This window comes from Zhihengliuella flava, assembly GCF_015751895.1.
GTDB lineage: Bacteria > Actinomycetota > Actinomycetes > Actinomycetales > Micrococcaceae > Zhihengliuella > Zhihengliuella flava.
The window spans coordinates 113,876-344,561 of sequence record NZ_JADOTZ010000001.1; the positions used below are offsets into that span (position 1 = coordinate 113,876).

Below are 230,686 nucleotides of genomic sequence, written 5' to 3' on the forward strand. Positions count from 1 at the left end.
CGCCCCACGAGTAGTCGAACACGCGCATCCTTCCGGGGTGACAGGGCGGCGGACAGCCCCTCGCGGGGGACTGAGGTCTCGCGGCCCGAGGGGCCAACGGACACCGGTGCGGCGTCTGTTCGCCAGCAGTGAGATGCTGACCATGCTAACAACGGGTCCAACGTATTAGACTTAGCACTTGAACGTGTCGAGTGCTAAGTGAGCGGGGACGGAGGGAACGATGTCGGAAGCACGCCGCCTCGAAGTCTTGCGAGCCATCGTCGAGGACTTCGTACATTCGCGAGAGCCGGTGGGGTCCAAGATGTTGCTGGACCGCCATCAGCTAGGCGTCTCGGCTGCAACGATCCGCAATGACATGGCCCAGCTTGAAGAGGAAGGGCTGATCGTGGCCCCGCACACCTCCTCGGGGCGAATCCCGACCGAGCAGGGCTATCGCCGTTTCGTCGACCGGATTGAGGACGTTCGGCCCTTGTCTGCGGCGGAGCGACGTGCCATCCAGGCGCTCATTGATGGGGCCAGCGATGTTGACGAGGTCATGGAACGCACGGTTCGGTTACTAGCTCAGCTGACCAACCAAGTGGCCGTGTTGCAGGTGCCGCAGTTTAGTCGCAGTGTGGTGCGCCACATCGAGCTGGTCGGCCTGGGCGGTGGACGGACCCTGGTGGTCCTGATTGCCTCCAATGGGCACGTTGATCAGCGCGTGGCCCAACTCGATCCCGAACTCAGCGAAGATGACCTCCACCTAGTGAAGAACGCGCTGCTGCGCGGTCTCGCGAACGCTCGGCTCGAGGAGATCGCTCGGCTTTGTGCCGCCGTCGTCGAGACCCTGCCCCACCACCTGCACGATGCGGGTACCCGGGTGGGAACGGCACTAGCTGCCCTCTCGGATCACCGGGTGACGGACAGGATCGTCATGGCCGGCACTGCCAACCTCGCCCGCTCCAACAGAGATTTTTCCCTGACCATCACCCCGGTTCTGGAAGCCCTTGAGGAGCAAGTGGTCCTGCTGCGGCTCCTCTCGGAGCTAGAACTCGACCGTCGCGGAATCGCTGTGCGGATCGGCCGCGAGAACTTTTACGACGGATTCGAGGAGACCTCGCTCGTGGCCACGGCCTACGGCCCGGACCAAGCCGCCAAGGTCGGCGTGCTGGGACCGACCCGCATGGACTACAGTTCTTCGATGGCCGCAGTGCGAGCTATCGCTCGATACCTCTCCCGCATACTTTCCACCTAGACCTGTTCGGCGCGCGAGAACCCGCGTCGCATCCTTCAGACCAGTTCGAAAGGACCTTGCGAACACCGTGAGCAATTACTATGACGTCCTCGGCGTGGCCCAAGACGCCTCCGCCGAGGAGATCAAGAAGGCCTACCGTAAGATGGCCCGGAAGCTTCACCCGGACGTGAATCCGGGCGAGGACGTCGCCGACAAGTTCAAAGAGGTCAGCCGGGCCTATGAAGTTCTGTCCGACCCGCAAAAGCGGCAGAACTACGATGCCACTGGCGACGAGAACGGTGCTCCGGCCGGCGGCGGCTTCGGCGGCGGTGGTTTTGGGGGCTTCGGAGACATCTTCGAGCAATTCTTCGGCGGCGGCGCACAGCAGGGTCCTGTCTCCCGAACCCAACCGGGCCGGGACGCGCTGATTACGGCCACGATCGACCTCAAGGACGCGGTGCAGGGTGTCGTGCACCCGCTGGACATCGAAACGGCCGTCACCTGCAAGGCCTGTGAGGGGTCGTGCTGCCAGCCGGGCACGCAACCTGAAACGTGCACCAACTGCCAGGGCCGCGGCCAAGTCCAGCGGCCGGTGCGATCCATGCTGGGCACCATGATGAGCCTCGAGACGTGCCACATTTGCCGCGGCTTTGGCAACACCATTCCGAATCCGTGCCACGAGTGCAATGGTCAAGGGCGAGTCCGCGAACGTGTGACCAAGCAGCTCAAGATCCCGGCCGGCGTGGCCTCCGGCACGCGCATCCACCTCGGCGGGCAGGGTGAGGCCGGCTTGGGCGGCGGGCCTAACGGCGATCTGTATGTCGAAATCGAGGTACGCCGCCACAAGATCTTCGAACGTGACGGCAACGACCTCCACGCGACCATGCCCATTCCCATGACCGCCGCCGTGCTCGGCACGGACCTCAAGTTTGAGACGTTCGACGGTGAGCAGGACATCACGGTTGACCCCGGAACGCAGTCCGGCACCAAGGTGCGGCTCCGAGAGCTGGGCGTGCCACGACTGCGCGGCTCAGGCCGCGGTGACCTTGTGGTCCACTTCCAAGTGGAGACCCCGACGAAGCTGACCGATGAGCAGCGCGCGTTGGTTGAGCAACTCGCCGAATTGCGCGGTGAAGAGCATGCCGAGGGGCGCCTCGCCGATCGCGGGAACGTCTTCACGCGGCTGCGGGACAAGTTCGGTCACCGCGGCTGATGAGCAACCAGGCCTTCGTCATTGAGCCGGCCGTCGCGGATCATGCGGCGGTCGGCGACGTCGTCGCGCTGTCTGGCGACGAAGGCCATCATGCGGTCACGGTTAAGCGGGTGCGGGCGGGCGAAAGAATTGACCTGATGGATGGCAGAGGTCGCCGATTGGTGACGACTGTCGAGACGGTCTCCAAGCGCCACCTCGAGGCGCGGGTGGAGCAGGTCATGGACGAACCTCGCCCCGCCCGGCGGGTGACGCTGATTCAGGCTCTGGCTAAGGGGGATCGAGACACGCAGGCCGTCGAGGCAGCGGTGGAGCTGGGCGTCAGTCGTGTGGTGCCCTGGCAAGCGGAGCGTTGCGTGGTTCGTTGGTCCGGGGATAAGGCCCAGAAGGGCCGCTCGAAGTGGGCCGCAACGGTGCGCGCAGCAGTCAAGCAGTCCCGCCGCGCCTATGAGCCGGACGTCGACGCTGCGGTGACGACGACGGAACTGAGCGCGTGGATTGCCGCTGACGCCGCGCGTGCGGTGCTGGTCCTGCACGAGGCCGCGACTCAGCCGCTCGCCGAGGCGGTCACCGACCTGATGGCAGATCAACCAGACCTGACGGAGCTGGGGCTAGTGGTCGGCCCCGAGGGCGGTATTTCGCCGGCTGAGCTAGAGCAGCTCACGCGTGCCGGTGCTCGGCCGGTCCTCTTGGGCCAGCATGTGCTTCGCGCAGGAACCGCCGGCCCGGCGGGAGTCGTTCTCGTCCGGCATCTGGTGGGGGAGCTTTAGCCCGGGGGAGTGCATGGAGCGGGTGCAGTGGGTCATGAGCCCTTTCCGCCGACGCTAAAGGTCTTGGAATCCTCAGCCCGTCGCTCGCCCTCTTCCGTGAGCCCCCACACGGAGACTTCGTACGTTCCGGCGGGGAGGTCCAACGCCAGCGCATACAGGCCGTCCTCGGCCTGCTCCGTAACGGCCCCGGACTGTTGCGCTGAGTCGGAGTCGAGGGGCCGGACACGCCAGCGAAGCCCCTGCGCAAAGTGTTCCGCCACACCAGAGATCTCAAGCTCCCCACTGGAGCGTTCACTTCCGTGTTGCGGAGAGATGAGCCAGACGGGGGCCTGATATTCACCGCGTCGAGGTATGGGGCGATTGAGCTTGACGTGGCCAAATGCGGGGCGGTCCGACCGGCCGTCGATTAAGAGCTGCACACGAGGTTGGGCGCCCTCAGAGAGTAGGCCCGCGTTCCACGCGGCGGCTGTGGCGGTGAAGACCAGTTGTTGTACCGCTGCATCGGCGCGCTCGGGTGAGAGATCAGCATCGAAGGCGTCCCCACCGATGTCGACCGTGATGACGTTGTCCGTGCTGATGGACGTGCCGAGGTCTTCCGTGGCCTGCCATACGGATGAGTAGTCCGGATCGAACGGCTGGGCCGAGAGCATGTAGTGGATGCTGGTCGCGATCGGATCCCCGTGGTCTTGGCCGTGGACGAACTCGCGGTAGAGGCGTGGTGCGCCGTCAACGTCCCCGAACCAGTACACCGGGGTCAGCTTGGTGGAGGTCACCGATTCCTGCCGCGCGCTGCGTGCGGCGGACTCCTGATCCAGCGTCACCGCAGGAGCGCTCGTCATGCTGTCCGCCTGGGGTGCGATCGCTGCCTGGGGTGCACACGCGGTGGCAACCACAGCGGCTGCGACCGCGGCACCGGTCAGGCGGAGTGATCTGCTGAGGTGGATACTGGGCACTCGGTGAGGTCTTTCGGGCGGTGGACAGCGGACAAGCCATTTCTGGCACAGGTCTTTCAGATTGCCATACGAGGGTGCTGCTTGCGCGCGAAAATCCCGTGCTGGGGATAACCGTTGCCGTACTGATACTCGAGAGTGCGTAGTTATGCGGTGTTTCATAAACCTCTCAGCGCTGGTGCCGTAGATCTTCGCGATGGCCTCACGAGGCGAGTCACGTAGAATGTGATCAATCGGCTCAGGCGGCGCGTAGGGCGCGCCGCGCGACGACTTTTCAGGAGGAACTGCCCAACCGATGACTCACGACGCCGACGCACCTTTGGGTGCCAAACTGCAGGGCACGCTGTCCTCGATTGACGACTCGGACGCTGGAGTCCAGCGAGCGCGTGCCAGCGCTGCGCCCGAACTCGTGACCTTCGCGTCGACCGAGGAAATGGTGGCCTCGCTCGGTGCGCACGATGAGGTGCTTCGCATCCTGCAAAGCGTGTACCCCCGCACCGTCTTGCATGTGCGGGGCAATGAGTTGACGGTGACGGGCGAGGCCGAGCAGGCGGGTCGAGCGCTCCGAGTGGTTCAGGAGGCGCGGTCGCTCGCCGCCAAGGGCACGCGGGTGAATCCGCAGTTGGTGGAGCAGCTTGTCCGCATGGTTAACGATCATCGCGCGGTCCCCGCCGGCGCCGGAGACGTGTTTGGGCTCAATATCCTGTCCGGCCGCGGCCGCAGCATTCGGCCGAAGACGGTCAACCAAAAGTCGTACGTCGATGCCATCGACGAGAACACGGTGATTTTTGGGATTGGTCCAGCGGGAACCGGTAAGACGTTTCTGGCCATGGCTAAAGCTGTTCAGGCCTTGCAGGAAAAGGAAGTCAGTCGGATCATCCTGACGCGGCCCGCCGTCGAGGCGGGGGAGAAGCTCGGATTCTTGCCGGGCACCCTGACGGACAAGATCGATCCGTATTTGCGACCGCTCTACGATGCCTTGCACGACATGATCGACCCGGAAACCATTCCGCGTCTCATTGCCGCAGGAACGATTGAAGTGGCGCCCTTGGCGTACATGCGCGGACGCACGCTCAACGACGCGTTCATCATCCTCGATGAGGCGCAGAACACCACGCCGGAGCAGATGAAAATGTTCCTGACGCGTCTGGGGTTCGGGTCCAAAATTGTCGTCACGGGAGACGTCACTCAGGTGGATCTGCCTGGCGGAACGAAGTCCGGTCTGCGCATCGTGACCGACATTCTGGACGGAGTCGAAGACATCGCGTTTTGCCGGCTGGGCGCGGACGATGTCGTCCGTCACCGGCTCGTTTCCGACATCGTCTCAGCGTACGAATCGTGGTCCGACGCTGAAGAGAGGCGCGCTGAAAAGCGCGCCCAGCGCCGTGCTTCCCCTCAGGCGCGCGCTCGGTCTGAACGACGTCGTCCGCAGTCCGAGGAGGACTGAGCATGGCGGTTGACGTCAACAACGAGTCCTCGATGGAGGCGGACCTCGATTCGCTCTCCGGCCTCGGAAAGCACATCCTGGAGCGGCTGCACGTGCATCCGCAGGCCGAGGTGTCCATCATCCTGCTTGATGAGGACGCCATGGAACGCCTTCACATCGAGTGGATGGATCTCGAAGGTCCGACGGACGTGATGTCCTTCCCCATGGATGAGCTGACGCCTGGCCGGCCCGGCGCCCTCACGCCTGCTGGCACCCTTGGAGACATCGTCATTTGTCCGCAGGTCGCGGCTGAACAGGCGCAGCGCGGCGGCCACACGACGGCCGATGAGATGCTCCTGCTCGCCACTCATGGCCTGCTGCACCTGCTGGGCTTCGACCACGCCGAACCGGCCGAACGTGAGGAGATGTTCGGACTGCAGCGCGATCTCTTGACCGAGTTTTTGGGACGTCCCGCGCCGCGGGAGACGATCGAATGATCGTGCTGGTCTTGGCCGTCCTCGCGGCCCTGTGTATCGTCTGCGCCGCACTGTTGACGGCCGCGGAGTCGGCCTTCTTTTTCCTTCCGCGGCAGGAAGCGGAACAGATGCTCGCGGGCAAATCGCGTCCGCGTCTCCGCGCGATTCTGGCCGATCCCGCCCCGCATACGCACGCGGTGCGATTTTGGCGTATCTGGTTTGAGATGGCGTCGGCGGTGGCGCTCGGCATCCTCTACCACGATGTCCTCGACCATTTGTTCTTCGCCGGCCTCCTCGCCACCGCATCCATGGCTGCGATTGGCTTCGTCCTCGTCGGCATTTCTCCTCGCCGGCTGGGTCAGGTCCACGCTGCTTCGGTGGTCGTGTTGGCTGCTCCGCTCGTCCGGTTCTTGCGGCTCATTCTTGGCCCCATTCCAACGTGGCTAGTCCGCCTCGGCTCACGCTTGAGTCCCGGCGACGCCGCGGACGAGGAAGCTTTTTTCACCGAGCAGCAATTTCGCGAGTTTGTGGACCGCGCGAACGAAGCGGACGTTTTGGAAGACGTTGAGGCGGATCTCATCCACTCCGTCTTTGAACTGGGGGACACCCGGGTCCGTGCCGTGATGGTTCCACGGACCGACATGGTCACGGTCGAGGCCGGCACGGGACTGCGCGAGGCCATGAGTTTGTTCTTGCGCTCCGGATACTCGCGCATTCCTGTCATTGAGGACAGTGCGGATAACGTCGTCGGTATCGTTTACCTGAAGGACCTTGCCGCGGCCCTACATGCGTCCGAGGGGGATCGACGGACGGTGGAAGCGCTCGCCCGCGACGTGCGCTACGTCCCCGATTCCAAGGGCGTGGCTGAGCTGCTCCAAGAGCTCCAGCATGAGTCCACGCACGTGGCCATTGTGATCGACGAATATGGTGGCACCGCCGGCTTGGTGACCTTGGAGGATCTCATCGAGGAAATCGTCGGCGAGATCGACGATGAGTACGACGCCGACCGCCTCGAACCCCAAGAGGTTGAGGCCGGTATTTTCCGCGTTGACGCCCGCATGTCCATCGACGACCTCGGAGAACTGTTTGGCTTGGACCTCGACGATGACGAAGTCGACACGGTGGGCGGGTTGCTGGCCAAGAGCTTGGGCCGGGTCCCCATTGTTGGTTCCGAGGTCTCGGTACGCGGGTTGAACTTGCATGCGGAGGATCTGGAGGGGCGGCGCAACCGGGTGCGGTATGTACTCGCTTGGGCGGCCTCGCCGGAGACGAACGAGCTCGGTGAAGAGCGCTCCCACGACGGCTCCCGCGGGCGCCGCAGCGCCGATGATATTTCGGAGGAGACGGTATGACGAAGAAGCACGACGACGCGGCCCGGCCGGTCAGCGCGGGCGAAGCGACAGGACATTTCCTGACGGACCTGCCCGACGGCTATCGTGCGGGGTTTGCCTCCTTTGTGGGTCGCCCCAACGCGGGCAAGTCCACGCTGACGAACGCGCTCGTCGGCCGCAAGGTGGCCATCACCTCGAATAAACCCCAGACGACGCGGCACACCATTCGTGGCATCGTGCATCGGCCCGACGCGCAGTTGGTGCTCGTCGACACGCCCGGCCTACACCGCCCACGGACACTCTTGGGTGAAAGGCTCAACGATCTTGTCGAGGAAACACTCGCGGAAGTTGATGTCATTGGGTTCTGCCTGCCCGCCAACGAAAAGGTCGGGCCCGGGGACCGTTTCATTGCGCAGCAGCTCTCCGGCCTGGGGCGCAAGCCCATCGTGGCTGTGGTGACCAAGGCTGATCTGGTTTCGCGTGACGCACTCGGCGCTCACCTGATAGCGGTGACTCGCCTCGGTGAGGATCTCGTCGACGGCGGATGGGCCGACGTCGTTCCCGTGTCTGCGACCGGTGACTATCAGGTGGACGCGGTCGCCGACGTGCTCGTCAGCCACTTGCCGGTGTCGCCGCCGCTCTATCCAGAGGGTGAGCTAACGGACGAACCAGAAATCAAAATGGTGGCGGAGCTGATCCGAGAGGCCGCCCTCGAAGGCGTGCGCGACGAATTGCCGCACTCGCTGGCCGTGGTCGTCGAGGAAATGCTCCCGCGCGAGGGCCGTAGTGAGGACCGTCCCCTCGTGGATATTCACGTCAACGTGTTCGTCGAACGCCCCAGCCAAAAGGCCATTGTCATCGGTCGTGGCGGCGCGCGCCTGCGCGAGGTCGGATCCCGCGCTCGCAAGAGTATCGAGGCGTTGCTGGGGACGAAGGTCTACCTCGACTTGCACGTCAAGGTGGCCAAGGAATGGCAACGTGACCCTAAGCAATTGGGGCGACTGGGATTCTGAGCGGGAACCGCTCGGTTCGGTGCAATATTCTCGCGCCCGAATCAGCGTTCCTTCTCGCCCGGTGCTAGGGTGCCGATATGCGCATGTTCACGCTTCTGCTACGCCGCCGCGGTGAGGGTCCACGGGCGTAACGCCCGGAGAGCCGACCCCCTCACTGCGGAGACTTCGTGCTGCCGGCCAGCTCCACGCGAGCGACACCACTGATGCAACAACGATAAGGCGAAGACCCATGAGCAATATGCAGAAGCCCTCCTCACTGCCCATCCACAAGTACGTTCCTTTTCACGAGCAGATTGACGTGAAGCTGCCGGATCGCACGTGGCCGGATGCCGTCATCGACAAGGCCCCGCGCTGGTGCGCCGTGGACCTGCGGGATGGCAACCAGGCGCTCATCGATCCGATGAGCCCCGAACGCAAGCATAAGATGTTCGATTTGCTGGTCTCCATGGGGTACAAGGAGATCGAGGTGGGCTTTCCGGCCGCTTCGCAGACGGACTTCGATTTCGTGCGGCAACTGATCGAGGGCGGCAAGATCCCGGATGATGTCTCGATTCAGGTCTTGACGCAGGCCCGCGAACACCTGATTGAACGGACGTACGAGGCGATCAACGGGGCCAAGAATGCCATCGTTCACCTCTACAACTCGACCTCCATCCTGCAGCGTCGGGTGGTGTTCCATCAGGATCAAGACGGCATTATCGACATCGCGACGAGCGGGGCTCGCCTCTGCAAAAAGTTCGAGGAGATGCTCGACCCGGGCACGAACCTGACCTACGAGTATTCGCCGGAGTCTTTCACCGGAACGGAGCTGGACTTTGCCCGGCGGATCGCTGAGGCGGTGGGAGAGGTCCTCGAGGCGACGCCCGAGAAGCCGATGATTCTCAACCTGCCAGCCACCGTCGAAATGGCGACGCCGAACGTGTATGCGGACTCGATCGAGTGGATGCATCGCAACCTCGCCAACCGCGATTCCATCATTCTCTCGCTGCACCCCCACAACGACCGGGGCACCGGCGTCGCCGCCGCGGAACTCGGCTACATGGCGGGCGCGGACCGCATCGAGGGGTGCCTCTTTGGCAACGGTGAGCGCACCGGAAACGTGGACCTGGTCACGCTCGGCATGAATCTCTTCACGCAGGGCGTGGACCCGGAGATCGACTTCTCCAACATGGATGAGATCCGCCGCACGGCTGAATATTGCAATCAGCTCAACGTCCCCGAGCGCTCTCCGTGGGCCGGAGACCTGGTCTTTACCGCCTTCTCGGGGTCCCATCAGGATGCCATCAAGAAGGGCTTCGAGGACATGGAGCGCCGGGCGGAAGAAGCGGGCCAGTCCGTCGACGACTTGGTCTGGGGCGTGCCGTACTTGCCCGTGGATCCCCGAGACATTGGCCGCTCTTACGAGGCGGTCATCCGCGTCAATTCCCAGTCCGGTAAGGGCGGTGTGGCCTACCTGCTCAAGCACGACTACTCGTTGGATCTGCCGCGCCGGGCGCAGATTGAGTTCTCTGGCGTGATTCAGCGTCAGACGGACGGCGAGGGCGGTGAAATGTCCGCCGCTGCCATTTGGGATGCGTTCCGGGACGAGTACCTGCCCACCACGGACAGCGCTGAACGCGCGGCGTGGGGCTACTACAAGCTGGCCTCCGCGACGGCCACGACGCGGGAAGACGGCTCGTTTTCGCTCGATGCCAATCTGGTCATCGACGGCGCGCCCACGCACCGAACCTCCGGCGGCACCGGACCCATCGATGCGCTGGTGTCGATCCTGGCCCGTGAGGGCGTCGACGTCCGCGTTTTGGATTACACCGAGCATGCGCTCTCCGAAGGCGGAACGGCCACCGCGGCGGCGTATGTTGAGTGCGCCATCGGTGAGCGCGTCCTGTGGGGTGTCGGTATCGACGCCAATACGTCCACGGCCGCCATGAAGGCCGTCATCTCGGCCGTGAACCGCGCCATTCGGGACCAGTAGTCCGGGCGAGGGCCGACGCACGACGACGCCGCCGCACCATGGGGTGCGCGGCGTCGTCGGCTACGGCCGTCTGGCCACACTCGGCGCGCGACGGCGATGGGCCATAATGGAGCAATGCCTCGCTCCACGTTCGCCTCAACGTCGTATCGCACCCCCGCGATCGTGTTGCGCACGTACAAGCTGGGGGAGGCCGACCGGATCATCGTCTTCCTGACTCCGAGCCATGGACAGGTGAGGGCCGTGGCCAAGGGCGTGCGGCGGACCAGTTCAAAACTCGGTGCCACGCTGGAGCCCTTTATGCTGGTTGACGCCCAGATTTCCACCGGACGCAGCCTGCACATCGTCACCCAAGCCCAACTGCGCACCCCCTACGGCCAGGCGCTCGTGGCCGACTACCGGGCCTACACGTGCGCTCACGCCATGGTGGAGGTGGCCGAACACCTCACGGAAGATGAGGATACGGCCGCCCAGTACCGGCTCCTGCACGGCGCCCTTGCCGCACTCGCGCGTGGCACCAAAGATCCCTCCTTGGTGCTGGATTCCTACCTCTTAAGGGCCCTTGCGGCGGCGGGATGGCCTCCGAGCTTCGCGGCATGCGTTCGCTGCGGCGCCCCTGGCCCGCATCGGGCCGTCAACGTGCCCCTTGGAGGCTCTGTGTGCCCCGAGTGCCGTCCCGCGGGGTCGGCCTCCCCGGCGCCGGCCACCGTGGACCTGCTGGACGCGCTCCTCAGGGGTGACTGGTCCCGGGCCGAGGCCGCAGAGCCACAGGCCCGCGCACAGGCGGCCGCTTTCGTCGGAAACTACCTCCAGTGGCACCTCGAACGAGCGGTGAAGTCACTCAAGCACGTGGAAAGAGCATGATGCAGATTCAGCGAAGCGCCGGCCGCCAGCCGGCTGTCCAGCGACCAGCCCCGCACCCCAGCGGGGCCGTACCGCCGCAGATTCCGAGGGACCTGATTCCGCGGCATGTGGCCATCGTGATGGATGGCAATGGGCGTTGGGCCAACCAGCAAGGCTTGCCACGGACTGAAGGGCACCGGGCCGGTGAGGCGGCGCTTCTCGACGTGGTGGCCGGGGCTATTGAGTTGGGGATTGAGTACGTGAGCGTTTACGCGTTCTCCACGGAAAATTGGCGACGGAGTCCGGATGAAGTGCGGTTTCTGATGGGGTTTTCTCGAGACGTGCTGCGCCGCCGCCGCGACCAATTGAATGAGTGGGGCGTGCGCATCAAATGGTCCGGGCGGGAACCGCGGCTGTGGAAGAGCGTCATCAAGGAGCTCAAGAGCGCCGAACGGTTGACCAGCGGTAATGACACCTGCCAGCTCACCATGTGCGTGAACTACGGAGGGCGGGCGGAAATCGTTGACGCGGTGCGAGCGATCGCCGATGACGTCGCGGCCGGGCGCGTCTCACCCAAGGGTCTTAACGAGCGAAGCCTCGCGAAGCACCTCTACGCGCCCGAGCTACCCGATGTTGACCTGTTCCTGCGCAGCTCGGGAGAGCAACGCACGTCAAACTTCCTGCTCTGGCAGTCGGCCTACGCGGAGATGGTGTTTCTTGACGTCCTGTGGCCCGACGTCGATCGCCGCACGCTGTGGGAAGCCGTCGAGATCTACGCACGCCGCGATCGACGCTACGGTGGGGCCATCGACCAGCCGCAGCAGTCCTGACGGCGGTTCATTCGGGCGCGGAGAGCCCACTGGCGTAGCCGGTGGCCCAGCTGCGAATGGCCGTAAACGCTTGCCGCCGCGGCTCAGGTTTGGACGTGAAGACATCATGGGTCGCCCCGGGGATCTTCACAATGTTCACGTTGTGCCCGAGTTTGAGCGCACGCAGACGCGTGTCATCGACGTTGATGACGGTGTCTCCGGAGAGGTGCTCGAGCGTGAAGTGCGTGCTGATGACGGTGTGATCGCTGGTGAGGACCAGTACCGGCACCTCGATGGAGAGCCCTGCCGCGACCTTGCCGTGGCCTTCGAGTATTGCTGCCATCCACCCGGCGCGCACGTCGAAGGCGTAGCGCGGTCGCCAGAGGGGGTGAAGGTCCCAGGCGCCGAAGGCTTGATTACTCAGGGACTGCCAGTAGTAATCCACCTCCGGCAGGGGCACAATCGCCCGGGGGCGGCGCCGAGCCACCCGCTCCATAATTCCAGTGGCCGCCAGCCGAACCACCCAGCTACCCTGTGTCTCCAACCACGGCGAATTGAGGATGAGCGCGTGAATCTCACCTGGGTGTCGGTCTGCCCAGAGGCTGGCGACGAGCCCGCCGGTCGAATGACCAGCGAGAATGATGCGTTCAACGTCGGGCACATCCGTGCGGATCGCCGTGATGGCCGCACCGATGTCGCCGTCGTACTCCTGAAGCCGGTCCGTGAAACCAGCGTTTTGCCATGGGCGCAGACCGCGCCCGTAACGCCGCAGGTCGAGGGCATAGAACCGCGCTCCCAGCCCATCGAAGAATTCGGCAATCTCAGTGTTGTAGAAGTAGTCGCTCCATCCGTGGATGTACAGCACGGCGGTGCGCGGGCGGCGCCGGGCGAACGGCCACCGCGGAAATTCGAACCACTCCGCGTCGCGCCGGTAACGGACGAGCCCCGCGACGAGGTCAGTGCCGTAGCGCTCACGCTCGGCGGCGCTAGCGTGCCCCGCGTCCGGATCCTCACCGAGGTGCAGGTGCGTGTAGGTGTATCCAGAGCCCAAGACGTCGTCGCGCCACTGCCCGGCGGGAACGGTCGGCGCGTAGTCAGTCATCGTCGCAGCGGAAACTTGGTCCATGCCACGAGCATATCGATCAGCCTCCTCACCTGCGACGGGTCGTGCGGCGGGACAGGTCAGCGTGCCATGAGCCAGCAGTGCCGAAGGACTACACGTGAGGGAGGGAAGTTGGCGACTTCGCTTGCCACGGGAGAAACTGTTGCCCATGCGCATCTATCCCGCCGTTTTCCGTCTTGTCTTCTCCCGTATGGATCCGGAGCGGGCCCATCACCTAGCGTTCTCCGCCATCCGAGCCGCTGAACGGGTTCGCGCGTCAACGCTCCTCCGCCGATTCACGCGGCCAGACCCGTCGCTGGGACGGACCGTCATGGGGATCGACTTCCCGTCCCCCTTTGGGCTGGCCGCTGGCTTCGACAAGCAGGGACACGGGGTGGCCGCCTTGGCCGATCTCGGGTTCGGCCACATCGAGGTGGGCACGATTACCGCACACGCTCAACCGGGCAATCCCGCACCGCGGCTCTTCCGCCTGATTGAGGACCGGGCGGTCATTAATCGGATGGGATTCAACAACGACGGGGCGAGCGCTGTGGCGCCACGCATCCAAGCAGTCCGGCCGGTCCTCGCCGAGCGGTTTGGCACGGCCCGCCCCGTCGTGGGCGTCAACATTGGCAAAACCAAAAAAGTGGACCTCGACGAGGCAGTCGAAGACTACCGGGCGAGCACGCGGCAACTGGCCCCGCATGCCGACTACCTCGTGGTGAATGTCAGCTCGCCCAACACGCCAGGGCTGCGCTTGCTGCAAAGCGTGGAAACACTTCGCCCGTTGCTTGTCGCCGTTCGTGAGGAGGCCGATGCCGTCACGAAGCAGCGGGTGCCGCTGCTGGTGAAGATTGCCCCTGATTTGGCCGATGCTGATCTCAGCGAGGTGGCGGCGCTGGTCGGCGAACTCGGGCTCGACGGCGTTATCGCCACCAACACGACCATCGAACGGACCGGACTGCGCGCCGCGGATGCGCGGATCCAGGAGATCGGAGCTGGCGGGCTCTCCGGCGCACCGCTCAAAACGCGCTCTCTGGCCGTGCTGAAACAACTCCGCCGCGAACTGCCCGAGGATGCCGTCATCATCTCCGTCGGTGGTGTTGAGACGGGACAGGAGGTGCACGCGCGATTGCGTGCTGGCGCGGATCTGGTGCAGGGATACACGGCGTTCCTGTATGAAGGTCCGCTCTGGGCAGCCCACATCAACAGGTATCTGGCCCGGCATCTGCGCTAGCGTGTCGGGAACATCTGCGGCGTGCGCGGGTTCTCCAGACGACGGCGGCCGGTCACCTCAAGGTGACCGGCCGCCGTCGTCTGCGGGACGAAGTCGCTGCTTGCAGTGGAGGCCTATTCGCGAGGCGCCTGGCCGCGCTTGACCTGTGGCTTGGGCAGGCGCATTTTCCGGAACTGCAGCCCGCGCATTGCGGCGTACCAGAGCACGCCGCGTTCATTCTCACCAAACTTCGCAATGAGGCGCTTCTTCAACAGGCGCGTCATGATGAACGCGTCGATGACGGTGATCAGCAGGATGACCCACAGGGCGATGGTGATGTTGGCCTGCACGGCCAAGTTGTTGGCCATCGTGAAGGAAAAGATGAGGAACGCGAAGATGATGATCATGAGGAACTCGCCGACCATCCAGCGAGAGTCCACGAAGTCCCGTGCAAATCGCTTCTGCGGACCCTTGTCGCGCGGCATCATGTAGCGCTCGTCGCCGGTTTCGTTGGCCAAGCGCAGCCGCTCTTGGGCCTCGATCCGACGCTGACGCTCAGCCTGCTTGCGCGCCTTCTTATCCGAGGGCACCAGCGGGCGCTTATTCAGGGCCTCCTGTTGACTACGCTTCGGCGTGGGGCCCTTTTTGCCAGCAGGGCGCGGCTCGGGGGTCTCTGCGGGGTTCTCTACGGCCGCGGGTTCCTGGGCGGCCTCATCCTTGTTGCGTCCAAACACCCCAGAAGTCTATCCGGCCCGGGCCGCAGCGCCGAATGCGGCGGTGGTCTTCATCACGGCGGTGGGGGAGGAGCAGAGGGCAGCAGCGTTAGGCTGGACATCATGAGCACACCAGCAGAAACCGTAGATGTAGAGGCGATCGCCGCGCGGGTCCGGGAGGAGTTTTCCCGCACTCTGGATGACCTGAAGTCACTCGTCCGGATTCCAGGCGTCGCGTGGGATTCCTTCGACGCCGAGGACTTGGCGCGCAGTGCCGAAGAAGTCGCCGCTCTTGTGCGCAGCACCGGCATCGAGGATGTTCAGATCCTCACCGCGGAAAAGGAAGGTGGAGGCACCGGCAGCCCGGCCGTCGTGGCCCGCCGGCCAGCAAAAGCTGGCAAACCCACGATCATGCTGTACGCGCATCACGACGTGCAGCCGCCCGGGGATGCTTCGCTCTGGAACACGCCCGCTTTCGAGCCGACGCAGGTGGGGGACCGGTTGTACGGTCGCGGGGCTGCGGATGACAAGGCGGGCATTATGGTCCATATTGCCTCGCTGCGCGCGGTCTTGAACGTCGTCGAGGACTTTGGGGTCGGCGTGACGTTCTTCTTTGAGGGCGAAGAAGAGGCCGGCTCTCCGAGCTTCCGTCACTTCCTTGAAAAGTACCGGGACCTGCTCGTGGCAGACGCCATCGTTGTCGCCGATTCCACCAACTGGAAGGTTGGCACGCCAGCTTTGACGACCAGCCTGCGCGGGGTGTGTGCCGCCGAGGTAGAGGTTCGTGTGCTGGAGCATGCAGTGCATTCCGGAATGTTTGGCGGTCCAGTGCTGGATGCCCCGACTATTGCGGCCCGGTTGATCAGTACCTTCCACGACGACGACGGTGCGGTCGCTATCGACGGACTGGTCAGTCACGAGAGCGCCGAGGTGGACTATCCGGAGGCCGACTTCCGGCAGGATGCGTCCGTCGTCGAGGGCTACCGGCTCGCCGGCAAGGGGGCGTTGGCGGATCGGCTCTGGAATAAACCGGCACTGTCCATCATTGGCATGGATATCCCGGCCGTTGAGGTCTCGTCCAACACCTTGCTGCCCGTCGCACGGTTCAAGGTCAGCATTCGCCTCGCCCCCGGCCAGGACACGGAGCAAGCGGCCAACGCCTTGACCCGGCACATCGAAGCTCAGGAGGTCTTCGGCGCACACGTGACGGTGGACATCACGGAGTCCGGGCAGCCCTTTGCCGCGGACACGACGCAACCGGTGACCCAGGCGTGCCTGTGGGCCCTGCAACAGGCCTGGGACGTTGCTCCCGTGCAGATCGGCGTCGGCGGATCGATTCCGTTCATCGCGGACTTGCGCGACGTCTTCGCTGACGCGCAAATATTGGTCACCGGCGTCGAGGATCCGGATTCGCGAGCCCACAGCGCCAATGAGTCCTTGCATGTGGGTGATTTCGAACGAGCTGTGACGGCCGAGGCGCTGCTGTTAGCCCAGATGAATATTCAGGGGATGTCACAGGGCGCCGCACCCGTAGAATAGATACCGAAAGGCCGCTGCGGCCGTCCCCGCAGCGACCGACACCAGTTATGGAGGAACAATGACCGCCACAACCAATGAATCCACTGCGGACGCCACCGAGCTGCCATCACACGAGGTTCAACTGTCAGATGTCGCGGCAGAGAAGGTGCGGAGCCTACTCGAGCAGGAGGGACGCACGGACCTTCGCCTGCGCGTCGCCGTCCAGCCGGGCGGCTGCTCCGGCCTGATCTACCAGCTCTACTTCGACGAGCGCATTCTGGACGGCGATGCTGTCTGTGAGTTCGACGGCGTGGAGGTCGTCGTCGACAAGATGAGCGTGCCCTACCTGAACGGTGCAGCCATTGACTTCGAGGACACGATTTCGAAGCAGGGCTTCACGATTGACAACCCGAACGCAGGCGGCTCCTGCGCTTGCGGCGATTCGTTCCATTGAGTTCGTTCCCCGCGGGGAGTCACTCCGGCGGGACCAGTAGCAACAAACTGGGCCCGCCGGAGTTTCAGTCGGCAAAGAGCGGCGTCACAAGGTAAGCTCTACAGCGGGTAGTAAAACTATGCTTGCTCCTGCGAAGCCAGAGGTGCGTCTACTAAGGGCCGAGGGTCCTGCGGCGATGGCCAAGTCGGAGAGTCATTCAGCACAAAAAGAAGAGGAAGGGCCGTCTGTGAGTTCGCAAGACCGAACCAGCAGCCGTCGCTCGGCGAGGGCCAAAGTAGTCGCCCTAGGTGCCGCCGGCGCGTTGTTGTTGACGGGTTGTTCGGAGCAGGTCCAGCGGGGCTGGCTGCCGAACGAAGATCGGGATACCACCAATCACACGGGGATGTTGCAGGACCTATGGGTCAACTCGTGGATTGCTGCTCTCGCCATTGGACTCCTGACCTGGGGTCTGATCATTTGGTGCATCGTCGCCTATCGGCGCCGCAAGAACGACACGGGGTACCCGCGCCAGCTCAGCTACAACCTTCCGCTGGAGATTTTCTACACGGCTGTGCCGCTCATGCTGGTCATCACGCTGTTCATCTTCTCGGACTCGACGCAGCGCACGGTTGATGAGCCGGTCGACTCGCCGCTCGTGGTAGACGTTCGTGCCAAGCAATGGTCCTGGGATTTCAACTACTCGTACGAAGGCCAAGAGGCCTACTACGCGGGCATTCAGGGACACCTCACCGGTGAGGAGGGCGTCGAGGAAGAGCTGCCGACGCTGTACCTGCCGGTCGATGTCCCGGTGACGTTCGAACTCAACAGCCGTGACGTCATCCACTCATTCTGGATCCCAGCCTTCCTGCAGAAGCTGGACATGATTCCCGGGAAGACCAACTACATCTATCTCACCCCTCAAGTTGAGGGCACCTTCCAGGGCAAGTGCACGGAGCTGTGCGGCGAGTACCACTCGGAGATGCTCTTCAACGTTGAGGTGGTTTCCGAAGCCGAATTCCAGCAGCACTTGGACTCCCTGCCTGAGGGTCACCTGGGCGAGGAGTACGACCGCAAGCCGGGCGAGGTCGCCCAGCTCAGCACGAGCCACGGCGAAGGGGAGTAGGAGAACATGACTACCTACGAATACGCCACGGATGAGGCGAAGGCCGTCGCGCCGCGCGTGGTCCCGCAATCCAAGGGACGCATCATCGTCAATTGGATCACCTCAACGGACCACAAGACGATCGGCTACATGTACCTGATCGCCTCGTTCTTGTTCTTCTGCATCGGTGGCGTCATGGCGCTACTGATTCGCGCCGAGCTCTTCGAGCCGGGTATGAACATCTTGCAGTCCAAGGAGCAGTACAACCAGCTCTTCACGATGCACGGCACCGTGATGCTGCTGATGTTTGCCACGCCGCTCTTTGCGGGCTTTGCCAACGTGATCATGCCGCTGCAAATCGGGTCGCCGGACGTCGTCTTCCCGCGTTTGAACGCACTGGCCTTGTGGCTCTTTATCTTCGGATCCAGCATCGCCGTGGCTGGCTACCTCACCCCGCAGGGCGCCGCGTCCTTCGGTTGGTTTGCGTATGCCCCGTTGTCGAACACCACCTTCAGCCCCGGCGTGGGTGGGGACCTGTGGGTCTTTGGACTTGCACTGTCCGGCTTCGGTACCATCCTGGGCGCCGTCAACTTCATTACCACCATCATCTGCCTGCGTGCGCCGGGCATGACCATGTGGCGTATGCCGATCTTCACCTGGAACGTCCTGATCACCGCCATTCTGGTGCTGATGGCCTTCCCGCCACTGGCTGCCGCGCTGTTCGCACTCGGTGCCGATCGCCGCTTCGGGGCACACATCTTTGACCCCGAGTCAAGCGGGCCGATCCTGTGGCAGCACCTCTTCTGGTTCTTCGGCCATCCCGAGGTCTACATCATCGCGCTGCCGTTCTTCGGCATCGTCTCGGAGATCTTCCCGGTCTTCAGCCGCAAGCCGATCTTCGGCTACAAGGGCTTGGTCTACGCAACGATTGGTATCGCGGCGCTTTCCGTGGCGGTGTGGGCACACCACATGTACGTCACGGGCTCCGTGCTCCTGCCGTTCTTCGGCTTCATGACGATGCTGATCGCCGTGCCGACGGGCGTGAAGTTCTTCAACTGGATCGGAACGCTTTGGCGAGGTTCCATCACGTTCGAAACGCCGATGCTGTGGAGCATCGGGTTTATGGCCACGTTCCTTTTCGGCGGTCTGACGGGCATTATTCTCTCGGCCCCGCCGCTGGACTTCCACCTCTCCGACACCTACTTCGTCGTGGCGCACTTCCACTACGTTGTCTTCGGAACTGTGGTCTTCGCGATGTTTGCCGGGTTCTACTTCTGGTGGCCCAAGTGGACGGGCAAGATGCTCAACGAACGCCTCGGCAAGATCCATTTCTGGCTCTTGTTCATCGGCTTCCACGGCACCTTCCTGATTCAGCACTGGTTGGGCGTGATGGGTATGCCGCGACGCTATGCCGACTACCTCGTCGAGGACGGATTCACCACCATGAACCAGTTCTCCACGGTGTTCGCCTTCATCCTCGGCTTGTCCATGATTCCGTTCTTCTGGAACGTGTGGATTACCGCTCGTCACGGGCGCAAGGTTGAGGTAGACGATCCGTGGGGCTTCGGAGGGTCGCTGGAGTGGGCCACGTCGTGCCCGCCGCCGCGTCACAACTTCCACTCGATCCCACGCATCCGCTCCGAGCGTCCCGCATTGGATCTGCACCACCCTGAGCTGACGGGACGCACGACCCCGACCAGCGCAGCGGGTAAGGTTTTCGGCCCGGCTGACCAGAAGGACAAGTAACCATGAAGATTGAATCCTGGCTGTTCCTCGGCGGAACGTTCTTCTTCCTGCCCATCGCGCTGGTGTACGGCTTCATGACCGAATGGAGCGAGTGGGTCGGCATTCCGGGCTTGTTCATGCTCGTGGCACTGTCGCTGATGGTTGGCGGGTACTTGATGTTCACGGCCAAGCGGATTGGCAACCGACCAGAGGACCGCAACGACGGAGAGATTCACGAGAACGCCGGCGTCGTCGGTGCCTTCTCCCCGTGGAGCTGGTGGCCCATCTTCGTCGCCGGTAGCGCAGCGATTGGCTTCCTCGGGCTGGCCATCGGCTGGTGGGTCCTGTACATCGGTGCTGCACTCTCAGTCATTGCCGTGATTGGTTGGACCTACGAGTACAGCCGCGGAGACCACGCTCACTAACTCGGCACGTACTGGCCGTTTCATGCTGGGGCCTCACCCGTTCACGGGTGAGGCCCCAGCCTTTTTATGTCCTCACTCACTGTGGGAACCACAGTGCGGTCCGGGGTCTAGGATAGTGGTCTAGACGACGTCGTGAACCCTGGCAAAGGAGCTCCGTGGTTCTTCACAAGGCCCAGCCCATTGCTGGAACCATCGACCCCACGAGGGATGAGCCGAAGCACGTCCAGCTCAGGGACATCCTACGGCGGCACGCGAAGTCGACCTGCCGGCCGGGGGAGGCCCTGCCTTCAGAGCGCGACCTGGCTCTCAGCTTTGGACTCGCGCGCATGACGGTGCGTCAGGCGGTCGATTTTCTCGTCGAGGAGGGAACTCTTGAGCGCGTGGTCGGCGTTGGAACCTTCGCGGCACGCCCCAAGATGGATCTGCAGGTCAAACTGACGTCCTACTCCGAAGAAATGCAGCGACGGGGCATGGTGCCGGCGGCGCGGGTGCTGCGATTCGATGAGGTGCCGGCCGTGGGCCATTTGGCGCGCGAGATGGAACTGACAGACGGAGCCCCGGTGGTGCGTTTCCGTCGCCTCTTGCTGGCCGACGGCATGCCGATGAGCGTGGATGAGAATTATTTGCCTGCGCACCGCGTGCCGGGCTTTCTGGATGAGCCTGCACCCAGCAGCCTCTACAGCAGTCTTGAAGAGCGTTACGGACTGGTGATGCAGTGGGGGGAGGACCAGATCGAGGCGACGGCAGCAACCCCCGAGTACGCCCAACTTCTCGCGGTCGACCACGGGGCACCGCTTCTGAAGATTCAGCGCCATGCCTACGTTCGCCGTGAATTGGTGGACTATTCGATCTCATACTACAGAGCGGACCGCTACAAGCTGTGGGTACCGTTGCAACGCCCCGGGACGCGACGCACAGCAGCTTACGGAGGGTAGAGGGCAGGGATAACCCGCACTGGGACTCCGCCGGAGACTGTGGCAGCTACTGAAGACCATCACACGTGTCCTGGCGGCTCCTGAGCTCCTGACCGATGCAGAGGTGATGGCAGCGGTGCCCGTCTCCGGCCCAAAGTGGCTAGCGGCGTGTTAATAGGGTCGGCTGAGTCGCTTGCCTTAAGGGCGCGGACAAAACAAACGTGGGGTGGGTTCCATCCACGATGGAACCCACCCCACGTTGGGGAGAGGAAGGCCGACCTACTGGTCGAGCCCCTTCTTCTCGTCGGACTCAACGGCGTGATGTCCGTGATGGTGGGCGTGCGCCTCATCCAGTTCGGACTGCGTCACCGGCGCCACGCGATCTTCGAAGAAGAACTTCGAGATCTTTCCGCGAAGCTTCTCGGTGCGCGTGACGTGTCCCGCGCGATCAGCCTGAGCCGGGAGGACCTCATGTGAGGTGAACGCCGTCAGCTTGTAGAGCTTGTAGGGATCAACCTGCTCATGCCGCTCGCTGAATCCGCCCTCCGGGGACATCTCGATGATGCCGGCCTCGCGGCCATGGAGAACGATGTCACGGTCCTTGCGCTGCAGTGCCAGCGCGGTGCGCCGGGCGATCATGAAGCCGAGGATCGGCCCCAAGAAGAGGATAGCCCGCAGCCAGTAGGTGACGTCGTTGAGCGCGACTCCGAAGTGCGTTGCAGTCAGGTCCGACGAGGCCGCAGCCCACAGGACACAGTAGAAGATCACGCCCGCGACGCCGACGCCGGTGCGGAACGGCGCGTTGCGTGGCCGATCCAGCAGGTGGTGCTCGCGATCATCCTTGGTGACCCAACGCTCAACCCAGGGCCAGATGAACATGCCCACCAAGATGAGCACCAGCACAACGGCCGGAACCAAAACGCCCATGGCGAGAAGGTTGTCACCCCACGGGAACGGAATGATCCAGTCGAAGCTGAAGTCCCAGAGCTGTCCTGGCATCAGGCGAAGCGCGCCATCGGCCCAACCGATGTACCAGTCCGGCTGGGTACCCGCGGACACCGGTGACGGGTCGTACGGGCCGTAGTTCCAGATCGGGTTGATCGTGAAGAAGGCGGAGATGAAGGCCACGACACCGAAAACGATGAAGAAGAAGCCGCCAGCCTTCGCCGCGTACACCGGGCCGACCGGGAATCCGACAACGTTCTCTTCCGTCCGGCCTGGGCCAGGCCACTGCGTGTGCTTGTGGACCACGACCATGAAGAGGTGTACGGCGATCATGAGCAAAATCAACGCCGGAACCAGCATGATGTGCATCATGTACAAGCGCTGGATGACCGCCGTACCTGGGAATTCCCCGCCGAAGAGGAAGGCCGAAACGTACGTACCGACCAACGGAATGGCCTTGATGATGCCATCGATGATGCGCAGGCCGTTACCGGAGAGCAGGTCATCCGGCAGGGAGTAGCCGGTGAATCCGGCAGCCATGGCCAGTACCAACAGGACGCCGCCGACGACCCAGTTGAGTTCGCGTGGCTTGCGGAATGCGCCGGTAAAGAAGACGCGGAGCATGTGCACCGAGACAGAGGCGACGAACAGGAGAGCCGACCAGTGGTGGACCTGACGCATGAACAGGCCACCGCGGATGTCGAAGCTGATGTCGAGTGCCGTCTGGTAGGCGACGGACATGCCGACACCCTTCAACGGGTTGTAGGACCCGGTGTAGGTGATATGCGTCATTGACGGATCGAAGAAGAGCGTCAAGAACGTACCCGAGATCAGCAAGATGACGAAGGTGTAGAGCGCCACTTCGCCGAACATGAAGGACCAATGGTCCGGGAAGATCTTGCGTCCGAATTCCTTGACGATGGACGAGGCGCCGACTCGCTGATCGACGAAGTTGGCGATGCGGCCCGACTGGGTCTTGGGCTGGTAGACGGTTTCAGAGCTCATTGAAATTATCCACGCTCCCAGTATCCGGGGCCGACAGGTTCATGGAAGTCACTCTGGGCGACCAGGAATCCTTCATCGTCGACCGTAATCGGCAGCTGCGGCAGCGCATGGGCTGCCGGTCCGAAGATGACCTTGCACTCTTGAGTGAGGTCGAACGTCGACTGATGGCAGGGGCACAGCAAGTGGTGCGTGTGCTGCTCGTAGAGCGCCACGGGGCAACCCACGTGGGTGCAGATCTTCGAGTAGGCGACGATGCCGTTGTGGTGCCAATCCTCGCGACCCTCGGAAATATTGAGATCTTCCGGGTTCAGCCGCATGAGGAGGACGACGGCCTTGGCCTTCTGGTTGAGCCAGTCTTCGGCCTCCATCAGGCCCTCGGGAATGACGTGGAAGGCTGAGCCGATCTGCACGTCCGAGGCCTTGATGGGCGTACCGGACGGATCGCGGGTGAGGCGGACACCCTTGTCCCACATCGTGTGCCGGAGTCGATCAACAATCTGACCGGCACTTTCCTTCGTCAGGTCCAGATCGCGCAGGATGAAGACACCGGGAAGCGGCGCCAAGGCCAGTGCGCCAATCAGGGTGTTGCGGATGAGGGGGCGGCGCTGGATGCCGGACTCATCAATGATGGTGTTGACGATCGCCTCGGCGTCCTTACGGTCCTCTTCAGTGCGAACCGCGTGCCGGGATTCAGCGATCTCGTGATCCGGCATGAGGGTGCGTGCCCAGTGGACAATGCCGACGCCGATACCCAGCATGGCGAAGCCAGTGCCGAGGCCGAGCAGCGTGTTCTGCAGGCGAAGCTCCGCAATTGACTCGGTGTGCCCGACGGCGAAGTAGCCGACGAAGAAGAGCACGGTGCCAATGATGGAGATCGCGAAGAGGATCGCCACGTGGCGCTCTGCGCGCTTTGCTGCCCGCGGATCCGTATCGGTCAGTCGAGCCCGATGCGGCGGGAGGCCCGGGTCCTGGATCTTGTCCAGCTCACCCTCCTGAGCCTTAGCTACGGTGCCCGGCTGATCCGGACCGCCGTGACTATGGTCGCCCATGTTGTCTCTCATCCTTTGTTTCAAATGTTCTCGGTACGTAGTGATGCGGCATCGAGCCGCCGCATAAGGCTTAGGAGGGTCGCGACGTCAGCCAGATGGTGAAGGCAATGATGATGCCCAGGCCAGCCGTCCAGATGAAGAGCCCCTCAGCAACGGGTCCCAAGGAGCCGAGCTTGGCGCCACCGGGGGAGCCTTGGCTCTCAATTTCCTTGAGGAAGGTGATGACGTCGCGCTTGTCTTCGGGGCTGATGTTCGAATCATTGAAGACCGGCATGTTCTGGGGGCCGATCGCCATGGCCTCGTAGATGTGCTTTTCTTCGACGCCAGCCAAGGCCGGGGCGAACTTGCCGCGGGTCAGTGCGCCGCCGGCCGCGGCCGCGTTGTGGCACATCGCGCAATTGACGCGGAAGATCTCGCCACCCTTGGCGGAATTTCCCAGCGACGTGTCCAAGTACTCGGCTTCCGGCACTGCGGGACCGGCGCCGAGGGAGGCGACATAGGCGGCGAGCTGGGAGATCTGTTCGTCGTCGAACTGGACCGGCTTGGCCTCGGCCTGCGGGCCCTGCATCTGCATCGGCATGCGGCCCGTACCCACCTGGAAGTCCACCGACGCGGCACCCACGCCGATCAGTGAAGGACCAGAGTTGGTGCCCTCAGCATTCATTCCGTGACAGGTAGCGCAATTGGCCAGGAAGAGCTTTTCGCCTTCCTCGATGTCGCTTGCGCTGTAGCCGGTAGCGGCTTGGGCCTCGTTCACGCTGGTCGCTGCCGCGTAGAGGCCGCCCGTGACGAGCAGGCCCATCAGGAGCAGCGCGACTGCGGCGAGTGGATGCCGGCGCTTATGCGAAAGTGCCTTCACTTGCTGGTTCCTCACTAAATTCTTGGAAGTTGGTGGTGCGGTGTGGGCTACCGAGCCGTCGTCTACTTCAGGAAGTAGATGATGCCGAACAGGGCGATCCACACGACGTCGACGAAGTGCCAGTAGTACGACGTCACGATCGCCGAAGTGGCTTCAAAGTGGCCGAACTTCTTCGCGATGTAGGCGCGGCCGATGATGAGCAGGAAGGCGATGAGTCCGCCAGTGACGTGCAGGCCGTGGAAGCCAGTCGTCATGTAGAAGACGGAACCGTACGCGTTCGAGTTCAAGGCAACGCCGTGGTGGACGAGTTCGGTGTACTCGAAGGCCTGAACGGAGACGAAGATGGCGCCAAGGATGAACGTGAGGATAAACCACTCGATCATGCCCCACTTCTTCAGGTTCCACAGGCCTCCGGTGCGACGCGGCTGAAGATTCTCAGCAGCGAAGACACCGAACTGGCAGGTGAACGAGCTTGAAACGAGGATGATCGTGTTGATCAGAGCAAACGGAACGTTCAGCTTGTCGGTCTCCGTCGCCCACATCTCCGGCGACGCCGCACGGAGCGTGAAGTACATGGCAAAGAGCGCGGCGAAGAACATGAGCTCGCTGGCAAGCCAGACGACGGTTCCCACCGACACCATGTTGGGACGGTTCGGTGCAGCGTGCACCGGGGCATTGATGGCATGAGTCGCAGTTGTCACAGCCCTATTATGTCTAAAAAAGGGCGCTTCGCACCAATGCAGATCGCGCTGTGTGCCCCGATTTGACGCCTCTCGGGCCGTGTAGGCCCGGAATGACGGGGCAGAAACAATTCCGCGCTTTCTACAAAACGTAGATAACCTGTAGGCGTGTCAACGTTCAACGCCTCCGCAGAGTTCCAGAACTGGCCCTCGATCCTCTCCGCGCTGATCGCCGGAGAGAGCCTCAGCCGCGACGATGCGTCGTGGGCGATGAGAGAGATTATGGGGGGCAGTGCCACCGACGTTCAGATCGCTGGCTTCCTGGTCGCCTTGCGCTCTAAGGGGGAGACCGTTGATGAATTGACGGGCCTCGTGGAGTCCATGGTGGAGGCGGCTCAGCCGCTCACCATTGCCGGGGAAAAGCTGGACATCGTGGGTACTGGGGGAGACCGGCAGAATACGGTCAACATCTCGACCATGGCTGCGTTGGTGAGCGCCGGGGCAGGTGCCCGGATGGTCAAGCACGGGAATCGGGCAGCCTCCTCCTCGTCCGGATCGGCGGATGTACTTGAGGCGTTGGGGGTCCGGCTCGACACCCCGGCTGAGGCGCTGCCCCAGATTCTCGACGCGGCAGGCATTGCTTTTTGCTTCGCGCAGGTGTTCCATCCGTCGATGCGTTATGCAGCGGTCGCTCGGCGCGGGCTCGGCACGGCCACGGTGTTCAATTTTCTGGGCCCGCTGACTAATCCCGCGCACCCCACCGCTTCCGCCATCGGCTGCGCCGACGCGCGCATGGCTCCGCTCATGGCTGGTGTGCTCGCTCAGCGGGGGCGTCGCGGGCTCGTGTTCCGTGGCGACGACGGCCTGGATGAACTGACGACGACGTCGTCGAACAGGGTGTGGGAGGTCCGTGAAGGGGAAATCTCGGAACACGTTATTGATCCGACCGATTTTGGGCTCGCGAGAGTGTCGATCGACGAACTACGCGGGGGAGACGCCGCGTTCAACGCGGCAGTGGTGCGCGATGTTTTGGCCGGGGCCCGTGGGCCGGCGCGTGACGCCGTCGTCCTGAATGCCGCGGCTGGTCTGGTGGCTTACGACTCGACTGCCGACGGCGAGCTGGCCGATCGGCTGATCAGGGCCATCCAGCGTGCCGAGAGGTCGATCGACGAGGGATTGGCCCGAGGCGCCCTCGAGCGCTGGGTGACGGCCAGTCAGGACGCGTAGGAGTTACTCCAGGCCGAGCGAGAACGCCGCGTCCAGGTCGTGCTGTGAGTAAGCCCTGAAGGCGAGGTGCGTGGTGGTCTCCACGACGCCATCCACCTTGTTGACGCGGTGGGAAATGACCTCCGCAAGGTCTTCGTAGCGCGGAATACGCACAATCGCGATGAGGTCCCATTCGCCGGCGACGGAGTAGACCTCGCTCACCCCATCAAGTTCGGACAGGCGCTCCGCGCACTCCGGAATGCTATCGGTCTGGGCGTGAATCATGACGAAGGCGGTGACCATTTCAGGCTCCTTTGATCAGCGGGGAGGGCGCTCGACACCGCGGACCGCGGCGTTGCCCTTACAGCTTAGGTGATGCATCCGGCGACTTCCGGCGGGCCAGGAAGCCTGTCACGAGGCGTCGGCCGAGCAGCAGGATACCCAGCGTGACGGTCGTGACGATCACGAACGCCAGTGCCGCTGTGTCGCCAAAAATCACGCGCAAGGCGAGACCAAATGCGACGACGCCTAGCCAGGTCATCACACCCTGCGGCCACAAGCGATCGCTGGTGACGGGGTAGCGGGTCATGGATGCGAGGGCCAGAAGTGCCAAGAGAAAGGGGGCTGCGGTGCCGAGAACCCCGAGCACGTCCAGCCCGTGTTCATGAGTACGCCGGCCGATGGCGGCAAAGATGATGATGAGAACGGCATCGAGCAGTAAATTCAGGGTCCAGCGCATCGTGTCAGTCTAGGTGCTGACCAGTCCATCCATCTCATCCAACAAGCCCTAACCATTGTATAGTCAGAAACAAAGAGCTAGCATTGTGGAATGCTGGTAGTCACGATTGATCAACGCAATTCCCGGCGCCGCCCTGACTTAGTCGACGATTTGCTGGACCGCCTCAATGGTGCGAGTGCGCCGGTGCGCGCCTTCCAGCGGACCGCTGGTGATGAGGTCCAAGCCGTGTTCGACCAAGCCGAGGAAGCCGTTCGAGTGTCTTTGGACGCTGTGTCGATGGGGGACTGGAGCGTTGGTATCGGCATCGGACGGGTGGACGTGCCATTGCCCCGGGAGACGCGCGCCGGGCGAGGGGAGGCCTTCGAAATGGCCCGCGATGCTGTGGAGCGTGCCAAGTCCTCCAATGGACGGCTTGCCCTGACGGCGGCCGAGGCGGGCGCGGATCGTCTCGAGGCGGAACTGCAAATGATCGCCACCGTTGCCTTGCGGCGGACGGCTACGGCGCAGGAGGCGGGGGAGTTGTTGGCCTCAGGGCTCACGCAGCGCGACGTGGCCGAACGCTTGGGAATCAGCCAGCAGGCCGTCTCGAGCCGGTTGGCGTCAGGCCTGTGGTACGAGACCCAGCGGCTCCTGGACTGCGCGCTCGCAGCTGCTGCTGATCTGAACGCTCGTGTGGACGGCGGCAACACGTCGCCACGTGTGCGCCCATCGTGAGGGAAGTCAGTGAGACAGTGATGATTGATGCTTCGCGGAGAGGGGTCAAGGAAGGAATGCTGTGCACTGGCTTGGTTTAGGTCTCTTGGCGGCTCTTGCCGCACTATCCGTCGTCGTGATCATCCGCTCGTGGCGACCGGCAGCGCCACGTCCGCACACCGCCGTTGCCGTGACAGCCTTGATACTCCTCGCCGGAGCCGGGATCAGTGGGGCTGTGGGTGTCGACGACGGATTGCCGGTCACCGTGGCGGTGATCGCCTCCGTGGCGGTGGCGACGGTCGGCGGCGGGCCTGTGGCTGAAGTGATCTTTCGCTGGGCGTCGTTCCGTGGGGGCGAAGCACAAGCGTCTGACGAAGGGGACGTGACCCATCATGTCCTGCGCGGAGGGCTCTGGATCGGCCTCATGGAACGGGTGGCTATTGCTTCAACGCTCTGGGCGGGCTGGCCTGAGGGGTTGGCAGTTGTTTTGGCTGTCAAAGGCCTAGGTCGATTTACCGAGCTCAAGCAGCACGCTGCTGCCGAGCAATTCATTCTCGGTACGTTCGCGAGCGTCCTCTGGGCCTGCGCGGCCTACGGGGTCGGGCTGCTTCTCATCTAGTCGGCAGCCCGGTCGAGGCGGCTGCAAACGCATCAGGTGGACATGGAGAGCGGGGCTCCGCGCCATTTAGTTGACATAATGTACATTATCGGTGACATAGTCAGGTGGGTGAGAGGCCCGGAGTTTCGGGCCTACGCGTCCTAGCGTGGTGAACTATTCCTCGGCGGCGCCTCGGTTGAACTCGGGCCTTTGGGTGTTAGCCACAGCAAACACACGACGACGCCGCCCGAGTCCCGCTGGTTTTACTCCTGACGCTGGATTGGTCACCACAAGCGAATGAACCGTCCGCAAGATGGTCCGGTGGCTTGGGCGCAGCGGGAAAGTGAAAGTTTGGCCTGCGACGCATCCATCTCATCGATCTGCGACGAGGCAGCAGTAAATGACAAGGGAAGATTGTCAGCTCCGGCGCCGTTCCTTGTCTCGGTGCCGCATTGGATGGTGCCTGCTCGGCGGGAGTTTGAGACAAACGCCTATCGTTTTCTCTCGACCGCTCGCGCGGAGGTCACCAGGAGCCAAAGCGCGGACAGTAGCAAAAACACACCCAGCCAAGTCCTTCCGGAGCCAGTGAGGAGTTGTGCCATTCCTGCCATCAGGACAATCATGCTGATGACGAGAAGTGCGATCCGTCGTTTTCGAGACATGGACACCCCTTCGTCGGTGTGTTTGCCAAGACGATGTGCTGCTCGGGTCATTGGGAACTCTTTGAAGCTAACTTCTTAGTGCACTTTGCGTCAATAGTCATGAGGGCTAGTTGTCTTGGCCCGTCGAAACCACCAGAGGCCGGCTCCAGCACCTCCGTGTGCTCGCCGCAGACTTCCGCGCCGTCACCAGAGCCTCCTGAGGTTTGCCCTGGCTACGGGTGGGCTCAACCACGCGCTACGCCATAAAGCGTGGCGGGTCGGGTGGCATTTTGGCGCGAGTCGCCTTCAGGCGCCTGAGTATTCAACTGCCTATTGTTCGATAGCCGTGACGACCAGTAAATCTTCCGGCGCGATGAACTTCTCATCGCTTCCTTCTCAGTGAAGAGAAGGCTGTGTTTGGCCTTCCCACTCCCCTGCGTTTCGAGGTGCGTGAAGTGGCGCTGAAAACGCTATGTGTTGCACAGGTCACAGAACAGGAGTTTCGGCAGTTTTCGTGAAGATCCGGTTTCGCCGCCGCATGATCCACATGACGCGGATGCTTTCCGTGAGGTGCCGTGGCCGGCGGATAGGGTGATGCCATGGCGGCGGAGTCACCGTGCGCAACGGATACATCGGGAGGTGGCGTGGAGAACGCGCAGTCGAGCGAGCCTAGCGGTACGGGGATCACTCCCGGAACGGACGAGTGGCTCAGGTGCCCGGTGTGCACGCGAGAACTGCAGCGGGTGGAGGCTCGTCGGTTGGAATGCGCTTCCGGTCACCGGTTCGACGCGGCAAAGCAGGGGTACTTCAACTTCCTCACTGGACGCGGGACCACCTTTCGCGAGGATACGGCGTCCATGGTGGCCGCGCGTGCGGACTTTCAGTCCGCCGGTCACTACGAACCGCTCGCCGATCGCGTGGCCGAACTGGTCGCGGAACATTTCACGGTTGCCGGCGCCGAGTCCGGCGAAGGGCGACAAGTCAAAGTCCTCGATGTGGGAGCAGGGACCGGCTATTACCTAGGACGCGTACTCACGCGCATGACGGCGCCCAGCGGTGACCGTCAGGGCGCGGTGGTGCAGCAGAGCGAACCACCGCCCAGGGCGATCGCGATGGACATCTCCCGGTATGCGATGCGCCGAGCCGCCAAGATTCCCGGTGTCCTCGCGGTGGTGTGGGACGTCTGGCGGGCGTGGCCCATCGCGGACGCCAGCGCCGACGTCGTCCTCAATATCTTTGCGCCACGCAACGGCGACGAATTCGTTCGTACCGTGCGGCCAGGCGGTCTCGCCGTCGTCGTTACTCCCCTGGCGAATCACTTGCGTGAAGTGGCTGAACCGCTGGAACTGCTCGAGATGGCCGACGATAAGGAGCGAGCCGTTCGTGAGCGCCTCGGCGATCTGTTCGAGGAGGTGGCCAGCGAGCGCGTCAGTGGTGAACTCAAACTGTCTCGGACCGACGCGGTGCGCCTGTCCGTGATGGGGCCTGCGGGGCATCATGTGGATCCGGCTTCGCTTGAAGCGCGGTTGCGTGGGCTTCCTGAACCGCTTCGAGCGACTGCTGCCTTCCGCATTCAGGTTCTGCGCCGGCGTGCCGTCAGTAGGCCGAAGCAAAATCGTCCTGAAGAGGGACGCTTTGGCGCGACTGATCGGGCAAAATAGGTTGCGTGGGGCGAAAGGCGTCCGCACTAGACGTGAGTGGTGAAGTATCGATGTTCGAATGGATCGTCGCCAACGGCTGGGTTTTCTGGCTGGCGCTCTTCCTCATACTGGCGATCATCGAGGTCATGTCTCTGGACCTCTACTTCATCATGCTGGCCACCGGTGCGCTTGCGTCAGTCTTTACCGCGCTGGCGGGGGGCGAATTCTGGCTACAGACGTTGGTATTTTCCGTCGTCTCCCTCATCATGATCCTGTTCCTGAGGCCGATTGCGCTCAGGCATCTCCAGCGTGGTCCGGCCGATCAGCTCACCAACGTCGACCGCCTCATCGGGTTGGACGCCTTGGTGTTGGAGCCCACCACGCGGCTGGCTGGACGCGCCAAAATCGGCGGAGAGACGTGGACGGCTCGCCACGACGGCGAGGGGACGCTCGAACCGGGGACCTACGGCCGAGTGAATCGGATCGACGGTGCCACCGCCTACATCACGCCACGAGAGGCCATGACCGACTGACCATCGGTCTCCGACGGGCCGCCACCGCCGGCGGGCCACCAACACGAGGGGTTGAACATGTCCGAAACGTCCAGTCTTGGCACAGCGATCGTCCTGATCGTCTTAGCGATCTTCGTGATCGTAGTTCTGCTGAGGTCCATCCGGATTGTTCCGCAGGCACGGGCCGGCATCGTCGAACGGCTCGGGAAGTATCACCGCACGCTTGGTCCGGGGCTGACGCTGCTGATCCCGTTTATCGACCGCTTGCTGCCCATGCTGGATCTGCGTGAACAAGTCGTGAGCTTTCCGCCCCAGCCTGTGATTACCGAGGACAACCTCGTGGTTTCCATCGACACGGTGGTGTACTTCCAGATCACCGAGCCGCGCGCCGCGACTTACGAGATCGCCAACTACATCCAAGCGGTCGAGCAGCTGACCACGACGACGCTGCGCAATGTGGTCGGTGGGCTCAATCTCGAAGAAGCGCTCACCAGCCGAGACCAAATCAACGGCCAGCTACGTGGCGTCCTCGACGAAGCGACCGGCAAGTGGGGCATCCGCGTCTCGCGCGTTGAGCTGAAAGCCATTGACCCTCCCCTGTCCATCCAGGACTCGATGGAGAAGCAGATGCGTGCCGAGCGCGATCGACGCGCGGCCATCCTGACCGCCGAAGGGACCAAGCAGTCGGAAATTCTGACCGCGGAGGGTGAGCGGCAAGCGGCGATCCTTGCGGCTGAGGGTGACGCCAAGGCGGCGATTCTTCGGGCCGACGGCGAGGCGCAGGCCATCCAAAAGGTCTTTGACGCCATTCACGCCGGCAATCCAGACCAAAAGCTGTTGGCCTACCAGTACCTCCAGACGTTGCCGAAGATTGCCGAAGGCTCATCGAACAAGTTGTGGATCATCCCCAGCGAGTTCGGCGAGGCGCTGAAGGGCATCGGCGGTGTCCTCGGAAATGTGCAGCCAGATCGAAGCGCTGGCAACGGTCAGCACACAGCAAGCTAGCTTCTGCGTATAATTGATGGCTGGATTGCGTGGACCTGCTGGGAAGAACTGGTGGCTCCGCGTACGTTATAGAACAACGTCGTGAAGCGTTACTGACGCAGTAGGGAGAGTAATGAGCGATCGCAGTCTGCGGGGAATGCGCTTGGGCGCGCAGAGCATGGAGTCCGAGGCCGGCGTCGAGCCCGCGCCGCGCCAGCGCGTTGAATACCGGACCGAAGACGGTGAACAGGTCTTCGTCACCTTTTCCTCCGAGGCGGAGATTCCAGCGACCTGGGTCTCGAAGAGCGGTAAGGAAGCGCTGCTCGTCAACGGCCAGAAGCCGGAAGAGGACAACGCCAAGCCGGTACGCACCCACTGGGACATGCTGCTTGAGCGCCGCTCAGAGGAAGAACTCGAGGAGATTCTGGAGGATCGACTCCAGAAAATTCGTGAGGCTCGCGGCGAGGCTGTCTAATCCACACCTCGCCGATCGGGGCAGAGAAGTCAAAGGGCGGGGCGCCACACCATCCAAGGTGTGGCGCCCCACCCTCTTGGTGCGGGCAAAGGTGACCTTAGCGGGAAGAGCGTTCCTGGCCGCGCAATCGTGCCCAACGGGCTGCCAGGCCCCAGCGTGTGACATTGAGCATCGCCTCGACGACGATGTTTCCGCTCATTTTCGAGACGCCCAACTCGCGCTCGACAAAGGTGATCGGCACCTCGGCAATTCGGAATCCCAGCCGGGCCACGCGGAACGTCATGTCCACCTGGAACCCGTAACCGACCGACTCGATGGTGTCGAAGTCAATCGCCTCGAGTGTTTCGCGGCGGAAAGCCCTGAAGCCGGCCGTTATATCCCGCACCCCGAGCCCCAGCAGCGTGCGTGCGTACAGAGAGCCGCCCCGCGAGATCAACTGGCGCAACACCGGCCAGTTGACGACGCTGCCGCCGGGAACCCAGCGGGACCCGATCACGAGGTGTGCCTGAGGCACCTTGGCCAGCAGGCGTGGGAGGTCTTCCGGGCGGTGGGAACCGTCCGCGTCGAGCTCCACGAGGACGTCGTAGTCGCGTTCTAGGCCCCAACGAAACCCGGCGATGTAGGCCGCTCCTAGGCCTTCCTTGCCTTTTCTGTGCATCACGTGGACCTGTGAGTCCTCGGCAGCGATCTGATCGGCCCACGCCCCGGTGCCGTCCGGGCTGTTGTCGTCGGCGATCAGCACGTCCGATTCGGGGACGGCGGCACGCAGGCGCGCCAGAGTCACCGGGAGCGCCTCAATCTCGTTATAGGTCGGGATGATCGTCAGTACGCGCACGGAACAGGTCTGTCCTTTGCTCAGGGGTGGTGGTCAAGCGACAAGTATACGGGCGTCGAAGGCCCGCGGTGCGTCACTGGGTGCGCAATGCGCGACTCTTGGGGGCGACAAGGAAAAGCCCCGATGACTTCGGACCAATGGCGGCACACTCCCCCATTGTTTTCTAATGCCATCGGGGCTTTCCCCTGATTAAGTTGCCGGCGCTCCGGCTCAGCAGGTCCACGAAGCTATGGAGAGCCCAGATCGGTTCCTGCCGGTGATTCACCAGCCTAGTGGCTCAGACGGGACTGTCAACCGTTAGGTGACCAGCAAAAACAGGTCGAGAACCTAGTCAGTTGCGGAAAATGCGGCCCGCGTTAAATCTCCATTACACGCCGCTCAGCACGCCTGCAGAATACAACGTGCGCCCTGCACGGACGGTCAAAAGGCAGTGGGGAAATTCACTGTCTAGTGCCGGCAGCATGGGGGTGCCGGCCCGCGCGTCAGTACTCCACGACGCCACTCGGCTGTCCGGGGTCTGGACCATGAGCTCTGATGCGGACCAAACGGCGAAGGTCGCGTCTGCTCCCGGAACGAGTTGACCATCGAAGGGTACCTGCGCCCCAGCGGCGCGATAGCCAGCCCTGGTGTGGGCGAGAAAGGCCGCGCGAGCCGAGATGCGCGAGTCGGCGGCGCGCAACTCGAGGCAGGCCTTCACGGCCCCCCACGGGTCCACCGGGCGTACGGGTGCGTCGGACCCAGTGCACACCGGCACACCAGCACTGAGCAGGCGCCCCATCTGATTCATCCGATCCGCGCGCTCTGCTCCGAGCCGTTCCTCGTAGAGCCCTCCGGGGCCCGCCCAGGCGGCGTCAAAGGTGGGCTGCATGGACAGCGTCACCCGGTAAGCCAACAAGACGTCGAGGGTGTCATCGTCGATCATTTCTGCGTGCTCCAGGCGGTGTCCGACGCGTTGTAACGCCTCGGCGCCGACAATGTCCGCAGCGGACCGAAAGCCCGAGGCCGCTGCGGCGGCGCCGGCGTCGCCGATGACGTGGAAACCCGCCTGAATGCCAGCACGCGTGCAGGCAACGAGGTGAGTGGCAATCAGCTCGGCGCTCAGCGCGAGCGTCCCTCGTTCCCCAGGGGCGTCGGCGTAGTCGCGGTGTAGTGCCGCGGTCCGCGAACCAATGGACCCGTCGATGTTGAGGTCTCCGCCCAGCCCTGCAAAAGCCGGCCCAAAAGAGGAAGCCAGGTCCCGGGCCTCGCTCTCATCTGAGGTCAACCCGGCCCAGTAGAGGCGAACCAGCGGCACGGAGTCACCCTCCGCTGCGAGTAGTTCTTCCAGCAAGGCAGCATCGTGCCGGCCACTGATGTGCGGTGCTGACATCTCCGCGACACCGGCATAGCCATGGGAGGCGAAATGCGTCAGGGCGGCACGCTGATAGCGGCGGCGTTGCGCGTCGTCGTAGTCCAGCGCACGCGCGCGCACCGGCAAATGGTCCTCTCCCGACACGTATGCGCTGGGCAGCGATTCTGCGGCGGCGAGCGGCCCACCCACCAGCGCGGAATGGACATCGACGCGGGCTAGGTAGACGTCCGCACCGGCGCCGGCGGCGTCCAACTCTGCGCGGGTCGGGAGGGTGGGATCTGACCAATTGCTCTCGTCCCATCCGTAACCCACGATGGGCGAGCCCGGTTCAGCGGCGGCCCGGGCCCGCACGGCTTCCAGCAACTCCTCGCGGGAGCCGATCGACATCAAATTGAGGTGATCCAGCGCCGCCCCAACCTCCGTGAGATGCACGTGCGAGTCGAAGAACGCTGGTGCAATGAGCGCGCCTTCTAGATCCACGTGCAGCGTGTCCTCGTCGATCAGCGCTGAGGCAGCAGGATCCTGCCCAATCCACGCGATCGTTCCATCTACCACCAGCATGGCGGTCGCGAATGGGTCCGCTGGCGAGTAGATGGATCCATTGCGGTACATGAGGCGTGACAAACGAATAGTCCTCTTTCGATACGTGCGTCGCTATTCAGCGACGCTGGAATAGGCCACGACGCCGCGACGCACCAGATCGACGGCGTCGCGGCAGGTGGCGGTGAACGTGGCCGGCACGTTGGGCACTTTGGCCAGCTGATCCAACGAGTCGATCACCTGCTTGGCCCAGCGCACAAAGTCGCCGGCGGCGAAGTCAACGCCGCGCAGGCACTCTTTGAGGTCTTGACCTTGAGCCCACTTGAACATGGGCCAGATGAGGCCGGACTCGGGTTCGGCGGTCTCGGGGAGTTTCTGCTCCTGTTCGGCATCGCTGAGCTCGCTCCAGCGACGCACCGCGGTGTCCCATGCGGCGGTCATCGCGCGCGTCGGTAGCCGTGGATGGACCACCTGGTCTTCGCGCTTGGCCTGATAGACGAGGGCCGTGATGACCCCCGCCAGTTCCGCGGCATCAAGCTCGTAGAGCGCCCCGGACTCCAAGACCAGCGAGGTCAAGAGATCCCGCTCGCCATAAATACGCCGGAGGCGGTCTCCTGCAGGAGTCGTATTGATGGCACCGGAATCGGCATCTGTGTGGAGGTAGTCGTAGGACTCGAGGACGGCACAGACGCGGTCAAACGTCTTGGCGATGGTGTTGGTGCGCCCACGGATCTGCCGGGTGAGGTGATCCGTTTCTGCCTTGAGCTTGGTCCAGCGCTCTCCCCATCGTGCGTGGTCCTCGCGCTCGGAGCAGCCGTGACAGGGGTGCTGCTTGAGCTGGCGGCGCAGCTGCGCAATGCGCTCCTCCTGCCGCGCGTTGCCTCCAGCGAACTCGAAGCCGGCAGCGTTTCGGCGCGGCGGCCGGCCGTCATGGAGGGCGTTGCGGATCGTGGCTGCCAAGTCCCTGCGCTCCTTCGGAGACTTTCCGGTGAAGCTCTTGGGGACTTTGATACGGGAGACAATACGCGCGGGACCGTCCAAATCATGCGCACTCAGGCGGCGGATCTGTTTGTCCTCTGTCAGCACGGTGGGTCGTGGATCACGATGTGAATCGGACAGTTTGATCACGGCGCACCGCCCGAGGTGACGCGGCCCGGATGGGTCAACAACGTCTCCCACGGCCAGCTGGAGCAGCGATTCCTCCGCCGCGTCGCGGCGAGCCCGGCTCGCGGCGCGAGAGGCATTCTTTTCGGCGTCGGTGAGTTCCCGGCGCAGATTCGCATACTCCGAAAAGTCTCCGAGATGGCACTGCATCGCTTTGGCATAGCCAGCGAGGGACTCTTGTCGGCTTCGCACCTGGCGCGCGAGGCCGACCACGGAGCGATCAGCCTGGTACTGCGCAAAAGACGATTCGAGAATGGCGCGTGCACGATCGCGTCCAAATTGCGCAAAGAGGTTCAGGCTCATGTTGTACGTGGGCCGGAAGCTCGAATTCAGCGGATAGGTGCGGCGGGATGCGAGCCCCGCCACGGCGGCAGGGTCTGTGCCCGGTTGCCACTGCACGACGGCGTGGCCCTCGACGTCGATTCCCCGGCGCCCGGCCCGTCCCGTTAGCTGGGTGTACTCCCCCGCCGTGACCGTCACGTGAGACTCTCCGTTGAATTTCTCGAGCTTCTCCAGCACCACGGACCGGGCGGGCATGTTCACGCCCAACGCCAACGTTTCTGTGGCGAAGACGGCCTTGATGAGGCCTTCAGCGAAGAGCTGTTCGACCACTTCCTTGAAGTTGGGCAGGAGCCCCGCGTGGTGGGCGGCCAAGCCGCGCACTAACCCCTCTCGCCAGCTCCAGAAGCCCAGCACCTCGAGATCTTCTCTTGGCATTTGGGCGGCCGCGCGGTCGACGCGCTCGGCGATAACGGCAGCGTCCTCGCGGGTGGTGAGTGCCAGCCCGCTGCGGACGCACTGATCCACGGCGGCGTCGCATCCTTTGCGGGAGAAGATGAACACGATGGCCGGCAGCAAGCCGGCTTGGTCCAGTGACAGAATCATCTCAGGACGCGAGACTTTGTGGCTGACCTGGGGACGATCGCCACGTTGATGGCCGTGCCCGCGTCGTCCCCTTCCACTACCTCCGCGGTGACCGCCGCGGTACCGCCCCTGCGGGCCGCCACGAGCGTCGCGTTGGGCGAACTTGACGAGCTCAGGATTGACCTGAGGGCCGTGTTCCTCCTCGTCGGCGGCTTCGTCGAAGGAGACATCGGAGGCAAAGAGATCAATGATCCGCCCGTTGGCCATCACGTGTTGCCACAGCGGAACTGGGCGGTGCTCGGAGACCACAATGGCGGTATCCCCGCGCACCGTGTCGAGCCATCCGCCGAACTCCTCAGCGTTGGACACCGTGGCACTGAGGGAAATCACCTGAACATCCTGTGGCAGGTGAATGATGACCTCTTCCCACACGGCACCGCGGAACTTATCCGCGAGGTAGTGCACTTCGTCCATGACCACGAACCCGAGCCCGGCGAGGGTATCTGACTCCGCATAGAGCATGTTGCGCAGGACCTCGGTGGTCATGACGACGACGTCGGCTTCACTATTGATGCTGGTATCACCGGTGAGCAAGCCGACGCGGTCAGCGCCGTAGCGGTCGGTGAGTTCTTGGAACTTCTGGTTGCTCAGCGCCTTGATCGGCGTCGTGTAAAAGGCCTTCTGTTGACGAGCCAGCGCGAGGTGGATGGCGAACTCGCCGACCACCGTCTTCCCGGCGCCGGTCGGGGCGGCGACCAGGACGCCGCGGCGGGCTTCGACGGCGCGGCAGGCATCAATTTGGAACGGGTCCAGCTCAAAACTGAGGGATTCACGGAAGGCATAGAGCTCCGTTTTGGCGTCAGCGGCGCGTTGCTTCGCGGCCGCGTACTTCTCTGCGGGGGAAGTCATGGTGCGGCCCGTCTCCTAGCGGTTGATGATTAGTCGGGCAGGGAACTGGCCTGCTTCGCGTTCTCGTCGAACTCCTGCTCACGTGCGGCTGCGACTTTAGCGCGGCGCTTGTCGTTATAGAGACAGAATCCGGTGGCCGCAGCGAACAGGAGGAGCAGCGGTCCAGCCAAGACGAACATGGTCAGGGCATCGCCGCCCGGGGCCGCCATGGCCGCGACCAAACAGATCAGAAACACTGTGATGCGCCAGTTCTTCACAATGAGCTTACCGGGCAGGATGCCGATCATGTTCAAGCCGACCAGCAGCACCGGAAGCAAGAAGGCGAGGCCGAACGCCAGCAGCAGGCGAAGGACGAAGGAGAGGTACTCCGGGACCGTGATGAGGTTCTCCGCATCTCCGGGGGTGAGCCCCAAGAAGAAGAACAGAGCGTAGGGCAGCGCCCAGAAGCCGAGAACGATGCCCCCGAGGAACAGGGGGACGGCCACGGCGATGAAGCCGACCGCCGTCCACTTTTCCTTCTTATGCAGCCCGGGCACGATGAAGGCCCACAGCTGGTAGAGCCAGATCGGCGAGGACATGATCAAGCCCAAGAACACGGAGACCTTGATCATGATGTCAAACGGCGACACGGCCGAGGAAAAGTTTCCCTGTCCCCCAGCGTTCTGGAGCGGATCCATGAGGATATCCATGACCGGCCAGTAGAGGAAAAAGCCACCGACCGTCGCCACGAGGAGCCCTGCCAAGGCGATGAACAGGCGGTTACGGAGCTCAATCAGGTGCTCCTTGAGGGACATGCGCCCCTCGGGGTTCTTGCGTGCTGCTGTGCGTGCCACGTGAGGTTCTAGATCACTTCACCGGCTACGCGTCGTCGCGCTTGGGCGTGGACTTGTTCTTCGGGTCGATGACTTTCCCCTCGACAGGGGCCTCGCTCTCACCCTCGGCTGAGGCGTCCTCGTTCTTGTCTTGACCCTCATCCTTCATCTGCCGCACCTCGGTCTTGAAGATGCGCAGCGACTGACCCATCGAGCGAGCCAGCGCTGGCAACTTCGGCGCACCGAAGAGCAGAAGGACAAGCGCGATAATGATGAGCCACTGCCAGCCCTGAATACCCATGAGAAGTTTCCTTTCGTCGGCTTACTAGTCTATGTCACGGCCGGTAGAGATCACCGTAGCGCTGCGGTTGGGATCGTAAACGTTTGTTGTCGATTCGACGACGAATCCGTGCTTCGCGCCGTTCTTCGCGCTCGATTCGGTAGGCCTCCCGCGCCTGCGCGGGATCGACGAAGAGCGCTGCCATCCCGCTCACCCGCGAGCTGGGCTGTGCCTCTGACGGCTTCTTCATGCCCGTCGAGAGCTCGTCTGCGACCTGCGATGCTGTGTCGAGAACCCGCTTGCCCTTGAGCCCGACCTTGAAGAGAACTGCCGCGTGGAACACGAGCCCGAGGAGGACGATGACGGTCCAGAGGAGAATCCACAACCCAACACTCATGACGTCTCCTCCTCGCTCGCGGCCGCGCACGCGGCGCGAAGCCACTGTACCGTTTCCTGGACTAGCTGCTCGGGTTCGGTGACGACGACGTCGCCGCCGTGTTCGGCGACCAGCCGGCGGGCCTGTGCTGGCCCTGCGAGTGCTACTTGGCCGATGAATCGTGGAGGCTGCTCGCGGGTCACGGCTACACCACGCGGCGAATGATCCCGGAACACTTCCTCGAGGTGATCCGCGAAAGCCAGGACCACGTCGTCGTCTTCGTCTCGCGGCGCGTAGATCCGCTCGGCCAAAGACGCGGACCGCTCGTGCCGTTCGTCGAGGGCGAAGGTCTCCTCCAGCGTGTCGAAGCCGACGATTCGGTCGTGCCGGAAGACGCGGAGATCCTGCCGTTCGCGGCAGAAGGCTAAAACGTAGGCCACGTGACCAGACTCGAGGATCTGGATGGGTTCGATGACCCGTCCACTGATCTCGTCCCGTCCGGGATGGTAGTAGTCGATCCAGAGGCAGGACCGCGCATGGACCGCGTCGCGGAGCGTTCGGCTGATGCCCGAGTCATCGTCGGCGCGCGGGCGCAGTTCGATGGCGTCGAGGACGGGCAAATGAGCCGTGGCCGCCGTGAGCTTGGTCAAGGCGGAGGCGGCGGCGTCCTTTTGCGAGTGACCACTGGCGGCGAGCCACCGGAGTCCGACGACCACGACGAGCGCCTCATTGAGGGTCAACGTCAGCGGAGCCGAGAACTCGGGCGGGACCGTAATCTGCACCGGGTCCGCCTCGAAATCGACGTCCAGCCTGATGCCGAGCGAGACGTCTTCCGGTCCCAAAAAGCTAATGCGCTTGAGGTCCGAGGTCAGGGTTGACTCGTTGATACCAAATTCCCGGCACAGGTCGCCGCGGCTCACCGCGCCGTGCTGCTGCACGTACGCCACGATGCTCAGCGCCCGTGCAGCCATCAGCGTTCCCGAACTACGCCCCGTGGGGATCGTTTTTCTGAGCTTGTACTCGGGTATGGACGCGGTGTGGGCCTCCAGCGCGCCTCGCCATCGGCGTAAGACGGCCTCGCGCAGGGTATCCGGTGCCAAGACCTTGACCTCGGGGCCCAGCATGGCCAGCCGCGAGGCCGCGGACTCCGCGTCGTGAAATTGGTACGTGACGACGTCGTCCCCGTGTCCCGTCGACTCCGTCGAGATGGCTCGGTGGCGAATGTCTTGGCCGCGCCCGGCCGGTAGGCGCACGCGCGCCGTGGTCATCGAACGTTCGGGTGAGAGCCGGGCGAGGTAATCGGACGGCGAAAAGCCGGCCGGCCGTTCGTGGCCTTCAGGGACGACGGCATCGCTGACCCTGCTCACAATGCGAGAGAGTCGAAAAACGCGTTCGGCCTGTCGGTCGAGGTCGAACCCGATGAGGTACCACAGTCCGAACCGTTGCCCGAGGCCCCACGGCAGAACCCGCCGGTCACTTTCCGTTCCGTCCACCCGCCGATAGCGGAACGAGACGCCCGACTGGGCATTCGCCGCGCGGGTCAGAGGAGCCCAGACCGGCTCGCGAACCGTCATCCGTGCAGCGAAGCGGCTCGACGAAGCGTCCAGCTGATGGAGGCGAGGCAGCCGGGCCAGAGCCCGGTGCCCCTCTCCCCCGAGCTTGGGGTCGGTCCACAGGCGTGTTGCGACGCTCAACGCAACAGACTCGGCCGCTGTGAAGGAAATCTTCGGAAGAAAAGTCTGTTCCGGGTCCACGCGGTAGAGCGCGCCGCTGCCATGAAAGTCGTCCTCGGCACGCGTGCCGCTGGCGGATTTGTTGATTGCGACACCGAGTTCTTTCAAGTCATCGAGGTCCCGAAGGAAGTAGACGTCGAACAGGTGATCGTCGAGGCCCCGATATCCATCGATGGCGTGCCTCAGCTGCTGGCGCGAGAGACCACGCCGTGGACCTTGCAGCAGCGTGACGAGCAGGCTGGCAAAGCGTTCGGTGTTGTCAGAGTTTGTTTTCCCACCCACAGGTGGACACGTTACTACGAAGCGGGCCGGGTATGACACGCCATCGCGTGTCATACCCGGCCCGCGTCGTCATCTCGTGAATGACGCGAGGCGTGAAATCAGCGCGCGCTCATCAAGTCAACAACGAAGATGAGCGACTCGTTCGGGCCGATCGCGTTGCCCGCGCCGCGCTCGCCATAGGCGAGCTCCGAGGGGATCTCAATACGCCGTCGGCCGCCGACCTTCATGCCGAGCAGGCCCTGGTCCCAGCCCTTGATGACTTGGCCGATGCCGACGGTGAAATCCAGCGGGGTCCCGCGGTTCCACGAGGCATCAAACTCCTCACCGGTGGACCACGCGACGCCTACATAGTGAGCGGAGACCACGGTACCGGCGGTGACTTCAGCACCGGTGCCCGCAATGAGGTCTTCGACCACGAGTTCCTCGGGTGGAGTCTCGCCGGGGAAATCGATCTCCGGCTTGGTGCGGTCGTAATCACGCTGTCCAAAAGACATGGCAATCCTCAGCTTTCTGTGGGGGTGTCTGTACGCGGGCCGTCGGCAGTCAGCCGACGCTTTCGCCCATTACCTCTAGCCTACAACCAGGTAACGCGGCGTTACGGGTGCGCGTTACTCGGCGTCGGCGGGGCCCGTCGCGTCGACAATCTCCACGACGAACACGAGGGGGCCAGCTGGGCGCCCCATGGCCTCGGCATCCTCGCCATAGGCAAGGTCGGTCGGGATGGTCAGGGTGACCGTGGAACCAACCTTCTGCCCGGCTAGGCCCTGAGTCCAGCCCGGAATAACCTGGTTCAGTGCGAACGGAACCGGCTCCCCGCTTTCGTAGGAACCGTCGAAGCGCTCACCGTCTTCCCACCGCACACCGTAATAGTGAGCTGTGACCTCGTCCTCCGCGGTGACCTCGCGGCCATCGCCCTCTTCCAGGACCTGAACGGCCAGCCCGTCAGGGGCCTCGGTATCCTCGGGAATCGTGATTTCCGGGACGCCGTCGACAAACTCCACCGTCGGGAGTGCCCCGGCGTCCTCGAGCTCGGACACCTCGTCCTCGCTCAGCGTGGGCGACGGCTCGGGGATGTCCTCGGCCCGCTGGACCTGCAGGATCAGCACCTGTGACGCGGTGGCCGGCTCCGAGGCCGCGCCGGATGAATCCTCCGACGGCTCGGGCGCTGCAGTGTCCGGGTCCGGAATGTAAGCAATGAGGGAACCGACCGTGGTCCCCAGCAGGACCTCGTACATCATCGGCAGCTGTTCCTGCATGACGTCGTCGACGGGCAGCGCTTGGGGATCCTGATCGAAATCGTGGCCCAGCAGTTCGCCGTCCTCGGCATTGTATCCGGCGACATTGATGAAGACGTTCTGCCCCTCGGAGATCTCTTCGCCGTCCCCCTCAGCGACGACGCGCGCGCCAGCCTCCGTGGCCGTCAGCGGGGTGTCAAAAGAAACCTCCGGCGGTGTCAGGTCTTCGCTGCTGGCCGTTGCCGTCACGGAGGCGAGCGGTTCCGCGTTGCCGACGGTGCGGCCTTCGGTGCTGCCGCAACCAGCCAGCGCCACAATGGAGGCGATGGCGACGGCGGAGAGTAGCTTGCGCACAGATTCCACTTTCTCTTCTCGGGTCAGGAGGGACTGTCTCGTCGCGAGACACCACCGATCCAGCCTAGGTGCAGTGCCTGTGAATATCCTGCAGGTCAGGCGGCGGGGCGGGTGCGGCGTGCGGGCGTTCTTCGCACGAGCACGGGTCAGGTTGCCTCGATCGAATCGATCAGCGCGCTGACGGCGTCGTTCTGGGCGCTCAACGGATCCTTGACGGCGACCGTCCGGCCGCGGTCGTCGTCTAATCGAAAGTGGACCCAGTCCACCGTGAAGTCGCGCCCAGCGGCCCGCGCTGCCCGGACAAATTCGCCGCGCAGCTTGGCGCGGGTCGAAAGCGGTGGAGTCGTTACGGCCCGTGCGACGGCGTCTCGGTCCACCACGGTCTGCGCCGCGCCGCGACGCTCCAAGAGATGAAACAGCCCGCGTTCCGGATGCACGTCGTGATACGCCAAATCGAGTTGGGCCATGCGCGGGTGATCCACGCTGAGCTGGTTTCGCTCCGCGTAGCGACTGAGTACCTGGTGCTTGATCGCCCAATCGATTTCAGTGGCTACGGACGTGCCATCGCCGGATTCGACCGCGTCGAGGCTGCGCCCCCAGAGGTCCAGCACGCGCTCAAGCTGATCGTGATGGGCGCCTTCGGCAGCGACGAACGCAACGGCTCGATCGTAAAAGATTCGCTGGAGTTCCAGCGCGGTCATGCGGCGACCCGAGGCCAGCTCGATCTGGGCGCGGCCCGTCGTGTCGTGAGAAACGTCGCGTATGGCCTGGGTGGGATGGGCGATCGAGTAATCCCGCAGCGGAACCCCCGCCTCGATCATGCGCAAGAGCAGATCGGTCGCACCGATCTTGGCCAGCTGCGTTGTTTGGGACATCGTTGAGTCCCCGGAAATGATGTGCAGGCGCCGGTAGTGCTGGGCGTCAGCATGGGGCTCGTCGCGGGTGTTGATAATGGGCCGGGAGCGAGTTGTGGCGCTGGAGACGCCCTCCCAGAGGTGATCGGCCCGCTGCGAAAAAACCCATTGTCGCTGCCCGTCCACGGTGGCTATCCCGCCCGCGCCGGTGAACAGCTGCCGGGTGACGAGGAAAGGGATGAGGATCTCAGCGAGGCGAGCGAACTCAACCCTGCGCGGAATGAGGAAATTTTCGTGGCAGCCGTAAGAATTTCCCGCTGAATCGGTGTTGTTCTTGAAGAGGTAGACGTCGCCGTCGTACCCGTCAGCTGCGAGCGCCCGCTCAGCGCGGAGGGCCAGATCATGCATGATCTGCTCCCCCGCGACGTCCTGACAGATGAGGTCCGTCAACGAGTCACATTCGGCGCTGGCGTACTCGGGGTGCGACCCGACGTCGAGATAGAGACGAGCCCCATTGGTGAGGAAGATGTTTGAGCTGCGTCCATAGTCGATGACGTGGCGGAAGAGGTACTTGGCCACCTCCTCCGGCATCAGCCGTCCGCCCTCGCGTGGCGCGTAGGTCAGGCCGAATTCCGTCTCTAGGCCATAGACGCGGCGATCCACCCTTACTGGCCGCCTTTCTGCACGAAGCCCTTGACGAACTCCTCGGCATTGGTCGCGAGGACGCCGTCGATCTCGTCGAGCAAATCGTCGACTTCGTTGAGGTGGGCTTGCGCCTGTGCCGAATTCCCCGCTGGTGCGTCAACGTGCTGTTCTTGCTGTTGCTCGTGCTGGGCGCGTCCTTGCTGCTGGTGGTGTTGATGCTGGCTCATGGCTGTCCCTTTCGTGCGGCGGGCGGCGCGGCCGCGTCGAGGCGCGCCGCTACTGTGTCGACAAATTCTGCGAGCTCCATTTCGCGCTCGAACACGTCCCCGAGGTGATCGGCTGTGCCGACGTCTGGGTCCTGGAGCCGAACGCGCTGCACGCCGCGACGCCCCGGGACGGCTAGGGCGAGACTATCCCAGTTCGCCCCGACGACGTGTTCGCGGTAGCGCGAGAGCGTGCGGCCCCTGACGTAGGCGCGAGTGTCCGACGGCGGCAGTTGAACGGCGCGGGCGATGGCGTCGTCACTGACCAGTTGCTCGACCCGGCCGCGTGCCTGAAGCCGCCGGTACAACCCGGTGCTGGGCCGCAGGTCCGCCCACTGCAAGTCCATGGCGGCGAGGCGAGGGTCGTCGTACCCCAATCCATGGCGTTGCCGGTAGGACTCCATCAGGTGAAACTTGGTGACCCAATCGACGGTCGCTGACTGGGAGAAAACATCGCGGCGCAGCCCGTCGAGCGTGGCCTGCCAACGGTCCAGAACGTCGGAGGTTTGTGGGTCCGAGGCGGCGCACTGATCTTGCCGTGCCGCGTCGTGGGAGCGGGCAGCGTCGAGATAGAGCTGCTGAATGTCCAACGCCGTGAGGCGGCGCCCATCCACCGTCTCGACGGTGGCACGCAAGGTTGGATCATGACTGATCGCTGCAACGGCCGCGACGGGATCGCGCAGCTCGACGGCGGGCTCGGCTCCCGCCTCGATCAATGTGAGCACGACCGCGGTGACCCCCGCGCGGAGATAGGTCGAGACCTGGCCCAGATTGGCGTCCCCCGCGATCACGTGGAGCCGCCGCGAACGCGTCCACGTGGCGTGTGGCTCATCGCGCGTATTGACCAGCGGCCGGCGTACGGTGGTTTCGAGGCCGACTTGTGCTTCGAAAAAGTCGGCGCGTTGGCTCAGCTGAAAGCCGGGTGTCTGGCCCTCGCGTCCCACGCCCACGCGGCCAGAGCCGCAAAAGACCTGCCGCGTCGCAAAGTAGGGCAGCAGTCCCGCGGCGAGTCGACCAAATTCCACGTCCCGGGGAACGAGGTAGTTCTCATGAGCCCCGTAGCTGACGCCCTTGTTGTCCGTGTTGTTCTTGTACAGCAGCACCTCGTGCCCGTGTTCCGCGAGCCGCTCCGCAGCCGCTAGCGTAATGGCGTCGCCGGCCTGGTCCCACAGCACGGCGTCGAGCGGGTTGGTGACCTCCGGGCTGGAATACTCCGGATGCGCGTGATCGACGTAGAGGCGGGCGCCGTTGCCAAGCACCATATTCATGACGACGTGCTCGGCACCCAGATGCTCCCCGAGCCGGCCTGCCGCCGTCATCGGCGCGTGAGGCGAGGAGCGGTACAGGGCGTCGTCGTACAGCACGTTCGACGGCGGTGCCGCGGTGCTGGCACCCTCCTGCGGAGCCGCGAGGGCAACTTCTTCGGCCGTGAGCTCCCGCGGCTCATCGGTCAGCTGCGAGGCGTGGGCGGCCTCGCGGGCGAGGCGCCAACCGCGGGCATCCTGAAGGGGGGTTTCGTCCGAGTAGTCCCAGACGGTCGCGGCCAGGCCCGGTTCACCCCGCAGCCCATGAGCGTACGCGCCGACGACGGCGGCGGAGAGAGCCGTGGAGCTGGCACCTTCCTGCCCCGGGGCGAGGATCCCGTACTCGGTCTCGAGGCCCATGACACGCCGGACACTCACGACGCTGCCCCGGCCGCCCCGTCCGGGCCCATCGTCCCGGCGGGCGGATGCTCGTGTGCCACGGGACGCAGGTGCGTGACCCGCTCCCCGCGTTGGCCGGTGATGCGGGCCCAATCGTCGGGGTTCGACGTGTTCGGGAGGTCCTCATGCTCCCGGAACTCGTCCGCGACGGCCCGCAGTAGGTGGTGGGCGCGGACGCCCCGCTCCCCCGAGGTGAGCAGGTCCTTGATGGCAGCCTTCTTGGCGCGGTCGACGATATTGCGAATCACGGCGCCCGACGCGAAGTCGCGGAAGTACAGCATGGAGCGCTCGCCACTGGCGAAGGTGAGCTCGAGGAACTCATTCTCCGGAGATTGTGCGTACATCCGCTCCAGCGTCACCTCGATGAGGTGGCGTACGCACGCGGCCGCGTCACCAGCATGGTCCGCCAATTCCGTGGCGTGCAGGGGCACATTCGTCGTGAGGTACTTGGCAAAGATCTCGGCCGCGCCCGAACGATTCGGGCGCTGGACCTTGATCTTCACGTCCAGACGGCCCGGGCGCAGAATGGCAGGGTCGATCATGTCCTCGCGATTGGACGCGCCGATGACGATGACGTTATCCAACTGCTCGACGCCGTCGATCTCGGTCAGCAGCTGCGGAACGATCGTGGTCTCCACGTCAGAGGAAACGCCGGAGCCGCGAGTCCGGAACAGGGCGTCCATCTCGTCGAAGAACACCACCACGGGATCTCCCGTGGCCGCTTTCTCCCGGGCCCGGGCGAAGATCAGCCGGATGTGGCGCTCCGTTTCTCCCACGTACTTATCGAGGAGCTCGGGCCCCTTAATATTGAGGAAGTAACTGCGCGGCGTCGCCGCGCTGGATCCTTCTGCGGCGCGTTCCGCGAGCGAATGGGCCACCGCTTTGGCAATGAGCGTCTTGCCACAGCCGGGCGGGCCGTAGAGCAGAATGCCTTTCGGCGCGGTCAAACCATGCTCGGCGTAGAGGTCCTGATGGGCGAAGGGCAGCTCGACGGCGTCCCTGATCTGCTCGATCTGGGGGCCGAGCCCGCCGATGTCCGCGTAGGAGATCTCCGGAACTTCCTCGAGCACGAGGGACTGCATCTCGGTCAGCTGCACCCGCTCCACGGCAAGACCGGATTTGGCGTCCAGAACGACGGCGTCGCCCACGCGCACGGCGTGCGCCGCCAACGACGGGGTCAGCCGGACGACGCGTTGGTCGTCCCCGCGACCGATGGCCACGATCCGACCGTCGTCGAGCACCTCCTTGACCGTGACGATTTCCCCGGTTCCCTCAAGGCCCAGGCTGGCGACCACCACGAGGGCCTCGTTGAGCAGCACCTCGTGTCCCGGCGCCAACCGGGACACATCGAGAAGCGGGCTGAGCGAGACGCGGACTTTGCGCCCGGCGTGGATGACGTCCACGCTGGTCAGCTTGACCGCGGCGATGGCTTGATGGTCCGTCGGCGTGGAGCCGGCCGGGTGCACGGCGACGACGGTGGCGAAGCTAAAAGGCGTTTCACCGTCCCGGTCGAGCCCGGCGCGCAGGGTGGCGATTTCCTCGCGGGTGCGCTCTAGGACACCGGCCAGACGTTGATTGTTGCTCGCAGCGGCAGCCAGTTGTCGATCGAGGGAGCGGGCCTTTTCGCGCTGTATGTTCGCCTCGCGTTCGGCGGCGGCCACGGCTGCTTGAGTCCGCTCGGACTCGGCCCCGACGGGCTGCTGCTCCATCTCGCGTCTCCTTCGAATGGGTTGCCGGGGCTCTTCACCGTTTTGCGGACGGTGCCCCACTCACCATGCTAGTCACGTGGCGGTTCAGGCCGAACATCATGACCGTCCCCCGCTGGCTCGAAGCCCTCGTGTGACGCCTCGGCGCCATCGAAAATGCGGGAGGCGTCTCGGGCTGCGCGACGAATCTTCTTGTCGCTCACGCCGCGCTCCCCCAGGGCCTCCGGTGTCCACTCTTCGGGGGCATGATCCTTGGTCCACGCGCTGACGTCCTCCGGGGCAAACTGCGCCGACTTGACGCGGCGCGAACCGGGGATGCCGACGGCGTCGTCCGCCAGGCGGCGGCAGGTCACGAGGAACGCCGTGTGCGCCACCATGCGGTGGTCGGGACGGACCGCCAGCCCGTCGACGTGCCAACCGCGCACCATGGTTTCAAACGATTCCGGCTCGGTGAACTGGCCGGTGGCCCGGATGGCTTCCACGACTCGGGACAGCTGCGTCACCGTCGCCACGTAGTTGACCCATACGCCGCCGGGAGCCAGCACGGTGGCCACGGCGTCGACGCACTCCCACGGGGCCAGCATGTCCAGCACCACGCGGTCAATGGAGCCCGGCTTCTCGGTGGCGACGACTTGCTCTTGGAAGTCGCCTAGGCTGATGCGCCACGCGGGGTGCGGGCCGCCAAAGACGGCCTGAACGTTATCGCGCGCAATATCTGCGAACTCTTCACGGCGCTCGAAGGAATGCAGGTATCCTCCATCGCCGACGGCGCGAAGCAGAGACATGGAGAGGGCGCCGGAGCCGACGCCGGCCTCAACAACCCGCGCACCCGGGTAGATGTCCCCCATCTGCACGATTTGTGCCGCGTCCTTGGGGTACACCACGGTGGCTCCGCGGGGCATGGACAGGACGAAATCCTTAACCAGAGGCCGAAGGACTTGGTACCGGTGACCCACGGAATTCTCCACGACGGAGCCCTCCGGCAGGCCGATCACATCATTGTGCTTGAGCACGCCCTTGTGGGTGTGAAACTCGCCATCGGTGCCGAGGGTGATGGTATTAATCCGGCGCTTCTCATCCGTCAGCTGCACGCGGTCTCCGGACCGGAGCGGCCCGCGCCGCATGCGGGCTCCCCGAGCGTCGGCGGATTCGGCGTGGTGTTGCGGGGACAAGAATTCGGTCATTGTGCTCGCTTCGTCTGGGCCCTCGCGGGCGTGGTCGTTGACTGCTCGGATTGATTCTCCCGCACGCGGTCCCGATTAACGAACCGCGGAATCCTAGGCGCGGGAGCGGCCCGTGATGGCAGAGATGACGGTGCTACGCCGCAGGAGCCCGCACACCTGCCCGTTGGCGTCGAGCACCGCATACTCGGAGCCCGGCAGCGAGGAGAGATATTCGACGAGCGGTTGCCCTGCGGCGTCGCTCCGGACCCAAGCTCCGGGGGCGAGGTGCCGTGCCACTGACGCCGCGGGCGTTGTGTGGTGGAGTTCCCGCGGTACGGCCGCCAAGGAGGAGGGGTCGACGACGGCGGTCGGTATCCCGTGCGGGTCAACGAGCAGGATGTGACCGTGTTGGGCGGGCGCTGGGAGCTCGTCCACCATGACCCCGGCGAGCGCCCCGCTGGCCGGTTCGGCCAGCGTCGCAGCTTGCAGGCGGGGCAGGCGCAAACGCAACATGGCGCCGCGAATGGAGGCGAGGGCGCCCATGATGAGGAAACCAGCAACCAGAAGCGTGACGACGGCGATCAGGGGGTCGACGGCACCGTTGAGCAACAGTGGCCGGCCGATCAGGATGAGCGCGATCACGACGGCAATGACGACACCGGACCAGCCGGCGGCTAGGGTGCCCTTCGCCTGCGACCCGGTGATCTTCCATACGGCCGACTCCACTAGGCGGCCGCCATCCAGCGGCAGTCCCGGCAGGACGTTGAACAAGCCAACAAGGAAGTTGGCGAGGATCAGGATACTGATGAGCAGCCCGGTCACTCCGCCCGGTGCCGCCACGGTTTCGATCAGTAGCCCGAGGCCGGCCAAGATGAAGTTCGCGGCCGGGCCCGCGAGGGCGACGGCTAGGGAACGCCCGGGCGTCGTGTCTCCCGTGGTGAATTGGGTGTGCCCACCCCAGAGGGTCAGCACAATCCGCGCGTGACCGTAGCCGTAGGCCGTGGCGCACCAGGCGTGGGCGAGCTCGTGGAGCAAGACGGAGGCGAGGAGCAAGACGGCGTAGCCGAGCGCCACGAGATACGCGCCGGCGCCGAGCTGTGGCATCAGCTGGGCGACGTCCGGCCCGAACGCGAAAACGATGAATGCGGCAATGAGGAACCATGACCACGCGAGGGTGACGGGGATCCCGCCGATGCTTCCGAGGCGGATCCCGCCCGGTGATTCTTGGCTTCGGCTCACGCGCCGGCCCCAAACAGGACCAACTCATTCAGATCCTTGGCCGTGCGCCCCTCGAGGCTGTCCCATTGCACCCACCCATCCGGCTCGGGCAACTCGATGAAGTGGGGCACGGCGAGAGTCAGTGCGCCGCTGGCCGCCGCCGAGGCAACGCCGGGAATGGAATCCTCGATGGCGATGACGCGGGAGGGCGCGAGGCCTGGCACCCATTCGGCAAGGCGGCTGAGGCCTTGGAGGTAGGGTTCGGGGTCGGGCTTACCGCGGGAGACCATATCCCCGGTGACTTTGAAGCGGAGGGTGCCGGCGGGCAGCGCCTCCGCTACGAGGCTGGCCAGTGGGCCCTCCGACATGGTGACGAGGCCGCACGGGACACCGGAGGCGGTGAGATCCTCGAGCAGCTCGTACGCCCCAGGACGCCAGGGCATGCGCTCACGCACGCGGCGCATCACGGAGCCAGACAGGCGGTCGATGATGCTGCGCGGGTCCAGCGTTGGCCCACCGCCAGCGGCGATGGTCTCCCGGATGATCATGGCGCTGTCCATGAGCGCGTTGCCGACCATCTTGAGGGCGTCCTCGTGCGTCCACTCCACTCCGTACTCACCGGCCAGAGCTTCCTCGGCCTCGATCCAATACGGTTCCGTGTCCACGATGGTTCCATCCATATCCCACAACACCGCTTGCAGGCCAGAATCGCGAATAAAGACGTTGTCGGGACGGGAGGCCGCGCGATGAGTCGAAGGCATAGCCAAAAGTCTAGTCGCGGCCCACTGGTCACGCGGCAGACGAGTGGGTGCGATGGCGCGTGCCGAGAGCGAACGCGGGCGCTCGCCGTGGCTCGTACCGCGCACGCGTTAGGCTGACAGCGTGGTAGAGCATCCGAACAGTCAGCAGCCCTCCGGCCAGGACGATCCCCCTTCCACTCCCCCACCTAGCGGGCATGGCAATCTCGTGGACGCGCTCGCTGCGTTGACCGAGCACACCGACCGGTCAGCCGCGCCCGACGCTTCGCTAGAGCCTCCTGATCCGTCGGGTGACCGAGACACCGTGATGGTCGTGGCCTTCGAGGGGTGGAACGACGCCGGCGGCGCCGCGTCCGACGCGGTGGCCTTGCTCGGGCGCGCCTACAACGCGGTGCAGCGGGTGGTGCTCGGTGAGGATGATTATTACGACTACCAGTTCTCCCGGCCCTCCGTGAAACGCAATGCGGCGGGGCAACGGGTGGTGCGCTGGCCGCTCACGCGGGTCCTCACCGCCGACCTGCCCGAGCATCCGTTTGACCTCGTCTTAGTGACCGGCGTCGAGCCCACGTACCGGTGGAAGCAATTCTGCGCCGAACTGCTGACCCTCGCTGCCGAGCATCGCGTGCGAGCGATCGTGCTGACCGGAGCACTGTTGGCAGACAGCCCCCACACGCGCCCCATCCCCGTCACGCGCACCAGTGAGCATCCGCAGCTGCGGGAGATCATTGACGCCGAGCGCTCGGACTATGAGGGGCCGACGGGCATCGTTGGGGTTCTGGCCGCTCTGGCTGATGCCGCCGGCGTGCCGACGGTCTCGACGTGGGCCGCGGTCCCCCATTACGTCGGGCAGGCGCCCTCGCCCAAGGCCACCTATGCGCTGATGCGCCAGCTCGAAGATCTCTTGCACATCAGCATGGATCTTTCGGCGCTCGCCGAGGACGCCGAAGCGTGGGAGCGCGGAGTCGATGAGCTGGCCAGCGACGATGAGGAAATCGGTGCTTACGTTAAGCAGCTGGAGGAGGCGACCGACGCCACCGAGATGCCGGAGGCCAGCGGTGAGTCGATCGCCCGGGAGTTCGAACGCTACTTGAAGCGCCGCGACCAAGGCCGTGGATGGGAGCCCGGCGGATCGAATTAGCGGGTGAGGACCAGTCCCAAGAGGGCGTCGATGAGGTCCGCGAGCTCCCGTGCCGCCGTCAGGTCAGGCTCGCCGCTCGGCTCGGTGGAGGCCCAGAGGTCCAGCGCGTCGAGGGCCGCCGGGGTATCGAGGTCGCGGCCGACCAGACTCACGAGGCGCGCCGACAAGTCGGCCGTCTCTGCCGCCGTCGTCAGCGGCAGTCGGTCCATCCACCGCGCACGGCGCTCACGGGCGGTGGCGAGCAAGTCATCGGTCCAGAACCACTCGTCGCGGTAGTGCTGACCCAAGAGAACGGTCCGAATGTTGGCCGGGTCCTCGCCCGCAGCCCGCAGCTCGGATACCAGCACGAGGTTGCCCTTGGACTTGCTCATCTTCTCTCCGTCGAGGCCCACCATGCCGGTGTGGACGAAGTGCTCTGCCAGAGGCGCTCCGTCGAGGGCGCTGGCATGACCGGCGGAAAACTCGTGGTGCGGAAAGATCAGGTCGCTGCCGCCACCTTGGACGGTGAACGGCGCCGGAAGGAAGCGCCGGGCGATGACGGAACACTCGATGTGCCAGCCAGGGCGTCCCGTACCGAGGCGACCGCCCTCCCAGGTCGGTTCACCGTCGCGTGCCACCCGCCACAGTAAGGGGTCGAGCGCGTGCCGTTTACCGGGGCGCCCCGGGTCACCGCCGCGCTCAGCAAAAAATGCGTCCATCGTCGCGGCGTCGTATCCGCTGATGCTTCCCAGACGCCATGCGTCGTTGGCCGCGGCCGCCGTGTCAAAATACACATCGCCGTCGGGTTCGCCCGCGCCGCCAGTGACTCGGTAGGCGATTCCGGCCTCCAGCATCTGTTCCACGACGGGCACGAGCCAGTCGATAGACTCCACCGCGCCGACATAGTGGTCCGGCGGTATAACGCGTAGGGCCTCCATGTCTGTGCGGAACAGGTCGGTCTGGCTTGCTGCAAGATCGCGCCAGTCGACGCCGCGGGCGGCGGCGCGCTCGAGCAGCGGATCGTCAACGTCGGTGACGTTTTGCACGTAGGCTACGTGCCGGCCGGTCACGCGCCACCACCGATTGAGGGTGTCGAAGGCGACGTAGGTTGCCGCATGTCCCATGTGAGTGGCGTCGTAGGGAGTGATGCCGCAGACGTAGAGGCTGGCGCTGGTTCCGGCCGCGACGTCGACGTCTCGGTGAGCCGAAGAATCATGGATGAGAAGTGAAGCAGCCTGATCCTGCTGGGGCGCAACAGCGGGTACGTCGGGCATCGGCCATGCGTGCACGGGGTATCCTTTCGAAAGTTTGGTGAAGAGCGCGGCGAACCGCACCATGGGTACTAGCGCTTTAGACGGGCTGAATAATCCCGAAACCGAGCATCACGAAGATCGCCAAGCCTAGGCCGATGCGGTACCAGACGAAAACGCGGTAATTATGGGTGGAGATGTAGCGCAGGAGCCATGCCACAATCGCGTAGCCGACGACGAAAGCGATGCCGGTGGCGACGAGGGTCTCGGCGAGCGAATAGGGGCCGTTGGTGGAGGGCTCAGCCAGCGACTTCGCCAACTTGTAGAAGCCGGAGGCCACTACGGCGGGGATGGCCAGCAGGAAGGCGTAGCGTGTTGCCGCTTCACGGGTGTACCCCAAGAGCAGGCCGCCGGTGATGGTTCCGCCGGAGCGGGAGACGCCGGGAATCAGGGCGAGCGCCTGGAACAGGCCGTACGTGATGCCATGCTTGTACGTGAGCTGGTTGAGCTCGCGCTGCTGCCGGCCATACGTGTCGGCCCATGCCAGGAAGAGACCAAAGACGATCAGCATCGTGGCAGTAATCCACAGGCTGCGGAACGTGGTGTCGATGAAGTCCTCGAGCAGCAAGCCCAGGATCGCGATCGGCAAGCTACCGATGATGATCAGCCAGCCCATGCGGGCATCGGGATCGGAGCGGTCGACCTTGCCCACGAGGGACTTGGACCACTGCGTGATGATCCGGACGATGTCCTTCCAGAAGTACAGGACGACGGCGGCCTCGGTGCCGAGCTGTGTAATCGCCGTAAAGGCGGCACCCGGATCTTGCGCGCCGGGCAGGAACTCGCCGACGATCCGCACGTGGGCGCTGGAGGAAATCGGGAGGAACTCGGTGAGGCCTTGTACTAGGCCCAAGATGATGGCTTCGATCCAATTCACGGATTCGACCCTACTTGAGGCACGCGCCAGCACATCGGCTACGACACCCGTCAGCGGGTGATGTTCGTCCCGTTGGGGGCGCCGTTAGTACTCGTCGTCGTCTTCACCGTCGTCGTAGAGCTCAAGCGGAAGCGATTCGTCATACGCCTCGTAGAGGGCGTCCTCGTAGACTTCGTAGCTGTCGGCGACAGCGAAAAAGGCGGCTTCCACCGCGGGATCAGAGTCGCTGCGGCGGGAGACAACGGCGCTCAGGTGCTCGTCCAGCGAGGCCTTCAGCGCTTCGAGGGCAACGCGCGGATCAGTAGTCATGGTTTGACGGTACCGCCGAAACCGTTCGCTGGGTAGGGGCCTTGCAAATCAGTGTGCTCGCGCTAGTCTTTTGCCTCATATGCAGAAGCCAGCTCAGCCGCCCGCCCGTTTCCCCCAAGCCCAACGTCTGCGCGATCCGGCGGAACCCTACGAGTATTTGGTGGTGACCGTGTACCCCGGCGAGTCGCTTGCCGAGGCCCGCCGTGGCTTGGTGGAACACGCCGAATACGGCAAGTGGGAGCTCAGGCGGACGGTCAAGTACACCGGCGGCGTCTACCGCTACTGGCTGCGCCGGCGCGTCATGCGGGTAGAACGAACCCTCACGGTGCTGACGCCCTAGAAGCGGCGGCTCATGACGGGGTCTCCAGCGGCCCCAGCAACCACGCAGCGACCGTGCGGTGCGCGGAGGCTGCGTCGGAGGGATGGTAGAGACTCGCGAGAGCATCCCGGTAGAGTCGCTCGAGCTCGCTGCCCCGAAAATATTGCCCGCCGCCAGCGACATTCAGAGCGGCATCGACGGTGGAACGGGCCACCTCACCCGCGCGAGTGCGTAAGGTGACCAGCCGGGGAAACCACGCGTGAGCGTGATCCACGCGCGCATCGATATCCCGTGCCGTCTGCGTCAGGAACCCATCGAGGGACAGGATCTCCATCCCGGCCTGCGCCACGCGCCACCGCACATCCGGATCCTGGTCACGGCTCTGACCTGAGACGAGCGAAACGCGGTTCGCCGGGTGGGCTGCTGCCAATTCCACGGCGCGGTCCGCGATTCCGGCGTAGACCGAAGCGGTGAGGGTCAAAAAGGAAGCGAAGATCGCGAAGATGAGCGGATCATCCTGTGGGCCGGTGGGCAATCGGGTGTGGACCCATGCGTGTGGCGACACGGCACCGTCGAGGTCCGTGGAATGGGATTGGCTGGCCCGCATGCCGAGGGTGTCCCAGTCGTCGTTCACCCGGACACCAGGATCCTGGCGGTCGACAAATCCGTGAATCAGCTCTCCTGCGTCATCCTTGCCAAACACGCCCAGGCGGGTAAACACGGGAGCTAGGGACGTGAAGATTTTCCGCCCGGTGAAGGCCACCCCGTCGCTGGTATGCTCGGCACGCGTGACCGAATCGAAGAGCACGGCGTCATTGCCGGGCTCCGAAATCCCGAACGCCATCACCTCACCGCCGGCGATCCAGTCCGCCACGAAGCGCAAGCGCGTGTCTCCCTTGGCCTGCAGGACACGAGCGGCACCGGCCCACACGAGGTGCATGTTGACGGCTAGCGCGGTCCCGGGCGCGTGAGCGGCCAGCAGTCGCTGTGCTGCCGTCGTTTCCGCAAACCCCCACCCGGAGCCACCCTGGTCAGCCGGTAGCATGGCCTTGAGATAGCCAGCGCCCGCGAGGGCTTCGAAGTCCTGATGCGCGAACGTATTCTCGGCGTCGTGCTGGCCAGCTCTGCTGCGCAGGCCCTCCAGCAGTGGACCGCTGAGGACGCGGCGCGCGGACCGTTCTTCAGCAGGATGGATGGTGCTCACCTCAGCCTCCTAGAGCTTCCTAATACGACGAGATGAGCCGATACAGCACGCGCGTGCCGAACTGCAACGCGTCCACGGGCACCCGCTCATCCACCCCGTGGAACATGCCCGTGAAGTCGAGAGTGTCGGGCAAGCGCAACGGGGCAAACCCATAGCCGGTGATGCCCAAGCGTGCCAGCGATTTGTTGTCCGTGCCGCCAGAGAGCATGTAGGGCAGGACGACGGCGTCGGGATCCTCGGCCTTGAGGTTCGCCACCATGGACTCGACCAGATCGCCGGAGAAGGGGACTTCAAGGGAGATGTCGGCGTGGTCCGTGATGAGATCCACGCCTTCGCCGGCGAGCCGGCGGAGCGTGTCGAGCACCATCTCGTCCTGCCCGGGCAGAGTGCGGCAGTCAATCATGGCTTCGGCCTTGCCCGGAATGACGTTGTGCTTATAGCCGGCGGTTAGCGCAGTCGGGTTTGACGTGTTGTGCAGCGTGGCTCCGACAAACCGGGCCACGGTGCCGAGCTCGTCGAGCAGCGCCGTGGGATCGTCCTCGGTGAAAGCCACCCCCGTGATCTCGGAGACGCCCTCGAGGAACGCGCGGGTCGTCTTCGTGTACGCGTAGTCCCACTGGTGTTCGCCAATCCGGCTCACCGCTTGGGCCAAGCGCGTGACCGCGTTGTCGTCATTCGTTTGGGAGCCATGGCCGGCGCGGCCCGTGGCCTGCAAGCGCAACCAATTGATGCCCTTCTCTGCCGTTTGCAGCAAGTAGGCTCGCTGCCCGCCCACCGTCGTGGAAAATCCGCCGACCTCGCTGATGGCCTCGGTGGCGCCCTCGAACAACTCGGGGTGCTCCTGAACGAGCCAGCCGGCGCCGTAGGTGCCGCCAGCCTCCTCGTCGGAAAAGAACGCGTAAATGATGTCCCGTTTCGGCTGCTGGCCCGTGCGGTGCATGTGCCGCATGACCGCAAGAATCATGGCGTCCATGTCCTTCATGTCGACGGCGCCGCGGCCCCAGATCATGCCGTCCTTCAGCTCCCCGGAGAACGGATCCACGCTCCAGTCCTCGGCCTGGGCCGGAACGACGTCGAGGTGCCCGTGCACCACCAGCGCCGGCAGGGACGCGTCTGAGCCCTTGACCCGTCCTACGACGCTCGCGCGCCCTGGTGAGGATTCGAAGATGCGCGGGTTAGCGCCGGCGTCCTCCATGAGCGCGGCGACATACTCTGCTGCCTCACGTTCGCCGCGCGAATCATTGTTGCCAAAATTTGAGGTGTCGATCCGGATGAGTTTCCGGCAAATCTCCACGACTTCCTGTTCGGCCTGCTCAAACCGCTGTGTGGCGTCGGATCCGGCACCGCTTGCGTGCGTCGTCATGAGAGCGTCCTTCCGGGGAGTTGGGCTGTGCTCCTACCCTAGCGATGCAGGACACATCACGTGAATTTGTATCTGCTGTGAACTGGTGTAGAGTATTACTCGCTGCTGACGCGGAATGGCGGGTTCAAAACCCGGCCTGACTAGCGAAAACACATCACCTGCGCGGGTGGCGGAATAGGCAGACGCGCTAGCTTGAGGTGCTAGTCCTCGTATTAGAGGGTGGGGGTTCAAGTCCCCCCTCGCGCACGGAAATCCTTCGGGATTATGAAGACCGGCTTCCATGACGGAAGCCGGTCTTTTTCGTCAGTACCGGCTCTCGTTGAGTTCCCGGCATGTGATTGGATGAAACCGTGCGCGGCAACGACGCGCGCAGGTGTCGCTACAGCACACGTAGTGCATCAGAGGCCCCCGAAACACGCAGGAGAGCACCATGCCGCAGAAGGTCCAAGGCATCGTCGTCACCGCACAGGACGCACCGGCTACGGCCGAAACCATCATCATCCCGGACCCGGCCGCCGGTGAGGCCGTCGTCGACATCATCTCGTGTGGCGTGTGCCATACGGACCTGCACTACAAGCAGGGCGGCATCGGCGATGAGTACCCCTACCTCTTGGGCCATGAGGCCACCGGGGTCGTGTCCCAAGTGGGTGAGGGGGTCACCGAGGTTGCCGTGGGCGACCGCGTCATCCTCAACTGGCGCGCCGTCTGCGGGCAGTGCCGCGCGTGCGCCAAGGGCCAGCCGCAGTACTGCTTCAACACCGCCAACGCCAGCCAGAAGATGACTCTCGAGGACGGGACCGAACTCTCCCCCGCGCTCGGTATCGGCGCCTTCGCGGAGAAGACCCTCGTGGCCGCCGGCCAGTGCACCAAGGTGGACGACGACGTCGACCCGGCCGCCGTCGGCCTGCTCGGCTGCGGCGTGATGGCCGGCATCGGCGCGTCCATCAACACCGGAGAGGTTAAGCGCGGCGAATCGGTCGCCGTCATCGGTTGTGGCGGCGTGGGCATCGCCGCCGTGGCCGGCGCCGCGTTGGCGGGCGCGACGACGATTATCGCGGTGGATATCGACCCGGAGAAGGTCGAGATGGCCAAGCAGCTGGGCGCAACGCACGGCGTGAACTCGCGCGAACAGGACCCCGTGGAAGCTATCCGCGAGCTGACCGGCGGTTTTGGGGCCGACGTCGTGATCGAGGCGGTGGGGCGTCCGGAGACCTATGAACAGGCGTTCTACGCCCGGGACCTCGCCGGCCGCGTGGTACTCGTCGGCGTCCCCACACCCCAGATGAAGATCGAGCTGCCGCTGCTCGACGTCTTCGGCCGCGGCGGCTCGCTCAAATCCTCGTGGTACGGGGACTGCCTGCCGAGCCGAGACTTCCCCATGCTGGTGGACCAGTACAAGCTGGGCCGCCTGAACCTGGATGCGTTCGTCACCGAGCGCATCGGTCTGGGCGACGTCGAGGCCGCCTTTGAGAAGATGCACGGCGGCAAGGTCCTGCGCTCCGTCGTCATGGTCGGTGAGCAGTGATGGGCGCGCGCATCGAAAACGTCGTCACCTCCGGAACGTTCAGCCTCGACGGCGGCACGTGGGACGTCGACAACAACGTGTGGATCGTCGGTGACGACGCCGAGGTCATCCTCATCGATCCGGCGCACGACGTCGAGGCGATCGCCGACACCGTGGGCGAGCGCACTGTGACCATGATCCTCCTGACGCACGGGCACGATGACCACATCCGGTACGCACGGGCCGCGGCCGAGCGTTTCAACGCGGAGATCTGGCTGAACCCGGAGGACCTCATGCTCTGGGAGATGGTGTACCCGGGCACGCGGCCGGACCACGAGATCACGGATGGCCAGACGTTCGAGGTCGCCGGCATCACGCTGCGCGCGATCCACACGCCGGGCCACTCCCCTGGCTCGACGTGCCTCTACGCCGAAGACCTCGGCACGGTGTTTTCCGGTGACACACTCTTCAATGGTGGTCCGGGGGCTACGGGCCGTTCGTTCAGCAGCTTCGAGACGATCATCGCCTCGGTCCGCGACCACCTCTTCACGCTGCCGTCTGACACCGTGGTCCGCACAGGCCATGGTGATTCGACGTCGATCGGCGCGGAGGCCCCGCACCTCGACGAGTGGATCCAGCGCGGCCACTAACTCAACGCCGCGCTAAGCGGCATCGAATTATCGCACCGGCTGACCGAATCTGGCTCGTGATGGCCAGATCCGGTCAGCCGTTGTCGTTAATCGCCATGTCGTGGCCGTAGGCGGCGATCAGCGCCCGCTCAACGTCCCCCACCGTCACCCCGGGCGCTAGGTCGTCGACGGCCCCCGCCGTCGACGGATCGATGGGCAGTTCCAAGGCGTCGTAGACGTCCGTTAACACGCTCCGCAGCGGGGCGGAATTCTCGACGACGATGACGGACGCGAAGAGCCAGGCTCCGGCCACCACGCGCTGCGCGGTGCCGACGAGCTTGATCGCGTTCTGGACGGGCGAGCTGGCCGAGGGGCGACCGTGCACGCTGTACTCCCCGGGGCAATACTCGCCCGGCAGCTCCCCCACGTGCGCGTCGACTCCCACCGTGGTCAGGGCCTGAGCGTAGAGCGCACCGAGGGAGCGAAAGCGGCCCTGATGGCCCAGCATGGCGTCCGCATCCGGCTCCACGTGATCCACGATCAGGGTGCCCTCGTGATAGGCGGCGGCCCGGCCACCGGCCCGCCGGATCAGCGGCGCAAATCCAGCCTCCGCGGCGAGCCGTGCGGCGGCGTCGTACCCAGCCAAACGGGTGTCCCGCTGGCCAAACGCCAGCGTGGGGCTGGGCCGGTAGAGCCGGAGTGTGGGTGGGGCGTCGCCGGTGGCGACAGCGCGGAGGAGGTCGACGCCGCCAGCCAGATCCGCTGCGGGGTCGGCCGAGGCGCGCTCGCGCCGGACGATGAGCGGGCTCACCGCAGTTGAGTTCCAAGCAGTCACGCAAAAGATTCTAGGATGGACTCCGTGATTTCGCCGTCCTCAACCCTCATCCTGCTCGGAGGCGCTTCGGGCGCCGGAAAGTCCTACTTGGCCGCGAAGTATGGCCGCCCGCATCTGGTGCTGGATAACTTCTACCGGGAAGCCTCTGAGCACACGGAGGCCTCTCCTCTGCCCCAGACTGCCTATGGAGAGATCGACTGGGACCACCCGGGGACGTGGAACACGCAGGCGGCCGTCGACGGCGTCGTGGAGCTCCTCGAGACGGGGCAGACCCAGGTGCCCGCTTACTCGCTCTCGACCTCCTCCTACGACGGGCACGCTCTGGTGGAGATGGATCGGGGGCCGGTCATCGCCGAGGGAATTTTTGGCAGCGAGGTGCTGGCCCCGCTTCGGCGACAGGGCGTAGCCGTGCAGGCGATCTACGTGGACACGCCGCCACTCGCCACGGCCCTGCGGCGCTTGGCGCGTGATGTGGCCGAACGGCGGAAACCGATCGGATTCCTGCTGAAGCGAGGATGGGCGCTGTACCGGGCTGAGGGGGCCCTGCGCGCCCGCTACCTCAACGCCGGATTCGTGCCACTTGGCAAGCCCGCGGTGAAAAAGTTGCTCGCCTCGCTCGCGTAAGCGTCGAGGCTAGCGCTTGTGCCCGGGCATGGGCCGAACGGTGAGAATCTGCTCGGTCCGGCCGAAGGGGCCCTGAACGTCGTGCAGCACTCCTGACGTCAGGCCGATGCCATCGGTGCCGTAGGTCTGCTGGGCCTGGATGCCAAGCCATTCGCCGACCGGTGCGCGGTGCATATGGATCTGTAGGTCCACGTTGGGAAACATCCACGATTCCGGGCCGGGCTCGACGCGGGGCGCAATGCCATTGGCTGTATCCGCCATGCCCAGCAGCCGAACCAGAGACGTCGTCGTCGTCGTACCAGAGACCATCTCTAGATCGTGGCGAAGCCAGACGGTGCCTCGGCCCGGGCGGTGGCCGGCATCGACCCGGAAGTCGAGGGCTTCGATGTAACCACCGGGCCACGGGGACATGCCATCCCACACGGGCAGGTCCTCAGGGTGCGTCACGTGGGTGTCTTCCACGGCGTGAACGGCCGAACTGTCACCGGTGGCCAGGCGCCAGGCGCGCGCAACGATGGAGGTGCGTCCGGCGGTGATCATTTCCGCCTCGATCAACTCGATGGTGCGGCCGGGGCGAATAACGCGGGTATCGATGGTGATGTCCCCGCCGTGAATGATGCCGTGAATGTCGAGGCTGACGCGGGCCATGCGGAGGTCGTCGCGTGGCTGGAACTTCTCGAGCTCGTGAACCATGATGCCGGTGGCCGGGGCCATGTGCTGTTCGTGGGGGTTCCACGCGCCTTGGGCGTGCACGGTGGACCGGTAGTGGCCGTCGCCGAGGTCCTCGTAGAAGAAGTCGCCCACCGCCAAGTCGGGCAATTCGGGCTGGCCGGTGGAGGCTGCGGTCTTCTCGGCTGACATGCTCTGTGCTCCTCGCTGCTGTGGGTCGTCGTCACTGACGTCGGCACCAGCCTAGTGAGTCCGAAGCGAAAACGTTAATGCTCCCTAACGCCCAGTTGCCTCGGTGACGCGCGGCTGCCAACCGGGCGCCGACGTTAGACTTTCGGGTGTGAAGTTTGACCGTCGCTACTCCCCCACGGTGAGGCGGCGCGTCGCCCTGGCCGCGGCCGGCGTGGGCGTGATCCCCCTGGGTTTGGCCGCGCGCTACCTACTGCCGGGCAGCGTGGGCGATGTGGCTGGAGGCGCCTTGTATGCGGTGCTGATCTACCTGCTCGTTGCCTTCGTTGTGCCCCGCTGGCGGCCAGCAGCCCTGGGCGCGGCGGCGCTGGCGAGCTGCTTCGCCGTTGAGTTCTTTCAGCTCACGCCGGTCCCCAGTACCTTGGCTGAGTGGTTCCCTCCGATCGCCCTCGTGTTGGGCTCGTCCTTCGTGTGGGCCGATCTCCTGGCCTACGCGGCCGGAGTGGTCGCGGCCGGGCTGGTTGACTGGCTTGCGGCGGCTCACCGTCGTCGGGGTGAGGTGCGCGGCGAGCGTTCCTAGCGACAGTGCCCCGCTGCCTGTGCGGATGGCACGGGCAGCGGGGCACTATCGGGGTGAAGCGGCGGCTAGAAGTCCCAGTCCTCGTCTTCCGTGTTCACGGCCTTGCCGATCACGTAGGAGGAGCCGGAGCCGGAGAAGAAGTCGTGGTTCTCGTCCGCGTTCGGGCTGAGCGCGGAGAGAATCGCCGGGTTCACGTCCGTCACCGACGCCGGGAACATGGCCTCGTAGCCGAGGTTCATGAGCGCCTTGTTGGCGTTGTAGTGGAGGAACTTCTTGACGTCCTCGCTCAGGCCCACGCCGTCGTAGAGGTCGTGCGTGTACTGCACCTCGTTCTCGTACAGCTCGAACAGCAGCTCGAACGTGTAGTCCTTCAGCTCCTGCTGGCGCGCCTCAGAGAGACCCTCGAGTCCCTTCTGGAACTTGTAGCCGATGTAGTAGCCGTGCACGGCCTCGTCACGGATGATGAGGCGGATCAGGTCTGCCGTGTTGGTCAGCTTGGCGCGGGAGGACCAGTACATCGGCAGGTAGAAGCCCGAGTAGAAGAGGAAGGACTCCAGCAGCGTGGAGGCCACCTTCTTCTTCAGCGGATCATCGCCGTGGTAGTAGGACTCGACGATCTGCGCCTTCTTCTGCAGGTTCTCGTTCTCCAGCGACCAGCGGAACGCGTCGTCGATCTCCTTCGTGGAGCACAGCGTGGAGAAGATCGACGAATAGCTCTTCGCGTGGACCGATTCCATGAAGGCGATGTTCGTGTAGACGGCCTCCTCGTGCGGAGTCAGCGAGTCCGGGATGAGGGAGACGGCGCCGACCGTGCCCTGCAGCGTATCCAGCAGGGTTAGGCCCGTGAACACGCGCATGGTCAGGGTCTGTTCCTCGGCGGTGAGCGTGTTCCACGACTGCACGTCGTTGGACAGCGGCACCTTTTCGGGGAGCCAGAAGTTATTCACGAGGCGGTTCCACACCTCGACGTCTTTATCGTCCTGGATGCGGTTCCAGTTGATGGCCTGTACGTGGCCGTGTAGCTTGACCGACTCGGTCATGTCGCCCTGCACTTTCGTCAGACGGTGATGTTTGCCCGGGTAAAGGGTACGACGGCGGCTGCTGCCGCCGTCGTACCGGTTGCTGTGGCGAGTGCTACAGCATGCAGCTGACGCAACCCTCGACTTCCGTTCCCTCCAGCGCGAGCTGGCGGAGACGGATGTAGTAGAGGGTCTTGATGCCCTTGCGCCACGCGTAGATCTGCGCCTTGTTGATGTCCCGCGTGGTGGCGGTGTCCTTGAAGAACAGCGTCAGCGACAGGCCCTGATCGACGTGCTGGGTGGCGGCCGCGTAGGTGTCGATGATCTTCTCGTAGCCGATCTCGTACGCGTCCTGGTAGTACTCCAGGTTGTCGTTGGTCAGGTAAGGGGCCGGGTAGTAGACGCGGCCGATCTTGCCTTCCTTGCGGATCTCGATCTTCGAGGCCACCGGGTGGATCGAGGAGGTCGAGTTATTGATGTAGGAGATCGAGCCGGTCGGCGGCACCGCCTGAAGGTTCTGGTTGTAGATGCCGTGCTCCATGACGGACGCCTTGAGCTCGCGCCAGTCCTCCTGCGTCGGCAGGTGCGTGTTCGCGAAGAGTTCCCTCACGCGCTCCGTCTGCGGGGTCCACTCGGCCTCGGTGTACTTGTCGAAGAACTCGCCGGAGGCGTACTTGGAATCTTCGAACCCTCCGAAGGTCTCGCCACGCTCGATCGCGATCTGGTTCGATGCGCGCAGGGCGTGGTAGAGCACCGTGTAGAAGTAGATGTTCGTGAAGTCCAAGCCCTCTTCCGAGCCGTAGTGGACGCGCTCGCGGGCCAGGTAGCCGTGCAGATTCATCTGCCCGAGGCCGATGGCGTGCGACTGGCGGTTGCCCTCCGCGATCGACGGCACGGAACCGATGTATGACATGTCGGACACGGCGGTCAGCGCGCGGATGGCCGTCTCCACGGACACCCCCAGATCCGGCGAGTCCATGGTCTTCGCGATGTTCATCGAGCCCAAGTTGCAGGAGATGTCCTTGCCGATGGTCTCGTAGCCCAGGTCATCCGAGTACTTCGAAGCCGAGGAGACCTGCAGGATCTCAGAGCACAGGTTGCTCATCGTGATCTTGCCCTTGATCGGGTTGGCTCGATTGACCGTGTCCTCAAACATGACGTAGGGGTAGCCGGACTCGAACTGGATCTCGGCCAGGGTCTGGAAGAACTCGCGGGCGTTGATCTTCTGCTTGCGGATCCGCTGGTCGTCGACCATCTCGTAGTACTTCTCCGTCACGGAGATCTCCGAGAACGGCGTGCCGTAGACGCGCTCCACGTCGTAGGGCGAGAACAGGTACATGTCCTCGTTCTTCTTCGCGAGCTCGAACGTGATGTCCGGGATGACCACGCCCAAGGACAAGGTCTTGATGCGGATCTTCTCATCCGCGTTCTCCCGCTTCGTGTCGAGGAAGCGGTAAATATCCGGGTGGTGAGCGTTGAGGTACACCGCGCCGGCACCCTGCCGTGCGCCGAGCTGATTGGCGTAGGAGAAGCTGTCTTCGAGGAGCTTCATCACGGGGATGACGCCGGAGGACTGGTTCTCAATCTGCTTGATCGGGGCGCCGTGCTCGCGGATGTTGGTCAGCGAGAGGGCGACGCCGCCGCCGCGCTTGGACAACTGCAGGGCGGAATTGATGCCACGCGCGATCGACTCCATGTTGTCTTCGATGCGCAGGAGGAAGCAGGAGACTAGCTCGCCACGCTGCTTCTTGCCGGCGTTGAGGAACGTCGGGGTGGCCGGCTGGAAGCGGCCGTCGATAATTTCCTCGACGAGTCGCTGGGCGAGGTCCTCGTCGCCGCGGGCCAGATGCAGTGCGACCATGCACACGCGGTCCTCGTAGCGCTCGAGGTAGCGCTTGCCGTCAAACGTCTTGAGCGTGTAGCTGGTGTAGAACTTGAACGCGCCCAGGAAGGTCTCAAACCGGAACTTCTTGTCGTACGCCAGCTTGTAGAGGTCCCGGATGAAGTTCATCGAGTACTGGTCGAGCGTCTCACGCTCGTAGTAGTCGTTCTTGATCAGATACTCGAGCTTCTCGTCGAGATCGTGGAAGAAGACGGTGTTGTTGTTGACGTGCTGCAGGAAGTACTGGCGCGCGGCGGCTCGGTCGGCACCGAATTGAATCTTGCCCTCGCCGTCGTACAGATTCAGCATGGCGTTGAGCTCGTGGTAGCCGAGCCCCTGCCATGCCGCTGGCAGTTCCTTGCTGTCTTGGCTCACGGTCGGCTCCGCGACGGTTGTTTCCAAAACTCTTCCAATCCTTGGCATACGTTGGCCACGTCTTCCGGCGTGCCCATGAGTTCGAAGCGATACAGCAGCGGTACGTCGCACTTAGCGGCGATTTTCCGTGCAGCGAGACAGTAGGCCGAACCAAAGTTCGTGTTTCCGGCCCCGATGACTCCGCGCAGCTGGTCGCGATTCCGGTGATCCTTCAGGAAGCGCAGGACCTGCGGCGGAACTGAGTGCTTGCCGTCCTCTCCCCCATACGTGGGTAAAAGCAGGACGAATGGTGCAGCCGCGATGACCGCCGGCTCCTTGGGGTAGAGCGGGATCCGCGTTGCATCCAGGTGCAACTTTTCAACGAATCGGGCGGTGTTGCCCGAGGCCGACGAAAAGTAAATGAGTCGGTGCGAAGTGCTCGTCTCAGGCAACGGAGGAGGCGGCGGAGGTGGCCAGCTCCTCGATCTTGTCCGGGCGGAAGCCGGACCAGTGATCGGCGTCGGTGACCACGACCGGGGCCTGCATGTGGCCCAGTGCCCGGACCCGCTCCAGCGCATCGGCGTCTTGGGAAATATCGACGCTCTGATACACGATGCCCTTCTTATCCAGTGCGCGGTAGGTTGCGTTGCACTGAACGCAGGCAGGCTTGGTGTAAACCGTGACGGTCATGGCCTCTTCCCCTCTTTGTTCTCTCACGTAGTGGGCTCTGGTTACTCGGTCTTGACGTGCTGTCCGAGGTGCCTCATGTGCCGTCGTGACGGCCGGCCTCCCGGGGCCAAAAATTCTCTCATGCCAGCGGAGCCGTTGATTGCCCCCGCCGTGAAATCGATACTACATCTAGTGGGCGGGGCGCGTCAGCACCCCTAGATCTTGTCTTACAAGTATGTCATTACCCACGCGCATCGTCCACAGGTTCTGTGGAGATCTTTGGACTTTTCAGCCCCGGAACGACGCCGTTCGGGCTCCGCTATCCACAGTGTGTGGAAGGGCTCGTGCACAGATTCAATCTCTGGCGTGTTGTCGGCGTCCGGCGTGTCGCCGGTCGGCAGATGCGGCGTCCTCAGGTGACGGCTCGCACGTGCCCCTGTGGCCACTCTCATGGCGTTCGTTCACCGCGATGCGCGGATGCTTGCGCGGAACCTCAACCCTGACATATGAACGTGCCATGGGCACATCCACGTTGGTCGCCGAGACCGCACAGTTCACCGTCCGCACCATCAGCGTTTCTGAGATGCACAACAACGTTTACCTCATCACGTCCCGCGGCACGGGGCGCCAGGTGCTGATTGACGCGGCCGACGACGTCGAGGCGATTGGGCGGCTGCGCCGCGAGAGCGCTGAGGACACCCAACAGTCCGTGCAGCTCGAGTGGATTCTCACGACCCACCAGCACTGGGATCACGTGCGCGCCCTGCGCGCTGTGGCCGAGGACTCGGGTGCCCGCATCGCCGCAGGAGCAGACGACGCCGACGCGATCGCCGAGGCCGAATCGGTCACGATGGACCGTCACCTCATCCACGGCGAGCGGATCTCGAGCGGAGACCTCACGCTGGACTGTGTCCATCTGCGCGGGCACACTCCCGGGTCCATCGCCTACGTGCTCACCGAGGGACTCGAACGTCCCCTGATCTTTAGCGGTGACGCCCTCTTCCCGGGAGGTGTGGGCAATACCTGGGGAGATCCGGAGCGTTTCGCCCAGTTGCTGGGCGATGTCACCGAACGCCTGTTCGGCGTGTACGACGACGCCACCGTGCTCCCCGGGCATGGCGCCGGAACCACCCTCGAGGCCGAGCGCGGGCAGTTACCCGCGTGGAAGGCCCGCGGCTGGTAAGCGCGCTGCTGCACGACGGACCCCACGGGTCACCTGCGGCGGATAGGGTGGAGGCATCATGAATCTCATCGATCTGTTGCCGACCGGACAGCGCGGGGCTACTCCCGAATCGACCTACGAAGCCTTCATCCGTTGGGTCGAAGATCGGGGCATCGAACTGTATCCCGCCCAGGACGAGGCCGCGATGGAGATCGTCCAAGGGCACAACGTCATTCTGGCGACGCCGACGGGCTCGGGGAAGTCGTTGGTGGCCGTCGCAGCACACTTCCACTCGCTGGCCCGGGGCGAGGTGAGCTTTTACACGGCGCCGATCAAGGCGCTGGTCTCGGAGAAGTTCTTCGCCCTTTGTGAGACCTTCGGCGCCGAGAACGTTGGCATGGTCACCGGCGACTCGTCGGTGAATGCCGACGCCCCGATCATCTGCTGCACAGCCGAGATTCTGGCGAACATTGCGCTGCGAGAGGGCGAAACGGCCGACGTCGGCACCGTCATCATGGACGAGTTCCACTTTTATTCCGACCCGCAGCGGGGCTGGGCTTGGCAGGTCCCGCTCATCGAGCTCCCGCAAGCTCAGTTTGTCCTCATGTCCGCGACGCTGGGGGACGTCAGCCGTTTCGAGGACGACCTCACCAGCCGCACGCAGCGGGAGACCACCACGGTGGCGCACACCGATCGGCCGATCCCCCTGCACTTCAACTACTCGGAAGAGCCCGTGCAGGAAACGGTGGATGAGCTGATCTACTCCAGTCAGACGCCCGTGTACATTGTGCACTTCAGCCAGCTAGACGCCATCGAGCGCGCTCAGGGACTGCTGAGCCTGAACATCTGCTCGCGCGAAGAGAAGGACCGCATCGCCGAACTGATCGCCGGATTCCGTTTTGCCCCGGGGTTCGGCAAAACCTTGAACCGCTTGATCCGCGCCGGTATCGGGGTCCATCACGCGGGAATGCTTCCCAAATACCGGCGCCTCGTGGAGCAACTTGCCCAAGCGGGTCTGCTGAAAGTCATTTGCGGCACCGATACGTTGGGAGTCGGCATCAACGTTCCCATCCGCACCGTGCTCATGACAGCGCTGACCAAATTCGACGGTTCGCGGATGCGTGCCCTCAAGGCGCGCGAGTTCCACCAGATTGCCGGACGCGCCGGGCGGGCAGGCTTCGACACGGCCGGCACGGTCGTCGTCCAGGCACCCGAGTACGTCATTGAAAACAAGAAGGCGCTGGAGAAAGCCAAAGCCAAATTTGGCGATGACCCCAAGAAGCTCCGGCAAGTGACCAAGAAGAAGCCCCCGCAGGGCTTTGTCTCGTGGAGCGACAAGACGTTCGACAAGCTGGTCCAGGCGGATCCCGAGCCCCTGAGCTCCAGCTTTCAGATCACTCACTCGATGATCTTGAACCTGCTGGAGCGTCCCGGAGACTCCTTTGCCGCGGCACGGCGCATTCTGACGGAGAACCATGAGCCCCCGGCACGCCAGCGTGCCCTCATACGCCGTGCGCTCGGCATTCTGCGCGAGCTCATCGCAACCGGCGTCGTGATTCGCCAAGACGAGCCGGACGAGCACGGCAACCACCTCAACCTCACCGTGCACCTCCAACAAAACTTCGCCCTCAACCAACCGCTCTCCCCCTTCGCGCTGGCCGCCATCGGCGTGCTCGACCCGGACTCCCCTTCCTACGCACTGGACGTGGTCTCGGTGATCGAGTCGACCCTTGACCAGCCACGCCAGGTGTTGAGCTTGCAGGAAAAGAAGGTTCGTGGGGAAGCGATCGGCCGGATGAAGGCCGACGGCATCGGATACGACGAACGCATGAACATCGTCGATGAGCTGACCTACCCGAAGCCGCTCGAAGACCTCTTGGACCAGTCCTTTGAAACGTACCGCCAGGGAGCCCCGTGGCTGTCCGAATTCGAGCTGGCCCCGAAGTCGGTGGTGCGCGATATGTACGAACGTGCCATGAGTTTTTCCGACTACGTGCAGTACTACCAGCTGGCTCGCTCCGAGGGCGTGCTGTTGCGCTACCTCACGGACGCGTACAAAGCACTGCAGCAGTCCGTCCCCCACGATGCCCTGCGCGAAGATCTGCAAGATCTCATCGCCTGGCTCGGCGAGTTGGTTCGGCAGATCGATTCGAGCCTGCTGGATGAGTGGGAGCAGCTCGCTCGCGGCGCAGCGCCGGAGGACCACTCGGAGGAGATCGTGCCGCCGGAGCCGGAACGTTTGACGAGCAATGCGCGGGCCTTTCGCGTCATGGTCCGGAACGAGCTGTTTCGCCGGGTGGTGCTCTTCGCGGACGAGCAAGAAGCCGCCCTTGGTGCGCTGGACGGCGAGTCGGGATTCGATGCCGACGCGTGGGGTGCCGTCATGGATGACTACTTCGACGAGCACGAGGACATTGATGACGGCCCCGGTGGCCGCGGTCAGGACTACTTCCTGTTGACCCAAGGGACGTCGTCGTGGCGGGCTCGCCAAATCTTCAAGGATCCCGCGGGACACCGGGACTGGGGCTTCGACGCCGAGATCGACCTCGCGGCCTCGGACGAGGCCGGCCAACCGGTGGTCCGTCTCACGCGCCTAGGCCGGCTGGACGACTAGCGACGTCGGGAGCCCAATTTCCCGGCTTGCCTACCCCACCAGGTGGGCCAGGAGCCGGGCGACGCTGACGGCTACCCCGAGGCCCGCGTAGAGGGCGAGCGGAACGCACAGGACCCATTCGCGCCACGAGCCAGTGACTCCGACGATCGGAAGACTCACGTGCCCGTTCGGCCGCCACAGGGCACGGACCGAGGAAACGTGCCGCAGGGCGTGGGGACGCCGCAGCTTCACAGGCCACAGCGGGTTAATGCCGCCCACGGTCAGGAGATCACCCACGAGGTGGGCGGAATAGCCCAATCCCACCGCGGCGACGAACCACCGGGGATCGGGCGGTGGGAGCAGAGCAACTGCTGCGCCGGAGGCGAGGCCCACGGCCCACGGCGTCTTCTGCATCGAATCCGGAATAAACTTGAGCGCCTTGGCCGCCAAGCTGACCAACAGGATCGCGGCGATGCCCGCGCCGACCGCCACGGTGTGACCGCCGACGTCGATCACACACAGTCCCAGCAGCCAGGCCAAGACCATCGCCACGAGAAGTCCGAAGAGTGAGTGGGTGCCCTGACGATGCCCGCCCGCGGCCCGTCCGATCGCCGCGCAGAGCACTGAACTGACGGGCGGCAGGGCCCGCGCGATGGACGCACGCCGGTGGTCGATGTCCGGTAGCAACGCCGCTCCAGCGCAGACCATCGCCCCCGTCGCCACTCCGCCCGGCGCGTCGGGAAACAGGCCGAAGCCGAGCGGAATTTCAGCCGGAAGGTGGGCGGCGACGTGGGGGAATTGTTCGCGGAGGGTTCCCACGTGGAACTGTGCCGGGGAAGCGACCGCTACCCAGGCCGCGGCGCCCCACGCCGCATGATTGCCCCCGAGCACTTGGGACCACCTCTCGCCGATGACTTCCCGACCTTAGTGGGAAACGTCCTCGTCAGGTGGGAGTGACTCAGGCGGCGAAGCAATCGATGATCAAGATCACCCCATCCACTCGGGGTCCCGCACGAGAAGCGCTCCGGAATCGGGGCAGTACACGACGTCGTCATCCGCCGCGTTCTTGATCTCCTGTAGGTCCCCCGGCGCGAGCTTCAGCCCGGAGCCCTCCGAAACCCCGTGATACAGCCGCGCCGCCCCCACGCCGCGCCGGGCCCGTGCCTTGTCATACAGCGCCAGCAAGGTGGGTTCGATGTCTTGGGCGCATGCGGCCCTCGCCGCGTGCGCCGTGCGGAGCTCCTCAGCGCGCGCGGCGGCTTCCTCGGTGAGCTCGGCGCGCAAGGCCTCGAGATGTGCTTGCGAGGCATCACGTTCCTGAGTGGCTTCGGCGGCCCCGGACTGCGCGTCCTCGAGCTCCTCCATGATGACGAGCTCCTCCTCTTCGAGCGCGTTCTGCCGGTCACCAAGGGTCTGCAGTTCGTGGCTCAGCGCCATCAGATCTTGGGCCGTCCCGGCACCGGCATCTAATTGACGCTGATCCTTGTCTCGGTGGGCCTGCACCTTGGCCACCGCCGCCTCGGAAGCAGCAAGCCGTGACTGAACGTCATTGACCCGTGAGTCCGCGGCGACCGCGGCCTCGGCGGCCTCCGCCAGGCGCTGCTCACGGACCGGAAGGTCAGGGTGTTGCCAGACCCGTTGTTCAGCCTGCTCGGCGCGTGCGACGTCGGCGTCGCGTTCCGCGAGGGTCAGGAGCTTGCGCTGCTCCTGCGGAGATGCTTTGGCCATCGTGATCCTGCTTTCTCGAAAGACTCAGGGGGTTAAAAGGAAGTCCCACGGGTCAGAATTGATCGAACTCACCAGAATCTCGACCTCGAAATCCTGGTCGGTGAGAACATTCTGCAGCGCCTCGGCGGCTGCCGGCAGCCACAACCACTCGCTCGCGAAGTGGGAGACGTCAATCAGGTATGGACGTCCGCCCCGCGCCGTCTCACGTGCCTCAGACGCCGGGTGGTGCCGAAGGTCCGCGGTGACGTACACATCGGCGCCACTGGAGCGGACGGCGTCGAACAGGCTGTCACCCGCTCCCCCGCAAATCGCGATGCGGCGAACGACCGCCTCGCGATCGCCGGCGACGCGCACGCCGCCGGCGACGGCGGGCATCGCTGAGAAGACGGTCGACGCGAAGTCGCCGAGGCTCACGGCCTGCGGCAGATTCCCCACGCGGCCAATCCCCTCCTCGGGCAGGCCCTCCGGCGCTGCCGAGAGTGGTTCCGTGTCCGTGAGGCCGAAGATGTCGGCTAGGACGTCGGAAACACCCCCGACGGCCGAGTCGCCGTTGGTATGGACGGTGGCGAGCGCGCAGCGACCTTCAATGAGTTCGTGGACCACCTCGCCTTTGGCATCACTGGCGGCCACAGAGTTGACTCCGCGCAGCAACAAGGGGTGGTGCGTGATGAGCAGATCGGCTTCACGCGCGACGGCGTCGCGCACGACCTCGAGGGTTGGATCGACGGCGAAGACAATCCGTTTGATCTGCCGCTCAGTGCGTCCTGCCACGAGCCCGACTCGGTCCCAGTCCTCGGCGAGCGAACGCGGCCACAACTCCTCCATGGCGACCAAGACGTCCCCTAGCGTCGCTGACGGGGATTCCTCAACGGTGGCCGGGGAATGTTCGGCAGTCACTTCGTCGTTCTCCATGGCATCGTGCATGGAACTACCGTATCGGTAGATTGCACGCCCAGTGGAAGACGACTCGAATCGGGAGATCACGATGGCCTCAGCGCGCCACGCAGTGCAGACCTACTACCTCGGCGGGGGCTGCTTTTGGTGTCTCGACGCGGTGTACCGGAAAGTGCGCGGCGTGACGTCGGTGGTGTCCGGTTATCTGGGCGGCGCCGCTGACACGGCCTACTACGAAGCGGTCTGTTCTGGGACCACCGGCCACGTGGAGGTCGTCGCCGTGACGTTTGATCCGGAACAAGTCCCCCGCGAGGTCATCTTGGATATTTTCTTTGCCTCGCATGATCCCACCACCCTCAACCGTCAGGGGTACGACGTCGGCACGCAGTACCGCTCGGCGCTGTTCTTTCGGGACGACGCCGAGCGCGCTGACTTCGAGCGCGCGGTCGAGAAGCATCAAGAGAACTTTGCAGATCCCATCGTCACAGCCATCGAACCAGCGACGCCGTTCTACGAAGCGGAGCCGGTGCACCAGAATTACTATGAGCTCAACCCGATGGCCGGGTATTGCAACGTCATCATTAACCCAAAACTCGCCAAAGTGCGCCGATATTACGCAGCATGGCTCCAGGGGTAAGGCAGGTGGGCCGCGGGTTTAGGGTTAATCGCGCACTCACCGTTCCCGCGGGAACACTGACTGACTTGTCGAAACATTGAAGGAAGAGGACATGGGGAAGATTCATCAGGACGTCACTGAGCTGATCGGCGGGACCCCGCTGGTTCGCCTGAACCGCCTCACCGAAGGGTTGCCGGGTGACGTCGCCGTGAAGCTCGAATTCTTTAACCCGGCCAACAGCGTGAAGGACCGGATCGGCGTCTCGATCGTTGACGCCGCTGAAAAGGCCGGCGCGCTGCGCCCGGGCGGGACAATCGTTGAGGGCACGTCGGGAAATACCGGCATCGCGCTCGCCATGGTCGGGGCTGCCCGCGGTTACCGGGTGATTCTCACGATGCCTGAAACGATGTCCACGGAGCGGCGCGTGATGTTGCGCGCGTTCGGTGCCGAAATCGTGTTGACCCCGGGAGCCGAGGGCATGCGCGGGGCCGTCGAGAAGGCCAAACAGATCGTGGCCACCACGGAGAATTCCATCTGGGCGCAGCAGTTCGCTAACGAGGCCAACCCGGCGGTCCACCGCGCCACGACGGGTCAGGAGATCTGGGATGACACCGACGGGAAGGTCGACGTCCTGGTCTCGGGCATTGGCACCGGCGGCACCATCACGGGCGCAGGCAACCTGCTCAAAGAGCTCAAGCCGTCCGTCAAGATCGTCGCCGTCGAGCCCGCCGACTCCCCGATTCTCAACGGCGGCACTCCGGGGCCCCACAAGATCCAGGGCCTCGGCGCCAACTTCGTCCCCGAGATTCTCGACACGACCGTCTACGACGAGGTGCTCGACGCCTCCGTCGAGGATTCCGTCGCCACGGCGCGTGCCCTCGGCACGCAGGAGGGCATCTTGGGCGGTATCTCCTCCGGTGCAGCCGTCTGGGGTGCCCTGCAGGTGGCGGCCCGTCCGGAGAGCGACGGCAAGTTGATCGTCGTCGTCGTCCCGGACTTCGGTGAGCGCTACATCTCGACCCTGCTTTACGACGATATCCGCGGCTAAGCGGTAGCTAGGCAGCCTGAACTCGTGACATTTCTTGCCCGTCTTCGCGAAGACCTCGACGCCGCGCGGTCGCATGATCCCGCAGCGCGGGGCACCGCGGAGAACTTTTTCGCCTATTCAGGGCTGCACGCGGTCTGGATTCACCGTTTCTCTCACCGCTTGTGGTTACGTCCGCAGTGGCGCCTCGCCGCGCGCCTCGTCTCGCAGTTCGGCCGATTTCTGACCGGCATCGAGATTCATCCGGGAGCGACGATTGGTCGTCGCTTCTTCATCGACCATGGTGCTGGCGTGGTGATCGGCGAAACCGCCGAAGTCGGTGACGACGTCATGCTCTATCACGGCGTCACCCTGGGTGGGCGCTCGCTGGCCAAAACCAAGCGGCACCCCACCCTCGAGGATCGCGTGGTCGTCGGGGCCGGGGCCAAGATCCTCGGCCCGATCACGATTGGTGCCGATTCAGCGGTCGGGGCAAACGCCGTCGTGGTGAAGGACGCGCCGCAGCACTCCATTGTCACGGGTATTCCCGCGACGAATCGTCCCCGAAAACCTTCGGAGCATCAGCCGGCTGTCGATCCCGCGGCGTATATCGATCCGGCGATCTGGATCTAAGGCGTCACTGCGCCGGTGGTTTGTCCCGGCGCGTACGCGACGAGAGGCCGGTGGCCCGGCACCCCGAGGGGTGCCGGGCCACCGGCCTCTCGCCCACGATGGGGAAGGGACTAGTGGGTGGAGACGGCGGCAATTTCCGTCTTGTCCCCGCTCCACTGGGTATGGAACGTCCCCTCGCGGTCGATGCGCTCGTAGGTGTGGGCGCCGAAGAGGTCCCGCTGGCCCTGAATGAGAGCTGCCGGCAAGCGCTTGCGGCGCAGGCCGTCGTAGTAGGCCAGGGACGCGGAGAACACCGGGACAGGAATGCCGAGCTGAACGGCGGTGGAGATCACGCGGCGCCAAGCAGGTACGGCCTCAGCGATGGCCTCGGCGAAGGCCGGGGCCAGCAGAAGATTTTCTGGCTTGTTGCCGTCCGCGTAAGCCTTCATGATCTCGTCGAGCAGGTCTGCGCGAATGATGCAGCCGGCGCGCCACAGCGAGGCGATCTCGTCCAGCTTGAGCTCCCAGCCGTACTCGGCGGCCGCGCTGCCCAGCATGTCGAGGCCCTGGGCGTAGGAGACGAGCTTGGAAGCAAACAGGGCCTGGCGGACGTCCTCAACGAAGTTCTCTGGAAGTTCCACCGTGGACTCGTGCCCGGCCAGGACACTCTGAGCCTGTTCGCGCTGCGAACGCTGCGAGGACAAACCGCGGGCGAAGACCGACTCGGCGATGCCGGAAACGGGTGAGCCGAGTTGCAGGGCGGAAACAACCGTCCACCGGCCGGTGCCCTTCTGGCCCGCGGAGTCGACGATGACGTCAACCAGCGGCTTGCCCGTGGCAGCGTCGACGTGACCCAAAACCTCGGCAGAGATCTCAATGAGGAACGACGAGAGGCTGGTGCCCATCCATTCCTCGAAGATCTTCGATTGCTCCGCGGGCTCGATCCCAGCGGCCGAACGCATCAAATCGTAGGCCTCACCAATGACCTGCATGTCTGCGTACTCGATGCCATTGTGGACCATCTTGACGAAGTGGCCGGCTCCGTCCGTGGAGATCCAGGTGCAGCAGGGCTCATCGTTGTACTTCGCCGAAATCTTCTCCAGCATGGGGCCGAGAGCCTTGTAAGACTCGGCCGAGCCGCCCGGCATGATCGATGGGCCCAGCAAGGCGCCCTCTTCGCCCCCGGAGACGCCGACGCCGACGAAGTGCAAGTCGTGCTGGGCCAACTCGGCCTCGCGCCGGCGGGTGTCCTCGTAGTGCGAATTGCCGCCGTCGATCACGATGTCTCCGGGCTCGAGCAGCGGGATGAGCTGCTCGATGACTGCGTCGACTGGGCCACCGGCTTTGACCATGATCATGACCCGGCGCGGGGTCTCCAGGTTGGCGACGAGTTCCTCAAGCGACTCGGTACGGATGAAATCGCCCTCGCTGCCATGGGCCTCCAACAGCGCGTCGGTCTTCCCCACCGAGCGGTTGTGGACGGCGACGGTGTACCCGTTGCGCGCGAAGTTGCGGGCGAGGTTAGCGCCCATAACGGCCAGGCCGGTCACGCCAATCTGTGCAGGCATACGGAATGATCCTCTTCAACGGTGAGTAGTTTCGACCGACGTCAACTGCGGACGCCGCACGTTCACCCTAGCCCACAAACGCAGCAAACCCGCCAAAAGTATGACCTTTGGCGGGTTTGCTGCGTGGTGTGTTACGTGAGTAACACCAGAGGTGGGTCCTACCGGGATCGAACCGATGACATCCACGGTGTAAACGTGGCGCTCTACCAGCTGAGCTAAAGACCCTTGAGCCACTTCATCCTAATCGTCCTGCGCTTGACGGGACAAATCGGACGGTTTCAGACTTACGCCGGGAGGCTAGCGAGGGCCTGTTGATAGCGGGCCCACGGCCGAGGCTCCCCCGGTGCACTGAAAAAAGCGTCGGCGATGTGGCCGTTGGTCAGGAGATACGTCGCTCGCCCGGCGCGACCGTGCTGACTATCGAAGCACTGAAAGGCCCGGGCGATCTCGCCGTGCGGCCAAAAATCGGAGAGCAACTCAAAGGTTAAACCCTCTTGGGCGGCGTAAGCGCGCAGGGCAAAGCGATGATCCACGGACACGCCGAGTACCGCGGCTCCGCGGTCCTCGAACGCGGAGAGGTTCCGCTGCAAGACTCCGAGCTCAGCGGTGCAGACGCGCGAAAAGGCGAAGGGATAAAAGACGAGAAACGCTGCACCCGGAAGCGTGGTGTCGCCGACGTGCTCGCCAAACTGGTTCACCGCAGAGAACGTGGGCACGGGGGTGCCCACGGGCAAGAGGTCCACGGGACGGTTAGCTCTTGCGGCGCGGTGCCAAACGGGCGGCCGCCCAGTCCTCCGAGACGCCCTCGCTCGTGGTGACGTGCAGTCCTGCCGTGGGGGCGGCTTCAAGAATTTCCGCGGGGGTGACATGCCCATCGCGTCCGTTCTTCGGCGTCAGAAGCCACACGATGCCGCCGTCGTCCAGCGACGTCAGTGCGTCGACGAGCGCGTCGACGAGGTCTCCATCCCCGTCCCGCCACCAGAGGATCACGGCATCAACAATGTCCTGGTCCTCCTCGGTGAGTAGCTCCGAGTCGATGCCGTCTTCCAGTGCATCGCGCAGGTCAAAGTCGACGTCGTCGTCGTAGCCGAGTTCCTGAATGAGGCTTCCCTCAGTGAAACCCATCTTGGCTGCAGCCTTCGATGTCGCGGCAGCGGCCTCGCTCACGGTGTTCCTCCCTTGAGTATTCATCTCCACCAGACAACACCTTTTCCGCGGTAGCTTCAAGCGTACGTTCATTGACACGCCGCCGTACACGGCTCCGTGACGTAGATAGCACTTTCGGGCAGCAGTATTGCGCGTCTCGGCTACGCATCTCAGCCACCGGCGGATTAGAGTGGCGTGGATAGCTTTGAGCGCTGATCGCGATCAAGGCAAAAATCGCATGGCGGCTTTCTTGCCACGGCCAGTGTCCCACGCAGCAGGACGGGACAGGCCGCCGCCTGCCCCACGCTGTAACCCGTTGCAAGGAGAATTTGGACGTGGCTGACGATCACATTTCACACATCCGGTCTGGCTTGACCAGCCAGTTGCCGGACCGCGACCCGGAGGAGACGGCCGAGTGGCTGGAGTCCTTTGACGACTTGGTCGAGGCACAGGGAACCGAACGGGCCCAGTTCATTGTTCGCTCGTTGCTGCAGCGCGCCGGCGCCAAGAGCGTTGGTGTGCCCATGGTGACCACCACCGACTACGTCAATACGATTCCGGTGGACCAAGAGCCGGACTTCCCGGGCGACGAAGAAGTGGAGCGGCGCTACCGGGCGTGGATGCGCTGGAACGCTGCCGTGATGGTTCACCGAGGACAGCAGCCGGATATTGGCGTGGGTGGGCACATCTCCACCTTTGCTGGCGCCGCCACTCTGTACGAGGTGGGCTTCAACCACTTCTTCCGCGGCAAGAATCACGCTGGCGGCGGTGATCAGATCTTCTTCCAGGGACATGCTTCTCCGGGGATGTACGCGCGTGCCTTCATGGAGGGGCGCCTCTCCGAAGATGACCTGGACGGGTTCCGGCAAGAGAAGTCCAAGGGCGGGCACGGCTTGCCGTCCTACCCGCACCCGCGGAACCTACCAGATTTCTGGGAGTTCCCGACCGTCTCGATGGGCATCGGTCCGGCCAACGCGATCTATCAAGCGCAGGCAAACCGTTACATGCACAACCGCGGCATCAAGGACACCTCTGACCAGCACGTCTGGGCGTTCCTAGGCGACGGCGAAATGGACGAGCCGGAGTCGCGCGGGTTCCTTCAGCTGGCCGCCAACGAGAAGCTGGATAATCTCACGTTCGTCATCAACTGCAACCTGCAGCGGCTCGATGGTCCCGTGCGTGGCAACGGCAAGATCATGCAGGAGCTCGAGGCCTTCTTCCGGGGCGCCGGCTGGAACGTCATCAAGGTTCCGTGGGGCCGCGAATGGGACGCTCTGTTGGAGAAGGACAAGACGGGCGCACTGGTGGACATCATGAACCAGACTCCGGATGGTGATTACCAGACCTACAAGGCGGAATCCGGAGCCTTCGTTCGGGAGCACTTCTTCGGCAAGTCGCCCGAGACCAAGGAGCTCGTCGCGGAGATGTCTGACGACGAGATTTGGAACCTTAAGCGCGGCGGCCACGACTACCACAAGGTCTATGCGGCTTACCGTGCAGCGATGGAGTTCAAGGGGAAGCCGACCGTCATCTTGGCTAAGACGGTCAAGGGCTACGGCCTCGGACCGCACTTCGAGGCGCGTAATGCCACGCACCAGATGAAGAAGCTGACCCTCGATGACTTGAAGGCATTCCGCGATCACTTGCGGATTCCGATTACGGACGAGCAGCTCGAAGCCGATCCGTACCGTCCTCCGTACTACCATCCAGGCAGTGACTCGCCGGAGATCAAGTACATGATGGAGCGCCGCGCGGCCTTGGGCGGATCGGTTCCAGAGCGCCGGTCGAAGCATCAAGAGGTGACCCTCCCAGATGAGAAGGCCTACGCCATCGCCAAACGCGGTTCCGGTAAGCAAGAGGCGGCAACCACGATGGCCTTTGTGCGTCTGCTCAAGGACATCATGCGGGACAAGAACTTCGGTGATCGCATTGTGCCGATTGTTCCGGATGAGGCGCGGACCTTCGGCATGGACTCGTTCTTCCCGACGGCGAAAATCTACAACCCTAAGGGACAGAACTACCTGTCGGTGGATCGCGATTTGGTGTTGGCCTACAAAGAGTCTCCGGCTGGTCAGATTCTGCACCCCGGCATCAACGAGGCCGGCGCGCTCGGCGCTTTCACCGGCATTGGGACGGCCTATGCCACGCATGGTGAGCCCCTGGTTCCCGTCTACGTCTTCTATTCGATGTTTGGGTTCCAGCGCACGGGCGATCAGTTCTGGGCGGCCGCGGACCAAATGACGCGCGGATTCATCATCGGCGCCACCGCCGGACGCACCACGCTGACCGGTGAAGGCTTGCAGCACGCGGATGGGCACTCCCCGATCCTCGCCTCGACCAATCCGGCGGTCGTCACCTACGATCCTGCGTACGGCTACGAGATCGGGCACATTGTGCGCGCCGGGCTTGAGCGCATGTACGGCGGTGAGCACGCCGACCCGAATGTCATGTACTACCTCACCGTGTACAACGAGCCGATCTCCCAGCCCGCCGAACCGGAGGAGCTCGACGTTGACGGAGTCCTGAAGGGCATTTATCTCGCGGCTCCGGCGCAGGTCGACGGGCCGCGCACCCAGCTGCTGGCTTCCGGTGTCGCCATGCCGTGGGCGATCGAGGCGCAGAAGATGCTCGCCGATGAGTGGGGCGTGTCAGCCGATGTCTGGTCGGTAACCAGCTGGAACGAATTGCGGCGCGACGCGCTGGCTGCCGAAGAGGAGTCATTCTTGAATCCGTCGAGCGAGGCGCGCACGCCGTTCATCGCTCAGCAGCTGGCCGGTGCGACGGGACCGGTGGTCGCTGTGAGCGACTACATGTCCTCCGTGCCGGATCAGGTGCGCCAGTACGTACCCAACGAGTGGGCCTCCTTGGGCGCGGACGGATTCGGCTTCTCCGATACGCGCGCAGCCGCTCGTCGCTTCTTCAAGATCGACGCGCACAGCATCGTCGTGCGTACCCTGCAGATGCTGGCTCGACGCGGCGAGGTATCGGCCGACGCCCCGCAGCAAGCCTTTGAGCGGTACCAGCTCGACGACGTCAACGCCGGTACGTCGGGAAACGCGGGTGGCGACGCCTAAGGATCGTCTCCACCGCGTTCACGGGGGCGGGGCCCACAACTCGTCGATGTTGTGGGCCCCGCCCCTTGTGCTGTGTTTGTAGTCTTCCCACAAAATCGGCTCGTCGCGACCCGGTGCTGTGGCCGTCGCAGAGTAGGGTCGTCACATGACCGATTCGCGCTCGACCTCGGCGAAGCCCCGGGTGCCTCGACAACCTCAACCCAGCCAGGAAACTCTCGAGCGCCTCAAGTCGCATCTTGGCGTTCTATCGACCGCGGCGCTGAAGCACCTAGACCAGTCCTTGCCCTGGTATCGCGGGCTCGAGCCCGAAGAGCGTGCGGCGCTAGGACTGGTGGCCCAGAAGGGCATCGCCTCGTTCGTCTCCTGGTATGAGCAGCCGGCCAGTCCGCAATGGGTTCTCAACGACGTGTTCGGAGCCGCTCCGACGGAATTGACCCGTTCGATCAGTCTGCAGAAGGCGCTGCAGTTGATTCGCACCATCGTCGAAGTGGTCGAGAATCAGGTGCCGGACTTGGCGAGTGAAGCAGAGCAAGTCCGGCTGCGAGAAGCGGTGCTGCGCTATTCCCGTGAGGTCGCTTTCGCCGCGGCGGATGTCTATGCTCGCGCGGCCGAGACCCGCGGTGCCTGGGACAGCCGGTTGGAGGCTCTCGTGGTTGACGCCGTCCTACGGGGCGAAAGCACGGACACGCTCCGTTCACGCTTTGCCGCCGTGGGGTGGAAGTCCCGCGCCGGAATTCACGTGATGGTCGGTGGTGCGCCGGAGCAGTCCACGGCCCCGTTCGTGGGCGAACTGCGCCGAGCTTCCCTTAGGTACGCGCACGACTGCCTCGTGGGAATTCAAGGCGAGCGACTCATCGTGATGCTCGGCGGTATTCGAGACAACGCGGCGGCCGGGTTCGAGCGCCTCGCGGAGTATTTCGCGGACGGCCCCGTGGTTTATGGTCCCCGCGCCGAGTCACTTAGGGCGGCTACGCTGTCGGCTCAGGCCGCCTTCGCCGGGCTCGCGGCGGCCCCCGCGTGGACCCAAGCGCCCCGTCCGACGGCCGCCGACGATTTGTGGCCCGAACGCGTCATTCACGGCGATGACAGTGCCAAACGCGCGTTGCAGGCCAACGTCTACGGACCGATCGTCAAGGCGGGCAATGGACTGATCGAGACGTTGACGACGTACCTTGGCCTCGGCCATTCGCTCGAAGGCACAGCACGCGAATTATTCGTTCACGCGAACACCGTGAGGTATCGCCTCAAGCGGGTTGCAGAAATCACCGGTTGGGACCCGCTCTTGCCCCGCGAAGCGTACGTGCTACACACTGCTCTGGCCGTCGGACGGCTCGCCGAGGGCGGAACGGCTGAGTGACGTTGTAGGATCCCTACAAGAGGCTCCGAGGAGCTTGGTGTCTCCAACCACCCGGTTGTTGACTGATTTATTGGAAAGCTTGAAGAGTGCTTGCAATTGTGTGCCCCGGACAGGGATCTCAGACCCCCGGCTTCCTGTCCCCGTGGCTTGAACTGACGGGTGTCGAAGAACAGTTGACGGCGCTCTCCGAGCTGGCCGGACGCGATCTGATCGCGCACGGCACGACGTCGGACGAAGAGACCATCAAGGACACGGCCATCGCGCAGCCGCTGATCGTCGCTGCTGGGTTGGTGACCTACCGCGCGCTGGCCGGATCCGAGGCCGCGGCGGCGGCGGACGGAGGCGTGGTGGCCGGTCACTCCGTCGGGGAGATCACGGCGTCCGCGGTGGCGGGAGCGCTCTCCGAGCAGGATGCCATGAGGCTCGTCCGCGCGCGCGCCAACGCCATGGCGGAAGCAGCCCACGCGTCGCCGACTGGCATGACTGCCGTCGTCGGAGGGCAACCGGAAGACGTTGCTGCAGCGATTGCTTCGGCCGGGCTGACCGCCGCTAACGCGAATGGCGCGGGCCAGGTTGTCGCGGCCGGGACTGTTGATCAGCTTCAGGTTTTGGCTCAGAACCCTCCGGAGCGTGCCCGGGTCATCCCGTTGAAGGTTGCTGGCGCTTTTCACACGCAGCACATGGCCAGCGCCGTCGACGTCCTCGAACGCCTGCGGCCGGAGTTGTCGCCTCGCGACCCGCGGCTGCCGCTCTTGAGTAACTTCGACGGTCGCCCCGTCGCCTCCGGCACCGACAACCTCGACAGCCTCATCGCTCAGGTTTCCCGTCCCGTGCGCTGGGACCGCTGCATGGAGCAGCTCACTGCGATGGGCGTGACGGGCGTTCTGGAACTTGCCCCCGCAGGAACGCTGGTGGGCTTGGCCAAGCGTGGCATGCGCGGCACGGCATCGTTTGCGCTGAAAACGCCGGAGGATCTGGAGGCAGCCCGTGCCTTCGCGTCCGAACACCTTGAGGCAGCGAAGGAGAACTAGCATGACGCTCACCCTGAACCAGTCGCCTACCCGGGCAGGCAGCCAAATTCTTGGCATCGGTGCCGCCCGCGGCGACGTCGTCGTGACGAATGACGACGTGTGTCAGTGGATCGATTCCTCCGATGAGTGGATTCGTCAGCGGACCGGCATCGTCACCCGCCGTCGGGCCTCAGAGAATTTCACCCTGCTCGACATGGCCGAGCAGGCCGCGCGCGAGGCCCTTGAGCGCGCGGGGATCTCCGGCGATCAGCTCGGCGCAGTCATTGTCTCGACGGTGACCTTCCCGTATGCGACGCCGTCGGCGGCGGCAGCATTGGCCGAACGTCTCGGTGCCACCCCGGCACCAGCCTTTGACATTTCCGCCGCGTGTGCTGGGTACTGCTACGGCATAGCGCAGGGGGACGCTCTGGTGCGTTCCGGCGCCGCCGAGTATGTCTTGGTGATCGGCGCGGAAAAGCTCTCCGACTACATTGACAATCACGAGCGGACCATTTCCTTCCTGCTGGGCGATGGGGCTGGCGCCGTCGTCCTCGGAGCGAGTGATGAGCCGGGTGTTTCTCCGTCCGTGTGGGGATCAGACGGTTCGAAGTGGGACACCATCGGGATGACCCACTCGGCTCTCGACCTGCGCGCGATTGCCATGGCCGCCGAGGCGGATCCTGAGGGCACCGCCGTCGTCGCGGAAACGGAGGCCAAGCTGTGGCCAACGCTGCGCCAAGACGGCCAGTCCGTGTTTCGCTGGGCCGTCTGGGAGATGGCCAAGGTGGCCAAGAAGGCACTCGATGATGCCGGGATCACGAGCGACGATCTGACGGCCTTCATCCCCCACCAGGCCAACATGCGCATCATCGACGAGCTCGCGAAGCAACTGAAGTTGCCGGATTCCGTAGCGATCGGACGTGATATCGCGGAGATGGGTAACACGTCCGCAGCCTCGATCCCGCTAGCGATGCACCGCCTTCTCGAGGAGGACCCGTCGCTGTCCGGCGGGTTGGCGCTGCAGATCGGCTTCGGTGCTGGCCTTGTCTTCGGCGCCCAGGTGGTGCGCCTGCCCTAGGCTTGTCCACGAGGAGAAGCCTCCGAGTTCTCCCCGGCTCATGGAGAGTCCGGGACTACACGTCGGGACCACCCCGGCACAACAGAAAGGAAGCCGACATGGCGAGCAACGAAGAGATCCTGGCCGGCCTGGCTGAAATCGTTAATGAAGAGACGGGCCTTGAGACCGAGGCCGTCCAGTTGGACAAGTCTTTCACGGATGACCTCGACATCGATTCCATCTCGATGATGACCATCGTGGTTAACGCCGAGGAAAAGTTTGACGTGAAGATTCCGGACGAAGAGGTCAAGAACCTCAAGACCGTCGGCGACGCCGTCAACTACATCGCTAACGCGCAGGCCTAAGACGGCCGCGCGGCGGTTCACCGCACCTTCAGGCAGGAACCGCAACGTGAGGCGTCGGCTGCTTGGCGGCCACGCCACCCGTGGTGGACGGCGATATTCCGCCGTCCACCACGGCCCTCGGCGTTTCGCTGAGACCCCTTGAACAGTTTCCATCGCGAAAAGAGAGACTTTTGATGGCCCGCAAAGTCGTAATTACCGGTCTGGGAGCCACCACACCGATCGGCGGGGATGTCCCGACCCTCTGGAAGAACGCCCTCAAGGGCACCTCCGGCGCCCGCACCTTGACCGACGACTGGGTAGAGGAATTCCAGCTCCCCGTAACCTTTGCTGCTCGGGTGGCCGAGCCGGCGAGCGAGAAGCTGTCCCGGGTGGAAATGAAGCGCATGGATCCGTCGACGCAGTACGCCGTCGTCGCCGCGCGGGAAGCGTGGACCGACGCCGGTATCGAGGAGATGGACAAGGAGCGCCTCGGCGTCGCGTTCGCCACTGGAATCGGTGGAGTATGGACCCTTCTCGACGCGTGGGACACGCTGCGTGAAAAGGGGCCTCGCCGCGTCCTGCCGATGACCGTGCCCATGCTCATGCCCAACGGACCCGCCGCGGCGGTCAGCCTCGACTTGGGCGCCCGCGCTGGCGCCCACACTCCGGTCTCCGCTTGTGCCTCCGGCACGGAAGCCATGGACGTGGGCCTCGACTTGATTCGCGCTGGCAAGGCCGACGTGGTGATGGTGGGCGGAGCCGAGGCCGCGATTCATCCCATGCCGCTCGCGGCGTTTTCCTCGATGCAGGCGCTCTCCCGCCGTAACGATGATCCGGAGCATGCATCACGGCCGTACGACGTCGACCGTGACGGCTTTGTGATGGGTGAAGGCGCCGGCGCGCTGGTCCTCGAAGCCGAGGAACACGCGCTCGCTCGAGGGGCGAAGATTTACGCCGAACTGGCCGGAACGTCGGTCACGGCTGACGCCTACCACATTACGGCTCCCGATCCGGAGGGCCTCGGTGCCACCCGCGCGCTGAAGGCCGCGATGTTCGACGGCCGCATTCAGCCCGAGGACGTCGTTCACGTCAACGCGCACGCCACGTCGACGCCCGTCGGCGACAAGCCTGAATTTACGGCCCTTCACGCAGCGCTTGGAAGCCGCGTGGACGACGTCGCCGTCTCCGCAACCAAGTCACAGATGGGTCACCTTTTGGGGGCCTCGGGTGCCGTCGAGTCGGTGCTTACGGTCCTCGCGGTCCACGAGCGCCGAGCCCCCGTCACCATCAATCTGGAACATCAGGACCCGGATATCCCCCTCGACGTCGTGACCAAGACGCCACGCGAGCTCCCAGGCGGCAGCATCGTCGCCCTGAACAATTCCTTTGGCTTCGGCGGTCATAACGCCGTGGTGGCCATCCGCAGCGTGTAGTGCGGAACAGTTCAGGGGCGTTGGCCAGGATCAGTTGATCCTGGCCAACGCCCCTGACGCGTCGTGAGGGTTAAACGCCGACGGCGCCCAGGCTCTCGAGAGGAGCTTGGGCGCCATCTGGACCCTGACTGGGGTCAGGCCAAGAGCGTCGGCTTGAGCTGCTGAATTCGGCCTAAGAGGCCGTTGACGAATTCAGGCGATTCGTCGGTGGAGAACTCGCGGGCCAGGGCCACTGCCTCCGAGACCGCGACGCCGTCCGGGACCTCATCGTTGAAAAGGATTTCCCAGGCGCCGAGGCGAAGGACGCTGCGATCGACTGATGGCATCCGGTCCAAAGTCCAGCCCTTGGCATAGGTGCCCAGAATTTCATCGATGCGTTCCTGCTGTGCGAGGGTGCCTTCGATGAGCGTCGCCGTGTAGGGATTGACCACCTGGGCCATCTTCTCTCGGCGTTGAGTCAAGGCCGCAAGCGGGTCGACAGAGCGCTGCTCGGCCTCAAAGAGGACTTCCAGCGCGCGCCGGCGGGCTTTACTGCGGGTACTCACTCGGTGACACGCCCCAAGTAATCGCCGGTGCGGGTGTCGACCTTAACGCGCGTGTTCTGTTCCACGAACAGCGGAACCTGGATTTCGCGGCCCGTCTCGAGGGTGGCTGGCTTGGTGCCTCCGGACGAGCGATCGCCCTGCAGGCCCGGCTCGGTGTAGGTGATTTCCAGCGTGACCGACGGCGGAAGCTCGACGTACAGCGGAGCGCCGTCGTGCATCGCCACGGTGATGTTCTGGTTCTCCAACATGAAGCCTGCCGCGTCGCCGACGACGGCGCCCGGAACCATGATCTGATCGTAGTCGGAGAGGTCCATGAAGACGTAGTCGTCCCCATCCTGATACAGGTACTGGTAATCGCGGCGATCGACGGTAGCGGTCTCGATCTTGGCTCCGGCGTTGTACGTCTTATCGACGACCTTGCCGGTCAGCACGTTCTTCATCTTGGTGCGCACGAAAGCGCCACCTTTGCCCGGCTTCACGTGCTGGAATTCGGTAATCTGCCAGAGCTGACCGTCGATCTTCAGGACAACGCCATTTTTAATGTCGGTGGTATCTGCCACGAAGCACTCTTCCTGTATGTGGCGCCGCGCACGGAGGGCTCAGGAGGAACCACCCGCGACGACGACTGATGTCAAAAATCCAGATTCAATTCTAGCGCACGAGCGATGCCCGGCGATGCACGGCCTCGAGCGAACGTCGAGCGAGCTCTGCTCGCCGCGGTGTTGAGCCAGCCGCCGTATGGAGGTCAAGAGCCCTCTGAAAGCGGTGTTCGGCGCCTGTGAGATCACCGACGGAGTAATAGAGAATGCCCAGATACTGGTTCAGCATGGGCTCGTGACTCGAGCCCTTGAACTCTTCGAGCAGAGCCCGGAGCCGGCTGATGGCGGCATCCGCCTTACCCATGGCGCGTTGCAGGTCGGTGTCGAGCATGCGCATGCGAATGTTTTGCGGGTCAGCCAGCCGGGTCTCGGCGACGAGTTCGGCCGCCTCGCGGTACTGCTCGCGGGCGATGTGCACGACGACGGCGTCGCACGGATCATCTCCCGCGACCAACGCGTCGGCCTGGGCTTCGTCGACAATGACGGGCAAGAGGGACTCCGGGTCCCGTTTGATGCCCGCCATGCCAGTTTCAATCCACGGCAGGGCCATGACTACTCGGCGATCTCCTGGTAGGCAGCGAACAACAGTGAAGTGTCGGGTACATCGAGGATACCCGGCTTGGCGAGATCCTCAAGCACGACGAAGCGGAGCAGGTCCCCGCGAGCCTTTTTATCCCTCCGCATCCCGTCCAGCAAGGCGGCCCAGCGATCCGCGCGATACGTGGTCGGCAAGCCCAACAACTTCAGCACGCGCTGGTGGCGATCCGCCAACTCGTCGTCAATGCGCCCCACGGAGCGTGCCAGTTCGGCGGCAAAGGCGAGTCCGATGGAGACGGCCGCACCGTGACGCATTTGATACCGTTCCGCGAGCTCGATGGCATGTGCCAACGTATGCCCGTAATTGAGGATCTCCCGCCGACCGGATTCCTTGAGGTCTTCCGAGACGACCTCGGCTTTGACCCGAATGCTGCGCTCAATAATTTCCCGAAGCTGCACGGTGCCGGCGGTCGATGCGGCGTCAGGGTCCGCCTCGATCAGGTCCAAGATGCGCGGATCGGCTATGAATCCACATTTCACGGCCTCGGCGAGGCCGGTGACCAGCTCGTTCTTCGGCAACGTCTCGAGTGAATCCAAGTCCGCCAGGACGGCGGCCGGCGGGTGAAAGGCCCCCACGAGGTTCTTGCCCTCGGCCGTGTTGATGCCGGTCTTGCCGCCGACCGCGGCATCGACCATGCCCAGCAATGTCGTGGGCATGTGGATGACCTTGACGCCCCGCAGCCAGGTGGCCGCCACGAAGCCCGCGACGTCAGTCACCGCTCCACCGCCCACCGCGACGATGGCGTCGGATCGCGTGAAGTCGTTCTGGCCGAGAACTTGCCAGCAGAAGGCAGCCACCTGAATGTGCTTGCCCTCCTCGGCATCGGGGATCTCGGCCGTCAGTCCGGTGAAACCCGCGGCGTCGAGCTCCTCCTTCACTGCGTCGCCCGTCGCGCGCAGGGCGCGCGGGTGGATCACGAGCACCTTGCGGACGCGCTCGTCGAGGGCGCCGCGGAGTTCAGGCAGCAGGCCGTGGCCGACGACGACGTCGTAGTCAGCTCCCGCGCCCGCTCCGGTGACGGCGATGGTGGTGTGAGTCATGTTTTATGTGCCTCCCAGTGAGGAATGTTCGCGGCGATACGCGCCGACAATTTTCTCGGCATTCTCGGCAGCGCTGCCGGTTCGGACGTCAATCAAATGTCGGGCGGTCCCACGATACAGCGGCTCGCGCTCGCCCATAATTCGCTGCCACTTGTCCACGGGCGACTCCGCGCCAGGTTCTGTCAGCAGGGGCCGATTACGCTCGCGTTCGATGCGTGGGGCCACGGTGTCGAGGTCAATATTGAGGTAGACCGTGAAGCGTCCGTGCAGTAGCCGCCGGTTTTCGGCGGTGACGACGGCTCCGCCTCCGGTGGCCACCACTCCCCCGTGCATATCGGCCGTGTCCAAGGCGAGGTGCAACGCCTCCGTCTCGATGCGCCGGAATTCACTTTCTCCCTGGTCACGAAAAATGTCCGCAATGGGACCGTGGTGCGTGACAATCAACGCATCGGTGTCGATAAAGGGCACCCCGAGCAGCCGGGCCACCGCCCGCCCCAGCGTGGTCTTACCGGAGGCCATGGGTCCGATGAGGCACAGGACCGGGGCGGTGGAGGAACTGGGGCGACGCGGCGGGATATCAGAGGGGTCCGTCACGTGGCGGATCCCTGCCTAGGAACCCGACGCGAGCGACTCGGGGATCGCTGCGAGGTACTGCTCAAGATTGCGCTGTGTCTCGGCCACCGAATCGCCACCGAACTTCTCGAGGACGGCTTCGGCCAGAACCAGAGCCACCATGGCCTCAGCGACGACGCCCGCGGCAGGCACCGCGCACACGTCGGAGCGCTGATGGTGCGCCTTGGCCTCCTCACCCGAGGCAATGTCAATCGTCTGCAAGGCTCGGGGAACGGTGGCAATTGGTTTCATGGCGGCGCGGACGCGGAGCGGACCGCCGATGCTCATGCCACCCTCAATACCGCCAGCACGGTTGGTCCGGCGAACGGCCTCGCCGGCTTCGTTGCGCACGATCTCGTCGTGTGCAGCCGATCCGCGCCGAGCGGCCGTCAGGAAGCCGTCACCGACCTCAACGCCCTTGATGGCCTGGATTCCCATGAGCGCCGCGGCGAGACGCGAGTCGAGCCGTCGATCCCAGTGAACGTAGGAACCGAGCCCAGGAGGCAAGTTGTACGCGATGACTTCAACCACGCCGCCGAGGGTTTCGCCCTCCTTGTGCGCGGCGTCGACCTCGGCCACCATGGCGTCCGAGGTCTCGCGGTCGTGGCACCGTAGCGGGTCATTATCGAGCGCGACGACGTCGCTCGGAACGGGTAGAGCGCTCCCCTCGGCCACGGAAACCGTGCCGACGGCGGTGGTGTGGCTGACGAGGCCCACGCCCAGCTCTTTCAAGAATTGGGAGGCAGCGGTGCCGAGCGCGACGCGCGCGGCGGTTTCGCGCGCGCTGGCCCGCTCAAGAACGGGGCGTGCGTCGTCGAATCCGTACTTCTGCATACCGGTAAAGTCCGCGTGGCCCGGTCGCGGCCGGGTGAGCGGGGCATTGCGCGCGAGGCCGTCAAGTTCTTCGGCCGGGATGGGATCGGCGTTCATGACCTTTTCCCACTTCGGCCATTCAGTGTTGCCAATTTCAATCGCAACGGGTCCGCCTTGCGTGCTGCCGTGCCGGACGCCGCCGACAAACGTCACCTCGTCCTGCTCAAATTTCATCCGAGCACCGCGCCCATACCCGAGTCGACGACGCGCCAAGGCAGACCGCACATCCTCCGTGGTCAGCGGCACGCCAGCCGGAAGGCCTTCAAGAATTCCAACGAGGGACGGTCCGTGAGACTCGCCCGCAGTCAACCAACGCAACATGGCATCAATCTTGCCACGGATACCCGTTAGAACAGGCGACGAGGCAGTCCGACGGCGTCACACATCACGTTTGTGACTGCTTCACGATCTGTCGCATCAGCCCGAGCGAACAGGAGGGCCTGCTCCACGGCTTGATACACCAGCATGGCGAGCCCATCAACGACTGTTCCACCTGCTGAGGCCCAGTCGCGGGCCAATTGGCTCGGCCATGGATCGTAGGCCACATCGAGCAGCGGCGTACCGGGCCGCACACCGGCAGTCGAGAGGGGGCCGGCCCACGCGTCCGCAGCGTGGGGAGGCAGGGTGGATACGACGGCGTCATAGTCGCTGGCGCGCTCGAGGGCATCGTCGATTCCCAGGGCCTCACAGTCCATGCCCAGACGGTCCGCCAACGCCCGCGCCTCGGTGGCGCGGGCGGTATTGCGCACCACGACATCGAGCTGCGCAAAGCCGAGTTGGGCCGCAGCTGCGACGGTGGCCGCGGCCGTGCCTCCGCCTCCCAGCACCGCCAGCCGGTTGCGCGGGGCGTCGGCGCCGAGCTGGAGCGCGCCAATGATTCCATCAACGTCGGTGTTCTCGCCGCGCAGCGACACGCGACCGTGCTCGCGCTCCACGATGATCGTGTTGAGCACCCCGAGGCTGGCCACCCGTTCGGACACCACGTCCATGTGCGGAACGAGTGCTGCCTTCAACGGCATGGTGCAAGAGAGCCCTCGCCAGCCCGGTTCAGTCCGCAACCGCTGAGCGAGCGATGCGGCGTCCTCCTCAGGAACCTCCAGCCTGGTGTAGTCAATCTCCACGCCAAGCGCAGCGTATGCAGCACCATGCAGCAGGGGGGACTGCGAGTGGCTAATCGGAAAGCCGGCGACCGCGGCTCGTTGCAATGTCATCAACCGCAGACCTCGGGGTTGGCGGCGCAGTAGTCCCGGTACTCCTGCTGGTTCTGTTGATGCTCAGCATAATTATCCGTGAACTTGGTCTCGCCGGTCGCGATGTTGACGGTGACCCAGTAGTAGTAGTCGTTCTCATCCGGATTCGCGGCCGCGGAAATGGCCGCCTGCCCCGGGGAACCGATCGGCGTCGGTGGCAGCCCGGCGTGTGTGTAGGTGTTGTAGAGATTCGACTCGTCGGCCTTTTCCTCGGCCGTGAACTCGAGCGAGTACCGGTCTAGGCCGTACACGACGGCGGAATCGACCTGGAGGAACCCCCCGGTCTCCCGGTTGTTCGGATCGAGGCGATTCTCGATGGCTCCCGCCACCGTCGGATAATCGTTCTGACGCGACTCGGCCTGAACGATGCTCGCGATCTTGAGGGTGCGGTAGGCCTCGTCGGCGTCCGTGATTCCCTCGTCCGCGAGCACCTCATTCGTGGCATCGACGAGCATTTGCAGGATGTCTTCGGCGTTCGAATCGACGTCGAACCGGTACTCACCTGGGTGCAGGAAGCCTTCAAGGTTGTCGAGGTCCGCGCTCAGGCCAAAAGTATCAGGCTGCACAGCGAGTTGCTCCAGCTCGGACAGGCTGATACCCGTGGCATCGGAAATGTTGCTCAGCACGGCTCCGAGGCGGGCATTGGCTTGGATGGCTACGTAGTGCACGGGAGAATTCGCTTGGCCCAGAAGGCCCTCCACCGCTTCGCTGGCCGGGATTTTGGTCTGTAGCTCGTACTCCCCCGGGTGGATCTCTGTATTTTCCGCATCCGAGGCGGCGAGAGCCTCCAAGAAGGCGTCCTGGGACGCGACGACGCCGTCCGCCACCAATTCCGACCCCACGCGATTGGGGCCCCAGCCAGACTCCACGATAAAGGTCACATTACCCTCGCCGGGCCCCGCGAAGTCCTCGGGCTCGGCATTGAGGAGATTGTTGATGAAGAGACCAACAGACGTGGCGGCCAGCACGAACACGGTGAAGACGGAAAGCATGACGATGTTGCGACGCCGGCGCCGCCGGCGGCGCGCTGCCAAACCCTCTTGCAGACGGTGTTCGCGGTCGGCATCGGCGGCAGGGACATCCCCGGGAGGAAGCTGAGCCCGATCAGGTTCAGCTTCTGCCTCAACGGCCGCGTCTCCGGCTGCCACGGACGATGGCGATTCGACGTCTTCAGCCGACGCTAGGTTGGCGCCGGACTCTTCCCGCCCGGACGGGGACGAGTCGTCCGTATCGGCTACCTCATAGGGGGCCGTTGGTTCTAAACGTCGTCGACCACTGCGCAAGCGACGGAAGGGGGCGCCTGCCCCCGAGTCCTCCTGCGCGGAGGGCTCGGCCCGCCGCCGCCGGCGGCTCTGGTCATTCTCGTTCACTGGTGTTGAACCCTTCAGTGTTCCTCAGTCGACTGCCGTGCGGGCCGGTCAACGGCGGACCCTGCGGGCCCGCGGAGTGTCTTCTCCATTTCAAGCGCTTGCTGAAGAATAGCAACTGCGGCGACCTGATCCACGATTTTTCGATGAGATCGCCCCTCGACCCCGGCTGCGTGGAGATCACGATGGGCCGAGACAGTGGTCAGCCGCTCGTCGATCAACCGCACGTCGACCACCACACGTTCCGAGGCGAGATCCTGTGCGAGGGCGATGGCGAAGGATTCCGCCATGAGGGTGGACTCGGTGTGGTTACCGCGCAAAGAGCGCGGCAGGCCGACGTAAACGGTGCCTACGTTGTTCTCGACGATGAATCTGACCAGAACGCGCAAGTCAGAGTTCTTTTTCGGGTCTCGTTTCAGTGTCTTCCAGGGCGAGGCCAGCAGCCCGTCGGGGTCGCTAAAAGCGACCCCGACGCGGACTTGGCCGACGTCGATCCCCAGGCGCGGAAGACGATCTGTCATGGAGCTAGGCGATCTCCTGTACCGCAGCCGTGATGGCGGCGAGTGCCGGCCCGCACTGGGCCGGATCCTGACCGCCACCCTGCGCGACGTCATCTTTACCGCCGCCCCCGCCGCCGAGGATCTGGGCGGCGATCTTCACCAGGGCGCCCGCCTTGACCCCGGCCTGACGCGCAGCCTCGTTGGTGGCGACGAGCACGAGCGGTCGGTTCTTCGACACTCCCGTCAGTGCCACAGCGGCGGCGTCGGAGCCCAGACGCCCGCGCAGGTCCAAGGCGAGCGAGCGCAGGTCGTCGGCCGAGGAAATCTCGCCAGCGTCGTGGGCCACCAGACGCACGCGCCCGACGTCGCGGGCCTGAGCCATCAGAGTTGCAGCCTGCGCCGCCAACTGTTCCCGACGCAAGCGCTCAATTTCCTTCTCTGCACTGCGCAATTTGGCGACGGTGGCCTGGATCCGCTCCCCCAACTCGCTGGTGGGTACTCGAAACATTTCGGACAGATCCGCCACGAGTGCGCGCTCAGCAGCGCCATGGCGGAACGCTTCCATGCCCACCAGGGCCTCCACTCGCCGGTTGCCGGAGCCGACGGACTGCTCGCCGAGCAGGGTGAGGGAACCAATCTGACTCGTGGAGCCGACGTGCGTACCACCGCAGAGTTCGCGTGAGAAGGCTCCGTCCATTTCCACCATGCGCACGGTATTGCCGTACTTCTCACCAAAGAGGCTCATGGCGCCGAGCGCCTTAGCTTCGTCGAGTGCCATGGTGCGAGTCAGCACCTCGTGATTATCGCGAATTTTGAGGTTCGCCAGCTCCTCGACCTCGGCGCGCGCCGCGGAAGACAGCGCATCGGCCCACGTGAAGTCGAAGCGTAGGTAACCGGCCTTGTTGAAGGAACCCGACTGCACGGCGTCGTCGCCGAGGATTTCATGAAGTGCCGCATGGACGAGGTGGGTCGCCGAATGAGCCTGCTCGCCCGAAAGCCGGCGCTGGGTGTCGACCTGCGTCCTGACGGTTGCGGAGGCCGGAAGCTCGCCTTCGCGGACCACCGCCCGGTGGACATTGAGCCCCCGAATGGGAGCCTGTACGTCCAAGACTTCGACGACGAATCCGTCTCCGGTGATCAGCCCGACGTCGCCAGCTTGGCCACCCGCCTCGGCGTAGAAGGGCGTCTCGTCGAGGACGAGCTCGATTTCCTGCCCCTGTTCGGCTACATCCACCAGGGAACCACCGCTGACGATGCCGCGGATTGGCGATTCACCGCTGAGGGTGTCGTAGCCGGTGAACCGCACATCCCCAGCGCTGTGGAGCTGGGAAAACACGGTGAGGTCGGCGTGTCCGGCCTTCTTGGCACGGGCATCTTGCTGTGCCCGCTGGCGCTGTTCGCTCATGAGTTCTCGGAACGAGGCCTCGTCCACGGAGAGGCCGGCCTCGCCGGCGATCTCGAGCGTCAAGTCGATGGGAAAGCCATAGGTATCGTGCAACTGGAAGGCGACGTCACCCGAGAGGCTTCCGCTGTCACGGCGCGCTTCAGTGAGGGCCTCCTCCAGTCGGGTGGTCCCGGCCGCGATGGTGCGAAGGAACGCGCGCTCTTCAGCGTAGGCGACGCGGGAAATCCGCTCGAAGTCCGCTTCGACCTCCGGGTAGACGCCCTTCATGGCGTCTCGTGACACGGGAAGCAACTCTGGGAAGACGGGGGTCTCGACGCCCATGATGCGCAAGGCGCGCACGACGCGACGAATGAGACGGCGCAGAACGTACCCGCGGCCCTCATTGCCGGGGCTCACGCCGTCGGAGATCAACATCAGAGAACTCCGGACGTGATCTGCAATCATGCGCAGGCGGACATCGTTGGCGTGATTGGGGTCCTGAGGATCCTCGGTGGAGGTGTACTCCACGCGAGCCAGTTCGGCCGCTTTGTCCAAGACGGGCCGCACCTGATCCGTCTCGTACATGTTCTCGACGCCCTGCAGAATCATCGCCAGACGCTCGAGGCCCAGGCCGGTGTCGATGTTCTTCTTCGGCAATTCACCGGCGACGTCGAAGTCGACCTTTGAACGGACCGCAGAGAGCCGGAACTGCATGAACACCAGGTTCCAGATCTCGATGAAACGCGTCTCGTCGACCGCCGGGCCACCGTCCTGACCGTAGGCCGGACCGCGGTCGTAGTAAATCTCCGAGCAGGGGCCGCCCGGTCCCGGCTGCCCGGTATTCCAGTAGTTGTCCGCCTTGCCCGTGCCTTGCACGCGCTCGCGCGGTAGGCCGACCACGTCTTCCCAAATCCGGCGAGCCTCGTCGTCTCGCTCATCGCCGTCCTCATAGACCGTGACCCACAGACGGTCAGGATCGAGGCCAAATCCGCCCTCGCCCTGCGGAGTGGTCAAAAGTGCCCAGGCCCACGGAATGACCTCCGCCTTGAAGTAATCGCCGAAAGAGAAATTCCCGGCCATTTGGAAGAACGTGCCGTGACGGGCCGTCTGGCCGACCTCCTCAATATCCGCCGTGCGGATGCACTTCTGGATACTGACGGCGCGGTCGTACGGGGCTTCCTGCTGCGCGGTGAAGTAGGGAATGAACGGAACCATTCCGGCTACGGTGAAGAGCAGCGAAGGATCCGGTGAAACGAGCGAGGCACTCGGGACAGGGGTGTGGCCGCGTTCGCTGAAGAAGGTGGTCCACGTACGGGCGATGTCCTGCGACTTCATAGTCGTTGTCTAGTTCCCTTCGGGTGCGGGTCTGAACGTTAGTTTTCTCGACTGGCCGCGTGGCGGCCGGCCGAGCCAGAATCGGTGGGATCGAGTCCTAGGGAAGCGCGCAGTTCGGCTTCCTTGGACGTCATGCCGTGACGGAAGGCGGCGAGGGTGGCTGCCGCCTCATCGCCCAGGCGCCCCACGGCACGATTGAGGCCTGCAGGGGACGCCATGTCCTTGGCCTCGCTCAGCTTGCGGTAGGCCAGAGCGCCGACGCCGATGCCGATGCCGACCCAGAAGATTTTCTTAAGCATGATCTAGTCCTTCCCGCAGACTTACCGGCTACGGCGGGCCCGGGTCGCCGGCTTATTGAGCGCCGACCGGACGCCTTCACTGAAGGCGGCGACCTTAATGAGCGGCCGGCCCACCACGGAGGCAACCAGTGACGTGATCGCCGTGAGATTCGCCGAAGCGTCGGAGACATTGGTGGTGATGCCGTCGACCTTGGTGATCTGCTGATTGGTCGAGGCCACGGTCGTGGTGATCTCGTCCAAGGTTGAGCGGGAGTCTCGGATAAATTCTGTCAGCTGGTCGAAGGACCTGCCGAGTTTGACGATGGGCACCGCCAGCAGCCCGACGAGAACGACGAACGCCAGTGCGGCGATCAATCCGGCGATATCAGACCAAGACATGTACTGCTCCTTGTGGGCCTCGTCCATGGTGCGCGGGCGCGGCACCGGTATCCAACCCTACCTAACGTTGGCTCCACGAGGTGTCGAGAGACTCTGCGGAGGATCACGTGCTGCGCTTAACGCGGAAACGGGGCCCGCAGCTGATGCGCCACGAGCCCCGTTTGCGTCTTTCGTCGAGCTGAAAGAACCCCGCGAGAGGGGTTTAGCGTGCGTAGTACTCGACGACCAGGTTTTCCTCGCAGGTCACCGGAACCTCAGAGCGCTTCGGGCGGCGCACCAGCTTCACCTGCAGCGACTCGAGCTTGACGTCCAGGTAGCCCGGAACGGCCGGCAGGACGTCGCGGTGGGCGCCGGCGGCGGCCAGCTGGAACGGGACCATGGTCTCGGAACGCTCGTGAACGGCGATCGTCTGACCCTCGGAAACGCGGAACGACGGGCGATCGACGCGCTTGCCGTCCACGGTGATGTGACGGTGCACGACCAGCTGACGGGCCTGGGCGATCGTCCGGGCCAGGCCGGAACGCAGCACCAAGGCGTCAAGACGCATCTCGAGCAGCTCAATCAGGTTCTCACCGGTCAGGCCGGAAGTGCGGCGAGCTTCCTCAAAGACGCGGGTCATCTGCGCCTCGCGGATGCCGTACTGGGCGCGAAGACGCTGCTTCTCGCGCAGACGCACTGCGTAGTCGGAATCCTGCTTCTTGCGGGCGCGTCCATGCTGGCCGGGGCCGTACGGACGACGCTCCATGTACTTCTCTGCCTTGGGGGTCAGAGCGAGGCCGAGGGCACGCGAAATGCGAACCTTGCGGCGGGCACGGGTGTTGTTAGCCACGTGACTCCTACTTTCTTTACGGCGGCTGCTGTGCATGGCTGGCCTCCGGTATGGAGAGTGTCGGGGAGCCGCTCCCCGTGTTCCTGCAGCGCGCTGGCCCGGTCGGTGCCGCGGGACGATTCCCGGGCATCACCAAACAGCGGCTTGCCAGCCAACCATCAATGCTAACACGAGGGGTGTCGCTACGCGCCGGACGTTCCCCGAACGATCTCCCGCAGCCGCGCTAGGCGTTCGCCGATCTGCCGCTCCGCACCGTTTGACGTGGGTTCGTAGTAATTCTTGCCTTGTAGATCGTCCGGCGGATACTGCTGCGTGGCGATGGAGTGCGGGGCGTCATGCGCGTAGATGTACCCCTTGCCATGGCCGAGTTTTTGCGCCCCCTGATAGTGAGCATCTCGCAGATGCAAGGGAATGCCGCGCCCAGCACCCGCGCGCACATCGGCGATGGCCCGATTGATGCCCTCAAATGAGGCATTCGATTTGGGTGCAGTAGCGACATGCACCACGGCCTGCGCCAGAATAATCCGCCCTTCCGGCATCCCGATCATCTGGACGGCCTGACCCGCGGCGACGGCCGTCTGCAGCGCCGTGGGATCGGCCATACCGATGTCTTCGGAAGCGCTGATGATGATCCGCCGCGCGATGAACCGGGGGTCCTCTCCTGCCTCGATCATCTTCGCCAGGTAGTGCAGCGCCGCGTCGACGTCGGAACCGCGAATGGACTTGATAAACGCGCTAATGACGTCGTAATGCTGGTCGCCGGCGCGGTCGTATCGCTGAACGGCCACGTCCATGGCCCGCTCAGCATCGGCTAGCGTGATGCGCACGCGACCGTCCTCGTCCAGTGCGTCAGTCTCGGGGCCGCCGCCGTCGGTACTCGCGGGAGATGCTCCGTCGACAGCACCTGACAGGGCCGAACCCAGCGCCACGGCTGCCGCAGCTTCGAGTGCGGTCAGGGATCGGCGCGCGTCACCGCCCGAGAGTTTGACGAGGTGCTCCAGCGCCTCGGGATCGAGCACGACGGCGTCGTCTAATCCACGCTCTTCGGCCACCGCGCGTTCGAGCAAGCCGCGGATATCCGCGTCCTCTAGGGGCTTGAGCGTCAGCATGAGCGATCGGGACAGCAGGGGCGAGATCACGGAGAAGGAGGGATTCTCCGTCGTCGCCGCCACGAGGACCACCCACCCGTTTTCAACTCCGGGGAGCAGGGCGTCCTGTTGCGCCTTGTTGAAACGGTGAATCTCGTCCAAGAAGAGCACCGTGGTGACGCCACGCAGGTCCCGATCCGACAGGGCTTGGTCCATCACACGGCGGACGTCCTTCACCCCCGAGGTGATGGCCGAAAGCTCGACGAATCGCCGCCCGGGCCCCCGGGCGATCACGTGTGCCATCGTGGTTTTACCTGTTCCCGGCGGCCCCCACAGGATCACGCTTGACAGGCCCGCAGGACCTGCTTGGCCACCGTGGGCCAGCTGGCGCAACGGGGACCCTGCTCCGAGGAGGTGCTGCTGGCCCACGAGCTCCTCGAGACGCCGGGGGCGCATGCGGACCGCCAACGGAGGGCGCGGGCGAAGGCTACCGTCTTGGCCCGTCTGCGATGGCTCCGCATCATAATCTGCCGCATCATCCAGGCTGCCGAACAAGTCATTCACGACCCCAGCCTACCGATCCGTCCCGAGGCCAAGCATCCCGCACCGTGTAGCATCTGACCCGGCGCCGCGGGGACCAGCGGAGCGAGAGTGTGGATGGGCGACACGCCCCAGAGAAGGAGGAGCATGAAGGCGATTGCGCAACGGGTCAGCCGCGCGTCGGTGACGGTGGACGGCCACACCGTGGGTGAGATCGGCGTCGGTCTACTGATCTTGCTGGGCGTGAGCCATGAAGACACCCCTGAGCAGGCGCGTCAACTCGCGGAGAAGATCTGGCGGCTACGGATCTTGGAGGGAGAACTCTCGTGCCAACAAGCCGGCGCACCGCTCCTCGTGGTGAGTCAGTTCACCCTCTACGGCGACGTGCGCAAGGGGCGCCGTCCGAGCTGGACACGGGCTGCAGGGCGCAATCACTCCGAACCGCTCTACGAGGAGTTCATCGCCCAGCTACGTCAGCTGGGCGCCCACGTGGAGACGGGGACCTTCGGGGCGATGATGGATGTTGAATCCATCAACTCTGGTCCGTTCACCCTCATCGTGGACACGGCCGAACTGGCTTAACGAAACGACGACGGCGGGAACCTCACCGTGTGAGGTGCCACCGCCGTCGTCGTCCTGGTGAACCGGCCCGCTGGCCGGCGCAAGGCCGCGCCCCTTAGGCCTCGTCAGCCTGGGCCTGGGTCGCCTCAGACTGAGGCTGGGGCTTGGCATCCACTCCGGCTTCCTTGCGCTGTTCCGGCGTGATCGCGGCTGGAGCGGCGGTCAGTGGGTCATAGCCGCCGCCCGTCTTCGGGAACGCGATGACCTCGCGGATGGAGTCCTCGCCGGCGAGCAGCGCCACGACGCGGTCCCATCCGAACGCGATGCCGCCATGCGGCGGTGCGCCGTACTTAAAGCCCTCCAGCAGGAATCCGAACTTCGTCTGCGCCGACTCCTCGTCGAGACCCATGAGGCGGAAAACGCGCTCCTGCACATCACGCTGATGGATACGGATCGAACCGCCGCCAATTTCGTTGCCGTTGCAGACGATGTCGTACGCGTAGGACAGGGCGTTGGCCGGGTCCTGATCGAACGTGTCCAGGTGCTCAGGCTTAGGGGACGTGAAGGCATGGTGCACGGCAGTCCATTTGCCAGCGCCCACCGCGACGTCGCCAGCGGCGACAGCGTCTTCGGCGGCCTCGAACATCGGCGCATCAACGACCCAGACGAAAGCCCAGTCGCCGTCCTTGATCAAGCCGGTGCGGTGACCGATCTCAACGCGTGCGGCACCGAGCAGCGCGCGGGCGTCGGTAGCCTTGCCGGCCGCGAAGAAGATGCAGTCGCCGCCTTCGGCCCCAACCGTCGTCGCGAGGTTGTCCCGCTCCCAGTCGGTCAGGTTCTTGGCCACCGGGCCGGTCAGCGTGCCATCCTCCTGGACCAACACGTAGGCCAGTCCCTTGGCTCCACGCTGCTTCGCCCATTCCTGCCACGCATCGAGCGTACGGCGCGGTTGCGAGGCTCCGCCTGGCATGACGACGGCTCCGACGTACGGGGCCTGGAAAACGCGGAACGTGGTGTCCTTAAAGAATTCCGTGAGCTCGGTCAGCTCGAGGCCGAACCGCAGGTCGGGCTTGTCGGAGCCGTACTTGGCCATGGCATCGGCGTACGTCATGCGCTGAATGGGCGTGGGCACCTCAACGTCGATCAGCTGCCAGAGCGCTGTGACCAGCTGCTCGCCCAAGGCAATGACATCATCCTGCTCAACGAACGAGGCCTCGATGTCCAGCTGCGTAAACTCGGGCTGGCGATCCGCGCGGAAGTCCTCGTCGCGGTAGCAACGCGCCAGCTGGTAATACTTCTCGAACCCGCCAACCTGCAGAAGCTGCTTGAAGAGCTGCGGAGACTGCGGCAGCGCGTACCACGAGCCCGGCGCGAGTCGCGCGGGCACCAAAAAGTCGCGGGCGCCCTCGGGGGTCGATCGGGTCAAGGTGGGGGTTTCGATCTCCACGTAGCCATCGCCGTGCAGGATCTCGCGGGCCACCCGATTCGCTTCGGAACGCAGGCGGATGTTTTTGTTGGGCCCCGGGCGGCGCAGGTCAAGGTAGCGGTGGCGCAAGCGCGCCTCCTCGCCCACCTCGACGTGCTCGTCGACCTGAAACGGCAGAGGTGCCGAGGCGTTCAAGACGACGACCTCTCGGGCCATCACTTCGATCTCCCCCGTCCCGAGGGCCGGGTTCTCGTTGCCCTCGGGGCGACGCTCGACCGTACCCGTGACCTGCAGGACGAACTCGTTGCGCAGGGAGTGGAAGTCGTCCTCGTCGCGCACGACGATCTGGGCAACGCCCGATGCGTCGCGCAGGTCCAAGAAGGCCACGCCTCCGTGGTCTCGGCGGCGGCCTACCCAACCCGCCAACGTGACGGTCTGGCCGATGTGCTCTGCCCGGAGGGTTCCCAGGTCGTGAGTGCGCAGCACTGCGGTCCTTTCATAAGGGGTGTGTGGTGAAAGCTGTTGGAGAGTTTACCGTCTGCGGTGGCGACGCGCTGATCCTCCCGCCGGGAGGCTAGTCCGCCTCGGTGAGAGCGCCGACCTGGACCGAGGTGTCCGCTGCAGCGGGAACCCACGCGTGCGGATCCGCTGCCACTTGCTCGCCGGAGCGAATGTCCTTGACCTCGTGGCTTCCGTCGGCGTTGGTAAACCACACGAAGGGGATCCCGCGACGGTCCGCGAACTTGATCTGCTTGCCAAACTTCTCGGCGGTCGCCGCTACCTCGGCGCTGATGCCCCGAGCCCGTAGCTGGGAGGCGACGTCCTGGGCGGCGGCCCAGGCGTCGTCATTCGTCAATGTCACGTAGACCGCCGTCGGCACCTTGCGGGAGGCGACGGCGTGGCCCTCGGCGAGCATCCGGGAGACCAAGCGCGTCACGCCAATGGACAGTCCCACGCCCGGGAACGAACGGTTTCCCTTGGAAGCTAGTGACTCGTACCGCCCGCCCGAACAGATAGAGCCCAGTTTCTCGCGCCCTACCAGAACGGTTTCGTACACGGTGCCCGTGTAATAATCGAGTCCGCGCGCAATGCTCAGGTCGGCAATAATGCGGCCGGGAGCACGTTCCGCGGCCGTCGAAACGACCTCACTGAGCTCCGCTAGTCCCTCCTCGAGGAGCGGGTGATCGACCCCGAGCTCGCGCACCTGCTCCACGAAGGAAGCGTCCTCGGCACGGATCTGAGCGAGCGCCAACGCGGCGGCGGCCTGTTCGGGTGTCGCGCCGAGCTCGGACTGCAGCAATTCGGAGACCTTGTCGGCCCCGATCTTCTCGAGCTTGTCGATGTTGCGAAGCACACCCGCCGTGTCGGTCAAGCCGAGACCGAGGTAGAAGCCCTCGGCCAATTTCCGGTTATTCACGCGCACGCGGAAGTCCCCGACGGGCAGCGCCGCGAGCGCCTCAGCGATGACGAGCGCGAGCTCAACGTCGTACCGGAACGGCAGGACACCGTCTCCGACGACGTCAATGTCCGCCTGCGTGAATTCGCGAAAGCGGCCGTCCTGCGGCCGTTCGCCACGCCACACTTTCTGAATTTGGTACCGGCGAAATGGGAAGGACAGGTGGCCGGCATTTTCCACGACGTACCGAGCGAACGGGACCGTCAGATCAAAGTGCAGGGCGAGGGCGTTCGGATCTTCCGCCGTCGCGGACTCCTCCGACTGGAGGCGGGAGATGCCGTACACCTCTTTGTCGATCTCTCCCTTGCGCAGCAGCTGCCCCACGGGCTCGACGGCCCGCGTCTCAATATTGCTGAACCCATGGAGTTCGAAAGTCCGCCGCAGTGTGTCCAAGACATGATTCTCCACGAGCCGCTCTTCGGGGAGCCATTCGGGAAAACCGGACAGGGAGGCCTTGCGTGCCATGGGTGCTGTAGCTCCTTGGGTGGGGTACATAACGACGCGCCGCGCGCGTGAAGACTGCCCTAGTCTAGCGGTCTTCGGGCCGCGTCCGGTTGGGCACGGTTCAGTGAATCGGTAGAGTGACGGATGAAACACGAGCCCGCCGCGTCCGAGGCCGTCGGCGGTACGAGCGAAAGAGTTACAGCGGTGACCCACAGTCAAGAATCCGACGACCAGAACAACGGGACCACTCCCCCGACCCCCGCGTCGGTGAAGCCCTCCAGCATCAAGCCCTCTGCCATCAAGCCGTCGGGCGTCAAGTCCTCCGCGCAGCCCGCCGCCGAGGCAACCAACCAGCCGGCGGTGACGCCCCCGCCGTCGTACTCCACGGCTCTGGACGAGGCGCGTCGATTCGCGCGCGTTGCCGAAGACGGGCACGTCTTCGTCCTGATCGATGGCACCGAGCACCCCGTGGGACAGTATCCCGATGCCTCAGCCGACGAGGCCTTGGCCTACTTTGTGCGGAAGTACGACGACGTCGTGAACCAGCTACTGCTGCTGGAGCACCGGGTTGCCGCACACGCTCCGACGACGGACATGGACAAGACGCTCAATCACCTGGCGGAAGCAGTCTCCGAGCGAAAGATGGTCGGGGATCTTCCGGCCCTTGAAGCCCGCATCGAAAAGGCCCGTGCCGACGTCAAGGAACTTCAGGCCGCCGAGCAGCGCGAGCACGAGAAGGCGCGGGCTGAGCATCTCGCCGAGCGCGAGGAGATTGTTGCTGAGGCCGAGGCGCTAGCAGCCAAGGATCCCGAGAAGGTCCAGTGGAAGCAGTCCAGCCAGCGCATGAACGAACTCTTTGAAGCGTGGAAGACCGCACAAAAGTCGGGCATGCGGTTGGGCCGCAGCACCGAGGACGCCTTGTGGAAGCGGTTCCGTGGGGCACGGACGACGTTTGACAAGCACCGCCGTGCGTTCTTTAGCCAGCTCGATGCCGATCACGCCGAGGCGAAGCGCGTGAAGGAAGAGCTCATCGCGCGCGCCGTGGAGCTGCAGACGTCCACGGATTGGGGACGCACGGCTGGCGAATACCGGAAGCTCATGTCGGAGTGGAAGGCCTCGAAGCGTGCCTCGCGCAAGGACGACGACGCCTTATGGGCGCGATTCCGCGCCGCCCAAGATGTCTTCTTCGACGCTCGAAAGCAGGTCAACGCCGAGCTCGACAAGGAGTTTGAGGAAAACCTCAAGGTCAAGGAAGCGTTGCTCGAAGAGGCCCGTCGTATTGATCCGCACAAGGACCTCGCCGCAGCCAAGCGGGCCCTCGACTCGGTGCGTGATCGTTGGGATGCCGCGGGTAAGGTGCCGCGCGCGGACATGCAACGCATTGAAGCGGCACTGCGCCAGGTCGAAGACAGCGTGCGGGACGCAGAGGACCAAGAGTGGCGCCGCTCGAATCCGGAAACCAAGGCCCGCTCCAACAGCATGCTGGCCCAGCTTGAAGACTCGATCGCCCAGCTCCAAGAGGAGCTCGACAAGGCTCAGGCTGGCGGGGACGAACGCAAGATTCGTGCCGCCCAAGAGGCGCTGGACGCTCGCCAGACATGGCTGAAGACGGTTGAGGCCTCAGCCCGTGAGTTGAACTAGCCTCGAGAGCTCTGCCGCGGAGTTGCTGATCTCCACAGCCGTTCGCATAAGGGACGTTATCCACAACGGTGGGTAGCGTCCCTTGGCGTTGGTGCGCCGCGTGCCACGCTCGATGCATGAGAATTTCACCTGAGAATGTGCGCGGCCGCTTTTACCGTCCGGGGCAACCCTTCGCTGCTGGGGAGCTCTCAGCGATGGCGTTGGCCGGTGATCTCTATCCGATGCTCAGTGGTCTCTGGACGAGCGTCGTGCCGCCGTGGACCGCCCAGCAGCGGGCTGATGGAATCTGGGCACTGCTGAACGAGTGCCAGGCCCAGGCCGCGTGCGGAGCAGCTGCCGCCTGGATTTATACCGCGGGGCCAGGACCCGACGTGATTGAGTACACCTCCGCCCATCCCCTCCGGCGCGGCCGCCAGTCGCGGCTTCAACCCGTGCGGTGCGTTGAGCGGGACCTTCGTCCGGAGGACCTTCGGCTTGTCGCTGGGGCTACGATCACCTCCCCCGAGCGTACGGCGTTTGACCTCCTCTTCTATGGGGAGGACGACGCACACATTGTGCGCGACGTCGGGGCCCTTCACCGCAGCGGCTGCGAGCCGGTGGATCTCAGCCGACTCCGGCAACGCATCCACCGCGCGCGGCGAAGGCCGGGCAAGGTGCGCGCCTTGGACTTGTTAGATCAGCTCGATCAGTCACACGGTACGTCCGAGCGATGATGGTCGCGCCAGATGTGGCTACCGGCGGGGGCCGTTGGCCGTCGTTCGGTAGACGTCATACACCCCGTCGATGCGCCGGACGGCGTTGAGGACGTGACTCAGGTACTTCGGGTCGCCCATTTCAAAGGAGAACCGGCTCATGGCCACTCGGTCTCGGCTCGTGTTCACGCTGGCGGAGAGAATATTGACGTGATTCTCTGACAAGACTTGGGTGACGTCAGAGAGCAAGGACTTACGGTCCAACGCCTCGACCTGAATTTCCACCAAGAACACGCTCGTCTTCGTGGGGGCCCATTCGACGGGGACGATACGCTCCGATTCAGAGGCGAGCGCCTGGAAATTGGTGCAGTCCGTGCGGTGCACCGAGACTCCAGCCCCGCGCGTGACGAATCCGGCAATGTCATCAGGCGGTACCGGCGTACAGCATCGGGCCAGCTTGGCCATCACCTCTCCAGCGCCCGTGACAATGACGCCTGAATCGCTCGTGGATGCTTTGGACGTAGCGTGAGCGGCAATCGATGCGGCATCAAACTCGGACTCATCTTCGTGAGCCTCGACCAGCATGGCCTGGAGATGCTCCAAGACATTTTGTGCCGAAGTGTGTCCGTCGCCGACCGCGGCGTAGAGCGCGGAAATGTCGTTGAGGCGCAATTCATGGGCGACGGCGGTCAGCGTGTCATGCGTCATGAGCTTCTGCAGCGGCAGATTGTGTTTGCGCAATTCGCGCGTGAGCAGATCCTTGCCCTTATCAATAGCTTCTTCGCGACGTTCTTTACTGAACCACTGGCGAATCTTGTTACGCGCTCTGGCGCTCTTCACGAACCCCTGCCAGTCGCGGCTCGGCCCGGCGCCCTCGGCCTTGGAGGTAAAAATTTCAACCCAATCCCCGTGATGTAGCTCCGAGTTGAGGGGGACGAGTTTGCCGTTGACACGCGCACCAATAGTCCGGTGGCCCACCTCTGTGTGGACCGAATATGCGAAGTCAACCGGAGTCGAACCGGCAGGCAACGCCATGACCTCACCCTTAGGGGTAAAGACGAAGACCTCTGCCGCGTTGATCTCGAAGCGCAAGCTGTCGAGAAACTCACCCGGATCCCGGGTTTCTTGCTGCCAATCAATGAGGCTCTTCAGCCACCCCATATCCTCCCCGCCACCAGAGGACGCGGACTTTGCGGCTTCCTTATACTTCCAGTGCGCTGCCACACCGTACTCTGCACGCCGGTGCATGTCGTGAGTACGGATTTGAATTTCTACCGGTTTTCCGCCGGGGCCAATCACCGTCGTATGCAGCGACTGATACATATTGAACTTGGGCATCGCGATGTAGTCTTTGAATCGCCCCGGCAACGGATTCCAGCGGGCATGCAATGTGCCCAGCGCCGCATAACAGTCGCGTACGGAGTCAACGAGGACCCGGACACCCATCAGGTCGTGAATATCGTTGAACTCTTTACCCTTGACGACCATCTTCTGGTAAATGGAGTAGTAGTGCTTGGGGCGACCCGTGACCGTGGCCTTGATGCGATGCTGATGCAGGTCTTCGCCGATGCGGCTGCGGACGGTAGACAGGTACTTTTCGCGTTCGGGAGTCCGGTCCCCCACCAGTCGGACGATTTCCTCGTACACCTTGGGATGCAACGCCGCGAAGGAGAGATCTTCTAACTCCCATTTAATCGTGTTCATACCCAGCCGGTGCGCCAGCGGGGCGAAAATCTCCAAGGTTTCGCGCGCTTTGCGAGCACTCGACTTGGGTGATACGTAGCGCCAGGTACGGGCATTGTGCAGCCGATCGGCCAACTTAATGAGCAGGACCCGGATGTCTTTGGCCATAGCAATGACCATTTTGCGGACCGTCTCCGCTTGGGCCGCATCGCCAAACTTGACCTTGTCCAGCTTGGTAACGCCGTCGACCAGCATGGCGACTTCCTCGCCGAACTCCTTGGTCACGTCCTCCAACGAGTAATCCGTGTCTTCAACGGTGTCGTGGAGCAATGCCGCGGCCAGCGTGGTACCAGTCATGCCCATTTCCGCGAGAATTGTCGCGACGGCGACGGGATGGGTGATGTAGGGGTCCCCACTCTTGCGCTTCTGCCCCTCGTGCTGGCGTTCCGCCACCGTGAAGGCGCGGGTAATTAGATCCAAGTCCTCGCGCGGGCTATTGGCCCGAACCGTCCGCAAGAGCGGTTCGAGGATGGGTGGCTGACCGGACGGGCTGCGCCCGGCTAATCGAGCGAGACGGGACAACGGGCGGCCACGACGGCCCTGACCAGTAGAAGCTCCGGCGCGATGATCGGCCACGAACGCCTCCTTTCCTTGCCCAGGTCTCGCGGTGCTGGCTGCACCGCTGGGACGTCGGTACGTCAAGATTACTGCACGGTACCGGCCAATGAGCGCACGCGCCAACCGCACGACGGCCTCATGCAATGGAGCAGGACGGCACAAAGCAACAGCGGGTTGCCCTCCGGATCTGGAGGGCAACCCGCTGTTCCTGTTCTGATGCAGGCCCTAGGCGAGACGCGACTCGCGCTGGGACATGACTTCTGCAGTGTGGGACAGAATCTTGGGATCCTTGGCGCGCAAGTGCGCGTACAGCGGCGCTTGAATGTACAAGGTCGCCAAGGTGCCGACGATCACGCCCACAAAGAGGGCCAGTGCGAGGTCGCGCAAGGTGCCAGCACCGAGGAGGAATGCTCCGATGAACAGGATGGATCCGATGGGCAAGATGGCCACGACGGACGTGTTGATTGATCGAACCAGCGTTTGATTGATGGCCAAGTTCACTTGTTCACCAAAGGTCCGCTCACGTTGTTCTTCGAAGTCAGCCGTGTTCTCACGGATCTTGTCGAACACCACCACCGTGTCGTAAAGCGCGTAACTCAAGATGGTCAGGAAGCCAATAATGGCACTGGGCGTCACCTCGAACCCCGTCACGGCATAGATCCCCGCTGTCACCACCACGACGACCATCAGGCCGATGATGGCGGCCAATGACATCTTCCATGTGCGGAAGTAAATGGCCATGAGCACGGCGACCAGCACCACGAAGACGACGAGTCCGATCAGGGCCTGCCGGGAGACGTCCTCTCCCCACGTTGGTCCGATGTAGGTACTAGTCACTTCTTCGCTGGTGACTGAATAGGCCTCTGAGAGAGCCTCGGCCACGGCCAACGTCTCGTCGTCGGACATGCGGTCAGTTTGAACGCGAACCGAATCCCCCGTCAGCTCCGTGACGCGCAGACCTTCGGCGTCGACGACTCCAAGGACCGCCTCCTCACCTATGGACACGTCCGGGTCTGCCACCGAGGAGACCGTGAACTCAGATCCACCCCGGAAATCAATTCCGAGGTTGAATCCGCCCTTAACGACCGGAACGAGGATCGAGGCAATCAGCAGCACCCCGGCGATCGCGAACCACAGCATTCTCTTGTCGACAAAGGCGTAGGAGCGTTTGCCGGTATAGAGATCATTGCCCCATTGAGCGACCTTACGCATGGTCGTCCTCCTTTGCGGACTCCGCAGCTGCAGCGCGGCGACGTTCGGCAATGGTCAAACGTCCTCCGGCATCCCCTGCTGCTCGCGATGAACTACCGTCTGAGCCACGCGCTGCTGCGCTGCCGAGCCCGCGGACGCGCCCGGCACCCTGATAGAGCGGCTGGACACCCAACAAGGACGGATCCAAGCCAGAAAGTTTATGCCCCGAGGCAAAGAACTTGGTCCGGGCCAAGAGCTGCAATACGGGATGGGTAAAGAGGAACACCACAATGAGGTCGGCAATGGCCGTCAGCCCCAAAGTGAAGGCGAACCCACGCACGTTGCCAACGGCCATGACGTACAGGACGACGGACGCCAAGAGATTCACAGCCTTCGACGCGATGATCGTCCGCCGCGCGCGCAACCATCCGGTCTCAACGGCGGAAACGAGGTTTCGGCCATCGCGCAATTCATCTCGAATTCGCTCGAAGTAGACGATGAACGAGTCCGCCGTCAGGCCGATGGCGACCACGATGCCGGCGATGCCCGCCAACGACAAGCGATAATTCGCTGACCACCCCAAGAGCACCAAGGCGAGGTAGGTGAGAATGCCGGCGACCACGAGCGAGGCCAGGGTCACCAAGCCCAGAGTGCGGTATTGGAAGAGGGAGTACACGGCCACCAGCACCAGGCCGATGACGCCAGCGATGAGGCCCATCTGGAGCTGGTTGGCTCCCAAAGTGGCCGAGATCTGTTGTTCACTTTGGATGTCAAAGCTGATCGGCAGGGCGCCGTATTTGAGCTGCTCGGCCAATTGCTGCGCGGATTCCTCCGTAAAGTTACCCGTGATCTCAGCGTTTCCGTCCGGGATCACCGCGTTAGCGGTGGGCGCCGAGACCACGAGCCCATCGAGCATGATCGCGAACTGGTTCTGGGCCCCTTGAAGGGTCACGAGGCGCGAGGTGACCTCGCGAAACTCGGAAGCCCCCGTCGAGTCAAAGGAAAGCTGAACAGCCCATCCGCCCGTCTGAAAGCCTTGGGAGTTACGCGCCGGGCCGTAGTTTGCATCGGCAATGCGATCGCCGTCGACCTCAACGGGACCGACAATATACTTGACCATCATCTCCGGATCGCACGTGATGGTGGGCTGTTCCGGGTCTGCCGCTTCGATGGATCGCTCTTGGAGGGCGGCCTCGCAGTCGAAGGCCTCAAACTCGCGGTAGAGCTCCGGGGTGATCCAGTTGGTGTCTGATGCGTTCTCGGGCTCGCCTGATGGTTCCGGCAGTTCCTCGTCCGCCAACCGCTCTGCCTCAGGAGTCGCCCCATAGCTACCGGCCATGATGACCGGCCTGAACTCCATATTGGCCGAGGCTTGGATCAGTTCACGAGTCTGCGCATCCGGTGTTCCAGGCAAGGAGACGACGACGTTGCGCCCCGATTGCGTGGAAATCTCGGCCTCGGACACACCGCTACCGTCCACGCGCTGGCGAATAATCTCCACCGCTTGTTGGAGCTGCTCGTCGTTGATGCTCTCATTGCCGTCGACGCGCGGAGCAAGAATCATTTGCGTGCCGCCCTCGAGGTCGAGGGCGAGCTTCGGCGTCGTTTGCGCCTGCCCACTGGACACGCCAGCGATCAGGATTCCGAGCAAGCCAACGGTCAGCACGCACAGCCAGATCAAGGCACGGCGAGCGTGCCGCACCGGTGACGTTGAGCTCATACGACTAGTTCGTGTCCTCGTCGTCAGATACCACAGGAGTCTCCTCCAGCACGCGGGCGACGGCGCCCGAGTGGATGGTGACCTGGGTCCCGGGGGCAATCTCGATGATGACCTGCTTCTCCTCCGGACGCTGGCTCACCACCGTGCCAAACAACCCAAAGTTCGTCATGATGCGGGCGCCGTCTTGCATTTTTGACTGCAACTCCTCCTGCGCCTTCTTTTGCTTCTGCCGGCTGCGGAACATCATGAAGATGAGCAAGGCAAAGGCGGCGAGAAGAATAAGGTTCATCGGGTTGAACCCGCCAGCGGCGGCGTTCGTCCCCTCGGCGACTGCCAGAGAAATCGAAGTCAAGAGTCTGTACCTGTTCTACGGTTGAAACGATGTAGCGGGTGGCCAGCGCTTGCACGCTGGCGACACCCCAGCTGGCTCGGGACGCACGGCTGGTGCGCTGAGCGGGCCGCACGCCAGTCTAGCGGCCCACTCTGTGACCGCGGCGACAATGCGCGCAGAGCGAACCCATAGCTGCACCTAACACTGTACCGAGCCGGGCGCGATCCGTCAGATCACTCGTCGACGTCAAGCGTGGACTGCCCCACGTCAAACACGCCGGCGGGCGGCGTGAGGCCCAGATGGCTCCAGGCTTCCGGCATCGCGATGCGGCCGCGAGGCGTGCGCCCCAGCAACCCCTCGCGGACGAGGAAGGGCTCGGCCACGGTTTCGACCGTCTCGGTTTCCTCTCCGACGGCGATGGCCAGCGTTGATAGTCCCACGGGCCCGCCCCCAAATTTGGTGCACAATGCGGACAACACCGACCGATCAAGTCGGTCCAGCCCTCTGGCATCGACCTCATACATCTCGAGGGCTTGCGACGCGCTGCGGGCATCTATTTGTTCGATCTGGTGCACGAGGGCCCAGTCACGCACACGGCGCAAGAGTCGGTTCGCAATACGGGGAGTTCCGCGCGATCGGGACGCGACTTCGGTGAAGCCAGCCGAATTAACCTTCAAGTCCATGAGCATGGCTGAACGCCGTAGGACGAGTTCGAGTTCGTCAACGGAGTAGAACTCGAGATGTCCGGTGAAACCGAAGCGGTCTCGTAGCGGACCGGGCAGTAGTCCGGCGCGCGTGGTAGCGCCCACCAACGTGAACGGAGGCAACTCGAGGGGAACGGCTGTGGCGCCAGCGCCCTTGCCCACCACGATGTCGACCCGAAAGTCTTCCATCGCCATGTACAGCATTTCTTCCGCTGGCCGGCTCATGCGGTGAATCTCGTCGAGGAAGAGGACCTCGCCTTCAGTGAGGGAGGAGAGGATCGCTGCGAGGTCGCCCGCGTGCTGAATCGCCGGTCCTGAGCTGATGCGCAACGGGGCATTCATTTCAGCGGCGATGATCATCGCCAGCGTGGTTTTGCCCAACCCCGGGGGCCCGGACAACAGGACGTGATCAGACGTTCGTTCACGAATGCGCGCGGCCTCTAAAACCAGTGAAAGTTGCTCACGCACCCGTTGCTGCCCCACGAAGTCATGCAAATTTTTGGGACGGAGGGCGGCCTCGAGAACGCGTTCCTCGGGTTCGCTCGTGCTGGACACTAGCGGATTCTCGCCCATGGGCTAGCGCCCTCCCCGGCTCTTGCCGATGCCGGCCAGAACGGCGCGGAGGATCGCTGGAAGATCGCCGCTCGACACCAGCTCCGGCTGGTCCTCCGCGAACGCATCCACGGCCTTGACAGCGTCTCGTTCCTTCCAGCCCAGACCCGTGAGGGCATCGAGAACATTGATGCGCCAGAGGTCTTCGGCGGCCGGCTGGGCCGCGTGATCTGTCCCCGTGCTGGTTGGCGCCAGCTTGCCCGCGAGTTCGAGGGCCATGCGCTGGGCCACTTTCGGCCCCACACCGGGCACCTTGGTCAGCATCTTGGTATCCGACTCGGTCACGGCCACGCGCACTTGCTCAGGAGACAGCACGGCTAAAACGGCCAAAGCCAGTCGCGGCCCAATACCGGACACCGACTGCAAAACTTCGAAGACCTCGCGGGCTGACGTGTCGGTGAACCCGAACAGGGTCATGGAGTCTTCGCGCACCACCATCGTGGTGTAGATCCGCGCCTGCTCCCCCTCGCGCAGGCCCGCGAGGGTTTCGGGGGTGGCATTGACGAGCATGCCGAAGCCGTTGACATTGATCACGGCGGAGTGCAAGCCAACGACGTCGACGGTGCCGTTCAGGGAACTAATCATTCACAGCCTCAAAGTCGCCATACGAACATATCTACGAAGAGCTTACCTGCCGAGGCTCGCAGACTGGCCATTTGAGCGCCGTGTCAGCGGCGTCGCGAACCATGACGAGCTGCGGCCTCGGCTTCCGCCCACGCACGTTGGGCGGCAGTCAGCCCACTCGAGCCACCGGTCCGGGTGGCCGAAGCGTGGGATCCCGGGGCCGCTCCCCGCCACCCATGGGTGATCGCCAGTGCGGCTGCGTCGGCCGCATCCGCTGGCTTGGGAGGAGCGTCGAGGCGCAGAATCTTGGCAACCATGCGACCGACGGCGGCTTTGTCCGCCTGCCCGGATCCCGTGACCGCAGCCTTCACCTCAGTGGGCGTGTGCAGGGCGACGGCGATGCCCCGCCGGGCCGCAGCGGCGATCACAATACCCGAGGCCTGGGCGGTGCCCATGACGGTGCTGACATTTGTATGGCTGAACACGCGCTCAACCGCTAAGGCATCGGGGCGATGCCGGTCCAGCCACGCATCGATTCCGTGCGCGATCGCCAAGAGTCGTTGATCGAGCGACTCTTCGGCGCTGGTGCCCACGACGGTGACGTCGATGAGGGTGGCTCGCCGATTGGGCTCGACGTCGACCACGGCCAACCCGCACCGGGTCAGGCCGGGGTCGACCCCGACGACGCGGAGCACAGGTTAGTCCTGCTCCAACTCGGCCATGACCTCCGCGGAAATGTCCACGTTGGAGTACACGTTCTGCACGTCGTCGAGTTCCTCGAGAGCATCGGCCAGCTTGAGGAACTTCCTCGCAGCGTCGGCGTCGAGCTCGACCTTCATGGAGGGCACGAATTCGGCCTCATCGCTCTCGTAGTCGATGCCAGCCTCTTCCAGACTCTCCACCACGGCACGCAGATCGGAGGGGTCGGAGATCACCTCAAACGTGTCCCCCGAGAGCTGCACCTCTTCAGCCCCAGCATCCAAGACGGCCAGCAGCAGATCGTCCTCGGAGAGATCCCCCTTGGGCAGAGCAACGACCCCCTTGCGGGCAAAGAGGTAGCTCACGGACCCCGGGTCCGCCACGGTCCCGCCTGAGCGGGTAATGGCCGTCCGGGTTTCCGCTGCAGCGCGGTTCTTGTTGTCCGTCAAGCATTCGACCAAAAGTGCCGAACCCTGCGGTCCTCGGGCCTCGTAGATGATCTCGGCGTAATCCACCGCCTCGCCCGTCAAGCCAGCGCCACGCTTGATCGCACGGTCGATATTGTCGTTGGGAACAGACTGCTTCTTGGCCTTCTGCACGGCGAGTTCGAGCGCCGGATTGCCCTCGACATCCGGACCGCCAGCACGTGCAGCCACCTCGATGTTCTTGGTCAGCTTCGCGAAGGCCTTGGCGCGCTTGGCGTCAATTGCTGCCTTCTTGTGCTTCGTCGTTGCCCACTTGGAATGGCCTGACATACCTAAGCGTCTCCTTTGATCATCTGAATGAAAAGTCGGTGAATCCTGCGCTCGCCCGTGACTTCTGGGTGAAAGCTCGTGGCCAGTAGGTTCCCCGAGCGCACGGCAACGATTCTATCGACCTGCGCGGCGTCATCGTTCCCCGCGCGCCCCGGCAGGGGCACTGAGGCGAGTATTTCGACGTCGGATCCTACCCGTTCGATCCACGGTGCACGGATGAACACGGCGCGCACGTTGGCGGGGTCCGCCGCCGAGGCCTCCCCCGGCACCGAAAGCAGCGCGGGCATCGGGATCTCCTCCTCGAATGAGTCGACCTGACGTCCAAACGCGTTGCGCCGGACCGTCACGTCGAGCCCGCCAAAAGTCTGCTGAGGTTCCCCCGCCGCGTTGCAGGCTGGATCCGCGATCTCGTCGGCCAACAAGATCATGCCCGCACAGGAGCCATAGACGGGCAATCCCTGGTGAATTAGGGCGCGCAAGGGTTCGGCGACACCGAACGCCCGGGACAGTTTGTCGATCGCTGTGGACTCGCCGCCAGGGATCACGAGTCCGTCCACTCCCTTGAGGTCCTCGGGACGCCGAATCCGGCGTGTCGCGGCGCCGCCAGCCTGCAAGGCCACTTGGTGTTCCGCGACGTCGCCCTGCAGAGCCAGAACCCCCACGAGCGGGCTGTTGAGCGCTGACGGCGAAATATCAGGTGTCGTGGTCATCGTGGTGCGTACTTCCTGCGGAGCTGATAGAGGCACCTACACTACGGTTGTTGTCCCCCTCGCCGCGAATGCGGGCCCTAATGCTGCATGATTCCCGACACACGGCGCCATCTGTGAAAAACTTGCTGCATGAGTAATCCGCTTCGAGAACCAAGCCTTCTGCCGTTTGGCATGCCCGACTACGCGGTGTTGACCGCCGAGCACTACCTCGAGGCAGTCACGGCGGGGATTCGCGAGCAAGAGGCGGAGGTTCAAGCCATCACGACGGCGGCTGGTGAACCAACCTTTGAGAACACGCTGGTTCCCTACGCACTGTCCGGGGAGACGTTGCGCCGGGCACTCCAGGCCTTCTACAACGTCAAACCGTCCCACGGCACCGACGACCTCTTGGATGCGGCGGCGGAGATTCAATCGCTCGTCACCGAGCATCACGATGCGTTGCATCTCAACGCAGATTTGTACGCTCGACTGGCCGCGGTGGATGCGGGTGACCTCGCGGGAGAGGACGCGCGCCTCCGGGAAGAAATCCTGCGCGCCTTCCGGCATGCTGGTGCGGACGTCCAAGGTACCGATCGTCGCCGCCTCAAGGAGTTAAACGCCGAGTTGACCCAATTGGGGTCCACCTATTCGCGCAAACTCCTCGCCGGGCAGAATGCGGCGGCAGTCCACTTTGAAGATCTCGTCGACCTCACCGGTTTATCCGAGTCAGACGTCGCCTCGGCGGCTCAGGCCGCCGTCGATGCAGGATACGACGGCGGTTACCTCCTGACGCTGGTGCTGCCGACCGGTCAACCCTTGCTTGATCGCCTCACTCAGGCATCCTCCAGGAAGCGACTCTTCGAAGCCAGCGTGACCCGCGGCCAAGCCGGTGAACACGCGACGCTGGACATCGCGCGCAGAATGGCGGAGCTCCGGGCCGAACGTGCCGGGATTCTGGGTTACTCAAACCATGCTGAGTACGTTATCGATGCGCAAACCGCTCCCAATCTGGAGGCCGTGCGAGACCAGCTGGCCACGCTGATCCCGCGCGCCGTGGAGAACGCGCGCGCCGAGCACCTCGCGCTTGAGCAGTATGCCGGGTTGCCTGTTCACGCGTGGGACTGGGCCTACTACTCCGGGTTGGTCAAGCAGGAACGTTACGACCTGGATCAGGCCGCCCTGCGGCCCTGGTTCGAACTCAATCAGGTGCTGGAGCACGGCGTCTTTGAGGCGGCCCGGCGCCTGTACGGAATCACGTGCCACGAACGCTTCGATTTGCCCGTCTACCACCCAGACGTTCGCGTGTGGGAGGTGCGTAATGGCGACGGCAGCGCACTGGGCCTCTACCTCGGAGACTTCTTTGCGCGGGCCACCAAGGCCGGCGGGGCGTGGATGAACTCCATCCGGGATGGGATCGGCGCCTTCGGTGAGTTGCCGGTGGTCACGAACAATTTCAACTACGCACCCCCGGCGCCGGGAACACCGTCGCTCCTGAGCCTCGACGAAGTCCGGACTCTTTTTCACGAGTTCGGCCACGCGCTGCACGGGCTTTTTTCCGAGGCGCGGTACCCGCAACTTGCCGGGACTCACGTCCCGCGGGACTTCGTGGAATACCCCTCGCAGGTCAACGAGATGTGGGCGCTGCATCCTGAACTCGTCGCGGGCTATGCGCGGCACGTTGAAACAGGAGCAGCATTGCCGGACGGGACGCTCGAGAAAATTGAGGCGGCGGCACTGTGGGGCGAAGGTTACGCCACGACTGAGTACCTCTCCGCCGCCGTGCTCGACTTGGCGTGGCACAGCCTCGGTCCAGGGGAAACGGTCGAAGACCCGCTGGCGTTTGAAGACGAGGCCCTGCGTGATGCCGGCCTCGATCCTGACCTCGTTCCGTCCCGGTACCGCACCGGATACTTCAAGCACATTTTTGACGGAGGATACGCTGCCGGCTATTACTCCTACATTTGGAGCGAGATTCTCGACGCGGACACCGTCGACTGGTTTACCGAGAACGGTGGACTCCAGCGCGCCTGCGGTGACGAGTTCCGCAGCCAATTGCTCAGCCGTGGAAATACGCGGGACCCCATGGACTCGTTCCGTGCCGTGCGGGGCCGCGATCCACGCGTAGAGCCCCTCCTGATCCGTCGTGGCCTCACCGATTGAGGGGCAGAGCAGGAAGGCGCATAGGGCGGTGATCTCTTTGCAGGCAGCACAAAACGCCGAAGCCGATTGGCAGCGCGCCCTCGCACTCGCGACGGGAGGCAAGGTCTTCAGCACGCACGGTTGCGACTGGGCGTGGCAACCGGCTCGGCGACGCTTGGTACTGCTGTTTCCGTCCGCCGCCACCGAGGCCGGGCTACGCCCCGGACTCGCCGAAGGCACGCGCCTTGGCGCACAGCGCGTCGACGCCCTCGTTAATGCGGCCGCTGCCGACCGAGAATTGCAGGCCGCTGGTTTCCGCGACTCCGCCCAGTTGCTGTGGTACGTCGGCTCGCCCCACCCCACTGATCTCACGTCGGCTGCCACTGGGTGGCAGGGCCGGGCCCGTGTGAGCCTCGACGTGCCGGAGGCCACTGGGGTCGATGCCGCGGAGCTGCGCGTCGCCTCCGCGTGGAAGGAGCCACACCCCGCCTCGGGTCGCCGCCCCGACGCCGCAGCGCGCCGAATCGAGCACGTCACCGCCCGGCGGGCGGATCGAACACTCGTCGGACGAGGATTCGCTCAATTCACCGTAGACGGAGCCATCTCACTGCATTCCTTGGCCGTTGCCGCGGAGGCACGGCGCCAAGGTGTCGGGCAGCGAATGGTCGCGGCGCTGGTGGAGGCGCTGACCGCTCCCGTGGCGGTCGATGCAGAGCCCGACGCGAGCCGACCACTCCCCCGCGTCGTCGCGGCCGGGACTCCACAGTCGGCAGCCTTCTTCAGCGCCTGTGGGCTGGAGCACCTCGGGCGAGGCCGGCGCCTGCGGCTCGCCTAAACGGGCCACAGACGACGTCGTCCCGCGGTATCGCTTGACACGAAACCGCGGGACGAGGAGCCCGCCGCGCGAAGAGGGATTACCAGCCGCGCTCTGCCAGGCGGTGTGGCTCTGGGATCTCATCGACGTTGAGGCCAACCATGGCCTCCCCCAGGCCTCGTGAGACATCCGCGATCGTCGTCGGATCGTCGTAGAACGTCGTCGCCTTGACGATGGCGTTGGCGCGCTGAGCGGGATTGCCCGACTTGAAGATCCCCGAACCGACGAAGACGCCGTCCGCGCCGAGCTGCATCATCATGGCGGCATCGGCCGGGGTGGCAATGCCGCCCGCGGTAAAGAGGACCACGGGAAGTTTGCCCGTGTCCGCTACCTCACGCACCAATTCGTAAGGGGCTTGGAGCTCCTTGGCAGCCACATACAGCTCGTCTTTCGGCAGCGAGGACAGGCGCGCGATGTCGGCACGGATCTGGCGCATGTGCGTGGTCGCGTTCGACACGTCGCCCGTTCCCGCTTCACCCTTCGAGCGGATCATCGCGGCGCCCTCATTGATACGGCGCAGTGCTTCGCCCAGATTGGTGGCACCACAGACGAAAGGTGCCGTGAAATCCCACTTGTCGATGTGGTTGGTGTAGTCCGCCGGGGAAAGGACCTCCGACTCATCGATGTAGTCGACGCCGAGCGACTGCAGAACCTGCGCCTCGACGAAATGGCCAATACGCGCCTTCGCCATGACGGGGATGGAGACCGTGTCGATGATGGACTGAATCATGTCCGGGTCCGACATGCGGGAGACGCCGCCCTGGGCGCGAATGTCGGCAGGAACTCGTTCGAGTGCCATGACGGCGACGGCGCCGGCATCCTCGGCGATCCGGGCCTGTTCGGCGGTGACAACATCCATGATGACGCCGCCCTTCAGCATTTCCGCCATACCGCGCTTCACGCGATTGCTTCCGGTCACCGGCGCCTGCGCTGCTTCGTTAGTGGACACGAAGTACGTCCTTTCACAAGGGGTCTCAAGAGGTGCTCCCCAGCCTACGGATGTTCTGGGGGCGGAGGACTGCCACATAACCTTCCGTGACACGCCTTTCCCGCAGCGCCATGATACTCCCCGGTGATGGATGTATCACAAAGCTTCGCGCACCTGCTGCCGCACCCGCAGTCCCCGTTGGACAATGGTGACGGCGCTGGCCGCCGCGAGGGCCGTCAAGGCTACAAGCACGATCACCGGTGGCAACCCCAGCCCATCGAGGCCGACGACGGTGAGCGCAACGACGAGGCGCTCGGCCCGCTCGGCAATGCCCACGTTGGCGTCGTAGCCCAGAGATTCCGCCTTGGCCCGCACGTAGGACACCACGCTTCCCAAAAAGAGGCAGGCCACCGCGGCGGCCCCGGTGGCTGGTGCTTGGCCGGTCGTGAAATACCACAGGGCGATCCCCCCAAAGATCGCCCCATCAGCCAGACGGTCCAAGGACGAATCAAGGAAGCTACCCCACTGACGCGCGGCTGCGTGTGAGCCAGACCGCTCCCGCCACTGCGGTAGACGAGCCATGGTGCCATCCAGCAAATCCGCCAGAACAAAGACCGTAATCACCATGGTCCCGGCGAAGAGATAGCCCAAGGGGTAGAGGATGAGGGCAGCCGCCATGACCCCCACGGTTCCCACGCAGGTCACCGCGTCGGGTGTGACGCCGTGCGCGAGGAGCCAGCGCGCCAACGGGGACATGATGCGGGTGACGACATCGCGCGCGTACGTGTTGAGCATCAGCGCTACGACACCGAGTTCCAAGCATCGGCCAGTTGCTGGCGCACATCGGAAAGTGTTGCCGGAATGGCCTTTGTCTGGGCAATGATCGGGAAGAAATTCCCATCGCCTCCCCACCGGGGCACGATGTGCTGATGCAGGTGAGCAGCGATGCCGGCGCCGCCAGCCGCGCCTTGATTCATGCCCAAATTGAACCCGGCTGGCTGCGAGACGTGGGTCAGGACTCTCATGGCTTGCTGACTCAGCTCGGCGACCTCGGCTGTCTCGTCCGGCGTCACGTCTGTGTAATTGGGGACGTGACGGTACGGGCAGACCAGCAAGTGGCCGGGGTTGTATGGATACAGGTTGAGGACTACGAACGCCGTTGTGCCCCGATGCACAATCAGTGACTCCTCGTCACTGCGGTGCGGGCCCTGACAGAAGGGGCAGGTCTCCGGATCCTTCACTTGGCCCTGCCCACCCTGAATGTAGGCCATGCGATACGGGGTCCAGAGTCGTTGAAAGCCATCGGGCACGCCGGCCAGACCATGGCGGTCAGTGATGTCGTCGTCGTGCTGGCTCATCGATGACGCAGCTGCCGCCGCGTGTTCTTCCCCGGCACTGCCCACGGAATCAAGCCTCCCTGTTCTTCACGGCCTTCACGATGCGCTCCACGGCGTCGTCGATCACAATACCGTTATCCTGACTGCCGTCACGGAAGCGGAAGGACACGGCACCGGCGTCGGCATCCTCGCCGCCAGCGATGATGGTAAAGGGGATTTTTTCCTTGGAGGCATTACGGATTTTCTTGGGGAAGCGGTCCGACGACAGATCTGCCTCCGCGCGAATTCCGCGTGCCCGGAGTTTTTCGACGACGTCCCACACGTAATCGTTGAACGCGTCAGCCACCGGGATGGCGCGAACCTGGACGGGCGCCAACCACGCCGGAAAGGCTCCGGCGTAGTGCTCCGTGAGGACACCCAAGAAGCGTTCGATGGATCCGAAGAGCGCGCGGTGGATCATCACTGGGCGCTGCCGCGAACCATCCGCCGCCTGGTACTCCAGCTCGAATCGCTCGGGCAGATTGAAGTCCAACTGGATGGTCGACATCTGCCACGTGCGTCCAATGGCGTCCCGGGCCTGGACAGAGATCTTGGGGCCGTAGAAGGCAGCGCCTCCCGGATCCGGCACCAACTCCAGACCGGACTCTGCCGCAACATCCGCCAACGTCTGAGTGGCTTCGTCCCAGACCTCATCGGATCCGACGTACTTGTCCGGGTTCTTGGTGGACAGCTCGAGATAGAAGTCGTCGAGGCCGTAGTCCTTCAGCAAACCCAACACGAAGTTGAGCGTCGTCGTCAGCTCGTCCTTCATCTGCTCGCGCGTGCAGTAAATGTGCGCATCGTCCTGAGTCATACCGCGCACGCGGGTCAGGCCATGAACGACTCCCGATTTCTCGTAGCGGTATACCTGACCGAACTCGAACAACCGCAGGGGCAACTCGCGGTAGGACCGTCCGCGGGACCCGAAAATCAGGTTGTGCATAGGGCAGTTCATGGGCTTGAGGTAGTAGTCCTGGCCCGGCTTGACGATCGCGCCATCGTCGTCGCGTGTCTCGTCAATATGCATCGCTGGGAACATGCCGTCGCGGTACCAATCAAGGTGACCTGACACCTCGTAGAGGCGGCCCTTCGTGATATGCGGGGTGTAAACGAACTCGTACCCAGCTTCCGTGTGGCGTTGCCGAGAGTAATCCTCCATGGCCTTACGGATGATTCCGCCCTTGGGATGAAACACCGGCAGGCCGGATCCCAACTCGTCCGGGAAGGAGAACAGATCGAGCTCGGAGCCGAGTTTGCGATGATCGCGCCGCTCAGCTTCAGCGATGCGCTCCTGATAAGCCTTGAGCTCCGCCTTGGTCGGCCAAGCCGTGCCATAAATCCGCTGCAGCTGCTTATTGTTCTCGCTGCCCAGCCAGTAGGCCGCGGCTGAGCGCGTCAGAGCGAAGGCGTTAGAGATGAGTTTCGTGTTGGGCAAGTGCGGACCACGGCAGAGATCGCACCAGATCACCTCGCCCGTCTTGCGGTCGACGTTGTCGTAAATCGTGAGCTCGCCTGCCCCCACCTCAACGTTGACGCCCTCACCCGCGTCATCTGCTTCAGAAGCTTTATCCAGCAGCTTCAGCTTGTAGGGTTCGCTGGCCATGGCGACACGCGCCTCGGCGTCGGACACTACGCGCCGAGCAAATTGCTGGTTCTTGTTGACGATCTTGAGCATCATCTTTTCGAGGACCTTGAGGTCCTCGGGTGTGAAGGGCTCTTCCACGTCGAAATCGAAGTAGAAACCATCCGTGATGTAGGGCCCGATCCCGAGCTTGGCGTCTGGCCGCAGCTCTTGGACCGCCTGGGCCATGACGTGCGCTGTCGAGTGCCGCAGGACGTTGAGGCCGTCCTCCGAATCAATCGACACCGACTCGACGCGGGTGTCAGCGACGAGTTCGCGGCTCAGATCCTGCAGTTGGCCGTCGACGCGCATCACGACAGTGGTCTTCTGATCTCGGAACAGCTCCGCTCCGGTCGTCCCGGCCGCCACCTCCCGAGATTCGCCGTCAACCGTCAGGGTGAGCTGTTGTGACACGTTCGGTCTCCTCAATAAGCAGGTGGGGCTTCATCACCTGCGGCATACGTCGGCCGCAGTCAGCCGACCCTTAGTTTAACCGCAGGCAGTGCCCGGTATCGAATCGTGCTTAGCCGAAGAGAGGCTGCCCGACAAACGGATCGATCGCGAGCGCGACGAACACGAGGGTGAGGTAGGTGATGGAAATATGGAAGACCTTCATAGCCTTCTTGTTCATGTCGGCTGGCTCATGATGCCGCTGCGCCTCGCGGTACAACACGTGCGATTCGAGGATGAACCAGGCCCCGGCGACAGCAGCAATAACGGTGTACACGATCCCGGCGTACCCCAGCGGCGCCAGCAAGAGGGAGCACGCCACGGTCGCCCACGCGTATAAGACCACTTGAACCGACACGGTGCGTGCACCCGCGATGGCGCCCAGCATCGGAATGCGTGCGGCGACGTAGTCCTCGGAATACTTCATCGACAAGGGCCAGTAGTGCGGTGGAGTCCACAAGAAGATGATGAGGAAAAGGATCAGGACTGGCCACTCAAGGGTATTCGTCACGGCCGCCCAGGCGATGGGCACCGGCATGCAACCAGCGATGCCGCCCCAGACGATGTTTTGGCTCGTCCGACGCTTCAGAATCAACGTGTAGAACACCACGTAGAGCAAGATGGCAGCCACGCCTAGCACGGCGGTCAAGAGATTCGCTCCCGCCCAGAGAATGGCGATGGAGACGATCGCTAGGGCCCAGGCAAAGATCAAGGCTTCGCGCGGCGTGACGTCGCCAGTGACGAGCGGCCGGCCCTGCGTCCGGCGCATGAGTTTGTCCGCCTCGCGATCGATGTAACAGTTGAAGGCGCCGGAAGCGCCCGCGGCCATCGCGCCGCCCACTAAGGTCGCCACGATCAGCGCCACGCTGGGGAAACCTCGTTCGGCAAAGATCATGGTCGGCAGCGTCGTCACAAGAAGCAGCTCAATGACGCGCGGCTTGGTCAGGGCGAAGTACGCACCCGCTTTGCGTCGCGCGAAGTGGCCGAATGGCTCATTCGGCATTCGGCGCGCGCGATCAACCTGCGCGTCGTCGCTGACAACGGACTTCAGGGACATGCCACTCAGTTCTCTGCGGGGGTACGGACAGACACTAACCATCATACCCTTTTACAGCTTGTAGAACTCGGAGGGTGTGACGCACCCGCCCTCATGAGTCGTGAATCACTTCTTCGCTGTCAGCTGAGACCGGCGTTACACGTGGGTTCACATGCAGGCGTGTGTGACGTGAACGGGCTATGGTGGTGGGCACGCGCCGGAGCCAACGAAGGCCCTGTTTGAGGGTGGGCGATGCCGAGTCGCCGTGTTCTCCGGCGACACATCTGAAGCTCTCAAGAGAGGAACCACATCGTGGCGCCACAGTCGGAAGTTGTCGAGTTGTCTTGGACGCAGGAAGATGAGCGTGCCGTAGACACGATTCGCGTCCTGGCCGCGGACGCCGTTGAGAAGGTTGGCAGCGGCCATCCCGGAACGGCTATGAGCTTGGCACCAGCCGCCTACCTGCTGTTCCAAAAGCACCTGCGGCACGATCCGAAGGACCCCAACTGGGCCGGACGTGACCGCTTTGTCCTCTCCCCCGGTCACACTTCCCTGACCCTGTACCTGCAGTTGTTCCTCTCCGGCTACGGCTTGGAAATGGACGACATTGCCTCCTTGCGCGCCGCAGGATCCAAGACGCCAGGCCACCCCGAATACGGGCACACGGAGGGCGTCGAGATCACGACCGGGCCGTTGGGCCAGGGCCTCGCCTCCGCCGTCGGTTTCGCCTACGGTCAGCGCCGCCTCCGCGGCATGCTTGACGCGGACGCTCCTGCCGGGCAAAGCCCCTTCGACCACACGGTCTGGGTCATCGCGTCCGACGGCGACCTTCAAGAAGGCGTGACCTCCGAGGCCTCCTCCCTCGCCGGGCATCAGCAACTCGGAAACCTCGTGGTGATCTACGACGACAACAAGATTTCCATTGAGGACGACACCGACGTGGCCTTCACGGAAGACGTCTTGGCCCGCTATGAGGCCTACGGCTGGCACACCCAGCGCGTCGACTGGACCGAATCCGGCGGCTACGTCGAGGACATTCAAGCACTCGACGCAGCGTTGACGGCGGCGAAGAGCGAAACAGCGCGGCCTTCCATCATTTCGCTGCGGACCATCATTGGTTACCCCGCTCCGACGAAGCAGAACACGGGCGGCATCCACGGCTCCAAGCTCGGAACCGAGGAGCTCGAGGGCCTCAAGAAGGTGCTCGACTTCGACCCCGAGCAGTCGTTCGTCATTGAGGACAAGGTCCTTGCCCACACGCGCGAGGTCGTCGAGCGCGGTGCCACGGCGCACGCCGAATGGCAAAAGTCCTTCGATGCTTGGGCGACCGAGCACCCCGAAGAGAAGGCCTTGTTCGACCGGATCGAGAAGCGGGAATTGCCCGCTGGCTGGGAAAAGAGCCTCCCGGTCTTCGACGCCGGCGAGTCGATCGCCACGCGGGCTGCCTCCGGAAAAGTCATTAACGCCATCGCCGGCGTGTTGCCCGAGTTGTGGGGCGGATCCGCCGATCTGGCCGGTTCGAACAACACCACCATCACGAGTGCTAAGTCCTTCATCCCGGCGGCGCATTCTACCGACAAGTGGTCCGGCGATCCCTACGGCCGCGTCTTGCACTTTGGCATTCGCGAACACGCCGCCGGTGCGATTACGAACGGCATCGTGCTGTCCTCGAAGACGCGCGCGTTCAATGGAACGTTCCTGATTTTCTCGGATTATCAGCGCCCCGCCATTCGACTGGCGGCGTTGATGGGCGTGCCGACCATCTTCGTCTGGACTCACGATTCCATCGGACTCGGCGAGGACGGCCCGACCCACCAGCCTGTGGAACAGTTGGCGAGCTTGCGCGCCATTCCCAACCTCGACGTCGTGCGCCCGGCCGACGCGAACGAGGTCGCGTGGGCGTGGAAGTCGGTGCTCGAGAATTCGAACAATCCGGCCGGCATTGTCCTGACCCGCCAGAATTTGCCGGTGTTCGACCGCACCGCGCCCGGATTCGGTGACGTCTCCGGCGTTGCCAAGGGCGGTTACGTTCTGGCTGAGGCGCTGGATTCCGACGGCTCGGTCACCACGCCCGACGTTCTGCTGTTGGCCACCGGCTCGGAAGTTGAGATTGCCGTGGAGGCACGCGAGGCACTCGCCGCGCAGGGTACCGCGGCTCGCGTCGTGTCCCTGCCGTGTGTTGAGTGGTTCAATCAGCAGGACGCGGACTACCGGCAGTCGGTTTTGCCGAAGGACATCAAAGCTCGCGTTTCGATCGAGGCAGGCTCCACTGTGGGCTGGCGCGAGTTCGTCGGCGACGCCGGACGGACCGTCGGGTTGGATCACTTTGGCGCCTCCGCCGACTACAAGACCCTCTACCGCGAGTTTGGCCTGACCGCAGAGGCCGTCGTGGAAGCCGCGCACGAGTCGATTGCGGACGCCCGGTAAAGCGCGTTCAACGCAGTAGCGAACAGTAAAGGACTAACTAATGAGCAACACGAACACTGCCGCCCTCTCGCAGGCCGGCGTTTCCATCTGGCTTGATGACCTTTCCCGCGAACGGTTGAACAGCGGATCGCTGGAGCAGCTGATTCAGGAGAAGAACGTGGTTGGCGTGACGACTAACCCGGCCATCTTCGCCGCCGCCGTCGCTGGCGGAAACGATGCCTACGACGCACAGGTCAGGGAACTCGCCGCGTCCGGTGCCGACGTTGAGGAAGCAATTTTTGAGATCACGACCGCCGACGTTGCCGCGGCATGCGATCTCTTGGCTGAGACGTACACGTCGTCTGACGGGTACGACGGTCGCGTGTCCCTCGAAGTGGATCCGCGTCTGGCCGCCGAAACGCAGAAGACGGCTGAGGAAGCTAAGAAGCTCCACGCCAAGGTGGGACGCGACAATGTCATGATCAAGATCCCCGCAACGCTCGAGGGACTCGAAGCGATTACGGCCACCATCGCCGAAGGCATTAGCGTCAACGTGACGCTGATCTTCTCGCTCGATCGCTACCGCGCCGTGATTAACGCCTTCATGGAGGGCCTGGAGAAGGCCCACGAGAACGGGCATGACCTGAGCAAGATTCACTCGGTCGCGTCGTTCTTCGTCTCGCGCGTAGATACGGAGATCGACAAGCGTTTGGACAGCATTGGCACTGACGAGGCGCGGGCGCTGAAGGGCAAGGCTGGACTGGCCAACGCTCGCCTGGCCTACCAGGTCTATGAGGAGCAGTTCACGACGGAACGTTGGAGCACCCTGGAAAGCGCCGGCGCCAATCGGCAGCGTCCGCTCTGGGCCTCCACCGGTGTCAAGGACCCGAACCTTCCGGACACGCTCTACGTGACCGAGCTCGTCGCGCCCGGCGTGGTCAACACGATGCCGGAGAAGACGCTGGACGCCGCAGCCGATCACGGCACCGTCACGGGCGACACAATCACCGGAACGTATGCCACCTCGAATGAGGTCCTCGATGACCTCGCTGCTCAAGGCATCAGCTACAACGACGTCGTGGCGCAGCTGGAAGCTGAGGGTGTCGAGAAGTTCGAGGTGGCGTGGGGCGAGTTGCTGGACGACGTCCGTCAGGCCCTTGAAGCCGCCAAGGGGGCGTGAGGATGAGTTCACTCAGCTTCGAGGCCACGGGTGTCGCCCGGGAAGCCGTGGAGGCTCACGTCAAGCAACTCGTGTCCGAGCGGTTCGCTTCGCGGCTCTTTGAGCAAGATGCCGCGCTGTGGGGCGCGGAGGCTGAATCCGAGGCCTCAATGCGGTTGGGGTGGGTGGATCTCTTCGAGCAGTCCCGCAGTCTCGTCGAGCCCATCGTGGCCCTCCGCGACGAACTGCGAGCCGAGGGAATTGACCGCGTTGTCCTCGCGGGAATGGGTGGCTCCTCGCTGGCGCCCGAGGTGATCACCGCAACCGCGGGGGTCGACCTCGTGGTCCTCGACAGCACTGACCCCACGATGGTCAGCTCCGCTCTCGCCGACCGGCTCGAATCGACCGTGCTGGTGGTGTCGTCGAAGTCAGGTTCCACCGTTGAGACGGACTCCGCGCGGCGCGCTTTCGAAGCGGCCTTTGCCGCGGCGGGACTCGATGCCCGGCAGCGCGTGGTGATCGTCACCGATCCAGATTCGCCCATGGACCAGATGGCGCGCGAGGGCGGCTACCGCGCCGTCTTCAATGCCAATCCACACGTCGGCGGCAGGTACTCTGCCTTGACCGCGTTTGGACTGGTTCCCTCCGGCCTGACTGGAGTCGATCTTCATGAGCTTCTGAGCGATGCAGAGGAAGCCGCCGAGTTTCTGCGCGAAGACGATGAGGACAACAGCGGGCTAGCGCTCGGCGCCGCTTTGGGTGGCACTGATCCCCTGCGAGACAAGATCGTCTTTGTGGACGAGGGCTCGGGAATCACGGGATTCGCGGATTGGATCGAACAGCTCATCGCCGAATCGACCGGCAAAGAGACCACTGGCCTTCTCCCTGTGGTGGTTGAGCCAGACGCACCAGAGGTCTCTGGCGCCGCGGACACCCTCGTGGTGCGCCTCGTTGCCCCCGATGCTGAGACTGGGGACGCGTCGACGGCGAACGAGGTACGCGTCGGAGGGTCTCTGGGAGGGCAGCTGCTCCTGTGGGAAGTCGCCACCGTCGTGGCCGGACGCTTGTTGTCCATCAACCCGTTCGATCAGCCCGATGTTGAAGCGGCCAAGGCGGCTGCGCGGGGTCTGCTCGACGATCAGCCCGAGCCCGAGGCGCCGTTGGCCGTCGATGGAGTCATCGAGATCCGAGGATCAGCCGACCTATTCGGTCAGGTCACGACGGTTACGGATGCGCTCAAGGCCCTGCTGGGAGCCTTGAGCGAGGACGGCTACGTCAGCATCCAGGCGTATACGGATCGATGGAGCTGCGCAGAACTCGCCAAGGTACGGGGTCCCCTCGCTGCGACCGCTGGGCGGCCCGTCACCTTCGGTTGGGGTCCGCGTTTTCTGCATTCAACCGGTCAGTTCCATAAGGGCGGCCCACGGGTGGGGGCTTTTCTCCAGATCACCGCCGGCACGGAGGTAGATGTGGAGATTCCTGAGCGGCCCTTTACCTTCGGTGAATTGATCAGCGCACAAGCAACCGGCGATGCCAGAGTCCTCGTGGACTTAGGACGTCCGGTGGTGCGGCTTCACGCGCGCGATCGGACCGCTGGTCTAGCGCAGATTCGTGCAGCAGTCGCCAGCCTGGCGAACGACTAACGTCCACCTCGCGGACGGCTTCGCCGTCCTCCCGATGACGAGGGCGGGTGCACATTGTGAAGGCACCCGCCCTCGTCAGGAAAGTAGACATGCCACTCAGTACGTCCAATCCCCTGCGCGATGCCCGCGACCGCCGGCTCAATCGCATCGCTGGACCCTCCGCCCTCGTGTTCTTTGGTGTCACCGGAGACCTAGCCCGAAAGAAACTTCTGCCGGCGGTGTACGATTTGGCCAACCGCGGCTTGTTGCCCCCCAGCTTCGCCGTCGTGGGTTTTGGTCGACGCGACTGGAGCGATGACGAGTTTGTCAGCCAGGTCCGCGGCTGGGTTGAAACTCACGCCCGCACGGAGTTTGACGAGACCGTGTGGCAGCAGCTCTCCTCCGGGTTTCGGTTTGTCACCGGCGGCTTTGATGATGACGCGGCCTTCGAGACGTTGGGAGAGACCCTGCGTGAGCTCGAGCGCTCCCGCGGGACGCGTGGTAACCACGCCTTTTACCTGTCCATCCCACCGAACTCGTTTGAGCAGGTCTGCCAGCAGTTGTCTCAGCACGGCCTGGCCACGCGAGACCAGGTCGAGGAAGACACTCACACGTGGCAGCGCGTCGTGATCGAGAAGCCCTTCGGCCACAATCTCGAGTCCGCACGCGAGCTCAATAGCATCGTTGAGCAGGTTTTCCCCTCTGATGCCGTCTTCAGGATTGACCACTATCTTGGCAAGGAGACGGTGCAGAATCTGTTGGCACTGCGTTTTGCCAACCAGCTATTCGAGCCGCTGTGGAACGCCAACCATGTTGACCACGTGCAGATCACCATGGCCGAAGATATTGGCATTGGCGGCCGGGCGAGCTACTACGATGGCGTTGGCGCGGCCCGCGACGTCATTCAGAACCACTTGCTGCAGCTCTTGGCGCTCACAGCGATGGAAGAGCCCATTAGTTTCGACGCGGAGCACCTGCGGGCCGAGAAGGAGAAGGTCCTGGCCGCCGTCGAGCTTCCGGCAGACCTCTCTGCGGCATCCGCTCGTGGGCAATACTCGAGCGGTTGGCAGGGCGGCGAGGAAGTCGTCGGTTTCCTGGATGAGGAAGGGTTCAACCCGGAATCGAAGACGGAGACCTACGCGGCGCTGCGCCTCGATATCAACACCAGGCGCTGGGCCGGGGTTCCCTTCTACCTGCGCGCCGGCAAGCGCTTGGGACGCCGCGTCACGGAAATCGCCGTCGTGTTCAAACGTCCTCCCAACCTGCTCTTCCGGGACAACCACGAGGCGACCATGGGGCAGAACGCCGTGGTGATCCGCGTTCAGCCGGACGAGGGAGCCACGATTCGATTCGGTTCAAAGGTCCCGGGCACGCAGATGGAAGTCCGTGATGTCACCATGGACTTTGGCTACGGCCACTCCTTCACCGAGTCCAGTCCGGAGGCGTACGAGCGTCTCATCCTCGACGTGCTTCTGGGCGAGCCACCGCTGTTCCCGCGGCACGAGGAAGTTGAGCTGTCCTGGAAGATCCTCGACCCGTTCGAGGAGCATTGGGCTTCCCTCGACGCACAGCCGGATCCTTATGAACCCGGTAGTTGGGGCCCCACCAGCGCCGACGAATTGATGGCACGTGACGGAAGGACGTGGCGCCGCCCATGATTGTTGACCTAGAAAAGACCACGACGTCGAAGGTCGCGAAGCAGCTCCAGAAGCTCCGCGAAGCGGGCGGCGTCGTCGCCCTCAGCCGCGTGCTAACGCTCGTGGTCTTGACCACCGAGGGATTCGAAGAGCCAGCCATTGAGGCCGCGAATCTGGCCAGTCGGGAACACCCGTGCCGGATCATCGTGGTGGTCGAGGGAACAGCGGACCGGGACACCCGCCTAGACGCGCAGATCCGCGTCGGAGGCGACGCCGGCGCTTCTGAGGTGATAGTCCTCCGGGGGCAAGGCGAACTCGCCGCGACCAACCAAGCCCTCGTCTCCGGCCTGCTTCTGCCGGACGCGCCCATCGTCGCCTGGTGGCCGCACGGCGTCCCGGAGCAAGCCAGCGAGACGCCGATTGGTCGCATCGCTCACCGCCGCATTACCGACTCCCAAGTCGAGGCGGCACCTCGAGCCGCACTCTGGCGCATCTCCGACCACTACGTGGCGGGCGATACAGACCTCGCCTGGACTCGCATCACGTTGTGGCGCGCCCAGCTAGCCTCCGTCCTCGACCAGATCGATCCCGCGTCGATTTCGTCCGTCACGGTTAAGGGGGCCGGAGACTCGTCGAGCACAGACCTCTTGGCTGCGTGGCTCACCTTGACCCTCGACGTGCCGGTGACCATTGCCTCGACGACGCCGGGAACTGGCGTTCGCAGCGTTCGGCTCAGCCGCGCGGACGGCGATGTCGTCCTGACCCGGCCCCACGGTCACGTGGCCGAGCTGTATCAGCAGGACCAGCCGGTGCAGCGCATTTCCATGCCCCGGCGACCGCTCTCCGACTGTTTGGCCGAGGAACTGCGGCGGCTAGATCCGGATGAGGTCTTTGGCGAAGTCGTTACCGAGGGCTTACGCAAGACGAACCTGCGCAGCGTGGTGGCTTCCGAACGGTAAGCCCGGCCGGCAGCGAAGGTCCATCGGTTGCCAGAACCACAGAGGCCGCCTCCCCGGAACTCCGGGGAGGCGGCCTCTGCCGTGGTCTCACGATGCGCTAGCGAACGCCAGCCTCCGTCAGACCTCGACGTTGAAACGGGCTATCAGGCCGAGTGCGATGACCACGACGCCCCACGTGAGACCCATGCCGACCGTCAAGCGGTTAAGGTTGCGCTCGGCCACACCCGAGGCGCTCAAATTGCTCGTCACGCCACCGCCGAACATGTCAGACATGCCGCCGCCACGTCCCTTGTGCAAGAGAACAAGCAGAATGAGCAAGAGGCTGGTAATGCCCAGCAGGACCTGCAGAATAATCTTCAGTGCGTCCACTACGGCCTTTCGGTATGCGTCTTCCGTGGAGACTAGTCGGTCACCAGGTGGTTCTCGAACCTGACAATGCTAGCAAATTCAGCGGCATCGAGGCTCGCACCCCCGACGAGAACGCCATCCACGTCGCGTTCGCGGAGAATCTGTGCTGCGTTCTGCCCCTTGACGGATCCACCGTAGAGCAGGCGTACGGCCCCCGCCGTGGCGGCGTCGTACAACTCCTCGATTTCGGCGCGCAGGGCGGCGCACATTACCTGCGCGTCCTCAGGCCCCGCTACCTCGCCTGTCCCGATGGCCCAGACCGGCTCATAAGCCACCACGAGGCGAGCCACCTGTTCCGCCGTAATGCCCTCGAGGTCGGCGCGCAGTTGCTCCAGCGTGTGCTCGACGTGGGTGCCTGCTTGGCGGATTTCCAGTCCTTCGCCCACGCACAGTACCGGTGTCAGATCGTGGCGGAAGGCGGCCTCAACCTTGGCGCGCAGCGTCGCATCCGTTTCTTGGTGGATGGTGCGGCGTTCTGAGTGCCCGACGAGGACATAGGTGCAGCCGAGCCTGTTCAGGAACTGGCCCGAAATATCACCGGTGTACGCGCCAGAATCATGCTCGGAGAGGTCCTGGGCCCCATAGACGACGTCGAGGTCGTCACCAGCGACGAGCGTCTGGACGCCGCGTAGATCCGTGAACGGCGGAAACACGGCTACCTCCACGCGACGGTGGTCATGATGAGCATCATCCAAGGTCCACGCGAGCTTTTGGAGCAGCGTGATGCCCTGAACGTGGTCCATGTTCATTTTCCAATTGCCCGCAATGAGCGGTCGACGAACAAACTCGCCATTTTGACTTTGCGTCATGTGATCACCCTTCCAAGGCCCGCAGGCCCGGCAATTCCTTGCCCTCGAGGTACTCGAGGCTGGCCCCGCCACCGGTCGAAATATGGCCGAAGCTGTCCTCGCTGAATCCGAGCTGGCGGACGGCCGCAGCCGAGTCGCCGCCGCCGACGACGCTAAACGCCTCAGAGTCTGACAGCGCCTGCGCCACGGTTCGGGTACCGCCAGCGAAGGCCTCAATCTCGAAGACACCCATCGGGCCATTCCAGAAGACGGTGTTGGCGCCGCGAATGAAACTGGCAAACTTCTCTGCGGTCGCGGGGCCGATATCTAGTCCCAGGCCGCTGGAACCAAAGGAACCAGCTTCCATCGCATCAGCGGCAACCACCTCGTGTTCCGCGTCGGCCCCGAACTTGCTGGCCATCACGATGTCCGTCGGAAGGACGATCTCGCAGCCCAGCTCGCGGGCTTTCTTGAGATACCCCTTGACGACGTCAAGTTGATCTTCTTCCAGCAAGCTGGAACCGACCGGGTGGCCCAAGGCCTTGAGAAAGGTGAAGACCATGCCGCCACCAATGAGCAGGTGGTCCGCGCGCCCCAGAAGATTGTCAATAACGGCCAACTTGTCCGAGACCTTTGAGCCGCCGAGCACGACGACGTAGGGCCGCTTTGGTGCCTCCGTGAGCGTCTTGAGGACTTCGACCTCCGTATGAACGAGGTCTCCTTGATAGGCCGGCAGCAGGCCAGCCACATCGAAGACCGAGGCATGTCGGCGATGCACGGCGCCAAACGCGTCGTTGACATACGCGCCCTGCTCCCCCGTCAGTGCGACGAGCTCGCGCGCGAACGTCAACCGCTCGGCTTCGTCTTTGCTGGTCTCCCGCGCATCGAAACGCACGTTCTCCACGAGCAGCAGCTCGCCCTCTGCCAAGTCGCTCGCCAAGCGCTGCGCGTCCGGACCAGCGACATCCTGGGCAACCGTGACGGGAAAGTCCGCCAGATCGGCCAGTCGCTGCCCAGCCGGCTTGATCGAAAACTGTGGGTCCACTTGTCCCTTGGGGCGGCCCAAGTGCGCCATGACGATGACCTTGGCGCCAGCCTCAGTCAGCTGGGACAGCACTGGCAGGGAGGCACGAATTCGACCATCGTCGGTCACGGTAGAACCGTCAAGCGGCACGTTCAGGTCGCTACGAACCAGAACGTGCCGCCCACGGACACCATCAGCGAGAAGATCGTTGAGAGTGTGAGAAGTCATGTGAAAAGGCTATCCGATCAGTGCCTACTGACCGAGCTTCTCACCGACGAAGTCGGTCAGGTCTACCAGACGGTTGGAGTAGCCCCACTCGTTGTCGTACCAGCCCAAAACCTTGACGGTGCTGCCGATCACCTTGGTCAGCGGGGCATCGAAGATCGCCGAGTGCGGATCCGTCGTGATGTCCGACGAGACGATGGGATCCTCGGAGTACTTCAGCAGGCCAGCGAGTGGACCGCCGTCAGCAGCCTTCTTGAAGGCCGCGTTGACCTCCTCGACGGAGGCCTCCTTGCCGACCTTCACCGTGAGGTCAGTCAGGGAACCAGTCGGGGTCGGAACGCGCACCGCGAAACCGTCCAGCTTGCCCTTGAGCTCGGGCAATACGAGGCCAATCGCCTTCGCTGCGCCGGTCGAGGTCGGCACCATGTTCAGCGCCGCAGCCCGGGCACGACGCGGATCCTTGTGCGGTCCGTCTTGCAGGTTCTGATCCGCGGTGTAGGCGTGCACCGTGGTCATCAGACCTTCCACGATGCCAAATTCGTCGTTAAGCACCTTGGCGATCGGGCCCAGGCAGTTCGTGGTGCAGGAAGCGTTCGAGATGATGTCGTGCGCCTGCGGATCGTACTGATCGTCGTTGACACCCATGACGATGGTGATGTCCTCGTCGGAGGCTGGCGCGGAAATGATGACCTTCTTCGCGCCGGCCTCGAGGTGCTTCTTGGCTCCCTCGGCCTTGGTGAAGAAACCGGTGGACTCGACGACGATGTCCACATTGAGTTCACCCCAGCCCAGCGCTGCGGGGTCACGCTCGGAGAGCACCTTGACAGGGGATCCGTCGATGACGATCTGATCCCCGTCGACGGTCACCTCGCCCGGGAAGCGGCCCAAGATCGAGTCGAACTTCAAGAGGTTAGCCAACTCGGCGATCGAGCCGAGGTCGTTGACGGCGACGATTTCGAAGTTCGCGTCAGCGGCGTGGGCGGCACGCAGGAAGTTGCGTCCGATGCGTCCAAAGCCGTTAATGCCTACACGGGTTGTCACGTGGTTTCTCCTTGCCGGAATGTGCGGTCACTTCGAAACCAAATGAGAACATCTCGGAGTGACCAGCGGACAGATTGGACACTCCGTTGTGCCGCTAACTGGGCATCCACCCAGCTAGCCGGACGGTTGACCCGATGCCCTGACGGACCGGCCAACCACGTCCCTACACCACACCATACGCCAATTGCTGACTCAGTGTGACGGGGATAACAAGAACGAGACGCAGTCGACGTTCTTGGGAACCATCGCTATTGATAGCTCACAACGTCCAAGCCTAGCGGCCCACGGCGCGGACCGCATCACCACACGACGAATCCGCGCAACAATTCTCGACGAACTTATCCGTCGAGCATCTCCGCTGTTACGCTGTCCTCTGTTCCCGGAATGGCAAGCTCGGCGGCGCGCTTGTCCGCCATGGCCAGCAGTCGGCGAATCCGTCCAGCTATCGCGTCCTTCGTCATGGGCGGATCTGCCAAGCGCCCGAGCTCATCGAGGCTCGCCTGCTTGTGGGCGATGCGCAAGGATCCGGCATACCGAAGGTGCTCGGGCACCTCATCGCCCAAGATTTCCAGCGCGCGTTCAACGCGCGCTCCCGCAGCAACCGCGGCTTGGGCCGATCGCCGCAAATTGGCGTCATCGAAATTGGCGAGCCGATTCGCCGTGGCTCGAACTTCTTTGCGCATGCGGCGCTCTTCCCACGTCAACAGCGTCTCGTGAGCGCCCATTCTGGTGAGCAGGGCGGCGATCGAATCACCGTCCCTGATGACCACGCGGTCTACACCGCGCACCTCGCGAGCTTTTGCGACGATGTCGAGGCGGCGTGCAGAACCAACCAGTGCGAGCGCCGCCTCGGGACCTGGGCACGTGATTTCGAGGGCTGAGGATCGACCGGGCTCGGTCAAGGACCCATGGGCCAGGAAGGCGCCCCTCCAGACGGCTTCGGCGTCGGCCGTCGAGCCGTTGACAATCACCGACGGTAGCCCACGCACCGGACGTCCCCGCCCGTCGAGGAGCCCAGTCTGCCGGGCCAAGGCTTCTCCCTCGCGGACGACGCGGACGACGTAACGGTTGCCGCGCCGGAGGCCTCCTCCAGAGACCACGATGATCTCGGCCTGATGACCGTAGACCTCAGCAATGTTTTGGCGCAGACGACGTGCGGAGGCTGCCAAGTCCAGTTCGGCTTCGATCACGATCCGACCGGAAATGATGTGCAAACCGCCCGCGAAGCGCAGGGTCGACGAGACTTCTGCCTTGCGCTCCGAGGACTTTTTGATATCGAGCCGGGCGAGCTCGTCCTTGACCGACGCGGTCAATGCCATGTTCAGGGTTCCTCACTACCGGATTCACGATTCATAAAGGACGTAAAGACGTCCTGGTACGCGTTGGCGAGCCGCAATGGAGAGTGCACGGCACGGCCGGACGCCGTCCCCACTTTATCGAAGAAACAGACGGCACCGAGTTCTGCGGCTGCGGCGCGGAAAGCCTCGACGTCGTCCACTGCCCCGGGGTCCGCCACCACGGCATCGATGCGTAGATCGGGAGCATAGCGTTTAAAGACCCTGAGATGATCGGCTGCGCTCATCCCCGGCGTCTCCCGGGTCTTGGTGTTCAAATTCATGGTCAAGAGTCGACGCGCCGTGGTTGCTTCCAGGGCGCGCCGGGTCTCGGGCAATAGCACGTGCGGCAGGACTGACGTGTACCACGACCCTGGCCCGAGGATGACCCAGTCCGCTAGCTCGATTGCCTCGAGTGCTTCCCGGCAGGCGGGTGCATCTTGAGGCTCAAGCTCAACTGCCTGAATGGTGCCGAGGTGGGAGGCATGGGCCAAATTGGCCTGACCGCGCACGACCGTCCGGGTCAGTTCCCCGGACGCCGATTCGGAGAGGACGGTACCCTGGATAGCCAGCGGCGTCGTACTCATCGGCAAGACGGTGCCGCGAGCCCCGAGTAGCGCGCCAGCCCATTTCAGCCCGTCCACGGGATCACCCAAAAGCTCCCACAGAGTGACGATTAACAGGTTTCCGAGGGCGTGGTTTTCTAGGCTGCTGGGCACGGCCCCTCGCCCTTGGAAGCGATGCTGCATCACGTCGCGCCAGGTCCTCCCCCAGTCGGAGTCATCACATAGCGCCGCCAGGGCCATCCGTAGATCCCCCGGGGGTAGCACGTCGAACTCGGCTCGCAGGCGGCCAGATGAACCACCGTCGTCGGCGACGGTCACGACGGCGGTGATGTCCGGCGTGAGGCGCCTCAGGGCAGACAGCGAAGCGGAGAGGCCGTGCCCACCGCCGAGCGCAGTGACCCGGATTCGTTCCCCCGGACCGTCCTCACCCCGCGGTGGGACCAAGGGAATTTGTCCCGTCAGCATGGTCATGCCTACTCCCGGCCCAAATCTCGGTGGCTGACATTCACGGTGACGCGTGGTAGCTGATCTAGCCGACGCGCCAATTCCTCAGTGACGGCCACCGACCGGTGTTTACCACCGGTGCAGCCAACCGCGATCGTGGCATAGTGCTTGTTCTCCCGCCGGTAACCTTCCAGCGCCGGCTTAAGCGCGTTGAGGTAGTGCCCAATGAATTCCTCGGTCCCCTCGGCATCGAAGACGAACTGCTTGACTCCCTCATTTTGTCCGGTCAGGGGACGCAGCTCCTCGACCCAGTGTGGATTGGGGATAAATCGAACATCGGCAACATAGTTCGCGTCCGCTGGTAGACCGTATTTGAAGCCGAAACTCATGACGTTCAAGCGCAGGACGATGGGGCCGTCGTCGCTAAAGAGTTGAGTGATCTCCGTGGAGAGCTTGTGGACGTTCTGGTGCGTTGTGTCCAGCACAATCTCTGCTCGATTGCGCAGTTCACTCAAGAGTTCGCGTTCAGCGCGCAGGCCGTCTAGGATCGTCCCTTCCTCCTGGAGGGGGTGCGGACGGCGACCCTGTTCGAAGCGCCGAACCAGGACGTCGTCGGCAGCGTCTACGAAGAGGATTCGGTACTGCACGCCGGCGGCCGTCAGGTCTGCCAGCGCCTCCGACAGCTCGGGATTAACCGAGCTACTACGCACGTCCATGACCACGGCCAGCTTGTTGAAGATCTTGGTCGCCGGTGTCTCCAATTCCATGAGGCGCCGCAGCAGCTGCGGTGGCAGGTTCTCGACCACGTACCAACCGTGATCTTCCAAGGCGTGCGCCGCCGTCGTTCGTCCCGCACCCGACATGCCCGTAATAATGAGCAGCTCTGACTCGGCGGGCTTGACCGTCTCCAACTCACTGTCCATACCGCCCAGTCTAGGACGGACACGGCCGATCCGTGACCCGCAGGCTAACTCTGGTCTGGGGCCTGCAAGGCGGTGTAGAGGTGATCTGCGAGCGCCGGTCCGATCCCCGACACAGTGAGCAGTTCCTCACGAGATGCAGCGCGCAGCTTCTTGAGCGATCCAAACTCCTTCAGCAGCGCCGTACGTTTGGCCGGGCCCAATCCCGGAACGTCGTCGAGGACGCTCTCGAGCATGGAAGACGAGCGCTTCTTCCGGTGAAAAGTAATGGCAAACCGGTGAGCTTCATCGCGCAGGCGCTGCAGGAGGTACAAGGACTCGGACGCGCGGGGAAGGATCACCGGGAATTCGTCCTCTGGCAGCCAGACCTCCTCCAGTCGCTTGGCCAACCCGACGACGTACACGTCGTCGATGCCCAAGTCCGTCAAGGCCTGGCTGGCGGCCGCTACCTGTGGCGGGCCGCCGTCAACGACCACGAGCGACGGTGGATAAGCAAACTTCCGGGCACCAGCGGCGGTCTCAGCCTCTACCTGACCAGAGATGAGGGTGCCCGTGGCCTCACGCTCGTCCAAGTACCGCTTGAAGCGCCGCGTCAGGACGTCGTACATCGCCGAGGTGTCGTCCCGAGCGGCCTGGCCCGAAATCGAAAACTTGCGGTAGTCCGACTTCTTGGGCAGCCCGTCCTCCACCACGACCATCGAGGCGACCACGTTGGTTCCCGAGACATGGGAGATGTCATAACACTCAATCCGCATCAACGGCACGGGCACGCCCAGCGCTTCCTGCAATTCTTGAAGCGCCGCCGAACGAGTCGTGATGTCACCGGCTCGGCGCGACTTATGCAAACGCAGCGCTTGCTCGGCGTTTTCCCGGACGGTCTCCATGAGTGCGGCCTTCTCCCCCCGCTGGGGGACGCGCAGGTTGACCGCTGAACCGCGTAGCGTCTTCAGCCACGCAGCAAGGTGTTCGCGCTCGTCAGGTTCGACGGGCACGAGGACTTCGCGCGGTAGCCGGTCGCCGCCGTCGTCGTTCCCGTAGACCTGCTGCAGCAAATGGGTGATGAACTGGGCGGGTCCGAAGTCTTCAACCTTCTCGACAACCCAGCCGCGCTGGCCGCGGATTCTCCCATTGCGCACGTGGAAAACCTGTACAGCAGCCTCCAGCTCGTCTTCTGCCACGGCGAAGATATCCGCCTCCGTGTCTTCGCCGAGAACAACGGCATTGCGCTCGAAGACGCGCCGGAGTGCTTGGACGTCGTCTCGCAGTCGCGCCGCTCGTTCGTAGTCCATGTCCGCGGCGGCCGCGCCCATCTGCCGCTCCAGATCGCGGATAAAGGCGGTTCCTTCACCACCCATAAAGCGGCACAGTTCGTCAGCCAACTGCCGATGATCCGCTTCGCTAATCCGTCCAACACAGGGCGCGGAACACTTGTCGATATACCCCAGCAGGCACGGACGGCCGCTCTGTTGAGCCCGCCGGAAGACCCCGGGGCTACACGTTCGCACGGGAAACACCCGCAACAGCGTGTCCAAGGTTTCGCGGATGGCCTTCGCCGGATAGAACGGCCCAAAGTACTTCACGTCCTTGCGCCGGTCTCCACGCATCACTTGAGCTCGCGGATACTTTTCCCCCATGGTGACCGCAAGGTAGGGGTAGGACTTGTCGTCTCGAAAGACGATATTAAAGCGAGGCGTGAACTCCTTGATCCAGGTGTACTCGAGCTGCAAGGCCTCGAGTTCATTGCTCACCACAGTCCATTCCACACTCGCGGCGGTGTGCACCATGGCGTGCGTCTTGGGATTCAGCTGTGCCGGCTTGACGAAGTAAGAGCTCAGGCGCGAGCGAAGGTTCTTGGCTTTGCCCACGTAAATCACGCGACCCTGTGGATCGCGGAACCGGTAGACCCCGGGTGTGGTAGGAATGTCCGACGTCCGTGGGCGGTAGCTCTGCGGATCTGCCATCGTCCCTCTCCCTCCGTTGGCCGGTGTCAGGCCCCCGACGGCGCCTGGTTGTAGTGGTCAGTTCTTTCTTGTCCACTGAGTTCGGCGATCGCGTCAACAATGGCGTCCGTGGCTTGCCGACGCGCTGGCAGCGGATGCTTGGGACCCACGTGATCGAACTGCAACGGCGGGCCAACCGTCAAGGAGAAATGCCGCGGCCGAATCCGATTTGACCCAGCCGGCTGCAGCTTCTCTGTCCCTTTGAGGCCAACGGGAACCACCGGCGCACCCGTGCTCAGGGCCAACCAACCGACGCCGGTGCGGCCACGGTACAACTTACCGTCGCGTGAGCGCGTGCCCTCTGGATAGATCCCGATGCCCCCGCCCGCATCAAGGATTTCGACCAGCTGGTCCAGCGCCGCAACAGAAGCTGCCTGTTCACCGCGTTCGACAGGGATGGACCCCACCGACTCAAAGAATGACTTCATCACGCGCCCTTTGAATCCGGGCGTGGTGAAGTACTCGGCCTTGGCAAAGAACGCCACCTGCCGCGGCAAAAGCGCCTGAATAATCACGCTGTCCAAAAAGGACAAGTGATTCGACGCGACAATGAACGGTCCTTCATCCGGAATGTTCTCGAGCCCCGTCACGGTGGGGCGGCAGGTTGCCTTCAGAGAGGCCGACACGGTGAATCGCACGGAGTCAAAAACACTCATCGGCACTCTCCTTTCGCTGCCACATCCAATAGTTCCGTAATCCCTCGCCGGGCCGCCACTGCGTCTGTCGCGAGGTACGCCGCTCCAGCCGCCTCAAGTTCGCCCGCCCTGGCATATCCCCACTCGACACCGACGCACGCGAGGCCATGAGCGCGGGCTCCCTCGACATCAAAATGGCGATCGCCCACCATGACCGCGAGCGGCGGGTCTCCAAGCCGCTGTAGGGCGCGGGCGATGATGGCCGCTTTTCCCTCATGCGGCCCATCCTCACGAGCAGTGGCCCCGCACACCACGTCGAACGCCTCATGAATCTGCATCACCGTCAGCAATTCGACGGCCAAGGGCTCTGGTTTCGACGTCGCGACGCCGATCAGCACGCCGTCACGACGTAACTCGGTCACCAACTCTTCGATTCCGGGATACACGGCACTCGAGGCCATGCCCGTGGCGCGATACTGCCGACGATAGGCCTCAATAATCGAGGGGAGATTCTCCGCGGTGACCCCGGAGACCGACTGAAGGCTCTCAGCGAGTGGAGGACCAATCATGGCCTCCAGCTCGTGATCTGATGGTGCAAGGACTCCATGGCTGCTCAAGGCAGACCTGAGGCCGGACGTGATGGCATTGCGTGGGTCGACCAACGTGCCATCGAGGTCGAACAAGACAGCACGCTGGGGTGGGGCAGATTTCATCACCGGGTTATTCTGCCATGTGATTCATCAGACTGTCGGGTTCATACCTCTCACGGCATAGACGGTTGGGGCAGAATCTCGGCAAGAAACGCACCCGTGTGGCTTGCGCGGACCTGCGCAACCTGCTCAGGTGTACCTTCCGCGATGACTTGCCCACCACCGGAGCCGCCTTCCGGTCCCAGGTCAATAATCCAGTCCGCGGACTTGATGACGTCGAGGTTGTGCTCAATCGTGATCACGGTGTTTCCCTTGGAGACGAGGCCTTGCAACACTCCCAACAGTTTGCGGATGTCCTCGAAGTGAAGGCCCGTCGTAGGTTCATCAAGCACGTAAATCGCACGGCCATTGCTGCGTTTTTGAAGTTCAGCAGCGAGCTTGACGCGCTGAGCTTCACCACCCGAAAGGGTCGTAGCGGGCTGCCCTAGGCGCACATATCCCAGTCCCACATCGACCAACGTGTTGAGGTGCCGAGCTATGGGCGGGAACGCTTCGAAGAATTCCGCGGCCTCCTCGATGGGCAAGTCCAGCACCTCGGCGATATTCTTGCCCTTGTAATGGACCTCCAAGGTTTCGCGGTTGTAGCGCGCGCCCTCGCAGACCTCACACGGCACATACACGTCCGGCAGGAAATTCATTTCAATCTTGAGCGTTCCGTCGCCGGAGCATGCCTCGCACCGTCCGCCCTTGACGTTGAAGGAAAAACGGCCCGCTTGATAGCCCCGCACCTTGGCTTCGTTAGTCTCAGCGAAGAGCTTTCGTACCCGATCAAAGACACCGGTATACGTGGCGGGATTAGACCGCGGTGTGCGCCCGATCGGACTCTGGTCAACGTGAATCACTTTGTCCAGCAGGTCAACGCCCAGCACGCGGGTGTGACGCCCGGCGACCTGCTTGGCCCCATTGAGCTTATTGGCCAGCACCTTGTACAGGATGTCGTTGACCAAGGTCGACTTTCCGGACCCCGAAACGCCTGTCACGGCGTTGAGGACGCCGAGCGGGAAGTCCACCGTGACGTTCTGTAGGTTATTTTCCTTCGCACCGACGACGGTCAGTTGGCGTTCGGGATCGACGGTGCGGCGCTCTGTCGGAATCGTCAATTCACGCCGTCCCGCGAGGTAATCGCCAGTCATCGAGTCGTGATTGGCGAGCAAGCCCTCTAACGAACCTGAATGCACGACGCGACCGCCATGCTCGCCAGCGCCTGGACCGATATCCACGATCCAATCTGCCTCGGCGATAGTATCCTCATCGTGCTCGACCACGATCAGCGTGTTTCCAAGATCGCGCAATCGCACCAACGTTTCAATCAGCCGCCGGTTATCCCGCTGGTGCAGGCCAATCGATGGCTCGTCGAGGACGTACAACACGCCAACGAGGCCCGAACCGATCTGCGTGGCTAGCCGGATGCGCTGGGCTTCGCCGCCGGACAAGGTGGCAGCTGGGCGCTCCAGATTCAGGTACTCGAGTCCCACATCCAGGAGGAACGTGAGGCGGGCACAAATTTCCTTCAGGACTTGCTCGGCGATCTGCCGATCCCGCTTGCTGAGCTCCAGACCGAGAAAGAAGGCCTCCGCTTCCCGCATCGGCAAACGTGACACGTCCGCGATGGACCGGCCAGCGACATGCACGGACAACGCCGCTGGATTCAGTCGCGCGCCGTCGCACTCTGGGCACGGTGTTTGACGCATGTACTGCTCGTACCGGTCACGCGCGTGGTCAGACTCCGTCTCCACGTGCTTGCGATGGATATATGGCACGACACCTTCGAAGCCGGTGCTGTATTTTCGCTCACGCCCGAACCTATTGCGGTACTGAACCACGACCTTGTGATCCTTGCCGTGCAGAATCGACTTGCGGACCGATTTTGGCAATCGATCCCACGGCTCATCCAGACTGAACTCGAGGTCCTGACCGAGCCCTTCGATGAGTCGATTCCAGTACTCGGTCGTCGCTTTGCCTAAGGACCACGGAGCAATGGCACCTTCCCGGATGCTCAGTGCACCATCCGGGACCACCAGCTGCTCGTCCACTTCCAGCCGGCTACCGATACCTGAGCACGCTTGGCATGCACCGAACGGATTATTGAAGGAAAAAGATCGTGGCTCGATCTCGTCGAGGGCCAAAGGATGTTCATTGGGACAGGCGAGGTTCTCCGAGTACGGGCGACGACGATCGTCATCATCGGCCTCGAGGTCGACGAAGTCGGCCACGACTCGACCGTCTGCAATGGACAACGCCGTCTCAATGGAGTCTGTCAACCGTTGGCGAACGCCGTCTTTGATGACCAAACGGTCCACCACGACGTCAATCGTGTGCTTGACCTGCTTTTCCAACTTGGGCGGATCGGACAACTGCACGACGTCGCCATCGACAATGGCCCGCGCGAATCCCTTGGCCGCGAGGTCCTGAAAGAGGTCAACGAACTCCCCTTTCCTCCCCCGCACCACGGGAGCCAACACCTGAAACCGCGTCCGCTCCGGCATGTCCAAGAGTTGATCCACAATTTGCTGCGGTGTTTGCTTGATGACTGGCTCGCCGCACGTGGGGCAGAACATTTGACCCACGCGGGCCCAGAGCAAGCGCATGTAGTCGTAGATCTCGGTGATCGTACCGACGGTCGACCGTGGATTTCGGCTGGTCGACTTTTGATCGATGGACACGGCTGGCGAGAGTCCTTCGATGAAGTCGACGTCCGGCTTGTCGACCTGGCCCAAGAACATTCTGGCGTACGCCGACAGGGACTCCACGTAGCGACGCTGGCCCTCAGCAAAGATCGTGTCGAACGCAAGCGATGACTTACCTGACCCCGAGAGGCCGGTGAAAACAATGAGGGAATCACGCGGAAGATCGACGTCAACATTCCGCAGGTTATGCTCGCGAGCGCCCTTGACCACCAAACGATTGGGGTCGAGCGGTTCTCCGGGGGTCACAGGATCAATAGCCACGTGGTCATCCTAATCGAAAACTCATTCGAACGTTGTCTTGTCGGTGTATCGCACGCGAACCCTACTGACTGCGCAGCCGTTCCATCGCCGCACTGAGGCGGGCGGCGGCTTCGTCAGGCCCCTGGGCCCACTTAAGTGCGACGGCGGCGTAGGCCTCAGCGGCGCGCGTGAGTTCCGCGTCGAAGGTTTCCGTCGCCTGTGCCACACGGGTGCCTGCCCGACCGAGTGTGTCCACCAGCCCGTCAGACTCGAGCTCTTTATAGACCCGAGCCACAGTATTCACGGCAACACCCAGTTGTCCGGCCAAGGCGCGAACCGCGGGCAGCTTTTGACCACTGACCAGCACACCATCACGGATAGCTTCCGCGATGGACGTCTTCAATTGCAGGTACGGCGGGATATTTGACGAGGCGTCAATCGAGACAAAATCAAGTTCGGTCACTGGTCAAGCCAACTAGGTCACGACGACTTGCGCAACTACGAGTATCGCCCATTCCCCGTAGATCCGGCGACTGGTGGAGGTGGCGCCTAGTGGCTTTGTCGATTATCCAACCTGATGCAACCAACGTACGGGAGCGCCCTCTGAAGCGTGCCGGAAGGGCTCGAGTTCCTCGTCCCACGCCTCACCGAGGGCGAGAGATAGCTCATGGTAGACGGCGGCAGGATTTCCGTGGCCCTGCTCGTATGCGTATCGAATCCGGTCTTCACCCACCACGATGTTGCCGGACGCGTCCGTCGTCGCGTGGAAAATGCCCAGCTCTGGCGTATGAGACCAGCGGCTCCCATCAACGCCAGTGCTTGGGTCCTCCGTCACTTCAAAACGAAGGTGTGCCCAGCCGCGCAGGGCGGAGGCAAGGCGTGCTCCCGTGCCTTGGGGACCAATCCATTCAATGTGGGACCGGTACATTCCTGGAGCAGCCGGTTGGGCAGTCCAGCTCAGGTCCGTGCGCTGGTCAACAACGGAGCCAATAGCCCACTCGATATGCGGGCACAACGCAGTCGGGGCTGAGTGTACGTAGAGTACGCCCCGAGTTGTGGGTGCAGACATGCCTTCCTCCAGTTGCCGTTGGTACGTCTTCCCCTACGACCGACGACTCTTCTGGTGGTTCATGAGCTGTACGCCCGGGCAACATTCTGCCTCAACATGAACCTTTACGCCAGTACTGCCACCCACGATGTGCTGCTGGCCCCTAAGCTCGGGGGTGCGCTTGCTGATAGTTGTGGCGAAGCCTCTCGATGGAGACGTGCGTATACAACTGCGTTGTTTGCAGCGACGCGTGTCCAAGAAATTCTTGAACCGCGCGCAAGTCTGCACCCCCATCCAGCAGGTGCGTCGCTGCCGTGTGCCTCAGAGCGTGCGGACCAGAGGCCGAGGTATCACCGAGGGCGCGCAAGGCCTCGGCGACGATACTACGCACCTGTCGCTGATCGATGCGACCACCACGCGTGCCCAGAAAAATGGCGCGGTGATCTGGCCGACGTCCCCTCTCAAGAGCGGTTTCCACGATGACCGAGCGTCCGCACGTCAACCAGCTATCGAGCGCCTTCAAAGCTGGCCTGCCCAAGGGTACGATGCGCTCTTTGTTGCCCTTTCCTGTCACGAGCAGGCACTGACGCTCACGATTGACGTCTGCCACATCGAGCCCGACCAGCTCGCTGACGCGAAGGCCCGTTGCATAGAGCACTTCAAGCATCGCTCGATCTCGTAGCCGACGTGCAGTCGCCATACCGCCCGCCTGTGGGTCCTCGGGGGCTGTTGGCGAGCCCTCGGATGCACTGAGTAATCGTTCCACTTGTTGTCGTTGGAGAACGCCAGGCAGCTTTCGGACCGTTCGTGGCGACTGGAGCCGCACGGAGGCGTTCTGATTCAGGTGTCCCCTCCGTTGACACCACGCAAAAAAAGTACGGACTGCTGCCGCCCGGCGTGCAAGCGTGCTGCTCGCCAGTCCTTCCTCGTGTTGTTGCCCCAACCACTGGCGCAGGTGCTCCAGGCCCACGTCGGACAGCGCACGCGCACCCTGACGGTCAACGCAAAGAAACATCGATTCCACGTCCTGCCGGTAGGCGCGTACCGTGTTCTCGCTGCGTCCTTTCTCCAAGCTTTCGTGGCGCACAAATTCCTCCACGGTGGATTTCCACCATGGCTGCGATGCCGCGCTTGAATCCGGAGCCAGACTGTTGCTCATGCTTCCAAGCCTGCCGCAGGATTCTGACACGGCAGCGGGGGCGCGCCGAATCGATCATCACCGGCCTGGACGCTCTACTTCGCCGCGGACCGTCGCCACTGGCCGTCCGCTTCAGTCGCCAGCCCACACGCCCTCAGACGCGACAGGCCGCTCAGGACGGCCCCCAAACTGAGACCGGCCACACGACAGAGTTGATCGACAGTCGTCAGTTGCCGCAGCGGCAAGGCGTCGAAGAGGAGCCGGTCGGGCACATCCAGATCGTCGTACTGACGTCCTGACATTCCCCCATGGGGCGTTGAGACATGGGAATGTTCGAGAGACAACAGCTCTAAGAGATCGCCACCGGAGACGACGGGCAGGGCACCCACCTCGTGCATGAGCCGGTGACAGCCCGCCGAATTGGCTGAAAAAATTGATCCCGGCACTGCCGCGACGGTCCGCCCCAGTTCGGCAGCCCGCCGGGCCGTGGCCAGTGCTCCCGACCGCCACCGCGCCTCGACCACCACGGTCAGCGTGCTCAGGGCCGCAATGACACGGTTTCTCTGCAGGAAACGCCACCTCGTCGGGGACGATCCGGGCGGAACCTCCGACAGTAAGAGTCCCGTTCGCGCGACCTCCCGGAGCAACGATTCGTTGCCAGCCGGGTAGAAACGATCCAAGCCGCCGGCCATCATGGCAATCGTCGGTGCCCCGCGCACCCCCGGCGCCTCTCCACGTGCCGTGGCACCCAAGGCCGCCCGATGGGCAGCGGCATCAATACCGTAGGCCCCTCCGGAGACGATCTGACAATCGCGCTCCATGAGGGGAGCAATGAGTTCATGCGTTGCGCGGATGCCATACTCGCTGGCATCTCTGCTCCCCACGACCGCCACTCGCGGCCTCGCCAATCCGACGGCCGGCGAGACCTGGCCTCGCCACCAGAGGCCGAGCGGTCGCGCCAAATCCAGCCCATTGACGGCCTCGGGCCAGTCGGGGTCCTCGGGGCCCAAGAATCCACCGCCGACGCGTCGGAGCGTGTCGAGGTCGCGCTGTGGGGCGAGGTCAGGGACCCGCGTCCGCCACCGTTGAAAACCTGTTTCAAGACGCACTTCACGGCGTGTGGTGGCCGCATCGCCGAGTCGGTCGGAGACGGACTGCTGAAGCGCAGCGGTGGGTTTCCTCGAGTCATCGCACATCAGCTCCAAGGCTTCTTCCGGACCAGTAACGTCAACCAGGGCAGCCCCCAAAAGATCTCCGGGCTCAATGAGTCGGGTCAGCGCAGCACGCGCTAGCCGTTGATTCTCCTGTTCCATGAGCACTACTCCCCTTCGCTTTTGCGCAGATTCAGGGCGATGTCCACATGTTCCCGTGTCGGGGCACCCGCACCCGCGAGATCAGCCACCGTCCAGGCGAGTCGCAGGACCCGGTCATAGCCTCGGGCACTCAACCAGCCTCGTTGGACCGCCTGTTCCACGCTGGATACCGCTGGGGCCGCCGGGGCGAGCGGCCCGCGCAACAAGCGCCCCGGGACCTCAGCGTTGGTCCGGCAACCGAACCCCGTGAGCCGATCCAACTGCTGCTGACGAGCCGTGGCCACGCGATGCGCAATCTCCCGGCTACTTTCGCCCGCCTCCGCTGACATCAGTTCCGACGCCGGCACGCGTCGCACTGGAATCTGAATATCGACGCGGTCCAGTAGTGGCCCCGAGAGTCGGCCGAAATAGCGACGCCGCGCCATGGGGGTGCAGTCACAATCCGTGACACCTGCCGCGCTCCGGCCGCACGGGCACATATTGGCAGAGAGAAGAAGTTGAAACTGTGCCGGGAACCGCGCGGCTCCAGATGAACGATGAATCGAGATCTCGCCCGATTCGAGCGGCTGACGCAAGGCATCCAGCACGCCGGAGCGGAACTCAGGGGCTTCGTCGAGAAAGAGTACACCGTGGTGGGCGCGACTCGCGGCTCCTGGCCGAGGTAGGCCACTACCTCCACCGACCAGCGCTGACATGGTGGCCGTATGGTGCGGCGCCACGAGGGGTGGAGTCCGCAGAAGCTCAGTGACGCGCGCGCTACCATCCACTGAGTGAATGGCCGTTGTCTCCATCGCTTCCTGGTCGGAGAGTCGCGGAAGAATCGTTGGTAAGCGTTCGGCGAGCATCGTCTTGCCGGCACCAGGCTCTCCGCGAAGCAGCAGATGATGCCGGCCCGCCGCCGCGACCTCAACCGCGAATCGGGCTAGCTGCTGTCCTCGAATATCAGCGAAGTCGCCCGCTGTCCGGGCGGCGGGCACAGGTTCACTGCGGGGCGCGGCCTCCGGCGCATCCGAGGAACCCCCGGTGGAACGCCGAAGCGAGCGAGCTAACGCGGGGTCGACCAGCCGCTCCTCGACCACATCGGCGAGGTGCCGGTACGACCGAACCTCCGCCCCCGGGACGAGCCGCGCCTCAGCGACGTTGTCCTCCGGCACCACAAACTGGTGGAAGCCGGCCTGCAGGCCCGCAAGGACTGCTGGCAAGACACCAGGAACAGGACGCAGCGAGCCGTCGAGTCCAAGCTCGCCGAGACACACGACCTGATTCTTTGACTCGATGAGGCCTTCGGCCGCAAGCGTGGCCAGCATGATCGCTAGATCGAGAATCGAGCCCCGCTTAGGTAGGGTCGCGGGCTGCAGATTGACGGTGATCCGCCGCGGGGACAGAGGAATTCCGGTGTTGCGAGCCGCAGACCGGATGCGGTCACGTGCCTCCGCCAAGGAAGCGTCTGGAAGGCCAAGCAGGATGAAGTTTGGCAAACCGCCACCGATGTCTGCCTCGACATCAACGACGTGCCCCGTGACGCCCGTGAGCGCTATACCTCGGCTACGCCCGAGCCGCGCGACGCTCATGCCGCTATCCCCTCAAAGTGCTCCACCGTGTAGGAGTTGGCGTCGCCCTCAACGGCGATGACATCAACTTGGCATCGCTTCCCGGGCTGCCCGTGGGCTCGATACCACTCCCACGCGAGCGAGCTGAGTCGGTGGCGCTTGGGGCGCGTCACGGCCTCGGCTGCTGACCCACACCATCGACTAGTTCGCGTCTTGACCTCGACAATGACGTACACCGCGTCACGGACCGCCACAAGATCTATTTCACCGACGGTGCTGCGCCAGTTACGCGCGACGATGACGTAGCCCTGTGCCTCGAGAAATTCGGCGGCGACTGCCTCGCCCCACGCTCCAACCCGCTGGTTGTGTCCCATGTTGTACCTCCCACCCCAGTCTGTGGGCAGAGAAAGGGCCCCGGGAGTGAATCCAGGGGCCCTGTGGACGCTTCGTCAGGCTTGAGCGGTTGTGGACGGCGAGTGGGCCCTAAGCACCATCCATACCCGTGGCCTTCTCAACCGTCAGATCATCGGTCTTCGCCAGTTCTTCGACGTTGACATCTTTGAACGTGATGACCCGAACTTGCCGCACAAAGCGAGCGGTGCGGTAGACATCCCACACCCACGCGTCCTGGAGCGTGACGTCGAAATAAACCTCGCCGTCTGAGGAACGTGGCGTGACGTCCACCTGATTGGCGAGATAGAACCGACGTTCGGTCTCCACGACGTAGTTGAACAGGTGGACGACGTCGCGGTACTCGCGATAGAGCTGGAGTTCCATGTCGGTCTCATAGTTTTCGAGATCTTCTGCGCTCATCTTTCCTCCCGGTAGACGTCTATTGTGCCCGACCGCTCACCGAGCCCGGCGATCACGTCAGGCGCCACGAACGGCGGTGCTTCTCGCTGGGGCCGTGTGCGGCAATCGCCGCGCGATGGGCCGCCGTTCCATACCCTTTGTTGTCGACCCAGCCGAAATGCGGCTCGGCATCGTGATAGCTCGACAACAACTCATCCCGTTCCACCTTCGCCAGGATGGACGCCGCCGCCACGCTCACGCAGGATAAGTCCGCCTTGATGCGCGTAACCACGGGTGGGACGGGAGACTCTCCGGACGGCTCCAGGGCCTCAAAGAGACTGCCCTGATCACGCGGCGTCAGCCAGTCGAAGTTACCGTCCAGCAGCACACTATCGGCGGACGCACCGGCGCGATCCTGAGCGTCGATCAGGGCCCGCCGTCCCGCCATGCCCGTGGCCGGCAGGATCCCGAACTCGTCGATCTCGGCTGCCGTCGCGTGTCCTACGCCCCAGCCAGCAGCCCAGTCTTGGATGACGGGTGCCAGTGCGGCCCGAGCGGACGCCGAGACTAATTTGCTATCCCGCACGCCGTCCAGCACGGCCGCATCCGTGGCCCGCAGCAGCACCATGCCCACGCTGACCGGGCCCGCCAATGCTCCGCGCCCCACCTCGTCGCAGCCCGCCACCCAGGGGCCAAAACGGCGGGCGAGGTCTATTTCAACGTCAAGCGTCGGCACGGTCACTGAGCGCCACCCGCGTCCAGACGTGCAAAGACTTCCTCATGGCTATCGATGACACCGATGCGATCCAGTGGCCACACAATGACCGAAGCGGTACCCTCGACGTCGTCGAGATCGATAAAACCCTCACCCCGCTCCTGATGAAAGCGCGAATCGGCGGACGCATTGCGATGATCACCGAGCACCCATAGTTTTCCGTCCGGCACCGTAACTTCGAAAGGAATATCACTCGGCGCCGCGCCGTCGGCGATATACGTCTCATCAAGGGCCACGCCATTGACGGTCACGCGACCTTCGGCATCGCAACAACGCACGGTGTCCCCGGGAAGCCCAATCACCCGCTTGACGAGGTGCTGATTTGCTGGGTCGGGCATTAGCCCCACAAACATGAGAGTTTGCTGCACGGGGTTGAGATCGACGTCGGGCTGGGGACCTAACCACCCGAGTTCGTCCCGGAAGACGACGACGTCGCCGCGCTGCAGGTCAAAAGGTCCGGGGACCATGAGATTGACAAAGATTCGGTCGTCAATTTCCAGCGTCGGTTCCATGGAACCTGACGGAATGTAAAAGGCGCGGAAAAAGAAGGTCTTGACAATCAGTGAGATCACCAGCGCCGCCACGATGATGACCACGATTTCCTTGAGCCACGTCCACAGTCCATGCCCCGTCCGGGATCGGGGCGATGAGCCCGTGCTTTCGTGCGTCACATTCGTCCTTCCGCGGGTCCCTCGAACGTCACTGACGGACGTGCGGGGACGTGTTTTCATCGATGTCGCCGGCCCGGTCGAGGGGCCACACGATCTTGTCTACCCTGCCGACGACCCGATCGAGCGGAATCATGCCCCCGCCCGGCGCGCCGAGTAGCGCCCGCGAGTCGGCCGAAGCGCTGCGGTGATCCCCTAACAGCCATAAGCGGTCCGAGGGGACGGTGACCTCAAATTCCAGGTCGCTGGCCGGCCCGTCGGCGGCGACGTACTCCTCCTCGAGGATACGACCATTCCGCGTGAGTTCACCATCGGCCGTGCAGCAACTGATGGTGTCTCCCGGGAGGCCGATGACCCGCTTGACGAAGTACTCGTCGTGACCCGTTAGCCGCAGCGCTTTCAGGAGGTCCCGGACCGGATCGGGGCTACGGTAGGGCGCCAGCGTACCCGTTCCATCGAAAACGACCACGTCTGAGTGCTGGATCTCGTCGGCAGCCAGGCGGTTCACGAGGATGCGGTCTCCAGCCGTCAAGGTGGGTTCCATCGAACCCGATCCAATGGAGAACACGTCAAAAAGCGTGGCGCGGAACAGCACTGCCAAGACGGCCCCGATGGCCAGCGCGGGGACGACGAAGCGCCAGCCCCGAGAACGGGACCGGCGCTTGGTCTGTTCCCGGCCGGGGCCGGGAACGGAGGATTCTCGCGTCAACTCGCGGCGGGCCTTACTTGGCGCCGTTGAAGTCGCGCTTCTCCTTGATGCGGGCAGCCTTACCGTGGCGATCGCGCATGTAGTACAGCTTGGCGCGGCGCACGTCACCGCGGGCTGCGACCTCAATCTTTTCGATGACCGGGGAATGCACCGGGAAGGTACGCTCCACGCCCACACCGAAGGACACCTTACGCACGGTGAACGTCTCGCTGACGCCGTGGCCCTGGCGGCCCATCACGTAGCCCTGGAAGACCTGAACACGGGTGTTCTTGCCTTCGATGATGTTCACGTGAACCTTGACGGTGTCGCCCGGACGGAAGTCGGGAACATCGTGACGCAGCGAAGCTGCGTTAACAGAATCGAGGATATGCATTGAGCTCATCTCCCTAGGCGGGCGCCGCAGGTCCCCCGCCTTGTCTGCGGTCAGGCGGCCCGGGCCTCCCGGGGAATGCGCTGACCGAAGCGATTTCACCGCGCGCGTGTTGGGCGCGCGGCCGTCTCGCTGTTAGCTCACTCCCCCTGCGGCAGGGGTAAACCCAGCGGACACAAACACCTATTATTCCACACTTGGAGCGTTGTTCACGCGCACGAGGCGACCGTCGACGGTGTGATACCCGCAAACGCTCAGTACGCCGAGGTCTGCGGGGTCCAAGTCGTCAATCGCCAGATCGCTGATCAAGTCGGGACGCCGCGCCGCGGTCCGGCGCAACTGCTCATCGCGACGCCAGCGAGCGATGCGCGCGTGATTGCCACTGAGCAGGACCTCGGGGACGTCCCGTCCGTCCCAAGCCGCGGGTTTAGTGTAGACCGGGTACTCGAGGAGTCCGTCCGAGTGCGACTCCTCAATGAGGGACTCTGGATTACCCACGACGCCGGGCACGAGCCGACCCACGGCCTCGACCATCGCCATGACGGCCACTTCCCCGCCATTGAGAACGTAGTCGCCGAGGCTGACGGGGCGGACCTCAAAGTGTTCAGCGGCCCACTCAAGGACCCGCTCATCAATTCCCTCGTAGCGACCGCACGCGAAGACAAGATGCTCTTTCTCAGCGAGCTCATAGGCCATGGCTTGAGTGAAGACGGCGCCCGCCGGCGAGGGCACCACCAGCAGCGGACGCGGCGCGGGCGACTGAGACCTGATGTTCGTCAGGGCTTCGGACCAGGGCTGTGGTTTCATCACCATGCCTGCCCCGCCGCCATAGGGGGTGTCATCGACCGTGCGATGTCGGTCGTGCGTGGAGTCACGCAGGTCGTGTACCGCGAGCTCGAGCAGGCCCTCACGCCGCGCCTTCCCGATGAGGGATAGGTCAAGTGCGGCCAAATACTCCGGAAAAATGCTGACGACGTCGATGCGCACCTTAAGCGTCAGCCTCCGGTGCGTTGAGCTCAAGCAGGCCCGGCGGGGGCGTGAGCAGGACGACCTGTTCTTCGAGGTCCACCTCGGGAACAATCTCTTCCACGAAGGGAACCAGCGCGGTGGCGCCGTCGTTCAATTCGATTTCTAGCAGATCCTGGGCTTCGCCCTGTTGTAGTGCGACGACGTGCCCGACGGGGCGACCGCCGACGAGTGCGGTCAAGCCGACGAGCTCATGGGCGTACCACTCGTCTCCAGCATCAGTCATCTCCGTGTCATCGGAGTCGATGAACAGTTGGGAACCGCGCAAGGCCTCGGCCGTATTGCGGTCCCTGACCTCCTCGAACGCGAGCAGCAAAATGTTCTTGTTCCACCGGGACCTCGCCACGGTCAGGGGGCCCCGTGACGAGGGTTCAACGTCAAGAACTTGACCGGGAACGAAGCGTTCCTCGGGCGCATCGGTCATCACTTGAACGGTGACTTCTCCCCGAATTCCGTGGGGCTTGCCGATGCGTGCCACCTGCAGGCGCATGTCGTCTCCTTGGGTTATGCACTGGCCGTCGATGCTTCAGCCGGTATCAGTCTAGTGGTGACAGACGAATGGGCCCCGCGCCGGGATGGCACGGGACCCATACGTCACGATGCGGGAGGGCTGAGGCTCAGGTGAGGCGCATGCGCCTCACCTGAGCCCGTGTCAGCGCCGGTCCGTGTCGACGACGTCGACGCGCGTCGGCTGACCGCCAGCGAGGGCGGCGACCACGGTGCGCAGCGACTTCGCCGTGCGCCCTTGGCGACCGATGACACGGCCCAAATCATCGGGGTGAACGCGAACCTCGAGTAGGTCCCCGCGGCGGTTCTCACTGAGTTCCACCCGGACATCGTCTGGAGAATCGACGATGCCACGCACCAGATGATCGAGGGCTTCAGCAAGCATCATTACTCAGCCTCGGTGGACTCAGCCTCTGCGGACTCCTCGGCCGGAGCCTCCTCCGCCTCGGCCTTGTTGGCCTTCGGAGTCACGGCCTCGGGCAGCACGACCGAGCCCTTGTCCGGAGCCACGTAAGCTTCCTTCTCAGCCTTGGTCTTGAGGGTGCCTTCCTGGCCCTCGATGCCCTTGAACTTCTGCCAATCACCGGTGATCTTCAAGATCGCGGCAACCTGCTCGGTCGGCTGAGCGCCGACGGACAGCCAGTGCTGGGCACGCTCCGAGTTGACCTCGATGAACGAAGGCTCCTCGATCGGGTGGTACTTGCCGATCTCCTCGATGGCACGGCCATCGCGCTTGGAGCGCGAGTCCATGACGACGATGCGGTAGTACGGGGCGCGCATCTTACCGAAGCGCTTCAGACGAATCTTAACGGCCACTGTTGTGGTCACTCCTGTTTCATTAAGGGGCGGGCAGCAGGTTTCCGCACCGTGGGGACAGCACGTACTCACAGCACCCTAAGGACGAGATGCACACGCGGTGAGAGGGGCCGCGCGGATCAAGTACCTCCCTAGTATGTCAGACGTGGGAGGCTGATGCGAACGTACAGAACGTGCCGCGCGGCACGACGGCGGGTCAGCGCAGGAACTTATCGAAACCCTTAGGAAGGGACGCGGGATCGAAGTCCTGGGAAGCTTGGCCGAACGCCGCCCCTGTGGGCTTCTGCTCCTTAGCCAGCTGCCCCTGCGCGGCCTGGGCCGCCTTCGCAGGATTGCCGTACTTCTGCTTCTTCTTCGACTTGCCACCCTGCTTCTTCTTGGGCTTGCCGCCGCCGGGCATTCCGGGCATCCCGCCCTGAGAGGCCATTTTCTTCATCATCTTCTGGGCTTGGCCGAACCGCTCCATGAGCTGGTTGACCTCTGAGACGTGCACGCCAGAACCGCGGGCAATGCGCGCACGCCGGGACCCGTTGAGAATCCGCGGAGCAACCCGCTCGTGCGGGGTCATGGACCGGACGATGGCTTCGATGCGGTCGATCTGCCGCTCGTCGAACTGCTCCAGCTGCTGCTTGGAAATGGCCGCTCCGGGCATCATCGCCAGCATCTTTTTCATCGAGCCCATCTTGCGGATCTGCTGCATCTGGGCCAAGAAGTCGTCGAGGGTGAAGTCCTCCTGATCGGTGAACTTCTTCGCCATCCGCTCGGCCTCGCCCTTATCCCAGGACTTCTCCGCTTGCTCGATCAGGGTGAGGATGTCCCCCATCTCCAGAATGCGGCTAGCCATGCGATCCGGGTGGAAGACCTCGAAATCGTCGAGCGTCTCGCCAGTGGAGGCATACATCACCGGCTTGCCCGTCACGTGCGTCACGGACAGCGCGGCACCGCCGCGCGCGTCGCCGTCGAGCTTGGAGAGGACGACGCCGGTGAAGTCCACACCCTCGTTGAAAGCCTGGGCCGTATTCACGGCGTCCTGACCGATCATGGCGTCGATCACGAACAACACTTCGTGGGGGTTGATGGCCGAACGAATGTTCGCAGCCTGTTCCATCATTTCCGCGTCGACGCCGAGTCGGCCTGCGGTATCGACGATCACGACGTCGTGCTGCTTCTGCCGGGCCTCGGACACACCATTACGGGCCACCACCACCGGATCACCGGTGACCTCGTCGAATTCGCTCGAAACGCCCGGGTGTGGCGCGTAGACCGGCACGCCGGCCCGCTCGCCGTTAATCTGCAGCTGCTTCACCGCGTTCGGGCGCTGCAAGTCACAGGCCACGAGCAGCGGCGTGTGCCCCTCCGACTTCAGGTACTTGGCCAGCTTGCCGGCGAGCGTCGTCTTACCGGCACCCTGCAGGCCTGCCAGCATGATGACGGTGGGCGGGTTCTTCGCCAAGTTGAGCCGCCGCGTTTGCCCGCCGAGGATCTCCACCAGCTGGTCATTGACGATTTTCACGACCTGCTGGCCGGGGTTCAGCGCCTGAGACACCTCGAGCCCCAGAGCCCGCTCCTTGACGTGAGAGACAAACGAGCGAACCACGGGCACCGCGACGTCGGCATCGAGCAGCGCGCGCCGAATCTCACGGACGGTACCGTCGATATCCGCCTCGGTCAGGCGGCCCTTGCCACGCAGGTTTTTGAAGGTGGCTGTCAGGCGGTCGGAAAGCGAATTAAACACGTGAGCCGGAACTTCCTTCGTGAAAGTGCTGTCGGTGGCGGGTCACCCGCCGGATTCAACCACCCAGCCTATCAAGCAAGAACCGCCGCGTCTGACGTACCGCGGCAGCGAGGCCGGACGGCCCGTAGACACCAGAAACGACGGCGGCTGGTGACCTCACCGGGTGAGGTCACCAGCCGCCGTCGGTCTCCCTAGCGACGCGAGGCGCCTAGAGCGCCGCATCACCGCGCTCGCCCGTGCGGACCCGCACGGCCTCTTCCACGGTGACCACCCAGACCTTGCCGTCGCCGGCGCGGCCGGTATTGGCAGTGGCGACGAGGACGTCGACGATGTCGCTGGCCCATTCATCGGACACCAGGACCTCGACCCGCGCCTTCGGCAGCAAGTCAACGGTGTACTCGGCGCCGCGATAGACCTCGGTGTGGCCGCGCTGACGGCCGTAGCCGCTGGCCTCCGAAACGGTCAGCCCCTGAACCCCGTAGCTCTCCAGAGCGCCGCGAATGGCGTCCAGCTTGTCGGGGCGAACGATAGCGGTCACGAGTTTCATACTGCTGCCTCTTTCTTGCTGAGATTCAGATGGCCGGACGTGGCCGGGTGCGGCACGAAACCGGAAGACTTGGTGCCCAGACCGCCGAACTCGTAAGCCGTCTCGGCGTGTTCTGCGTAGTCCACGCCGCCCTGCTCATCGTCGGAGCTGATGCGGAACCCGATCGTCTTGTGAATCGCTAGGCCGATGATGAGGGTCACGATACCCGTGTAGGCCATCGCCACGACCGCCGCCACAATCTGTGCCCACAGCTGGGCGAGGCCGCCACCATAGAACAGGCCGGTATCGAGGGCGATAAAGCCGAGAGCCAGGGTGCCGATCAGGCCAGAGACCAAGTGGACGCCGACGACGTCGAGCGAATCGTCATAGCCCCACTTGTACTTCAGTCCGACGGCGAGGGCGGAAGCAACGCCGGCAACAATTCCCAGACCGATGGCACCGACCGGGGAGACATTCGCGCAGGCTGGCGTGATGGCCACCAAGCCGGCGACGACGCCCGACGCGGCACCCAGCGACGTCGGTTTGCCGTCGCGAATGCGCTCCGTCGCGATCCAGGCCATCATGGCGGCCGCCGGGGCGACCATGGTGTTGATCCAGATCAAGCCCGCTTCGGCGGGATCAGAAGCTGCACCGCCGTTGAAGCCGAACCAGCCAAACCAGAGGAGAGCGGCACCCAGCATGACGAAGGGGATGTTGTGCGGGCGCTGCCCCGGGTCACGCCCGAAGCCCTTGCGCTGACCAATGATGAGCGCCAAGACGAGCGCGGCGACACCCGCGTTGATGTGAACCACCGTGCCGCCGGCGTAGTCGATCGCCTCGCCGGCCCAGCTGCCAATGGCTCCATCCTCCGAGAGCAAGCCGCCGCCCCAAACCCAGTAAGCCACGGGCGCGTAGACCAACGTTACCCAGATGGGCACGAAGACTACCCACGCGGTGAACTTCGCCCGGTCAGCGATGGCGCCGGAAATCAGGGCCACCGTGATGATGGCGAAGGTCGCGCCGAAGCCGGCGCCGATCAGATCCTCAGTTCCGATGATCGAGGACATCCCAAACTGGGTGAAGGGATTTCCAAAAAGTCCGCCGACGCTGTCGCCGCCGCCTCCCATGGAATGCCCCCAGAGCACCCACACCACGGCCGTCAGGCCGAGGGCGGTGAAGCTCATCATCATCATGTTCAGGACACCCTTGGCGCGCGTCATGCCGCCGTAGAAGAATGCCAGTGCCGGCGTCATGAGCAGCACGAGTGCCGCGCAGACCATCATCCAGACGTGAACTGCCGTCAGTTCCATGTCCGTCCTCCTGTGTTTGATCAAGGTGCAGGCGATGCCTCGCCTTCGACCTCTACACAACAGGAGCCGTGTTTCGCCGCGCTCGCCCTCTCGTTTCTTGGTGATTACAGGAAGGGCGGCCACGTAAAAGAAACGTGGCCGCCACGTAACGGCAGTGTTTCGCGCTCTCTTGCGCGGTAGTTACCTCTTCCTCTCAGTCATGCTCGACACCGTGGGGGGCTAGCCGTCGAGCAAGGCGTCGACGAAGTCGTTCACCTCGAAGGGTGCCAGGTCATCGGCGCCTTCGCCCAGACCAACCAGTTTGACGGGCACCCCAAGTTGACGCTGAATCGCCACCACGATCCCGCCCTTGGCCGTCCCATCCAGCTTGGTCAACACAATGCCGGTCACGTTCACGGCCTCGGAAAACACCTTGGCCTGGTTGAGCCCGTTTTGGCCGGTCGTGGCATCCAGCACGAGCAGTACTTCGTCGACCTGAGCCTGTTTCTCGATGACGCGCTTAATCTTGCCGAGCTCGTCCATGAGCCCGACCTTGTTCTGCAGTCGACCGGCGGTGTCGACCATCACCACGTCGACCTCCCCTTCGATACCGGACTTCACGGCCTCGTAGGCCACCGAGGCGGGGTCCGCCCCGTCCTCGAAACTGCGGACGGTCGGCACACCTACGCGGCTTCCCCAGGTGGCCAATTGTTCGGCCGCCGCGGCGCGGAAGGTGTCCGCCGCACCGAGGAGCACGTCCTTGTCCTCTGCAACGAACACGCGGGCCATCTTGCCGATGGTGGTGGTTTTCCCGACGCCGTTGACCCCGACCACCATGACGACGGCCGGCCGGTCCTCCCGGCGCTCGGACGCAACGCTCCGATCCACCGTGGGGTCAATGAGGAGTGTCAGTTCCTCCCGCAACATGGACCGCACGGCGCCGGCGTCGCGCAGCCCCTCCACCGTGACGCGCTCGCGCAGTCGATCCACGAGTTCGCTCGTCGCCTCGGCGCCGAGGTCGGCGAGGAGGAGAGTTTCCTCGATCTCGTCCCAGACGTCGTCGTCAATCTTGTCTTGGCTCAGCAGCGCCAGCAACCCCTTGCCGAGCGCGTTGTTCGACTTGACGAGCCGGGCGCGCAAACGGGCTAGGCGACCCGCCGCAGGAGCTGGCGTTTCGAGCACGGCGGACGAGGCGGGGCCAACCGACGCCTCGGCGTCGGCCGCAGCACGTTCATCCTCGGTGGTGACTCCGTCGTCGGTGCCCGCCGGCGCCGGACCGGTCGGGGCCGGATCGTCGGCGTCGCGCGTGGTGGTGTAGGTGCCGGGCTTGGTCTTTTTCCCGCGCAGTAGCGCCGCGATGCCGACCACGGCACCGAGCAGCACGACGGCGGCGATGACAATGATGAGGGTCAATTCAGTAGACACTCCCCCAGCTTATCTACCGAGGCCGTGAGCCACGCATCGGGCGATCCATGCCGCGGCTAGGATTGGAGGCCTATGGCAACTTCCAGCGCAGACGTGACCATCCCCGCCGAGATCAAGGTCCTCATCGGCGCGGCCTTCGTGATCGCCATCGGCTTTGGCATTATTGCCCCGATCTTGCCGCAGTACGCGGCAAGCTTCGACGTCTCCCTCGCCGCCGCGGGCTTCATCGTGTCCGTCTTTGCCCTGACCCGATTGGCGTTCGCCCCCGTTTCCGGACGGTTGACAGAACGGCTCGGCGAGCCCGTGGTTTATGTCGGCGGCGTACTGCTGGTGGCTATTTCGACGATCCTCGTTGGCCTCGCACCCAACTACGAACTGCTGATCCTGTTCCGCGGACTCGGCGGCATCGGGTCGACGATGTTCACCGTCTCCGCCATGGCGCTCATCGCGCGGCTTGCACCACCACAGATCCGCGGCCGCATCTCGGGGCTCTACGCTGGCGCCTTCCTCATGGGCAATATCGCCGGACCCGTCATCGGTGGGCTCTTAGCCAACTTTGGCTACCGTCTCCCGTTCTTCCTCTACGGCGGAGCGCTCGTGGTGGCCGCCGCCTTGGTCCACTTCTCCCTCGCCCGTGTGCGGCGTCGCACGGCAGCAAGCACCGAGCCCGATTCCGAACCGTCGCCGCCGCTGAGCGTCGCCGAGGCGCTGTCCTCGCCGACCTACCGGGCCGCGCTCGTCTCAGGCTTCGCTAACGGCTGGACCAACTTTGGGGTCCGCGTGGCCATGATTCCGCTCTTCGCCGTCTTCGCTTTTGCGGAGCATGGAGAAGTTCTCGCCGGGATCTCCTTAGCCCTCTTCGCCGTCGGTAACGCGGCAACGCTCACGTTCTCTGGACGACTGACGGATCGGTTTGGGCGTCGGCTCCCGGTGATCGTGGGGCTCCTCATCGGGTCCGTCTCCATGGGCGTGCTGGGGTTCGCGCAGAACGAGGTGGTGTTCATCGCGCTCTCCGTGATCGCCGGAGCGGGAATTGGTGTCATGAATCCGGCACAGCAGGCCGCGGTGGCTGACGTCGTCGGACAAGGCCGCAGCGGCGGGCGCGTGCTGGCCACGTTTCAAATGTGTATGGACTTCGGCGCCATCCTGGGTCCAGTCGTGGCCGGATTCATGGCGGATCAGGTCGGCTACGGGTGGGCCTTCGCGGTGGGTGGACTGATTGGGCTAGTTGGCGTCTTCGCCTGGACGCGCGTGCCGCCGGCGCACGAGGATCACGTGGCGGCGGAAGGCTCCGAGTCCGATGCCGACGAGGCGCCGGATACTCGCTCCAGCCGCTGACTAATCACCTGCGTGACACCGTCACCGCGCATGGACACCCCGTACAGGGCATCTGCCACCTCCATCGTGCGCTTCTGGTGCGTGATAACAATCAGCTGGCTGGATTCACGCAACTCCTCGAAAATCGTGATGAGGCGGCCCAAATTCGTGTCATCGAGGGCGGCCTCAACCTCGTCCATAACGTAGAAGGGCGATGGGCGGGCTTTGAAAATGGCCACGAGCAGCGCCACCGCGGTCAGCGACCGTTCTCCACCAGAGAGCAGGGACAACCGCTTGACCTTCTTGCCGGCTGGCCGTGCTTCGACCTCGATCCCCGTATTGAGCATGTCCTCCGGAGCCGTCAGGACCAGCCGGCCCTCGCCCCCCGGGAACAGGCGGCCAAACACGCGCTCGAATTGCAGCCGGGTGTCCTCGAACGCCTCCGCAAACACGGTTTCGACGTGCTCGTCAACGTCCTTGATGATCTCCAGCAGGTCACGCCGCGAGGAATTCAGATCCTCCAACTGCTCCACGAGGAATTTGTGGCGCTCCTCGAGGGCCGCGAATTCTTCGAGGGCGAGCGGATTAACCTTGCCGAGGGAGGCCAAATCCTTCTCGGCCTGTTTGAGCCGCTTGCGCTGCTCGCTGCGGTCGTACGGCTTACCCGCCGTGAGCGGCTGCCCGTGCTCGTCGACTTCCTGACGCAGCTCGGCCCACTGATCATCGTCCGGCACGGGGACCGGCTGGTCCGGCCCGAAGTGCTCAACCAAATGTTCCGGTGTCAGCCCCAGTTCTTCGACGGCTTTGTTCTCCACGGCCTCGATCCGCAGGCGATGCTCGGCGTGAGCCATCTCCTCCTGATGCGCCCGATCCGCCAATACCCGGAGTTCCTCGTCGAGATGACTGGCGACCTTACGGGCATCACCCAACTCGGCTTCAAGCCGCGTGCGCTCTGCCTCAGCTTCTGCGAGATCGTGGCGGGCACGGGCCAGGGAACGATCGGCTACACCAGCGGCCTCGTGGGCCGCCGCAACCACGGCGCGGGCCGCCTCGGCGTGGATGGCCCGCTGGCGTGCCCGGCGCTCGGCCTCGACGCGTGCGCGTTGCTCGGTTTCCGCAGCGCGTCGCAGCGATTGAATTCTCCCGTTGAGATTGGCCGCCCGCTCCTCGGACGAGCGCAGCGCCAACCGTGCCTCGACTTCGCGTTGCCGCGCCGCTGCTGCCACAGCATTCAGCCGATCCCGCTCCTCGGACGACGGTTCCTCGTCGTCTTCAGGCGCAGTCTGTGCTGCGTCGAGACGAGCTGCCACGCCCTCCAGCGTCTGCAGTTCCGCCGCGATCTGTTCCTGTGCTCGCTCCGCCTGGTGTTCCGCTCGTTCAGCCTCGGCGTCGGCCTGCTGCAAACGTGCCGTCAGTAGGGCCAGCTGCCGGCTCGCGTGGGCGTTCCGGTGCTCGGCTTCGCGATGGGCCTGCCGCGCCTGGTGCTCGGATTCCTCCGCGGACCGCAGGGCTTCCCGCGCCGCATCCAAGTCGGCGCTGACGCGCTCCTCGCGCGCGGCCGCTGCCTGAAGTTCCTCCCGAGCCGCTTCAACGAGCGCCTGTTGCTCCAACAGGGACGGTGCCTGCGGGGTCCCACCCTCGATACCAGTGCGGGTGACGACGACGCCCCCGGTGGTGGCCACCTGCCGCAGCCGAGAGTTCGCCGTCGAGAAGGCTGCGTAGGCCGTGGCGACGTCGTGAGCAATGGCCGTAGAACTGAGCAGTTGCGCAACGATCGCAGAAAATCCCTCTGCGGCCTCGACGGCGTCCAGCGCCCACGTGCACCCTTCAGGCGGAGGGACCGATTCTGGATGCTCGCCGCTGGCCCCCGCGCCGAGGGGTATGGTGTGGATCACGTGCAATCGGCCCAGATCCTCCGCCACGACAAAATCGAGGATCTTCGGGGCCTCACCTGAACTAACAGTCAACGCCTCGGCGAAGGGACCAAGGACCGCTGCAATCGCCTGCTCGTATCCGGGCTCCACCCGTAAGTGAGCGGAAAAACGCGGGCCCACCGTGTCCGGCCACCGGCGAGCCACCACTTCGGACGCGTCGGCCCGATGCAGGGAGGCCGTCAACGTGTCGACGCGCGCCTGAAGTCCGGACCGAGCCCCGTAGGCATCGCGCGACTCTTTCTGCACCTGTTGCGCCGCCGCTTTCGCGGCATCAACGTGGTCGACGGCCTCCCGATGCGCTGCCTCGAGTGCGTCCACGGGCTCCCCATCAGTGTGTGCCAGCCGCTGCTCGAGGACGGTGTATTCCTGCTGGGCCTGGTCACGACGCTCCCGCGCATCCGCAACCGTCGCCCGCAATCGATCGCGTTCGCCCTCGGCGGCCTCCACCCGGCTCCGCGCGGCAGCCACCTGGCCGGCGAGCCGAGCGAGGCCCTCCCGCCGATCGGCCGCCGCGCGCAGGACGGTCGTGAGTCGCTGCTCTTCTGCGGCCGCCGACTCTTCCGCTGCGCCGCGTGCTGCGATCGCCTCGTCGAGCGCGTCTGCGAAGTCCTCGTTCTGTTCTTGGAGTTCCTCGAGTTCCTCGGAGAGCTCGTCAGCCTGCTCTCTGAGGTCGTCAGGATCATGGCCGCTCGGGGCCCCGTCGTCGTGCCGTCCCAGCAGCCGCACCCGCTCCTCAGCCAGTTGACCCAACGAGCGAAAACGCTCCACAGCCGAGGACAGCGCGTACACCAGATCGCGCGCCGCGTTCTGTGCTGGCGTTGCCGCTGCCGCTTCCACTTCGAGCCGCGCCACCTCGTGGCGGGCCCGCTGTGCGTCCGCACCCAGCCGGGCCTGCTTCTCCTCGCGCTCGGCTCGCGCGTGCGCATCCCGTTCTTGCCCCACGCGAAGCGTGACCAGGTCGTCGGCAAGCAGCCGCGACTTCGCGTCTCGTAGGTCGAACTGCACGGATTGCGCACGGCGTGCCACGGCTGCCTGCTTACCGAGCGGCGTCAGTTGGCGCCGAATTTCCCCCGTCAGATCGTCGAGCCGCTGCACGTTCGCCTGCATCGCATCGAGCTTGCGGAGCGTCTTCTCTTTGCGCCGTCGATGCTTAAGGATTCCGGCGGCCTCTTCGATGAACCCCCGACGATCCTCAGCGGTTGCGTGCAGGACGCGGTCCAATTGACCTTGGCCAATGATGACGTGCATTTCGCGGCCCAATCCGGAATCGGACAGGAGTTCTTGGATATCCAAAAGCCGGCACTGGTCGCCGTTAATGGCGTACTCACTGCCCCCAGCACGGAACAGCGTCCGGGAAATAGTGACTTCGGAATACTCGATGGGAAGTGCCCCATCGGAATTATCGATCGTGAGCGTGACCTGCGCCCGGCCCAGCGGGGGCCGGCCTGAGGTCCCGGCGAAGATCACGTCCTCCATCTTGCCGCCCCGCAAGGTCTTAGCGCCCTGCTCGCCCATCACCCACGCCAGTGCATCGACGACGTTGGACTTTCCCGAGCCGTTGGGGCCGACCACTGCGGTCACGCCGGGTTCAAACTCAAAAGATGTCGCGGACGCGAAGGACTTGAACCCGCGCACGGTCAGCGACTTCAAGTGCATGAATCTTCGGCTCCTGACTGGACTGAATGAACCACCAATCTACCGCGTTCCGCACATGTCCCGGCGAACGCGCGCCGAACTCCAGGCGGTCCACGTCATGGTCATAGGCCACCCACATCGTCCTCACCCCTCTCACCCCCTGGTCGTCATGACATGAGAACTTGATGAGAACCTCGAGACCTCAGCCCGATGAATTCACCTCCGAGCCACTATTTCCTCGATGAGAGTTTGATGAGACCGCCGAAATAACGGATTGACGATGAGTACCATGACGAACATGGAATTACGCATCACTGTGATCGGCACTGGATATCTCGGAGCGACCCATGCCGCGTGCATGGCAGAGCTCGGTTTTGAGGTCCTCGGGGTCGACGTGGACCCGGCCAAAATCAACTCGCTGGCGGCCGGCATCTTACCGTTCCATGAGCCCGGGTTGCCTGAACTGTTGCGTAAGCATCTCGCGACTGGCCGGCTTCGATTCACCACGGATTACGCGGAGGCCGCGGCCTTCGGCGACGTGCATTTCATCGGCGTCGGGACGCCGCAAAGGGCGGGGCAACACTCGGCGGATCTGACCTACGTTGACGCAGCTGTCACCTCATTGGCCCAGCATCTCGACCGCGACGCCCTGATTGTGGGCAAATCGACGGTTCCCGTCGGGACAGCTCGTCGGCTGCGCGGCATGATTGACGACGTTCGCGCCCAGCATGGACGGACGGGCGGTCGCATCGCGCTCGCCTGGAACCCCGAGTTTCTGCGCGAGGGTCGTGCCGTTGAAGATACCCTCACACCGGACCGACTGGTCGTCGGCACGGGAACCGCGGCCACTGCGTCCCCAGATGACCAGGTTGCCGACGAGGCACTGTGGGCGCGGGAGATTCTCCGGCGCGTTTATGCCACACCACTGGCCACCGGTACGCCACTGATCGAAACCGATTTTGAGACGGCCGAACTCGTGAAGGTGGCTGCCAACGCGTTCCTCGCCACCAAGATCTCGTTCATCAATGCGTTCAGTGAAATGACCGAACTCGTCGGCGGGGACATCCGAATCCTGGCCGACGCGCTGGGGCATGACGCCCGTATCGGTCGTCAATTCCTCAATGCCGGCGTGGGATTCGGTGGCGGTTGCCTCCCCAAGGACATCCGCGGCCTCCAAGCCCGCGCCAACGAGGTAGGCGCCGCCTCCGCCATGCGGTTCTTGACCGAGATCGATGACATTAACCTGCGCCGGCGGGATCGAGTGGTGCACCTGGCCACGCACATGGTGGAGGAGCTCAAAGGGGCGCGCATTGCGGTCCTTGGTGTGGCGTTCAAACCTGAGTCCGACGACGTGCGCGACTCCCCTGCACTCGACGTCGCCGCCCGTTTGTACAACGCGGGTGCTGACGTGAGCGTCTACGATCCACAAGGTAACGCGAATGCCGCCCGCCGGTTCCCCCGGTTGCATTACGTTGACAGTTTGGCCGAGGCCACTGCGGGCGCCGATTTGACCATTTTGGCGACCGAATGGAGCGAGTTCAAGGCACTCCGTCCGTCCGACTTGTCTCCCCGGGTGCGCAAGCACCAGTTGATTGATGCCCGAAACGTCCTCGATCCCACCGAGTGGGCCGAGGCTGGGTGGCGCTTCGAGGCCCTCGGCCGCAAAGCCCACTAGAAGCTGGGCCGCGTCCCAAGGCCGCGCGGGACCTTGTCCGGGGCGGCCTCGGGACGCGGAGTCCCGGGGCCTAATCGCGGACAGGATCGATTTTGATGCGCTGGTTCAGCTTCTCTTGGCGGCGTCGGTAGATATTCGCGTGCTCAGTGGACGACTTGGCGAGGAGGCGCATGTACGTCCGATACTTCGGCAACACGATCTCTGGGTCCGCATCCATGATCAGCTCGCCCTTGTCGATCCACAGCACACGGGAACACATATCTTTGATGGTGCCGATGCTATGGCTGACCAAGAACACGCATCCAGCTTGCTCTCGAAGCTGATCGAGGCGCGCCTTAGTTCGGTCCTTGACCGCGGCGTCGCCAGTATTCAAAGCCTCATCAATGACGAGGATCTCGGGCTCAACGGCGGCAGCAATGGCAAATCGGAGGCGCGAGGCCATACCGGAAGAATAGGTTCCCATCGGCAGTTCAATTTCATCGCGGAGATCAGCCACCTCCACAATCGAGTCAAACCGTTCACGAATTTCCCCAGGCTTCATGCCCATCGCCAAACACCCCAGCCAGATGTTCTGAGAACCCGACAGCGACGGCTGGAGGGCCGCGCTCACCCCCAACATGATGGGCGTGCTTGTGGCTGAGACCGTCCCCCGGGTGGGACGGAGCTGGCCGCTGATGAGCTTGCTGAGGGTGGACTTTCCCGAGCCGTTTCGGCCCACGATGCCCACCGACTCACCGTGTTCGACCACGAGGGAGAGCGGCTTGAGCGCCTTGACCTGCACGGTCGGTTTACTCTTCACGACGCTGTCGAACGCCCTTTTGAGGCGCGACTGCTTTTGTCGTTCTTCCTGCGACTCCGTCGAGACGTAGAACGTCATGGCCACGTTATTCAAGACCACAGCGGGGTCACCGACATAGCTCGGGCGCTGCGGCAAGGCCAGATCTGCCTCTTCGGTGGTGGTATCGCCGTTGCTGCTCACTATGCCGTGCCTTCCATCCCGTACTTTTCTTCTCCCTGCCAGAAGTAAATGATGCCTACCACTGTCAGGATGACTGCCCAACCGCCGAGGATGGCCCACGAGTCCCATCCGGGCAGCGACTCGTACAGGATCACGTCGCGAGTCATTTCCAATACTTGAAAGAGCGGATTGAAGGAAATGATCGTCAACACCGTGGGATTGTCCGTAAACCGCTCAACGGAGTAGAAGACACCTGAGCTGTAGAGCCAAATCCGCGTCGCAAACGGCAAGAGGTTCCCCACGTCCCGCACGGAGGCGACGGCGCGTGCCAAGACAAGCGATAGGCCCAGATTGAAAAGCACCTGCAAAGCCAAGATTGGAATCAACAGGAGCCAGCGCCACGTGATGGTCTCGTCGTCGGGAAGGATCACCACCATGACAATCATCGCGATCGCAGCGGGCAGGAATGCCATAGATTCGCGCAAGGTCACGGCGATCGGCAGTGAAATGCGGGGGAACCGGAACGACGTGATCAGGGACCGGCCCTGCTGGATCGCTCGGGCGCCAGCGTTAATCGAGCGGCTGGTAAAGCTGAACATGAACACGCCGATGATGAGAAATCCCAGGAAATTCTCAACACCATCACGGGTTCCGAGCAGCAAGCCAAAGACCAGGAAGTAGGTCAAGCCGTTGAGGACCGGGGTCAACACCAGCCAGATGTTGCCCAGCGCAGAGCCCTCGTTTCGGGTTTCCACGCGTGCCCTTGAGTCGTAGAAAATGAAGTGACGGTACTGCCACACCTCGCGGAGGTAGGTCCCCAGTCCCTTGCGCTGGCCGACCCGTTGCAGCCGATTCATGTTGACCGTGACGGTGGCCTTGTCCGGCCGATCGACCCGGCCCGGCTGCACCGGCTGACTCTCGGCGTCCGACGCCTGCGCTGTTGTGCGGCTGTCCACAGAACTCCTACCTCTTCCCATGACGCGCCGTTGCAGACGCGGCGTGGGTAACAGTCTACTAATGGCCAGCCTCTGCTCGCGCAGACACTCCTGCTCCGGCCCTGTCGAGCGCGTGACGGCCCGTCCCGTAAACTGGGATGGCTAGGACCAACACCTGGTCAGGTGCCCGGGCAACCGCCGGACTGTGCCGCCCCAACGAAGAGGAAACCGCCACGGACTCATGAACGCTTCCAGCACCCCGAGCGACGTCGAGACGGCCCTGAACGAACTGCGCGCCGAGCTTCGCGAGTCCTACCGCAGCGAACGTGCGGCGCAGGCTCGCGTCGTCGAACTCGAGGAAGAACTTCGTGAACTGCGCGTGCACGGACTCACGCGGTCTCTGGCTCGCGCGTCGGGCCTCATCAAACTGCGTGACGTTGTCAAAGAATCCGTGGTACTCCGCCGCTCACGCACTCTCGCTTCAACGCTGAAAAAGCGCGCCCAGGAGCGACTGAAGTGACGGATCCGAACCCCAGTGAGCGACCATTTGACTCCTACGAGGCGCTCCGCAGACTTGAGCTGATCGACGCCCGCCTACCTCAGCTCGATGCCGCAGCGGCAGGCCTTCAAGAACTGGCCTCTTCACCGGAAGCGCGCGCGCTGCGCGGCGTGTCGGAACGGGGTGCGCTCGAGGCCGCTGAGCGGGCGATAGCGGGCCTGCCCCCTCGTGAGTTGGGTCGCGCCCACGCCCCCTTAACGACGCGAATCGCCATCATCGCCGACCCTTTCCTCGTCACGAGCTTTGAGGCACTGGCGGACTTCTTACCCGTAACGCCCGAGAATTATGCCGAGACGGCGACACAGGCAGATGTTCTTCTCGTCGCGTCGACGTGGCGCGGCCACGACGGCGCCTGTTGGCGAGGCGTGGGCACCCCCGGATCCCGTGCCCGTCGTCACCTGCTCGACGTCGTCATCCCCGCCTTCCGCCGGCGAGGCGTGCCGGTGGTCTTTTACTCCAAGGAAGACCCGCCCAACTATTCCTGGTTCGTTGAGGTCGCCGCCGCAGCCGATGCCGTTGTCACCACGGCGGAGGAAGTCGTTCCCCACTACCGCGCCGACTGTCCGGATGTGCAGTCTGTCGACGTCGTCCCCTTCGGGGTCAACCCCTTGCACCATTCGCCGATTGGATCCCGCCTCCGTCCCGTCAGCTCCGTGTTCTTCGCAGGTTCGTGGCATCAGGACAAGTATCCGGAGCGCGCCACCTGGGGCAGGGCCCTGCTGGAGGGCGTCCGTCGTAGCCACCGCGATTTGCTGGTCTTCGACCGCAATTCCGAACTGCGCAGTCTTTCCTACATGTTCCCGGGCCCCGTCCTGCCCTTCGTACATAATGCAGTTCCACACGCCTTCTTAATGGATCTGCAGCGGGTGAGCGATTTTGCACTCAACCTCAATTCGGTCATCGGCAGCAAAACGATGTACGCCAACCGGGCCATCGAGCTTCAAGCCTCCGGCACGGTGGTGATCAGCAACTATAACCTGGGGCTGAATTCGCGCTTTCCGCACGTGCATCTGGCCAACTCGGCAGCCGACGTCGCCGGATTCATTGACTCCTTGACGTTTGACCAGCAGCGCACCATTCAGGTGCGCGGCATCCGCGATGCCTTCGGCTCAAATCTCTCGCTGTACGGGCTCGACCGGATTCTCTCCACCGTCGGTCTCTCCACACCAGATCGCACCTTGCGCGCTATCGCCGTTGCTGATCACGCTGACGATCGACTCCGTAGTCAGTTCGCCAAACAATCCATCGGCCCGGTTGAGGTCGTCGCCCCGGAGCACCTCGAGCGCGCCGCGAACGCCGCACAGGCCAACGTCGTCCTCGACGTGACATCGCACCGGGACTACGGCGTCAACTACGCTCTGGATCACCTCAACGCTTATAAGTACGCGTCAACTCAGCAGGCCGGCAAGTTGGACGGCCCGGCGGAAGCAGCCGATGCTCGCGCCCACCAGTACGTGGACGGCACGCCCGCCGCTGGCTTGGGATCCCGTTGGGTCTCTGCCGACTCGGCCGACACTCACGAGTGCAGCCAGAGTGACTACTACGGAATTGACCACTTCGGTTCGTGGCCACGCGGCGTGCGTACGGTGACGGTTACCGCGGCGCATCACGCAGAGCGCCCTCTCCTGTCCGTCGTCGTTCCGATCTACAACAATGGTCAGCACCTGAAGTACAAGTGCATCCAGTCCTTGCGCCGCAGTTCCCTCTTCGAGCAGATGGAGATCATCCTCGTTGACGACGGGTCGACCGATGGCGCCACCCCGGCGACGGTCAAAGAACTGGCTGCGCAACTGCCCCGGGCCGTGCACTATCGGTTCCGCGATGGTGGCAGTGGCTCCGCCTCGCGCCCGCGCAACAAAGGCCTGGAACTGGCCACGGGCGAGTTCGTCACCTACCTCGATCCTGACAATGAGGCGACGGAGGACGGGTTTGCCCACTTAGTGGAACTCCTCCGCGCGCACCCCGAGGCTGAGATCGCGGCCGGCAATATGAGCCGCTGGAGCGACTCGTACCGGGTCTCCAACAACGTCGCCTATCTTCGCCAAGCCACCGGCGGCGCCGGCGAGTTCGTCGCCGTGCCTCAAGCCACACTGGCCAAGCTTAAATTCCGCCCCGTGAGCATTCAGGCTCTGGTGGCCCGCACGGATTGGCTGCGCGACCTCCACTTGGTCCAACCCGTGGGGGCGGCCGGCCAGGACAGCTATTTTTTCCAACAGGTGCTGTTCCACACGGAGAAAATGGCGCTCAGTGATCGCGTCATTCACACGTACTACGCGGCGGTCGAGGATTCTACGGTCAATACCGTTGGCGCACGCTTTTTCGAGAAGTACTTGCTCTTGGAGATTCCCCGTGTTGCGTGGCTCCATGAGGTCGGCCTCTTTGACGCCTATGCGGAGACGCGCCTCGAGCAGTACGTGCGCGACTGGTATTTGAACAAGCTCGACGCCGTCAAGCCAGCAGAGCGGAGCGACGCCGTCGCCACGTTGGCGAAGATTCTGGCCCTCTACGCGGACCATCAATGGCGTGAGCCGCGCATTCGCGCCTTTTTGGCAGAACACGGCGTGTGATGTGAGGTGGCCGCCGAGCGCGTGCCCCGGACCTTGCGGTTGTCCTGGGCACGCGCTCGGCGGCCACCCTGTGCGGCGCGGCCCCTCTATTTTCCGGAGTCGAGACGCTGACGTAGCTTCTTCAGGCGCCACCCCAACGCGGTCCCGAGCCTCGCTTGCGCGCTGGAAGCGGTGGAGGCCGCTGTGTGGGCCGTGCGGGTGGCCAACCGCTGAGCGTAGCCGGCCGGATCGTTCTCGCGCTGTATTTGATCGACCAAGCGCCGCAGTTCGGCATCCGAACGTCGATGCAGTTCATCGATGAGCAGGTCCGGCACGCGCAAGCGCGTCAGCGGCAGCTTATCCGCCACGTCTTCGTCCTCAAGATGAGACAGCAGCGGGCTGCGATCCAAGAGGCGGTACAGGTTCTGGCTCTTCGACGTGGGGGAAAGCACGATGGTCGGCACACCGTAGCTGGCAGCGACCACGGTTCCGTGGAACTTCATCGACGCGAGGGCGTCGAGGCCGCCGATCGCGGAGGAAATCTCATCGATCGACTCACTGTGGATAATTTCATCGACGTCAAAGGGCAAGGTCCGAGCGACGTCGACGTCGGCTTGGCCAGTTTGTCCGGTGCCGAGGACGATGGCCACCACGGAATACCCCTCCTTCCGGGCGGCCGCGGCCAGCGTGGCCACATTGCTGTAGTCATCGGCCCCGCTGCGCCGGTACCTGACCACCACACCGAGTGTCTTTTGCGGATAGCTGCGCGGTTCGGGCATGTCCATCGAAAACACCAAGTCCGGCGAAACGCGGACTGGGACCCGAGGCCTCAGGCGAGTGCGGATCCACTCCGCGCTTTCCTCGTCCCGGGCACTAATGGATTTCACGTTGGGGTGCCGGAAGAACTCGCGCATCTTCTTCACCACAGTCTTGTTTTCATGCGTGATCCAGGTGGGAACCCCGACCCCGGCAATGTAAACCGGCTTGGCGAGCCAGGCGGGATCCCAGTACAGCTGGGAGATCTTTGATGGAATCACCAAGTCGCCGCCACCGATGATGAACGCATCATATTTTTCGGCGACCTGTTCAGCCGGCTCATCGAAGTACGGCACGGCTAATTTGGTATTGATGGGCTCGGCGTCAAACAATCCACCGAGCCGGTCCTTCCAGAGGTTGAGGAACAGCTCATCGCCGTAATTCCCCCACCCGAAGAATCCAATCAGGCCAATTTTCTTACGCGTTCTCATGTACATCCAATCCGGCCGGGACGGCCGCTTCCGTCAGCAGGTACTGGGCAAAATCGGAGCTAATGCGCGACGCATGATGGCGAACGGCGAAGTCGGCCGCCGCACTGCGGGCCTCCTCGCCGACCAGTCGGTCGGCAGCGATGATCGCCTCCGCGGCGTTCTGGGGCCCGTCGAAGAATTCCGTGAAGGACTGTTCCAATAGGTGCGGTAGTACCCCGACTCGGCGAGCCAGCAGCGGCCGTTCAAACGTCGGGCCGAGGAGGGCCGCACCACTGTTGAGCGCGCGTGCATGCGGGGCCACCATGATGTCGGCAGCGCGCAGGAGGAACTGTACGCGGTCCGCAGGAACCTTTCGGTCGTCGAGCAAAACCCGCGGGTGTGCACGAAGTCGATCAAGGAGACGCTCGGTTTTCTCGCTACCATCGCCGGCACCGGCGACGATGAGTCGGCGCGGGCGACCGGAGGACGCCACCGCGTCAAAGCCCTCAAGAAAATCCTCGATACCTTTGTAGGCCATGATGGCCCCAAAAATCGTGTACACGACCTCATCCGGGTCGATCTGCAAGGTTTCCCTCGCTTCAGCACGGGTGATGTAATCCTCGTAAGCACCGAGGTAAGCCGGGTGGGGAATCACAAAGGTCTTGGCGTCCTCTAGGCGGACAAAATCCTGCGTCAACGATGCCGTGGACTCGTGCATGACATGGATCCGCCACGCTGAGTCCGCGATGAGCTGCTGAAGACGCAGTTCCGCATCCACGTAGACAGCGTCGTGCGTCACCAAATTGTGTACCGTCCAGAGCAAGCGTCCACCGGACGCGGTGAAGGCCCGCACCTTGGCCTCAAACTCGTCGACTCGTTGTTCCGCCTCCACGGAGCTACTTACCCCGCGGAGCACGAAGCTCGGCCAGTGGATGTGGACCACGACGCCGCTGGTCTGGTGGGCAAGTCTCAGCAGCTCATCAAACGCCCAGGGATCGGTGATTGGGGCTACGGCGATGCCAGCCTGCCGCAGCTGGCTATAGAGCAATGATTGGAACGGGTTGACTCGGGCCACCGGCGTGTAGCCGACGAGGAGCGGCTTCGCTCGCCCGGCAGCTTCCTGATGGCGAATAGCCGTCGCTGCCTCTCGAACGGGAGACCCTGCGGCGGTCTGAAAGCCGTGGTACTGCAATTTCATGGTTGCTGCTCCCTCTGCGGCTGGTCGGAATTCGCGTTCTCCGCCGTGGCAGCGCGCCGGTGCGCTGTCGCGTGGGCAAAAGCCTGCCGATAGCGTTCGCCATTGTGCTTCCACTGACGGCTCGCTTCGACCCACGCGCGTCCGGCATCGGCCAGCGCGGCCCGAGCCTGTTCGTCGTGCAGAAGTTCGGTCACCGTCGACACGAGGCTGGACACGTCCTCGGCGGCGAACGCTCGGCCACGGTGTGGTGGATCAACGACTTCCACCAACGCGGGTAGGTCGGAGACGACGACGGGGCGCATCATCGCCATGGCTTCGAAGGGCTTGAGGGGCGTGACATAAATCGCCGCGCGCTCCCGGATCCGCGGCACGACGAAGACGTCGATCAACGCGTAGTGACCGGCAATGCTGTGGTGGTCCACGGGGCCCGTAAAAATCACCCGGTCACTGACGCCACGTTCGGCAGCGAGGGCCTTCAGTTCCTCCACCCGCGTGCCGCCACCCACCAAGACGCACTGCGCCTGCTGGCCGTTCTCCTTCATCCGGGCCGCGGCCTCGATGAGCAGTTCCTGCCCTTCACGGCGGTGGTCCATGTTCGAGACGTAACCAAACGTGGGCATCGTCAACCCGTACTCGGCACGCAATGCGGCGACATCGGCCGCGGCTGCCGGCTGAAACCGCGCCAAGTCGACAGCGTTGGGCACGAGCTCAATTTTCTCGGCGTCGATCCCGCGGGAGATCAACTCGTCCCGCATGGCGTGCCCCAGCGTCAGTATGCGGTCGGCGCGGCGCATACACATTTCCTCGACGGCGCAACGCAGCCAGTAGGTTTCACTCTCAACGTCGACCCCTGTTTCGCTGGTCCACGTGGCCTCGAAAAAGGACCGCACCTCGTACACCAACGGCACGTCAAACTTTTCTTGGAGTGCGAGTCCAACGAGGGCAGTTTCATACCCGCGTCGCCCGGAACTGACGTGAATCACGGCCGGCCGGATGTCCCGGACCTTGTCCGCGGCGAGCCAGGCGAAGTCCTGCAACCACTGATTGACCGGCAGGTCGGTGTGGTGCGGACCCAAGTCCAACCGATGGTGTTCGATTCCGTCGATCACCTCGAGAGGCTCGAACGACTCCCCCACAACGTCGCGCGGAAAACCTGGTTCGGTGACAATGACCGGCTCAAGGCCAGCCTGCGCCTCCGCCACGAAATTATTGTGGCTGCGCGAGGTGAATCCGTTGGAGTGATACGGGCGGCTCTCCTTAACCAGATGCAGGATGGTCTCAGCGGAGCGCGGTTCAATGTGCTCCGATTCACCCGGCAGCCGCGGAATCCAGCCGGACAACTCCATCAGTCGGCCTTCCAGGATGCGGTAGTCAGACTCTTTGAAGCGGCGATCGGTCGCGAGGAGCTTGGCCGCGAGGCGGACGTTCTCGGTAATCGATCCATCAGCGGCCGCGAGTTTTCTAGCCGCGTGAAGGAACTTGGCGTCCTGTCCGTTGGTGGGCTCCAAGGCGGATGCCCAGAGCCTCCCTGCTCGATACCGCCGCGAGATCCGCGCCTGCTCCACCGGATGATGGGCGGTATATTCGCTGGTGGCGGGATCCGTATTCATGGCCGCAAAGCGACGCCGAAGCACCACCGGGCGGGCCAGAGTTTCCGCAACGACGGCCTTGACCAAGGCCCCTGCGAACGCGGGAAGAGCCCCACGATTCTTCTGGACGTTTCGCCATGGCTCGCCGACCCGGCGCTTGACGCGCTGGGCAAGGTCCTCCGCCCGCAGCCGAGGTCCACCTTTCAAGTAGCCGTTGCTGTCCCGCAGTGCGCGAGCGAGGCTATTGCGTTCGGCCAAGAGGCGCGTGTGCTCTGCGTGGATCGCGGCCAGTTCTTCACGCGCCGTTGCGAGGAGTTGCTCGGCGTCGTCGTTCCCCGGCCACGCGGGCCGTGGGTGAGGCGATCCTGTCTCATGCACGGGTTAGCTGTCCTTCACTCGCGAGCAGCACTTGGGGGTTCGTCGCGCTACCAACCCACTGTGATGACAGCTCGTTCCGGCTTGTCACCGGGTGTCGGGTCGGTCAACGGTCAAGCCCCCAGTATAGTCATGGGCGAACACGTCGGAGAGAGACGATCCCCGCGCGGGCGCGTCTACCGACCACGGGGTGCTTGCACGACGGCGAGGACCCAAAAAGTTTGACCCGAGGAGTCACGTGAACACCACCATCGAGGGCCTGCGGCGCGAGCTGGCTGACAAGATCTTCGACCAAGGCTTCCACTGGAGGGTGCTGTTTGTAGGCACCTCCGTGAACGGCACCACGGACATTGTCTCTTCACTCTCGCGGTCACTACGCAACTTGGGCCATCACGTCCTGGACGTGGATACTCGCCAGCACCGAGGGATGTTGCACAATCCTCACAAGGTCTCGGGCGGAATGGGCCCGATTTACGTCAAGTACGACCGGTTGGAGCCCTTCCTGGAGAACTTTGCTCCGCAGGTGGTGATTTTCTGCGCGGGCGGGCTCACGATGACCGAAGAAGAAGCGCAGCGCGTCAAGGACCGCGGTATCGCTCTGGTGGGCATTACCTTGAGCGATCCGGACGTCTTCCCGACGGTGCGCGACCACAACCACGTGTTCGACATTCACACGACCAACGCGGAGATCGCGCTGGAGATGTACCGCGAAGCCGGAGTCGAAAACACCGTCTACTTCCCCTTTGGCATTGACCGCGGATTCGTCACCCAGCAGATCCCGTACGACCCGCAGTTTGAGGCGGATGTTATTTGCCTTGGGCACGCCAACAACCGGCCAGACCGCAATGAGGTCATGACCTCCCTGGCCCAACAATTTGACGTGCGCACCTACGGGCGAGGCTGGGAAATCCCGGACTCCATCACCGTCTCCGGTGAGCAAACCGTCCAAGCCCTCAAGGCTGGCCGCATCCACGTGAACTTTCCGCTCACCCGGGCTGGCTTCATCAACATTAAATGCGGTGTCTTCGAATCCGCCGGGCAAGGGGCCTTGGTCGCCACCGGCCGCTTCGATGAGATGGCCAAGTTCTTCACGTATGACGAGGACATCGTCGGCTACGAATCCAAGGAAGAGCTCGCCGAGAAGATTCAGTGGCTACTTGATCATCCCGACGAGTATGACCGCATTGCCGAAAACGGCTTCCGCCGCGTGATCACCGAGCACTTGTATGAGCACCGTTGGATGGAGCTGTTTGCCCGCCTCGCAGATCTGACGGAAGAGAATTCCGGCTGGCTCTCCGACGAGCGTCGTCACGCCTTGCGGGAGACGCTCTCCGTCAGTCACGGCCGGGCTAAGAAGGTCATCGTGTCCGGGTTCTACGGTGCCCGCAACCTCGGCGACGAGATGATTCTTGGCTCGATCACTCAGGCTCTGACGCAGCACGACGACTCCGTGCAGGTCGTCGTCGCCGCCGAGAACCCGGCGAATGTTGAAGCCAGCCACGGTCTGCAGGCCTTCCAACGCACCAATCACGTCGCCGCAGCGCACGAGGTCCAAACGGCCTCTGCCGTGATCGTGGGCGGCGGCGGCCTGTGGCATGACTACACGTATGAAGCGGGCGGTGGCCTCCTGTCCCTGTTCAACGGCGGCAAAATCTCGATGGCTGGGTTCGGCATCCTGCCGATGATGGGCCGCGTGCTGGATCGGCCCTACCATGTGGTCGGTCTTGGGGTCGGCCCGTTGGACGACTACGGGGCCCGCCAGACGGTGAAGTTCCTCGCGGAGCACACCGAGAGCCTCTATGTCCGGGACCCGGAATCAGCCCGAGTCCTCCAGTCCCTGCCGGTGGCTCAGGATCGCATTACGGTCGGCCCCGACGTCGTCTACGGTGTCGATCTGCCCCAGCCCACCGAAGCAGACCTACCGGAGCAGGTGCGGGAACTTTCGGCTGCCGGCCGTCGCATCATTGCCCTCAATATGCGCCCTTGGAAGAACGCCGACATGGACGCCGTGAGCGCTCGCGTGGCCGCAGCCCTGCGCTCGCTGGCCGACCAGGAGCCAATCGCCGTCGTCGGAGTGCCCATGCAGGCCGGAAAGTCCTTTGACGGGCGCGCCATCGAATTGGTGACCGCACAATTGGGCGCCGACGTACCCGTGATCCCGTTGACCGCACCGCTGACGACGGCGCAGCTCGCCGCCGTCTACCGGTCCGCGTCGGCACTCGTGGCGATGCGCTTGCATGCATGTCTGGTAGCGCACCGGCTCGGGCTGCCCACCGTTGGCTTGTGCTACGACCCTAAGGTGCGTCGGCACTTTGAGGAAGTTGGCCGCCCAGAATTCGGACTGCCCCTCGAGGCAACCGCAGAGGAGCTCGCAGGGCAGTTGCTCGCGGCCGTTGGCGCGGACCTGCCTGAAGCGACGCATGCAGCCGTCCGGGAATTGGAAGCGGGGGCACGCCGAGCACTGTCCGTAGCCGCCACCTCCATCGCGGACAGTCGCCGGGTGGACGCTGTTTACACCGTGCCCGAGGAGAGTGCGGTGGCCGGCCTGCCGGCGAAGGAAGAACTGGGTGAGCGGCTCACTGATGTCCGTGGTGGGCGATTCCAGGCCATGCAGGCGTCCTCGGAGCGGGTCGAGCTGCCCGTTTCGGGCCCAGGCGCCCCGGCCGTCGGCAAGCACGGCATCTCGGTGGCACTGCCCACCACGGCGCCCCAGCGCGGCATGTCGGCGCAACTCACGGGTCAGCTACGCCGCACCATCTCAGCTCCGGCCGAGCTGTGCTTCCGCTTGACCAACGACTACGCCAACCCCAAGGCCACGGGACGGCTGTTCTACGAGCTGACCGTCGGTGACCACGTGATCCGCCGTGACCTGGCGGAGGGCTCGGATCCGGTGATTGTGCGGTACCTGACCCCGGCGTCCGCCGATGTTCCCATCACACTTCGGGTCTTTGCGGAGAAGAAGCCCTTTAGTTCGAGTTCCTGGCCGCGGGTTACCCGCGTACATCTGTCCTTCATCGGGTCCCTCCCCCTCGAGGATCAGCTGGGCGCGCCAGTGTTGATGTCCACCGCCGGGGACGTGCGCACGCAAGCCTGACACCGGCTCCGGCCGTCACAACGCACGGGGTGCCCAGCTGATCGCTGGGCACCCCGTGCGTCTTTTCTCGTGCCGTGAGGTTCTCGCGTCGGGTACGGACCGTACTCAGACCGTGGAGCGAGTGCCGCCGAGTCGTTCGTAGACTGCCGTGTATTTGGCGGCGTTGGCCTCCCACGTCCTGTCCGCCAACGCCCACGCGCGGCCCGCCTGGCCGAATCGCTCGCGCAGGGCGGCGTCGTCGAAAAAGGTTCCGATCTTTGCGGCGAGGTCGGCGGGGTCCTCCGGCGCTGCGAGGTACCCGGTAACCGAGTCCTCCACCAGTTCAGCCAACGCCGGCAGGTTGGAAGCCACCACGGGGCGGCGCGAGGCCGAGGCCTCGACGAGCTTCAACGGCGTGACCTGACGCGTGACCTCCAAATCCTTGCGGGGCACGGAGAAAACATCGAGCGCCTGATGATAGGTGCTCGCCTGCGGGCGCGGGATGCGGCCCGGGAAGATGACCCGGTCCCCCAGTCCGAGTTGTGCGACTCGATGCTTCAGGCCCGGCAGGGCGGCGCCGTCGCCCGCGATCAGGAGACGAATATCGCCACGCTCGGCGGCCAACAGCGCGAACGCTTCCACCAACGTGTCGAGCCCCTCGTAGCCCACGATGCTGGAGACGGTGCCCACGTAGAGGCCCTGGGCCGGTAGACCGAGCTCTTGCCGTGCCGCCGTCGTCCCGCCCGGTTCTGCGAGAAACGACTCGCCGACGGCATTGGGACAGATCTCAAGTCGCTCGGCGGAGACCCCCTGCCCAATCAATTCGGTCCGCATGGCCTCGCCTAACGTGACGACGGCGTCGGCGTGCCGAGCCACCTCCGCTTCACGCTCCTTGAAGAGCCGGTAACGTTCCGAGTCCTTCGCCGCGGGTCCGCGGGTGGACGCCCATGTATCAGCCAGCTGACCCCGCGCCTCGTAGACCCACCGAAGACCGTACGCCTCGGCGACGGCCCGTACAACCAGTCCGTTGACGAAGTGCGTGGTCGTATGCAGGATCGCGGGCCGAAACTCCTCGACCATCCGTGCGAGTTCCTCGGCCTGTTGCTGCAGACGGGCATCGAATCCGGCGGCCAACCGCGACGGGAGCATGCGGCGGTACTCGATGCCGTCCACGACGTCGACGTCGGCCGCCCACGGCTTACCCACCTGCACCGGGTATCCTAGTCGAGTCGCAGCAGCGACCTCCCACCCGGCCTCGCGCAGCGCCACGAGGATCGAATGGGTGCGCTGCGCGTACCCGCTACCCGTGTGAGGCAACGAGTTGGTGGCCATGTGCAGCACGCGGTGAGCCACCGGAGCGTAGGATTCCGGCGCTTCAACGCGTGGCCTCCTGCCGGAAAACGTCGCCAGCTCGGACGCGAGCCGGCCGTGCAGCGTGGCCGCCGCCCGGTCGCGCTGAGGGCCGCTGGCATAGGGGGCGAGCAGAGCCACAGCTTCGCTCATCTGCCCGCGATGCCAAGCCAGACGCGCCGCACTGGTGGCCACCCGTGCGCTGGACGGCAAGCCGTCGAGTAGACGCTCCGCGAGGTCGATCTCCGCCATGGCTGTCGCAACGTCGGCCAGCTTGCGGGCGCGCTCGGGGGACAATTGATGCGCCCTCGCGCGTTCGATGCGTTCAGCCGCCGTTTGCTCGTGCCCCCGGACCACGTGGGCTATGGCCCCGACCACCGAGGCGTCAGCGCGCCCGAGACGAGCGGCCAGTGCCGCCGCGACGCTAACGGGCGCCGAGGGTAATCGGCGGGCGACCTGCAGGGCCAACACCACGGGATCGTCGCCAAGATGTTCGCGCACCGTGTTGGCTGTCAAGCATAGGTTGGCCGCGAGCCGTCCCGGCGTCAGCTTCCCGGCGGAATCGGCGCTCATGCGTGGTTCCTTTGCGTCTGTAGATCGGCCAAGAGATCGGCGAACTGGTCGCCCAGCCGCGCCAGATTGCGGTGTTCCGCGACCCAGCGTCGGCCCGTCGTGCCGACGTCGAGCCTCGCGGGGTCACGGCGAAGGTCTTGCCACAGCTCGGCCATCGCCTCGGCGTCGTGTGCTACGACGTCGGCCCCGCCGGCGGCCCGGAGCACCTCGGATGCCTCGCCGCGCACCGCGGCCGTGATGTGGCGTGAGACCGCCAAGAGCTCGAACGTTTTCGAGGGGATGGTGCGTTCAAAGCTCGGCCAGTCATCCCGCAGGGACACGACGGCAGTGTCCGCCCAGTCGTACTGGGCCAACGTCTCCTCGCCGTGCGTGGCCTCGAGGAAGTCGACGTCGGCACCGGCGGCCCGCGCCCGCTCGATGAGCTCCTCCTTCATGGTGCCGGTACCGACCATGCGCAGGCGAACGGAGTCACCGGCCAGCTGCGCGGCGTCAATGAGGACGTCCAGCCCCTGGCTTTCGCCGTGGTTTCCCAGGTACAGCACATGGAGGGGCTCGCCAGCAGAAGACGGCTTCCCCGCCGAGGCCAGCGCGGGCGCCGTCGCCGCCTGGCGGGGCAGGCGCGAAGCGGTGAGACCGTTGGGCACCACTTCGACGCGTTGGCAACCGCGTTGGCGCAACAGCTCCGCAAATCCTTCGGTGACGGAGACGACGGCGGCCGCTCTCCGTTGGACGAAGGTCACCACAGCTTCCATCACCGACGGGCGCCGAGACGTGACGATCGCGGCATCGCGTGCCAAGTCCGGCCAGGCATCGCGCATATCCACCACAAGGGGTCTACGCCAGAGGATGGACAGGAGGTAGCCAGCTGCGGTGTTGGGCAACGCCGGGACCGTGACGACGACGACGTCAGGGCGGCCACTGCTCATGGACGCCACGAGCGCCCGCGGGACCGTGCTCAGTGAGCTGAGCACGTTGGACGCCAACTTACTGAGCCGAGATTCGGTGTGTCGCAGCAGAGGGACGCGGTGCACGCGCTCACCGTGCCGGCCGTCCTCCGCGCGGAAGAAGGTACCGCCGCTGCCGGCGTCCGCCGGAGAACGGTCCGGATGCGGTGCGGGGGCGACGACGTCGACATCCCACCCGCGGTGGATCAAGCGGGCGACGAAGGCGCTCCACCGGCGTTGCGGAGCCGTGGCCTCCGGGTCATATGAGTGTGTGATGAGCAGAACTTTCACGAAAGACTACTCTGCCACGCTGGTGCTGCCTTGGTCCTCTGACGCGTCGGGGCTAGGGGAAATTCCGCCGAGCTCATCGGTGGTAATCGGGTTGCCGTAAGCGTTAGTCCCGGTCTCCTCGGCGAGGAACGTGGCGAGGTCGTCATTCTCGAGCGCTTGACTGAGGCGCTCCATCGCTTCTTCATCGCGCAGAATGACTTGAGCCGCGCCCACCTGCGCGGGGCCGCCGGTCGGGATGGTGAAGAAGTGCACGTCGTCGGTGCGGATATCCTTCAGCGTCGCGGCGAGGCCCACCATCGTGGAGGAATCGAGGGTGTCATCCACCGTGAGGTAGCCGGAGAATTGATCAACGACGTCGTACAACTTCATCGGGTTGGAGAGCGTTTCGGCCGTGAGGAAGTCCCGCATCACGGCCTTGATGAAGAGCTGCTGGTTCTGAACCCGCTGGAAGTCACCGTCGAGGAAGGCCTTCCGTTCGCGGACAAAACGCAGCGCATCGTTGCCTTCAAGGTGGATCATGCCCTCCTCGAAGCAGCTCGGCGTGGCGTGACCGGTGCAGAACTGGTTGGGGTTGTCGAGATCCACCCCGCCGAGTGCCTGCGTCAGGGAGCTGAAGCCCTCGAAGTCGATGGAGACCACGTTGTCGATCGGCGCGCCGATCAACTCTTCGACGGTTTCCACGACCAAGGGGTATCCGCCGAGGTTGAGCGCCGCATTGACCTTGCGCTCACCGTGGCCGGGGATCTCCACCCACAGGTCCCGGACCATGGACATGACGTACACGTTCTCACGGTCTTCGGGGATATGGACGATCATCATGGTGTCCGAGCGCTGCCCGTCCTCGCCCTTGACCGAGGCGACGTCGTTGCCCTCACCACGCGAATCTGAACCCAGCAGAAGAATATTGCGCGGGCCGGTGATCTCCTTCACCGGCCGAGTGCTCAGCCCGGCGTCCACCTGGGTGGTCTTGGCATCGAAGGTGTTGAGGAGGCTCAGCACGTAGGCTCCGGCACCCAGCACCACAATGAGCACGACGGCGAGGCCACTGAAGAGCGCGATCCGCCCGGTGTGCCGCTTCGGCTTGGCGCGATGCCGCGGCGTATACGGGTCGGACACGGATCGTGACACTCTTGGGTCTCCTCGTCGTCAGGTGAATTGAAGCCAGGTGGTCCTGCACGACTGAACCTCTCCTGGTTCCCCCTGCCAGCAGCCACCGCTGTATGCCAACCCCTCTACTTTAGTGGGTTCAGCTGTGAGAACGCTGCAGGCGCCGTCGGCGTTGGCAATGGGGACAGCGATAGGAGGAGCGGCCCATGAACGGTTCCCGGACGATCAGCCGGCCACACCGGCCGCACGCCTGGCCGGCACGGCCATAGGCCTGCAGTGATCGCGAAAAGTAGCCCGACTCGCCGTTGACATTAACGTAGAGCGAGTCGAAGGAGGTGCCTCCCTCCTCAAGCGAGCGCTCCATGACCTCGATGAGCGCCTCGAGGAGATCCTCGCTCTGCTTCGGGCGGAGCGTGTGCGCTGGCTTCTCGTAGTGCAGCCGCGCATGCCACAAGGCCTCATCTGCATAGATGTTGCCGACGCCGGAGATCAGCCCCTGGTCCAGAATCGCGCGCTTGATTCCGGTCATCCGCGGCCGGCCACCGGCCGACTGCGTCACGGCGCGGTGGAATCCACGCGGAGTCCAGACTGGATCCAGCACGTCACGCGCGATGTGGTGGGCGCTCACCGGGATCAGCGGATCCTCCGCACCAAAACCACCGGGCAGGCCATCACCCGTAGAGATCAGCGGATCCAAGCGCAGGCCGCCAAAGATGCGCTGATCAACGAACCGCAGCTCCGCTGGCATGCCAGCGGCCTCGGACAGACCAATGCGGACGCGCAGGTGCCGCGGATCCGGCAGCTCGTGGTCCTGCAGGAGCAGTTGCCCACTCATGCCAAGGTGCGCCACCAGGGCGGACGACGGCATCGTCTCCCCCGGGCGCGCGATCGGCATCCACATGAACTTGCCTCGCCGCGCGACGGCGGTGACGCGCGCCCCGGCGAGCCGGGACGTGAAGTCGGCCGCGCCGCCGTCGTGCCGCCTGACCGACCGGGCGTCGAGCACCTCGACGCCGGTGACGGTGCGGCCGCGCACCCAGGCATCAAGGCCGCGGCGGACCACCTCCGCCTCGGGCAACTCGGGCACGGCTTAGGCCTGAGCCTTCTGGTCAGGGTTGAGCTGACGCCAACTCACGGCGGCGGCTTCCTGCTCGGCCTCCTTCTTGGAGGGGCCGGTTCCGGAACCGTAGGAGTCCCCGCCAATGGTGAGAGTCGCGGTAAAGACGCGCGCGTGATCCGGCCCGTCGCCCTCCACGACGTAGCGGATGGCGCCGAGCTTGCGCGCGGCGGCCACCTCTTGGATGGCCGTCTTCCAATCGATCCCGGCGCCGAGGTTCTCCACCTCATCGATCAATGGAATCACGAGGCGCAGCACCATCTCCTTGGCGGCGTCGGTCCCGCAACTGAGGAACGCGGCTCCGATGATGGCCTCGGTGGTGTCCGCGAGGATCGAGGATTTGTCCGCGCCGTTGGTGCGCTTCTCCCCCTCGCCGAGGAAGACATACGGCCCCAGGCCCAGCTCGCGCGCCACCCGGGCAAGGGCGCGGGTGCTGACGACGGCGGCGCGACGCTTGGCGAGGTCCCCTTCCGGCAGGTCCGGGTACCGGTGGTACAGATACTCGGTCACGGTAAAACCCAAGACGGAGTCGCCGAGGAACTCGAGGCGCTCGTTGGTGGGGATCCCGCCGTGCTCGTACGCGTACGAGCGATGGGTCAGGGCAAGACGAAGCGTCTCGGAGTCAATGGTGACTCCGAGACGCTTCAACAGGTCTTCTGATGCTGGCATCAGACGTCTTTAGGCGTCTGCTACCTTGCGCCCCTTGTACTCAAGGAACAGCTCGGTGCCGGCAGAGTCGGTCACGACCTTGGCCTGGTGCGGCAGGCTGTAGGTGACGCGGCCGTTCTCGACGGTCTTCACCAGGTTCGGCGCGGACGCCTTCCACTGGGAACGGCGTGCGCGGGTATTGGCGCGAGACATTTTCCGCTTTGGAACAGCCACGGCTAACTCTCTTCTCTCTCGACTGAATCTTTACTCTGGTCCGCCTCATCGGCGGTATTGCCGAGCAAGCCGCTCAAGGCTGCCCAGCGAGGATCAAGGACCTCGTGATGGTGGTCCGGATCCTCTTCAAGGCGTATCCCACATTCAGGGCAGAGGCCTTCACAGTCTTCCCGGCACACCGGCTGGAACGGCAGTGCGGTCACCACTGCGTCCCGCAGTACCGGTTCCACGTCGACGTAGTCGTCCTGGACCAAGTACTGCTCGGCTTCTTCGTCCTCCGGCGCCTCGGCGGCGTCGTAGTAGAAAAGCTCCTGAAAATCGGCCCGCAGCTCATACTCGATGGGATCGAGGCACCGACCGCATTCACCCTGAATTTCGGCGAACGCCTTGCCCGTGACGAGGATCCCCTCATGGACGGCTTCGAAGCGCACCTCGAGATCAAGATCTGATCCCTCGGGAACTCCGATCAGAGCCGCACCCAGTTCCGCGGGGGCGGAGACCGTCTCCTCAAGAGTCCTCATGTTCCCCGGGCTGTGCCCGAGGTCTTTGACCCCAAAGGTCAACGGCGAGCTGCGATCGAGGCCGCGTGACGACGGCTGATCTTTTCGCTTGTCGCTAATGAGAACTCCTGTAGAACATAGACCGACAGTACATCTTAGCCGCTGGCGCGCCGTGACCCAAACTGAGTGCGCACGGGCGCGCCGCGTCCTCTTATTCTCCCACGTGGAATCGACCGAGGTCACTCGGCCGACGCGCGGCGTGCCTCACATCGGGCGGGGACGACGGCGCTACAGCCCGGCCGCGAAGTCCTTCAACCACGGCTTCAAGCCAGGGCCCAAGTCCTCACGCTCGGCCGCGAGCTCCACGATGGCCTTGAGGTAGCTCAGCTTGTCCCCCGTGTCGAACCGGCGCCCCTTAAAGGTCACCGCGTAGACACCGCCGCCTTCGCCGTCGTCTTGGGCCAGCGTTTCCAACGCGTCGGTGAGCTGAATTTCATTTCCGCGCCCGGGGCCAGTCTGCTCCAGCACCTCAAAGACCTTGGGAGACAGGACGTAGCGGCCGATGACGGCCAGGTTGCTCGGCGCGTCCTGCGGCGCTGGCTTCTCCACCAGCCCGTTGACCTTGACGTAGTCCTGACCCTCCACGGCGGTAACATCCGCGCAGCCATAGGCGCTGATGGCCTCCGGCTCCACCTCCATGAGCGCGATCACCGAGCCTCCGGTCGCCAGCTGCACCTGCATCATCTCTTCGAGGAGGTTCTCCTCCTCGCCGATCAGGTCATCGCCCAGCAGGACGGCGAACGGCTCATCGCCGACGTGGCGACGCGCGCACAACACCGCATGCCCGAGCCCCTTGGGATCGATCTGGCGGACAAAGTGAATGTCTCCCAGTGCCGTGGCCTCGTTGACCAGGGCGAGCTTCTTCTCGTCTCCCTTTTCCGCCAGCGAGGCCTCGAGCCCCGGCACGCGGTCAAAGTGATCCTCGAGGGCGCGCTTGGAGCGGCCCGTGATCATCAAGACGTCCTCGAGGCCGGCCTTCACGGCCTCGGACACCACGTACTGGATCGCCGGGCGGTCCACCACGGGGAGCATTTCCTTGGGAGTGGCCTTCGTTGCGGGCAGGAAGCGAGTTCCCAGTCCGGCGGCCGGGATGACGGCCTTGGTGATCTTACGGTTCTCGGTCATGCTCTCGGTCCTTCCGTCGTACTTCTTCGGGCGCGGCAGCGGCGGGATATGCACCGTCCACTCAGCCTGCGCGTTCGTCAGTGGGCAGAGCCTGTGCTGTTCAAGCGGTTCAGCACCGTGCGTGGGACGTAGTCGGAGATGTCTCCGCCCAGGGCGTGGACTTCCTTGATGAGGGACGAGGAGACGTGGGTGTACTGCGTATCGGCCAAGAGGAAGACCGTCTCGACGCCCGTCAGGTGCCGGTTCATAGCCGCCATGGGCGCCTCGTAGTGATAGTCGGTCGCGTTGCGCAGTCCCTTGACGATGGCGTTCGCCCCCTGCTCGCGGCAAAATTCAGCCAGCAGGCCGCTGCCCATCGGCACCACGGAAATTCCCGCTAAGGAGGAGAGCGTTTGCCGGGCGATGTCGATGCGCTGTGATTCCTCGAACCGGTATTTCTTCGCGTAGTTCGTGGACACCGCCACGATCACCTCGTCAAAGATGGCAGTCGCCCGTGCAATGATCTCGATGTGCCCCTTGTGAATGGGGTCAAAGGATCCGGGGCATACGGCACGTCTCATGCCATCAAACCTACCCGACGCCGTCGATTCGGCGACGTATTGGGCGACACGGTGACGTGATACCTGCGCCGCGGCCCTCGCCCGTCCGCGGAGCCCCCGTAGGATGCTGCGCAGAACGCACCCGGCGTCACGGCACCGCAAACCCCTCACCGAACGATCAGGAGGCCTCATGATGTCCCGACCGGACGACCCTGTTCACCGCTCGCTTCCGTGGCAAGGTGCCGCGCGGGGCGCGCACCTGCTCGATCCCTCGGGAGCGGTCCGCCCCACGGTCTTCGAGGAGCTCACGGGGCTTGCCCAAGTGCACGACGCCATTAATTTGGGTCAGGGATTCCCCGACACCGACGGACCGGAGGAGCTGCGCCGCATCGCCGCCGACGCCGTCGTGCGGGATCTGTCCGACGGCGGCCTGAACCAATACGCACCGGGCGCTGGCCTTCCCTCGTTGCGGCAAGCGGTCGCCGACCACCAGCACCGCTGGTACGGCCAGCGCCTCGACCCGGCGCACAACGTCCTGGTCACGACGGGTGCGACCGAGGGAATCGCCGCGTCGCTTCTGGCCGTGGTCTCCGCCGGAGACCGCGTCGTGACGTTTTCCCCCTACTACGACTCTTACGCTGCCATGCTCGGCCTCGTCGGTGCCGAGCATGCCAGCATTCCGCTGCGCTGGCCGGACTTTCAGCCGACGCCGGAGGACATCGCCGCCGCCATCACCCCGGAGACCCGGGCCGTGCTCCTCAACACTCCTCACAACCCCACCGGCACCGTTTTTTCCCGGGAAACCCTCCAGCAGATTGTCGACGCCGCGGCCGCGGCGGACGCGATCATCATCAGCGACGAGGTCTACGAGCATCTGGTGTTCGAGGCCGAGCACGTGCCGGTGGCCTCCGTCCCGGGAGCGGCTGAACGTACGCTCACGCTCGGCTCAGCCGGGAAATCGTTCTCACTCACCGGCTGGAAGGTCGGTTGGGTGACGGGGCCGGCCGAGCTCATCACCGGAGTGCGCGCCGTGAAGCAATTTATGTCCTACTCCTCCGGGGGCCCGTTTCAAGCTGCGATTGCCACAGGTTTGGGGTACGACGACGACTATTTCCGGGCCGGAGCCACTCGCCTCGCTGCGGGGCGGGACATCTTGGCCGACGCCCTGCGCGGAGTGGGCCTGGCCGTCAATCGTCCCGCCGCGGGCTACTTCCTCATCGCCGACGCGGCACCGCTCGGCGTGCACGATGCGCGGGAGCTGGCCTACCGCATGACCTCCGACCTCGGCGTCGCGGCGATCCCTGTCAGCGCGTTCGTCGACCCGCAGGAGGTTTCCGAGTACCGCTCCCAGCTCCGCTTCGCCTTCTGTAAGCGGCCCGACGTTCTGGCCGCCGCGGCCGCGCGGCTGGCCGACCTGCCGGACGTGTGCGCCAGCCTAAGCAGCGCCCAGGAGAGGGCCTAGTGGCTGCTCGAGCACCACTGCCGCTGCCGCGAACCCTCTCCATGGCCTCGGGCCTCGTCGCCCGGCTTGAAGCGGATGAGATCACGGGAGACGGGATCATCCTGCTCGTCGACGGCGCGGAACAGTCTCACGTCGACGTGGCGGATCAGCGCCGGGTCTTTTACGAGTACCTGCAACGGATCGCCCACGTGCTCGCGTCCTTGTGCCCGCCGCAGCCGCGCGTGCTGCACCTCGGCGCCGGAGCCATGACCCTGCCCCGCGCGCTCGGGATGACGCATCCGGGCAGCCGCCATGTCGTCGTGGATCGTGAACGCGAGCTCATGGACTTCGTCCTGCGCTACGTTCCGTTGCCGGAACCCTTGCGTGCTGCGCGGACGGCAACGCTCACCACCGCGCTGGAAGCGCGCATGACGGCGGGAGCCGACGGAGCCGACGTCGTGCCCGTGATTGCCGATGCCAAGGACTACGTGGAGGCCGCGCTGCGGGGAGACGGTGAGGGATTCGACGCGATCGTGCTGGATATCTTCACGGGGCGAGACTCCCCCGAACACCTCGCCGACCCCTCGTTCTACGCCATGCTCCACCGGGCGCTGGCAGCGAAGGGGACCCTGGTGGTGAATCTGGGCGATGACGAGGGGATGCACTTTGCCCGCGCGCAGATTCGTGCGCTGCAGGCGGAGTTCGGTGATGTGCTGGCCTCCGGCGAAAGCACACTGTTCAGCGGCCGGTACCCCGGGAATATCATTGCCGCCGCGACGGATCAGCCGTTCCCGCCGGCGGTGGTGGACCGGCTCCGCGCTGCGGGACCGCATCCGGCGACGGTCCTGTCCGGACCGGAGCTCGACGGGTTCGCTCGCGATCGTTAGGGGTCGTTCCGTTCGTGGTCCGCGCCAGCGGCCGGCTCGGCATACCAGAGCCGTGTCTCGCCGAACTTCTTGCCGGACAGCGGCACCAACGCCTCGGGCCACGTGGGCTCGGGCGAGCGGCTGGAGCGCTCGATCACGACGACGGCGTCGTCCGCGAGCCGCGGCGCGACGGCGGCCAGGATCGCGGCCAATTCCTCCTCGCCCAGAGGGTATGGCGGGTCCAGGAAGACCAGGTCCCAGACATCCCTCACGCCGTCTAAGACTGCCGGCGCCTTGCCCCGGAGCACGCGCGCTCCGCGGGTTCCGTCCTCGACGCGCGGCCCCGGCGCATCACCGGACCGCGTGCGCAGGGCACGATTGACGATGTCAGCATTCTTGCGCGCGGCACGCACGGCCGGCTCGGCGGAGTCGATCAGCAGCGCGCGCTCGGCTCCACGGCTCAGGGCCTCGAGCCCCAACGCGCCGCTGCCGGCAAACAGGTCCAAAACCCGCGCCCCGGAGATCGCGTCCCAGTGCTCCAACCGGGAAAACAGGGACTCCTTGACCCGGTCCGTCGTCGGCCGGGTTCCGGTGCCCGGGACGGAGGTGAGGGAGAGTCCGCCGGCGGCCCCGGCGATAATGCGGCTCATGCTCGCTCCAAATACTCGCGGCGGTCATCGTCCAGGCGTGCTAGCGCCGCCCGCAAGGGAGCGTGCTCCGCGAGCTGCCGGTCGGCGGCCACCAGCTCAAAGGCCTGCTTGCGGGCACGGGCAATGAGTTCGCCGTCCCGCGTCACCTTGACGAGGCGCAGGCTGGAGGTCCCTCCGCTCTGCGTCGAGCCGAGCACGTCGCCCTCCTTGCGGGTTTCCACATCGTACTCACTCAGGGCCAGGCCATCCGTCGTCTGGGCGACCGCCTGCAAGCGCTCCACCGACGGGTGCTGTTCGGGCAATTGCGTGACCAAGAGGCAGGTGCCCGCCTCACTGCCACGGCCGATCCTGCCGCGCAGCTGATGTAACTGGGCGACGCCGAATCGGTCCGCGTCCAGCACCACCATGACCGTCGCATTGGGCACGTTGACCCCCACCTCGATCACCGTGGTGGAGATGAGCACATCGATCTCGCCGCGAGAGAACGCCACCATGACGGCGTCCTTATCCTCACTCGGCATTCCCCCGTGCAGCGGTTCAAGCCGCAGGCCCGCCAAGGCTGGCTGCTGCGCCAAGTAAGCGTACGTGCTCTCGACCGATGTCATGGGCGCGCCGCCGGTGCCCTGGCCCGACGAATCAGCGATCAGCGGGCAGACGACGAAGGCTTGCCGACCGGCGTCGACCTCCTCCCGGATCCGTGCCCAGATCCGCGCGGCCCAGGTCGGATGGGATTCGAGGCACACGAGGTGCGTGGCGATCGGCTGGCGGCCCGCGGGCAGTTCGGTCAACGTCGAGACCGCGAGGTCACCGAAGGTGGTCATGGCGATGGTCCGCGGGATGGGGGTGGCCGTCATGACCAGCACGTGCGGCGGAATGTCCGCCCGGGTGCGCAGCGCATCGCGCTGTTCGACGCCGAATCGGTGCTGCTCATCTACGACGAGCAGGCCGAGTTCGGCGATGGACACCTTGTCCTGAACCAGAGCGTGCGTGCCAATGATCAAATCCACCGTACCGGCGGCCAGATCCAGCAGGACCTGCTTTTTGCGCTTGGTGGGCATCGAGCCAGTGAGCAGTTCGACGCGGACACGGGGGCCGCCGGAGACGTCCGTCCCTGCGGAACCGAGCATGCCCTCGCCGTCCAGTAAGTCATCCGCGTCGCGGCTGGGGGCACCCACCGGACCGGAGGCGAGCGGACCGAGCGCTTCGAGGATGGACCGCAAGTGCTGTTCGGCGAGAACTTCGGTGGGGGCGATCAGCGCGGTCTGCCCTCCGGCGTCGATCACCTGCAGCATGGCACGCAAGGCCACGAGTGTCTTGCCGGACCCCACTTCGCCCTGCAGGAGCCGATTCATCGGGTGCGGCTGTGCGAGCTCGTCGGCGATGCGTTCACCCGTTTCCCGCTGGCCACTGGTCAGCTTAAACGGCAGGGCGGCGTCGAACGCGTTCAGTGCGCCATTCGCGCGCGCCGGCCGCGGTGTCGCCGGCTCGGCTTGGCGCGCAGCGCGGCGCGTGGCAAGCACCGTCTGGAGGAGAAACGCCTCTTGGAAGGCGAGGCGTCGGCGCGCGGCATCGACCTCCCGCACCTCATCCGGCCGGTGAATCCGGCGGTAGGCCTCTTCCAGTCCGATGAGGCGCTCGGCCTCGCGCACCGATTCTGGCAGCGGGTCCGCCAGGCGGCGGTGGAACCCGGAATCGAGCACCCGCGCCACGCACTGCCGGACGACGTTGCTGGAGAGCTTCTTCGTCGCCGGATAGATCGGCAGTGGGCGGGTGTCCACCGCCGCGCCGGCGTCGCCAGTCTCATCCGTCTCGTCAATCATCTCGTAGCTGGGATGGCTGAGGCTGCGTTGACCTTTGAAGTCCTTGACGGTGCCAAAGACCGCCATGCGTCGCCCGATGAACCGCCCCGGCTGTTCAAAGCTGCGATCGTTGAAAAACACCACCTCGATGGTGGAAGTCGGCTCATTCGGCTGATCCCCGAAGTCCACCTTGTAAATCTTCCCGCGACGACCCGAGCGCATGTATTGGCTGGACACCCGCGTCACGTAACCAATCAGGGTGACGTCTTGCCCGGGCTCGGCGGAGGCAATATCGACCATTTCGCCGCGTTCGGCGTACCGGCGCGGATACGTATCTAAGAGGTCCTCGACCGTCTCAACGCCCAGTTCGTCCCGGAGTTTGGCGGAGTGTGTTGCGCTCAGCAGCGATTCGAGCGGGGTGTGCTGCGGGCGCCCGAACGGCTGCTGCTCCCCCGTCCCCGCCACCGGCGTTGCAAGGCCAGCACGCGCCGCCGCGTCGACGGCGTCCGTCACCGGCAGGGCTCCGCGGAGCTCAAGGAGGTGATGGTCACGTTATCGGGGCTGCCGTAACCGTTGAGCAGCTGCAGCACCGGATCCGCGGCAGGAACGTGGACATGAATACGCCACCGGACGGCTTCCTGCGACTCGGCCTCACGGTCGAGGTCTTCGGCGTCCCCAGAACCGGGCCGCGGCAGGGGGCTCATCACCACCGAATCGCCGAGCCCGGCCAGTTCGCCGCGCAACGTGGCAGCGCCCAGCGGGTCAAGGTCCATTGAACACATGACCTCCACACCGTCCTGAATCTCCCCCGGCACTTGGTGATGGGCCGCTGCTGGCTGATGCGTGCCGAACTCAGCCAGGACGCCGTCCGGCACCTCCTCGCCGGTCAACGCCGCGCGGAGCGCTTCGAGGACGAGCAGGAAGCCGACGGCGCCCGCGTCCACGACGCGGGCTGCTGTCAACGTCTCCAGTTCAGATTCGGAGCGCACGACGGCGGCCCGCGCCGCGGTCACCGCGCGCTCGAGCCCGGCCAGCAACGCGGCCCTGGACTCGGGCTCGCCGCCGGTCACCTCGTCATCGTGGAGAGCGTCAGCGGCCGCGCGGGCTGCGGCGCTCATGGCCGTGGGCATCGTGCCGGGAACGGGATCAGTCAGGGCGGACCAGGCCCGCAGCTGCCCCCGCTCCAACGCCTCGGCAAAGCGCGGGAGGTTCAGTCGACTAGCCGCAGCGAGCGGCTCGGCGAAGCCGATCAGAAAGACGGAGAGAATGGTGCCAGAATTTCCCCGGGCGTTATCCAGGGCCGACTCAGCGGCCGCATGCAGGATGCTGCCTACGTCGTCGGCGCCGTCGTCGAACGCTTCCCAGGCGCCGCGGGCGGCCTCGCGGGCCGTGAGGTGCAGGTTGGTGCCGGTGTCACCGTCCGGAACGGGGAACACATTGATGGCGTCCAGCCGCTCGCGGTGGCGTTCAAGAAGGGCTTCGACGCCGTTCAGCCAGGCGAGAGCGCCGTCGATCCCTTTTGCGAGTTTCTGTTGCACGTCCTTGTTCCCATCCAGCGTTGGTCGAGCCCACGCGGATTAGCGTGAAGTATGCTGGTCTCCGCCCAGCCTATCTGACGCGTTCGGTCTGCGCGCGAGCGCGCGCCGAGCGCGTCGGCGTCATCGATCCTTGTGGAAGGCAGGTATGCCCGCTCCCCGCTCCGCCACGCCGCGGCATCTGCGCACGAGCTCGTCCTTCTCCGTGCCCGCCGGCTACACGGATCCGTTCCAACCGAGCGAAGGCGATGACCGGGGCGAGGAGTTCGCGCCCCCGCTGGGATCGCGCTCCATGCCAGCTCCTCGGCAACGCCGGCGCGGCGGGCAGCTGGCCACAGTGCAGGATTCGGCGTGGGCGCAGTTCAACTCCGACGGCGCCCAACGGCGCCGTCGCCTGACCGTGCGCCTCCTCCTGGGCGCCGCCATCGCCGTCAGCGCCGCGCTGGCGTGGGGCCTGTTCTTGGTCAATCAGACGCCGGCCGGCTGAGCCACCGCCGGCTGGCTCGAGGCCGGCGGCGCTCTAGTACGTCAGCTCAATGCCGAGGCGCGCCGGCTCGGCGAGCCGGCGCAAGCGCTGCTCGGCCGCGGCCCGCTCCTCCAGCCTCAGCGATGACGCGTCGAGGACGAACTCGTCCGCAGCGGCACCTCGAACGCCCAACAGCGCGGCGGCCAGCATCAGCTCCATCCGGCGCGGGCCGTCACCACCCATCAGGTGAGCATTGGAGGCTCCCGCGCCGAAACCACCGGCGGGGCCGGCCGGCGCATCGCGCAACACGCTCACACTGGGACCGCCGAGCGGTAGCTTGGCCGCCTCGTAGCTCACGGGTGCCGGGCGGACGGGCACGGGAGCGGCATCGGTTTCGATGGCGCGAGCCAGGGCCGGGCTGATCCCCTCCGGCAGCTCCAGCGCACCCGAGGTGTAGGGCCCAAAGACCAAGTAGGCGCACAGTCCGAGCCGGTCGGGGTGAAGGTCGTCGCTGTCCTCACGCGCGCGCGGAACGCTGAACCGCAGGATGGGCGGATAGGCGTCATATTCTTGCGGCACGGCACGCAGTGCCCAGTCGGCCGCCGTGTCGTCTTGCTGGATCTTCATCGTTTTCCCCTGCGCAGTCCGCGCCGCAGCGCCCGTCTCATGATTCTCTGCAGCCGGCGGTGCCCGAGTGCTTTCCGGGGGCGGCGCGCCGCCGGCGCGGGACGAGTCGTCTCTGCTGGCGGTGCAGCCGTCGACTTCTCGGCGTCCCCACTGATCCAGCGGAGCCCGGCCTCGCCGGCCGCCCGCCGCACCTCATCGGCGAGATCAGCCGCCGTCCTACCTTTCCCGTAGGGGAAGGCGCCGGATCCCGCGCGGTGGCTCCAGCGATCTACCACGCGGCGGCACAGATCGGCGCGCAGGAGGACGCCGTCGCGAAACTGAGCGCCCGCGACAGCGACCTCCATGGCGGCAAGCGCCCCCACGGGCGCCGCAGCATTACCAATCCACAGAAAGCTTGGACCTTCCTCGAGCCATTCGGCGAGGTCCACCAGCGAGGCCGACGGGACGGTCTCGATGAGCAGTTCGGGCGCGTCAGTGAGGCGGTACCGCCACGCGTCGGTGTTACGCGCCCACGTGCGTTCGTGGTCCACAATGGCCCGGTTTTCCCTCACGGCCTGCTTGACGGCGTCGGAGATCTCCGGATTCTGCAGGGCGGGCTGGTGCCACAGGTGATACATGGCCACGCGCTCGTCTTCGACCCAGACCGTGCGGTATCCGGCGCGGGCCGCGCGCCACCCCAGGTCCATGTCCTCGCGCCCGTAGGTGTGGAGGCGCTCGTCAAACCCACGGATCCGGCCGAGCCCCTCACGGCTGATCGCCATCATGCCGCCCATGCCCCAGCGCGGGCGGAGTCGGGCGGACCGACGGATCAGGCCCCAGTCGATGGACTCCCAGTCCGCGGGCGTTGCAGCGGAGGGCAGGTCCCGGCACTGCAGGAACAGGGCGGATTGCGGGCTCGCCAGCCACCACGAATGGATGCCTTCCATGGCGTGCGGGCTAAAGATGATATCCGCGTCGGTAGAAATAAGGAGGCGACCGCGCGCGGCGGCAAAACCGGCGTTGAGGGCACGCGAGCGGGACCACCGGGGCGCGTCCTCGATCCGCACCAGGCGCGCGCCGGTGCTGGAGCAGACGCGTGCGGCGGGATCCGGGTCATCGGATCCGTAGTCCACCACGATCACTTCGCCCTGGCGCTCCCCGAAGCTGGCCTGCACGGAGCGGATGGAGAGTTCGAGCCGCTGCGTGTCCCAGTTGCGGAATCCGTACACCACGGAGAGCTCAATCCCCTCCGTGGCCTCGTGATCCAGTTCGATCGTCATGGACTCCTCGTTCGTGATCTCTCGGCGGTGGCGTCGTCGGGCTGCCACGGGGCAGTTTACGCGGGCGTCAGCACGACGACGTCGCACACGCCGGGATGGTGTGCGATGTGGCGCTCCAGCCGCGCGGCGGATATCAGGCTGTCCCCGCCCGGGGCATAACTGATGATCGTGACGCTGCGGCCGCTGGGGCTGTGCGCGCTGAGCGCGGGGGTGGCCGGCTCTGACGCGCGGATGGCGTCGGCAACGGCGGTATGGGCGCGCGGTTGGCTGCGCACGACGACGCACGGGCCGGCCGCGACGCGGCGGTCCCGCCGGTCCATGAGTGCGCCAGCGACGGCCCAGTCGGGGGCGTCGTCTCCTGGCGTTGCAGGCCCCCACTCCCCTATGTTCACCACGCGGACCGTGGAGACGCTGTAACCCTGGCCCGCCACTTCGTAAAACTCACGCCAGCTCAACCCGCTCACGGAGAGCAAGACGGCCTCATAGTGAACAAGGTCGGCCGCGCCGTCGGGCCCCTGGGCGGCGGGGCCTGGCCTCAACGAGCAGGCATAGCCGGAACGGTGCTGACCGCCGGCGCCCAACAGGGCGTCTGGTAGGAAGGGCGCCACGAGCTCGCGAAAGTCGGGATACTTCCGCCGGGAGCCATGGCGCGGCTCCATCTGGCTGGAGAAGCGCTCCCTCAGCGCGGACAGACCGGCTTCGGCAGCGCGTTTTTGGGCGGCGCCCCGCTCCCCAGTGATGCTGCCAGCGTGAACCCGCCGCAGCTGACAAATGACACCTGCATCCACAAACCGCACCCCGTTCGCCAGCCACCGCAGGGCCACATCGTTGTCAATCGCGGCGGTCAAGGACTCGTTGTAGGGCATCCGGCGCATCAGCTCTGCACGCACCAGCCACGTGCCGTGTCCTGGCGCATATCCGGACATGAGGCTGTCCGCAATGGAGACCTCTCGGCTGGGATGCAGCGTGAGCTCTCCGGTGACCGCATCAAAATTGACGAAGGCCCCGTGAATAATGTCCGCGGAGGCGTCGATCGCTTCCACCTGCTCGGCGATGCGGCGAGGGAGCATGAGGTCATCGTCGTCGTGGACAGCGATCCACTCACCCGCCGCGGCGCGGGCGCCCTGATTTCGCGCGGCGGCCGCGCCGGAACCGGTGGCTGGTAGGTATCTCAGGCGGGGATCGGCGAAGGACTCGACCAGCCGCTCGGTGGTGCCGCTGACGCCGTCGTCCACTACCACCACATCGAGGGCGCGGTGCGTTTGATTCAATACCGTCGTCAGTGACTCCGCGAGCAGTGCGTCGCGATTCCTGGTCGCGATCACCACCGAGATGAGTTCGTTCTCACGCGCGCCCACGCGCATCCTCCTGCTCTGGCCAACAGGTGATGGCTTCCCGAAACCCCGGCAGCACAGGGTGGTCGCGTTGTGCGATCAGCGTGAGCGCTGGCGGGAACTCAGCGTCGTTCGCCAGAGCTACGAGGCGGATCCTCAGCTCAGCCACTCCCGCCGCGGCGCGGTTCCCATGGGATTCGCCGAGCAGAACCTGTCCGCCATGACCCACGTAGACATAACGAGCACCAATCTTCGGCGAATATAACAGCCGCTCAAGTGCCGGAAAGTGCCGAATCAGTTCGTTCGTGGCCACCAAGGCTAGGTCCCGCCGAGCTCCCATGGCAGGAATCCGGAGCTCCTCAAGACGCACCTCACTGTTCCGCACATCGCAGGCGTCCATGAGGTAGTCGCGACAGGATAACTTGGGCTCCGAGTGTCCAGGCGGCCCCAACCGTGTCAGGCGACCAAGAAAGCGAGAGATTCGAGGCATGGCTCAATGCGCCAATTAGACGTGTTCGCGACCACGCTCAATGAGTTCAAGAAGGTAGTTGCCATAACCACTCTTAACCAACGGCTGAGCCCGTTCGGCGAGCTCCGCGTCTGACAGGTAGCCCTTGCGCCAGCCAATTTCCTCGGGGCAAGCCACCTTGAGGCCCTGGCGGAGCTCGACGGTTCGGATGAAGCTTCCTGCCTCAAAAAGGGTCTCGAAAGTTCCGGTGTCCAGCCACGCTGTCCCTCGAGGCAGGACCTGCACCTGGAGCTTGCCGTCATCAAGGTAGGACTGATTCAGATCAGTAATCTCGAGTTCACCGCGCGCAGACGGTTTCAGCGCTTTAGAACGTTCGGAAACCGTCTCGTCGTAGAAGTAAAGTCCCGGTACGGCATAGTTACTCTTCGGCTTGGCTGGCTTCTCCTCGAGGGAGATGGCTTTCCAGTCCTCGTCAAATTCGACGACGCCGTAGGCCGTGGGGTCCGCCACCCAGTAGCCGAAGACGGCTGCTCCATCGATGTTGGAGAAACGGCCGAGGGTGGAACCCATCCCTGAACCGTGGAAGATATTGTCGCCGAGGACCAAGGCGCCGGGACCGCCCTGAAGATGCTCTTCACCCAGGATGAACGCCTGGGCCAAGCCGTCGGGCGAGGGCTGGGCGACGTAACTCAGGTTCACACCGAATTGGGAACCGTCACCCAACAACTTCCTGAACGCTTCCTGATCTCCCGGCGTCGTGATGATGAGGATGTCCTGGATTCCTGCCAACATGAGAGTGGACAACGGATAATAGATCATCGGCTTGTCCCAGACGGGAGTCAGCTGCTTGCTGATCCCTTTCGTGATTGGATGAAGTCGTGATCCTGTGCCACCGGCAAGAATGATTCCGCGCATGCTGTTTTTGTATCACGGTGGCACGGTCGGGTGAAAAAATGAACACGGCAAACTCACAGATTCGTGTACATAGAATGTGGCCATATCTGCTCCCATACGCTCCGCCCGGACATGTTTAACACCTGAAGGGGAACTCTTGCGCCGTACTGTCGCGTCCGCCGCCATCGTGGCCGCCATCGTGCAAACGTCGCTAGCTGTCGTATCAGCTGCCAAACCTCCGTCACCATCGGATCAGACGAACTTGGTCTGCTCTGCGTCGTCCGCGAACGCCAACTATCCACAAGAATCAACCGCTCAATGGCGCATCACCAGTCGGTCGATTCCGGATGCTCAGACGTGGTCCGGCCATCATGTGCCCCAGGACATCCTTGTCGCGGGCGAAGCGACGTTTATTGGCTACTACGACGCCGATCAGCGATTGGCTCTTGCGTACCGCCCCAACCCTGGCGCGCAGTGGGCGACGTACCGCGTCCCCGGTTCAGCAGCCAAAGTTGGCTGGGACAGCCACAATGGGATTGAACTCGGGCTCGATTCCAAGGGTCGGCTCCACGTAGCCGCTAATATGCACCTGGATGAGCTGCGCTACTGGCGCATGACACGGTCAGGAGACCTCTCGTCACTCAGGCGCGTAGAAACGATGGTCTCTTCTGCTCGTGAGCAGCAGGTGACCTATCCTCAATTTTTGAATACCGCTTCCGGTGAGCTCATCTTCCGTTACCGAAATGGAGGATCAGGCGACGGGCAGGATTATCTCAATGTTTATCGTCCAGAATCCGGTACTTGGGAATCTCTCCTCAGCACCCCGTTATTCGACGGTTCTGGCGAAGACGAAAACTACAACGCCTACTACAACCTCTCCGAAGAGCCGAACGCCGACGGCTACTATGAGGTGACGTGGATGTGGCGGAGGACGCCAGACGCGTCGACTAACTCTCGTTTGTCCTACATGCGGAGCAAGGACCTCAGGAACTGGGAGACAGCGTCCGGCAAACCTATCTCATTGCCTGTGACCTACGGGACCGATGGTGTTGTGGTCGACGACGTCGCAGAACAGGGCGGTCTATTAAACGGCACCGAACGATTGACCACTGACGAATCGGGGCGGCCCCTTGTCGTCTACTACAAGTATGCTGCCGATGGCTCGCACCAGCTATTTGCTAGTCGATTCCGTGCCGGCGAATGGAAGCAGAAGCGACTGACGAACTGGCGTGGGGCCGCAGATTTCTCGGGTATTGGCACCATCCAGGTGCCCATTTCTCTGGGCACAATCGATCGCCTCGAGTCCGGCGATCTTCGGGTGGATTTCCGGTGCTCGGGGGCAGAACCGAGGGCTCGATCGCTTGTACTTGATGGTCGAACGCTTCGAACTATGGCTGAGACGGCAATCCCTTCAAATGGCTTGCCAGCCGAGGTCACACGCATCCTAGAGACCAAGCCTAAAACTGCGTACGGCGTCCTGAACACGGAAGAACGGAACGACCGGGCGATGACCGCCTTTTTCTGGCAGTCCCAAGGCGTCAATGGTGACCAGCCATTCCGAACGACACCTCGCCCGCTCCCGATCCGTGTGTATGACCTCGAACCGGTCTCGGCATCCGCACCAGTCCGCCACTTGAGGACACATCTAGAGCAGGAAGGATACCGACTGACTTGGAGCAAACCAGCCGATAGCGGCGGACGCCCAGTACAGCACTACCTGATCGAGGTATCCAACGATGGAGGCCTTACATGGCAGGAAACTGCACGACCAGCCAAACCGGGAGCGCTCATCCCCTACGAGTCCGGAACTGATGTTCAGGAACTAACCTTCCGAGTCACCCCTGTTACCCAGTACTCCCCTGGTGCAAGCCTCACGACGATCGCACCACCCATCGGTGAGGCTGTTCAGTCAACCCCCTGGCGGACCATCGTGTTCCTTTGCATTATCACTTTACCACTAATAGCGACCCGCCTTCTCTTGCGAAAAAGACGTCGGACCGAATAACAATTGAAAAATCCAGCTAGGTGCTCGTCGTCTATCTTTGCGCAACAGCTGTATAGGCCAGGAGTTAATCGAGGAGGAATTGGGAGATTGACCATAAATTGCGGTTAACTCACTGACATGGCCGAATCGATCTCGGCCAGCTACGTGCCAAATACTATTACGACCTCAAGACTCAATACAAATAACAATGTCAAACACTTCTTGATTGAACATCAAATGCAAGCCGTTTCATCGTCGTTCCAAAATGATGGGGCGAGAGACCATTGGTTCAACGGTTGAGAGCGACATCTATTTACCTTGGTGGGGCAGTTCTTGAAACGAAGGAATTTGAAAAGCTCGCCGCTCGAGTTCCTTCAGCGAGACGACCTTGAAAACCATATTACAGCCATTCGGGAGAAAGTCGTCTAGGAACTCTTGATCGACAGTAAAAATCAGCAATTGTTTCTTTTCGAGTTCAGCTGAGAAACTCAGGCCTAAACGCCCAGCAGTAGCAATGAACGATCTCAAAATCCACGTCGCCAATAGGCTGAAATATCACTCGAGCTGCAGGCACCGCCCCAGAGGGTGATCTATTGAACTATTCTGGTATAGGCATTCTCACTGACCTAAGTCAGCGACCCAGCCACGATCCATTCCTCCAATGTACAAAGACGAACGATTGCAAATAACCGCCCCGTCTAACTGGAACACCATGGGAAACAAGCCCTGGGAGTGCCAACTGCCGAAGACGGGTACGTTATTGCTTGAATGGCTTAACGACCCGCATATTACTTCAAAAATCTAACGGTGCATGACTCGCCAGCGTAGGCTCGAACACCATTCGATAACTTCGGATTAGCGCTAGCAAACGATAGAGCTGCGTAGTCATCAGAATATAAATCCTTCAAGCGCCTCGTGATGTCCGGATCCAGTTCCTTCTTCTTGCGGGTTCCGACCATCTCACGGGGCGCTTCTGCAGCGACCTGACCAGCCATACCCAACGACAGTCCAACCTGAACAACAAGTTCATTTACCTCGGAAACATCGTAAATATAGTCGTACGTACTCAGGTCCCCAATGTATGCTGCCTGCGGCAATGAATGGTGGAACACATCGTTGAAGACCAGACAGTAACGCGCAAAATTATCTAAGAATTCCTCCAAAGTCGGCTGAAGTTTCAAGCCGAATAGATCAGGAACTTCGCTGGAATCGAGACCATACTCGTACGCAAGACTATCCTCGCCAATAATGTTTTTTCCATGGTAAGAAACTAGGCGATCTTCTGGACGACGTAGGATCAAGACCTTGAGAGATGACTCCAGCTCTTCTGCTGAATAGGACTGGAATGAAAAGAAGGGATTCCCAAAGCCTTCATGAGGTCGAGAATCATCGACCTTTTGGACGCTCCTAAGAATGAATGTCTTTAGGGAAGTAGACGCATTCTTTGGTATTGCCGTGTACAATAAACCATCATGGAGTCGCGTATAGTAGGGTTTACGCACCCCACCGAAGTAATGTACCCACGCTGGCTGCATAGGATCGCGCTGAGACAGGCCTGCCAAGATTCCGCGCGCTTGCTCATAGTCGCCTTCAACAAACATTAAGTATTTGGCCATTAGGCGCGCAACGCGCGGACGCCTCGAAAGCTTACCCAGCGTTTCAAAATAGTTCCTGAAGGACGCATACTCCTCATTTTTGAGAAGAAAAGCCAGGTAATCTACTTGACCCGAGAAATCATCCTTTACCCGACTTAGGTACGACTCAAGCTCGAATTTGTATCCATCAATACCTCTCGCGCGGAGAACTTCACGGATCTTTGGCTTTAAATTCAAATTGTCCACGGGTATCACTTTCAATGAATCAAATGCTTGTATCTAGTAGTTTCAGTGCCCTCTAACTCGAGGCAGCGTCAACACGATTCAGGATTTGCTGCTTAGACCAAGTCGAGCTCTGACTTTTTCTAGAACGTCAGGCGCAACCGATCCCGTCTCACCAATTGAGTTCACTCGCTGACTGGAGAATGATTCGGCCTTATCGAGGTCAACTTCGACACCAATGAATTCAGCAACGCCCGCCACGACGTGGCGAAGATTCGACGTCATTTCTTCATAGGAAAGAACGAGAACATTATCGAAATGCTTGCGGAAACGCTTCTCGGCGCCAACATAATCGTTGAGCGCGATCTGTTGCTCTATCCACGATGGCATCGTTTCTAAAGTCTCTGCTAGGTCGTCTGAGAATCGCTCTTTATCAACTTCCCCACCACCATAAACCTTGAGAAGCTTGTATGCTGAGAGGAAGCGTTCCAATGGATGACGAGTTACGAGAATAATCCTCGCTTCCGCGCCAACCACCGACCTCATTTCTGCGATTTGCTCATCAGAAAGGAGCATATATTCCGGAGTTGTCTCACCGACAAATTCTCTGCCCAGAAACGGCTTAAATAAAGAGTGGTAATTAATCTCATGGACCGGCCTAGAGTACAGCATCCAGTTGGTGTTCAAATAGCATCCAACCCGTCGGCCAATCTTCTCGGGACCCTCGGCGCTGGCCAGTCTCGCGAATTCGCGATCGAGCTGCCGCTGAGAGAAATCAGTCAATACCTTGGGTGCTCTGATCCCGTGCAGGGTATCAAAGTAATGCAGTTCTTTGACAGGATGCATCATGACAGGAGTACACTCATCGAGGATTCGATGCAGCAAAGTGGATCCCGCTCTTTGAGATCCGATGCCAATGACGAACTTAGGCATTCGTTTCCTTTACACGCTTTTTATTCACGACAGAGAATTTTCTTTTGACCGATGCCGGCTTTGAAGTCTCATCGGACTCGCCTCGCAATTGCTGAGGCACTTCTGCATTCATTCCGCGCACATCAGCGTCTATTCGGGCTTTCGAGAGACTGTTTCGGTACAGTAGCACGAGCTCATCGACTTGCTCTTCGACGCTACGGATCAGGGTCGGCTCTGGTCGCGAACAGAAGCGTTCCGGATCTGCATCGATTTTTCGAAGGGCTGAGACCAAACTGGTCCGGTCGTTTGGGTGGACCAGGTAGCCGGTGCGGTCCTCAACGACCTGCTCGCCGATTCCACCGATGTCAGAGGCCACGACCCAGCATCCAGCGGCGGCTGCCTCTCGAGTAACGAGGCCAAAACTCTCCGGCCATGTGGACGGTGCTAGGAGCACATCAAGCCGTGCATAGAGGTCTGGCACGAACTGCTGAGGATACTTTCCCACCACGGTCACGGGCGTATTTCCCCACGTCGTGTGCTGTTCGTAGCCGTGTGGCTTTGAGAGGTCAGTCACCGTCAGTGACAGATTGTCGAACCGCTCCTGCTGCAGGATTGCCTTCAGCAAGGTGAATCCCTTGTGCGGAGCCATCCCGCCGATATGGCCGAGACGTACCCGGCCATCGAAAGACTCCGTCCGTTCTCGCCACCCTTCAGTCTGGATGCCGTTCATAGCAACTTTGATGTCTGGAAATCCATTAATCCGATACAACTCAGCAAATGACTCAGAAACCGTCAACAGCTCATCTGCACCGAGCATGAGTTCAGCCAACGCTTGACGGCGAGTCTCAGACTCCTCGGCTGTCACGCCGTTGGGAAGTGGCAGCGGCGAATAAGGGTCAGCGTGCCCGTATGGATGAACCGTCCCGTATTGGTCCACGAGGAACTGATGATCCGAGATCCACCAGGCATCGTGGACCGTGATGAAGTATGGAATCCCGTAGGCTGCAGTGACCTCCACGATGGAAGAGGTCAAGCGCTGGATGCAATGGAAATGAATGAGATCGGGCTGCTCGTGCTCGAGAAACTTCTCAAACAGACGTCCCGATTCTGGATCAAACGGATGCCAGTCCATGTTGATACGCCGGACGATGCCCGCCCGGTACACCCGACGTCCATTGTAAGTATAAATTTCGAGTTCGTGGGCGGGGGTATCCCCCTCGTCCGAGGTGTAAAACACCAAGTCAAACTCATGACCGTATCTATCTTCCAAGACCCGCACATTGTCAGCAACGACGCGTGTCGCGCCGCCAATAGATTGCGGCGGAAAGAAAACATTAACGATGGCGAGCTTGGGCTTGCTCATTCCTCGTCACCTACTCCTGTACTAAGGACTTCGGGTTCAGCGGGTGCTCGTCGCTGTTCAAAATCGTCACATGCGGCGTCGATGATCTGAGCAATATTCTCACCGAGCGATTCGATGCTGTAATCCCTCAGGACCCGCTGGCGAGCGTTTTCTCCCATCTGATGACGGCGTTCAGGGTCCTCAACAAGGGAGCGCAATGCCTCGTACCACTCATCTGGTGTACGTGCGATCAATCCGTCATTCCCGTCGTTGATTACGTCAAGGTAGTTGGCTGTGTTACTGACAACGGACGGAATGCCGAAGTTGGCGGCTTCGAACCACTTCAGTTCGCTCTTGCCATCAGTGAGAGCATCAGACTTCAAGACGGCGACATTAATGTCTGCGGCTTTCAAGAGCTCCATGTAGTCACTGATCGACTTCGTCAAAGGCAATCGCCGGACTTGGTTGGCATGCTGCGTTAGAAATTGCTCGGGCAACTGTAAGTGACCCACCGCAACGAAATTGACTTTGGGATTCTCGCTCAAGAGCCGGCTTAATGCAGGAACAACGAGATCGATGAAGTCGGAATTATGGGCCTTCGTCCCGGATCCATAGAAAATGTTCACCGGCGCTGCCGCGTTCTTGACCGGCTGGCTGACTGATTCGGGATTGTGCGAGTCCAGCCCATTTCGATGCAAGTACGTCTGGCCAGTAGCCACCAGCTCGCTGAGTCTGTCTACCAACGGTTGGGTCGAAGAAATGGCGTAGTCACAGAGCTGAGCTGCGGCACGGTAGGCAGCCATACCTGTTACTAGTGAACTATATTCGCGTAGATCCACGAGGCCGGCGTACTCAGCCAGGGGCGGAGGAAACTCGACGTCGAAGATCATGTCATCGATCTCGTAGAACGTGACCTTGCCGGCAGCCCGCGCATCTGTGATGAGCTTCACCACGTCGGGCCACGCCGGTGCACGGTAGACGATCACGACGTCGTACCAAGGCAGATGCTTGTGTGCTTCAGTGGCTTCGCGCCAATCTACACAGCGAACGGAATAGCCCTGGCTTTCAAGCTGCTCTCGCTTTTGGTGAACCCGGTAACGAAGCGTCTGTGGAAGGCCCATGTCGGCGACAATGAGAACCTTGTCGCGGCGAATCTTCACCGGCGGCAACGCCCAGACACCCTGACTCACCCACTGCGTCCGCAGAAACGCCTGTTGCTCGACAACTCCTTCAATCGCTGCAATGACATCGCGTCGTCGCCCACGAACAACGAGCTGTTCCAGACCACGCTCACACTCAGCCCACAGTTCATAGCCCAGCCGAGACACTGTGTTCGCGGCAACCGGCGAGCCCGGATGCTCCTCCATGAGGCGAAGCGCGTCATCGAAGGCGCCCTCAAGATCTTTCAGCTCAGTCTTCAGCCGCACATTGTGAGCCAGCGGCCACACTGACAAGCTGCCAGCGCTTATGGCGCGGTCATAGTTCTGAATGGCAGCACGTGATCTGTTCTGCCTCACCGCAGCGTCGCCCAATTGCTGGTGGGCTACCGGAGAATCCTCAAACTCCAGTGACCGACTTGCGTACTGCTCCGATAACTCCTCATCGCCCTGCAGTGCTGCCCAGTCCGCGAGTGCGCGCCAGAACTGAGCATTTGCTGCAACCTCACGATAAAGCTGAGTGACTGAAGAATCGAAACCCCGAATCAGGGCTTCAAACTCGTGATAACCAAATTCTGGAAGGGAGTTAAACTCCCGTACGAGATCAAAGTTGGGTAGCGGCTGTAAGGCGCGTGCATCGAGATTGAAGGACGCCAGCCAGTCCGCCACCGTGGGAAACCAGCCGAGTTCTTGGCCGTTCTTCCTCCAGTGACTCGCCTCAAATCTGCCATCGTCAGATGGGACTTTGCGGAGATAGTAGTTGGCATAAAAGTCAGCATCGATGCGATACATACGGTGACTGCGGCCGACTCCGTATTCCAGATAATGTGCAATCGCTAGCTCGCGCGTCCGGAATCCCGCATCGCGTACGTCGGGATTGAGCTGAAGGTAGCCCTCCCAAGAGAAATCTTCAGGAAGATTCCCCCACTCAAGTCCCTTGGATTTTAGGAGTTGTGTCAGCAGATAATGCCTGCCTTCATGGCGCCCCTTAGTCACAAAGTGTTCTGCAGCGCTGACTCCGGTCCACGTATGTCCTGCGAGGCCGGGATTAATCGCAATGTACTCGTGCCAGTCGAAGTCGTCGGGAAGGCTGCTCCCTAACACTCCCAGTGATCGGAGGAGTTCATTCCTATTTGATGCACGTCCTTCAGCCTGGCCGTGTTCCTGCCAGTGCTGCTCAAGCTGAGAATCCCTTAGTTCCGAAACATCGGGATAGGTATTCCGATAAAAGGCGTGATCCAGCACGCAGTCGTCCTCTCTTCGAACCAGGCTCGTTCCACACGGCATGGGGTGAGCCCGTTCGGGCCCACCCCACACCAACGCCACTAACCGTTCAGGGCGAGTGCCTTCACTACCGAGTCGGTGATCGCTTGCCGGTCCTGATGATGGCAAACAATCAGGTCTGGAAGATAAACATCGTCTTGGTTGTAGACCATCGCCGACCCATCCAGACGGCTGGTAAACAGACCAGCCGCCCTGGCGATCGCAATCGGCGCAGCCGAATCCCATTCAAACTGGCCGCCCGCATGGACATAGGCATCGGTCTCGCCGCGCAAAACCGAACAAACCTTGTATCCTGCCGAACCCATCGGTACATCCTGGCCCTGAGCTCCATCAATCACGGAGCGAATCAGAGGCGACGGGTGCGAACGTGAAACTGCGAAGCGAAGTGCCTCATCAGCAGCTCGGGCTGGCAATGCTAGTGGCTTCGCGGAGCTGAGCACTTGCCCCAATCCCGGGAGAGCCACGACGCCCAATGCCAAATCTCCGTCTGCCCACAAGGCGATGTGGACTGCCCAGTCATGACGACCCTGCGAGAACTCCTTAGTACCGTCGAGCGGATCAACAATCCAAACCCGCGCAGCAGTCAGCCGCGCCTTGTCATCCCTGGCTTCCTCAGAAAGAACTGCATCTTCCGGGCGCTCTTCCCGAAGTTTGGCCGCGATAAACTCCTGCGCCTTGGCATCTCCGGCCTTCGCGATGGCTCGCTGGTCCTCCTCGCCATTCGCGATGAGCTCATCACGGACAGCGAGGAGGACCTGGCCGGCGCCCTCGGCAATTTCTACTGCAAGGTCAGCGTCCGACTTAACTGCCATGATCAGACAATCGTGCCGGCGCCGACAGTGTTTCCGGTCGCTTCATCAATGATGACGAAACTGCCCGTCACGCGGTTGCGCTCGTAGGCGTCTAGCATCAGCGGCTGAGTCGTACGGAACTTCACACGGCCGATCTCATTGAGCTTCAGCTCTTCGGCTTCCTGATTTCGGTGCAGCGAATTAACGTCCAGCTGGTACTGGATCTCTTTCGTCACCGCACGGACGACGTTCGTCGTGTGCTTGATCTTCAGCTTCTGTTTCGGCTTAAGCGGGGTTGTGGTCATCCACGTCACCAGTGCGTCAAGATCCTGAGTGGCCTCCGCCTGGTTGTTGACGCGCGTGATCATGTCACCTCGCGAGACGTCGACGTCGTCTTCCAGACGCACAGTGACTGACATCGGTGGGAAGGCTTCGTCGATCTCCTGATCGAAGCGATCAATGCCCGCAATCCGTGTGGTCATGCCGCTCGGCTGAACAATCACCTCGTCGCCCTTCTTCAGGATGCCGCCCGCGACCTGACCCGCGTAGCCGCGGTAGTCGTGGAACTCATCCGAATGTGGGCGAATCACGTACTGCACGGGGAAGCGCACATCGCGAAGATCGCGATCAGCGGCGATCTGAACGTTCTCCAGGTGATACATGAGCGACGGGCCCTCGTACCACGGCATGTTCTCGGAACGGGTCACCACGTTGTCGCCCTGCAGCGCCGAGATCGGAATGATCTCTAGGTCATTGATTTCCAGCTTGGACGAGAAGGCGACAAACTCTTCCTGAATCTTGCGGAAGACGTCCTCGGAGAAGTCGACCAAGTCCATCTTGTTGACCGCAAGCGTGATGTGTGGAACGCGCAAGAGCGAGAGCAGGACGGCGTGACGGCGTGACTGCTCGGTGAGGCCGTTGCGGGCATCAACGAGCACCAAGCCCATATCCGACGTCGAAGCACCGGTGACCATGTTGCGGGTGTACTGAACGTGGCCAGGGGTATCCGCGATAATGAACTTGCGGCGCGGGGTGGCGAAGTAGCGGTAGGCAACATCAATCGTGATGCCCTGCTCGCGCTCAGACCTAAGTCCGTCAGTAAAGAGAGACAGGTCGGTGTAGTCAAAGCCCTTGCTCTTCGACGTGGACTCGACCTGCTCCAGCTGGTCCTCGAAAATCGCCTTCGAATCCATCAGCAAGCGACCAATCAGGGTCGACTTACCATCGTCCACCGAACCAGCGGTGGCAAAACGTAGCATATCCATTGTTAGAAGTACCCCAGCTTCTTCCGGTCCTCCATGGCGGCCTCGGAGAACTTGTCGTCACCGCGAGTAGCGCCGCGTTCGGTCAGCTTAGCGATCGAGATTTCATCAATGATGGCGTCCAGTGTGTCTGCCTCGGACTCGACACAGCCCGTGAGCGTCAGATCCCCTGCGGTACGGAAGCGAACCGTGCGCTCGTCAACGACTTCGCCCTCACGGAGCGGGTTATACTCACTCTCTGACAGCAACATTCCGTCGCGCTCAAAAACGCGCCGGCGGTGGCTAAAGTAGATCGACGGAATTTCGATCTGCTCACTGCGGATATAGTGCCAGATGTCCAGCTCGGTCCAGTTCGAGAGCGGGAAGACACGCATGTGCTCGCCCTCGTGCAGTTGTCCGTTGTACAAGCTCCACAGTTCGGGACGCTGGTTCTTCGGATCCCACTGTCCGAACTCATCGCGGTGCGAGTAGACACGTTCCTTCGCGCGCGCCTTTTCCTCGTCACGGCGGCCGCCACCGAAGGCTGCGGTAAAGCCGTTCTCATCAATGGCGTTGAGCAGGGTACCAATCTGCAGGCGGTTACGGCTAGTCTTTCCGTCGTCCGTCACCACACCGTCCCGGATGGCGTCTTCAACGGATGCAACAATCAGCTGTGAGCCGAGCGCTTCCACCCATCGATCCCGCGTGGCCAATACTTCAGGAAAGTCATAGCCGGTATCGACCTGCAATACCGGGAAGGGCACCTTGGCTGGGTAAAAGGCCTTCTGCGCCAAGCGCAGCATCACGATCGAGTCTTTACCTCCCGAGAACATGATGACGGGTTTCTCGAATTCAGCCGCCACCTCCCGGAAGATATGAATTGACTCCGCCTCCAACTCGTCGAGATGGCTGAGACGGTAATCCTGGTGCGTGGTCAAGACCAGGTCTCCTGTCGTCCGTTCGATTTACACGTGCAGTTGTATCGCAGCATGGCGACATCCCTTTCACCCTACCCGACCCCCCTGCAGCACCTAGGCAATACACCGCGCACTTCACTTTTTGCGTAGTAACAGAGTCATCATGGATACTCGGGCCGTGACTGTTGACACCATCAATCCCTCACCCCGCACAATGGGCTACATCGAGGCGCTCGCCTCCGGGTGGCTAAACCAGAACTGCTTCGAAGATGCCCTGACCCGCGTCAGCGAGGCACTCGAGATCAGTATTTCCGATGTCACGGTGGTTGATGCTGAGGGCGTCCCTGTGGCTCGCCTATCCCCAGATTTGCCGCGCTTTCGGGCCCTAAGCCAGCACAGCTCGCGGCCCTTCGAGCGCCTCTTGGCGTACCGTTCACCACGTGAGTCATTCACCGGGACCCGAACCGCGTTCGTGACCGGTCTTCTCAGTGAAGCAACGATCGATTACCTGCGTACGGCATCGTCCCAAGCCCCACTCAATCTTTTCGTTGTTGCCGGCGGCTCAAACACGGATGGTCTTGTTCGAGCGGCTCTAGAAGCAACCCGAGGCCTGACGAATGTCGGTGTATATTGGCTTCCCTTGGTCTGGGACGACTCAGAATTTACCCAGACTTTGCTCAATGATCACTTACGTGAATGTGAAGTCGTTTCTTTGCCTGAGACTGATGCGACTATCCCGGACCGTGTTGCTGCGGCCTATCACCTGCCCACTGATTCGGGGCTCCCCGGAACTGTTGCCCTCTTCACGGGCCTTTCGGGAAGCGGAAAGTCCACTATCGCACGTGCTCTCGTCGAGAGGATCGTTGAGAACGGGACACGCTCCGTGACGACCTTGGACGGTGACATCGTTCGTCGGAATCTCTCAGCAGGCCTGACCTTCAGCAAGGAGGATCGTGAACGCAACATTCGTCGCATCGGGTGGGTCGGAGCCGAAATCACCCGTCACGGCGGCCTTGCCGTCTGCTCCCCCATCGCTCCGTTCGCAGGCACGCGCCAGGACGTACGCGAGATGGTCAGTGACGCTGGCGGTACATTCGTGCTCATCCACGTCGCGACGCCTCTTGAGGAGTGTGAGCGCCGTGACCGCAAGGGTCTCTACGCAAAGGCTCGAGAGGGTCTAATCCCGAGCTTCACGGGCATCAGCAGCCCCTACGAGGAACCACTGGACGCTGATCTGCGCATAGACACGACCGGGCGCCCGTTGGCTGAGTGCGTCGATGAGGTTGAAAACCTTCTGATTGAGCGCGGAATCTTGCCAACAGATTTCCAATAGGCTCGAGATTGTTCTGGCTGGGCCATCAGGTCCAGCCAGAACATATTGAATGGTTGTTTGCTAGCTGGTGGGGACCTCAGGCATGAAGCGTTCAATGGTCTGTCCGATCACGACATCGGGGCGTTCGCGCTCAATCAGCTCCCAGTCGAACTCAGACTGCCATCTCATCTTGTAACGGGAAAAGAGATGCTTGGCCCACCAGCCCAAATGTTCGGAATAATCGCCTGGGCCAAACGACGAGCTACCAAAAACCAACACACTTCGTGAGCTCGGTGCTGCGGAATTCTCAAAGTCGAACCACAAGCCTCGATGTCGTCCGTTCTCAGCGGCACCGTACCCTGTTCTGTCAACGCCCCGCGCGGCGTCGCCAAAGTCTGCATCGACAGCTATTGGAAAACGCTCGTAGAACGGTTGAGTACCAAAGTACTTTCCCAAGTCACCCCGGCGCGCGAGAGTCGAACTCAGCTTGACACGGTTAACATGCCCGCGCAGTCCGTTGTCAATGGGCGCAAAAAGATTAGCGGCTACGCGACGTGTACCGATCGGTGACAAGTGAGTGTCGGTCTTAAAGAACGCGCGCTGCTTAGCCTTCATATTGTCCAACAGCGGATAACTATTCACCCACCACGGCTCACGGGCGACGCGGCGATTAACCCGACGGTACAGAGGTGTTGGACCGTCGATCTGCATAGGTGCCCAAGCCCGAAGTACAGACAGCTTCTCAGGCAAGATCGTCTGAATGTACTGAACTCCAAGCTCTTCACACCGCTCAGCTCGCGAGCGAATCAGCTCTTCCCATTGTACGGCTAGTCGTGCTGCCTTCGGCCCGGGCATCGCATATTGGTCCAGCAGGCTGTTGGATCCCCCGGCCAGGAACATCATGCCGTCGTAGCCCAGAATCGCTGGGTCTGCGGAGAATCCAACCGGCAGATAGATCGGAGAGAATTCCGTGGGATCTGGATTTGGAACCCGCAAGGGGTACGAACCGCCACCCGGCTTTCCGGTTGTTGGGGCTTTCGAATCCAATTCTTGACGTGCGCGGTCCGTCATAACGGCACGGAAGCCATCCGTAGGCGTCAAGTTCCTACGAATCCGCTCCCTGACGGCGACAAACCGCAGCTTTTCAGCGACGACGTCCAAGGCTGGGAATCGACGAGGCAGGACAAGCTCGAAAGCTCTTGCAGCGGGCACTTGTGCCACGAGCTTCTCATCACGACCTTTGGGCACGACGCGCGCAATTTTCCGACCTTCATACATGACCTCCACGGCCTCTGCGTGCGCCGCCCATCCAGAAGCCACGGAACGCACGAAGTCAATCCGATAATAGCCGTGAGGGTTCTTGCTCATTTATCACCATTCATTCTCTGTGGCCGATCAAATACGGCACGTCAGGAGTCCGGCTGACGTGCCCGATGCGTCAACACGTCCTCCACCAAGCGCCGGGCGCGGACATCAAAAGTGTGCTCACGCAGGACCAGTTCAGCAAGTTCTTGCCGAACGTTTTCGGGATACAAACTCTCCGCGTCCTGATGCAGGGTCGACAGTAGCTCAGCTGGCGACTGGAAAGTCGCCAGACGGTGCCCGAAGGTCTTTTCCAATCCGTGAACATGATCCGTGATCAGCCGACCACCTGAGGCAAGAACGTCAAAGATCCTGTTCGAGATAAACCCCTCGTCGCGCATGTCCGGCCAGTGATCATTCAAGACCCACGCGGCTCCAGCGTAATATCTCCTCAGTTCATGGTTCGGTAGGCCTTGGCCCGCGATGTACTCCGGTGCTACGCGGTCCTCCCAGTCAGCACCCCAAATCTTGACCGGCAGACCGGCATTGGCCGCGTGCCATGCTGCAGGCCGGTATTGCTTGCGCGAATTGCCGACCATGAGGATTTTGCTCTCTACCTCAGGCGCCCTGTCCCCTTTCGGGTAGAAACGATGTTGATCCGTGCACTGCAACAACGGGAACACCTGACGGCCCCATTGCTCCCGAACACGACCGGACCACTCGTGGCTGGCCGCATAGACCAAATCATAGAGACCCAATTCCTTCGGCGAAACGAGTTCGGGGTGGCTAATAACCCACATCAGACTCGTTGCATCGGCCGGTATTGGCACTTCTCTCAAGCCACGAAGATTGAGGACAACATCCTCAAACCCCGTGGTGGAACGCCACATATTGTCCTGGTAGTCAACGTTGACTAGCTGGTCTTGGCGCCGCAACGCTTCAGCGAGAGACTGCGCGTAATGGTAGTCGCCCCAGCTTCGAGCCATATCGCTCGCTGGAGCGGCCGTCCTGATCGCCCACCGGAGACGCCGTGACCGGTCGCGGGCGACGACACCAGGTAGCCACGAGGCACCCGTCCGCCGATCTGGGTCCCCATCCACTGATGCTGCCTTGAAGCCGGTAAAAGACGCGTGAACCCGCGCTTCAGACATCGCTTCTAGTGTTCCGTCCGGGGACACAGGCCAGAGTTCCCCAAAGACGCGCGCGTCCTCCGGGTAGGCACGACCGTTGACGAACCTCGATTCGCCGACCGCCTGAACCTGCGCAGCTGGTACTGTGCGCACCGGACGCCCGAGGGCCTTGGCAAGCTTTTGCGCTAAATCAACGTCAACCCAGAGCGCGCCGAGCATCGTGGTCATACCATGGACTCGGCACAGGTCTTCTGTGCGAGCCAGAAGTGGCAGTGGCGCCGATGGAACCGTCAGGGTGCCCAGATGCGTCACGGCGTCACTCGGGAGGCGGGCCAGGAACCGGACCGGGTCGATGCCGTGCCCGGGGTAGACGATGCCCGCATCACGAATCAAGCGTGTCGCACTTAAGACGACGGGATGCACCACAGAGGAGGACGCGAGCTCACAGATCAGTGTGGAGAGTTTGCCGCCATACCACCGGAGGTTAGCTTCCCACAGCAATGTCCATTGGCCCCGGGCCAGACGCACAGCCGAATTAATGTAGCTCGGTCGATCTCCGCGGAGGCCCACGGGAACAACGCGCACTGAAAAACTGCTCTGACGCAAAAGGTTCAGGCGGGCCAGCAGGAGTGGGTCAGAAGACCGAGGAATGAGTAGAAACTCGAGACGCGTCTCCGCCGCGGCCTCGCTCAAACCTTTAATGATGCTCACGGCGTCTTCAGCGCGAACGACGTCATCGATAATGACCGAGGTCAGGTCACGCGTCAGGCCAGGCTGTTCTTCACCTTCATAGACACGCCACGCGTGCTGGTCCCCGACGTGGAAATTCCATGTCTTGGATTCAAATTCGCTAATCCGATTCGGATCCGCATCGTCCTCGCTGTAACGGACGCCAATCATAGGTACGTGCCACAACCGTGTGCGATCTGCAATCCGGTAAATGAGGTCATAGTCCACGGCACGCTTGAGGGACTCGTCGAAGCCGCCGATCTCCTTGAGTAGTGCGCGTTCGACGACGAGTGCCGTCTGGTCCACCGAGTTGCCGATTCGCAGCGACTTCTCGGTTGGCTCGACTGACATCAGCCGTCGATCACGGCCCATCGTGACCTCGCACGTGGCAAATACGGCTCGGCGCCGCTCTGTGACGAGCACCGCCGTCGTGCTCCTCAAAAACTCCGGGTCCCACTCCTTATCTGAATCTAAGAAGGCAACATAGGCACCCCGAGCAGCAGCGAGTGCCGCGTTCCGGGCTGAACTGACGCCACGATGGTCCAGTTTGAGATGCCGAATTCGGCGATCGCGTTCCGCTTGTGCAGCCACGACATGTTCGGTGTCATCGATGGAACCGTCATCAGCGACCAGCAATTCCCACTGCGTGTACGACTGGTTCAGGACCGAGCGAATCGAGGACCTCAGGGTTCGCGCGCGATTCCACGTAGGCAGCACGATGGATATCAGCGGACCCTGCCCCAAAGCGACGCGCTCGTCGAAATGAGCGAGCGAGCGATTCAACGCCTCTTGACGGTGCGCGGCAATTTGCTCGGTTTCATGTCCTTGAAGGGGCTCGTGAGCCGCAAGCATACCCTGGTGGTGATCCCGGACCTGACTGATCAGGTCATCGACCACTTCGACGCTCACGTGGTGGGTAAACAGCTCCGGATCTAGCTCGGGATCCGACCTGTCTCCGCTAACTAGGTAAGGTGCGAGGACGCTTTCCGGGCGCAGGTCCGCAACGTTCCCCGTACCACCGGTGTCAGGTTCGGCATCAACGGCGGATGCTACGGCACGCGAGCCCGAACCACTGGCACCTGCATCAAGTTGTTTGTCTAGCCTGCGAGCCATGCGCACGAGATCCTGCCGCGTTACCGACCATCCGACTTTCTGCAGAAGGATGCACTCGAACACCACGAGGAATACGCAGAGTGTTGCCCAGATCAACCATCCCAAAATCACGAAAACAATGGTGCCGGCAACGATTCCCAGCGCAACAAATAGAGGCAGGCGCACCCAACGGCGATGACTCTGGCTCGGTCCTTGCTTGCGCTTGCGGCCAGCCAACGTGGCGATACGGCGCTCCAATTTGCGGCTGAGGTCCGATATATACCGCCGAGTTCCCTGACTGCCGCTGATGCTGTTCGCGACGCCCGCGGCAGCAACAGCTGAGATGGCGATCAGGCCCACGCCCAGACCAAATAACCACGTCAAAACCACGACGCAGGCGGCAGCCAGCCCGAGGCCAGTCATCATTTTTCGGCTCATCAGCATCCCTCGTTCCGTGTCGTGGCACGATCAAGGAGATAGCCCACCGCCTGGCTCTGCTGTTTTTCTTCCGATGCAGGCCGATTAACTTCGCCGCGACGAAACGGATATCGACTTTTCGTCGCTTCCAAGAAGCTTGATACCCCACGAAAGGCCTCAGGCTTCCGCTCCTCGCACGCAGTCAACAGACGCCGAGACCCCAATTCATAGGGGTCGAAACGCAATGTGTCGAATTTGAGCAGGGGCAAGCGATTGTTGTCAAGCACGCGATCGGCATAGGCCACCGCCGGATTCCACGGTTTGGACCCCGGAACGAAGGGGTGTAGTTCAGCTAGGACCTTGTCAGGGTAGGTTGCATCGATGCGGTGTTCGCGGAACCAGAGATAGCGATCTTGAGCTAGAACTTCCTCCTCTTCGCTTGGTTGGAAGTACGAGCCAAGGGTGAATCCCGCATTTTCTATGGCTCGCGAAAAGCCGATCTCATACTTGTGAATTACGTCCATTCGGTTGGTCACCGGCTCCATGTCCTGCCAAAAACGCCGAAACGCCCGTGAACGGGCAACGTGCGAATTGACTGACATGAAGAAGCTCTGGACGTGTCCGCCGTGATGGTGCGAATAGGTCATGCCCATCAGGTCACACGAGCGCGCCTGAGTACTGTCTACAACATCCCGCAACGGCACCAGTGGACCCACGAAGCTATCGTTACAAATCACCAGACGATCGAAATCGCCGAAATTGCCGACGGCATCAAGAGCCCACTTGTAGCTATAAAAGTCGTATCCATAATTTGCTCGAGCAATAAACTCCACCCGCGGGGGAAGTCGAGCAAGGTCCTGCTCCCGAAGCCCGGACGTCGACACAACGACGACGCGATCGGAATCCGCCGAAAGTGCCTCCAACGTGCGGAGCGTGTGTTCCCGGAGGCGGCGTTCGAAATCGAAATGCGCCATCACCACCAGCAGAGACATGTTCCCCTATTCTGTTCGAAAGTGCGCAACGCGGACCGCAACTACGACGAGAGTGAGCTGACGTACCGTGCTAGGGCCACGAACTGGTCCTCGGGGGCGAATCCCGTGCTTTTCACTTTGGCGAGATCCAGCGCACTGTTCAGTGGCCGTGGTGCGATTCCCATCTTGCCTGCATAGTACTCTTCAGTGCTCACTGGGCTCACGCGCGCAGGATCATGGCCCGACAGCTTAAAGACACGCGCGGCGATGTCTGCCCAGCTGGCCACTTCGCCACCATTGCTCATGTTGTAGGCGCCATAATCAGCAGTAGAGCGCAACAAGTGGTCGACGGCACGAGCCAACTCGCTTGCGAAGGTCAATCGGCCGAACTGATCGGCCACTACCGTAGGGTCTATCCCCTTTTCGGCTAGCGTCGCCATCGTCGTCACAAAATTCTTACCGTCGCCGACAACCCACGACGTGCGCAGAATATAGTGCGCCGGGGTCGTTGCCACCGCCAGGTCCCCTGCAGCTTTCGACTGCCCGTAGACCCCCAACGGCGCGAAATCCTCAAGCTCATCGTGCGATTCACGCTCACCGTCAAAGACATAGTCACTCGACACGTGAACTAAGCACAGACCGTGCTGAGTCGCGATGCGCGCCAGCGCGGCAGGTCCCGCTGCATTCACGGCCCAAGCCTCCGCGCGGCCTTCGGGGGTCTCTGCACCGTCGACGGCCGTATAGGCGGCCGCATTAATGACCGTCCCATACTGAGACCAGCTCACGGATTCGAGGGTTACGGGGCGAGCCAGATCCACCTGATCTCGGGCCACATAGTCGACGTCGTCCCGATCCTCCCAGAGCTGGGCCAGAGCCCGGCCCAGCTGCCCGTTGGCGCCAACAACCAAGGTGCGCTTCGGCTTCATCGGTTCAACCTCGGCTAGCCGAGGGTGCGTTTCGTCTTTCGTCGACAGTTCGCCTTCGCTGAGCGGGATGGGCCACGGGATGTCCGCGGTCTCGTCCGCTAGGTTCAGGAACGTGTAGTCACTCTGCGCCTCGGCCGACCAGTGGTCGTTAACCAAGTACGTGTAGGCCGTGTTTTCTTCGAGTGCCTGAAATGCGTTACCCACGCCGCGGGGCACGAACACGGCCACCGACGGGTCAATTTCGCAGTAGTAGGTTGCGCCGAACGAGGGGCCTTCGCGAAGGTCCACCCAGGCACCAAAGACTCGTCCCGTGGCTACCGAAATGTACTTGTCCCATGGCTCAGCGTGAATTCCTCGCGTGACGCCCACCGTCGCGTTAAAGGAGATGTTGTTCTGGACCGGCCCGAAATCCGGCAAGCCCAGTGCCGCCATTTTTTCGCGCTGCCAGTTCTCCTTGAACCAGCCGCGGTTATCGCCGTGGACAGGCAGGTCGATGACCTTGAACCCGGGAATCGGCGTCTCACGGATGTTCAGTGCTTTACCAGTCTGCAGCTTGGCCATAGCTTAGTGCCCCGTCTTCGCATACTTGGCTTCAGCCGCGGCCTTCTGGGCGCGCCACCACGACTCGTTTTCGCGGTACCACGTGATCGTGGCTGACAATCCAGCCTCGAAGTCGGTGTACTTCGGCTCCCAGCCGAGTTCCTCCCGCAAGCGGGTCGCGTCGATGGCGTAGCGCATGTCATGCCCCGGGCGATCCTTCACGTGGTCAAACGCGTCGGAGTCTTGGCCCATCTGCGTCAGGATGGCCCGCACCACCTGGAGGTTGTTCTTCTCGCCGTCGGCACCAATCAGGTACGTCTGACCGGCCTGACCGCGTTCGAGAATGGCCAGCACCGCGGACGAGTGATCGTCCGCATGGATCCAGTCGCGAACATTCTCTCCCTTGCCGTACAGGCGCGGGCGGACCCCGTCGATCACGTTAGTGATCTGGCGCGGGATGAACTTCTCGACGTGCTGGCGCGGACCGTAGTTGTTGGAACAGTTGGAGAGGGTGGCGTTCACGCCGAACGAGCGTACCCAGGCCCGCACCAAGTGATCGCTTCCCGCCTTCGTGGACGAGTAGGGGCTTGACGGGTTGTACGGGGTCTCCGGCGTGAACTTCGCCGGGTCATCGAGCTCCAGGTCGCCGTAGACCTCGTCGGTGGAGATGTGGTGGAAGCGCGTCCCGTACTTGCGGACTGCTTCCAACAGGACGAACGTCCCGATGATGTTCGTCTGAACGAACGGCGACGGATCATTGAGCGAATTATCGTTGTGTGACTCGGCGGCGTAGTGCACCACCGCGTCCACATCCTGGACCAATGCGTCAACCAGCGTGGCATCGGCGATGTCGCCTTCGACGAGGCGCACCCTCTCCTCCGGCAAACCCGCCAGAGATTCGCGATGGCCTGCGTAGGTCAGCTTGTCGAGGACCACCACGTCATAGTCGGTGTTCGCTACGACAAAGTGGACAAAGTTCGATCCGATAAAGCCGGCGCCACCGGTCACGAGGAGAGTGCACATACTCTTCAGCATATGGCACCTGCTCCACGTGTTCTAACCTAGGCACACCGCTGCGGATCCAGACATTTAACCCGCATTTACCGCTCGTTCAGGAGGGATCCAACTCGTTCATCAGGGAATGCATCACGACGCTGCGGCTAAACTGCCGTGCCACTTCCCGAGAGGCGGCCCCGCGCCTTGTGAATAACGGTGGGTTATCCGCGCAGGACAGGAGATCCGCTGCCATGGCAGCAACGTCGTCGTACACCCATTCCCCCGGGTAAATGTCCTCAACGCCCGGCCAGGACAGCGACATGGGTAGCGCGCCGGAGGCCGCCCCGTCGGCCAGTGTCAGGTGGAACGACTCGAAGTCGCTCATGGACAAGGCCACACCAATGCGTCCGTAAAAGTCGGTCATGTCCATGCCAAAGCCCGCGAAGTCGACAGCTCCGGCCAGCAGCGGGTCGCTTGTGCACCGTTCAAATTGACGCTCGAAGTATTGCCGCTGGTCCTCCTGGCGCATGATCCACGGGTACTCCTCCGGCAGTTTGCCCTTGACGACGAGGTGGAATCGTTCATCGTGGGCTCGCAGAATGGCCAGGAGGTCCAGTGCGCGGTCGAGGTGTTTCTGGGAAGGCACCATGCCAACGAGACCTAGTGTGAATCGTGCTTCCATATTCTTGGGCAAGTCGAAGAGCGCGGGGGCGACGGCATTCGGGACGACCGTTGTGGCGGCTCTGTCCAACCCGTAGGTGATGCATGCGGCGTCCCGCACGTGCCCGCCGACGAAGATCCACCGGTCTACCCGCGAGAGATCCACGTCGCGAAGGTACGGCGTGAAGAGCTCCTGCGAATGAAAGCGAACGATGAGCCGCTGATGCGGCTCCACGTGTCGGGCGTACCACGCAGCGTTGCCCAGAGCCCATTCACACCACACCACGTCGGCTTGGCGGAGGAGGTGCTCGCTCTGTTCGACGTCGTGTTCCTCATGGTCGCCCCAGGCGTCTCTCTGAACGTTCCACCCGGCCACCTCCAGCTCGTGGACGAGGCCATCTGCAAACTTCAGGTCATGTCCTGCGATCAACAAAGACGGGCGCCCATGGCTTCGGGACACTGACGGCGCCCCCTCGGTGCGCAGCAGATCCCGTGGCAGCTCTACCGCGGAATCACCAGGCACAGGAGCCTCCCCAAACCAGAAAGCTGGTACTTTCTGATCCACCGCACGGATCGCCGGTCGGCCACATGTCTGGTCAGTCTCAGGGGAAACGTCGGGGCCTACGGTTGCCGCAATGGGGGCCGCTGCTGGCCACAGTTGCTGCCCAATCCACCACAGCCGTGCGAGGTCTTCGGCCAGCGTGGGCGCCAACAGCAATTCATCGGTTCCACCCTCCTGACACGTGAAGACGGCGGTAGCCAACTCGGGATCTGGCTCCTGGATGACGCCTACCCCCGCACTTCGAAGAGTTGCCTTCGCGGCCTCGAAGTCGCCCACCGCCTGTTTGTTCTCGGCACGCACAAGGACACTCTGCGGCCGGTGCGTCTGCGCCAGCACAGTCTGCGCCACGGCCTCCGTCGCGTGGTCGAGCTCGAGCTGATATGCGGGCAGCGAGGCTCCCTCGACGCCAACGCCAGCCGTGCGGAGCATGATGACCAAGCGGTGGCTCGCCAAGTGACTGCGGTAGACGTGCCGCGCCAAGCGCCACCCGTCCCGGCGGCGCTCGGCCGGATGATCACGCCAATAATCGATGAGTTCGCGGGCCTCTTCACGACTGGTCGGTTGGGGCACCAGGTCGCCAAACAGGCCCGTGACCGCTTGCCCCCGCCCGCTGATCACGGGAGTCCCACACGCAGCGATTTCCGCAACTCGCCGGGAGAACATCGTCGGGGACGTGGACACAGAGTTGACGTTGAGATGAATCGCGTGCGCCCGGTACGCCTCGAGGGTCGCCGGATACGTCAGGCCTGCCTTAACCGATGACGCGACGTGCTCCGGGAATCGGTAGGGACTGTTCTGAACGGTGAGCTGACGATCGTAGATCGCTAGGTCACCGCCGGCTGCGTCCAAGAGCATCTCCAGTTCGGCCGAGCGCTCCGGATAGCGGTCCCCATAGTACGTTCCCGCATAGGACACGAGCTCCGGTGCTGCCGCTTCGCCGTCGTACTCCGTGTCCAGCCGCGCCGGGTGCGTCTCTGCGGAGACGGGGTGGTGCAGCCGGGGCTGGGCGAAGAAGGGCGCTGAAATGACCATAACTCCCTCCCCGATGTGCTGCAGGTAGGTCGGGAGGCAGTCCGCATCGGTCGTCGCGACGACATCAAAGAGGAGCGCGTTCTCGATAAAGCGGTCGGTGTGGACGGGATCTTCCTTGTTCCAGAAAATCGTCGGAATCAACCGTTCCCGGCACGCTAGGACCAGGTGGCGTAATGGCTCGCTCTCGGCATCGCTGTAGTGCCCAACGCCGCGCGTCCACGCACCGCCGTTGCCAGCCCACGCCGATTCAACGATCAGGGCGTCCAGCGCTTCCTCCTCGAGAACCGTCCCCCAGTTTTCCGGCGTCAACGGAATAAGGGTGGCTTCCCCCGCGAGTGCGGCAGCCGTGAATTCGTCGGCAATCAGCCCAATTCGCACGTCACTCAACCGCGGCAACCGGGTTGCGGTGGACCCCGAAGCCAACGATCGGTGCCGTGCCCACAGTTGATCTGCGCGCTCCTGCAGGCTGTACTTTTCCACGACGTGGCGGCGCACGCGTCTCGCCGCGTCAGCTCGGCCTGGCGCATCTTGAACCCAACGCCGCAGCTCATCGACGGACGCCGAGTCGACGGCGAGGACACCCATGGCCTCGGCCCGAACCCGCACGGCGTCCAGCGGTGCATCGGCCTCAGCCGTGTCCCAGAGCAGAATGTCCGCCAACGAGAGAAGTCGATCGAAGGTGCCATGAACTGAATGCCCCGATCCGCCCCGGGACAGTGCCACGGTTTGCTCGCCCAGCCCGGCCGTCGCGAGTTCTTGCATGAGCGCGTCGGCAACCGGCTGGGTGTCGCAGAACAAGATCACCTTGACCGCGGCAGCATCGCCGGCTGAGGCGAGGATTCGCCGAGCCAGAGGGACGGCACTCGCTAGGTGCTCCGGTGCTGGCACCAGCACAACGACGTCGTCCGGCTCCAGTTTGAGGTGTGCACGCACCGCGCGGACAAGGTCCCGATCGCGGCGCTGCGGGAAGTAGCGTCGCGTTTCGACGACGACGGGCGCGGCGGGGTCCACGGCAGGATCCGCAACCGCCGGGACATTAAAACGCCTCGCGGCAACCTCAGCCGCCACCCTCACCATCGGGTCAGTCACGGCGAGGTGAACCGTCGCGGGACGATGCGTCATGAGTGCCCGCCCGAGCGCGTCGGCCACGACCTGCCACCCCAACGCGGGGCTTTCAGGCAGGGCCGGTGCCTGGTGGACAACGACGTCCGCTCCGAGCCAATCTAACCGCCGCGCGGTGTCGCTGAGAGTTTCTTCGATGAGCTCATCGGTCAGCTCCCGCTGCGCGAAGGTGCTTTGGGATGCGTCGCGGACGACGAGGACCCGGTCCGGAACCGGATGATAGGCCGGGTGCGCCCCCAGAGGTGGCAGAGCGGAAAGATCCGCTCCACCCATGGGGGCAGTCGTTGGAACTTGACGTGCGTCCGCTGCCGGCCCGTGACGTGGGGGGCGGCTACTCTGCTGCACTCCACGATCTCGGGGACCCCAGGTAGTGGAGGTGAGTCGGCGGAGAACCTTTCCAACCTTGCCGCCGAGATGAATCAGCCGGACGGCAGGATTCTTCAGCAGTCGCGCGTGGGCGTGCTTGAAACGTTCGGCCCGTTCGGCCTGCCTGACGTACAACTCATTGAGGCGGTCACGCCGCGCCACTGCAGCGGCCAACGTGCGGCGCACCGACGCGAGCTCATGGTTCAGGCGCGCGACTTCACGTCGCGAACTCTGCAATTCTGCATCGGTGCTGGCCACATGGGCCAGCAGCTCCTGCGGCTCATCCGCAAACCGCTGGTACTCGCGCATGTGCGCATAACGCCGTGCGCGAGCCGCGGGGCTCGTGTCGGCGGCGGACCGTGGCGGCCTCCTCTTGCTCAACGCCACGTTCAGTCCGCCCCGTGAAGAACGATCCGTCGAGGCGGGATTTGGTTCTTCCGCACCCGGTGGATGCGCCTGATCTCTGCCTCGTCCTGAGCGCGCTGGGCCTTGACGAGGGCGGCCTTCATCTTCCGCATTCGACCCGGATCGGCCTCGCCGACCAGCTGGCCGTCTTCCATCCAGAGGATCCGATCGGGACGGTTCATCAGAACACGCGCCTCCGGGGCCGTCATCACCACAGATCCGCCGCTCTCCCGAAACGCATCGAGGTGCGCTGCACCGTACTCATCATCAATGGCCTCGAAGAACGCCGAGGCCGGGTGCAGAACCATCACCGGTCGCTGCAATGCGAGGCCCATATGGAGGCGCGCCCGCTGAACCACATCCTCCTCCACATTGCCGACGGTCATGCCGAGCAGATCAGTCACATCGGCGTCGATGGCCACGGATTCGATCATCCGCTTCAGGGCTCGGCCGCTGATTTTGTACGCCATACCCATGGACGTGAGGTTGAACCGCAGTGATTCTTGCGGATCGAACGTGTTGGCTCCGGTGAGGACGACGACGTCGTGGCGGCTAAAGACTCGACCGCTGGCGGCCCCGACGCTGCCGACGATGAGGTCAATCAGCAAGTCAACGCCGTCTTGGCGATTGCCAATGATACCGACCGTTTCGCCCGGAAAAAGTGCCACACTGAGCGGTCCGAGATGCACCTCGAGGGCAGTCTTACCGCTGCCATAAGTGTGGGTAGCGGCCACGTTGTGGAGCACGAGGTGCGGATGAATCGGCGTCTGGTCAGTCAACGCTTGCCCGGTCCTTTCGGTAGCGGCCGCCACGGTGCCAGATCAGAAATGCGCCGAGCAGAGTTGGGATCAATCCCCACAGCCCAAGCACAATCCAGCCATCGGCAGGTGGCCACGTTGCGTAGATCAAAAGATCGCGGGTCAGTTCCAACACCCAGCGAAGTGGATTCCAGTATGAAATGAACTCGAAAGCTGGTCCTAAATTCTCGATGCGGCTAATTTCAAACATAACGCCCGAACCGAACATCCAAGCTCGCATCGCGATACGCAGCAGGTTGTCTAAATCGGGAATGATCCCGACCCAGTGCGCTGCTAGCAAGGACATCCCAAGGTTCATGAACATCTGGAGCGGAACGATAAGCAATGCTCCAAAGGCCAATGCGGTGAACTCTTCAACGGGAGGGATCAGCACGATCAGGAGGACCAACACTAGATATCCGGGGAGACCGCTAAGCCAAACTCTCAGGTTGGAAACGATCGGGACAACGACGGGCGGGAGCCCGGCCGCATCAACGAGTTTATTATCTTTGACGTAAGACTTCGCCGCGTTCGTAACACACCGGGCGCTCATGCGGTACATGAAAATCCCGATCAAAAGGTACGCTACGAAGTTGTCAATGCCCTTGTCGAGTTGCAGGATCAACGCAAAGAGGGCGTAGTAGAGGATGCCATCCAAAATGGGGTTCAGGATGAGCCAGAGATGACCGAGAATCATCTCGCGCCCTTCACCTTGAACACTAGTACGCGCCTCGTGAAACACGAAGCTGCGGGCGTCCCAGACCTTGAGAAGGTAGTCGCTGAAAGAGGACCGTGCGCCGCGTTCGGTGAGGCCACTGACGTTAACGACGACCGGTTCCTGCTGGGGCCGAGCCGCCTGTTTGGCTTCACTCATGCAGTTTCCTCTTCCACGGTCACTACCGTACTGCGACCACTCATCGCCAGCTGGTAGGCCTCGATACTGATCTGCGCGTTGCGCGGCCAGGTCCGGTGCGTGAGCACCTCCCGACGGCCGTGGCGGCCCATGCTCATGCGGAGTTCCTTGTCCTCCAGCAGCTGCCGTAGCGCCGTCGCGAGCGCCGCGGGATCCTCCGGCGGCACGGCCAAGCCGCTCTCCCCCGGCCGCACCAGTTCCGTCAGGGCGGGCAGGTCAGCCACGACGACGGGGCGTTCCGAGGCCATGGCCTCAACCGGTTTCAGCGGCGTGACCGTGCGCGTGACCTGGAAGTCCTTCCGCGGGACCACGAATACGTCCAAAGCTCGGTGCCACAGCGGAGCCTCGCGTGCTGGCACCCGCCCTCGGAAAATGGCCGCTGGCTCCAGCCCGAGCGAGATCGCGTGGGCCCTCAATCGCGGCATCGCGGCACCGTCTCCCACGATCACCAGTTCGACGTCCCGCCGCTCCGCGGCAATCTGCGCGTAGGCCGTCAGCAAATCGTCGAGACCCTCATAGTCCACCAAGGAGGAGACGGTGCCAATGTGGAGGCGATCGCTATCCAGGTGCACGGCGGCCTTAGCCTTGGCGTGTTCCAGCGGCGGCTCAAGGTACGCGCTGCCGACGCCATTGGGCAAGATGAACACCCGCTCTTCCGGCGTCCCGCTGCGAATGATGCGTTCCCGCATGGCCCGCCCCAAGGTAAACACGGCTGCCGCCGACCGCTGAACCTCGGCCTCACGAGCGACGAACCGCTGATAGCGTTCCGTGCTGGTCGCCGTCGTGCCGTGTTTGGAGGCCCACGTATCCGCCAACTGGCCGCGCACTTCGTACACCCACGGGATGCCCAGCGCCTCCGCCACCGCTCGCACCACAAGCCCATTGACGAAGTGCGTGGTGGTGTGGAGCACGGCCGGGCGAAGCCGCAGCGCGAGGGATAGCAGCTCTTCCGCCTCGCGCTGCAGGCGCGCGTCCAGACCCGGGGGCACGGCAGCGGCCGGGAGCCGGTGATAAACGACCCCGTCCACGGTCTCCGACTCCGGGGCATCGAGGACTCCGATCGACTCGGGATATCCGCGTCGCGTCACCGCGTGAACGTCCCACCCCTCGGCTGCCTGAGCGCCGAGCAATGACTGGGACCGATACGTGTACCCCGTGGAGGTGTAGGGCACCGAGTTAGTAAGCAGGTGGAGCACCGTGGCTTCTGCCGGCCTGTAGTCCGAGACGGCGCGGAGCCGCGGTACCCAGTCGTGGAACACGGCGCGCTCGCCCCGCATCCGTTCCAGCATGCGCCGGTGCGGGGTCTCGGCGCTCGCGAGGCGCTCGATGGCTTCCTCTAACCGGCCCTGATAGAAGTCCAAATTCGCCAGAGTGCGAGCCGTGCCCTGCCGTCCGCCAATCCGGGCGGCGAATTCGCCCGACAGCCCCGGCAGTTGGGCGTGGAGTGCCACATCGGCAAAGTACTGTGCCCGCTTGCCGTGCGGCGCCCGTTCGAGCGCCTCGTTCAGGCGAAAGGTCAACGTTTCGCTTTCCTCGAGCACCAAGGCGCTCAGCGCCGCCGTCCGCGAGGAGGGCCGGACACTGAGCAGGCGGTCAACGACAGCGAGGGCACCGCGCGAGACACTGCCAGCGCGTCGATTAAAGACGCGGTAGACGAAGCCCACCGGGTCTTCGCGCCAGTTCCGGTGGATAATCGCGAGGTGCTTCAACTGTTCCTTCATCCGTCAGTGGTGGGCTTTCTTGGGCCGGCGGATGACTTTGAGGTAGTACACGACGGCGGCGGCGAGGACACCGACGAAGACCAGGGCGTTGACCCACAGCTGATTGCTAGTGCTGGCGGCCTGCTCCACGTCGGCGACCGTCTTCGTGCCGGGTTCTGTTGCTGCGCCGGATGGTTGACTCGCGCCGGCCGCGGCGGATGACGCGCTGGCCAAGGCCTCCTCGCTAGACCGACCGCTTGAGGGCGAGGCGTCAACGGACGCGCTCGCGGTGCTACTCCCCTCCGCACTCGACGCAGAGGTCGATACCCCGCTTGAACTGGCGGTCGCCGGGTCCGCATACAGCACCCGGCCCGTGGTGAAGCTGTAGACGTACCCCGAATCCGCCAAGGAGCCCGGCAGCACCATGTGACCCGTCGAGGGAACGATCAGGTATCCGGTGCGTGGGTGCACGTAATAACCGGTGGCCGGGTCCACCGTGTAGCCGCCGGAGTCCTGTGGGGGGTCTAGCTGCGCTTCTTGCTGGGGCGCCGGATCGTCGTCTGTCACGGGAGCCGGCGACGCTTGGGAGGACGTCCGCGATTCTGATTCCACGGCCGTTGCTTCCGGCGTCGGGGACGGCCGAGGCGAGGGGGCGCTCGTTGACTCCGCTGAAGGCGACGGGCTGGCCAACTCGATCAGTCCGTCGCTAATGTCCGAGTCCGGCACGGTCGTGGTCCTCGCGGTCCAACCGCCCGCTCCCGGCGCGGGCTGCGGGTCAGCGTTGACGGCAGCCGACGCCGTCGTACCCCCGAAAAATCCAACGACGACGACGGCGCCCGCCGCCGTGGCAGCGGCACAGCGTGTCATGCGTGTAGTCACTCGCACTCCGTTTGCTTTCCCGCCCAACAAATTCACTAATGGCCTACCCTAGCGAAACACTGCGCGTCATTCCCCTTGAGACTGGATATAAGACGTGAACGAGTCGTTTTTCAAGGCTTGGGAGACCGCCTGCGTGCCCGCCTCATCCAGCAGAACGATGGATTGCCCGTCGGCCGAGCGGCCCGTTCCGAGCGTCGGCAAGGTATACGTATACACGTCCGAGCTGCGGACGTTGCGGAGGCTCAGGCCCAGCTGGCCCAGCTCGAAGGCGCTGAGGTCCTCATCCACGGTCACGTAGGGCGAAAACTCGTCCACAATGTCCGCAATGCGGCCCGGGTTAGTCAGCGTCTCCTGCTTCAGGAAGCCGGCCATCACCGACTTCAGGAACAGCTGCTGGTTGGCGACTCGCGTGTAGTCGCCGTCGGAGAACGCCTTCCGCTCGCGGACGAATCGCAGGGCGCGCTCGCCGCTGAGGGTGATCGTGCCCGCCTCATAGTGTTGGGGGTCAGGAGGCGCGGTGGTGAACTCGCGGGGATTGTTGACCTCCACGCCGCCCAGGGCGTCGGTCAGCCCCCGAAAGCCCTCGAAGTCGATAAACGCCACATGATCCACCGGGACGTCCAGCAAGGATTCGACCGTTTGCACCAGCAGTGGAACGCCGCCGAAGGCCAGGGCCGCGTTAATCTTGTGCTCGCCTTGGCCCGGGATCTCCACCCACGTGTCACGCATGATGGACATGACATTGATGGATTCGCGATCACCTGGCACGTTGACCAGCATCATGGTGTCAGCCCGGGCCCCATTGGGAACACCGGCCAAGTCCTCGTTCTCGCCACTGCCGCCGCGCGCATCGGAACCGATGACGAGGTAGTTCACGGCGTCCTGACTTTCAGCCTGCCGTTCCGGGCGGGACTCCGTCGGGAACGCTGACTCAATCGTCTGAGACTTGGTGTCAAAGCTGTTGGCGAGCCGCCACACATACCCTGCGGCCAGGCCGCCGGCTGCCAGCACGAGGATGAGCAGCGACGCCAGAAAGACCCGGCCGGCGCGGCGCTTCTTGCGTGGGCGCTCACGGCCGCCCCCGTCGTCGTGCATTAATTGGTCAGTCATTCATCCCTGCTTCCTTCGGCCAAAACGTTGGCCATTATGCCAGTGCTTTATGACCGGGAGGTGACGTCCCCTCGACCAAGCTGGCAGTTTCCCCCTCCGTCGCGGGGGGCGCGGCCCCACAGCTCCAGCTTGTAGGATACCGGGGTGATGCTGGAAAACCGTCTGAAACGCACTGTGGCCGCCGGATCAATGG

The 230,686-nt window shown here is 63.5% G+C and carries 206 protein-coding genes and 2 tRNA genes (2 of these 208 cut by a window edge); 63 read left to right on the forward strand and 145 right to left on the reverse strand.

Going from position 1 to position 230,686, the window contains the following annotated elements:
• On the reverse strand, positions 1–22 hold the start of the coding sequence (locus IW252_RS00620) for a DUF3097 domain-containing protein (protein WP_408065752.1). The gene continues 830 nt to the left of window position 1, outside the view; the window shows 22 of its 852 coding nt (coding positions 1–22); it begins with the start codon at positions 20–22; its stop codon lies off the left edge, out of view.
• A 198-nt stretch (positions 23–220) separates the two neighbouring features.
• On the opposite strand from IW252_RS00620, the gene hrcA reads away from it, so the two are divergent.
• The 3 genes from hrcA (at position 221) to IW252_RS00635 (ending at position 3,193) form a co-directional block, all read left to right on the forward strand.
• Complete coding sequence (gene hrcA / locus IW252_RS00625) at positions 221–1,234, forward strand: heat-inducible transcriptional repressor HrcA (protein WP_196834803.1); 1,014 nt, start codon at positions 221–223, stop codon at positions 1,232–1,234.
• Between the two features lie 67 nt (positions 1,235–1,301).
• Complete coding sequence (dnaJ, locus tag IW252_RS00630; protein WP_196834804.1) at positions 1,302–2,426, forward strand: molecular chaperone DnaJ; 1,125 nt, start codon at positions 1,302–1,304, stop codon at positions 2,424–2,426.
• Positions 2,426–3,193 carry a 16S rRNA (uracil(1498)-N(3))-methyltransferase gene (locus tag IW252_RS00635; protein WP_196834805.1) on the forward strand — a complete coding sequence of 256 codons (768 nt, stop codon included), beginning with the start codon at positions 2,426–2,428 and terminating at the stop codon, positions 3,191–3,193. The genes dnaJ and IW252_RS00635 overlap by 1 nt, the downstream gene beginning before the upstream one ends.
• Positions 3,194–3,225: 32 nt before the next feature.
• On the opposite strand, the gene IW252_RS00640 is transcribed toward IW252_RS00635, so the two are convergent.
• Positions 3,226–4,032, reverse strand: coding sequence for a GerMN domain-containing protein (locus IW252_RS00640; protein WP_196834806.1), 807 nt, complete (start codon positions 4,030–4,032; stop codon positions 3,226–3,228).
• Between the two features lie 406 nt (positions 4,033–4,438).
• On the opposite strand from IW252_RS00640, the gene IW252_RS00645 reads away from it, so the two are divergent.
• From IW252_RS00645 to IW252_RS00675, 7 genes are all read left to right on the forward strand, one after another.
• Positions 4,439–5,590: a PhoH family protein gene (locus tag IW252_RS00645; RefSeq protein ID WP_196834807.1), complete on the forward strand. Its 1,152-nt coding sequence runs from the start codon at positions 4,439–4,441 to the stop codon at positions 5,588–5,590.
• Positions 5,591–5,592: 2 nt separating this feature from the next.
• Entirely contained in the window at positions 5,593–6,066 is a 474-nt protein-coding gene (ybeY, locus tag IW252_RS00650; protein ID WP_196834808.1) for an rRNA maturation RNase YbeY, read from the forward strand.
• Complete coding sequence (locus tag IW252_RS00655; RefSeq protein ID WP_196834809.1) at positions 6,063–7,397, forward strand: hemolysin family protein; 1,335 nt, start codon at positions 6,063–6,065, stop codon at positions 7,395–7,397. Before ybeY ends, IW252_RS00655 begins: the two co-directional genes overlap by 4 nt.
• Complete coding sequence (era, locus tag IW252_RS00660) at positions 7,394–8,389, forward strand: GTPase Era (protein ID WP_196834810.1); 996 nt, start codon at positions 7,394–7,396, stop codon at positions 8,387–8,389. Before IW252_RS00655 ends, era begins: the two co-directional genes overlap by 4 nt.
• A gap of 229 nt (positions 8,390–8,618) precedes the next feature.
• Entirely contained in the window at positions 8,619–10,361 is a 1,743-nt protein-coding gene (gene leuA / locus IW252_RS00665; protein WP_196834811.1) for a 2-isopropylmalate synthase, read from the forward strand.
• A gap of 114 nt (positions 10,362–10,475) precedes the next feature.
• Complete coding sequence (gene recO / locus IW252_RS00670; protein WP_196834812.1) at positions 10,476–11,222, forward strand: DNA repair protein RecO; 747 nt, start codon at positions 10,476–10,478, stop codon at positions 11,220–11,222.
• On the forward strand, positions 11,219–12,031 hold the full coding sequence (locus IW252_RS00675) for an isoprenyl transferase (protein WP_231365846.1): 813 nt from the start codon (positions 11,219–11,221) through the stop codon (positions 12,029–12,031). The genes recO and IW252_RS00675 overlap by 4 nt, the downstream gene beginning before the upstream one ends.
• A gap of 7 nt (positions 12,032–12,038) precedes the next feature.
• Here IW252_RS00675 and IW252_RS00680 read toward each other — a convergent pair whose 3' ends face one another.
• Positions 12,039–13,136, reverse strand: a complete 1,098-nt coding sequence (locus IW252_RS00680; RefSeq protein WP_196834813.1) for an alpha/beta hydrolase — start codon at positions 13,134–13,136, stop codon at positions 12,039–12,041.
• 145 nt (positions 13,137–13,281) lie between these two features.
• Here IW252_RS00680 and IW252_RS00685 point away from each other — a divergent pair, with 145 nt between their 5' ends.
• The gene (locus IW252_RS00685) at positions 13,282–14,349 is read left to right on the forward strand and encodes a quinone-dependent dihydroorotate dehydrogenase (RefSeq protein WP_196834814.1); all 1,068 of its coding nucleotides are present in this window, start codon (positions 13,282–13,284) and stop codon (positions 14,347–14,349) included.
• Between the two features lie 113 nt (positions 14,350–14,462).
• Here the strand turns inward: IW252_RS00685 and IW252_RS00690 are convergent, their stop codons facing one another.
• Positions 14,463–15,062, reverse strand: a complete 600-nt coding sequence (locus IW252_RS00690) for a DUF3043 domain-containing protein (protein WP_196834815.1) — start codon at positions 15,060–15,062, stop codon at positions 14,463–14,465.
• Between the two features lie 102 nt (positions 15,063–15,164).
• On the opposite strand from IW252_RS00690, the gene IW252_RS00695 reads away from it, so the two are divergent.
• The 6 genes from IW252_RS00695 (at position 15,165) to IW252_RS00720 (ending at position 21,179) form a co-directional block, all read left to right on the forward strand.
• Positions 15,165–16,580: a dipeptidase gene (locus tag IW252_RS00695; protein ID WP_196834816.1), complete on the forward strand. Its 1,416-nt coding sequence runs from the start codon at positions 15,165–15,167 to the stop codon at positions 16,578–16,580.
• Between the two features lie 58 nt (positions 16,581–16,638).
• Entirely contained in the window at positions 16,639–17,013 is a 375-nt protein-coding gene (gene erpA, locus IW252_RS00700; RefSeq protein WP_196834817.1) for an iron-sulfur cluster insertion protein ErpA, read from the forward strand.
• Between the two features lie 226 nt (positions 17,014–17,239).
• On the forward strand, positions 17,240–18,115 hold the full coding sequence (ctaC, locus tag IW252_RS00705) for an aa3-type cytochrome oxidase subunit II (protein ID WP_331271379.1): 876 nt from the start codon (positions 17,240–17,242) through the stop codon (positions 18,113–18,115).
• A 6-nt stretch (positions 18,116–18,121) separates the two neighbouring features.
• Positions 18,122–19,840: an aa3-type cytochrome oxidase subunit I gene (ctaD, locus tag IW252_RS00710; RefSeq protein WP_196834819.1), complete on the forward strand. Its 1,719-nt coding sequence runs from the start codon at positions 18,122–18,124 to the stop codon at positions 19,838–19,840.
• Between the two features lie 2 nt (positions 19,841–19,842).
• Positions 19,843–20,244, forward strand: coding sequence for a cytochrome c oxidase subunit 4 (locus IW252_RS00715; protein ID WP_196834820.1), 402 nt, complete (start codon positions 19,843–19,845; stop codon positions 20,242–20,244).
• A gap of 155 nt (positions 20,245–20,399) precedes the next feature.
• Entirely contained in the window at positions 20,400–21,179 is a 780-nt protein-coding gene (locus tag IW252_RS00720) for a GntR family transcriptional regulator (RefSeq protein WP_408065753.1), read from the forward strand.
• Between the two features lie 258 nt (positions 21,180–21,437).
• Here the strand turns inward: IW252_RS00720 and qcrB are convergent, their stop codons facing one another.
• The 4 genes from qcrB to ctaE form a co-directional block, all read right to left on the reverse strand.
• On the reverse strand, positions 21,438–23,108 hold the full coding sequence (gene qcrB, locus IW252_RS00725; RefSeq protein WP_196834821.1) for a cytochrome bc1 complex cytochrome b subunit: 1,671 nt from the start codon (positions 23,106–23,108) through the stop codon (positions 21,438–21,440).
• Between the two features lie 5 nt (positions 23,109–23,113).
• Positions 23,114–24,157, reverse strand: coding sequence for a cytochrome bc1 complex Rieske iron-sulfur subunit (gene qcrA, locus IW252_RS00730; protein WP_196834822.1), 1,044 nt, complete (start codon positions 24,155–24,157; stop codon positions 23,114–23,116).
• Positions 24,158–24,227: 70 nt separating this feature from the next.
• Complete coding sequence (qcrC, locus tag IW252_RS00735; protein WP_196834823.1) at positions 24,228–25,016, reverse strand: cytochrome bc1 complex diheme cytochrome c subunit; 789 nt, start codon at positions 25,014–25,016, stop codon at positions 24,228–24,230.
• Between the two features lie 62 nt (positions 25,017–25,078).
• Positions 25,079–25,717, reverse strand: a complete 639-nt coding sequence (ctaE, locus tag IW252_RS00740) for an aa3-type cytochrome oxidase subunit III (protein WP_196834824.1) — start codon at positions 25,715–25,717, stop codon at positions 25,079–25,081.
• Between the two features lie 147 nt (positions 25,718–25,864).
• Here ctaE and trpD point away from each other — a divergent pair, with 147 nt between their 5' ends.
• Positions 25,865–26,923, forward strand: a complete 1,059-nt coding sequence (trpD, locus tag IW252_RS00745) for an anthranilate phosphoribosyltransferase (RefSeq protein WP_331271380.1) — start codon at positions 25,865–25,867, stop codon at positions 26,921–26,923.
• Between the two features lie 3 nt (positions 26,924–26,926).
• On the opposite strand, the gene IW252_RS00750 is transcribed toward trpD, so the two are convergent.
• Positions 26,927–27,205, reverse strand: a complete 279-nt coding sequence (locus IW252_RS00750) for an Lrp/AsnC family transcriptional regulator (RefSeq protein WP_196834825.1) — start codon at positions 27,203–27,205, stop codon at positions 26,927–26,929.
• Between the two features lie 58 nt (positions 27,206–27,263).
• Complete coding sequence (locus IW252_RS00755; RefSeq protein ID WP_196834826.1) at positions 27,264–27,641, reverse strand: DUF3054 domain-containing protein; 378 nt, start codon at positions 27,639–27,641, stop codon at positions 27,264–27,266.
• A gap of 90 nt (positions 27,642–27,731) precedes the next feature.
• On the opposite strand from IW252_RS00755, the gene IW252_RS00760 reads away from it, so the two are divergent.
• The 6 genes from IW252_RS00760 to IW252_RS00785 all read left to right on the forward strand — a co-directional run bounded on the left by IW252_RS00760 (position 27,732) and on the right by IW252_RS00785 (position 33,184).
• Positions 27,732–28,355 (forward strand): winged helix-turn-helix transcriptional regulator, encoded by a 624-nt coding sequence (locus tag IW252_RS00760; RefSeq protein ID WP_196834827.1) that lies wholly within the window; start codon positions 27,732–27,734, stop codon positions 28,353–28,355.
• A gap of 169 nt (positions 28,356–28,524) precedes the next feature.
• On the forward strand, positions 28,525–28,953 hold the full coding sequence (locus tag IW252_RS00765; protein ID WP_196834828.1) for a hypothetical protein: 429 nt from the start codon (positions 28,525–28,527) through the stop codon (positions 28,951–28,953).
• Between the two features lie 1,339 nt (positions 28,954–30,292).
• The gene (locus tag IW252_RS00770; protein ID WP_196834829.1) at positions 30,293–31,234 is read left to right on the forward strand and encodes a putative RNA methyltransferase; all 942 of its coding nucleotides are present in this window, start codon (positions 30,293–30,295) and stop codon (positions 31,232–31,234) included.
• Positions 31,235–31,266: 32 nt separating this feature from the next.
• The gene (locus tag IW252_RS00775) at positions 31,267–31,746 is read left to right on the forward strand and encodes an NfeD family protein (protein WP_331271381.1); all 480 of its coding nucleotides are present in this window, start codon (positions 31,267–31,269) and stop codon (positions 31,744–31,746) included.
• A 57-nt stretch (positions 31,747–31,803) separates the two neighbouring features.
• Positions 31,804–32,730, forward strand: a complete 927-nt coding sequence (locus tag IW252_RS00780; protein WP_196834830.1) for an SPFH domain-containing protein — start codon at positions 31,804–31,806, stop codon at positions 32,728–32,730.
• 112 nt (positions 32,731–32,842) lie between these two features.
• Positions 32,843–33,184 carry an RNA polymerase-binding protein RbpA gene (locus IW252_RS00785; protein WP_196834831.1) on the forward strand — a complete coding sequence of 114 codons (342 nt, stop codon included), beginning with the start codon at positions 32,843–32,845 and terminating at the stop codon, positions 33,182–33,184.
• Between the two features lie 97 nt (positions 33,185–33,281).
• Here IW252_RS00785 and IW252_RS00790 read toward each other — a convergent pair whose 3' ends face one another.
• From IW252_RS00790 to IW252_RS00865, 16 genes are all read right to left on the reverse strand, one after another.
• Positions 33,282–34,019: a polyprenol monophosphomannose synthase gene (locus tag IW252_RS00790; RefSeq protein WP_196834832.1), complete on the reverse strand. Its 738-nt coding sequence runs from the start codon at positions 34,017–34,019 to the stop codon at positions 33,282–33,284.
• Between the two features lie 367 nt (positions 34,020–34,386).
• Complete coding sequence (locus tag IW252_RS00795) at positions 34,387–35,994, reverse strand: amidohydrolase (RefSeq protein WP_331271382.1); 1,608 nt, start codon at positions 35,992–35,994, stop codon at positions 34,387–34,389.
• A 30-nt stretch (positions 35,995–36,024) separates the two neighbouring features.
• On the reverse strand, positions 36,025–38,847 hold the full coding sequence (locus tag IW252_RS00800) for a DEAD/DEAH box helicase (protein WP_196834833.1): 2,823 nt from the start codon (positions 38,845–38,847) through the stop codon (positions 36,025–36,027).
• Positions 38,848–38,876: 29 nt separating this feature from the next.
• Positions 38,877–39,680 (reverse strand): twin-arginine translocase subunit TatC, encoded by an 804-nt coding sequence (tatC, locus tag IW252_RS00805; protein WP_331271383.1) that lies wholly within the window; start codon positions 39,678–39,680, stop codon positions 38,877–38,879.
• Between the two features lie 25 nt (positions 39,681–39,705).
• On the reverse strand, positions 39,706–39,960 hold the full coding sequence (tatA, locus tag IW252_RS00810) for a Sec-independent protein translocase subunit TatA (protein ID WP_196834834.1): 255 nt from the start codon (positions 39,958–39,960) through the stop codon (positions 39,706–39,708).
• 34 nt (positions 39,961–39,994) lie between these two features.
• Positions 39,995–40,336 carry a hypothetical protein gene (locus tag IW252_RS00815; protein WP_196834835.1) on the reverse strand — a complete coding sequence of 114 codons (342 nt, stop codon included), beginning with the start codon at positions 40,334–40,336 and terminating at the stop codon, positions 39,995–39,997.
• Complete coding sequence (locus IW252_RS00820; RefSeq protein ID WP_196834836.1) at positions 40,333–42,330, reverse strand: helix-turn-helix transcriptional regulator; 1,998 nt, start codon at positions 42,328–42,330, stop codon at positions 40,333–40,335. The genes IW252_RS00815 and IW252_RS00820 overlap by 4 nt, the downstream gene beginning before the upstream one ends.
• A gap of 98 nt (positions 42,331–42,428) precedes the next feature.
• On the reverse strand, positions 42,429–42,824 hold the full coding sequence (locus tag IW252_RS00825; protein WP_196834837.1) for an FKBP-type peptidyl-prolyl cis-trans isomerase: 396 nt from the start codon (positions 42,822–42,824) through the stop codon (positions 42,429–42,431).
• A 114-nt stretch (positions 42,825–42,938) separates the two neighbouring features.
• Positions 42,939–43,919, reverse strand: coding sequence for an FKBP-type peptidyl-prolyl cis-trans isomerase (locus IW252_RS13690; RefSeq protein WP_196834838.1), 981 nt, complete (start codon positions 43,917–43,919; stop codon positions 42,939–42,941).
• Between the two features lie 146 nt (positions 43,920–44,065).
• On the reverse strand, positions 44,066–45,436 hold the full coding sequence (pafA, locus tag IW252_RS00835) for a Pup--protein ligase (RefSeq protein WP_196834839.1): 1,371 nt from the start codon (positions 45,434–45,436) through the stop codon (positions 44,066–44,068).
• Between the two features lie 2 nt (positions 45,437–45,438).
• Positions 45,439–45,645 (reverse strand): ubiquitin-like protein Pup, encoded by a 207-nt coding sequence (locus tag IW252_RS00840; RefSeq protein WP_196834840.1) that lies wholly within the window; start codon positions 45,643–45,645, stop codon positions 45,439–45,441.
• Positions 45,642–47,345 carry a depupylase/deamidase Dop gene (dop, locus tag IW252_RS00845; RefSeq protein ID WP_231366044.1) on the reverse strand — a complete coding sequence of 568 codons (1,704 nt, stop codon included), beginning with the start codon at positions 47,343–47,345 and terminating at the stop codon, positions 45,642–45,644. Before dop ends, IW252_RS00840 begins: the two co-directional genes overlap by 4 nt.
• Positions 47,346–47,359: 14 nt before the next feature.
• Positions 47,360–49,093 carry a proteasome ATPase gene (gene arc, locus IW252_RS00850; protein WP_196834842.1) on the reverse strand — a complete coding sequence of 578 codons (1,734 nt, stop codon included), beginning with the start codon at positions 49,091–49,093 and terminating at the stop codon, positions 47,360–47,362.
• Positions 49,094–49,161: 68 nt separating this feature from the next.
• Entirely contained in the window at positions 49,162–50,274 is a 1,113-nt protein-coding gene (locus IW252_RS00855; RefSeq protein WP_196834843.1) for a tRNA (adenine-N1)-methyltransferase, read from the reverse strand.
• A gap of 93 nt (positions 50,275–50,367) precedes the next feature.
• Positions 50,368–51,492, reverse strand: a complete 1,125-nt coding sequence (locus IW252_RS00860) for a site-2 protease family protein (RefSeq protein ID WP_196834844.1) — start codon at positions 51,490–51,492, stop codon at positions 50,368–50,370.
• Positions 51,489–52,232 (reverse strand): HAD family hydrolase, encoded by a 744-nt coding sequence (locus IW252_RS00865; RefSeq protein ID WP_196834845.1) that lies wholly within the window; start codon positions 52,230–52,232, stop codon positions 51,489–51,491. The genes IW252_RS00860 and IW252_RS00865 overlap by 4 nt, the downstream gene beginning before the upstream one ends.
• A 205-nt stretch (positions 52,233–52,437) precedes the next feature.
• Between IW252_RS00865 and IW252_RS00870 the strand changes: the two genes are divergently transcribed.
• Positions 52,438–53,367: a PAC2 family protein gene (locus tag IW252_RS00870; protein ID WP_408065776.1), complete on the forward strand. Its 930-nt coding sequence runs from the start codon at positions 52,438–52,440 to the stop codon at positions 53,365–53,367.
• Here IW252_RS00870 and mshC read toward each other — a convergent pair.
• From mshC to IW252_RS00885, 3 genes are all read right to left on the reverse strand, one after another.
• Positions 53,364–54,635: a cysteine--1-D-myo-inosityl 2-amino-2-deoxy-alpha-D-glucopyranoside ligase gene (gene mshC, locus IW252_RS00875; RefSeq protein ID WP_408065754.1), complete on the reverse strand. Its 1,272-nt coding sequence runs from the start codon at positions 54,633–54,635 to the stop codon at positions 53,364–53,366. The two genes, IW252_RS00870 and mshC, sit on opposite strands and share 4 nt — an antisense overlap.
• Before the next feature lie 61 nt (positions 54,636–54,696).
• Positions 54,697–55,533 (reverse strand): undecaprenyl-diphosphate phosphatase, encoded by an 837-nt coding sequence (locus tag IW252_RS00880; RefSeq protein ID WP_196834846.1) that lies wholly within the window; start codon positions 55,531–55,533, stop codon positions 54,697–54,699.
• Positions 55,534–55,617: 84 nt separating this feature from the next.
• A complete protein-coding gene (locus tag IW252_RS00885) occupies positions 55,618–55,842 on the reverse strand; it encodes a hypothetical protein (RefSeq protein ID WP_196834847.1) in 225 nt (74 codons plus the stop codon).
• Positions 55,843–55,921: 79 nt separating this feature from the next.
• Between IW252_RS00885 and IW252_RS00890 the strand changes: the two genes are divergently transcribed.
• The gene (locus IW252_RS00890) at positions 55,922–56,182 is read left to right on the forward strand and encodes a DUF5703 family protein (RefSeq protein ID WP_231365847.1); all 261 of its coding nucleotides are present in this window, start codon (positions 55,922–55,924) and stop codon (positions 56,180–56,182) included.
• A gap of 10 nt (positions 56,183–56,192) precedes the next feature.
• On the opposite strand, the gene IW252_RS00895 is transcribed toward IW252_RS00890, so the two are convergent.
• The gene (locus IW252_RS00895; RefSeq protein ID WP_331271385.1) at positions 56,193–57,365 is read right to left on the reverse strand and encodes an acyl-CoA dehydrogenase family protein; all 1,173 of its coding nucleotides are present in this window, start codon (positions 57,363–57,365) and stop codon (positions 56,193–56,195) included.
• 19 nt (positions 57,366–57,384) lie between these two features.
• Entirely contained in the window at positions 57,385–58,728 is a 1,344-nt protein-coding gene (locus IW252_RS00900) for a M20/M25/M40 family metallo-hydrolase (RefSeq protein WP_196834848.1), read from the reverse strand.
• Between the two features lie 160 nt (positions 58,729–58,888).
• Here IW252_RS00900 and IW252_RS00905 point away from each other — a divergent pair.
• From IW252_RS00905 to IW252_RS00915, 3 genes are all read left to right on the forward strand, one after another.
• A tRNA-Leu gene (locus IW252_RS00905) sits at positions 58,889–58,974 on the forward strand.
• Between the two features lie 184 nt (positions 58,975–59,158).
• On the forward strand, positions 59,159–60,253 hold the full coding sequence (locus IW252_RS00910) for an S-(hydroxymethyl)mycothiol dehydrogenase (RefSeq protein ID WP_196834849.1): 1,095 nt from the start codon (positions 59,159–59,161) through the stop codon (positions 60,251–60,253).
• Positions 60,253–60,882 carry an MBL fold metallo-hydrolase gene (locus IW252_RS00915; protein WP_196834850.1) on the forward strand — a complete coding sequence of 210 codons (630 nt, stop codon included), beginning with the start codon at positions 60,253–60,255 and terminating at the stop codon, positions 60,880–60,882. The genes IW252_RS00910 and IW252_RS00915 overlap by 1 nt, the downstream gene beginning before the upstream one ends.
• 73 nt (positions 60,883–60,955) lie before the next feature.
• On the opposite strand, the gene IW252_RS00920 is transcribed toward IW252_RS00915, so the two are convergent.
• Positions 60,956–61,696: a lipoate--protein ligase family protein gene (locus tag IW252_RS00920; RefSeq protein ID WP_408065755.1), complete on the reverse strand. Its 741-nt coding sequence runs from the start codon at positions 61,694–61,696 to the stop codon at positions 60,956–60,958.
• Positions 61,697–61,711: 15 nt separating this feature from the next.
• On the opposite strand from IW252_RS00920, the gene IW252_RS00925 reads away from it, so the two are divergent.
• Positions 61,712–62,320 carry a uridine kinase family protein gene (locus tag IW252_RS00925; RefSeq protein WP_196834851.1) on the forward strand — a complete coding sequence of 203 codons (609 nt, stop codon included), beginning with the start codon at positions 61,712–61,714 and terminating at the stop codon, positions 62,318–62,320.
• A gap of 9 nt (positions 62,321–62,329) precedes the next feature.
• On the opposite strand, the gene IW252_RS00930 is transcribed toward IW252_RS00925, so the two are convergent.
• Positions 62,330–63,181 carry a thioesterase family protein gene (locus IW252_RS00930; RefSeq protein WP_196834852.1) on the reverse strand — a complete coding sequence of 284 codons (852 nt, stop codon included), beginning with the start codon at positions 63,179–63,181 and terminating at the stop codon, positions 62,330–62,332.
• Positions 63,182–63,329: 148 nt separating this feature from the next.
• On the opposite strand from IW252_RS00930, the gene IW252_RS00935 reads away from it, so the two are divergent.
• The gene (locus IW252_RS00935; RefSeq protein ID WP_196834853.1) at positions 63,330–63,758 is read left to right on the forward strand and encodes a ribosomal maturation YjgA family protein; all 429 of its coding nucleotides are present in this window, start codon (positions 63,330–63,332) and stop codon (positions 63,756–63,758) included.
• A gap of 65 nt (positions 63,759–63,823) precedes the next feature.
• Here the strand turns inward: IW252_RS00935 and nrdF are convergent, their stop codons facing one another.
• From nrdF to nrdH, 4 genes are all read right to left on the reverse strand, one after another.
• Positions 63,824–64,798: a class 1b ribonucleoside-diphosphate reductase subunit beta gene (gene nrdF / locus IW252_RS00940; protein WP_196834854.1), complete on the reverse strand. Its 975-nt coding sequence runs from the start codon at positions 64,796–64,798 to the stop codon at positions 63,824–63,826.
• Positions 64,799–64,892: 94 nt separating this feature from the next.
• A complete protein-coding gene (gene nrdE / locus IW252_RS00945; protein WP_269211957.1) occupies positions 64,893–67,013 on the reverse strand; it encodes a class 1b ribonucleoside-diphosphate reductase subunit alpha in 2,121 nt (706 codons plus the stop codon).
• A gap of 17 nt (positions 67,014–67,030) precedes the next feature.
• The gene (gene nrdI / locus IW252_RS00950) at positions 67,031–67,465 is read right to left on the reverse strand and encodes a class Ib ribonucleoside-diphosphate reductase assembly flavoprotein NrdI (protein ID WP_231365848.1); all 435 of its coding nucleotides are present in this window, start codon (positions 67,463–67,465) and stop codon (positions 67,031–67,033) included.
• Positions 67,458–67,703 carry a glutaredoxin-like protein NrdH gene (gene nrdH / locus IW252_RS13415; protein ID WP_231365849.1) on the reverse strand — a complete coding sequence of 82 codons (246 nt, stop codon included), beginning with the start codon at positions 67,701–67,703 and terminating at the stop codon, positions 67,458–67,460. The genes nrdI and nrdH overlap by 8 nt, the downstream gene beginning before the upstream one ends.
• A gap of 496 nt (positions 67,704–68,199) precedes the next feature.
• Here nrdH and IW252_RS00955 point away from each other — a divergent pair, with 496 nt between their 5' ends.
• Together IW252_RS00955 and IW252_RS00960 are read left to right on the forward strand one after the other, a co-directional pair.
• The gene (locus IW252_RS00955) at positions 68,200–68,865 is read left to right on the forward strand and encodes an MBL fold metallo-hydrolase (protein WP_196834857.1); all 666 of its coding nucleotides are present in this window, start codon (positions 68,200–68,202) and stop codon (positions 68,863–68,865) included.
• 58 nt (positions 68,866–68,923) lie between these two features.
• A complete protein-coding gene (locus tag IW252_RS00960; protein WP_196834858.1) occupies positions 68,924–71,458 on the forward strand; it encodes a DEAD/DEAH box helicase in 2,535 nt (844 codons plus the stop codon).
• Between the two features lie 30 nt (positions 71,459–71,488).
• Here the strand turns inward: IW252_RS00960 and IW252_RS00965 are convergent, their stop codons facing one another.
• The 3 genes from IW252_RS00965 to IW252_RS00975 form a co-directional block, all read right to left on the reverse strand.
• The gene (locus tag IW252_RS00965; RefSeq protein WP_196834859.1) at positions 71,489–72,328 is read right to left on the reverse strand and encodes a metal-dependent hydrolase; all 840 of its coding nucleotides are present in this window, start codon (positions 72,326–72,328) and stop codon (positions 71,489–71,491) included.
• Between the two features lie 96 nt (positions 72,329–72,424).
• Positions 72,425–73,165 carry a zinc ribbon domain-containing protein gene (locus IW252_RS00970; protein WP_196834860.1) on the reverse strand — a complete coding sequence of 247 codons (741 nt, stop codon included), beginning with the start codon at positions 73,163–73,165 and terminating at the stop codon, positions 72,425–72,427.
• A 24-nt stretch (positions 73,166–73,189) separates the two neighbouring features.
• Positions 73,190–74,089: a Nif3-like dinuclear metal center hexameric protein gene (locus tag IW252_RS00975; protein ID WP_231365851.1), complete on the reverse strand. Its 900-nt coding sequence runs from the start codon at positions 74,087–74,089 to the stop codon at positions 73,190–73,192.
• Positions 74,090–74,171: 82 nt separating this feature from the next.
• Between IW252_RS00975 and msrA the strand changes: the two genes are divergently transcribed.
• The 3 genes from msrA to epsC all read left to right on the forward strand — a co-directional run bounded on the left by msrA (position 74,172) and on the right by epsC (position 76,332).
• Positions 74,172–74,696, forward strand: a complete 525-nt coding sequence (gene msrA / locus IW252_RS00980) for a peptide-methionine (S)-S-oxide reductase MsrA (RefSeq protein ID WP_196837028.1) — start codon at positions 74,172–74,174, stop codon at positions 74,694–74,696.
• A gap of 91 nt (positions 74,697–74,787) precedes the next feature.
• Positions 74,788–75,723 (forward strand): cysteine synthase A, encoded by a 936-nt coding sequence (gene cysK, locus IW252_RS00985; RefSeq protein ID WP_196834861.1) that lies wholly within the window; start codon positions 74,788–74,790, stop codon positions 75,721–75,723.
• A 24-nt stretch (positions 75,724–75,747) separates the two neighbouring features.
• Positions 75,748–76,332 (forward strand): serine O-acetyltransferase EpsC, encoded by a 585-nt coding sequence (epsC, locus tag IW252_RS00990; RefSeq protein WP_196834862.1) that lies wholly within the window; start codon positions 75,748–75,750, stop codon positions 76,330–76,332.
• 110 nt (positions 76,333–76,442) lie between these two features.
• On the opposite strand, the gene gndA is transcribed toward epsC, so the two are convergent.
• The 4 genes from gndA to IW252_RS01010 all read right to left on the reverse strand — a co-directional run bounded on the left by gndA (position 76,443) and on the right by IW252_RS01010 (position 79,046).
• Positions 76,443–77,879: an NADP-dependent phosphogluconate dehydrogenase gene (gene gndA / locus IW252_RS00995; protein ID WP_196834863.1), complete on the reverse strand. Its 1,437-nt coding sequence runs from the start codon at positions 77,877–77,879 to the stop codon at positions 76,443–76,445.
• Positions 77,880–78,031: 152 nt separating this feature from the next.
• Positions 78,032–78,104, reverse strand: a tRNA-Val gene (locus IW252_RS01000).
• A gap of 59 nt (positions 78,105–78,163) precedes the next feature.
• The gene (locus IW252_RS01005) at positions 78,164–78,622 is read right to left on the reverse strand and encodes a redoxin domain-containing protein (protein ID WP_331271386.1); all 459 of its coding nucleotides are present in this window, start codon (positions 78,620–78,622) and stop codon (positions 78,164–78,166) included.
• A gap of 7 nt (positions 78,623–78,629) precedes the next feature.
• Positions 78,630–79,046, reverse strand: coding sequence for a DUF3052 domain-containing protein (locus IW252_RS01010; protein WP_196834865.1), 417 nt, complete (start codon positions 79,044–79,046; stop codon positions 78,630–78,632).
• Positions 79,047–79,360: 314 nt separating this feature from the next.
• On the opposite strand from IW252_RS01010, the gene aceE reads away from it, so the two are divergent.
• From aceE to fabF, 6 genes are all read left to right on the forward strand, one after another.
• Entirely contained in the window at positions 79,361–82,099 is a 2,739-nt protein-coding gene (gene aceE / locus IW252_RS01015) for a pyruvate dehydrogenase (acetyl-transferring), homodimeric type (protein ID WP_331271387.1), read from the forward strand.
• A 145-nt stretch (positions 82,100–82,244) separates the two neighbouring features.
• Positions 82,245–83,456, forward strand: a complete 1,212-nt coding sequence (locus tag IW252_RS01020; protein WP_196834867.1) for a PucR family transcriptional regulator — start codon at positions 82,245–82,247, stop codon at positions 83,454–83,456.
• An 86-nt stretch (positions 83,457–83,542) separates the two neighbouring features.
• Complete coding sequence (locus IW252_RS01025; RefSeq protein ID WP_196834868.1) at positions 83,543–84,487, forward strand: ACP S-malonyltransferase; 945 nt, start codon at positions 83,543–83,545, stop codon at positions 84,485–84,487.
• Between the two features lies 1 nt (position 84,488).
• Positions 84,489–85,544 carry a beta-ketoacyl-ACP synthase III gene (locus IW252_RS01030; protein WP_196834869.1) on the forward strand — a complete coding sequence of 352 codons (1,056 nt, stop codon included), beginning with the start codon at positions 84,489–84,491 and terminating at the stop codon, positions 85,542–85,544.
• 98 nt (positions 85,545–85,642) lie between these two features.
• Positions 85,643–85,888, forward strand: a complete 246-nt coding sequence (locus tag IW252_RS01035; RefSeq protein WP_196834870.1) for an acyl carrier protein — start codon at positions 85,643–85,645, stop codon at positions 85,886–85,888.
• 173 nt (positions 85,889–86,061) lie between these two features.
• Positions 86,062–87,300, forward strand: coding sequence for a beta-ketoacyl-ACP synthase II (gene fabF / locus IW252_RS01040; RefSeq protein ID WP_196834871.1), 1,239 nt, complete (start codon positions 86,062–86,064; stop codon positions 87,298–87,300).
• 134 nt (positions 87,301–87,434) lie between these two features.
• On the opposite strand, the gene nusB is transcribed toward fabF, so the two are convergent.
• The 14 genes from nusB to IW252_RS01110 all read right to left on the reverse strand — a co-directional run bounded on the left by nusB (position 87,435) and on the right by IW252_RS01110 (position 100,561).
• Positions 87,435–87,845 (reverse strand): transcription antitermination factor NusB, encoded by a 411-nt coding sequence (gene nusB, locus IW252_RS01045; protein WP_196834872.1) that lies wholly within the window; start codon positions 87,843–87,845, stop codon positions 87,435–87,437.
• Complete coding sequence (gene efp, locus IW252_RS01050) at positions 87,842–88,405, reverse strand: elongation factor P (protein ID WP_196834873.1); 564 nt, start codon at positions 88,403–88,405, stop codon at positions 87,842–87,844. Before efp ends, nusB begins: the two co-directional genes overlap by 4 nt.
• A gap of 91 nt (positions 88,406–88,496) precedes the next feature.
• Entirely contained in the window at positions 88,497–88,967 is a 471-nt protein-coding gene (locus IW252_RS01055; protein WP_196834874.1) for a tetratricopeptide repeat protein, read from the reverse strand.
• A 29-nt stretch (positions 88,968–88,996) separates the two neighbouring features.
• Positions 88,997–90,082 carry a 3-dehydroquinate synthase gene (aroB, locus tag IW252_RS01060; RefSeq protein ID WP_196834875.1) on the reverse strand — a complete coding sequence of 362 codons (1,086 nt, stop codon included), beginning with the start codon at positions 90,080–90,082 and terminating at the stop codon, positions 88,997–88,999.
• A gap of 3 nt (positions 90,083–90,085) precedes the next feature.
• Positions 90,086–90,676, reverse strand: coding sequence for a shikimate kinase (locus tag IW252_RS01065; RefSeq protein WP_196834876.1), 591 nt, complete (start codon positions 90,674–90,676; stop codon positions 90,086–90,088).
• Positions 90,677–90,691: 15 nt separating this feature from the next.
• Entirely contained in the window at positions 90,692–91,888 is a 1,197-nt protein-coding gene (gene aroC / locus IW252_RS01070) for a chorismate synthase (protein WP_196834877.1), read from the reverse strand.
• Positions 91,889–91,914: 26 nt separating this feature from the next.
• The gene (locus tag IW252_RS01075; protein ID WP_196834878.1) at positions 91,915–92,778 is read right to left on the reverse strand and encodes a shikimate dehydrogenase family protein; all 864 of its coding nucleotides are present in this window, start codon (positions 92,776–92,778) and stop codon (positions 91,915–91,917) included.
• Entirely contained in the window at positions 92,778–94,187 is a 1,410-nt protein-coding gene (mltG, locus tag IW252_RS01080) for an endolytic transglycosylase MltG (RefSeq protein ID WP_196834879.1), read from the reverse strand. Before mltG ends, IW252_RS01075 begins: the two co-directional genes overlap by 1 nt.
• Positions 94,188–94,201: 14 nt before the next feature.
• On the reverse strand, positions 94,202–94,705 hold the full coding sequence (gene ruvX / locus IW252_RS01085; protein ID WP_196834880.1) for a Holliday junction resolvase RuvX: 504 nt from the start codon (positions 94,703–94,705) through the stop codon (positions 94,202–94,204).
• A 4-nt stretch (positions 94,706–94,709) separates the two neighbouring features.
• The gene (gene alaS, locus IW252_RS01090) at positions 94,710–97,403 is read right to left on the reverse strand and encodes an alanine--tRNA ligase (protein ID WP_196834881.1); all 2,694 of its coding nucleotides are present in this window, start codon (positions 97,401–97,403) and stop codon (positions 94,710–94,712) included.
• 38 nt (positions 97,404–97,441) lie between these two features.
• Positions 97,442–97,702 (reverse strand): hypothetical protein, encoded by a 261-nt coding sequence (locus tag IW252_RS01095; RefSeq protein ID WP_196834882.1) that lies wholly within the window; start codon positions 97,700–97,702, stop codon positions 97,442–97,444.
• 21 nt (positions 97,703–97,723) lie between these two features.
• On the reverse strand, positions 97,724–98,080 hold the full coding sequence (locus IW252_RS01100) for a DUF948 domain-containing protein (protein WP_196834883.1): 357 nt from the start codon (positions 98,078–98,080) through the stop codon (positions 97,724–97,726).
• A 202-nt stretch (positions 98,081–98,282) separates the two neighbouring features.
• Entirely contained in the window at positions 98,283–98,909 is a 627-nt protein-coding gene (gene rpsD / locus IW252_RS01105; RefSeq protein WP_196834884.1) for a 30S ribosomal protein S4, read from the reverse strand.
• 182 nt (positions 98,910–99,091) lie between these two features.
• Entirely contained in the window at positions 99,092–100,561 is a 1,470-nt protein-coding gene (locus IW252_RS01110; RefSeq protein ID WP_331271388.1) for a replication-associated recombination protein A, read from the reverse strand.
• 123 nt (positions 100,562–100,684) lie between these two features.
• On the opposite strand from IW252_RS01110, the gene dtd reads away from it, so the two are divergent.
• Positions 100,685–101,119, forward strand: coding sequence for a D-aminoacyl-tRNA deacylase (dtd, locus tag IW252_RS01115; protein WP_196834885.1), 435 nt, complete (start codon positions 100,685–100,687; stop codon positions 101,117–101,119).
• Positions 101,120–101,213: 94 nt separating this feature from the next.
• Here dtd and aspS read toward each other — a convergent pair whose 3' ends face one another.
• Positions 101,214–103,010, reverse strand: a complete 1,797-nt coding sequence (gene aspS / locus IW252_RS01120; RefSeq protein WP_196834886.1) for an aspartate--tRNA ligase — start codon at positions 103,008–103,010, stop codon at positions 101,214–101,216.
• 88 nt (positions 103,011–103,098) lie between these two features.
• The gene (gene hisS / locus IW252_RS01125) at positions 103,099–104,445 is read right to left on the reverse strand and encodes a histidine--tRNA ligase (protein WP_196834887.1); all 1,347 of its coding nucleotides are present in this window, start codon (positions 104,443–104,445) and stop codon (positions 103,099–103,101) included.
• A 183-nt stretch (positions 104,446–104,628) separates the two neighbouring features.
• On the opposite strand from hisS, the gene IW252_RS01130 reads away from it, so the two are divergent.
• Positions 104,629–106,065 carry a DUF349 domain-containing protein gene (locus IW252_RS01130; RefSeq protein ID WP_331271389.1) on the forward strand — a complete coding sequence of 479 codons (1,437 nt, stop codon included), beginning with the start codon at positions 104,629–104,631 and terminating at the stop codon, positions 106,063–106,065.
• 116 nt (positions 106,066–106,181) lie between these two features.
• Entirely contained in the window at positions 106,182–106,778 is a 597-nt protein-coding gene (locus IW252_RS01135) for a hypothetical protein (protein ID WP_196834889.1), read from the forward strand.
• Positions 106,779–106,796: 18 nt separating this feature from the next.
• Here IW252_RS01135 and IW252_RS01140 read toward each other — a convergent pair whose 3' ends face one another.
• From IW252_RS01140 to pdxT, 9 genes are all read right to left on the reverse strand, one after another.
• Complete coding sequence (locus IW252_RS01140) at positions 106,797–109,076, reverse strand: RelA/SpoT family protein (protein WP_196834890.1); 2,280 nt, start codon at positions 109,074–109,076, stop codon at positions 106,797–106,799.
• Between the two features lie 207 nt (positions 109,077–109,283).
• The gene (gene secF, locus IW252_RS01145; protein WP_196834891.1) at positions 109,284–110,270 is read right to left on the reverse strand and encodes a protein translocase subunit SecF; all 987 of its coding nucleotides are present in this window, start codon (positions 110,268–110,270) and stop codon (positions 109,284–109,286) included.
• Entirely contained in the window at positions 110,263–111,969 is a 1,707-nt protein-coding gene (secD, locus tag IW252_RS01150) for a protein translocase subunit SecD (RefSeq protein ID WP_196834892.1), read from the reverse strand. The genes secF and secD overlap by 8 nt, the downstream gene beginning before the upstream one ends.
• 4 nt (positions 111,970–111,973) lie before the next feature.
• The gene (gene yajC, locus IW252_RS01155; protein ID WP_196834893.1) at positions 111,974–112,321 is read right to left on the reverse strand and encodes a preprotein translocase subunit YajC; all 348 of its coding nucleotides are present in this window, start codon (positions 112,319–112,321) and stop codon (positions 111,974–111,976) included.
• Between the two features lie 212 nt (positions 112,322–112,533).
• Entirely contained in the window at positions 112,534–113,577 is a 1,044-nt protein-coding gene (ruvB, locus tag IW252_RS01160; protein WP_196834894.1) for a Holliday junction branch migration DNA helicase RuvB, read from the reverse strand.
• A gap of 3 nt (positions 113,578–113,580) precedes the next feature.
• Positions 113,581–114,201: a Holliday junction branch migration protein RuvA gene (gene ruvA / locus IW252_RS01165; protein ID WP_196834895.1), complete on the reverse strand. Its 621-nt coding sequence runs from the start codon at positions 114,199–114,201 to the stop codon at positions 113,581–113,583.
• Positions 114,202–114,284: 83 nt separating this feature from the next.
• On the reverse strand, positions 114,285–114,875 hold the full coding sequence (gene ruvC / locus IW252_RS01170; protein WP_196834896.1) for a crossover junction endodeoxyribonuclease RuvC: 591 nt from the start codon (positions 114,873–114,875) through the stop codon (positions 114,285–114,287).
• A gap of 3 nt (positions 114,876–114,878) precedes the next feature.
• Positions 114,879–115,634, reverse strand: a complete 756-nt coding sequence (locus IW252_RS01175) for a YebC/PmpR family DNA-binding transcriptional regulator (RefSeq protein WP_196834897.1) — start codon at positions 115,632–115,634, stop codon at positions 114,879–114,881.
• Between the two features lie 2 nt (positions 115,635–115,636).
• Entirely contained in the window at positions 115,637–116,344 is a 708-nt protein-coding gene (gene pdxT, locus IW252_RS01180) for a pyridoxal 5'-phosphate synthase glutaminase subunit PdxT (RefSeq protein WP_196834898.1), read from the reverse strand.
• 129 nt (positions 116,345–116,473) lie between these two features.
• On the opposite strand from pdxT, the gene IW252_RS01185 reads away from it, so the two are divergent.
• Both IW252_RS01185 and IW252_RS01190 read left to right on the forward strand, forming a co-directional pair.
• Positions 116,474–118,483 carry a M3 family metallopeptidase gene (locus IW252_RS01185; RefSeq protein ID WP_196834899.1) on the forward strand — a complete coding sequence of 670 codons (2,010 nt, stop codon included), beginning with the start codon at positions 116,474–116,476 and terminating at the stop codon, positions 118,481–118,483.
• 28 nt (positions 118,484–118,511) lie between these two features.
• Positions 118,512–119,297 (forward strand): GNAT family N-acetyltransferase, encoded by a 786-nt coding sequence (locus tag IW252_RS01190; protein WP_196834900.1) that lies wholly within the window; start codon positions 118,512–118,514, stop codon positions 119,295–119,297.
• Positions 119,298–119,376: 79 nt separating this feature from the next.
• On the opposite strand, the gene pdxS is transcribed toward IW252_RS01190, so the two are convergent.
• From pdxS to IW252_RS01215, 5 genes are all read right to left on the reverse strand, one after another.
• Positions 119,377–120,285, reverse strand: a complete 909-nt coding sequence (pdxS, locus tag IW252_RS01195; RefSeq protein WP_196834901.1) for a pyridoxal 5'-phosphate synthase lyase subunit PdxS — start codon at positions 120,283–120,285, stop codon at positions 119,377–119,379.
• 135 nt (positions 120,286–120,420) lie between these two features.
• Entirely contained in the window at positions 120,421–121,059 is a 639-nt protein-coding gene (gene pgsA / locus IW252_RS01200) for a phosphatidylinositol phosphate synthase (RefSeq protein ID WP_196834902.1), read from the reverse strand.
• 5 nt (positions 121,060–121,064) lie between these two features.
• Positions 121,065–121,622, reverse strand: a complete 558-nt coding sequence (locus IW252_RS01205; RefSeq protein ID WP_196837030.1) for an HIT family protein — start codon at positions 121,620–121,622, stop codon at positions 121,065–121,067.
• Between the two features lie 49 nt (positions 121,623–121,671).
• Positions 121,672–123,675, reverse strand: a complete 2,004-nt coding sequence (thrS, locus tag IW252_RS01210) for a threonine--tRNA ligase (RefSeq protein WP_196834903.1) — start codon at positions 123,673–123,675, stop codon at positions 121,672–121,674.
• 109 nt (positions 123,676–123,784) lie between these two features.
• On the reverse strand, positions 123,785–124,714 hold the full coding sequence (locus tag IW252_RS01215) for a heme o synthase (protein WP_231366068.1): 930 nt from the start codon (positions 124,712–124,714) through the stop codon (positions 123,785–123,787).
• A 345-nt stretch (positions 124,715–125,059) separates the two neighbouring features.
• On the opposite strand from IW252_RS01215, the gene tkt reads away from it, so the two are divergent.
• From tkt to IW252_RS01240, 5 genes are all read left to right on the forward strand, one after another.
• Complete coding sequence (tkt, locus tag IW252_RS01220; RefSeq protein WP_196834905.1) at positions 125,060–127,174, forward strand: transketolase; 2,115 nt, start codon at positions 125,060–125,062, stop codon at positions 127,172–127,174.
• 40 nt (positions 127,175–127,214) lie between these two features.
• Positions 127,215–128,333, forward strand: coding sequence for a transaldolase (tal, locus tag IW252_RS01225; RefSeq protein ID WP_196834906.1), 1,119 nt, complete (start codon positions 127,215–127,217; stop codon positions 128,331–128,333).
• A 2-nt stretch (positions 128,334–128,335) separates the two neighbouring features.
• Complete coding sequence (locus IW252_RS01230) at positions 128,336–129,955, forward strand: glucose-6-phosphate isomerase (protein ID WP_196834907.1); 1,620 nt, start codon at positions 128,336–128,338, stop codon at positions 129,953–129,955.
• An 89-nt stretch (positions 129,956–130,044) separates the two neighbouring features.
• Positions 130,045–131,592: a glucose-6-phosphate dehydrogenase gene (zwf, locus tag IW252_RS01235; protein ID WP_196834908.1), complete on the forward strand. Its 1,548-nt coding sequence runs from the start codon at positions 130,045–130,047 to the stop codon at positions 131,590–131,592.
• Positions 131,589–132,530: a glucose-6-phosphate dehydrogenase assembly protein OpcA gene (locus tag IW252_RS01240; protein WP_196834909.1), complete on the forward strand. Its 942-nt coding sequence runs from the start codon at positions 131,589–131,591 to the stop codon at positions 132,528–132,530. The genes zwf and IW252_RS01240 overlap by 4 nt, the downstream gene beginning before the upstream one ends.
• Before the next feature lie 117 nt (positions 132,531–132,647).
• Here the strand turns inward: IW252_RS01240 and secG are convergent, their stop codons facing one another.
• From secG to ftsY, 30 genes are all read right to left on the reverse strand, one after another.
• Complete coding sequence (gene secG, locus IW252_RS01245) at positions 132,648–132,899, reverse strand: preprotein translocase subunit SecG (protein ID WP_196834910.1); 252 nt, start codon at positions 132,897–132,899, stop codon at positions 132,648–132,650.
• Between the two features lie 32 nt (positions 132,900–132,931).
• Positions 132,932–133,747 (reverse strand): triose-phosphate isomerase, encoded by an 816-nt coding sequence (tpiA, locus tag IW252_RS01250; RefSeq protein WP_196834911.1) that lies wholly within the window; start codon positions 133,745–133,747, stop codon positions 132,932–132,934.
• Between the two features lie 4 nt (positions 133,748–133,751).
• Positions 133,752–134,978, reverse strand: a complete 1,227-nt coding sequence (locus tag IW252_RS01255; RefSeq protein ID WP_196834912.1) for a phosphoglycerate kinase — start codon at positions 134,976–134,978, stop codon at positions 133,752–133,754.
• Between the two features lie 24 nt (positions 134,979–135,002).
• Positions 135,003–136,016 carry a type I glyceraldehyde-3-phosphate dehydrogenase gene (gene gap, locus IW252_RS01260; protein ID WP_196834913.1) on the reverse strand — a complete coding sequence of 338 codons (1,014 nt, stop codon included), beginning with the start codon at positions 136,014–136,016 and terminating at the stop codon, positions 135,003–135,005.
• Between the two features lie 338 nt (positions 136,017–136,354).
• Positions 136,355–137,335, reverse strand: a complete 981-nt coding sequence (whiA, locus tag IW252_RS01265; RefSeq protein WP_196834914.1) for a DNA-binding protein WhiA — start codon at positions 137,333–137,335, stop codon at positions 136,355–136,357.
• Positions 137,336–137,337: 2 nt separating this feature from the next.
• Complete coding sequence (locus tag IW252_RS01270; protein ID WP_196834915.1) at positions 137,338–138,387, reverse strand: gluconeogenesis factor YvcK family protein; 1,050 nt, start codon at positions 138,385–138,387, stop codon at positions 137,338–137,340.
• 2 nt (positions 138,388–138,389) lie between these two features.
• The gene (rapZ, locus tag IW252_RS01275; RefSeq protein WP_196834916.1) at positions 138,390–139,283 is read right to left on the reverse strand and encodes an RNase adapter RapZ; all 894 of its coding nucleotides are present in this window, start codon (positions 139,281–139,283) and stop codon (positions 138,390–138,392) included.
• A 44-nt stretch (positions 139,284–139,327) separates the two neighbouring features.
• On the reverse strand, positions 139,328–141,241 hold the full coding sequence (gene uvrC / locus IW252_RS01280) for an excinuclease ABC subunit UvrC (RefSeq protein ID WP_196834917.1): 1,914 nt from the start codon (positions 141,239–141,241) through the stop codon (positions 139,328–139,330).
• Between the two features lie 26 nt (positions 141,242–141,267).
• Positions 141,268–141,936, reverse strand: a complete 669-nt coding sequence (locus IW252_RS01285; protein WP_196834918.1) for a lysophospholipid acyltransferase family protein — start codon at positions 141,934–141,936, stop codon at positions 141,268–141,270.
• Positions 141,933–142,628 carry an HAD hydrolase-like protein gene (locus IW252_RS01290; RefSeq protein ID WP_196834919.1) on the reverse strand — a complete coding sequence of 232 codons (696 nt, stop codon included), beginning with the start codon at positions 142,626–142,628 and terminating at the stop codon, positions 141,933–141,935. The genes IW252_RS01285 and IW252_RS01290 overlap by 4 nt, the downstream gene beginning before the upstream one ends.
• 50 nt (positions 142,629–142,678) lie before the next feature.
• Entirely contained in the window at positions 142,679–145,573 is a 2,895-nt protein-coding gene (gene uvrA, locus IW252_RS01295) for an excinuclease ABC subunit UvrA (protein WP_196834920.1), read from the reverse strand.
• 61 nt (positions 145,574–145,634) lie between these two features.
• The gene (locus tag IW252_RS01300) at positions 145,635–146,015 is read right to left on the reverse strand and encodes a GntR family transcriptional regulator (RefSeq protein ID WP_196834921.1); all 381 of its coding nucleotides are present in this window, start codon (positions 146,013–146,015) and stop codon (positions 145,635–145,637) included.
• A 102-nt stretch (positions 146,016–146,117) separates the two neighbouring features.
• Positions 146,118–146,621 (reverse strand): DUF3145 domain-containing protein, encoded by a 504-nt coding sequence (locus IW252_RS01305; RefSeq protein WP_196834922.1) that lies wholly within the window; start codon positions 146,619–146,621, stop codon positions 146,118–146,120.
• A gap of 142 nt (positions 146,622–146,763) precedes the next feature.
• On the reverse strand, positions 146,764–147,759 hold the full coding sequence (locus IW252_RS01310) for a tyrosine recombinase XerC (RefSeq protein ID WP_196834923.1): 996 nt from the start codon (positions 147,757–147,759) through the stop codon (positions 146,764–146,766).
• Between the two features lie 74 nt (positions 147,760–147,833).
• The gene (locus IW252_RS01315) at positions 147,834–149,051 is read right to left on the reverse strand and encodes a DNA-processing protein DprA (RefSeq protein WP_196834924.1); all 1,218 of its coding nucleotides are present in this window, start codon (positions 149,049–149,051) and stop codon (positions 147,834–147,836) included.
• 5 nt (positions 149,052–149,056) lie between these two features.
• Positions 149,057–150,622, reverse strand: coding sequence for a YifB family Mg chelatase-like AAA ATPase (locus tag IW252_RS01320; protein ID WP_196834925.1), 1,566 nt, complete (start codon positions 150,620–150,622; stop codon positions 149,057–149,059).
• Positions 150,619–150,975: a YraN family protein gene (locus IW252_RS01325; RefSeq protein WP_196834926.1), complete on the reverse strand. Its 357-nt coding sequence runs from the start codon at positions 150,973–150,975 to the stop codon at positions 150,619–150,621. The genes IW252_RS01320 and IW252_RS01325 overlap by 4 nt, the downstream gene beginning before the upstream one ends.
• A gap of 109 nt (positions 150,976–151,084) precedes the next feature.
• Positions 151,085–151,414, reverse strand: a complete 330-nt coding sequence (locus IW252_RS01330; protein ID WP_196834927.1) for a DUF2469 domain-containing protein — start codon at positions 151,412–151,414, stop codon at positions 151,085–151,087.
• A 52-nt stretch (positions 151,415–151,466) separates the two neighbouring features.
• Positions 151,467–152,129, reverse strand: coding sequence for a ribonuclease HII (locus IW252_RS01335; protein WP_331271390.1), 663 nt, complete (start codon positions 152,127–152,129; stop codon positions 151,467–151,469).
• 2 nt (positions 152,130–152,131) lie between these two features.
• A complete protein-coding gene (gene lepB / locus IW252_RS01340) occupies positions 152,132–152,764 on the reverse strand; it encodes a signal peptidase I (protein WP_331271391.1) in 633 nt (210 codons plus the stop codon).
• Positions 152,765–152,867: 103 nt separating this feature from the next.
• Positions 152,868–153,545: a signal peptidase I gene (lepB, locus tag IW252_RS01345; RefSeq protein ID WP_196834930.1), complete on the reverse strand. Its 678-nt coding sequence runs from the start codon at positions 153,543–153,545 to the stop codon at positions 152,868–152,870.
• 13 nt (positions 153,546–153,558) lie between these two features.
• On the reverse strand, positions 153,559–153,918 hold the full coding sequence (rplS, locus tag IW252_RS01350) for a 50S ribosomal protein L19 (RefSeq protein WP_196837031.1): 360 nt from the start codon (positions 153,916–153,918) through the stop codon (positions 153,559–153,561).
• 183 nt (positions 153,919–154,101) lie between these two features.
• Positions 154,102–154,902 (reverse strand): tRNA (guanosine(37)-N1)-methyltransferase TrmD, encoded by an 801-nt coding sequence (gene trmD / locus IW252_RS01355; RefSeq protein WP_196837032.1) that lies wholly within the window; start codon positions 154,900–154,902, stop codon positions 154,102–154,104.
• 1 nt (position 154,903) lies between these two features.
• Positions 154,904–155,431, reverse strand: coding sequence for a ribosome maturation factor RimM (gene rimM / locus IW252_RS01360; protein WP_196834931.1), 528 nt, complete (start codon positions 155,429–155,431; stop codon positions 154,904–154,906).
• 162 nt (positions 155,432–155,593) lie between these two features.
• Positions 155,594–155,833, reverse strand: coding sequence for an RNA-binding protein (locus IW252_RS01365; protein ID WP_196837033.1), 240 nt, complete (start codon positions 155,831–155,833; stop codon positions 155,594–155,596).
• A 2-nt stretch (positions 155,834–155,835) separates the two neighbouring features.
• Positions 155,836–156,264 carry a 30S ribosomal protein S16 gene (gene rpsP / locus IW252_RS01370; RefSeq protein WP_196837034.1) on the reverse strand — a complete coding sequence of 143 codons (429 nt, stop codon included), beginning with the start codon at positions 156,262–156,264 and terminating at the stop codon, positions 155,836–155,838.
• A 196-nt stretch (positions 156,265–156,460) separates the two neighbouring features.
• The gene (gene ffh / locus IW252_RS01375) at positions 156,461–157,999 is read right to left on the reverse strand and encodes a signal recognition particle protein (protein WP_196834932.1); all 1,539 of its coding nucleotides are present in this window, start codon (positions 157,997–157,999) and stop codon (positions 156,461–156,463) included.
• A 208-nt stretch (positions 158,000–158,207) separates the two neighbouring features.
• A complete protein-coding gene (locus IW252_RS01380; protein WP_196834933.1) occupies positions 158,208–158,546 on the reverse strand; it encodes a P-II family nitrogen regulator in 339 nt (112 codons plus the stop codon).
• On the reverse strand, positions 158,543–159,835 hold the full coding sequence (locus IW252_RS01385) for an ammonium transporter (protein WP_196834934.1): 1,293 nt from the start codon (positions 159,833–159,835) through the stop codon (positions 158,543–158,545). Before IW252_RS01385 ends, IW252_RS01380 begins: the two co-directional genes overlap by 4 nt.
• Positions 159,836–160,054: 219 nt before the next feature.
• Entirely contained in the window at positions 160,055–161,239 is a 1,185-nt protein-coding gene (gene ftsY, locus IW252_RS01390) for a signal recognition particle-docking protein FtsY (protein ID WP_196834935.1), read from the reverse strand.
• Positions 161,240–161,311: 72 nt separating this feature from the next.
• On the opposite strand from ftsY, the gene IW252_RS01395 reads away from it, so the two are divergent.
• Positions 161,312–162,577: an MFS transporter gene (locus tag IW252_RS01395; protein WP_196834936.1), complete on the forward strand. Its 1,266-nt coding sequence runs from the start codon at positions 161,312–161,314 to the stop codon at positions 162,575–162,577.
• Here IW252_RS01395 and smc read toward each other — a convergent pair.
• Positions 162,511–166,146, reverse strand: a complete 3,636-nt coding sequence (gene smc / locus IW252_RS01400; RefSeq protein ID WP_196834937.1) for a chromosome segregation protein SMC — start codon at positions 166,144–166,146, stop codon at positions 162,511–162,513. The genes IW252_RS01395 and smc overlap by 67 nt on opposite strands.
• 259 nt (positions 166,147–166,405) lie before the next feature.
• On the opposite strand from smc, the gene IW252_RS01405 reads away from it, so the two are divergent.
• Positions 166,406–167,800, forward strand: a complete 1,395-nt coding sequence (locus tag IW252_RS01405) for a UDP-glucose dehydrogenase family protein (protein WP_231365859.1) — start codon at positions 166,406–166,408, stop codon at positions 167,798–167,800.
• 70 nt (positions 167,801–167,870) lie between these two features.
• On the opposite strand, the gene IW252_RS01410 is transcribed toward IW252_RS01405, so the two are convergent.
• Positions 167,871–168,779 (reverse strand): ABC transporter ATP-binding protein, encoded by a 909-nt coding sequence (locus IW252_RS01410; RefSeq protein WP_331271392.1) that lies wholly within the window; start codon positions 168,777–168,779, stop codon positions 167,871–167,873.
• Positions 168,779–169,714, reverse strand: a complete 936-nt coding sequence (locus tag IW252_RS01415; RefSeq protein WP_331271393.1) for an ABC transporter permease — start codon at positions 169,712–169,714, stop codon at positions 168,779–168,781. The genes IW252_RS01410 and IW252_RS01415 overlap by 1 nt, the downstream gene beginning before the upstream one ends.
• A gap of 220 nt (positions 169,715–169,934) precedes the next feature.
• Here IW252_RS01415 and IW252_RS01420 point away from each other — a divergent pair, with 220 nt between their 5' ends.
• Together IW252_RS01420 and IW252_RS13695 are read left to right on the forward strand one after the other, a co-directional pair.
• Positions 169,935–170,213, forward strand: coding sequence for a hypothetical protein (locus IW252_RS01420; RefSeq protein ID WP_196834939.1), 279 nt, complete (start codon positions 169,935–169,937; stop codon positions 170,211–170,213).
• On the forward strand, positions 170,210–172,819 hold the full coding sequence (locus IW252_RS13695) for a glycosyltransferase (protein WP_196834940.1): 2,610 nt from the start codon (positions 170,210–170,212) through the stop codon (positions 172,817–172,819). The genes IW252_RS01420 and IW252_RS13695 overlap by 4 nt, the downstream gene beginning before the upstream one ends.
• Positions 172,820–172,905: 86 nt before the next feature.
• Here the strand turns inward: IW252_RS13695 and IW252_RS01430 are convergent, their stop codons facing one another.
• Genes IW252_RS01430 through IW252_RS01440 form a run of 3 tightly spaced genes read right to left on the reverse strand, consistent with a single transcriptional unit; the run spans position 172,906 to position 177,189 of the window.
• On the reverse strand, positions 172,906–174,045 hold the full coding sequence (locus tag IW252_RS01430; protein ID WP_196834941.1) for a polysaccharide pyruvyl transferase family protein: 1,140 nt from the start codon (positions 174,043–174,045) through the stop codon (positions 172,906–172,908).
• The gene (locus IW252_RS01435; protein ID WP_196834942.1) at positions 174,032–175,222 is read right to left on the reverse strand and encodes a glycosyltransferase; all 1,191 of its coding nucleotides are present in this window, start codon (positions 175,220–175,222) and stop codon (positions 174,032–174,034) included. The genes IW252_RS01430 and IW252_RS01435 overlap by 14 nt, the downstream gene beginning before the upstream one ends.
• A complete protein-coding gene (locus IW252_RS01440) occupies positions 175,219–177,189 on the reverse strand; it encodes a glycosyltransferase family 4 protein (protein ID WP_196834943.1) in 1,971 nt (656 codons plus the stop codon). Before IW252_RS01440 ends, IW252_RS01435 begins: the two co-directional genes overlap by 4 nt.
• Positions 177,190–177,424: 235 nt before the next feature.
• Here IW252_RS01440 and IW252_RS01445 point away from each other — a divergent pair, with 235 nt between their 5' ends.
• A complete protein-coding gene (locus tag IW252_RS01445) occupies positions 177,425–180,280 on the forward strand; it encodes a glycosyltransferase family protein (RefSeq protein ID WP_196834944.1) in 2,856 nt (951 codons plus the stop codon).
• A 105-nt stretch (positions 180,281–180,385) separates the two neighbouring features.
• Here the strand turns inward: IW252_RS01445 and IW252_RS01450 are convergent, their stop codons facing one another.
• The 9 genes from IW252_RS01450 to coaD all read right to left on the reverse strand — a co-directional run bounded on the left by IW252_RS01450 (position 180,386) and on the right by coaD (position 188,768).
• Positions 180,386–182,182 carry a glycosyltransferase family 4 protein gene (locus IW252_RS01450; RefSeq protein ID WP_196834945.1) on the reverse strand — a complete coding sequence of 599 codons (1,797 nt, stop codon included), beginning with the start codon at positions 182,180–182,182 and terminating at the stop codon, positions 180,386–180,388.
• Positions 182,179–183,417, reverse strand: coding sequence for a glycosyltransferase family 4 protein (locus IW252_RS01455; RefSeq protein WP_196834946.1), 1,239 nt, complete (start codon positions 183,415–183,417; stop codon positions 182,179–182,181). Before IW252_RS01455 ends, IW252_RS01450 begins: the two co-directional genes overlap by 4 nt.
• A gap of 6 nt (positions 183,418–183,423) precedes the next feature.
• A complete protein-coding gene (locus IW252_RS01460) occupies positions 183,424–184,545 on the reverse strand; it encodes an LCP family protein (RefSeq protein ID WP_331271394.1) in 1,122 nt (373 codons plus the stop codon).
• Between the two features lie 118 nt (positions 184,546–184,663).
• Positions 184,664–185,611 (reverse strand): bifunctional DNA-formamidopyrimidine glycosylase/DNA-(apurinic or apyrimidinic site) lyase, encoded by a 948-nt coding sequence (mutM, locus tag IW252_RS01465; RefSeq protein WP_196834947.1) that lies wholly within the window; start codon positions 185,609–185,611, stop codon positions 184,664–184,666.
• Between the two features lie 3 nt (positions 185,612–185,614).
• Positions 185,615–186,310 carry a ribonuclease III gene (gene rnc, locus IW252_RS01470; RefSeq protein ID WP_196834948.1) on the reverse strand — a complete coding sequence of 232 codons (696 nt, stop codon included), beginning with the start codon at positions 186,308–186,310 and terminating at the stop codon, positions 185,615–185,617.
• A gap of 9 nt (positions 186,311–186,319) precedes the next feature.
• Positions 186,320–186,523, reverse strand: coding sequence for a 50S ribosomal protein L32 (gene rpmF / locus IW252_RS01475; protein WP_196834949.1), 204 nt, complete (start codon positions 186,521–186,523; stop codon positions 186,320–186,322).
• A gap of 2 nt (positions 186,524–186,525) precedes the next feature.
• The gene (locus IW252_RS01480; RefSeq protein WP_408065756.1) at positions 186,526–187,044 is read right to left on the reverse strand and encodes a YceD family protein; all 519 of its coding nucleotides are present in this window, start codon (positions 187,042–187,044) and stop codon (positions 186,526–186,528) included.
• A gap of 267 nt (positions 187,045–187,311) precedes the next feature.
• The gene (gene galU / locus IW252_RS01485) at positions 187,312–188,208 is read right to left on the reverse strand and encodes a UTP--glucose-1-phosphate uridylyltransferase GalU (RefSeq protein ID WP_196834951.1); all 897 of its coding nucleotides are present in this window, start codon (positions 188,206–188,208) and stop codon (positions 187,312–187,314) included.
• 77 nt (positions 188,209–188,285) lie between these two features.
• On the reverse strand, positions 188,286–188,768 hold the full coding sequence (gene coaD / locus IW252_RS01490; RefSeq protein WP_196834952.1) for a pantetheine-phosphate adenylyltransferase: 483 nt from the start codon (positions 188,766–188,768) through the stop codon (positions 188,286–188,288).
• Between the two features lie 169 nt (positions 188,769–188,937).
• Here coaD and IW252_RS01495 point away from each other — a divergent pair, with 169 nt between their 5' ends.
• Both IW252_RS01495 and IW252_RS01500 read left to right on the forward strand, forming a co-directional pair.
• Complete coding sequence (locus tag IW252_RS01495; RefSeq protein ID WP_231365860.1) at positions 188,938–190,209, forward strand: aminotransferase class I/II-fold pyridoxal phosphate-dependent enzyme; 1,272 nt, start codon at positions 188,938–188,940, stop codon at positions 190,207–190,209.
• On the forward strand, positions 190,209–191,075 hold the full coding sequence (locus tag IW252_RS01500) for a spermidine synthase (protein ID WP_196834953.1): 867 nt from the start codon (positions 190,209–190,211) through the stop codon (positions 191,073–191,075). The genes IW252_RS01495 and IW252_RS01500 overlap by 1 nt, the downstream gene beginning before the upstream one ends.
• Here IW252_RS01500 and rsmD read toward each other — a convergent pair.
• Genes rsmD through IW252_RS01515 form a run of 3 tightly spaced genes read right to left on the reverse strand, consistent with a single transcriptional unit; the run spans position 191,072 to position 195,041 of the window.
• On the reverse strand, positions 191,072–191,704 hold the full coding sequence (gene rsmD, locus IW252_RS01505; protein ID WP_196834954.1) for a 16S rRNA (guanine(966)-N(2))-methyltransferase RsmD: 633 nt from the start codon (positions 191,702–191,704) through the stop codon (positions 191,072–191,074). The genes IW252_RS01500 and rsmD overlap by 4 nt on opposite strands.
• The gene (locus tag IW252_RS01510; protein WP_331271395.1) at positions 191,701–194,016 is read right to left on the reverse strand and encodes an ATP-dependent DNA helicase RecG; all 2,316 of its coding nucleotides are present in this window, start codon (positions 194,014–194,016) and stop codon (positions 191,701–191,703) included. The genes rsmD and IW252_RS01510 overlap by 4 nt, the downstream gene beginning before the upstream one ends.
• The gene (locus IW252_RS01515; protein ID WP_196834955.1) at positions 194,013–195,041 is read right to left on the reverse strand and encodes a DAK2 domain-containing protein; all 1,029 of its coding nucleotides are present in this window, start codon (positions 195,039–195,041) and stop codon (positions 194,013–194,015) included. The genes IW252_RS01510 and IW252_RS01515 overlap by 4 nt, the downstream gene beginning before the upstream one ends.
• Before the next feature lie 145 nt (positions 195,042–195,186).
• On the opposite strand from IW252_RS01515, the gene IW252_RS01520 reads away from it, so the two are divergent.
• Complete coding sequence (locus IW252_RS01520; RefSeq protein ID WP_196834956.1) at positions 195,187–195,525, forward strand: hypothetical protein; 339 nt, start codon at positions 195,187–195,189, stop codon at positions 195,523–195,525.
• Between the two features lie 33 nt (positions 195,526–195,558).
• Here IW252_RS01520 and IW252_RS01525 read toward each other — a convergent pair whose 3' ends face one another.
• From IW252_RS01525 to rfbA, 5 genes are all read right to left on the reverse strand, one after another.
• Positions 195,559–196,131: a hypothetical protein gene (locus tag IW252_RS01525; RefSeq protein WP_196834957.1), complete on the reverse strand. Its 573-nt coding sequence runs from the start codon at positions 196,129–196,131 to the stop codon at positions 195,559–195,561.
• Positions 196,128–197,390 (reverse strand): glycosyltransferase family 2 protein, encoded by a 1,263-nt coding sequence (locus IW252_RS01530; protein WP_196834958.1) that lies wholly within the window; start codon positions 197,388–197,390, stop codon positions 196,128–196,130. The genes IW252_RS01525 and IW252_RS01530 overlap by 4 nt, the downstream gene beginning before the upstream one ends.
• Positions 197,391–197,446: 56 nt before the next feature.
• Entirely contained in the window at positions 197,447–198,748 is a 1,302-nt protein-coding gene (locus IW252_RS01535) for a glycosyltransferase family 2 protein (protein WP_196834959.1), read from the reverse strand.
• Positions 198,735–199,124 carry a hypothetical protein gene (locus IW252_RS01540; protein WP_196834960.1) on the reverse strand — a complete coding sequence of 130 codons (390 nt, stop codon included), beginning with the start codon at positions 199,122–199,124 and terminating at the stop codon, positions 198,735–198,737. The genes IW252_RS01535 and IW252_RS01540 overlap by 14 nt, the downstream gene beginning before the upstream one ends.
• A 105-nt stretch (positions 199,125–199,229) precedes the next feature.
• Complete coding sequence (gene rfbA / locus IW252_RS01545) at positions 199,230–200,108, reverse strand: glucose-1-phosphate thymidylyltransferase RfbA (RefSeq protein WP_196834961.1); 879 nt, start codon at positions 200,106–200,108, stop codon at positions 199,230–199,232.
• A 136-nt stretch (positions 200,109–200,244) separates the two neighbouring features.
• Between rfbA and IW252_RS01550 the strand changes: the two genes are divergently transcribed.
• Entirely contained in the window at positions 200,245–202,092 is a 1,848-nt protein-coding gene (locus tag IW252_RS01550) for a BNR repeat-containing protein (protein WP_196834962.1), read from the forward strand.
• 767 nt (positions 202,093–202,859) lie between these two features.
• Here the strand turns inward: IW252_RS01550 and IW252_RS01555 are convergent.
• The 7 genes from IW252_RS01555 to cysD all read right to left on the reverse strand — a co-directional run bounded on the left by IW252_RS01555 (position 202,860) and on the right by cysD (position 211,553).
• On the reverse strand, positions 202,860–203,912 hold the full coding sequence (locus tag IW252_RS01555; protein ID WP_196834963.1) for a sulfotransferase family 2 domain-containing protein: 1,053 nt from the start codon (positions 203,910–203,912) through the stop codon (positions 202,860–202,862).
• A 78-nt stretch (positions 203,913–203,990) separates the two neighbouring features.
• Positions 203,991–204,821 (reverse strand): sulfotransferase, encoded by an 831-nt coding sequence (locus tag IW252_RS01560; protein WP_196834964.1) that lies wholly within the window; start codon positions 204,819–204,821, stop codon positions 203,991–203,993.
• Entirely contained in the window at positions 204,814–206,163 is a 1,350-nt protein-coding gene (locus tag IW252_RS01565) for a glycosyltransferase family 4 protein (protein ID WP_196834965.1), read from the reverse strand. Before IW252_RS01565 ends, IW252_RS01560 begins: the two co-directional genes overlap by 8 nt.
• Entirely contained in the window at positions 206,160–208,544 is a 2,385-nt protein-coding gene (locus tag IW252_RS01570; RefSeq protein ID WP_196834966.1) for a glycosyltransferase family protein, read from the reverse strand. Before IW252_RS01570 ends, IW252_RS01565 begins: the two co-directional genes overlap by 4 nt.
• An 80-nt stretch (positions 208,545–208,624) precedes the next feature.
• A complete protein-coding gene (locus IW252_RS01575; RefSeq protein ID WP_196834967.1) occupies positions 208,625–209,395 on the reverse strand; it encodes a 3'(2'),5'-bisphosphate nucleotidase CysQ in 771 nt (256 codons plus the stop codon).
• 2 nt (positions 209,396–209,397) lie between these two features.
• Positions 209,398–210,639: a sulfate adenylyltransferase subunit 1 gene (locus IW252_RS01580; protein WP_196834968.1), complete on the reverse strand. Its 1,242-nt coding sequence runs from the start codon at positions 210,637–210,639 to the stop codon at positions 209,398–209,400.
• A 2-nt stretch (positions 210,640–210,641) separates the two neighbouring features.
• A complete protein-coding gene (cysD, locus tag IW252_RS01585) occupies positions 210,642–211,553 on the reverse strand; it encodes a sulfate adenylyltransferase subunit CysD (RefSeq protein WP_196834969.1) in 912 nt (303 codons plus the stop codon).
• 157 nt (positions 211,554–211,710) lie between these two features.
• On the opposite strand from cysD, the gene cysC reads away from it, so the two are divergent.
• Positions 211,711–212,865 carry an adenylyl-sulfate kinase gene (cysC, locus tag IW252_RS01590; RefSeq protein ID WP_331271396.1) on the forward strand — a complete coding sequence of 385 codons (1,155 nt, stop codon included), beginning with the start codon at positions 211,711–211,713 and terminating at the stop codon, positions 212,863–212,865.
• Between the two features lie 60 nt (positions 212,866–212,925).
• Here cysC and IW252_RS01595 read toward each other — a convergent pair whose 3' ends face one another.
• The 11 genes from IW252_RS01595 to IW252_RS01645 all read right to left on the reverse strand — a co-directional run bounded on the left by IW252_RS01595 (position 212,926) and on the right by IW252_RS01645 (position 230,493).
• Positions 212,926–214,212: an alginate O-acetyltransferase AlgX-related protein gene (locus IW252_RS01595; RefSeq protein ID WP_196834971.1), complete on the reverse strand. Its 1,287-nt coding sequence runs from the start codon at positions 214,210–214,212 to the stop codon at positions 212,926–212,928.
• 41 nt (positions 214,213–214,253) lie between these two features.
• A complete protein-coding gene (locus IW252_RS01600; protein WP_196834972.1) occupies positions 214,254–217,535 on the reverse strand; it encodes a glycosyltransferase in 3,282 nt (1,093 codons plus the stop codon).
• Positions 217,535–218,506, reverse strand: coding sequence for a rhamnan synthesis F family protein (locus IW252_RS01605; RefSeq protein WP_196834973.1), 972 nt, complete (start codon positions 218,504–218,506; stop codon positions 217,535–217,537). The genes IW252_RS01600 and IW252_RS01605 overlap by 1 nt, the downstream gene beginning before the upstream one ends.
• A 41-nt stretch (positions 218,507–218,547) precedes the next feature.
• On the reverse strand, positions 218,548–219,972 hold the full coding sequence (locus IW252_RS01610) for a sugar nucleotide-binding protein (protein WP_196834974.1): 1,425 nt from the start codon (positions 219,970–219,972) through the stop codon (positions 218,548–218,550).
• Between the two features lie 3 nt (positions 219,973–219,975).
• Positions 219,976–220,974, reverse strand: a complete 999-nt coding sequence (rfbB, locus tag IW252_RS01615; RefSeq protein WP_196834975.1) for a dTDP-glucose 4,6-dehydratase — start codon at positions 220,972–220,974, stop codon at positions 219,976–219,978.
• 88 nt (positions 220,975–221,062) lie between these two features.
• A complete protein-coding gene (locus IW252_RS01620; RefSeq protein ID WP_196834976.1) occupies positions 221,063–224,998 on the reverse strand; it encodes a glycosyltransferase family protein in 3,936 nt (1,311 codons plus the stop codon).
• 80 nt (positions 224,999–225,078) lie between these two features.
• A complete protein-coding gene (locus tag IW252_RS01625) occupies positions 225,079–225,873 on the reverse strand; it encodes a hypothetical protein (protein ID WP_196834977.1) in 795 nt (264 codons plus the stop codon).
• On the reverse strand, positions 225,866–226,765 hold the full coding sequence (locus IW252_RS01630) for an ABC transporter permease (protein ID WP_196834978.1): 900 nt from the start codon (positions 226,763–226,765) through the stop codon (positions 225,866–225,868). The genes IW252_RS01625 and IW252_RS01630 overlap by 8 nt, the downstream gene beginning before the upstream one ends.
• Positions 226,762–228,525: a glycosyltransferase family 4 protein gene (locus tag IW252_RS01635; RefSeq protein WP_196834979.1), complete on the reverse strand. Its 1,764-nt coding sequence runs from the start codon at positions 228,523–228,525 to the stop codon at positions 226,762–226,764. Before IW252_RS01635 ends, IW252_RS01630 begins: the two co-directional genes overlap by 4 nt.
• 3 nt (positions 228,526–228,528) lie before the next feature.
• Entirely contained in the window at positions 228,529–229,371 is an 843-nt protein-coding gene (locus IW252_RS01640) for an OCRE domain-containing protein (RefSeq protein WP_196834980.1), read from the reverse strand.
• 78 nt (positions 229,372–229,449) lie between these two features.
• The gene (locus tag IW252_RS01645; RefSeq protein WP_231365864.1) at positions 229,450–230,493 is read right to left on the reverse strand and encodes an LCP family protein; all 1,044 of its coding nucleotides are present in this window, start codon (positions 230,491–230,493) and stop codon (positions 229,450–229,452) included.
• A 147-nt stretch (positions 230,494–230,640) separates the two neighbouring features.
• Here IW252_RS01645 and IW252_RS01650 point away from each other — a divergent pair, with 147 nt between their 5' ends.
• A protein-coding gene (locus IW252_RS01650; RefSeq protein WP_196834981.1) for a DUF3515 domain-containing protein crosses the window boundary here: on the forward strand, positions 230,641–230,686 show its 5' portion. It continues 446 nt past the right edge of the window; 46 of the gene's 492 nt are visible here — the first part of the coding sequence; its start codon is at positions 230,641–230,643; its stop codon lies beyond the right edge, outside the window.

Coding starts and splice junctions, on each gene's coding strand:
- IW252_RS01385 (WP_196834934.1), bottom strand. CDS start 159,835: ATGGAACTGACGGCAGTTCACGTCTGGATGATGGTCTGCGCGGCACTC.
- aroC (WP_196834877.1), bottom strand. CDS start 91,888: ATGTTGCGTTGGTTGACTGCGGGCGAGTCTCACGGACCGTCCCTCGTT.
- rimM (WP_196834931.1), bottom strand. CDS start 155,431: ATGCGCCTGCAGGTGGCACGCATCGGCAAGCCCCACGGAATTCGGGGA.
- IW252_RS01635 (WP_196834979.1), bottom strand. CDS start 228,525: ATGAAGGAACAGTTGAAGCACCTCGCGATTATCCACCGGAACTGGCGC.
- IW252_RS01240 (WP_196834909.1), top strand. CDS start 131,589: ATGATTGTTGACCTAGAAAAGACCACGACGTCGAAGGTCGCGAAGCAG.
- aroB (WP_196834875.1), bottom strand. CDS start 90,082: ATGACTCACACCACCATCGCCGTCACCGGAGCGGGCGCGGGAGCTGAC.
- IW252_RS00645 (WP_196834807.1), top strand. CDS start 4,439: ATGACTCACGACGCCGACGCACCTTTGGGTGCCAAACTGCAGGGCACG.
- IW252_RS00675 (WP_231365846.1), top strand. CDS start 11,219: ATGATGCAGATTCAGCGAAGCGCCGGCCGCCAGCCGGCTGTCCAGCGA.
- IW252_RS01205 (WP_196837030.1), bottom strand. CDS start 121,622: ATGAGCCAGCACGACGACGACATCACTGACCGCCATGGTCTGGCCGGC.
- rsmD (WP_196834954.1), bottom strand. CDS start 191,704: ATGAGCCGCATTATCGCCGGGGCCGCCGGCGGACTCTCCCTCACCTCC.
- galU (WP_196834951.1), bottom strand. CDS start 188,208: ATGACCGAGAACCGTAAGATCACCAAGGCCGTCATCCCGGCCGCCGGA.
- ruvB (WP_196834894.1), bottom strand. CDS start 113,577: ATGGGCGAGAATCCGCTAGTGTCCAGCACGAGCGAACCCGAGGAACGC.
- IW252_RS01285 (WP_196834918.1), bottom strand. CDS start 141,936: ATGAGTGTTTTTGACTCCGTGCGATTCACCGTGTCGGCCTCTCTGAAG.
- nrdH (WP_231365849.1), bottom strand. CDS start 67,703: ATGACCGTCACGGTTTACACCAAGCCTGCCTGCGTTCAGTGCAACGCA.
- pgsA (WP_196834902.1), bottom strand. CDS start 121,059: ATGCTCAACACGTACGCGCGCGATGTCGTCACCCGCATCATGTCCCCG.
- IW252_RS01055 (WP_196834874.1), bottom strand. CDS start 88,967: ATGGCGGGCATCAAACGGGACCCGGAGTCCCTCTTGCCCGTCATTGTC.
- IW252_RS01305 (WP_196834922.1), bottom strand. CDS start 146,621: ATGTCTGCACCCACAACTCGGGGCGTACTCTACGTACACTCAGCCCCG.
- IW252_RS01630 (WP_196834978.1), bottom strand. CDS start 226,765: ATGAGTGAAGCCAAACAGGCGGCTCGGCCCCAGCAGGAACCGGTCGTC.
- IW252_RS01330 (WP_196834927.1), bottom strand. CDS start 151,414: ATGAGCGCAGAAGATCTCGAAAACTATGAGACCGACATGGAACTCCAG.
- rfbA (WP_196834961.1), bottom strand. CDS start 200,108: ATGCGCGGAATCATTCTTGCCGGTGGCACAGGATCACGACTTCATCCA.
- IW252_RS01420 (WP_196834939.1), top strand. CDS start 169,935: ATGAACGCTTCCAGCACCCCGAGCGACGTCGAGACGGCCCTGAACGAA.
- IW252_RS01030 (WP_196834869.1), top strand. CDS start 84,489: ATGACGCTCACCCTGAACCAGTCGCCTACCCGGGCAGGCAGCCAAATT.
- IW252_RS01520 (WP_196834956.1), top strand. CDS start 195,187: ATGCCCGCTCCCCGCTCCGCCACGCCGCGGCATCTGCGCACGAGCTCG.
- IW252_RS01380 (WP_196834933.1), bottom strand. CDS start 158,546: ATGAAACTCGTGACCGCTATCGTTCGCCCCGACAAGCTGGACGCCATT.
- ybeY (WP_196834808.1), top strand. CDS start 5,593: ATGGCGGTTGACGTCAACAACGAGTCCTCGATGGAGGCGGACCTCGAT.
- IW252_RS01320 (WP_196834925.1), bottom strand. CDS start 150,622: ATGAGCGTCGCGCGGCTCGGGCGTAGCCGAGGTATAGCGCTCACGGGC.
- IW252_RS01645 (WP_231365864.1), bottom strand. CDS start 230,493: ATGACTGACCAATTAATGCACGACGACGGGGGCGGCCGTGAGCGCCCA.
- IW252_RS01600 (WP_196834972.1), bottom strand. CDS start 217,535: ATGAGCCGAAAAATGATGACTGGCCTCGGGCTGGCTGCCGCCTGCGTC.
- leuA (WP_196834811.1), top strand. CDS start 8,619: ATGAGCAATATGCAGAAGCCCTCCTCACTGCCCATCCACAAGTACGTT.
- gndA (WP_196834863.1), bottom strand. CDS start 77,879: ATGCCTGCACAGATTGGCGTGACCGGCCTGGCCGTTATGGGCGCTAAC.
- IW252_RS00825 (WP_196834837.1), bottom strand. CDS start 42,824: ATGTCTTTTGGACAGCGTGATTACGACCGCACCAAGCCGGAGATCGAT.
- alaS (WP_196834881.1), bottom strand. CDS start 97,403: ATGAAGTCGCAGGACATCGCCCGTACGTGGACCACCTTCTTCAGCGAA.
- IW252_RS00910 (WP_196834849.1), top strand. CDS start 59,159: ATGCCGCAGAAGGTCCAAGGCATCGTCGTCACCGCACAGGACGCACCG.
- IW252_RS00975 (WP_231365851.1), bottom strand. CDS start 74,089: ATGCACGATGCCATGGAGAACGACGAAGTGACTGCCGAACATTCCCCG.
- IW252_RS01095 (WP_196834882.1), bottom strand. CDS start 97,702: ATGCTTAAGAAAATCTTCTGGGTCGGCATCGGCATCGGCGTCGGCGCT.
- IW252_RS01315 (WP_196834924.1), bottom strand. CDS start 149,051: ATGGAACAGGAGAATCAACGGCTAGCGCGTGCTGCGCTGACCCGACTC.
- arc (WP_196834842.1), bottom strand. CDS start 49,093: ATGGAGCAGCAGCCCGTCGGGGCCGAGTCCGAGCGGACTCAAGCAGCC.
- tatA (WP_196834834.1), bottom strand. CDS start 39,960: ATGGGTATTCAGGGCTGGCAGTGGCTCATCATTATCGCGCTTGTCCTT.
- IW252_RS01430 (WP_196834941.1), bottom strand. CDS start 174,045: ATGAGAACGCGTAAGAAAATTGGCCTGATTGGATTCTTCGGGTGGGGG.
- rnc (WP_196834948.1), bottom strand. CDS start 186,310: ATGCCAGCATCAGAAGACCTGTTGAAGCGTCTCGGAGTCACCATTGAC.
- IW252_RS00885 (WP_196834847.1), bottom strand. CDS start 55,842: ATGACTACTGATCCGCGCGTTGCCCTCGAAGCGCTGAAGGCCTCGCTG.
- fabF (WP_196834871.1), top strand. CDS start 86,062: ATGGCCCGCAAAGTCGTAATTACCGGTCTGGGAGCCACCACACCGATC.
- recO (WP_196834812.1), top strand. CDS start 10,476: ATGCCTCGCTCCACGTTCGCCTCAACGTCGTATCGCACCCCCGCGATC.
- ctaD (WP_196834819.1), top strand. CDS start 18,122: ATGACTACCTACGAATACGCCACGGATGAGGCGAAGGCCGTCGCGCCG.
- IW252_RS00800 (WP_196834833.1), bottom strand. CDS start 38,847: ATGACTTCCCCCGCAGAGAAGTACGCGGCCGCGAAGCAACGCGCCGCT.
- era (WP_196834810.1), top strand. CDS start 7,394: ATGACGAAGAAGCACGACGACGCGGCCCGGCCGGTCAGCGCGGGCGAA.
- IW252_RS01365 (WP_196837033.1), bottom strand. CDS start 155,833: ATGCTTGCTGAAGCCCTCGATCATCTGGTGCGTGGCATCGTCGATTCT.
- IW252_RS00640 (WP_196834806.1), bottom strand. CDS start 4,032: ATGACGAGCGCTCCTGCGGTGACGCTGGATCAGGAGTCCGCCGCACGC.
- pdxT (WP_196834898.1), bottom strand. CDS start 116,344: ATGACCACGACACCTGATATTTCGCCGTCAGCGCTCAACAGCCCGCTC.
- IW252_RS00755 (WP_196834826.1), bottom strand. CDS start 27,641: ATGCGCTGGACCCTGAATTTACTGCTCGATGCCGTTCTCATCATCATC.
- IW252_RS00890 (WP_231365847.1), top strand. CDS start 55,922: ATGCAGAAGCCAGCTCAGCCGCCCGCCCGTTTCCCCCAAGCCCAACGT.
- IW252_RS01215 (WP_231366068.1), bottom strand. CDS start 124,714: ATGCCGAATGAGCCATTCGGCCACTTCGCGCGACGCAAAGCGGGTGCG.
- IW252_RS01270 (WP_196834915.1), bottom strand. CDS start 138,387: ATGACCATGCTGACGGGACAAATTCCCTTGGTCCCACCGCGGGGTGAG.
- secF (WP_196834891.1), bottom strand. CDS start 110,270: ATGCGTAAGGTCGCTCAATGGGGCAATGATCTCTATACCGGCAAACGC.
- IW252_RS00960 (WP_196834858.1), top strand. CDS start 68,924: ATGAATCTCATCGATCTGTTGCCGACCGGACAGCGCGGGGCTACTCCC.
- IW252_RS00955 (WP_196834857.1), top strand. CDS start 68,200: ATGGGCACATCCACGTTGGTCGCCGAGACCGCACAGTTCACCGTCCGC.
- uvrC (WP_196834917.1), bottom strand. CDS start 141,241: ATGGCAGATCCGCAGAGCTACCGCCCACGGACGTCGGACATTCCTACC.
- IW252_RS00970 (WP_196834860.1), bottom strand. CDS start 73,165: ATGGCCAAAGCATCTCCGCAGGAGCAGCGCAAGCTCCTGACCCTCGCG.
- IW252_RS01640 (WP_196834980.1), bottom strand. CDS start 229,371: ATGACACGCTGTGCCGCTGCCACGGCGGCGGGCGCCGTCGTCGTCGTT.
- IW252_RS00930 (WP_196834852.1), bottom strand. CDS start 63,181: ATGTCAGCCGAGAAGACCGCAGCCTCCACCGGCCAGCCCGAATTGCCC.
- IW252_RS00695 (WP_196834816.1), top strand. CDS start 15,165: ATGAGCACACCAGCAGAAACCGTAGATGTAGAGGCGATCGCCGCGCGG.
- IW252_RS00635 (WP_196834805.1), top strand. CDS start 2,426: ATGAGCAACCAGGCCTTCGTCATTGAGCCGGCCGTCGCGGATCATGCG.
- dop (WP_231366044.1), bottom strand. CDS start 47,345: ATGGGCCTCGAGACCGAGTACGGGATCCTCGCCCCGGGGCAGGAAGGT.
- IW252_RS01565 (WP_196834965.1), bottom strand. CDS start 206,163: ATGAGCAAGCCCAAGCTCGCCATCGTTAATGTTTTCTTTCCGCCGCAA.
- IW252_RS01480 (WP_408065756.1), bottom strand. CDS start 187,044: ATGAGGACTCTTGAGGAGACGGTCTCCGCCCCCGCGGAACTGGGTGCG.
- IW252_RS01620 (WP_196834976.1), bottom strand. CDS start 224,998: ATGCGCGAGTACCAGCGGTTTGCGGATGAGCCGCAGGAGCTGCTGGCC.
- IW252_RS01605 (WP_196834973.1), bottom strand. CDS start 218,506: ATGTCTCTGCTGGTGGTGATGGCGCATTTCGATTTCGAACGCCGCCTC.
- qcrA (WP_196834822.1), bottom strand. CDS start 24,157: ATGGGCGACCATAGTCACGGCGGTCCGGATCAGCCGGGCACCGTAGCT.
- IW252_RS01290 (WP_196834919.1), bottom strand. CDS start 142,628: ATGAAATCTGCCCCACCCCAGCGTGCTGTCTTGTTCGACCTCGATGGC.
- IW252_RS01325 (WP_196834926.1), bottom strand. CDS start 150,975: ATGGGACACAACCAGCGGGTTGGAGCGTGGGGCGAGGCAGTCGCCGCC.
- IW252_RS01020 (WP_196834867.1), top strand. CDS start 82,245: ATGACCGATTCGCGCTCGACCTCGGCGAAGCCCCGGGTGCCTCGACAA.
- IW252_RS01100 (WP_196834883.1), bottom strand. CDS start 98,080: ATGTCTTGGTCTGATATCGCCGGATTGATCGCCGCACTGGCGTTCGTC.
- ruvX (WP_196834880.1), bottom strand. CDS start 94,705: ATGACAGATCGTCTTCCGCGCCTGGGGATCGACGTCGGCCAAGTCCGC.
- tpiA (WP_196834911.1), bottom strand. CDS start 133,747: ATGACGCAAAGTCAAAATGGCGAGTTTGTTCGTCGACCGCTCATTGCG.
- rplS (WP_196837031.1), bottom strand. CDS start 153,918: ATGCATATCCTCGATTCTGTTAACGCAGCTTCGCTGCGTCACGATGTT.
- IW252_RS00680 (WP_196834813.1), bottom strand. CDS start 13,136: ATGGACCAAGTTTCCGCTGCGACGATGACTGACTACGCGCCGACCGTT.
- qcrB (WP_196834821.1), bottom strand. CDS start 23,108: ATGAGCTCTGAAACCGTCTACCAGCCCAAGACCCAGTCGGGCCGCATC.
- rfbB (WP_196834975.1), bottom strand. CDS start 220,974: ATGTGCACTCTCCTCGTGACCGGTGGCGCCGGCTTTATCGGATCGAAC.
- rapZ (WP_196834916.1), bottom strand. CDS start 139,283: ATGGACAGTGAGTTGGAGACGGTCAAGCCCGCCGAGTCAGAGCTGCTC.
- IW252_RS01575 (WP_196834967.1), bottom strand. CDS start 209,395: ATGGCAGTTAAGTCGGACGCTGACCTTGCAGTAGAAATTGCCGAGGGC.
- IW252_RS00925 (WP_196834851.1), top strand. CDS start 61,712: ATGGACTCCGTGATTTCGCCGTCCTCAACCCTCATCCTGCTCGGAGGC.
- secD (WP_196834892.1), bottom strand. CDS start 111,969: ATGAGCTCAACGTCACCGGTGCGGCACGCTCGCCGTGCCTTGATCTGG.
- IW252_RS00655 (WP_196834809.1), top strand. CDS start 6,063: ATGATCGTGCTGGTCTTGGCCGTCCTCGCGGCCCTGTGTATCGTCTGC.
- IW252_RS01035 (WP_196834870.1), top strand. CDS start 85,643: ATGGCGAGCAACGAAGAGATCCTGGCCGGCCTGGCTGAAATCGTTAAT.
- nrdF (WP_196834854.1), bottom strand. CDS start 64,798: ATGACCGAGTCGGTCAAGCTACACGGCCACGTACAGGCCATCAACTGG.
- erpA (WP_196834817.1), top strand. CDS start 16,639: ATGACCGCCACAACCAATGAATCCACTGCGGACGCCACCGAGCTGCCA.
- IW252_RS01560 (WP_196834964.1), bottom strand. CDS start 204,821: ATGCCTAAGTTCGTCATTGGCATCGGATCTCAAAGAGCGGGATCCACT.
- IW252_RS01255 (WP_196834912.1), bottom strand. CDS start 134,978: ATGACTTCTCACACTCTCAACGATCTTCTCGCTGATGGTGTCCGTGGG.
- IW252_RS00900 (WP_196834848.1), bottom strand. CDS start 58,728: ATGACGACGCACGCAAGCGGTGCCGGATCCGACGCCACACAGCGGTTT.
- whiA (WP_196834914.1), bottom strand. CDS start 137,335: ATGGCATTGACCGCGTCGGTCAAGGACGAGCTCGCCCGGCTCGATATC.
- IW252_RS01310 (WP_196834923.1), bottom strand. CDS start 147,759: ATGAGCAACAGTCTGGCTCCGGATTCAAGCGCGGCATCGCAGCCATGG.
- hisS (WP_196834887.1), bottom strand. CDS start 104,445: ATGGCACGCAAGGCCTCCCTGTCCGGTTTTCCCGAATGGCTCCCCGAA.
- smc (WP_196834937.1), bottom strand. CDS start 166,146: ATGCACTTGAAGTCGCTGACCGTGCGCGGGTTCAAGTCCTTCGCGTCC.
- IW252_RS00780 (WP_196834830.1), top strand. CDS start 31,804: ATGTCCGAAACGTCCAGTCTTGGCACAGCGATCGTCCTGATCGTCTTA.
- IW252_RS01540 (WP_196834960.1), bottom strand. CDS start 199,124: ATGGACGCCTGCGATGTGCGGAACAGTGAGGTGCGTCTTGAGGAGCTC.
- IW252_RS00760 (WP_196834827.1), top strand. CDS start 27,732: ATGCTGGTAGTCACGATTGATCAACGCAATTCCCGGCGCCGCCCTGAC.
- IW252_RS01185 (WP_196834899.1), top strand. CDS start 116,474: ATGAGTAATCCGCTTCGAGAACCAAGCCTTCTGCCGTTTGGCATGCCC.
- zwf (WP_196834908.1), top strand. CDS start 130,045: ATGCCACTCAGTACGTCCAATCCCCTGCGCGATGCCCGCGACCGCCGG.
- IW252_RS01175 (WP_196834897.1), bottom strand. CDS start 115,634: ATGTCAGGCCATTCCAAGTGGGCAACGACGAAGCACAAGAAGGCAGCA.
- IW252_RS01530 (WP_196834958.1), bottom strand. CDS start 197,390: ATGACGATCGAACTGGATCACGAGGCCACGGAGGGGATTGAGCTCTCC.
- IW252_RS00855 (WP_196834843.1), bottom strand. CDS start 50,274: ATGACCGAATTCTTGTCCCCGCAACACCACGCCGAATCCGCCGACGCT.
- IW252_RS01075 (WP_196834878.1), bottom strand. CDS start 92,778: ATGACATTGCAACGAGCCGCGGTCGCCGGCTTTCCGATTAGCCACTCG.
- IW252_RS01595 (WP_196834971.1), bottom strand. CDS start 214,212: ATGAGCAAGAACCCTCACGGCTATTATCGGATTGACTTCGTGCGTTCC.
- ruvA (WP_196834895.1), bottom strand. CDS start 114,201: ATGATTAGTTCCCTGAACGGCACCGTCGACGTCGTTGGCTTGCACTCC.
- IW252_RS01580 (WP_196834968.1), bottom strand. CDS start 210,639: ATGGATATGCTACGTTTTGCCACCGCTGGTTCGGTGGACGATGGTAAG.
- IW252_RS01435 (WP_196834942.1), bottom strand. CDS start 175,222: ATGAAATTGCAGTACCACGGCTTTCAGACCGCCGCAGGGTCTCCCGTT.
- IW252_RS00865 (WP_196834845.1), bottom strand. CDS start 52,232: ATGCCTTCGACTCATCGCGCGGCCTCCCGTCCCGACAACGTCTTTATT.
- IW252_RS01395 (WP_196834936.1), top strand. CDS start 161,312: ATGGCAACTTCCAGCGCAGACGTGACCATCCCCGCCGAGATCAAGGTC.
- IW252_RS01525 (WP_196834957.1), bottom strand. CDS start 196,131: ATGAAGATCCAGCAAGACGACACGGCGGCCGACTGGGCACTGCGTGCC.
- IW252_RS01135 (WP_196834889.1), top strand. CDS start 106,182: ATGAGAATTTCACCTGAGAATGTGCGCGGCCGCTTTTACCGTCCGGGG.
- IW252_RS00840 (WP_196834840.1), bottom strand. CDS start 45,645: ATGAGCCAGCATCAACACCACCAGCAGCAAGGACGCGCCCAGCACGAG.
- IW252_RS01405 (WP_231365859.1), top strand. CDS start 166,406: ATGAGTACCATGACGAACATGGAATTACGCATCACTGTGATCGGCACT.
- IW252_RS00915 (WP_196834850.1), top strand. CDS start 60,253: ATGGGCGCGCGCATCGAAAACGTCGTCACCTCCGGAACGTTCAGCCTC.
- hrcA (WP_196834803.1), top strand. CDS start 221: ATGTCGGAAGCACGCCGCCTCGAAGTCTTGCGAGCCATCGTCGAGGAC.
- coaD (WP_196834952.1), bottom strand. CDS start 188,768: ATGAGACGTGCCGTATGCCCCGGATCCTTTGACCCCATTCACAAGGGG.
- dtd (WP_196834885.1), top strand. CDS start 100,685: ATGAAGGCGATTGCGCAACGGGTCAGCCGCGCGTCGGTGACGGTGGAC.
- IW252_RS01450 (WP_196834945.1), bottom strand. CDS start 182,182: ATGAGCGCCGATTCCGCCGGGAAGCTGACGCCGGGACGGCTCGCGGCC.
- IW252_RS00685 (WP_196834814.1), top strand. CDS start 13,282: ATGCGCATCTATCCCGCCGTTTTCCGTCTTGTCTTCTCCCGTATGGAT.
- tal (WP_196834906.1), top strand. CDS start 127,215: ATGAGCAACACGAACACTGCCGCCCTCTCGCAGGCCGGCGTTTCCATC.
- IW252_RS01495 (WP_231365860.1), top strand. CDS start 188,938: ATGATGTCCCGACCGGACGACCCTGTTCACCGCTCGCTTCCGTGGCAA.
- IW252_RS01230 (WP_196834907.1), top strand. CDS start 128,336: ATGAGTTCACTCAGCTTCGAGGCCACGGGTGTCGCCCGGGAAGCCGTG.
- cysK (WP_196834861.1), top strand. CDS start 74,788: ATGGGGAAGATTCATCAGGACGTCACTGAGCTGATCGGCGGGACCCCG.
- IW252_RS00815 (WP_196834835.1), bottom strand. CDS start 40,336: ATGAGTGTTGGGTTGTGGATTCTCCTCTGGACCGTCATCGTCCTCCTC.
- IW252_RS00715 (WP_196834820.1), top strand. CDS start 19,843: ATGAAGATTGAATCCTGGCTGTTCCTCGGCGGAACGTTCTTCTTCCTG.
- IW252_RS01610 (WP_196834974.1), bottom strand. CDS start 219,972: ATGGCCAAGCTGCAGACTGGTAAAGCACTGAACATCCGTGAGACGCCG.
- IW252_RS00750 (WP_196834825.1), bottom strand. CDS start 27,205: ATGGTCACCGCCTTCGTCATGATTCACGCCCAGACCGATAGCATTCCG.
- IW252_RS00785 (WP_196834831.1), top strand. CDS start 32,843: ATGAGCGATCGCAGTCTGCGGGGAATGCGCTTGGGCGCGCAGAGCATG.